Origin of the sequence: Flavobacterium segetis (assembly GCF_900129575.1) — a bacterium.
Classification (GTDB): domain Bacteria; phylum Bacteroidota; class Bacteroidia; order Flavobacteriales; family Flavobacteriaceae; genus Flavobacterium; species Flavobacterium segetis.
Genome location: NZ_FQWE01000002.1, coordinates 115343 through 346028 on the forward strand (window position 1 = coordinate 115343; position 230686 = coordinate 346028).

Below are 230686 nucleotides of genomic sequence, written 5' to 3' on the forward strand. Positions count from 1 at the left end.
ATTGGTACTTAAGGTCACATTTGGTCTGATAAATAAATTATCTAAAACTGAAATCGTAGCATCAAGTTCAATTCCTAAACGATAACTATCGCCACTATTTTCACGTATTGGTGCTCCTACATCGTCTAGCGCTCCAGTTACAATCAACTGATCTTTGTATGCCATGTAATAAATATTAGCATTCAACTTTACTTTTGAATCTATATGACGCAATCCTAATTCAAAATCATTTAGTTTCTCTGGTCTTGGACTACCATTTTCATAATCAGATCTGTTCGGTTCACGATTAGCTCTAGCGTAGGAGATATACAAAGCGTTTTTAGCGTTAACTTCATAATTTAAACCTGCTTTTGGATTAAAGAAATTAAAATTATCATTCACTAATCCTGCCTCTGCACTATTGGCTTTATAATGCACATTTCTAATTTGTAAATCACCGTACAAGTTCAGCTTTTCAGCAATTTGATAATTGGCTTTTGCAAAAAGATTACCATCTGTTTTTGTTGCAAAATCTTCATAATAACGATCATCTAATTCTGATTTTGAAGCATACCGAGCCCAGATAATTTGCCCGTAATGATCACCTTCATATTTATTATAACCGCCACCTAACACAACATTTAATTTCTCCTGTTTATAATTAGCTGAAAAAGTAGTTCCATAAAAGTCGTTTTCCAACCATTTTTGGCGAATTAAATCAGTTTTATTAATGGTAGTTCCACCAACAACTATTGGCGTTAAACCATAACTAGAAAATTTTGCGTTCTCTTTATAATTTTCATAGTACCCCTTTCCCATTGTGTAATGAACCGCAAGATTGGTACTCCATTTTTCAGATATTTTTTCATTCCAATGCAGCTGATAATGATCTTGCTGGTAATTATCAGTTTCATTTTTATAAAAACGCATAGTGCCAAACTCATCTGTGAACATTCCAGAAGGATTGAATGTTCGGTCATTTCTTAATTTATCCAAATCTTCTAAACCATTCCAAGCTTGGTAGGTTTGCTCATTTCCGCCAAAAGCCAAAGCTTTGATCAAAGTAGTTTTCCCCACATAAGTTCCCTGCAAGAAATACGATTTTAAATCAGAAAAAGCTCTGTCAATATAACCATCTGATTTTAATGCAGACACACGTCCTGCTAATTCAAAATGATCGTTTAATAATCCTGTGCTGAATTTGACGGTGTGTTTTCTGGTGTTAAAGCTTCCAAAAGAGTTTGAGATTTCGCCAGAGCTTTCATTAGAATAACTATCAGTAAGCATATTCAAACTAGCTCCAAAAGCGCCAGATCCATTTGTTGAAGTTCCTACGCCTCGTTGCAGTTGTAAACTTTCTAAGGACGAAGCAAAATCAGGCATGTTTACCCAAAAAGTTCCATGACTTTCAGAGTCATTATACGGAATTCCATTTATGGTAACGTTTACGCGGGTTGCATCACTACCACGCACACGGATTCCTGTGTATCCTACCCCATTTCCGGCATCTGTAGTGGTTACAACTGACGGTAAAAAGTTCATTAAAATAGGAATATCTTGCCCAAGATTTCGAGACTTTAGATCCTTTTTAGTTAAATTGCTAAAACTCACAGGCGTTTTAGTAGTAGCACGAACAGCGGAAACTAATACCGCATCTAGCTGATTAACCTCAGTAGTATCGGTGACTTGCGCGAAAGTAATAAATGAAATTAGTGAAAAGAAAATAGACAACAAATAAGTTACACTTTGTGCCTTTGCGCTTTTGCAGCGTGAGAAATTTAAAATGATTTTCATCCGTAAAAATTTTACGAATAAAAGGGGGAATTATTCTTGTTTGTTAATTAATGATTGTTTCCTACGACATAAAAATAGCGTGCACTCTACAATTAAATCGTTTTTTCCCTTAGCAACATTACTTGCTCAGGTTCGTTGGGTATAATCTCAGCCTAATTCTAGATTTTAGATTTAAGCACCCCTTTGAGACGGCGCAAAGATAAAACTATAAATTTTAATAAAGCAAATTTAAAATTCCAAAAAAAGAGCAAAACTCTGTCGCTACCGATACAAATTATAAGAACTAAGTTTAAGAAAACTAGCTCCAATAATTTTACCGTTTTAAAAATTTATATAACTTACAACTGCCATCTTTATCAAAAGTCTGGCCTTTTTCTGTTTTTCTTAATTTCAGAAATGTTTTTTTTATCCTTTATTCGCTTGCGAATTACTGATTTTGGAATTCGAGTTGGTTTTCTTTCTTTTGGGATAAACAAAGCTTTTTTTAGCAGCTCTAAAAATCTTTTAGTAACAATTTCTTTATTTCGAAACTGACTTCGATCCTCATCACAATTCAAAATCAAAAGTAAATCAGTAGTTAATCGGGAGGCCAAATTATTTTCTACCAATTCTTTTTGCTCCTCAGACAAAGCTTGAGAATTTTTTAAATCAAAGCTCAGTACTACTTTTGAAGAGACTTTATTTACGTTCTGACCGCCTGCTCCACTACTTCTAACAGCCTTATAAGTTAACTCTGAAATGATTTTATCGACTTTCATTAATTTTTTTTTATAACTAAATTAAAGCGACTGATGCGCTGGTTTCAATAAATCATTCACGGTTTTTACCGGATTAAAAGTAGCGAGCGGGACTTCGACAAAAATAGTTAACCAGCTTGACATTGCTCCGTTCCACAATCCTGGTAATTCATAGCCTTTTATTTTTTTTCCTAAAACATTTTTATCAACTATGAATCCACTATTTTGATCTATAAAATTGGTTAAATCAAAACGTTCATTCTTGTAATTTTTCATTCCACAAACGAGGTCTACAGGGTTGAAATGTGTTGCCGCCGAGAGAATGTTGCTTTGCTGCTTGTCATCTAAATCCACTTGCGAACTCTCGACTATTTGTAAAGATATTTCGCCTCCCCTATTTATTACCCAAAATGGGCCACCGCCTGCTTCACCTTCATTTTTAACCATTCCGCATACACGAATGGGTTTATTTAAAGCTTTAACAATAAATTTATTTTTTATCTCTAAACTCAATTCTTCAAAAGAATCACTAATAGTGATAAAAAGTTTTTCTTGCAAAAAAGCTTTTATTTCTTCTACTTTATTAGGTGGTAATTTATTGTTTTCGACAATTTTCAAAAAGCTAAAAACCTTTTGTTGCAAATCAATTAGAATGCCTGCTAATGCGTTTTTATATAACGTAATTTGTTGGTTGTTTCCATAAGTAACGTTGTCAATGTTTTTTATAAAAATAATATCTGCGTCTAATCTATTTAAGTTTTCAATTAGTGATCCGTGACCGCCTGGTCTAAAAACAAGTTCGTTTAAATCGTTTTTAAATAGTTGATTTTCTAAATTTACTGCCAGCGTATCTGTATTTTTGTTTTGATAAGAGTAGGAAACTGAAAGATCTAAATTAGTCTGGTTTTCAAAATCACTTTTGACTGATTTAAAGATTAATTCAAATTGTGGTTGATGCGCTTCCGAAACCGTAAAATGCAATTGCGAATTTCCATTAGCATTGCAATACCATATACATTCTTTCAAATGTTCCTCTATTGGTGTAGCCACATATGAAGTATAGTTGTGAAAAGGTAAAATTCCCTTTGGCTTCTTTGCAAAATCACAAAATTCAGATGACAATAATACTTTTACAAAGTTAAAGTTCTTCTCGTCTTTATTTAATTTTTCAAATTCTGGAATCTTATTTTTCAATATTGCATCAATGCTTTCAAAAAACGGAAGTTTCTCTTTCGATTCTATAAAAAGGGCCAGTTCGGTATCTTTTTTTCGTTGTATATAATCGCTTATAGATTCATTTTTTAAGTCATATTCCTCTAAAAACGTAATTAAAAACTTAAACATTCGGGTTGCGGCACCTGAAGCGGGAACAAATTTTAAAATTTTTAAAGAATGTTTATTTTCTTCAAAAAACGTTGCCTTACTTTCAATCTCTTGTTCTGAAAGCCTGTATATTCCATCACCAATAAGAGCTGGCTTTAGTAATTTTACTTTAGAAATTCCGTTTTGTAAAAAGTGCAATTGTTGTTTCACATTTTTTATTGAAATTCCCCTATTATAAATTTGCACAAAATCGAGAGGTAAAAGTCCAATTCCCTTTGCTTCTGCTAAATCATCAATTATTGAAATAGCTTTTCTCAACCTCAGCTCTTTATCGCCAGATAGCGTAATAAAAGGCTTTTTATTATCAATTAATGATTGTTTAAATAATTCAAAAACGTTTTCTCTACCTTCTTTTTTGTCTCGCAAATCGTCTTTTTGCCAAGGCACATCAATATCAGTCAGGAAAAATAATTCGTATTCATGTTCTGTTGCAGCGTTTTCTAGCAATGGATCGCAAAAGTTATAATACACCTCCGAAAAAACTTTAGTGACTAACAAATTGGTATCACAAAAAAGATATTTATTGGCTTGAGCTACCTTTTTATTTTCGAGTTGCACTTGACCATAAGCAATAGGTAACATATCATTACGATCACAAATATGCTGGTTTTGATTCCATTTTTCTTGCAAATAATCACGTGCAAATTCAGGAGCCCAGACCGTATTATAATGCAGTGCAAGTTGTTTAGCTAAAGTCGTTTTGCCAGTACTTTCCGGTCCAAACAATGCAAATTTTACAATTGCTGATTGTTTTTGTTTAAGATTTTTCTCCATTCTAAATAAGCTGAAATTGCCAATAATGTAAATATTAAATATTGCAATGACAATATTCCTAATCCGCGATAAGCGTATAAAGGGGTTACAATTATATCACCAATAATCCAAAGTGTCCAATTTTCGATTTTTTTATTAGCCATAAACCACATTCCAGTAAAAAATATTCCAGAGGCAATGATATCGAAATAATTTTCAAAGTGAATTTCATAATCAAAATAATTATAGATACTATGAACTACTGCTATTGTTACTAAAAAAAGTAACACACCGATAATTTTTTCTCTATTGTTAGTTCTTGTTATAGGTAATTCGACTGTGTCATTTCCCGGTCTAGACCATCTGTACCAGCCATAAATACTCATTATTGAAAAATAAGCATTGATCATCATATCACCTAAATAACCTGCCACATATAACAAATATACAGAAATAATTGTAGCGATTAATCCTGTTGGGTATACCCAAATATTCTCTTTTTTAGCAAACCAAACACTTAATATTCCAAAAATAAAAACAACAATTTCTAAGATAATTTGGGTTATTGAAGCATTTTTATAAGCATCAAGAAAAAAATCTACCATTTTTAAATTCTTTAATTATTTTCGTTGTTGACTAATTCAAGTGCATCGTGCTGATCATCATGATTAGTTTTAAAAAAATTAAAATCAGATTCAAATGCTGTGCCTATAACTACTAAATCAGCTCCTGCATCATAAGCGTTTTGAATTCCTTGCAAACTTACAATTCCACCTCCAACAATAAGTGGGATTCCAATATTTTTAGAAACTAAATCAATCATTTTTAATGGAATTGATTTTTTTGCGCCACTTCCTGCTTCAAGATAAATTAATTTACTGCCTAACATTTCGCCTGCTTGGGCTGTTGCCAAAACTAAGTTGTTGTTTTCCCTATCCATTGGCTTCGTTTTACTCACTATTGCTACAGCAGTTTCATTGCCGCTTTCTACCAAAATATATCCCGTTGAGAGTATTTCAAGTTTCGTTTTTTTCAATATCGGAGCGGCTTTAACTTGATACTCTATTAGGAAATCAGGATTTCTACCTGACAGAAGAGACAAGAATAAAATAGCATCTGCTTGATCAGAAATTTGAGAAGGATTGCCAGGAAATAGAACAAGTGGTAAAGTACATTTTTCTCTTATTTTCAATATCAAATCATCAATGATATTATTTTTTACTATACTTCCGCCAATGAAAACATGAGTCGCGGGAGATTCATTTATTTTTAAAATAAGCGAGTCTAATTTGTCGAAAACAATTTTATCCGGATCAAGCAAAATGGCTAGTAACTTACGATTTTCTAACTTCGCCTGCTGTATTTGCTGATATATAGTGTTATCTTTATTGATCATAATAATCACAAATGTAAATAGTATTCGCTTTTAAAAAGTTTCTTTTATAATTTTTTGTTCAGCGCTTTAAATTTAAATAGAACAATTTTAAAGTTTTTTAGAATTGTAAAGCAAATAAAATTAGTCTGCATCCAGCTGAAATCTTCAAATAATAAAATTCTTCAAAATGAATTATGACAATAGAAACTATGGGTGAAAATACTTTTATAAACTTGAATCACTTACAACTACAATGAAAAAAGAAATTGAAAACCGCAATGACTTAGCATTATTAGTAACAGAGTTTTATAAAAAAATTAGAGCTGATAAAGAAATAGGTTATCTCTTTAATAAAACAATTACAGATTGGAATGAACATTTAGAAAAGCTAACTGATTTTTGGGAAACCAATTTATTCCCTGTTAAAAAATATACTGGAGATCCAATAAAAGCTCATCAAGAGATTGACAAGCATTTTAACCATGCTATTACTTCGGATGTGTTTGGTATTTGGTTAAATTTATGGTTTACCACACTAGATGAATTATTTGAAGGCGAAAACGTTGCTATTTTAAAACGCAGAGCAAGGAAAATGAGTACTTTTATGTTTATCAGTATTTATGAAAGTAGAGTAAAGGTATAATTGCAGAATATCTAGAAATACAAAAAGATTAAGATTTCTAATTTTAATTATTAAGCACTTAAGATCCATCTTGAACTTTGGCTTGTTTATTTCCTAAAATAAATTGTCCTTATTTTTGTTCTTTTATTGGGCCGAAAATCTTTTCATAATTGCTCTTAAAAGTTAAGAAGATTCCAGCATGACAAGTTGTGGTGATTGAGTTTTTATATAAATAATCATCTTGTACTACACTGGAATTGTGTGCTAGCTGACAGCAAAATAAATTACTTAAAAAAAGGAACACAACGAATTCCTTAATTTACCAATCTATTGATTATATTAATTTATTAAAGAATTAGAAAATTCCACCTTTACCGCTACAGATGAGCTAAAGATCATTTAGGAAAAAATGAACTTACTAATTCTTAAAGCCGTTAAGATTTTGATTGTTTTAATTTATTAAAAAGCTAAATATTATGCCTTTGTGCCTTTGCGTCCAAAAAAAGTAACTTATTTGTTTAAATACTTTCCTGAAAAGCATAAACCAAAGTAAATCCCTCAATTTCTTCAAAATGAATTTTAAACTTTTTTATTAGGTTATCGAAATGAAGTTCAGCATTAGTTTCTTTGTTCTCTAAATCGAATGAATTCACTTTTATATGGTTTTTAAAACTAATTCCTTTTTCATTTCTTATTTTGAAAATAGCTTCTTTCGCACCCCAAATAACAGTTAGTTGGCGGATGTATACTTTCTTATTATCAAGAAATTGAAACTCAGTGTCGCAAAATTTATCTGCGATCTTAATGATTTTATCTCTTTGCAATTCAATATCAATTCCTACCGTTTCGTCACTAATAATAATTGCTGAAAATTCATGAGAGTGGGTGATAGAAACATGCTTGCCATCACTAAGATGTGGTTTTCCAAATTCATCGTAGAACAAATCAAAATCTGAATAACCAGCTAATTGCAACAGTTTACGCACACTTAGAAAAGCGCGTTGGTGCAATTGCGATTTCATTCCATCGAGTCGGACACTATTGCTTTTATTTAAAACAATGGTGTAAAATAACTCTTCGTAAGATTCAGTAATTTTCCAAACTAGAATTTGTGTGGTTTTATTAAATTGTATGGACTTGAATAATGGCATTTTAATATTGAGATTTTAAGGCTTCTAGCCTTTAAAAGGCTGAAAGCCTTAAAATAAAAAATTATTTTACTGATTTCTAAAACATTACAAAATTAAACAATTCATAAATATTTAGGAATGCTTTTAAAATCGTAACTTATTACGTATTTTTGCAAAAAATATACAATACAAATATACTATAAATGAGTACTACAACTATGCCTTTTGTGGCTTTCAAAGTAAAAGACATCTCTCTAGCGGCCTGGGGAAGAAAAGAAATTGAATTAGCTGAGGCTGAAATGCCAGGTTTAATGGCGCTTCGTGCTGAATATAAAGACGAACAACCGCTTGCTGGTTCTCGTATTGCAGGATGTTTGCACATGACTATTCAAACTGCAGTTTTAATCGAAACATTAATTGCTCTTGGTGCTGAGGTTACTTGGTCGTCTTGTAATATTTTCTCTACACAAGATCAGGCTGCTGCTGCAATTGCTGCTGCTGGAATTCAAGTGTACGCTTGGAAAGGATTAAACGAAGAGGATTTTGACTGGTGTATTGAGCAAACATTATTCTTTGGTGAAGATAGAAAACCATTGAACATGATTCTTGATGATGGTGGAGATTTAACTAACATGGTTTTTGATCGTTACCCTGAATTAATTGCTGGTATCAAAGGGTTATCAGAGGAAACTACTACTGGAGTACACCGTTTATACGAGCGTATGAAAGAAGGAACTTTGCATTTGCCTGCCATAAACGTGAATGACTCTGTAACAAAATCAAAATTTGACAATAAATACGGTTGTAAGGAAAGCGCAGTTGATGCAGTTCGTCGTGCAACTGATGTGATGTTAGCAGCTAAAAGAGTAATAGTTTGCGGATACGGTGACGTAGGAAAAGGAACTGCAGCTTCATTTAGAGGTGCTGGATCTATTGTTACAGTTACTGAAATTGACCCAATTTGTGCTTTACAAGCTGCAATGGACGGTTTTGAAGTGAAAAAATTAGATACTGTAATTGCAACAGCTGATATCATTATTACAACAACTGGAAATAAAGATATCGTTCTAGGTTCTCACTTTGAGAAAATGAAAGATAAAACTATTGTTTGTAACATAGGACACTTTGATAATGAAATAGACATGGCGTGGTTAAATACTAATCATGGTGCAACTAAAGTGGAGATCAAACCACAAGTTGATAAATATACAATTGCTGGTAATGACATTTTAGTTTTAGCGGAAGGTCGTTTAGTAAACTTAGGTTGTGCTACTGGCCACCCAAGTTTTGTAATGAGTAATTCATTCACAAACCAGACTTTAGCTCAAATTGAATTATGGAAAAACAGTGCTTCATACAAAAATGAAGTGTATATGTTACCAAAACATTTAGATGAAAAAGTAGCATTCTTACACTTAGCTAAATTAGGTGTTGAATTGGAAACTTTACGTGACGATCAAGCGGCCTACATTGGCGTTGAAGTTGCTGGACCATTCAAACCAGAATATTACAGATACTAGTCCGATTTGTCATTACGACAAATGAGCCATATCATTTTAAATATAAACCCTTACAGGAAACTGAGCTAAACTCAATTTGAATGTGAGGGTTTATTTTTTTAGTACTGCACAAACAAAACTTAACTATTTACATAAGTCGAACTTATGAAAAACTTTTTATTTTTAGGTATTGCCATTATCTTCGAGATTATTGCGACTTCGGCATTAAAAAAATCGGAAGAATTTACTAAGTTGATTCCAAGCCTCATTACAATTGTTGGTTATTGCGGTGCATTTTACTTCTTGAGTTTTGCCATAAGGACCATACCAGTTGGAATTGCTTATGCAATTTGGTCTGGAGTGGGAATGGTATTGATTACCATAATTGGCGCTGTTTTTTTTAAACAAATTCCAGATTTACCAGCTGTTATTGGCTTATCGTTAATTTTAATTGGCGTTATCATAATCAATGTTTTTTCAAAAACTACTGGATATTAATTGTAGACGTCTTAGCAGTAAAATTATGATTTATAAATACTGATTTTATTTGGGCATGACCCTTCATGTTGCTTCGTCGCTCCTCCTCTCAACTTCGGGTCGGGCTATTCGCTGTATCTTTTGTTCTGCTAGCGCTTCACAAAAGGATGCCGCTATTATCCCTCATGCGAAAAAAAGCTCGTTTAATTCTTATTAAAGAAATAAGTTTCTATTTTTACATTGAAAAGAACTAATTCAATAAAAACAAATGAAGCTTAAAGATATCTTAACCATCGCCAAAAACGAATTAGCAGATTTGTCAACTATCGAAAATCCTGATTTTCGATTAGAACAAGCAATTTTTAAACAAAATGAAAAAATGTGGGAAGTCGTAGTTTCTTATCTGGTAGAAAACACAAATAAACCATCTAAAGCCTTCTCTGCTCTATCGCCTGAATTTGCTTTTCTTAGAATGTATAAAAAACTAGAGATTAACGAAAAGAATGAGGTAATTAGCTTTTTAATCTATGATAAAGCATGATAATAGTTGATTCAAATGCTTTGATTGTATTGTTAATTGGCACTATTGATCCAAAATTATTTAAAACACATAAAGCTACATCAATATATGATGAAGATGATTTTCATGAATTATTAAATGTAATTGAAGATTTTAAAGAAATTATAGTTTTACCAAATATTTGGACTGAAGTTGATAATCTTTTAAATACCTTCGGAGGAAATTACAAATATCCATATATTCAAAAAATACGAGAAGTAATTAAAATTACATCGGAAAACTATATTGACTCAAAAAAAGGTTGCGAATTGGAAAGTTTTTCACAAATAGGACTAACAGATTCACTGGTGCTTGAACAAGCAAAATCTTGCAAAATATTGATTACATCAGATTCTCAACTCTCAGATTATGCAATAGCTTACGGCATTAAAGTATATGATTTGGTAAAGGTTAAAAATGAAAAATTAAGATAAAAATGTTGTTTGATTGAATAAAACAATTTCCCCGTTTCATTGCTTTAAACCTTCACAAAAGGATGCCGCTATTATCCCTCATGCTATTTAAAAGTAAAGCAAATGTTTTAGAGGTAATCTAAATCAGGTTGTGCTCTATTTAAAGATCTGGAATAAACGTACTACCATCTTATTCCTTATATATCTATTCCATAATCAATAAGTATTGAAATAAATAAAATTAATACTAAAATAATCCGTTGGTTGTAATTATTCAAAACATCAGTTCGAGTATTTTTATGGAGTAAAACGGCGTAAAAAACGTATCGAAAATCGTTTTTAATGAAATTTTTCTTGTTCTCGATACATTTTTCTATCGAAAAATACTCGAACTGACGAAAAATCACCATCAAAAACTAATTACAACCAACGGGTTAAAGTAGATTCTCGTAATTTAAAAGTGACTTCTTATACAAAGCAGATTGCAAAGTTAAAACTGGAAAAAGAAGAATTAGAAAAAAAGCAAGAAGCGGAAGAAAAATTAAAAAAAGAAGAAAAAGAAAAGAAGGTACAAATTAAAAAAAATTAGAAAAGTTCAAAAGTTTAATACCTGATAAACATGAAAATAAATTTATCCTTACAAACCACTGTGCATTGTAAGGATTTTTTTATTCATATTCTGCTTACGAATTTTTATTATTAAAATTACTTTCTCTTTTTACTAAAGAATCGTTGCATTAAATTAGCAGCTTCAGCGGCTAGAATACCACTGACTACTTTAGTTTTAGGATGTAATTGTGTTCCCATTTTTACGTAACCACGATTATCATCCGTTGCACCATACACAATTTTCGAAATTTGGCTCCAGTACAATGCCCCAGCACACATTTGACAAGGCTCGAGTGTAACATAAAGCGTGCATCCGATTAAGTATTTTCCACCAAGATAATTTGCAGCAGCAGTGATTGATTGCATTTCGGCATGAGCCGTAACATCATTCAATAGTTCTGTTAAATTATGACCTCGGGCAATTATTTTATTATCGATCACAATAATAGCACCAACCGGAATTTCATCTTTATCAAAAGCTATTTCTGCTTCTTGTAACGCTTTTTTCATGAAATATTCGTCGGTGAAAAGATTTATCATTTTGTACTAAATTTATTGATCTTAATTTCTTTTTAAAACTACTTTTTTAACGATTGTAAAAATACAATTTCAAATCGTACATTTGCTTTATGACGACTAATATACTTTCAAACCTCAATAATCCCGCTGATTTACGTCTTCTCAATGAAGCCCAACTTCCTCAACTCGCTAGGGAATTACGTGACTTTATCATCAACATCGTATCTGTGAAAGAAGGACATTTAGGTGCTAGTTTAGGAGTGATAGAATTAACAATTGCACTACATTATGTGTTCGATACCCCTAATGATTTACTCGTTTGGGATGTAGGTCATCAAGCGTATGGACACAAGATTTTGACCGAGAGGAGAGAAGTTTTCCATACTAATAGACAAATAGGCGGTATCTCTGGCTTTCCTAAAAGAAGTGAAAGCATATACGATACCTTTGGCGTAGGCCACTCCTCCACTTCTATTTCAGCAGCATTAGGAATGGCAATTGCTTCTAACCTAAAAGGAGAAAGTGAAAAACAGCATATAGCAGTAATTGGCGATGCTTCAATAGCATCAGGAATGGCATTTGAAGGATTGAATCACGCTGGAGTAACTAATGCTAATTTATTGGTAATTCTTAATGATAACGCTATAGGAATTGATCCAAGCGTTGGCGCCTTAAAAAAATACTTGACTGCAGTTAAAGAAGGTAAAAACCCGAGACAAAATAATATGATAAAGTCATTGAATTTTGATTATTCAGGTCCTATTGACGGTAACGATATTTTTGCTGTAATAAAAGAATTAAAAAGACTAAAAAATTTAAAAGGCCCTAAGTTCCTTCACATCATAACTACTAAAGGAAAAGGACTTAAACAAGCCGAAGAGGATCAAGTAAAATACCATGCACCTGGAAAATTTGACGCTGTGACAGGCGAGATAATAAAAAAAATAGAGGATAATCTACCTCCTAAATTTCAAGATGTTTTTGGATTGACACTTTTAGATTTAGCCAAAAAAAATGAAAAAATTATTGGTATCACTCCTGCAATGCCATCTGGAAGCTCTATGAATTATATGATGACTGCTTTTCCAGATCGAGCTTTTGATGTGGGAATTGCTGAACAACATGCCGTCACTTTAGCCGCAGGAATGGCAACACAAGGAATGATTGTATATTGTAACATCTATTCTACTTTTTTACAAAGAGCCTACGATCAGGTAATTCACGATGTAGCCTTGCAAAACTTGCCTGTTATATTTTGTCTAGATAGGGCTGGATTAGTAGGTGAAGATGGCGCGACGCATCACGGCGTTTTTGATATAGCTTATTTACGCTGTATCCCAAATATGATTGTCTATGCTCCAAGAAATGAAATTGCGCTGCAAAATATTTTATACACAGCACAATTAGGGCTAAACCATCCTATTGCCATCCGATATCCGAGAGGTCGAGGGTTTATTGAAGATTGGCAATCCAACTATTTAGGGAAATACGAAAAAATAGAAATTGGAAAAAGTATTTGTCTACAAAAAGGGTCTAAAGTAGCTGTTTTATCGAATGGCACGATTGGAAACAATGTTTCTTTGGCTTTAGCCAACATAAAAAATCCTGAAATTATTGCGCATTACGATTTCCCATTCGTAAAACCATTAGATGAGGTTCAGTTGCACTCTATTTTTCAAAAATTCAAATCAGTTATAACAATCGAGGATGGAACCATAAAAGGTGGTTTTGGAGGTGCAATCGTAGAATTTGCAGCAGCAAATAATTATCACTGTAATATCAGTCTGCTCGGAATTCCTGATGAATTTATGGAACATGGAACTGTAGCTGAATTACAACAATCTTGCAAAATTGACGTTAAAAGTCTCGAAACTCTTTTTTCATCGTATTAAATTATTTATTTTCCCTGATTAAACATAACACTATTATAATGAAATTATTCTCTTACACTTTATTACTGATTTTCTTCACTTTATCTTTTCAATGTTTTGCTCAAGAAACTCCCGTAGTATATTTGTCAGATACACTTCAACCTGCTACTCATCAGTATATTGCAATGAAACCAACTGTAATTAAGCTGAAAATTCAAACAAAAACACAATATTTGCCGTTATCGTATTGGAATAACAAAAACACATTAGGTCTTGATATCTCTGAAGTAGCATTTGTCAACTGGAATGCTGGAGGAACTAGCTCTATTTCTGGATTATTAAAAGGAAAATTTCATAGAAATTATAGCAAAGGAAATTTGAACTGGTCTAACGAAGTTATTTTTAGATATGGAATAAATAAACAAGAAGGAAGAGACATTAGAAAAACAGATGATGCATTTCAATTGAATTCAACATTTGGCTATCGAACAGATGAAAATTCTAATTGGTTTCACTCCGCAAAATTTAATTTTAACACCCAGTTTACTAATGGTTATGCATACCCAAATACCAGCAAAGCAATATCAAAACCGTTTGCCCCAGCCTATATTTTTATGGGAATAGGAGCTGAAAATATTAATAAAGAAAAAAATAGAACTTTTTATATTTCGCCATTTACTTTCAAAACTACATTAGTTTTAGATCAAACATTAGCAAATGAAGGTGCTTACGGAGTTGATAAAGCTATTTATGATATTGAAAAGAATTTAATCAGTGAGGGAAGACAGTCCAGAATGGAACTTGGTTTTTTAATCACCAATAAATTTAAAAAAGAAATCATGAAAAACATAAGCATTGAAAATAGTTTAAGTTTATATTCTGATTATATCAATCGTTTTGGTAATGTTGATATCGACTGTGATTTGACGTTTGCTCTTGTAGTTAATCAGTATGTAAAAGCTAATATAGGAGCTCACGTAATATATGATGATGACATTAAAACTAAAAGAGAAGTTGCAGGAATGCAAGTTACAGAAGGTCCAAAAACGCAAATCAGACAAGCAATAGGCGTAGGAATAGAATATATTTTTTAGCAAAAAGTCCTAATAAAAAAATTTATTAGGACTTTTTTAAATTATTTCAATTCAAACTTCTAGTTTTTTACCGCAGTAATTGTTTTATAAAAAAGCAACGCATTTCCATCCGTCAGCATAGAGACAAAATGGCAAATATGAAGCAACCTTTCGTAAAGATTCTCTTTTTCAATATGATGCTTTTCTGGTAATAATTTTAGAATCAACGCATCATAATTGGACTCCTTTCCATCATATTTATTATTGTAAGCAGTGATAAATTTATCAAGAAGGGTTTGAATAATTTGGTAACCTATAATTTCTTTTTCAATCACCTCTCGACTTTGATAAATCTTGTCAACGCTGATTTTTATAATATCATCCATTTGGACTTTATACTTGCTTTTATCCATTAACGAATAAGGAAATTTTCCGTTTAAAATTGCTTCTTCATTTTCAACAAAAACTTTTACAGCGTCGTTTATCAAACTTCCAATAGCTAAGGCGCGTAAATAACTGATTCTGTCTTCTTTAGTTGTCAGCGTTTTATATTTTGAAATATCGATGCTATCCTTTACCAATTTGATTAAATATTCTAAAGCAAAATCTTCTGAAACTAGACCAAGATTAATACCATCTTCAAAATCAATAATTGTATAGCAAATATCATCGGCAGCTTCTACTAAATACGCTAATGGATGCCTTTCAAAACCAATATCATTTCCTGATTTGTTAGGAATCATTCCCATATCATCAGCTACTTCTTCAAAAAACTTTTTGTCAGTTTGAAAAAAACCATACTTTTTATCGGCAATATTTTTTGTTGGTTTCTTAGGTAGTGATTCTTTAGGGTATTTCATGAAAGCACCAAGCACGGCGTATGTCAATCTAATACTTCCTTCAATCCCGGGACGTGAACTTGTTACAACTGAAAAACCATTTGCATTACCCTCGAAATCAATTAGATCTTGCCATTCCTTTTCGGCGAGAAATTCTTTGTGTTTTTGTCCGTTTCCAATTGAAAAATACTCTCCAATTGCTTTTTCACCAGAATGACCAAAGGGAGGATTTCCAATGTCATGTGCCAGTGAGGCTGCGGCGACAATAGCCCCAAAATCATTCATATGAAAACCGTGAGCCTCTTTTAGATGTGGATATTTCTCGATAATCTTTTTGCCAACTAATCGTCCAAGAGAACGTCCCACCACTGAAACTTCTAAACTATGCGTTAAGCGGGTGTGCACAAAGTCGGTTTTAGAAAGCGGAATTACTTGGGTTTTATCCTGCAAGCTTCTAAACGCTGCTGAAAAAACAATTCGGTCATAATCAACTTCAAAACCTAAACGCGTATCATCTTGTTCTACCCGCAATCTTTTGCCTTTGTCGCCTTGCCTTCTTAGTGATAAAAGTTGTTCCCAGTTCATCATTATCAATTATAATTTTCTAAATTTTTAATGAGCGAATATAAAGAAAAAGAGGCCACATAAAGCAAAAAAAAGCTGCCAATAATGACAGCTGATTGAATTAATTTTTGATCATAAACACCATTTATAATTTCATTCTCGAAATATATTCATGTCTATTTATCACATAAGTGACTGATAATGTATCATGCCATCCTCTTGCATTGCTTGATAAAAATGAGAACGCTTCAATAGGTATCAAGCGAACTAATGTTCTAATAACAACACTTTTTGCTTTAGGTCGAATCCCATTGTGTTTTACAACCATAGTTTTTGTAAAATATTTTCCAAAAGTTCGTGAAAAATAGAGTTCCATAATTGTGTAATAAAAAAACATAACAACTAGTGCAAAAATTACATTTTCAACTATAGTTAGTGAAGTTATCCATTCTGATAATTTAAAATTACCTGTCAATTCTCCCATTATATTTATGGCTGCTCCAATACCGACTGTAAACATATAAACAATAAATAAGTCAATGATAAGGTTTAGGAACCGCTGTCCTTTAGAAGCTAATAAATCGTCGGTAATCGTAAATTCTTTAGTTTCCATTTTTTAGGTTTTAGTTCAGAAAAATAATAATTATAAAATATTACTATTTCTTATTGAAGGTTATTATTTAGTCGTGCAAAGTTAATCAATTCAAAACACAAAGTGGTTACATTATTGTATTCGAGTTTTATGAAATTCTCACTTCTATTAAAATGATTTTAATCGCTTCATTTCATTAATAAATTGTTAATCGCTTACCGCATAACCATAATAACATGCCAGAGATAATATCACGAAGTCGATCTCTACTGTTTTTTTGAAACGAACCAGTATATCTTTGTTGGATCAAGTTTTAACATGCTCCCAGTTAAATATTTAATAAACTTTGCGCTACTTTTTACAATCTAAAATTAATTTTCGACCTTATTACTTAATTTTAAAAACAATTTATCATGATTATGTAGCAGCATTCTATTTTAAATCTGCACTTTCCTCTTAAATCAATTAAAACAATAATTGCAGTTTTTCTAATTTATTTATTACCCTCAATGCTTGAACATAAACTATCATTTGCATTAAAGTCTCTGTTTAAAAAACAAAACTTTACTATTACAAAACAATTATAATAAAATAGACAAAAATTAAAATATACAATTCTAATTTTGTTTTGAAATTAATGACTAGATGTACAAAATGATTAAACGATTATCATTCAGCAAAATAGAATACAAGTATTAAAATTAAAAAATTTCATTCGCAATTTGTTTAATATTTTCAGATTTTCCCATAGAATAGTAATGCAATACAGGAACACCTGCGGCTTTAAGCTCCCTTGATTGCTGGATAGCCCATTCTATTCCAACTTTTTTAATTGCAACATTATCTTTACAATTATCTACCGCTTGTATCAAATCCTCAGGTAAATCAATACGAAAAATTTGAGGTAAAACCTGTAAATGTCTTTGTATAGCAAGCGGTTTGATACCAGGAATGATAGGTACTGTAATTCCCATTTCTCGTGCTTTAGCAACAAACTGAAAATATTTTTCATTATCAAAAAACATTTGAGTTACGACATAGTCGGCTCCAGCATCAACTTTTTCTTTTAAACGTTTTAGATCAGAAAGCAGTGATGGAGATTCTAAATGTTTCTCGGGATAACCGGCAACTCCAATACAAAAATCAGCTTTGTTGTCTACGTGGATCACATCATGCAAATACTTTCCTTCATTCAACAACTTTATTTGCTGCACAAGATCTATTGCGTGGCAATTTCCACCCATTTTTGGCACAAAGGACTGCTCCTCTTTCATCGCATCACCGCGTAAGGCCATGACATTATTGATGCCTAAGTAATGACAGTCAACTAATAGATACTCGGTTTCTTCTTTGGTAAATCCTCCACAAAGCACATGTGGCACTGTATCGACATTGTACTTATGTTTGATTGAAGCACATATTCCCAGTGTACCTGGTCGCATTCTTGTTAATTTTTTATCTAATAAACCATTTCCTTTATCTACATAAATAAACTCCTCTCGGGAGGTCGTCACATCAATAAACGGCGGTTTAAACTCCATTAACGGATCGATATTATCGTATAATTCCTGAATACTTTTCCCCTTTTGAGGCGGAATAATTTCAAAAGAAAATAATGTTTCGCCTTTTGCTTTTTCTATATGTTGTGTTACTTTCATTATTAAGTCTTAATGTTTGATAGTCGAAGGTCGAAAGTCATCTCTTTAAGACGTTATGACTTTTGACTGTACGACAAAATTAATCTGCAATATTTGGACTCAGCCACTTCGTTGCCACTTCAGTAGACACGCTTCTTCGCTTGGCGTAATCAATCACTTGATCTTCTTTTATTTTCCCGAGTCCAAAGTACTTACTTTCTGGATTTCCAAAATAATAACCTGATACTGACGAAGCGGGCCACATTGCCATACTTTCAGTCAGTGTCACTCCAATTTCTTGTTCTACATTTAGCAATTTCCATATAGTTGGCTTTTCTAAGTGATCTGGACAAGCCGGATAGCCTGGTGCAGGACGGATTCCTTTATACACTTCTTCAATCATGGACTCCGTACTTAAATTTTCATCAGCCGCGTAACCCCAAATTTCCTTACGGATCTTTTCGTGTAAATACTCGGCGAAAGCTTCAGCAAATCGATCTGCTAAAGCTTTCACCATAATCGAATTATAGTCGTCTAAATCTCTTTCAAATTCGGCTGCCCATTCATCAACACCAAAACCAGTTGTTACACAAAAACAGCCCATATAATCAGTTTTACCACTATCTTTTGGCGCAATAAAATCAGATAAAGCAATATTTGGAGCGCCTTTGGTTTTCAGCGACTGTTGACGAAGCGTTATGAATTTTTCTACCACTTTTCCCTCTTCATTTTTTAGTTCAATATCATCATCATTGACCTGATTCGCTGGGAAAATTCCGTAGATGCCTTTAGCCGTCAATTTCTTTTCTTTTAAAATAACATCCAACATTTCTTTGGCATCAGCAAAAACAGAAGTGGCTTGCTCGCCTACAACCTCATCAGTTAAAATCGCTGGATATTTCCCAAACAACTGCCAAGTTCTAAAAAAGGGCGTCCAATCGATATACGGAACTAAGATGTCCAAATTAACTTCGATAGCTTTCGTTCCAATAAAATTTGGCTTTTTTAGACTGAAGCTGTTCCAATCTAATTGTAGTTTGTTTTTTCGTGCTTGCTCTATCGTTAAGAAGTTTTTATCGCGGGAACGGTTTAAAAACGTCTCTCTAAAAGCATCATACTCTGCTCGAATATCACTTGCATATATTTTTTTGTCTTTATTCAATAAACTCCCCGCAACTGTAACTGCTCTTGAAGCATCGTTTACGTGAATAACCGTTTCTCTATACTGAGGTGCAATTTTCACGGCAGTATGGGCTCGTGATGTTGTTGCTCCGCCAATCATTATTGGAATTTTTAAACCTTGTTTATCTAATTCTTTTGCCAGATATACCATTTCGTCTAATGACGGTGTAATTAATCCGCTTAATCCTATGATATCGACGTTGTGCTCTATCGCAGCCGCAATAATTTTTTCTGGAGGCACCATTACACCAAGATCTACAATTTCGTAATTATTACAAGCTAAAACTACCGAAACAATATTTTTCCCTATGTCGTGTACATCTCCTTTTACCGTTGCCATCAATATTTTGCCGTTCCCTCGCTTGTCGCCCGCTTGCTTGCTAGCTTCAATATAAGGCAGTAAATAGGCTACCGCTTTTTTCATTACACGAGCTGATTTTACCACTTGCGGTAAAAACATTTTCCCTGAACCAAATAAATCTCCTACGACATTCATCCCCGTCATCAAGTTGATTTCAATAACTTCAATAGGCTTTGTAGCCACCAATCGTGCTTCTTCAACATCCTCTTCAATAAATTGATCAATCCCTTTCACCAGTGAATGTGTAATTCTTTCTTGCACCGTTCCTGATCGCCATTCTTGAACTGCTTTTTCATTGCTTTTTGTGTCGCCCTTCACGTTTTCAGCAAAATCAAGTAAACGCTCTGTCGCATCATCGCGTCTGTTTAGAATTACGTCCTCAACACGTTCTAAAAGATCCTTTGGAATTTCGTCATAAATCGATAACATTTCTGGATTTACAATTCCCATTGTCATTCCGTTTTGAATAGCATGGTACAAAAAAACCGAGTGCATGGCCTCTCGCACCGTATCATTCCCTCTAAAAGAAAAAGAAACATTACTCACCCCACCACTAATATGTGCATGCGGCAAGTTTTCACGAACCCATTTTGTTCCTCTGAAAAAATCCAAAGCATTTAAGCGGTGTTCTTCCATTCCTGTTGCTACGGGAAATATATTTAAATCGAAAATAATATCTTGAGCAGGAAAACCAACTTTATCCACTAATATATCATACGACCGCTGGCAAATCTCGATTCGGCGCTCGTAATTATCAGCTTGTCCAGTTTCATCAAAAGCCATCACAATGACTGCAGCGCCGTAACGCTTGATTAATTTAGCATGATGAATAAAGGCTTCTTTACCTTCTTTCAAAGAAATAGAATTTACCACACTCTTTCCTTGTACCACCTTCAAACCGGCTTCGATAATCTCCCATTTCGAGCTATCAATCATAATTGGCACACGCGAAATATCAGGCTCGGCAGCGATTAAATTCAGAAATTTTGTCATCGCATATACCCCATCAAGCATCCCTTCATCCATATTAATATCGATGATTTGGGCGCCGCCTTCCACTTGCTCCTTGGCAATACTCAGTGCTTCTTCATATTTTTCTTCCTTGATTAATCGAAGGAATTTTCTAGAACCCGTAACATTGGTACGTTCCCCAATATTCACAAACACGCTATCTGGCCTAATGATCAAAGGCTCTAATCCCGCCAATACAAGGTTTCTTCTAGTTTTTTTTTCTGCCATTTTATTTATTTTTAATCCTTCAAGGTCTAACAACCAAGGAGGTTCAGCTTTTTTGTTTTTGCTATAAAGCCATTTATTTATTTGTGCGTGCCCCAAAAGGGTCAGGCTATTCGTTCCCGCTCTTTTTCTTGAATTGCCTCGGATTTAAACTCGAGGCAATTCAAGAAAAAGGAGCTCCACTACTATCCCTCACGCGGTTTAATGCTTTCCATCTCACTCCCATTTCTTTTTGTCATTGCGAGGAACGAAACGATCTCATACAGTAATTCCATCAACATTATCTTATTTACCTCATTCCCTTTAAGGAAGAATTACATCAGTTACTCTCTACGTGATTCCTTCGTTCCTGGGAATGACAAAGCTAAAATCTATACTTTTATTATCTTTGCGGGCACGGATTACAAATCTGCGCTATCTGCTTTAAACTCGAGGTAATTCAATAATAAAAGCTCCACTGTTATCCCTCACGCGAGTCTATGCATTCAAAGTCAACTGTATTCTATTTTTCAGTCTATATTCTTATCTTTCCGAGAAAGGAGGAATCTTTGTTACAAGAGCAACTTGATTAGATTCTTCGTTCCTCAGAATGACAAAATAGTAAAGTTTTACGTCTTACAGCAACTCATTCGAAACTCTGGGTTTGTATTCCTTAGCGATATCTGCGATTAGCCTAATGTGCTCTGGTGTTGTCCCACAGCATCCACCAATGATATTTACTAAATTATCGTCGAGGTACGTTTTTATCTGTGCTTGCATTTCCTCTGGTGTTTCATCGTATTCACCAAAGGCGTTAGGCAATCCTGCATTAGGATGCGCTGATACATTGAAAGACGTATTTTGAGATAGCGTTTGCAAATAAGGCTTTAATAAATCGGCTCCTAAAGCGCAATTGAATCCTACACTCAACAGCGGAATATGTGAAACTGAAACTAAAAAAGCTTCCACTGTTTGCCCTGAAAGTGTTCTTCCCGATGCATCCGTAATGGTTCCAGAAACCATGATTGGAATGTCAATATTGCGTTTGTCTTTTACTTCTTCGATCGCAAAAAGTGCTGCTTTGGCATTTAAAGTATCGAAAATAGTTTCAACTAATAATAAATCACTTCCACCGTCAATTAAGGCTTCAACTTGTTGCTTGTATGCAACACGCAAATCATCAAAAGTTACAGCCCTGTAACCTGGATCATTTACATCTGGCGACATGCTGGCCGTGCGATTGGTTGGCCCGATTGAACCCGCTACAAAACGAGGTTTATCTGGATTTTTGGCTGTGAATTCATCGGCTACTTCACGGGCAATCCGTGCCGATTCATAATTCAATTCATAAACAATGTCTTCTAAGTGATAATCAGCCATCCCAATTGTGGTGCCTGAGAAGGTATTGGTTTCTACAATATCTGCTCCTGCTTCAAAATAGGCTACGTGAACGGCGCGAATTGATTGTGGCTGTGTGAGTGATAGTAAATCATTATTACCTTTAAGAGAATGCGGAAAATCTTTAAAACGTTCTCCTCTAAAATCTTCTTCAGAGAAGTTGTATCGTTGCAACATAGTTCCCATGGCTCCATCGAGAATGAGTATGTTTTTTTTAATGGCTTCGTAAATGCTTGACATAACTTTTTATTTCTTAAAAATCACAATCGATATTGCGATTTATACTTTTGATTACTAATTACAAAAGTTCACTATTGTTTGTCTTTAGCCCTGATGGTAGCGGCATCCTATTGTGCCGGTGTTCGGCGCAATAGATATAGCGTACAACAGGAGGAGTCATGATTAAGAGACCAATCGTCTGCTCTAAAAAAATAATATTAATGTTGTCAAGAAAAGTTTTGAGAAATACGTGAGATGTATTCTTGTGTTATCTATCTTAGATACTGAAATAATTTCAGTGTAAAGTAGAATGTAGCACCTTCTTTAAAGATAAAGGGTTGCTAAGGTTTCATTGGGTCTTTCCCTCCGCCTTTCGTGATAACTGTCAATAAATATAGGAACGGTGCAAAGTAAAGACAAAGCGCTAATACTTGCAAGTATTAGCGCTTTAATTTTTAACTAGTTTGTAGTAAGTTGTTAAACTATCGCCTTCACTACTGCTTTTGGTGCTTCTTTACGAGTTCCATCAAAGCCGTCAACTCCCGAAACTGTTGTGTATTTCAATACATACTTTTTACCTGGATTGATAATTTGATAGGCTGCTTGGCACATTATAGTGGCCTCATGGAAACCACAAAGAATTAATTTTAATTTTCCAGGATACGTATTCACATCTCCTATTGCAAAAATTCCCGGAATATTTGTTTGATAATCTAATGAATTATTTACTTTGATTGCATTTTTTTCAATCTTTAATCCCCAATTTCCTATCGGACCTAATTTTGGTGTAAGTCCAAAAAGCGGAATAAAATAATCCGTTTCTATGGTTCTTCTGGCGCCATTTTCATCAAGTACAACGGATTCGATATGCTCTGCTCCATTGAGTCCTACTACTTCAGCGGGTGTAATCAACCTGATTTTTCCGGCATCTTTTAATTCCTGGACTTTTTCAACAGAATCTAATGCTCCTCTAAATTCATTTCGTCTATGAATCAAAGTCACTTCAGAGGCAACGTTAGAAAGGAATATACTCCAGTCTAAAGCAGAATCGCCGCCACCTGAAATAACGACTCTTTTATCTCTAAATTTTTCTGGGTTTTTAATAAAATACTTGATTCCTTTACCTTCATAAAAATTGATTCCATCAATAAGTGGTTTTCTAGGTTCAAAACTTCCTAGACCTCCAGCAATAGCCACTACCGAAGCTTGAATTTTGGTTCCATTATTTGAAGTAACAATAAAACTCCCATCCTCTTGCTTGTCAATCGTTTCTGCTCGTTCTCCAAGTGTAAATCCAGGCTCAAATTGCTTGATTTGTTCCATCAGATTATTCACTAAATCACCTGCTAAAACTTCAGGAAATCCCGGAATATCATAAATTGGTTTTTTAGGATACAATTCTGATAATTGACCACCCACTTGCGGGAGTGCATCTAATATATGGCATTTTAATTTCAATAATCCTGCTTCAAAAACGGCAAATAAGCCAGTTGGTCCAGCTCCTATTATAAGTATGTCTGTTTTAATCATTTTTTTTTAATTAATCTCCTCAACTCCCTAATTGGAGATTGAGAAAGCATTTTATATTTAGTGCAAAGTAACTATTGTTTCTTTTATTTTTTGATGACAAATATCATAATTATCCGTTTTAAAAAAAACAGAAAGTTGTTATTAAGATTTATTACAATTTATGCCTAAGGCTTGCGGCTTGTTTTTCAGACTCTTTGTAGAGGCTATAGGGTTTTTTAAGGCTTCGGTGATCTCATTCATTTTCTGAACTTTCTCTTCAAAATTACCTTTCAAAGTCTTGCGATATTCATTCAAGTTTTCAACCATTTTATTGATGTCTTCCGGAATTACCTCTTCAAAAAACTCTCGCAATCTTTTGGCCGTTGTTGGTGATTTTCCGTTAGTTGAAATCGCAATTTTCACATTCCCTTTGGTTACAATTCCGCCTAAATAATAATCGCATAAAGGCGGTGTGTCTGCAATGTTGCAAATCAAAAATCTTTTTCTAGACAAATCATATATTCTTTTATTTACCTTCAAATCATCGGTGCAAGCAATTACCATGTGGCGTTTGCGCAACATCCAGCGATTGAACTTTCTATACGTCAGCTTTACGGATGGATGGGTTACCGCCAACGCTTCTAATTCAGGTAAAAATTTCGGTGCCACTACCTCAACAGTTGCATTTGGACTAGATTTTAATAAAAAGGACAACTTTTCTAAACCTACATTTCCTCCACCCACAATAAGTGTACTCAAATTGTGTAATTTCAAAAATATGGGATACAATTCATTCCTTTCCATAAACTAGCACCTTATTGTGATGTGATTTCAATTCTTTATAGAAACCGCTTCTTTTCTTACTATCTCCTACAACTTCTCCAATAACAATGATGGCAGGAGAACTTAAATTTTTATCTGTAACAATTTTTTGAATCGTATTTACCGTTCCAATTCCGACTTGCTCCTGTGGAGTGGTTCCGTTTTGTATAATTGCAACAGGCATTTCTCCTTTTGATTCTTTTTGGAACAAAGCCACAATTTCATCTAGCTTACTCATGCCCATCAAAATCACAACAGTTGCAGTGGATTGCGCTGCTAAGACCACATCAGTTGATAATTTACGGGCAGAAGTAGTGCCTGTTATCACCCAAAAGCTCTCTGAAACACCTCTTTTTGTCAATGAAATTCCTTGCGATGCAGGAACTGCAATCGATGATGAAATCCCAGGAACCACAAACGTAGGAATTCCGAAACTTTCAGCGAATTCTATTTCTTCTATTCCTCTTCCAAAGATAAATGGGTCTCCACCTTTCAACCGAACCACATGTCCATAAGTCAATGCATTATCTACAATCAACTGATTGATTTCAAGTTGTGTGTAAGCATGACAACCTTTTCTTTTGCCAACAAATATTTTTAGTGCTTTTTTAGGAGCAAAAGAAAGTAGATCTTCGTTTGCCAGAGCATCGTATAAGACCACATCCGCTTCTGCTAGGACTTTTGCACCTTTTATAGTCAATAAATCTGGATCTCCCGGTCCAGCGCCAACTAATGTAATTCGAGAATTTATTTTATTTTTCATCTAAAAGGTCTTTAGCTCTGAATGTTTCAATAGTTTCAAAAAAAGTGACTGCTTCCTCTAAATATTTTTTGGCAAAAGCCTCAGAAGGTTCATTTTGATTGATCTGAAATACTAATTCTTTCAAACTGGTTTTTAAGGGAATTTTTTTTGTTGCCACAAAAACAGTGTCAAATAAATCGATTATTCCAGCTTGATGATTTGTTTTTTGGTTTTCTGAAAGTAATAAGGCTTTAGATCCATTTACAAAACCAGCATAAGCGTGATAAATAGCGTCTGTATGATTTTTATCTTCAAAAGCTTCTCTGGCAAATGTCAACTTATCTTTAGCTTCCAATAAAAGCGTAGCAACTAAATCAATCACAACTCCTGCACATTCGCCTACACCAACTGCTTTAACATAATTATCAGCATTTCCCCAATCTACAAAATCAGCTTCGGTAAGATTAGCCAAGTCGGCTAAGGGTTTCAACATTTCATAGAAATATTTCTCGCCTTTGGCATCATAATAATTCAAGAATGATTGTCCATTTGTATTAGCTTCAAAATCATTTAAAATGTACCGCAATGCATCAGGTCCTCTCCGGCTTGGAATTTTGATTACTTTATCTGAAAATCGTCCTGATCCATTTCCTAAATTTCCACCGCCCAATAATACTTGAAGTGCTGGTGCAACAAGTTTTCCAGCATTGATTGACATTCCTTGAAAACCTATTTCGGCCATATTGTGTTGTCCACAAGCATTCATACAACCACTAATTTTGATCGTGATTTCGCGATTATCCCTGTATTGAGGATATTCTGCTGCTAGTACTCGTTCTAATTCTACTGCAATTCCGGTGCTGCTTGCAATTCCTAGATTACAGGTATCTGTTCCCGGGCAGGCTGTGATGTCTGAAATTGTATTGTATCCCAAGGTTACAAAATCTAATTTGGCCAATTCTTGATAGAAAAACGGCAAATTTTGTTCTTTCACGTGGCGAATCAAAATATCTTGTCTCAATGTAAAGCGCAGTTCATTAGCTGCATAATTTTTTATTAAGTCCGCTAATAATCGTGCTTTGTCAGTATAAAAATCACCTAATAAAACTTTAATTCCAATGGCATAATATCCTTCTTGTTTTTGAGCGATTACGTTTGAATTTTTCCACGCCTCAAAAGCTACTCTATCTTCGATTTCTACTTCCGGCGCTTCTAATAGAGGAGCTGGAATTGCACCATCAAAAGCTGTTGTATCTATTTCAACTACGTGGTGTGACAAGGCAAGTTTCTCTTCATCGACTAAACGTAAGAATTCATCGCGTCCGATATCTTTAATTAAGAATTTCATCCGTGCTTTCAACCTTTTAGCTCTTTCGCCAAAGCGATCAAATATTCGCAAAACTCCTTCAGTAGTTGGAATAATTTGGTTCACCGGAATAAATTCTGATAATAATTCGGCGTGGCTTGGTTGAGAACCTAATCCACCACCAAGCATTACTTTGAATCCTCTTTCTCCATTTACAATCCTTGGAATAAAACCTAAATCATGTAAATAACTCAAGGCAGTATCTTTATCAGAAGACGAAAATGAAATTTTGAATTTGCGCCCCATTTCTTGACAAATGGGATTTCTTAAAAAAAATTGAAACATAGCGTGTGCATAGGGAGAGACATCAAAGAGTTCCTCTACATCAATTCCTGCCGTTTCACTCGCTGTAATGTTTCTGACCGTATTGCCACAAGCTTCACGAAGTGTAACGTCATCTTTCTCTAATTCAGCCCATAATTGCGGTGTTCTATCTAAACTCACATAGTGAATCTGGATATCCTGCCGTGTTGTTATATGCAAACGCCCGGTTGAATATTCGTCAGATACTTTTGTAATCCGCAGTAATTGTTCGCTTGTCACTTTGCCAAAAGGCAACTTAATCCGAATCATTTGAACGCCTTCCTGACGCTGACCATACACTCCTCTCGCCAAACGAAGGCTACGGAAGCGCTCGTCGTCAATTTTTCCATTACGGAATAAAGCAATTTTTTTTTCTAAATCGATAATGTCTTTTTGGACAATCGGGTCTTCTATTTCGGTTCTAAAACTTTCCATCTGTGTTTTGTTTTTGGCAAAAGTTATATTTAGTTTATAAATCCAACTCCGGCTGTGGTATTAGTAGCTACGTCTATTAGGATAAAAGCGCCGTTTGATTTATTGTCATTGTAAGCATCAAAATACAAGGCTTTACTCAACTTGATACTTACTTCGCCTATTTCATTGATTGCTAAATGATTTGCTGGAACAGTTCCTGAATAATCAGTTGAGATTACATTTTTCACGCGATCTATTTTCGCCAAAACTCTGTTAGTATTGTGTTGTACCAAATATTTTGCGCCAGCAACTAGCTTTTTACTGTCCATCCAGCAAATTGTGGTGTGAATTTCTTTTTCAATTTTAGGAAGTTCATCTGATTTTACAATCATATCGCCTCGAGCGACATTGATGTCATTTTCTAATTCAATTGTAATGGAAGTTCCAGTAGAAGCTTCATCAAATTGTTTATCAAAAAAATGAATTTTAGAGACAACAGACTCTGTTAAAGAAGGCAGAACCGTTACGGCATCACCTACTTTTATATTGTTACCATACAATTTCCCAGCATATCCTCGAAAATCGTGAAAGTTTTCAGTTTTTGGACGAATAACCGTTTGCACTGGGAAACGTGTTTTTCCTTTTTCAAAAACATCCGCTGGTTCTAAACCTTCCAGATGCTCTAATACCGTCTGTCCTCTATACCAGGACATATCATCGGATTTATTAACCACATTGCCGCCGTTAATTGCGCTCAAAGGAATATAACTTACTGTTTGCTCTTTAAAAGTACTTTTAGCATTTAAAGCTTGAAAATCAGCTTTGATCTTATTAAAAACTTCCTCAGAATAATCAACTAAGTCCATTTTATTGATCGCCACTATTACTTCTTTCACTCGCAATAAATTATTTATAAAAAAATGACGCTTTGTTTGCTCAATAACTCCTTTACGGGCATCAATCAAAATAATGGAAACCTGTGAAGTCGAAGCTCCCGTAACCATGTTTCGAGTGTATTCAACATGTCCTGGCGTATCAGCAATGATATAGCTTTTCTTAGCTGTTGAAAAATAAATATGTGCCACATCAATCGTAATTCCTTGCTCTCGCTCAGCAACTAAACCATCTGTAGCTAAGGAAAAATCGAGATAATCATAACCTTTTTGCTTGCTACTTTTCTCAATTGCTTCTATTTTATCTGTTGTCAATGATTTTGTATCGTATAATAACCGTCCAATTAAAGTACTCTTACCGTCATCTACACTTCCTGCTGTTGCTATTTTTAAAACTTCCATATTATTTATTTGTATTAAGGTTTAAGTATGAAGTATTAAGATCGTAAGTTCAAAAACTTACTCCGTATCACTTACTCCTTAAAAATACCCTTGTTGTTTTCTTTTTTCCATTGCAGCTTCAGATCGTTTATCATCAATTCTAGCACCACGTTCTGAAATTGTCGAGGTTCTAATTTCGCCTACCACTTCTTGAATTGTTGTAGCATAAGAATCAACAGCAGCGGTACAACTCATGTCGCCAACGGTTCTAAAACGAACAATTCGTTCCTCTATTTGTTCGTCTTCCTCTTGATATACAAAAGGAGAATGCGACCAGATTAATCCATCTCTCATAAATACTTTACGCGTATGTGAAAAGTAAATACTAGGAATTTCAATGTTTTCTTGTTCGATATAACTCCAAACATCTAATTCAGTCCAATTTGAAATTGGAAAGACGCGCACATTTTGACCGTTTTCAATTTTTCCGTTCAAAATATCAAATAATTCGGGACGTTGATTTTTTTCATCCCATTGTCCAAAATCATCGCGCACGGAAAATATCCGTTCTTTAGCTCTTGCTTTTTCTTCGTCACGGCGGGCTCCACCTATACAAGCATCAAACTTAAATTCTTCAATTGCATCTAATAAGGTTATGGTTTGTAAACTATTTCGACTCGAATATTTGCCTGATTCCTCCACCACTTTCCCTTGATCAATAGCTTGTTGAACATGACGAACAATTAACTCCAAACCTAATTCAGCGACCAACTTATCCCTAAATGCAATTGTTTCTGGAAAATTATGTCCCGTGTCAACATGTAACAATGGAAAAGGAATTTTAGCCGGAAAAAATGCTTTTTGAGCCAATCGCACTAAAGTAATCGAATCTTTTCCACCTGAGAAAAGTAAAACGGGTCTGTCAAATTGAGAAATGACTTCTCTAAATATATATATCGCTTCGCTTTCTAAAGCGTTTGTTTTTAATAATGTGATCATTTTTCTATGGTAATTTGTTAAACTGCTTATTTGGTGCATGGATTAAACAGTGAAGCGATTAAGTTTTTATTTTTGGTGTAAACCACATTCTTTATGACTAGATTCCCACCACCATCTTCCTGCCCTTATATCTTCTCCTGCGTTTATTGCTCTGGTGCAAGGCGCACATCCTATACTTATAAATCCTTGTTTGTGTAAAGTATTTTGCGGTACGTTATTTATTTCTAAATATTCTTCTACCTCTTTTAAACTCCACTTTAATAAAGGATTGAATTTTATTATTTCGAACTTTTCATCGTATTCAAAAAGTGATAATTCACTTCTGTTTATAGATTGCTCTGCTCTTAAACCTGTAATCCAAATTTTATTCCCATATAATGCTTTAGTTAGCGGCTCAACTTTTCGAATAAAGCAGCACTCCTTTCTATTGTCCACAGAATGATAAAAACTATTAGGTCCTTTATTATCCAGTATTTTTTCTACTGCCACCGCTTCAGGAAAATAAACTTTTATATCGATGTTATAATTTTTTAAAGTTTTATCAAAGACATCATACGTTTCTTGAAATAATCTTCCAGTGTCAAGAGTAAAAATGTTTATTGCATACTTATTGTTAGCTATAATAGCAGTAATCACTTGATCTTCCTGTCCAAAAGAAGTTGAAAAAGCAACTTGATTTTTATATTCATGCGCTAAAAAATCTAATGTTTGCTCAATAGAAAATTTTTCTGTTTTATGAATTAATGTCGACAGTATTTCTTTATCCATTTTAGTCCTTAATTTATTCTATTACCCTATAGGCTTTGTAGATTACAAGGCAAAAGTACTATTTATTTTTAATTAACAAAATAATTTAAAAAAATTATTAACTGGAAATAGCATCCTTCACAAGATTAATAGTTGCAATTTCAGCACATCAAGTTCTTAATTTATTATATTCTAAAAAGCAGATCATTATATTATGATATCCCTAAAATTTATCAAAACTACCTGTCTAATATGTAAAACTTACTATTACAATATATTTAGTCTACCTAACCCATAGGATGATTTATTATTAATTTTTATTTTTGCATAAAATTTTAGTATGGATTTTGAAATTGGATTAGTTGCTGCAGGTTTAACCGTTGGTTTCATCGTAGGTATGACTGGAGTAGGCGGCGGCTCATTGATGACACCTATTTTATTATGGTTTGGAATTCCTCCAACAACTGCAGTGGGCACAGACTTACTCTACGCCGCCTTTACTAAAATGGGAGGCGTTTATGTACATCATAAAAAAAAGAATATAAATTGGACTATTACAGCCTGGCTTTCATTAGGCAGTATTCCCTCAGCTCTCCTTACATTATGGATTTTACACAGTATAAAAACTGATATTACTGTTTTAAATAACATTATAAAAAATGGATTAGGCTGGGCTCTTTTATTTACCGCAGTGGCTATTATATTTAAAAAGAAACTTTTACTGCTTTCTCAAAAACATTCTGGCGACAAATTTCACAGTGAAAGTAAAACCCGGAATACACTGACTGTTGTAATAGGTTTAATACTGGGAGCAGTTGTTACCTTAACGTCTATAGGAGCTGGTGCTTTAGGAACTGTAACTTTATTTTTCTTATATCCATTATTAGCTACGCCGCGACTAGTGGGAACCGAAATTGCTCATGCCGTTCCATTGACACTTGTAGCTGGATTAGGGCATGCTTCAATGGGAAATCTAGATCTTGGATTATTAGCGCAATTATTAGTAGGATCACTGCCCGGTATATATTTAGGAAGTATTTTAAGTGGCAAAGTCCCTGATCTATTTCTTAGAAATGCAATAGCGATAATGCTCTTTATTGTAGGATATAAACTAATTTTTTAGTTTTATGAAGGTATGATTTTTTTAAATTATACAATATATAATCTTCTGTATTTTCTTTAATCTTTTACAAATACATTAAAACACAGGAGTCTTTCGCTTTTTTAAAAGTTCAAAACGATACTAAATCACTACAAGGATTTACTGTTTGCGACAAAGCTCTTTTTTACTGCGTGAGGGATTGCAGTGGAAATCCTTTTTTACTATATGAAGTGCTAACGCAATAGAATAAAAAAGATTGGAACAAAAAGCCCGACCAGAAATGCAAGGAGGAACGACGAAGTAAATGAAGGGTCACGCCCAAAAGGATAAACTTTTAGTACTCGATCTAAAAAGCAATATCGGCGAGGGTATTACTTTCTAAAATTTGCAAGGTATTGTCGCGTACTTCTATCATTAATTTGCGAACTGCACAGGCAGTTTCATCTTTACAATCTTCACATTTTTCATAGAAATTATGACTAGCACAAGGTAAAAGTGCTATTGGACCTTCGAGAATCCGGTAAACATGAGCCATATTGATGTCTCTTGGTTCCTTAATTAAGTAATAACCACCACCCTTACCTTTCTTAGCTCCTAAAAATCCAGAGTGACGCAATAATAGTAATATACTTTCTAAAAATTTTAACGAAATGTTTTCACTCTTTGCTATCTCAGCTATTTGTACTGGCGTATTGTCTTTTTGGCGAGCCAAAAAAGTCAGTGCCTTTATTCCGTATTTAGTTTTTTTAGAGAGCATTTGATGCGATTTATGATTTTTGAATGCGTATTACCCATATATGATTTAAAAAAAATCATGACACTTTAAATTATTCGTTCAAATCTACAATGTAAAATCGTTAATTACAAATCTAAGAATGAAGAGAACTATTGTAAATAGTTTCTGAATTACACGTTTATATTTTTGCCATTAAACCTCTAAAATATTTTTAACTGGAAAGCTGAGATTATCAAATGGTAGTCTTTTTAATAAAGTGCCATTTGTAGCTGGCTTTCGACCACTATATTTATCATTTTCTAAAACATAACTATAAACTTTTTCATCGATTGGTTTTACAATTCAATACTCTTTTACGCCATTTTCTTGATATAAATTGAATTTCATATTCATTTATCTAGTAGAATTTTCACCCAATAGAATTTTAATAACGAGATCAGGAGCACCTAAGCAGCGTTTATCATCTAATTTACTAGTACCAAATAGTACACATAAATCATTCTAAACAGCAGTTATAATTTGATTATCGCCCGTGCTCACTTTATCGTCATTTAATCGAACATCAAATGGCGCCGCATACATTTTGTAATCTTGATCTTTTAAAAACTTAGCTATTGTTAAAGTGATTGACATAGAAATTCCTTGATGTTTCCTGCTTGAAGTAAGACTCATCTTGAAAATAATAGCTTTTACTAATTCCATACGCTCTTTAAATTGCCACAGCAAATAATCGGCATAGGTGTAACTTCCATTTAGGTCTAGTTAATCACTATTTGTAATAACAGTATTAATATCGATAGCGTTTATAATAAACTCACGCAATTTAGAAATAGAAAATATTGAATTATAACTGCATGTGTTGTTTATAAAAATTAGCTCTAAAGCTGCATTCAAAATTGTTAATCACAAATTTAAGAAAGCGCTTGTTCTAAATCAGCTATTACGTCTTTTACAGTTTCTAATCCTACTGACACGCGCACTAAACCATCAGTAATGCTCACCGCTAAGCGTTCGTCAACTGACAATTTACTGTGGGTTGTAGATGCGGGATGCGTAACAATTGTTCTAGTATCGCCAATATTTGCAGAAAGTGAACACAATTTAATTTTATCTAAGAAGGCTCTTCCTGCTGAAAGTCCGCCTTTTATCTCAAAAGCGATAATATTTCCTCCTAAAAGCATTTGTTTTTTAGCAATATCATATTTTGGGTGCGATTTTAAAAAGGGGTATTTTACACTATTTACATTAGCATTTTTTTCTAAAAATTGGGCTACTATTAATGCATTTTCGCAATGTTTTTCTACACGAACTGCTAATGTTTCTAAACTTTTAGATAAAATCCAAGCATTAAACGGCGATAAAGCTGGACCAGTATTTCTAGAAAATAAATATATTTTGCGAATTAAATCCTCATTTCCAACGGTAACACCACCCAGAACTCTGCCTTGACCGTCAATTAATTTTGTAGCAGAATGAATTACTAAATCAGCGCCCCACTTTATAGGTTGCTGAATGTAAGGGGTTGCAAAACAGTTATCAATTACCAATATTAAATTGTGTTTTTTAGCAATGTTGCCTAATAACTCTAAGTCTATAATATCTACTGCTGGATTTGTTGGAGATTCTGCATATAAAATTTTAGTGTTTGGCTTTATGAAACTTTCAATCGTCTCTGGTTTATTGATATCAAAATAAGAAGTTTCAATATTCCATTTTGGAAAATAAGTCATAAATAGAGCATGTGTAGAACCAAATACACTGCCTGCAGAAACGATATGGTCTCCTGAATTTAATAATGCTGCAAAAGTCGAAAACACAGCAGCCATGCCTGTTGCAAAAGCATAACCAGCCTGGGCACCCTCCATTTTACATATTTTTTCGACAAACTCGCTTGTATTAGGATTGCTAAAACGACTATAAATATTTCTGTCTTTTTCCTCTGTGAAGGAAGCGCGCATGTCCTCGGCATCATCAAAGACAAAACTAGATGATAAATACAAAGGAACAGAATGTTCTTGAAATTGCGTTCTTTCTAACTGGGTGCGTATGGCTTGAGTTTCAAAACCAAATTCTGAATTGTTCATAATATGAAAGCCTCATTATCCCAAAAGAGGGAATAATTACGAGGAATTTAATGGTTAATAGTGTGTTCTTTTTTAGTATCAATGGTCTAATTGAAAAATCTTTTAACTTTCTAATTTTTTTCCATTCAAAACCACTTTATAATGTACTGTTGCAGTGGGCTCTAACGTTTTAGAAACAGAGCAGTATTTTTCAAAAGATAGTTGTGCTGCTTTTGCTGCTTTATCTTCTTTGATATCACCTTCTAAATAGAAAACAACATAAATGTTTTTAAAGGGTTTTGCCTCGCCTACTTGAATTCTTTCTCCTTCTACCTCAGCTTTGAAAGACGTAATTTCTTGTCGCTGTTTTTTTAAAATCGAAATCATATCAATGGCACTACAGCCTGCAACCCCCATTAAAATCAACTCCATAGGACTTGGTCCCATATCATTTCCTCCAAATTCTGGACGGCTGTCTACGTTTACTAGATGTCCTCTTTCATTTTTTAATTCGAAATGAAAATTATCGTTTATTCTATTTAATGTTACTTTCATAATTTTCCCCTCATCAACCCTCCCGCCGCGGCGGAGAGGGAGCTAAGACTTGAGGTGTGTCCCTTTTTTTAATTAATATATTTTTAATGTAAAATCGTTAATCTGCAATCTAAAATCACTTACCCTTTATCAGACAATCTTAAAACATCACCAAAAACGCCTCTTGCAGTCACAGCTGATCCAGCGCCTGCACCTTGTATTACAATAGGTCGATCTCCATAAGACTCTGTGTAAATTTCGAAGAAAGAATCAGACCCTTTTAATCCACCTAATGCGGTATCTGAAGGTACGGAAACTAATTTTACTTCTAATATTCCTTTGTCATGCTGTAAATCTCCTGATAGTTCTCCTATGTATCGCAGAACATGATTTGGTTTTTGGTCTGCTTTTATTTTATCGTAAATAGGATCAAATTCCCTTAATTTACTTAAGAAATCAGCGACATTGCCTTCCCGTAACTGTTCAGGAATAAGATTTTGAATAGCAACCTCTTCAAACTCGTTTTGCAAGTCTAACTCTCGCGCTAGGATCAATAATTTTCTTCCTACATCATTCCCACATAAATCTTCCCGTGGATCTGGTTCAGTATATCCGTTATCAATTGCCTCTTTCAAAATGTCGCTAAATGGAGCATCATTTGCAGAAAAATTATTGAATAAATAACTTAAAGTACCAGAGAAAACACCTTTGATTTTAGTAATATTTTCACCTGAAAGATGCAATAATTTTATAGTATCAATCAAAGGCAGTCCAGCTCCAACATTAGTTTCATACAAATAATTTTTCTGGTTGTCAGCTAATGATTTTCGCAAGTCTTTGTAAAATCCGTAACTCAAAGTATTGGCTACTTTATTTGATGAAATTAAATCAAAGCTACTTTCTACTAATGGAATATAATTCTCCACAAATGTGGCGCTAGCGGTATTGTCTATTGCAATTAAATTTTCTAAATGATGTTCATTAGCGTATGCAATTACATCCTCGATTGTATAAGAAGTACCACTGCTCTCGATTTCATTTCTCCAGTTTGTCGTTACTCCATTTTTATTCAAAAGGATTTTTTTAGAATTAGCAATTGCAAAAACATTCAATTTGATATGCTTTCTTTCTTCAATGGCTTCTGCTGATTGTAAAATTTGGTTAATCAACGTTCCACCTACTAATCCATGACCGAAAATAGCAATATTAATTTTCTTTGAAACTCCAAAAATCTCTCCGTGAATAACGTTTAGTGCTTTATAAAGTTCTGTTTTCTTAACTACTAAACTCACATTCTTTCCCGTTACTGTATTATTAAAAAGGATTGGGATTATTTTATTTTTAATTAAGGCTGTGTAGGGTTTATGAAAAGTACTTAAATCCTGACCTATGATTGAAATTACTGAAACATTATCAGTTACCGTAATTTTATTAACATCTTTCGAATAGAAATCGTTTTCAAATTCCTTTTCTAATTCAATCATTGCTTTTGTCGCTTTATCAGCGGCAACTACTAAACCAATTCCTCTTTCTGATGATCCTTGAGAAATGATACTTACACTAATATCATTATCGCCCATCACTCTAAAAATTCGGGCATCAACTCCTGTTTTTCCCAGCAATCCTCTTCCTTCAAGATTCACTAAAGCTACGTTTTCTAAAACTGAAAGCGTTTTTATTCCCGCTCCATTAGCATTAGATGTGATAAGAGTTCCTTTATTCTCGTGATTGAAAGTGTTCAAAATACGAAGCGGAATGTTTTTTTCCAATAAAGGAATTATGGTTTTTGCATGTAGAATTGTTGCACCAAAATTAGCCAACTCGTTCGCTTCATTAAAAGTTAAATGGTCAATCTTTTTAGCATCAAGAACTAAATCAGGATTAGCAGTGTAAATTCCGTCTACATGCGTGAAGTTTTGTAATTCTTCTGCATTGATAAAATTAGCTATCAAGGAAGCCGTATAATTACTTCCATTTCTACCTAAAGTTGTGGTTTCGTGTTTGGCATTGGCACCAATAAAACCTGTAATTACTAAGACAGAGTCTTGATTGTCTTTAAAAATCTGGATGATATTCTTTTTAGAAAGCGCTTCTAAAGGCTGCGCATCGCCAAAATTAGAGTCGGTAACAATTAACTCTCGAGTATCTGCTAACTTTGCAGAAACACCTCTACCCTGTAACATGGACACCAATAACTTAGCGGCAAGCACCTCACCTTGTGCTAATATTTGATCTTTAATTTTAGGACTATAATCGCCTATTAAACTTACCCCTTCAAATAACTTGTCTAGTTTATCAAATTCTGTCGAAAAATCAATAGTCTCAAAACCGTCTCTTTGATAGTTTTTAAAACTTTCTAGCAGTGGTTTATAATTTCCGTTCTTAACTGCAATGGTCAGAATATCATCTAACTCGTCCGTTGCTTTTCCTCGGGCTGATACGACTATTGCAACCTTTTCATTTTGCTTTATTTTACTTTCAATGATAGTTAAAACTGTATTAATCCCTTGTCCATTTGCTAAAGATTTTCCACCAAATTTTAGTATTTTCATTTGTTTTTTATTTTTGAAGACGATTTCTAATAAATTGTCTAATTGCTCGTATTCCATCAAAAAGGCATCGTGCCCGTGTTGCGAGTCAATTTCGCTGTAGAATACATTATTTTTAAATTTTTTAATCTCGTTATATGTTTCTTTATTCTCCTTTGCTGTAAAAAATAAATCAGAGTTGATTCCCACTATATAAATATTGGCTTCTACTTTAGAAATAAGTGACGCTAAAGACTCTTGATTCCGAGTAATATCTATCGTTTTTAAAAGTTGGTTCATCATCTTGTACGCTGAGAGCTGAAACCTCTTTTCTAGTTTTTCTCCGTGATAATTCAACCAACTTTCCACTTGAAACGTTTCTAGTTGTTTATTAATATCTCTATTAAATTTTTCTTTAAAAGATTCTGGAGTTCTATAACACATCATGGCATGGATGCGCGCATCTTCGATAGGTTTTTTAGAGTTATTCAAAATTTTCTCCTGCAAATAACAGTTGGCAATTAACCAATCTGTCGCCTTCCAGTCCGTTGCTATAGGAATAAAATTTTGAGCTAACTTTGGCTCTAAAGCTATAATCTCCCAACCTATTCCGCCACCTACAGATCCGCCTATAAGTGCAAATAAATCATTGATATTTAATACCCGGAGTCCTTCAAGAAAAATTCTAGCGATATCTCTTGCAATAAAATCTCTATAATTCTCAATAGTAGCTGCATTAAAACCGTTTCCCGGCACATCAAAAGCGACAATTGTATATTTACGAGTATCAATGGTTTTATCAATTCCCACAATATCATTCCACCATCCAGACTCACCTATTACTTGCGAGTTTCCAGTTAGTGCATGATTGATTAAAATTATAGGAGCCGTATGTAATGGTGCACCAAAAACCTGATAACTTAAGTTTAGCGTAGCATAAATAGCACCATTATGTGTGGTGAAATTTTCAAGGGTAATGTGTGTTGGTTTATTTTCCAATTTGCAAATCTTTTATAATTTTTGATTTGTGTGTGGAAATATTAGAAAGAAAGCTAGGAGTTACTAGACCAATTCTTAGTGTTATCTTTCCACGGTGAGCGTGGTAGAATGCAGCACCTTCTTCGATAAATCGAAGGGTTGCTAAGGCTTCATCGGGTCTAATCCCTCTGCCTTTCTTTATAACATTTCAATACGTTTATGAACTTATTACTGCAAATTAAGCACTATTTTATTAAACAACCAAACTTTTTATACGCAATCGAAATAGTTGTTTGAGGTTTTAATCAGAATAAAATAAAAAGGAAAAATTGCTATTTTAACGAGTGATCTAAAGAAAATTTTCTCCGTCAATACATTAAAATAACAATTTTAAAATTTCTTTTAGAAATTCCAGATCCGAAAATAATTTCCGATTGCTTAAATAAACAACGCGTCATTTTCTTCAGAATACATTAGAAAAAGTAAGGAGGTAGGCACTGTTTTTTGTGCTAACGCATTTTTAGAAATTTCGAATCTAGGATGAATCAATTTATTTGACTCGGCACGGATTCCTACTATTTTACTTTTAGCAGTAAAAGTCTTTAAAAGCCTAAACGGCCTTAAGAAAAAATTAGCAACACTCATAACATTTGAATTTAGATTAATTATTTATTTTCTATTATTTTTATTTTTAAAGGCAAAAACCCTTTTAGATTTTTATCCAAAAGGGTTTTACGTAATATTGTAAACTCACTCTCTTGGATATCAACGGTCATAAATATACATTGTAGTATTTAAGAGCGCAGCTGTTGCAACTGAGGTATAATTTGTTTTGTGTACCATAATTTTATTATTTATACATACTGTTTTGTTTAGAAACCCTTCTTAACCATTTATTAATCAAAAAAAAGATTCTATTTGTCTATGGAAGCGTTGGTCTGATAATTCATTTTAAATTATATAGAAGACAACCCTTAGGAAGTTTTCTAAGCGACTATAATAAAATTATAAAGCATTGAAATCATTTTCCTTTTGTATTTACTCAAAAATGCAAAATATATTCCAATAAACCAAATAAATTCAGGAATATTTCTTATTAATATTGACTTTTTAGAGTATACTAAATTATACTAATTGAGACATATTTATATTTGCAAAAACAGTTTCTAAATCTTCAATAAGATCCTGAACATCTTCTAACCCTACAGACAGTCTTATCAAATCTTGAGAGACGCCAGTTGCTATTTGTTCAGCGGCTGATAACTGCTGGTGCGTAGTACTTGCAGGATGAATTATCAATGACTTAGTATCACCAATATTTGCCAGTAATGAAAATAATTTAGTTTCATCTGCTACTTTTTTAGCAGCTTCAAATCCTCCTTTAAGTCCAAAAGTAACAATACCACTTTGCCCTTTCGGTAAATATTCTTGTGCCAAATCATAGTATTTATTGGCTTTTAATCCAGGATAATTTACCCATGCTACCCCATCATGATTTTCTAACCAATGCGCCAGCTTTAAAGCATTTTCACTATGACGTTGAATTCTTATTGGTAGGGTTTCTAAACCTTGAATAATTTGGAAAGCATTAAACGGACTTAAAGCAGCACCAAAATCGCGCAAACCTTCAATTCTCACTTTAGCGATAAATGCAGCACGACCTAAAACCTCGTGATATACTAATCCATGATAACCAGCTGAAGGCTCTGTAAATTCTGGAAAATTTCCATTAGACCAATCGAAATTTCCTGCATCGATCACTACACCTCCAAGCGAAGTGCCATTTCCAGTTATATACTTTGTCAAGGAGTGAATAACAATGTCAGCTCCATATTGAATAGGGTTTAATAAGTACGGCGATGCAACTGTATTATCAACCATAAAAGGCACTTTAGCGGCTTTGGCCTCAGCCGAAATACTTTTTAGATCTAGAACATCTAGTTTTGGATTACCAAGTGACTCTACAAAAAATGCTCTTGTATTATCCTGAACTGCATTTTTAAAATTGCTCGCATCAGATGGATCAACAAATGTGGTGGTAATCCCGAGTCTAGGTAAAGTAACTTTTAATAAATTGTAAGTCCCACCGTACAAACTACTTGACGCCACGATATGATCACCAGCTTTTAATAAAACTAATAGTGCTGTGGAAATTGCTGCCGTTCCAGATGCCGTGACTACAGCTCCTATTCCGCCTTCAAGCGTTGCTAAACGTTTTTCTAAAATATCATTAGTAGGATTGTTTAATCTAGTGTAGATAAATCCAGGCTCAGAAAGTGCAAAAACATTTGCAGCATGATCAGAGTTGTTAAATACATAAGAACTTGTTTGGTAAATAGGAACGGCTCTTGTTCCAGCATTTTTAGTTACATCATGTCCAGCGTGTAAAGCGTTTGTTTCAAATTTTTGTGTACTCATAGTTTTTAGATTTAATTCAGTTAATACTATTATAATTATTTAATTCTTAAATTCATTTTTTAAAATGTTCTACAGATTTATTACTGCTTTTTTATCATAAAAAAACCCCTGCTGTTAGCAGAGGTCTTTATGATATGTTTTAATGTTTAAAACTATACAACAGCGAGCTCCGCGGAATACTCCGGCATCTTAAAACACATATTGACAGCACTTAAATTCATTTTTTCTTTTTTGATGAAGCAAATGTGCAAACTATTTTTTAATTCTCCAAATAAAAATTAATTTAATTTACAAAACCTATAGATTTAGTAGACTATGTTAAATTATCTTAATTTAAATTAAAAATCGGAAAGATTAATTTACAATTCAAAATGGTTTCATACATTTGCACTCGAATACAAGAGGAAAAATTTGAACTGATTGCAACCTCTTCATAATGAAATCAATTCATTGTGAATGCTGAATATTTTTCAGTAGAAAAAATGCTAAAGCAGAAACTCTCCTTTAGTCCTTTTCAGCAATTATTTTTTCTCGTTTAATTTATAAAAATAATATTTATTATGGCTTATTTATTTACGTCAGAATCTGTGAGTGAGGGACATCCAGACAAAATTGCAGATCAAATTTCAGACGCACTAATTGATAATTTTTTAGCATTTGATGCGAATTCAAAAGTAGCCTGCGAAACTCTAGTTACAACTGGTCAAGTTATTTTAGCCGGTGAAGTAAAATCAAATACATATTTAGATGTGCAACATATTGCTCGTGAAGTAATCAGAAAAATAGGTTACACGAAGAGCGAATATATGTTTGAAGCAAATTCTTGTGGAATTCTCTCTGCAATTCACGAACAGTCTGCCGATATTAATCAAGGTGTTGATCGAGCAAATCCTGAAGAGCAAGGTGCAGGTGATCAAGGAATGATGTTTGGCTATGCCACTAATGAAACAGATAATTACATGCCACTTGCGCTTGATTTATCTCATAAATTATTACAAGAATTAGCAATTTTACGTCGTGAAAATAACGAAATCACTTATTTACGTCCCGATGCGAAATCTCAAGTTACTTTAGAATATAGTGATGATAATAAACCAACACGTATTGAAGCAATTGTAATTTCAACTCAACACGATGATTTTGATGAAGAAGCTACAATGCTTGCAAAAATCAAAAAAGATCTTGTTGCTATTTTAATTCCAAGAATTATTGCAAAAAATCCAGCTCACGCTCATTTGTTTAATGATAAAATTCAATATCATATTAATCCAACTGGGAAATTCGTAATTGGAGGACCACACGGAGATACTGGATTGACTGGAAGAAAAATAATTGTAGATACCTATGGCGGAAAAGGAGCTCATGGTGGTGGTGCATTTTCTGGAAAAGATCCAAGTAAGGTAGACAGAAGTGCGGCTTACGCAACACGTCATATCGCTAAAAATCTAGTTGCAGCCGGTGTTGCTGATGAAATTTTAGTTCAAGTATCATATGCAATTGGTGTAGCTAAGCCAATGGGAATCTTTATTGATACTTATGGAACATCAAAAGTAAATATGACCAATGGAGAAATTGCTAAGAAAGTAGAAACAATTTTTGATATGCGTCCTTACTTTATAGAGCAACGCTTAAAATTAAGAAATCCAATTTATAGTGAAACTGCAGCTTACGGACATATGGGTCGTACTCCAGAAACAGTAACAAAAACATTTACTGCTCCAGGCGGATTGACTAAAACCGTTACAGTAGATTTATTTACATGGGAGAAAGTAGATTTTGTAAATCAAGTAAAAACTGCTTTTGGATTATAATTCAGGAAATACTGCAATCAAATTGGGGATTTTGTTCAATCAAAATTCCCAATTTGATTTTCTAAATATTATACTTCAAAATAAAAGTCACAAATCGCGGTAAAATAACACTTTCATTCGCGTTGTAACCATTTACATTAAAAGTATTATTTAATCTTGATCTTGTATTAAGCAGGTTGTTTGCTTGAATCCTATACTCAAACTTGCTATCTTTTTTTAAATAATTTAAACTAGCGGTCATAATTTTGAAATTATTAGCAACGCCTGTTGTCTCATTTTTAAATCGGTTAAAAGAATAATCCCAGTTAATATTTAAACCATTTAAGAAATAATAATTCAATTTTATAGTTGGCGACTGAGTGGTAAAAAGCGTACTGGCTTGCTTTGAAAAATTTATTCGGTACCCTAAATCTATATTTGGATATTTTTTAAATTGCGTCGCTAGTGCCGCGTTGTAGCCATGATTTACGTTCTCAATATCTTGAATAAATTCTTGGACGTCACCACTTACTAATCTTCGATTTAAAACGAAATTTTTATTCCAACTCGCATTAAACCCACCTGTTACTTTATAATATTTTTTAAAACTTTTAGAATAGAATAAGTTACCGTTTAAATTCTCATTTTTAGCATCTAGATTTAGTCGGTCTGAGGTAGAGTAAATACTTTGAAATAATATCCCGTTTACGACCGGATTTTGGGTAGTTGTATATCCTAAGCTTCCAAAAATTGTTGTAAAATTGTATAGATTGTATTTAGAATAGGCCAGTCTGTTTGTGGTGACTAAAGAATTTTCTAATTGCGAATTCCCTCTCGCAATACTATTAAAATTAGTAAATACATATCCTTCAACTAAGGAATTTACATCATTAAAGCCATTTTTTATATTGAAGTTATAAGTAAAATTCTCTGATTTTTTCAAATCCCATCTCGCAAACATATCTGGTAAAAATCGATTGAAATTTAATTTAAAAGGGTTGCTAAATTGTGAATTATTAGTATTGTACTGATGCAGCGCAAATCCAGGATTGAATGTAAACTTACCCATGATAAACTTATAATGCAATCCTAAAAAAACATCATTAAAACGATATCTTACATCGTTATTGTACGCATCTTGCTCAATAGAATTTATAGTATTGTTTTGTAAAATTTGTAAAATACTTGAATTATAACTTTGAAACGCATTTGTATTTCCTACAGTTACGTTAAATATACTTTTATTAGAAACTTGATAGTAATAATCAACTTTAGCATCAATTTTATTTGTTTTTACAAATCTAGATTGCTGGATTTCTAAAGAATTTTCATTAACAAAAATATTAGAAGGGTCATCAGGATTTGATGAGTTGCTATTTTGGTATGGATTAACTGAGAGTTGAGGATTATAAAATGGATCTTCATCCTCATATTGATGTTGTATCTCTAAAACCCAAGTGTTCTTTGGATTTTGAGTATAAAATAAATTTAAACTTTGATTAAATGCTACTGGATTTTGTTTCTGGAACGAAATTATAGAATTGGAACTATTAAAAGAGCCTCCATTATTTATCGAATTAAAATTGGATTGACTGTTTTCATTTTCTTCTTGTCCATTTTTTCTGAAGAACACATCGTAATCAAGCTGGAATTTATCATTGCCCTTATACTTCGAACCAAGTTTTGCAATAAATGCATTATTCCTGGAGTCAGTTTTATTATTTCTGTTCTCAAGAGTTGCAATTTCAGTAGTATTAGGTTGAAAAATCGCTCTTTCAGAATTAGTAATAGAGCGATTAAACGTAGCGGAATATGCTGCGAATCCTGTTACATTCCATTTCTTTGAAAAAGATTGATTTATATTTATAGTTCCAAATTTATCACTTGCCTTAGCCACATTATCACCACCAGAAAGACCAAAGAAGTTTCGATTGAGCGCTAATGTGGTACCGCTTCTACCAATTGTGTTTCTGGCACCACCTGTAATTCTAAAAAAATCTGCCGAGGTTAATGAAACTTCTCCAATATTATTTAAATTTACGATCGAATTTATACTTGTTTTAGGTGAATAGTAGAATAATTTGGGATTAATAATATATCCGTTGCCATTAGCTAAACCAGCACTTGCATCCCCAAACCAAAACTTATCTTTCCCTTTTTTAAGTTTTATATTTAAAGCAATATCATCATTATTATTTTCAAGACCTTTCATTTGCGAAACTTCATTAAAATTGTGCATGACTTGAATTTTATCTACAGCATCTGAAGGAATATTTTTAGAACCTAACTTCGTATCTCCGTCCATAAATGGTTTTCCGTCTACAAATAGCTTCGCTACTTTTTTACCCTCTACTTGAATTTGTCCATCAGCCATGACTTCAAACCCCGGCAATTTCTTAAAAACATCCTCTAATTTTCGCTCTTCGCCTGTTTTAAATGAATCAGCGTTATAAATAATAGTATCGCCTTTAATGGAAACGGGCATTTCGCGCACAATTTCAACACCACCTAATTCAATGCCACCAGCTTCCATTGTGATGTTTTGCAGCATGTTTTCTGCTTGAGTGGTGATGGTTATTTCTTTGTTCTGCATTCCAAGGTAACTCAACTTAATAATATAGATAGTATTTGGCTTTAGGTTCAAAATGTACTTCCCTTTGTCAGAAGTTATTGCATAACCATCCATAGCTTTTGTAGCTTGGTTGACTGCCATTACATTGGCCATTTCTAAGGGCATTTTTTCATTATCTAAAACCAACCCTTCAAATCGAATATTTTGTGAATAAGAGATAGAAGCTAAAAGTACCGTCATAAAAAAGAGGATATTCTTCATTTTATAAATTATGTTTTTAAAAATTGGGATGAATTGCTTTTACCCTCCAAATCGCATTGGTATTCCACTATTTGCTCCACGACCTTGATTCATTTCTCTAAATTCCTGCATCTTTTTGATTACTGTTTCATCGTAGTCCTTTTGAGAAATGACTTTACCTTTAGTCGAAGCTTTAATATCGACTCTATCTTTCGAGTTCATAATTACTTTAGAGCATAACGTAATCGTCTTGCCATCATTTACTTCTAATATTAAACCTGGCAATCCCCAATACCCTTCTGGACCTTGACTTACTGGGATTTCTGGAGTGTACCATGCGGTAATCGTAATTTCTTTGGGAAGTTCAATAGCATCCATAAAATTAGTTTTCTTTTCATCAGCAGGTTTGGCAGATTCTTTTTTAACATCTTCCTTCTTGTCCTCTTCTTTTTTAGGTCGGAAATTTCTAAAGTCACTCGTACTTGGCGCTTTAATAGCAGTGGCTTTGTAACAAGTATAACCGCCAATCATTCTAGTTTCAGATTCCAATTTCCATTTTAAATTGGTCAAAGAGTCCTTTACTAAAAATTCTTTTCCCATAAATTCCTTATCTACGGTATACATTTTTTCTTTTACATTTTTATATAAAGTTCCGCCACCGCCCGTCATAGAACTCATCATTCGCATACCAGCGCCTGCCTGTGCCGAAGCTTCTAGCTTTTCCTCCTCTTTATAGATTGAAGCCGACTTATTAAAATTAAGTACAAATGTTTTTTCGAACATTTTCTTCATTCTTTCCTCGATCATTTTTTGCATATCAGGAGTCATATTTTTATTACCTTCCATTCTTGACTTAAAATCAGAAGTACTGGTCTTAGATTCGTATATTGCCAGTCCCTGAAATTCTTGAGCTTGAAGTCCCATAAATGATGTTACTATTAACGCTAATATGAAAATTATTTTATACATAATATGATATTTTTATAAATTGGTATTAAAAATACTGATTTTGTTACAACGATTCTGTTAAAAATTAATAAGACTATCAAAATCGTAATTGGTTTAATCGTAATTTTGCTATTATGAAAAAAATAATGTTTTTATTGTTTCTAATTTCTTTTGCCATTGGATCGAGTCAAAATTTAAATCTTAAAGCCATTAAAAAAAGCTTGATTTCTTTCACAGCTGATGAATTTTTAGGTTACGATCAATTTGGTTTTTATTACACACTCGACAACAATGTTTTTTCTAAAATTAGTGAGCAAGAAACTTTTCAATATAAAAATGTTTCATTAGGCAAAATCGCAAAAGTTGACCTTCAAAATCCGCTTAAAATTGTTTTATTCTATGAAAACTTTAATACCATTGTTACTTTAGACAATCAATTAAATGAAAGTCAAAAAATTAATTTTTCAGAAAGTAGCATTCCAATAGTTGTTACAGCAATTGGGTTATCAGCACAAAATAAACTTTGGATTTCTAATAGCATGAATCAGCAATTAGGATTGTATGATTATTTAAATAATAATTACAATACAATTTCAGTTCCTTTTATAGAGCCAAGTAAAATTTATTCCTCTGATTTTAATAATTTTTATTGGATTGATGCAAAAAATAATTTTTATAGCTGCGATGTTTTTGGGAAAGTAACTTTTATAGAGTTAATTCCTGACTTTGAATCAATTTCAATTATCAATGAAAATAAATTTTTATATTCAAAAAACGCAGTAATAATTCTGCGCGATATAGAAAAAGACAAAAATTATCAAATTGAAATTTCAGAAAAATCGTTTGAAAAATTTTATTATAGAGACCAAATTTTATCTATTTTTACAATCGAAGGAATTACAAATTATAAAATCACAATACCGTAATGCACATAGCAATAGCAGGGAACATAGGTTCAGGAAAGACTACTTTAACACGCTTATTAGCTAAACAGTTTAAATGGGAACCGCATTACGAAGATGTAGTTGACAATCCTTACTTGGATGATTTTTACCATCAAATGGAACGCTGGTCGTTTAACTTACAAATTTATTTCTTGAATAGTCGTTTTCGTCAAGTGATGCAAATTCGTGAAAGCGGTAAAAAAATTATTCAAGATCGCACCATTTATGAAGATGCTCATATTTTTGCACCAAATCTTTATGCAATGGGTTTAATGACCAATAGAGATTTTCAAAATTATTCCTCTTTATTTGAATTAATGGAATCTACGGTAAAACCACCAGATTTGTTAATCTACTTACGAAGTTCAATTCCAAATCTTGTGGGACAAATTCATAAAAGAGGCCGCGAGTATGAAAACTCTATTTCAATTGAATATTTGAGCCGTTTGAACGAGCGTTATGAAGGATGGATAGAAACGTATGATAAAGGAAAACTGATGATTATAGATGTAGACAATATCAATTTCGTAGATGATCCTGAAGATTTAGGAACTATTTTTAATAGAATTGACGCAGAGCTGAATGGGTTGTTTTAGAATAATCTATCCTACACTGAAAATTGCTGAGTTCCTTAAAAATATAGTACAATAAATAATAAATTTAATGAAACACTTAAATAAACATTCATCCACTACAAATAATTTTTTGTAGATCTACGAAATTAATAAAAATGCCTCACTCATAATTTCTAGAGTGAGGCATTTTTTATAAACCTACGTCAAAGCTTTAAACTTTGTTAATGGTTATCTCTTGTTATTTTAAAGCATCAATTTTTGCTTGAACTTCAGCATCAGTTCCTTCAAAATTTTGAACTTCTTGTTTACCGTTAATTGTAGTCGTAACTGTTGCCGTTACTTTTCCATCAATATTTGATTTTTCTATAGCTACTTCTTTAGAACTAATTTCTGTTGCTACTGAATTTTCAGAAATTGTAGGACTACCTTCTCCTAAAATTGGAGCAATGACTAAACCTATTAAACAAGTCAATTTAATTAAAATGTTCATCGATGGCCCAGAAGTATCTTTGAATGGATCACCTACAGTATCACCAGTTACAGCCGCTTTATGCGCATCAGAACCTTTAAAAGTCATTTCGCCATTGATTTCGACACCTGCTTCAAAAGATTTTTTTGCATTATCCCAAGCACCTCCAGCATTGTTTTGGAAAACAGCCCAAAGCACACCTGAAACAGTTACTCCAGCCATATAACCTCCTAACATTTCTGCTACTATTGAATTTCCTGTTCCGTAAATTAACAACCCTAATAGTACAATTAGAATTGGAAAACCAATCGTTAGAATTCCTGGCAACATCATTTCGCGTAAAGCCGCCTTTGTAGAAATTTCAACGCATTTTCCGTATTCTGGTTTTCCAGTTCCTTCCATAATTCCTGGAATTTCTTTGAACTGGCGACGCACTTCGTAAACCATGTCCATTGCAGCTTTTCCAACAGAATTCATCGCTAAGGCAGAAAAAACCACAGGAATCATTCCACCCACAAACAACATGGCTAATACCGGCGCTTTGAAAATATTGATACCGTCAATTCCTGTAAACGTTACATAAGCAGCAAATAAAGCTAGTGAAGTTAACGCAGCCGAAGCAATAGCAAAGCCTTTTCCTGTTGCTGCAGTTGTGTTACCCACTGAATCTAAAATATCTGTTCTTGTTCTCACCTCTTTTGGTAACTCGCTCATTTCAGCAATTCCTCCTGCGTTATCCGCTATAGGTCCAAAAGCATCTATTGCTAATTGCATTGCAGTAGTTGCCATCATTGCTGAAGCAGCTAATGCGACACCATAAAATCCTGCTAAAGCGTACGTTGACCATATTGCAGCTGCAAATAATAAAACGGTTGGAAAAGTAGAAATCATTCCTGTTGCTAAACCAGCAATTACGTTTGTTCCAGCACCAGTTGATGATTTTTGCACAATTGCCATTACTGGTTTTGTACCTAATCCTGTATAATATTCTGTTACTGACGAAATAGCACCGCCAACAAATAAACCTATTAATGAAGCATAAAATACTCTCATTGAAGAAATTTCTTTTAATCCTTCTCCAAAGAATTCCATATTCATGGTTGTTGGCAACATCCATTGAATTAAGAAGAAGCAAGCGATTGCGGTTAAAGCAATAGAAACCCAATTACCCATATTTAAGGCACTTTGCACTTCTTTTTCTTTAGCATCATCAGAAGAAATTTTAACAATCATAGTCCCAATAATGGAAAATAATATTCCGAAACCGGCAATTGCCATTGGAAGTAAGATTGGTCCAATTCCACCAAAACCTTCACTCATAATATTTCCACCCATGTCTTTAATCACATAGTTTCCTAAAACCATTGCTGCTAAAACTGTTGCTACATATGAACCAAATAAATCGGCACCCATTCCAGCAACGTCTCCAACATTGTCACCAACATTATCTGCAATAGTCGCGGGATTCCTTGGATCATCTTCTGGAATACCAGCTTCTACTTTACCAACTAAATCTGCTCCAACATCGGCAGCTTTAGTGTAAATCCCACCACCTACTCTTGCAAATAAAGCAATTGATTCAGCTCCTAAAGAGAATCCAGCTAATGTTTCTAAAACGATTGTCATGGTTTCTGTGTCTTTCCACACACCACCTGAAAGGATTTGAAATAAAATTATAAAGAAAGCTGTTAAACCAAGAACTGCTAGGCCAGCAACTCCTAAACCCATAACGGTTCCACCACCAAAAGAAACTTTTAGTGCTTGTGATAAACTTGTACGAGCAGCTTGTGTAGTACGAACGTTTGTTTTAGTTGCGATTTTCATTCCCATATTTCCAGCCCAAGCCGAAAATATAGCTCCAAATACAAAAGCAACAACAATTAATAAGTGTGTTTTAACTCCGGGAATGAATGTAATTCCAGCTAAAACAAAACTTGCTCCAATAACAAAGAAAGTTAGTAATCTGTATTCTGCTTTTAGGAAAGCTAAAGCACCTTCATAAATATAATCTGAAATTTCTTTCATTTTACCGTCTCCAGCATCTTGCTTTAAAACCCATGCTCTTTTATACATCATAAAAAGAAGGCCAATTATTGCCATGATTATTGGCACATAAATCATTATTGAATCCATAATTCTAATTTGGTTTTTAGTTATAATTATCTAACCTAGGAAACGAAAATAAACAAAAAAAGCAATACTCTTGACGGAGTATTGCTTTTTTTATACAAATCTTGAAAATTATTTACTTAATACTAAATAATCCTTCTGGTTTGTTTTCAATTTGATCAAAACGTTCTGTACATTTCTTAATAATATCATAAGCTTCGTGAACATCTCCCCAACCACCAACATCTACACTTTTATTTTCTAAGTCTTTGTAAACTTGAAAGAAGTGTTCAATTTCTTTTAATAAATGCGGATTCATGTCAGATAAATCGTTTAGTGAATTCCAAATTGGGTCTGAAACGGGAACGCAAATCACTTTTTCATCTGGTCCTTTATCATCAGCCATGTGGAAAACACCTATCGGTTTAACTTCCATAACACAGCCTGGAAAAGTAGGCTCATTTACTAAAACTAGAACATCTAACGGATCTCCATCCAAAGCCAAAGTTTCAGGGATAAAACCGTAATCAGCAGGATACATCATTGAGGAAAATAACATTCTATCAAAACGCATTCTTTTTATTTCGAAATCATATTCATATTTATTTCTACTTCCTCTTGGTATTTCGATTAAAACATCGAAAGTTATTAATTTGTCTGCCGTCATTTTTCTTTTTCTTTTCTATAATTAAGGGTGCAAAAGTAGGTAATCTATCTCTTTTTTACAATAAAATGTTTGATGCGAATAAAGTTCACAAAAGTCCGTATGTAAGTTCTAATACTCCACCGTTCTATTGCGCTTTTTAAGATAATAGTGCCATAGTAAAAAGGTTGCAAATGAGCGATAGGGACTCCAGTTTATAGCGTAGACCTCCATCTCTTCTTTACCGTGAAGATCAAGTAATTCTTTTATAGTATTTACCACCGCGACATCGCCCAATGGCAGAAGATCAGGTTCTTGTAAGCAAAACATTAAGTAAACATCAATGGTCCAGTTTCCTATTCCTTTTATTTTAATAAGTTGCTCTCGAACTTGCGATGCCGTTTGAGTTGCTAAGTTTTCTAAATCAATTTCGCGAGCTAATACAGCTGTCGCCAATGCTTTAATGTAAGTCGCTTTTTGACGGCTTACACCAAAATTCCTTAATTCCTCAGTTGAAATCGAAACTAAAACCTCAGGCTCAATGGCGTTTACGTTACTTTTTATTTTTGTGAATGTTGCTTTAGCAGAATCAATAGAAACTTGCTGCTCTAAGATTAGCAGCACTAAGGTTTCGAATCCTTGCGGTCGTCTGGGAATAGTAGGCAATCCAAATTGTTTCACAATAGTTTTGAAAATAATGTCCTTCTCTATCAAATAGTCAAAAGCGTGCTGCATAATCTACTGGATTTTAAGCTTGAATGGAAAGAGTATCCTTTTTAAAAAGTAATTTGTAGGAACTGCAAAAAAAACAGCTGATTTCTCTTGCAAATTCGGAAAAAATAGCTTCTAAAAATTGAAACCAAAGGATCCTTTTACTGTAAAACGATTTGTATCTGGAACATTTAGATAGTTCCCTCGCCACGCAAAGTCAATACGGAATAACTTAAAAATATTCCCAATGCCTGCGCTATATTCCCAATATCCTTTTTCGGGCGCATTATATACTAAACCGGATGCATTTACCGCGCGATTTGCATCAGAAATAGTACCATAAACTCCTTTCACTGAAACGATTTCTCTCCAATTAAGTTTGCGCATAAATGGAATTCTAGAAAAAAGACGACCACTAAAATTATGATTCCATTGCAACGTTGCATATTGATCAGAGACAAATTCATAAAAATTTAGATTGCTAAAAGTGTTCTCTATTGTAAAGAAAGTTTGATTTCCAGGTATCACACTCATCAATCCTAAGGGAACGGTACCAAAAGTTTTTCCAACCTCAACAATAATGTTGCTGCGACCTAATGGACCTATAATTATAGGCTGTTTATAATATAATTGTAATTTATCGTATTGAAAATCACTATCTAACAAGCCCTTAAAACCATGACTATAATTTACAAAAAATCGAGTGTAGGGACTATCTACATTCTCTCTTTCGACAGCAAATCCAATTGTTTTTCTTTTAGGAGTATATTCAACTTGAAGGCTAACTTCTGACTGTTTTACGTCACTTTTAGTAACTCCATTAGCAATATCTGTAAAATAATCGAGACTAAAAGTGGGTGAAGCCGACTCAAGTGTGCGATAAGAAAAACCGGTTTGGAAGGTCAAATTTTTAACGGGTTCCATTTCTACAGCCACGTTACTTAAATTGATATTAGTCAATTTTCCGTTGCTTCCCGATGAGAATACAGAGGAAGACGCAAAACTTCTACCTAAAATATCATAGGTTGTAGTTAGACTCGCGCCTATTTGCTCAATATCACGTCTATTTCCACCAGATAAAATAATTCGATTCTTTTTATCTACCATCCATTTTCCAGAAAATCCGTATTTAAATTTATCATCTTTAAAACCATAAGCTGTGTAACCTTGAAGTCTCCAGGAATCACTTGTTCCAAAATAGGTTCGACCACCTACTCGCAATCGTGCACCTTCAACAACATTATATCCAAATGTGGAGAAAATAGGTCCATAATCGAAATTGCCATATTGGATAAAACCACTCGCTAAAACTTGAACGGTGCTGTATATCTGTTTGAATCGCTTGACGGTTTGTAATGTATCAAGCATTTTGTAAACACCTATTTCATCCTTAGATAAGTTCTCAAAGCGATTGTCATCCCAATATTCATCTGACTTATTATAGACTTCAGGATCCATATAATTGACCTCATCTTTATAAAAAGATGTTGGTTTTTCTATATTAAATTTATGATCTCTAAAATAAGAGGTCCGTTTTCCATAAATTCCCTTCGACTTTTCTTTTTTGTTTAAAGCAAAATCAGACATTAAATAATCCTTAGTCAATAGAAAAACAGAGTCGCTGACTACTTCAAATTCTTGTTCTAAATAGATATCCTTAACCCAGTTTATATTAGCACTTTTAGTCACTGCTAAATTAATTTTTTTGATTGCGTATGTAGAATCGTTTACCCAAAAATCACCTTTAAAAGTAAGTTCATTTTTACGTCTTGGATAAAAAACAATATTGTAACACCATTTTTTATCAATAAAAGCGCTATCTCTCAGGACATAATTATAAACATCAATACCCGTTTTAGAGAGTGGACTTGTAAAACTTTTGTCAAAAAAAGTTAGGTAATTATCATAAATATCATAGTTAGAATACAAGTCTTTTACAAAACTTAAAATTTGCTGATTTCCATTAAAACCGGATGTTTTACTAGCTTTTAATTTTTCTTTTACTTTTTTCAATTTCAAATCACCATAGACATCTGCCAATGTTTCATTTACAAAAATGGGCAAGTAGGTTTTACCAGTAATTTTTGAAGTGTCCATTTTGTTAAAAATAAATTCCATTCCGTTGAACAACTTACTTTTCATAAAAGCACTATCAATAGAATTCAAATCAAATTCTATTTTTTCGTATTTTTCTAACTGATATTGATTAAATAAATAGAGCCCATTTTTTCTTTTTTTCTCCCAAATTTTTCTCAGGATATCTAAAGCTGGGTTATTTTTTTTTGAGGTTTTACCGGTGTAAATGACAACTTCATTTAAACTTTCAGCTCCGCTTAACTGAATTTTCATGTTGTAAGTTGCTAATTTATCTAAAGTAACTTCACGCTCAGAATACCCAACAGAGGAAATTAACAAAACAGGATATGTTTTAGAAGATTCGAGATAAAACAAACCATCTTCATTTGCTACAATTCCTTCACTGGAATTTTTAAAAACTACAGTAGCAAATGGAATTGGCTGGTTTTGCTTATCTAGTACAACACCACTCACTTTAGTTTGTGCGAATATTGTTGTCGTGAAAAACATCACAAAATACAGGAAAAATAAGAAATTGCTTTTCATAATTATTCAAAAAAAAAAACTTCATCAAATACTCATTGATGAAGTTTCAAATATAGTTAATAAACGCTTTTGATTAATCAATCTTATCAGCTGAAATTATTAAATTTCTCTTCAATCAATTATCAAATATTATTACTTTTTATACATTACTTTTTTTACTGCTTTAATTACATCATTTGAATTTGGCAACCACTCTTTTAGTAATACTGGAGAGTAAGGCGCTGGGGTATCAGCTGTTGTAATACGTTGTATAGGCGCATCAAGAAAGTCAAAAGCACGCTCTTGAACAATATACGTTATCTCTGAAGCTACACTAGCAAACGGCCAAGCTTCTTCAAGAACAACTAAGCGATTTGTTTTTCGAACAGAGGTTAAAATCGCATCATAATCCATAGGACGAACAGTTCTTAAGTCGATAATTTCACAAGAAATTCCTTCTTTCGCTAATTCGTCAGCAGCAATGTGAGCCTCTTTGATAATTTTTCCAAAAGAAACGATCGTTACATCAGTACCTTCACGTTTAATATCAGCAACTCCAAGTGGAATAATATATTCACCATCTGGCACTTCGCCCTTGTCGCCGTACATTTGCTCTGATTCCATAAATATTACAGGATCATTATCACGAATTGCAGCTTTCAACAACCCCTTAGCATCATAAACTGTAGATGGAACAACTACTTTAAGACCCGGTGTGTTTGCAAACCAGTTTTCCAATGCTTGAGAGTGTGTAGCTCCTAATTGTCCTGCAGAAGCTGTAGGACCACGAAAAACAATAGGAACATTAAATTGTCCACCTGTCATTTGGCGCATTTTAGCAGCGTTGTTGATGATTTGGTCAATACCCACTAAACAAAAGTTGAATGTCATATATTCCACAATAGGTCTACAACCATTCATAGCTGATCCTACGGCAATACCTGTAAAACCTAGCTCAGCGATAGGAGTATCAATAACTCTTTTCTCACCAAATTCAGCAAGCATTCCTTTAGACGCTTTGTAAGCACCATTATATTCTGCAACTTCCTCGCCCATTAAATATATAGATTCGTCATGACGCATTTCCTCACTCATCGCTTCGCAAATGGCTTCTCTAAATTGTATCGTTCTCATATTATTATGTTGTAAGTGTCTAATTTTTCGAACAGCAAAATTAATTATTTTAAATCACTTTAAAGCATAAAATTAATTAAAATAATCATGCCACCTTTGGTGTTATTTTAAGCGACAATTTTACTTCTATTACGAATTTGAAACTCGCTAAAGTGGTGCTGTCAAATGTTTACAATTCTTTGAAATTTTATTCAGCGTTCTCTTCTATTTAGTGTCGAGTAAGAATTAATTGTCTGCACCTATTGTAATTTACAATGGTCGTATTAGAGTATCCTTTTTAAATTTGGTAATAGTACATGCCATCTTCAAAACACTTTTTTTATTGATTGTAAAGTAGGAATAAGTCCACTGGCACACAAAGAAAGATCGATATGATAATAGCTTGCTCGTTTGCGCAAATGTTTTGATTGCGGATAGTACTTTTTATGATCTGCTCTCCATCCTAGGCATAAGTGAGATATAAATATTTATTGTAGGAGCTATTTCCAGCTATCATTCCAATCTTGTTTGTCCGCCGCGGCGAATAAAAAAGGATTTTCCCTTCTATCTGGGCTAGGGTTTTCGGCTTCATAAAGAACTATTTTATGAGAATTGTTCATTAATTTTCAAAATTACTTTCTGAATTGAAACTTATATAACACAAAAACTAAACAATTATGCTTGGTTTTTCTTTGGTTTAATTGCTCAACTTTGTGGGCACGGATTGCAAATCCGCGCAATCGGGAGAACTATTTTATAAGAATTGTTCATTAATTTTCAAAATTACTTTCTGAATTGAAACTTATATAACACAAAAACTAAACAATTATACTTGGTTTTTCTTTGGTTTACTTGCTCAACTTTGTGGGCACGGATTGCAAATCCGCGCAATCGGGTTTCATAAAGAACTATTTTATGAGAATTGTTCATTAATTTTCAAAATTACTTTCTGAATTGAAACTTATATAACACAAAAACTAAACAATTATGCTTGGTTTTTCTTTGGTTTACTTGCTCAACTTTGTGGGCACGGATTGCAAATCCGCGCAATCGGGTTTTAGGAAAATTTTCTCTGTAAAACACAAAAAACCGAGCAAATTGCTCGGTTTTTTTATACTCATTTCTTACTTGCTTAACTTTGCGGGCACAGATTGCAAATATGCGCTATCGTTATCTACATAGCCGAGCGATCTGGGCTATCGTTGTCGACATATCCGAGCGATCAGGTTTATCAGATCCTGGATAATTATAATTATATTTATTCTGATTTAATGTTTCAGGATTTAATTTATCAATATTTACCTTATTGTCTTTCATGCTGGAATATAAAGTTTCGGATGCAGATTTAGTAAGGTCAGCATCTTTATCGTTTTTGTTTACATACTCCCTTAAAGTTTCAGCATTGTCTCCTTTGTCTTTAATTAGTACGTTTTTATTATTAGCGTCTTCATGCCAATCAGGAGCACGACCATCAGGATCTACAAATATTAAAGGATTATTAAAGCAAAAGTTATATGGCGACATACTAGGAAATTTTTCTGCCGGTGGATCAACATTTAGCCAAAGTGAGGTCTTCATATCCAGATACCTCGCCCCATAATAGCTAAGATTCGTTTCTCTATCCAATTCTTTTCCATTAAACAAATAAGGCGAAGAAAATGAGCTTACATGCTCCTCAAATAAAACCTCTCCAAAGGCTATGTACTCCACATGCTGGCTTATGCTTCCGTTTCGGGTGCTAATATACGAAGTGCTTCCCAAACGAAGTTCATCGAATACCAATGACAAATATAAACGAATGAGATAAATGATCAGGGTGAAAATAAAAAATTTCATTCTCTGGCAGTCCAATTCCTGTAAAACCTTCGGCGGCTTGCACCGTTTCAGGGTTTATGGGTGGGCCAAATTGTACCGGCGGTCCCGGCACTCCTCCTGGTTTATTGAAAATAGGATTTCGTGGCCAACCTTCTGGCGGTTCTTGGTTTTCTTCAACGGGTTTTAAAACTTCACTCGGGTAAGGATCGCCTGTATACTCGGGTGTGGCATAAATACCTTGTTGAGTAGGTGGTCCCGGTGGAACGCCTAAGCTTTTGACATAATTGTCTAGCGCTTTTTGTTCTGCTGCCGTTCGTTGAGTGTAATTCACACTTCCTGCGGTAATTTTTAGTGGTTGTGCAAAAGCTCCATTTCCTAGTTTGCTCACAATAGGCCCTAATCTTTCAAAATAATGTACATTAAATTTCCCTTTACTAATCACAAAATACGAGCTTAAATAATTTGTATAATCATCTCTATGAATAATGGCAACTGCCGTTTGACCGTTGATGGCTACGTTCTGGCTATCTCCACTGCTTTTTAGGTCTCTTTCGTCCGTTGTCATTGATTCCCATAAGTCGGTTTTCTTCGTCCCACGTCATTTTTCTAAAACTTTTATCTTCCGTATAGCTTGTTGGATTTCCGTTACCATCATAAACATACTCTCTTGGCTGCGTTTTACCTGCTTCAGTAATTTTATTTGGAGCATTCGGATGTGCCTCATTATCGTAATTATAATCTAAAACATAGCCTTTTTGTTCGTTGTTGACCGTATGTAACAAGTCTTTCTTGGTGATGTTGTGCATTTTGTTATAGCTCATGTTCAGCTCATAACTCGCTTTGGTAAACTCCCCTTGATAGGTTGCTTTTACACTCTTTAAGGGGTAAAAATCATCGTATTGGTAATCGTGGTTGGAAGTTCCTCCCAAAGTGTTATTGATAATAGGAGCGCTATTTTTGATATTCAATACATTTCCAACCAAATCATAGCCGTAAGAATTGTTCATTATTTGCCTCGCGCCACTTTTGGCTTGCAGTTGCTGCAATCGGCGCATCGTTGGATCATAGGTATAATCCGTTTCGGTATCGTTTCCATATTTCAAATACTTACGTTGCTCAAACTCATCGTACGCCAATTGTTTGATATAATCGTAGGTATGACTTTCTTTTTTTCCGTGCATGCTTTGCAAGTTTCCTGCTTGATTATAAGCATAATTGACTACTTCGCCATCAATGTAAGTCATTTTTTGGATGCGGTTCAAAGTATCTTATTTGAACTGCGAAATATAGGTTTGTAAAACCGTTGAGTTTAATTACTACATTTCTTCTTTTGACATCCGTTTGCAATTGACTGATTTTGCACAATGCATCAGTTTGTGTTGTGAGCATCATAGGAACGCCATTGTAATTGTCCATTTTAAACAAAGTTGCATTGGCACTCCCATATGGTAAAGTTACTTTGACGGCACGACCTACCTCGTGATATTTCGTTGTTGTTGCAGTAACATTTGAGATGGGAGCACTAAAATCAGCCTTTATTGTGGTTGTTGGATAAGAACTAGATGTTGGACGACCCAAACCGTCATAAATCACTTTTCCAGAAACAATTTACGCTTCTTGATCGGGACTTCCCGCGGCAGTAAACAAACTGGCTGTTTTCTTGACCTGCAAGGCTCTACCCAAACCATCGTTATAAGTGTAGGTTACGATGTCCTTGTCTAGTTCAGGATCGTAATTTCTAGTTTCCGCATACGGCACTTTGGCGTTTGGGAAATAATCATAGGCAATCGTGTACGGCTTGCCACTCGCAATTTCGTATGGCCCGCGAATAGTCGCTGGACGACCAATGGCGTCAATTGTATATTCGTTGCTTTGATCGTTACGATCGGTGGTTTTAAGCGGAATCTCAAAACGGTAATCGTATTCCATTTTTTTTTGCACCCAAAAGCATCTTTAATTTCAGTCAAAAACTGATGGTACTCGCCATCGTACACATAATTCATCGTCATGCGTTGGCCTATGTAATTAGCAGGTACTGTTGTTTTTTGCAGGTTTCCGAAGCCATCATAAACAATGTCGGTAAGCGCTATTTTGTCAGCTGCACTGTAGTTTTTTATTTGGGTCACCTCAGCAGTCGTTGTGTTGATGGTAGTTGCTCTTTTTCGGCGCAAACCATCCTTGGTAAATACTTCTAATTGTTTGGGAATTTCACCGTAATATGGAGTCACGCTATAATAATCGATTTAAAATATCAGCAGCGAAAATCTTTAATGAAATTTTTACTTAAAAATTTTTATGTTTTTAATGGAGGATCTAGAAAATACTTTAAATAAATTTTTTTCTTTTAAAAAAAATATAGTGTAAAGTAAATTCTAGCTTTCGCTAATTATAGAATAAATTAAAAATACGATAACGTAATAGTTTAACAAATAAATATTATGCACGCATAGTATATTATTCGATTTAATATTTTAAATTTGTAAAAGAAATTAAGAATAAATAAAAATATACTTATGAAAATATTAGTTTGCATCAGTCATGTTCCTGATACTACTTCAAAAATCAACTTTATCAACGGCGATTCTGAATTTGATACAAATGGCGTTCAATATGTTATTAATCCAAATGACGAATTTGGTCTTACGCGTGCGATTTGGTTTCAAGAAAAACAAGGTGCAACAGTTACAGTTGTAAATGTGGGTGGACCTGAAACAGAGCCAACTTTAAGAAAAGCTTTAGCAATAGGCGCTAACGAAGCAATTCGTGTAAATGCCGATCCTGCTGATGGTTTTTTTGTAGCAAAACAACTTGCAGAGGTTATTAAAAATGGCGCTTATGATCTTATAATTGCTGGAAAAGAATCTTTAGATTATAACGGTGGAATGGTTCCAGGAATGATTGCAGGAATTTTAGGTTATAACTTTCTAAATTCTTGTACTGAGCTCACAGTTGATGGTGTTACTGTAAAAGCAATCCGCGAAATAGACGGTGGAAAAGAAACAGTAAGCACAACATTACCATTAATTATAGGTGGACAAAAAGGATTAGTTGAGGAAAAAGATTTACGTATTCCAAACATGAGAGGAATTATGACTGCAAGATCAAAAACTTTGACTGTGCTTGAACCAATCGATGCTTCTGTTAACACAAAAGCGATGAAATTTGAAAAACCGGCACCTCGATCAGCAGTAAAATTGATTGATGCTGATAATCTTGATGAGTTGATTAATTTATTACACAACGAAGCAAAAGTAATTTAAGAATTAGATTGAGGATTAATGATTTCTGACTTTTATGGTAAAAAAATCTAAAATTATAATTTTAATTTAAAATCTTAAATCAGAAGTTAAAATCTTAAATCCAACTTTAGTTTTGTAATCAGATTAAAATCTGAAATATAGAATCGTTAATATAAAATCTAAAATTATTATGTCAATATTAATATACGCGGAATACGCTCCCGAAGCTTCGGGAGGAAAATTTAAAAAAGTAGCTTTTGAATTAGCTTCTTACGCAAAAAAAGTTGCTGAAACTCTTGGTACAACTGTAACAGCTGTCACTATAAATGCAGGTGATGTTTCAGAACTTGCAAAATATGGTGTAGATAAAGTTCTTAAGGTAAATAATGATAAATTATCTGGATTTACTGCGAAAGCTTATGCTGATGTCATCAAGCAAGCTGCGATAAAAGAAAATGTGAAATTAGTATTATTATCATCAACCACTGATAGCGTTTACTTAGCATCATTTGTGGCTGTTGCATTAGAAGCAGGTTATGCATCGAATGTTGTAGGCTTACCCATTTCAACATCACCATTCTTAGTAAAGAGAACAGCATTTTCAAACAAGGCTTTTAACACAACGGAAATCGAAACTGAGATAAAAGTTTTAGGCTTAGCCAAAAATTCTTATGGTATTTTTGAAACTCCGAGCACTCTAACCCAAGAAGATTTTAATCCAATTATTGGAGAAAATGACTTTGGTGTAAAAGTGGAATCAGTAGAAAAAATATCAGGAAAAGTATCTATTGCTGATGCAGATATTGTAGTTTCTGCAGGTCGTGGTCTTAAAGGTCCAGAAAACTGGGGCATGGTAGAAGAGTTAGCAACAGTCCTTGGGGCTGCAACTGCTTGTTCGAAACCAGTTTCTGATTTAGGATGGAGACCTCATGGAGAACACGTTGGTCAAACAGGAAAACCAGTTGCGACAAACCTTTATATTGCAATAGGAATTTCAGGCGCTATTCAGCATATAGCTGGAATCAATTCGTCTAAAGTAAAAGTGGTTATTAATAGTGATCCTGAAGCACCATTTTTTAAGGTTGCTGATTACGGAATTGTAGGCGATGCATTTGAAATTGTACCTAAATTAATTGAAAAATTTAAAGCTTTCAAAGCGCAGATTTAGTAGATTATATTAAACTTTAAATAATGCTATCTAAAAATAAGATATTTGTATCTTTGCATTTAGATAGCATTTTTTTATGCGAACTTTTTTACTAATTTGAGAATTCAGACCTATTCATTAAATAATTATGAGCTTAGTTAAATTATCCATAAAAGGAATTTCTTATAGTCAAACTCAAAATGGAGCATACGCTCTAATATTGAATGAAGTTGATGGTGAACGTAAATTACCCATCGTTATTGGTGCTTTTGAAGCTCAATCTATTGCAATAGCTCTCGAAAAAGAAATAAAACCACCACGTCCTCTTACGCACGATTTATTTAAAAATTTTGCTGAGCGTTTTGATATTGTTGTCAAGCAGGTCATTATTCATAAATTAGTTGATGGTGTATTTTACTCAAGTATTATTTGTGAAAGAGATAAAATAGAAGAAATTATAGATGCAAGGACTTCTGATGCGATTGCCTTAGCTTTACGTTTTAACGCTCCTATTTTTACTTATAAAAACATTTTAGACAAAGCCGGAATTTATCTTAAAACAAATCCTTCTGACAGCAATCAAGATTCGCAAGATCTTGATGATGTACTTTCCAATCCCGAAACTTTTGGTCGTGCAGAAGAAAGCAATCAATCAGGATCTACCTATTCAAAACACAGTTTGACTGAATTAAATGAATTACTAGATCAAGCTGTTTCCAATGAAGATTATGAAAAGGCAGCAAAAATAAGGGATGAAATATCAAAAAGATAACCGTACTTATCTAACATTATTTCGTTTTCATAAAATAAATTGCTGCAATAAAACTTTTAATAAAAAAGTTACTTATTTTTACGGCTATTGACTCAAAACTATTTTATGAAACCAACTATTACCTTCATTTTAGCAAGTCTGTTTTTTTCAACAGCAGCATTCTCACAAGACTATTATTTGCATTGCGGAAAAATGTTAAATACTAATTCCGGAACTGAATTATCCAATCAAACTATTGTAGTTTCTAACAATAAAATTGTGAAAATTTTAAATGGATTTATACCAAAACCGAAAGCGGCCGATGTAGAAATTGATTTAAAGGACAAATATGTCTTACCAGGTCTTATTGATCTTCACGTTCATATTGAAGGAGAACACGATACAAAAAGCTACATGTCTAAATATTTAGACAATGAAGCTGACATAGCTATTCAGGCCGTTCGCTGTGCTGAAGTTACGCTATTGGCAGGCTTTACAACTGTACGAGACTTGGGTGGAACCGGGGTTAATATATCCATCAGAAATGCAATCAATAAAGGAATTGTAAAAGGACCAAGAATATATACTGCTGGAAAAGCTATTGCAACAACAGGCGGACACGCTGACCCTACTAATGGTAGTAATAGAAAGTTAGTGGGAGATCCTGGACCTCATGAAGGCGTAATCAATTCTCCAGAAGAAGCGGTTAAGGCAGTAAGAGAAAGATATAAAGAGGGAGCTGACGTAATAAAAATCACCGCAACAGGTGGCGTTTTGAGTGTAGCTAAAAGCGGTAAAAACCCGCAGTTTTCATTGGATGAAATAAAAGCAATTACAACTACAGCAAAGGATTATAATATGCTAACTGCAGCGCATGCTCATGGAGATGAAGGAATGCAAAGAGCCATTCTTGGCGGAATAAAAACCATTGAACATGGCACTTTCATGAGTGAAGAAACAATGGAATTGATGAAGAAATATGATTCATATCTCGTTCCTACACTAACCGCTGGTAAGGAAGTACAGAAAAATGCTGAGATACAAGGATATTATCCTGACATTGTGGTTCCAAAAGCAAAAGAAGTAGGTCCGCAAATCAAAGCAACTTTTGCTAAAGCTTATAAAAAGGGTGTAAAAATCGCTTTTGGGACTGACGCTGGAGTTTTTGCTCACGGCACTAATGCAAAAGAATTTGGATATATGGTTGATGCCGGTATGCCAGCTTTAGCAGCAATACAATCCGCTACTATTACAAACGCGATGTTACTAGGAATTGGAAATGAAGTAGGTCAGTTAAAAGAGGGTTTTCTCGCTGATATTGTTGCGGTTAATGAAAGTCCTTTAACAAATATCAAATCTTTAGAAAAAGTAGTATTTGTAATGAAAAATGGAACAATTTATAAGAATTAGTATTTTCTACGATAGCTTAACATAATGAAACAGTATATAGATTTAGTACAACATGTAATGGAAAACGGTAGTCAAAAAGGAGACCGAACTGGAACAGGGACTAAAAGCGTTTTTGGTTATCAAATGCGTTTTGATTTAAATGATGGTTTTCCAATGGTGACAACTAAAAAGTTACATCTTAAATCAATTATCTATGAGTTACTTTGGTTTTTAAAAGGAGATACAAACATAAAATATCTTCAGGAGAATGGCGTTAAAATCTGGGATGCTTGGGCTGATGAAAACGGTGATTTAGGTCCTGTTTACGGTCATCAATGGCGCAACTGGAATAGTGAGGAAATTGATCAAATTTCAGATCTTATTATTGAACTTAAATCAAATCCTAATAGTCGTAGAATGCTAGTGTCCGCTTGGAATCCATCTGTTCTTCCTGATACTAAAATATCATTTGATGAAAATGTCGCTAATAATAAAGCTGCATTACCTCCATGTCACGCTTTTTTTCAGTTTTATGTTTCTGATGGAAAGTTATCATGTCAATTATATCAACGAAGTGCTGACATTTTTCTAGGTGTACCTTTTAATATTGCATCTTATGCATTATTAACAATGATGATTGCGCAAGTTTGTGATCTGCAACCGGGAGAATTTATACACACTTTTGGTGATGCACATATTTACAACAACCATTTTGAGCAGCTCGAATTACAATTGTCACGCGAGACAAGACCATTACCAAGAATGGTTTTAAATCCTGTAATCAGAAATATTTTTGATTTTGATTATGATGATTTCACGCTTGAAGGATATGACCCACACCCCGCAATAAAAGGTAGTGTAGCAATATAAAAAAACGATGTTTTAGTTAAATTCTAAAACATCGTTTTAATTTCCTGTAAATTCATTTTATTTGTAAATTTCTGCCGTGGGTAAATAGACAAAGGAGCTACCATTAATATGAATCTATTGATACACGACAACTTTAATGTGAATAATAACTTCTTTAAAAATCCGATTTACCAATTTACTGCAATTGACTTTAGGTCTGTCCAAATTATTAAACACCTAGAACAGAAGCTTTATTAGTATTCTTTACTATTACTAATAGAGCAACTTTACAAACTAGTTTTTTATTAAAAATCACTCTTAATCTAGATAACTAATTCATTTGCTAGTTTGTGTTACAAAGAATGAAAATATTTTTCGATATAGTTTTACATTTAAAGGTTTGAGATAATTGTTGAAAGAGTGCAACAATATAATTGAATTAAAAAATTAACTAAGAATAAACTTATTATTTTTAATATTTCAGACTTTTACGGTTTAATTAAACGTTCGTTCAAACTGTTAATTTCGAAAATAAATTTTATCTTTATAAACTAAAATTAAAAAGATGGAAAAAGAATTGCATGAGCAATATGAATATGCGAGAAGAAGAATTAAACAAAAAAAGAGATTGTATTCTCATTTTGTTGTCTTCGTCCTAGGAAGTTTAGTTTTATTTTTAGGACACAACTTTCTAAACAGTACCGTACTTTCTGAATGGTATTTATGGATTATTACGATATGGCTATTTTTATTTATATTACATTTTATCAAAATATTTATCACTGATCGATTTATGAATAAAGACTGGGAGCGCGAACAAATCGATCGTCTCGTAGCATTACAAAAGAAAAAAGTAGAGGAATTGGAAATACAAATAGCAAATGATGAAACAACAAATAGCACAACACTATGATTATAATGATTGCGGCAGCAGCCGAAAATAACGCTTTAGGAAAAGACAATAAAATAATTTGGCATTTACCTAATGATTACAAACGTTTTAGATTACTGACCTCCGGCCATCATATTATTATGGGTCGGAAAACGTATGAAAGCCTTGGCAAGCCTTTACCAGATAGAAAGCACATTATAATTACTAGACAGGAAAATTATCAAGTTGAAAATTGTATTGTAGTGGATAATATGGAAAAAGCGCTAAAAGCTTGTCCAAAAAATGAAGACTCTTTTATTATCGGCGGTGGCGAAATTTATTCTTTAGGAATGCCCTTTGCAGATAAGTTAGAAATAACTCGAGTACATGAAAATTTTGATGCCGATGCGTACTTTCCCGAGATCAATGATCATGAATGGAAAATAATTGAATCAGAGTTCAATGCGAAGGACGAAAAGAACAATTATGATTACACCTATCAAACTTTCATTAGAAAATAAAAAAAAACATCCTTTTTACAGGATGTTTTTTTTAACCAATGATTAGAGCGATGTCCTAGTCTTGAAGGAGTATTTGATAACATAAAACAAAAATTACAAATACTAAAATAGAGCCTGAAAAGGATAGTATAATATTTGCTGTTTTTTGAGAGTACATCTCAAAAAAGCCTTTAATACCAAATACCACGAAGGTACTAAAAACGAAAAAAATCAAAATTTCCAAAAACAAATTTAATCCTAAGAACGTATGTTGCGCATTATAATCAATACCGTTTTGTAGAACAGTATTTTCAAAAACACTTACAAGAACAAATGAGATCAGCAGCGCTAAAAAAATCCACTTGATTTGGCTCATCGACTCTTTATTAATCATTTTTTTTGGTTAACTAATTAGATCACAAATTTGAAGAATAAAAATAGTAAACGCAATACCCACTTTTAGTGATATTTCAATATTAAATACTATTTTAAAATAATTATTGAAATGGCTATAAAATTACATTTGAATTAAAACAAAAACCTACTCAATTTTCGAAACACATTTTAAGTTACTGAAGTTTATTATATCTTTGTCCAAATTAAAAAAATGTCTGAAAAAATAACTCCATATAAAGATTCTGCCTTAGGCAAAAAAGAACAAGTAGCACAAATGTTTGATACTATTTCTGGAAATTACGATAATCTAAATCGGGTAATCTCGTTTGGTATTGACCTTAAATGGCGTAAAAAAGTACTTCAAATGGTTTCGAAGTCAAATCCAAAAATAATTTTAGACATTGCAACTGGAACAGGTGACCTCGCCATTTTAATGGCGCAAACTAATGCTGAAAAGATCATTGGTTTAGATATCTCGTCAGGAATGCTAGATGTAGGGAAGAAAAAGATTGCTGTCAAAAATTTATCTAACACAATTGAAATGATTCTTGGTGATTCAGAGAATATGTCTTTTGAAGATAATTATTTTGATGCTATCACGGTGGCTTTTGGTGTTCGTAACTTTGAAACTTTAGATAAAGGACTTCAAGAGATTTTGAGAGTTTTGAAACCAAACGGTCTTTTTGTTATTTTAGAAACATCCGTTCCGGAAAAAACTCCTTTTAAACAAGGCTACAATTTTTACAGCAAGAACATCCTTCCAATTATTGGAAAATTATTTTCTAAAGATAATGTTGCCTATGGTTATCTATCAGAATCAGCAGCGGCTTTTCCTTATGGTGAAGCGTTAAACAATATTTTAAGGAAAAATGGGTTTATAGACGTTGTCGCTTTGCCGCAAACTTTTGGAGTGGCAACTATTTATTCAGCTTCTAAAAAATAATATGAAAAAACTATTTGTCTTTTTGTTAATTGTCAGTACTTATTATGGATATGCTCAAGGGTCAAAAAATATCTTTAGTAAAGATCCAATTATCAATTTAGAAAATTTTCAAAAAAGTAGAATTTACTATGGTTTCTATTTAGGGTTTAATGCTTATGATTTCAAAATTGATTATAAAACTGAAACACCAGACATTTTAGTAAAAAAAACTACCGGTTTTAATGTGGGAATTGTAGCAGATTTAAAATTACATGAATATTTTAATCTAAGATTTGAGCCGGGATTATATTATACAAAACGAGACTTATACTATCCGTCCAACCCTGATTTTGTAAAAAGCAGTGATGCTATTAGAGAGGTGAATAGCACCTATATCCACTTTCCTTTATTATTGAAATTTTCATCTCTAAGAACTGGAAATATTCGTCCTTATCTTGTAGGAGGATTATCAGCGACATTAAATTTATCAAGTAATGCTAAGCTGGAGGATGATAATTTACAGCAGCGTTTTAGAGTAAAAGCTTGGTCACCTAATTATGAATTAGGTTTTGGCATTGATTTATTCTCTGAATACTTTATTTTTTCACCTTCAATACGCGGCGTTTTTGGAATAAATGATGAATTAATTAGAGACAAAGATCCTAATAGTCCTTGGACAGGAAATATAGAATCATTAAAATCAAGAGCGATTTTTATTAATTTTACATTCCATTAAAGTTTTTAAATTCTATCTTTTTTTAATTAGCTGCGTCTAAACTCACTTAATATAATAGCAGTTGCAGTTGCTACATTCAAACTTTCTGTTTTCTGAATATCACCAAAACGTGGAATTGTTATTCGGTTTTGAATTAAATCCTCTAGTTCAGTTGAAATTCCATTAGCTTCATTTCCCATTACAATAATTCCTTCTTTAGGTAGAATACTTTTATATATGTTCTCACCGTTCATGTATGTTCCAAAAATCGGTAAAGATGTTTGGATTAAAAAATTAGTCAAATTTATGTAATTAACATTTACTCTTCCAATTGATCCCATAGTTGCCTGAACAACTTTCGGATTATAAATATCAACTGTTTCTGTTGAACATAAAACTTCTTGAATACCAAACCAGTCGCACAAACGAAGTATAGTTCCTAAATTTCCTGGATCTCGGATTGAATCTAAAACTACGATCAAACCACTTTCACTTACAGGTTTTTCATTTGGCATTCTAAAAATAGCTAAACAAGAATTTGGTGTTGCTAATGCGGTAATTTTTTTTAATTCATCATCACTTATTGTCGTTTTTAGATGTAAATTGACTTTCTCAAAATCATTTTTAGTTGTGTATAGCTGTTCTAATTCAAAATTAGAATCCAATAATTCTTGAATTCCCTTTACACCTTCGGCAAAAAATAATTTATTAGCAATCCGATATTTTTTTTGCTGCAAACTCGTTATAAGTTTTATTTGGTTTTTACTAACCATAAAATAATGTACTTTTGAATTAAATATTTTAGAACACTTGAAAAAAATTTCCACAAAAATAACTGCATTTATTGTAATTGCAACACTTATTTGCGCTTGTAACGCTGTAAAAAGAGTTCCAGATGGAAAAATGTTGCTTACAAAAAACGAAATAACTTTAAATGATAAAAAAATCACTGAAGAAACGATTTTTGACCAACTTTATCAAAAACCGAATTCAACGTTTTTAGGATACCGTTTGCGTTTAAATTTGTACAATCTCGCTAACTTAAATCCTGATTCCACTTATCAAGCTAAATTTTTGAATCATCCCGGCAAATACGAGAAACAGGCAAAGTGGCTTTCAGCGAAACAAGTAGATCGACTTGGACAATCATTTTTTTACAAAGGAATCCACAACTTTTTGACCACCACTGGCGAGCCTCCGGTAATTATTGACTCGGTAAAAGCTAGTAAATCTTTATTGCGATTAAAATATTATTATTTTAATAAAGGCTATTTTAATGTCAAAGCACTGTATAACGTTGATACCACTGATGTAAAAAAAGCTAGAATCACGTATGCAATTACATCTGGAAACGCTTTTTTTTTAGACTCAGTTAAAACCGCAATTTCTACACCCGTTTTAGATTCACTTTACAAAATAACGAAAGCAAATACATTTATCAAATCAGGATTACAATATAAAACAGAAGATTTTGAAAACGAAAGAAATCGTATAACTACAAATTTTCGTAATAATGGCGCTTATTATTTCCAGCCAAATTATGTGACATTCAATATTGATACAATTAAAAAAGCCAACAAAGCGGATATTACATTATTGATAAATGATTACTCCTTTCAACAAGGCGATTCAACTCGAACTGAACCATTCAAATTATATAAAATAAGTGATGTCAATATTTATACTGATTACTCCTCAAATAGCAATACTTTAAACATTAAAGATAGCACGGTTTATAAAAACTTTAATCTGTTTAGTCAGAAAAAATTAAAATACAAACCAAAAGCAATTACAGATGCAGTTTTTATTACAAAAGGTAGTTCATATGCCGATTTCAAAACTGTTTTAACTACACGCTATCTTAATAATTTAAAAATCTTTAATTATCCCTCTATACAATATGAAGTTGACAAAAGAGATACTACCGCACAATCTCTAATTGCCAAAGTATATTTGACACCTAGAAAAAAATTTAGTTTTGGTACTACTTTCGATGTAACTCATTCTAATATTCAGGATTTTGGTATTGGATTAAGCGTTTCAGAAACAATTAGAAATGTATTTAATGGTGCAGAAACACTTGAAATTGCTGCACGAGGAAATATTGGAGCATCAAAAGATTTAGCTAATCCAAGAAATAATTTCTTTAACGTCTCAGAGTATGGCTTAGATGTGAAACTAAATATCCCTAGAATTTTGCTGCCATTTAACACCGATAGAATAATTCCTAAAAGTATGATCCCTTCTACTTTAATAACGGCTGGTTTTGCAAAACAGCAAAATATAGGCCTGGACAAAGAGAATTTTACTGGAGGAGTTTCTTATAATTGGACTCCGAAGATCAATAATACCGCTCGTTTTGATCTTTTTAATACACAGTTTGTTAGGAATTTAAATCCTCGTAACTATTTTAATGTTTACTCATCCTCTTATAATGCATTAAATAATTTAAGTAAACAATATAACACAAACACGACCTATTACGATAATCCTGTAGATAAAAATTTAGTTATTGAAGAGGGAACTAGTGGTTTTACGAAAGATGTTCTTTCTGGTAATACTACTTTTTTGCAGCCACTGGCAACAGCAGATTTTGAGTCGATTAAAAGTATTGAAGAACGAAGACAGCGACTGACTGAAAATGATTTTATTTTAGCCACTAGTTTTACTTTTTCGAAAACAACTAAAAAAGATTTATCTGATAATAATTTTTATCTTTTTAAAACTAAAATAGAATCGGCAGGAACTATTCTATCCGCATTTGCAAAAACAACAAATCAAAAAGAAAATTCGAATGGTAATTATGAAATTTTTAATTTAGAATACTCAGAGTATGTAAAAACAGAGTTTGATTATATTAAGCATTGGGATTTATCTCGTGAGAATATAATAGCCTTTAGATCATTTTTTGGGATTGCAATTCCATTTGGAAACTCGAATTACATTCCTTTTTCACGCAGTTACTTTTCTGGAGGTTCGAATGATAATCGAGCTTGGCAACCCTACGGTTTAGGTCCAGGAAGCAGTGGAGCATTAGATGACTTTAACGAAGCCAATATGAAAATTGCTGTTAGTGCCGAATACCGATTTAAAATTGCTGGAAGTTTAAAAGGAGCTGTTTTTGCAGACGCAGGTAACATTTGGAACGTATTAGATAATGTAGTTGATCAAAAATCAACATTCACAAGTTTAAATGACTTAAAAGAAATTGCCTTAGGTTCTGGATTTGGATTACGATACGATTTAAGCTTCTTTGTAATTCGATTTGATTTAGGATTTAAAACCTACAATCCAGCTAATGAAACTAACAGAAGATGGTTTCAAGAATACAACTTTTCAAACTCAGTTTTAAATTTTGGAATAAATTATCCATTCTAATCCTAATTAATTCTTATTTTTGCAAGACTAAAAACTAAACAGAATTTAAAAATAAAAACAATGGCACACAATATAAAACCAGGCGTAGCTACAGGAGATCAAGTTCAAGAAATTTTTAACTACGCTAAAGAAAAAGGATTTGCATTACCCGCGGTAAATGTTACAGGCTCCAATACAATCAACGGAGTTCTTGAAACAGCTGCAAAATTAAATGCTCCAGTTATCATTCAGTTTTCTAATGGAGGAGCACTTTTTAATGCTGGTAAAGGACTTTCTAACGCTGGTGAAAAAGCTGCTATAGCTGGCGGAGTTGCTGGTGCATTGCACATTCACACTCTAGCAGAAGCCTACGGTGCAACTGTGATATTGCACACTGATCATTGTGCTAAAAAATTATTACCATGGATTGATGGACTACTTGATGCATCAGAAGCTCATTTTGCTAAGACTGGAAAGCCGTTATTTTCTTCACACATGATTGATTTATCTGAAGAACCAATCGAAGAGAACATAGAAATATGTAAAGGTTATTTAGAAAGAATGAGTAAAATGGGGATGACACTAGAAATCGAACTTGGAATTACAGGTGGCGAAGAAGATGGAGTTGACAACTCAGATGTCGATAGTTCAAAATTATATACTCAACCAGAAGAGGTTGCTTATGCTTATGAAGAACTTTCTAAAGTAAGCCCAAGATTTACAATTGCTGCAGCTTTTGGAAATGTACACGGAGTTTACAAACCAGGAAACGTAAAATTGACACCAAAAATTTTAAAAAATTCTCAAGATTTTGTTCAAAATAAATTTAAAACTGGACATAATCCCGTTGATTTTGTTTTTCATGGTGGTTCTGGTTCTACACTTGAAGAGATTAGAGAAGGAATTAGTTACGGCGTAATCAAAATGAATATTGACACTGATTTGCAGTTTGCTTTTACCGAAGGCATTCGCGATTATATGATTAAAAATATTGATTATTTAAAAACACAAATTGGAAATCCAGAAGGTGCAGATGTTCCAAATAAAAAATATTACGATCCAAGAAAGTGGTTACGTGAAAGCGAAATAACTTTCAATACTAGACTTGAGCAAGCATTTGCTGACTTGAACAATGTGAATACACTATAAAAACGGTACAAGTGTTTAGTTTTCAAAAAATGATTACTGAATACTAGAAAACAATTACTTAATATCTGATTACTGAACACTGAATATTTAAAAAATGGCTTGGTTTAAAAGAAAAGAAAAAGGAATTACGACTGCTACTGAGGATAAAATGGATATTCCTAAGGGACTTTGGTATAAATCTCCTACCGGAAAAATCATCGATGCTGACGAACTTGCTAGAAACTTATTTGTAAGTCCAGAAGACGGATTTCACGTAAGAATAGGGAGTGCTGAATATTTCCAAATTTTATTTGACAACAATGAATTTGTTGAATTAGACAAAAGCATGACCTCTAAAGATCCTTTGCATTTTGTTGATACAAAAAAATATGCAGATCGTCTAAAAGACGTAATGGAAAAAACAAAACTAAAAGATGCTGTTCGAACTGGCGTTGGTAAATCTAAAGGTAAAGATGTAGTTATATGTTGCATGGATTTTGCTTTTATCGGTGGATCCATGGGTGCGGTTGTTGGAGAAAAAATTGCGAGAGGAATTAGTCATGCCATTAAAAACAAGTTGCCTTTTATAATGATTTCTAAATCAGGTGGCGCGCGTATGATGGAAGCTGCCTACTCCTTAATGCAGTTAGCTAAAACATCAGTAAAACTGGCACAATTAGCAGAAGCTAAACTTCCATATATCTCGCTTTGTACCGACCCTACAACTGGAGGAACTACAGCATCGTACGCAATGCTAGGTGATATCAATATTTCTGAACCAGGAGCGCTTATCGGATTTGCTGGACCCAGAGTCGTAAGAGATACCACTGGTAAGGATTTACCAGAGGGTTTTCAAACCGCTGAGTTTCTTTTAGAACATGGTTTCCTTGATTTCATTACTCCGAGAAAAGAATTGAAAGATAAAATAAACTTGTATATCGATTTAATTCAAAATAACGATATCAGATAATATAAGTAAAAGATTAGCTGTTATTTATAATAAAAGAGCTTCCAATTCATGGAAGCTCTTTTATTATAATCTGTTATATTTTAAAAACCTAGAAATATATTTTATTGTTTTTATTTAAACATTGCCACGCTTCCAGTTAAAATAAGATTTAATTAAAGTGTAAATAAGAAAGAATTCACAAATGAAAATAGTTTCTATAAAACAATTTCGAAATTCATATTAGAACTTTTCTAAATATCGCCACTTAAATAGGTTGACCTACATTCCAGTTCTAATTGCCTCTACAGGATCTAATTTTGAAGCTGCGACAGCTGGAAGAATTCCTGAAATAAGTCCAATAGCAGCTGCCAATCCCGTTCCTAATAAAATATTCCCAATTCCTAAAATAAATTCAAAGTCAAGCACTTTAGTTAATATTACTGATATAATCCATACAAGTAAAAGGCCTATTACACCACCAATAACCGATAAAATAACGGCTTCAAATAAAAACTGAAACATAATAAATCTATTTTTAGCTCCTAAAGATTTTTGAATTCCAATAAGGTTAGTACGTTCTTTAACGGATACAAACATAATATTTGCAATTCCGAAACCACCAACTAAAAGTGAAAATCCACTAATTATCCAACCTACAAGGTTCATTTGACCTAAAATTCCATCGATCAAATCTGTAAACCCAGAGAATACATTGATGAAAAAATTATCAATTTCACCTGCTTTCAAACCTCTTACGCTTCTCAGTTTCTGAGTAATTTCTCCCTTGTAAGCCGCCATATCAGTCCCTTTTTCTGGCTTAAAAATAATAACATTGGTTAATGAAGTATTGTTGTCACCGTATAATTGACGCACAAAATTAACGGGAATGTAAGCAGAAGTATCACTACTATCGCCAAACAAACCTGAACCCTCCTTTTTCAACACACCGATAACGGTAAAGCGTTGCCCGTACAATCTAACATTTTTACCTATTGGATCAGAACCTTCAAACAATGAACTTGCAATTTCATTTCCTATTACGATTACAGTCGCGCCAGAATTAGCTTCAGATTCATTGTAAAATCTTCCTTTCTCAAATTCTAAACCTTGAATATCAATAAATTCCTGAGAAACAGGAACAATATTTACATCGCTTACCGTCTTCGAATCATGTTTAATGGATTCTCTCCTTGTAAATATTTGATAAGCCATTTCAGCAGTGTTTGTCATCGCACCTTTCATGTAAGTATATTCGTCATATTTAACATTTGGAAACTGCTCTCTTTTCCATTGTGGAATATCAGAAGGTCCGAAAGAAAACTTCATTAAATAAATAGTATTTTTATCTAATCCACTTAAATCTTTTGATATTTTTCTATCCAATGAATCTACTGCTGCAAGTACTGCTATGATAGAAAAAATTCCAATAGTGACCCCTAGTAAAGAAAGTAGCGTTCTTAACTTATTATTAGTCAATGCATTCATAGCAAAACCAAAACTCTCTTTTAATAATCGAAGATAAACTAGCATAAAATGTATTTTGTATTAAAGTAAAATTCCATAAATATTTATAAAAAACCTAATTAAAAATCGTTTAGTTAAATTGTTAAATTTGTAATCTTTACGGATCAAAGAAGCATCTATAATAAATACAATTATCTCGTTTTCAAATGGCTTCAATTTAACATTAAAAAACTATTTTTGCATTTTATAACTATAACTACATAATGAACACAACTAAAACAATTCAGTCAGCACTAATTTCAGTTTTTTCAAAAGAAGGATTAGAACCTATAGTAAGACAACTAAACAGTCAAAATGTTACAATTTATTCTACTGGTGGAACAGAAGATTTTATAAAAAATTTAGGCATTTCAGTAATTGCTGTCGAAGATGTAACATCTTACCCTTCTATTTTAGGTGGAAGAGTTAAAACGTTACATCCCAAAGTTTTTGGAGGAATTTTAAATCGGCAAGATAATGAAAGCGATGTACAGCAGATGAAGGAGTTTGATATTCCACAAATTGACTTAGTAATTGTTGATTTATATCCTTTTGAAAAAACAGTTGCGTCTGGCGCAAATGAAGCGGATATTATTGAAAAGATAGATATCGGAGGTATTTCTTTAATTCGAGCAGCTGCAAAAAATTTTAAAGACACCGTGATTGTCTCTTCCATGGACCAATATGGTTTGTTATTAGATCTGATCACTTCACAAAACGGAGGCACAACATTAGAAAATAGAAAATTATTAGCAACAAAAGCATTTCACGTTTCTTCACATTATGACGGAGCCATCTTTAATTATTTTAATACTGATGAAACGATTTATAAAGAAAGTATTGCTGATGGTCAAGTTTTAAGATATGGAGAAAACCCGCATCAGAAAGGATTTTTCTTTGGTGATTTTGATGCGATCTTTAAGAAAATTCATGGAAAAGAACTTTCCTACAATAATTTATTAGACGTCGATGCTGCAGTAAATTTAATTAATGAATTCAAAAGTGACGGACCAACATTTGCTATTTTAAAACATAATAATGCGTGCGGACTTGCGACACGAGATTCAATTAACGAGGCTTACAACGTAGCATTAGCATGCGATCCAACCTCTGCTTTTGGTGGAGTTTTAATATCAAATACTAAAATTGATCTAGCAACTGCTACAGAAATCAATAAATTATTTTGCGAAGTTGTGATTGCGCCATCTTATGATCAAGAAGCAATAAATGTTTTACAAGAAAAGAAAAATAGAATTATTTTAGTTCAAAACGAAGTTGATTTGCCAAATAAACAAGTTAGAACTTGTTTAAACGGATTGTTAATTCAAGAAAGAAACACCATAACTGACAATAAAAATGATTTAAAGACCGTTACTACAACAGCACCTACAGAGCAAGAAATTAAAGATCTAATCTTTGCCTCTAAAATTTGTAAAAACACTAAATCAAATACAATTGTTTTTGCAAAAAACGGAACATTAATTTCGTCTGGAACAGGTCAAACATCGCGAGTAGATGCCTTATTACAAGCTATTGAAAAAGCTCATAATTTTGGATTTGATTTAAAAGGAGCTTCGATGGCCAGTGATGCATTTTTTCCTTTTCCTGATTGTGTAGAAATAGCCAAAAAAGCCGGTATTACTGCTGTAATTCAACCCGGAGGATCAATAAAAGATGAATTAAGTATCAATTTTTGTAATGAAAATAAACTTGCAATGGTATTTACAGGAACTCGTCATTTCAAACATTAATTTGTTTAACTTTGCGCCCTACTATTTGTTTAACTTTTAACCCCTAAAAAACTTATGGGATTTTTTGATTTCATGACCGAGGATATTGCGATAGATCTTGGTACCGCTAATACTTTAATTATACATAATGATAAAGTTGTAATTGACAGCCCGTCTATTGTTGCACGTGATAGAATTTCAGGTAAAATCATAGCTGTTGGTAAGGAAGCTAATATGATGCAAGGTAAAACTCATGAAAATATAAAAACCATAAGACCTTTGAAAGATGGTGTAATTGCGGATTTTGATGCCTCTGAAAAAATGATCAGTATGTTTATAAAGAGCATACCAGCATTGAAAAAGAGAATGTTTACACCAGCTTTGAGAATGGTTGTTTGTATCCCATCTGGAATTACTGAGGTAGAAATGCGTGCAGTAAAGGAATCATGCGAAAGAGTAAATGGTAAAGAAGTGTACTTGATTCACGAACCCATGGCGGCTGCAATAGGAATTGGAATTGATATTATGCAACCTAAAGGAAACATGATTGTTGATATAGGTGGTGGAACTACTGAAATTGCAGTTATAGCATTGGGAGGAATTGTTTGTGATAAGTCAGTAAAAATTGCTGGTGATGTTTTTACAAATGATATCGTTTATTATATGCGCACGCAGCACAACCTTTTTGTTGGAGAAAGTACTGCTGAAAAAATAAAAATCCAAATTGGGGCTGCAATAGAAGATTTAGAAACACCTCCAGAGGATATGTCAGTTCAAGGAAGAGATTTACTTACCGGTAAACCAAAACAAGTTGAAGTTTCATATCGCGAAATTGCAAAAGCATTAGATAAATCAATACAAAGAATTGAAGATGCTGTAATGGAAACTTTATCTCAAACTCCTCCTGAATTAGCTGCAGATATTTATAATACAGGAATTTATCTAGCTGGTGGCGGTTCGATGCTAAGAGGTCTCGACAAGAGAATTTCTCAAAAGACGGATTTACCTGTTTATATTGCTGAAGATCCATTAAGAGCTGTTGTTCGAGGAACAGGAATGGCACTTAAAAGTATAAATAAATTTAGAAGTATTCTTATAAAATAATTAAATAAAAATTGAATTCTAAATTATAATTTAAGCCGTACCAGATTAGTTTAGAATTTAATTTTTAATTTATTTAAATATCCACTTTAAACAATGCAGCAAATATTTAATTTTATTTTTAAAAACAGTAATAGGATATTGTTTTTGATTCTATTAGGTATTTCATTGTTTCTTACCATTCAATCCCACTCTTTTCATCGTAGTAAAATTATAAGTTCTGCCAATTTTTTAAGTGGGGGAGTATATGAAAAAGTCAATAATCTTAATGAATATTTAAATCTTAAAAATGAGAATGATATTCTTGCGCTTGAAAATGCAAAACTAAGAAGTATGCTTTTTAATGTAAAAGATACTGCTACAGCTAAAACACTAGATAGTATAGAAGGAGTAAAATTAAAGGACATTATCGTTGCAAAGGTTATCAAGAATTCATATAACGTATATGAAAATTATTTAACATTGAATTCAGGCGAATTACAAGGTATAAAAACTGATATGGGAGTTATAAATAGCCTTGGAATTATTGGAATCATAGAAAACACTTCTCCGAAATATTCTACAGTAATTAGCATTTTAAATAAACGAACGCAAATTAATGCTAAAATTAAAAAATCTGATCATTTTGGGTCGCTGAATTGGAACGGAAAAAGTACTGGATTTGTACAACTTACTGATCTTCCTCGGTTAGCACTCATAAAAATTGGAGATACAATTGTTACAGGAGGACAATCTGTAATATTTCCTGAAAATATCAACATAGGAACAATCGCTAAAATTTATAGAGATAACGTAACTAACTATTACACCTTAGACGTTAAACTTTTTAACGACATGACAAACTTAGGACACGTCTATATTATCAAAAGTAAAGATCGTGAAGAAGTCAACAATTTAGAAAAGAAAAATTAAGATGAATAACGCGTTATTAGTCAATATTTTCCGTTTCATACTGCTTTTAGCCGTTCAAATCATTATTTTTAATAATATGAATTTCTTGGGCTACATTAGTCCGTTTCCCTACATATTATTTATAATTTTGTATCCAGTAAATGGGAATAAATCCGGCCTTATAGCGTCAAGTTTTTTATTGGGAATTATAATGGACTTGTTCAGTAATTCTGGCGGAACCCATGCTACAGCTTGTTTAGTTTTAGCTTACATGCGTCCCTCACTTTTTAAATTTGCGTTCGGATTAAGTTATGAATACCAAACTATAAAAATTAATGAAATTCTAAGTCCACAGCGTTTTACATTTATATTATTATCAGTAATTATTCATCATTTTACTTTATTTTTATTAGAAGCTTTCCAATTATTATATATTATGGATACTTTAATAACAATTTTACTTAGCACAATATTCACTATCATTATTTGTATTATTATAATATATCTTATTAAGCCAAACAAAAGATGAGAAAAGCATTATTGCCTTCCTTAATTATTCTTGCTACTTCTTTACTTGTTATTCGGATTTTTTATTTGCAGGTTGTTGATGAAACTTTAAAGTTAAAATCAGAAAACAACGCAATTAAAAAGAAATTTGAATATCCAGAGAGAGGTTACATTTATGATCGGAAAGGAAAGCTTTTAGTTGCGAACCAAGCATCTTACGACATAATGGTAATTCCTAGAGAATTAAAAAAAACTGATACATTAGAGTTTTGCCAGCTACTAAATATTACTAAGGAAGATTTTATTAAAAAAATTGAAAAGGCAAAAATATATAGTCCTAGATTACCTTCTGTTTTTATGTCACAATTAAACAAAAGTGAGTTTGCAGCATTTCAAGAAAAAATAAGAAAATTTGAAGGGTTTTATTTTCAAAAGCGATCCTTACGAGATTACGAAGCTACTTTTGGTGCTAATATTTTTGGATTTATCACCCAGGTAAACGAAAAATTAGTTGCTAAAAATCCGTACTACAACAGTGGTGATTTGATAGGTAAACAAGGAGTGGAAGAAAGTTATGAAGATCTATTAAGAGGAATTAAAGGAGTGAAATATGTTCAAAAAGACAAATACAATAGAGAAATTGGGTCGTATAAAAACGGAAAATTTGACACAATTGCGGTACAAGGTGAAGATATAAATTTAACCATTGACGCTGAACTTCAAAAATATGGTGAAGAATTAATGATTAATAAAAGAGGCGGCATTGTTGCTATTGAACCACAAACTGGTGAAATTTTAGCATTAGTAACAGCGCCATCTTATGATCCATCCATTTTAGTAGGAAGACAAAGATCTAAAAACTACACCGAATTATATCATGATTCAATAGCAAAACCTCTTTATGACAGAGGACTATTAGCTGAATATCCGCCAGGTTCTCCTTTTAAAATTCTAACAGGACTAATTGGCTTGCAAGAAGGTGTAATTGATGAAAACACCAGCTTTTTTTGCAACCATGGATTTAGTTATGGAAGAGGTCGTTTTATGAAGTGTCACGCACATCCTCCTGCTCAACAATTACATAACGGCATTTACAATTCTTGCAACACTTATTTTGCACAAACGTATATGTTAGCAATAAACAAATACAATAATCCAGCAAAAGCGGTAGATATTTGGAGTAATCATGTTAAAAGCTTCGGACTTGGTCAATACATGGGATATGATTTACCAACAGGGAAAAGAGGCAAAGTACCTGATTCTAAAACTTATAAAAAGATTTATCCTAATGGCGGATGGAGAAGTACTACAATTATTTCTAATGCAATAGGACAAGGCGAAGTTTTAATGACACCTATTCAATTAGCCAACATGATGGCTACAATTGCTAATGAAGGCTATTATTACACGCCTCATATCATTAAAAAAATAGAAGCTCATACAATAGACAAAAAATTTACAACTAGGCATGTGACAAGCATTGATAAAAAGTATTTTAAGCCTATCATTAGTGGTCTTTTTGATGTTTATAATTTGGGTACCGCACGGGCACTTAAAGTTGAAGGAATCGACATTTGTGGTAAAACTGGAACTGCTGAAAATTTTGCAAAAATTGGAGGCATGAGGGTTCAATTAAAAGATCATTCTATATTTGTAGCTTTTGCGCCAAAAGACAATCCGAAGATTGCGCTTGCAGTAATGGTAGAAAACGGCGGTTTTGGCGCTACAATCGCCGGACCAATCGCTAGTTTGATGATAGAAAAATACCTTCGTCAAAAAATTACACGATTGGATTTAGAGAAAAGAATATTAGCAACTAGTTTGCAAAGTGAATATGCTAAGTTAGGTGGGCTTTCTGAGAAAGTAAAAGCACAATTAAGAATAAGTGATTCTATCAAAACGCAGAAAACAATAATTCCCACTGCAAAAGTTAAAAGTGATTCTACTACTAGAATAAAAAAAGTGATTTAATTGCAATGAAGAACCAAAGTATATCAAATAATATCGACTGGATCAGTATAATCATTTATACTTCATTGGTTATTCTAGGTTGGCTGAATATTTATTCATCGTCCTTATCTTCTATGGAGGATACCTACCAGAAGCAATTGATTTTTATTATTTTAACAATACCTTTAATTTTTATAATACTCGCAGTTGATGGTAAGTTTTACGAAAAATATGCTAGTATAATTTTTGTTGTCTCCCTATTGTCTCTTGCTGGATTATTTCTATTTGGTAAAACTATCGCTGGACAACGTTGCTGGTATGCAATAGGAAGTTTTACATTACAACCCTCTGAATTTGCTAAGGCCGCAACTGCTTTAGCTCTTGCTAAATATTTAAGTGACACTCAAATAAATCTAAAAGATGTTAGTAAACAATTGCAGGCGCTTGCGATAATTATTTTACCGGTGCTACTAATTATACCACAACCAGACCCCGGAAGTGCCTTAATTTACAGTGTTTTTATTATCGTTTTATATAGGGAAGGTCTTCCTTCCTGGTATGTATGGACTGGATTTATTACTATTCTTTTATTCGTTTTAACATTAGTATTAGAACCACTGTACGTAATATTAATTGGATTAGCTGTCATCATCATCGTTCATTTAAAATCAAGATTAGCAGATCGAAACATTGTTTTAAGCAGCATTCTTTTTGCTATTATATCTGGATTTGTTCTTTCTGTAAATTATGTCTTTGAAAACGTTTTTAAGCAACACCATCGTGACCGTTTTAACATTTTACTTGGTAAAACTGTCGATATGAAAGGAATTGGATATAACACCAATCAGTCTGAAATTGCTATAGGATCCGGTGGCTGGATTGGCAAAGGATTTCTTGAAGGAACACAAACTAAAGGTGGATTTGTTCCTGAACAACATACTGATTACATTTTTACAACAGTAGGAGAAGAATGGGGCTTTGCAGGATCAGTGGTCGTAATTGCATTATTTGCAGGTTTACTTCTCAGAATTATCTATTTAGCAGAAAGACAAAAAACTAAATTCAGCCGAGTTTATGGTTATTGCGTTGCAGGAATTTTATTTATGCACTTTTTTGTAAATATTGCAATGGTTATTGGAATATTCCCTACAATTGGTGTTCCCTTACCCTTCTTTTCATACGGAGGTTCGGGTCTTTGGGGATTTACTATTTTACTGTTTATTTTTATAAAAATGGATGCTAATAAAGTAAATGAATGGTAATAAAATTAGCCATATTTTACTCTTAATAAAAGCTAAAATCCTTACAATCAAAAATATTTTTTACTAGATTTACTACTTTATCCTCTGCTGCAGGGAAAAATATATTGCCGTAAGATTTTAACTCCATCAACAGAAACTATAAAATGATGCAATAGTTTTTCACTTGGCTCATTCGAGACGATGAATATAATCATTTTAATTTCGTTGCTCCAAGTTGAAAGTAAGACTTTATAAAAACACTTGTAAACCAAAACATTTACACTTCTTATCTTTTCTAAAAAATTATTCAAAGCTACTGCAGCAATAACCATAAATTACATTCTATTTTATAACTCCATAACGTGCTTTCTGCAATGCTCTATTCCAGATTCCATTATTAAAATTTCAATCTTTACGCGCTACATTTGATGTTAAAACCCTTTCAATAAAAGCTATTTTATCAAAACCCATATCACCAGCTAAAACTAAATAGCCGTTGTCGTATCTAGAGTTTTTATAATTACGACATTCGCTGATCCAGTATTTACTTTAGAGTCTACTATAAAGAAAAGTGTTTAAAAGTTGCTTCTTTTTACGTTTGCCTTTTTAAATTCGTATGCAACCATCCTACTTGCTACTGTTTTTAGTTATAGAACAAAGTTTCGTTAGAATGATTGATAACCTTATTTGTAGTTGATACTTGAAGAAAATTTATATTATTTTTATTTATGACTTGTCTAGGATGCTCATTGCTTCCATTAGATATAGTGAGCGATTTTTCAGATAAAATATTTTTCACGATATCTTTACTCAAATTAATTTAATCGTTCCCATAAGAAAATAAACTTGCACAGACACGGGTAGTAAAACCGAGAAAGTTTATATGTTTAATCATTAGTTAGATATCATTTATCTTATGGTGATAAAAAATTATTTCTGTGGTAGACTATAGGAACATATTGAATGTATTTAAAGTTAAAACGCTCCAAAATTATCTTTTGGAGCGTTTAAATTCTAAAAATATTATTACTTCGATTTGACTAATTTATCTTTTTTAATCTTTATAGGCAATGTTTGCTTTGTTAGAGATTTTGACTGTAAATCATCTAAAACATTCAGTGCTTCTTCAACATAAATATCTTTTGATAAAGCTTCATGCCATCTTTCTCTTTTCTCTTTCAACGTTTCATCGTTATTCATTGCATCTGTTTCATAAGGCAAAGATGTAAAAGTCAACGCATTTTTATAATCAATAATTGGCTTATACTTCTTCGCTGTATCTTCAATTTCAGTTTGCGTCGCTTTGAATTTGTCAATGTTTAAACTATAGATATTTTCTTTACTTCTACCATCAATCCATTTAGCATTTTCCTCAATTAATTTAAATTGCGGGTTAGCACTGATTCTATTTCTACTATTAACGATAGCTTGATTGAAATTATCATTATTTTTCCATTCACTATAGTCAGCTCTATCTATTTTATCCCACGGCATTGCATTGTCTATATCTCGTTCTCCCATTTTTAGATATGCATATCGATCTGGCATAACAACATCACTTCTAACACCTTCTAATTGCGTAGAACCTCCATTGATTCTGTAAAACTTTTGAGTAGTCGTTTTTATAGCACCTAAATCTCCAACAGTACTACTACGAACAAATTCATTTAGGTCAATTACATTTTGAACCGTTCCCTTACCGTACGTTTGCTTACTTCCTACTATAATACCACGTTTATAATCCTGAATCGCAGCTGCTAAAATCTCAGAGGCAGATGCCGAAAAGCTATTAACCATAATTACTAATGGTCCATCCCACTCGATTCGTTTATCTTTATCATATAAAACCTCTTTATTTCTACCAGCTGATTTTATTTGAACAATTGGTCCTTGCTCGATAAACAATCCCGCAATATCAACAACAGTAGATAAAGAACCGCCACCGTCATCACGCACATCTAATACAATACCATTAACACCAGCTTTTTTAAGTCGGTCAACTTCTATTGCAATATCCTTACCTGCATCTCTACCATTTTTGTTTTCAAAATCTATATAGAATTTTGGTAAGTAAATAACTCCATATTTTAGACCATCTTTAATGACTACGCTCGACTTAGCATAGGTTTCCTCTATTTCAACTATGTCTCTAATAATAGGAATTACTTTGATCGTTCCGTCAACTTTCTTTACCGTCAAGCGTACTTCAGAACCTTTAGGTCCTTTAATTTTTTTAACAACATCGTCGAGGCGCATACCAACAACTTCAACTGCTTCATTTTTTCCTTGTGCCACTTTCATAATTAAATCTCCAGCTTCAAGCAGTTTTCCCCGCCACGCTGGACCACCCGAAATTAATTCAGTGATTTCAGTAAAATCATTCTTCTTTTGTAATCGCGCCCCAATTCCCTCTAATTTACCACTTATGCTCACATCAAAACGCTCTTTTTCCTCAGGAGCAAAGTAATTAGTATGCGGGTCAAAACGAGCAGTGATAGAATTAACATATACTGAAAACCAGTCATTGCGATCTAAATCTTTTATAAAACCAAAATATTCATCGAGAGACTTTTTTGAACTTTCTCTTGTTTCCTTTTCTAAAACAGTAAAAGTTTTGACTTCATATTTAGAATCATTTTTCTTTTTGTCTAGTTCTAATTTCTGTTTGTCTGCAAGTGATGAAAGTGTCGACAATTTAATTTGCTTGCGCCACTTGTCAGTAAGCTCCTTAGTATTTTTCGAATAAGGTGCTTTCTCGTAATCTGTATTGAAGCTCTCGTCAATATTATAATTAAATGGTTTATCTAAAATTTGTTTATAAATTGTAGTGCTTGCCTCCATTCTTTTTAGTAGACGAGTATAAGTTAAATCAAAGAAAGTTAAATCTTTATTTAATAATTGATCATCCAACTGTAACTCGTACTTTGAAAACTCATCTATATCGGACTGCAGAAAAAATCGCTTGGATGGATCCAATGCTTCGATGTAATCTTTATAAATCCCCTTTGAAAAAGTATCATCAATAGCAGCCGGACTGTAATGCCCTTTCTCGATTACAAAAGTCAATAACTCAAGAAGCAATTTGTCTTTTTCAGGATCATTTTCTTTAGTAGCATTCATTTTAAATGCAAAAAGCGTCACCGAAATAAACGCAATGACAAGGATAATTTTATAATTTCTTTTCATAAAGTTAAGAATAGTATTCATCAATTTTTACACTAATTTACGGTAAAAACTATGCCAACAGTAGCGTAGTGCCCCTAAATTTTTGTTAAAGATATAAAAATGTTTATTTGAATTATAGTAAATCAAGTAAGATAACATATTTTTATCTTTTGTTCATAAAAATGAACTTTGAGTAACTATATTTGGTATTTAATTTAAAAAAAGAATTCTTTTTTAACACTTTAATAATGGATAAGACTAAACCCTTAATTTTAATAACTAATGATGATGGCGTTTCAGCTCCAGGGATCAGAGCTTTGATTTCTATTATGGCTGAGATTGGCGAAATCGTGGTGGTTGCACCAGATTCTCCTCAAAGCGCAATGGGTCATGCAATCACTACAAATAGCACACTTTACATCAACAAAATATCGAAAGAAGGCGATGTAATTACTGAATATAGTTGCTCTGGCACTCCTGTAGATTGCGTAAAATTAGCAGTAAATGAGATTTTGAAGCGCAAACCAGATTTATGCGTATCCGGTGTAAACCACGGTTCAAATTCATCTATCAATGTCATCTATTCTGGAACAATGAGTGCTGCTGTAGAAGCTGGCATCGAGGGAATTCCTGCAATAGGGTTTTCGCTTTTAGATTATGATTGGAACGCAAACTTTGATCCTATTAAATCTTTTATCAAAAAAATAGCTCTAGAAGTTTTGGATAATAGTTTGCCAGAAGGCGTCGTTCTTAATGTTAACTTCCCAAAATTAGTTGAGAAAGAAATAAAGGGAATTCGCATTTGTCGTCAAGCAAAAGCTTTTTGGGCTGAAAAGTTTTATAAAAGACAAACTCCGCAGGGAAGAGATTATTACTGGCTTGCAGGTGAATTTATCAATCAAGATCAAGGCGAAGATACAGATGAATGGGCTTTAGCAAATGGATATATTTCCGTAGTTCCAGTACAATTTGATTTGACTGCACATCATGCCATACAAAATCTTAATACCCGAAAATGGAATGAATAAAATTGATTTATTATCTGGTTTTCTATTAGGCATAATTTCCGCAGCGATTGGCTCCTATATATTTATCGTAATCTTTACTGATTTCACTTTTATATCTGGAATTCAAATTCTAAAATCGCAAGGTAATATTGGAAAAATAATAACTTTGGGTGCAATTCCTACTCTACTTTTATTTGGTATTTTATTAAAATTAAATCGCGAAATGATGGCTCGTGGTGTAGTTTTAGCAGTTATTGCCCTAGCGATTCTAAGTATATTTTTATAGCGGAATAGTTTACCTTTGTTATCTTAAAAAAATTTACTAGTTCACTAAGCATTTCTTAATAGAAAAAAATGAAATATTACATAATAGCAGGCGAAGCATCTGGTGATTTGCATGGATCTAATTTGATGAAAGAAATTTACAAAAAAGATCCTTCTGCCGAAATCCGATTTTGGGGTGGCGATTTGATGAAAGCTGTAGGCGGACAATTAGTTAAACATTATCGAGAGCTTGCTTTTATGGGTTTTATTGAGGTCATCTTCAACCTTATGACGATATTGAATAATATTAAAATATGTAAAAAAGACATCTATAATTTCCATCCTGACGTTCTTATTTTTATCGATTATCCAGGTTTTAATATGCGGATTGCAAAATGGGCTAAAGCTTTAAAGATGAAAACGCATTACTATATTTCGCCGCAAATATGGGCTTGGAAGGAAAATAGGATTAGTGAAATTAAGCGTGACGTTGACAAAATGTATGTGATATTGCCTTTTGAAAAGAAATTTTATGAGGAAAAACATAATTTTCCAGTAGAATTTGTTGGACACCCGCTGATCGATGCTATACACAACCAACCATTGGTTGATTCTAGCCAGTTTAGAAAAGAAAACCAACTGAATGACAAACCTATAATTGCAATTTTGCCTGGCAGTAGAAAACAAGAAATAACTAAAATGCTCTCCGTAATGCTGAGCGTTGTGAAGGACTTTCCTAACTATCAGTTTGTAATTGCCGGAGCACCAAGTCAAGATTTCTCTTTTTACCAAAATTTTATAACCGAGAAAAATATAAAATTCATTTCCAATAAAACCTATGATTTATTGCGGAATTCTACTGCAGCTCTTGTGACCTCAGGAACCGCAACATTAGAGACTGCGCTTTTTAAGGTGCCAGAAGTAGTTTGTTATAAAGGAAGTTGGGCTTCATATCAAATTGCAAAAAGAATCATCACACTAAAATACATTTCACTAGTAAACTTGATAATGGACGAAGAAGTTGTAACTGAATTGATACAAGAAGAGTGCAATACAAAAAGAATTATAACTGAGCTTCAAAAAATATTAGAGCCGGAAAATCGCAAAATTCTCTTAAAAAAATACGATTTATTGGAAGAAATGCTTGGCGGAACTGGCGCAAGTGAAATTACTGCAGCACTTATTGTAAAGGATTTACAGTCTAGATAATTGAAAATAAAATTAAGATTCTTGAAAAAAATACTACATCTATTTCTACTAATTGTAATTTTTACGGCATGTAAATCAACATCATCTATTATAACTTCTCGAGAAGATAAATCATCTAAATCCGAAGATAGAAAAATGGAACAATTAGTAGAGCAATTAATAAATGTTGCTACTGAAAATATTGGCGTTAGATACAAATATGGCGGCGCTACAAGAGCCGGATTTGATTGCTCTGGATTGATTTATACCGTTTTTAATTCAAAGAATATTGTGCTTCCGCGTAATTCTTTTGAACAGTCTAAAATTGGTGTCGTTTTAAACCAAAGAAGAGATTCAGTTAATAAAGGCGATTTAATCTTTTTTAAAACTGATAATAGCGCAAAAATAAATCATGTTGGGATTGTGATTGAAGTAAACGAGGATGAAATCAAATTTATTCACTCCTCCACCTCTAAAGGAGTGATTATATCCTCAACTAAACAAGCATACTACAAAAATTCGTTAGCGCAAATTAACCGGATATTATAAGCCCAATTCCTTTTTAAAAACTAAAATTTCAACACTTGAAATAAAACCTTAAAATAAATCGTTTCTTACTGAAAATATGTACTTTAGAGTTATGAAAGTACTTCAATTTCCGCTCGCAAGAATCACAATAGGTTTTGTTTTTGGACTACTATTTGCAAAATATGTGCTTCCTCCTATTGAGGCGGTTTTTATTATTATAACTGTTGGGCTTCCCCTTTTTGCTGTCATTTATGTTTTTACAAAAAATAAATCTTCTATTTACTTCGGTACTACAACTTATTTACTTTCATTTTTAATAGGTGTTTCTAATCAACTAATTCATACAGATTACTTTCAAAAAACTAATTATAGCCATAACAAAAATATATTTGAAAAACCACATGCCATTGACGTTACAATCAAAGAAAACCTAAAAAATTCATCATTTAGCGACCGTTATATAGCAATCGTGAACCAAATTGATAACAAAAAACAAACGGGAAAATTAATTCTAAATATTTCGAAAAATAGTGTTAACCAAAAATTAATCATTGGAACGAATTTAAGAATTAATGGTATTTTAACTAAAAATAAACCACCTAATAATCCCAATCAATTTGACTACAGTAAGTACCTAGAAAACAAACAAATCTATGCACAACTTTATACTGAAATTGACGAAATTAAAATAGGAAGCGAAATTAACAAAGACATTTGGTACTACTCCTCCAAACTACGCAGTAGCATCATTAAGAACTTAGAGAAAAACCATTTTAACAGTACTGAATTGCATGTGGCCGTTGCCCTAATAATGGGTCAACAACAAGAGATTTCACCAAATATTATTAGAGACTATCAGTACGCTGGAGCAGTTCATATTTTATCAGTATCAGGACTACATATTGGCTTTATCTTACTTTTTGTAACATTTTTGTTGAAGCCAATTCCCAATACAAGACGCGGATCTTTTATAAAACTATTTATTATCATAGTATCACTTTCTTTATTTGGAATCATTGCCGGATTAGCGCCATCCGTTGTTCGTTCAGTTACCATGTTTTCTTTTGTAGCAATAGGACTTCACTTAAGACGAAGCGTAAATATTTATCACACCCTATTAGTTTCCATTCTACTTATTTTGCTCGTTGAACCCTCATTTTTGTATGATGTTGGTTTTCAATTAAGTTACCTGGCATTATTTTTTATAATTTGGCTTCAACCTTTACTTACATCCTTATGGCAACCGAAAACTAAATTTTCTAAGTATTTTTGGGATATCCTTACTGTTTCATTTGCAGCACAAATCGGAACTCTTCCATTAAGTATTTATTATTTTCATCAATTTCCGGGTCTTTTCTTTGTTACGAATATTATTATTATTCCCATGCTGAGTGTAATTATGGTTTTAGGAGTGATCGTAATGATTTTAGCGGCTTTAAATAGCATTCCCGTTTTTCTTTCTAATTTATTAGAATGGAGTATTTATATTTTAAACAAAATCATAAACACAATTGCGTCATTAGAGCAGTTTATTATCAAGGACATCCCACTTCATTTCTATTTATTGTTGAGTAGTTATTTGCTATTGATTACAGTGATTATTTGGTTCAAAAAACCTAGCTTTAATAAATTTTACAGCGCGCTACTATCGATATTTATATTCCAAATTACATTCGTAGCTATTAATTTGACCAGACAAGGCCAACAGGAACTTGTAATCTTTAATAGTGCAAAAAACACACTTATTACTGAACGAAATGGTAAAAACGTAACGGTATTCGCGAATGCACGCTTACTAAAGACAGCTACTACAAACAATATACTACAATCTTATAATATGGGAAATTTGAGTGTAATTAAGAAAAAAACTTTACTACAAAATTTAGTCTATTTTAATGGTAAAAAGATACTGATAGTAGATACTACCTCAGTTTATCCGAAAAACATAAATCCTGATATCTTATTATTGACTCAATCAACAAAAATAAATTTAGATCGACTAATATTAACTATAAAGCCCAAAATAGTAATTGCTGATGCTTCAAATTATAGAAATATTCAAGTACGCTGGAAAGCAAGTTGCATAAAGCACAAAATCCCTTTTCATGCAACTACTGAAAAGGGATTTTATAAGTTATAGTTCAGTTTTTAATCTTGAGGTCTGCTCAAAATTTCTGATGCACTAGCAATCCATGATTTCACGCCACCTGGTATAAAAGCGATTTTATCTATTAGCTCATAAATAATCTTTTCTTTACGAATAGTTGCTCTTGAAAAACATATTTCTGGTAGATCTTGAACTGCAAAGGCTTTCTTTAAAGACAAATTTCGCTCTAAATATTCATTTACAGAATCGTCAGTTAAGTCCAATCTTAATAAAATAACATTATCTCTCGACCAGAGTGCAAAATCCAGCGTATTTAGAATCTGCGCATCTAAGCGACCTTTATTAGAGTTACTGTCTGTAAAAAGAATGAGCAATGGTTTTCGGTCTTTTTTACTCGCAGTAACAGCGATCATGACATCAGTATTCCAATTGACAAGTTGAGCATTTGCATTGCAAATGAACAATAATGATATTGATAAAAGTAATTTCTTAATCATAGGTTTTGGGGTTATAAGATTTGCATAAAAATAACAAATAAAATAACTAATATCCAATAAAATATAGATATAACTCTAAAAAAATTCAAATTTTAGATTAAAACATTATAAATCTATTTTTTGAGAAAACCATTTGCCACGGCTAACCAAGCCGATGTACCTCCAGCGACATAACCCGTATTTCCTAAACCTTCAAAGCTTACTTTACCATCTTTTGTCGTAGCTTTAGCAAATACTACTGTAGGAAAACCTTGAATACCAAAAGCTTGTTGCAATTCATTATTCTGCTTTTTGATTTCATCCGTTTGATTTGATCTTCTTGGAAAATCGAGTTCCACTAGCACCACATTTTCTTTAGCCCACTTTGTAAATTCTGCAGTTTTGAGTACTTCCTTTTGTAACCGAATGCACCAACCGCACCAATCACTACCAGTAAAAAACAATAACAATGGTTTCTTCGTTTTGTTAGAAACTTCTATTGCCTTCTTAACGTTTGTTTCCCAAACAATTTCCTGTGCTTCTGCGGCAATTGAACCTACAAATAATAATAAAACAACTATAAATCTATTCATTTTAATCTTTTATTTTTTAACTTTTCAATAACAATGCCGTGATTAACGAACTCCGTGCATTAACTTTTTAATAACAGGAGTCATAGCAATTGAGAATAACGCAACGACTACTGAAATAATGGTTAGCATCCAAAAGAAGTAACTCAATCCATGTTCATTTGCAATTTTGTCTATGTTTTCTCCAAACATTCCAGCACCTTTCATACCTATAGCAACTGCTAAATACCAAACTCCAAACATAAAAGCAATCATACGAGCTGGCACTAATTTACTGACATATGACAATCCTACTGGAGAAATACACAGTTCAGCCATGGTGTGAAAAAGATAAACTAAAATTAACCATATCATACTCACCGATGCAGTTTTTGCACCTGCTTCGATTCCGCTTGCGCCAAAAGCTACGCAAGCCATTCCAAGACCTAGCAATCCCATCCCTATTCCGTACTTCAAATTAGCAGAAGGATTGTATTTACTCTCCCACCACTTGGAAAACAAGGGTGCTAATGAGATAATAAACAAAGAATTCAATGTTGAAAACCAAGTAGCAGGAACTTCTGTCAACGAAATAGTAACTTTATCGATCTTTAAAGCCTGTAACGTTGAATCAGACAGGTTTAAATAACCAGCTGTATAATAATCTTTAGTTAACATCCATATTGCAATGGCCCAAATTATAATAAAACTGAAGCTCAAAATTATATTTGCAATGGCGTATAATTTAAAAGTTTGTTTGAATAACAAAATCAAAACCCATGTGATAATAACTAATGGTAAAATGGTAATTAATGAATTAATCACTAAAAATACAACACTCCAATTTCCTGTAAGAACACGATCCGTATAATCACTCGCAAAAATAGTTAAACTGTTTGGCGACTGCTCAAAAATTGCCCAAAAGAAAATTGTTAAGAATGCAAAAAATGTAACAGCAATTAATTTCTCTTTAGTAATTTTAGAATACTGTGTAAAACGATAAATCAGCAAAATGATAAACACAACTAATGCCGAGACAATAGCAATTGCATTACCATCTTGACCCAAGAAAGCAAAAACATTAATTTTGCCTCCAGATATTTTTGATGCAGGATCATTGATAAGCCATAGTAACGCTAAAATAGAAGAGAAAGCGATAGCAACTAACTGTATATTAGTAAACGGATTTCTTTTATCTGTATCTAGAGCTTCTGCTTTAGCTTTACTTTCTTTATTTGGTTTTAAACCAATATCTCCAAAGATATCTTGAGATAACCAAAATTGTAGCATACCAAAGAACATAAAAATCCCCGCTAAACCAAAACCATATGTCCATCCTACTTTTTCACCTAAGTAACCACAAAGTAAAATACCAAAAAAAGCTCCCGCATTCACACCCATATAAAACAAAGTGTAAGCACCATCTTTCTTTTCAGGACGATCTTTATACATTTCTGAAACAATCGAAGTCATATTTGGTTTGAAAAAACCGTTTCCAAAAACTAATAAAACTAGACCTAGATAAATAGAAAACTCAGTTTCAACGGCCATCGAAGCGTGTCCTAACGTCATTAAAGTCGCTCCAACAACTACGGCCCATCTAAATCCTATTACTTTATCAGCAAAATATCCACCTAACATAGTTGACAAATAAACTAATCCAACATAAGATCCAAATAATGCAGAGGCATTTTCGCGGGTCCATTCCCAACCACCGTCTGTGAAAGAAGCAGTTAAAAATAATATTAATAAAGAACGCATTCCATAAAATGAAAAACGCTCCCACATTTCTGTAAAAAATAAAACAAACAATCCAGACGGATGGCCTAAAACTGTACTTTTAAAAAATTGATCAGTGGTATTTTGATTCATTGTTTTCTATTAATTAGTAAATTATATTAATGTGAAGGAATAACTAAATCCTCGGCTCCGTGAGTTAATCTTTTTAATGGTTTTAACAAAGCCAAGATTAGTACACCGAACAGTACGCAGAAAATAAATATACTTGTAAACACTTTAAACTCTCCAGCTCCTTCTGATAATCCACCTACAGCTCCAGCAACTTTATTACCTAATCCAGTCGCGGCAAAATAAGCTCCCATCATAAACGAAGCATATTTTACTGGTGCTAATTTTGTAATGAAAGAAAGTGAAACTGGTGAAGCACAAAGTTCTCCGATGGTGTGAAATAAATAAGCTAACACCAACCAGATCATTGCTGATTTTTGGATTACTTCGTCACCACTCATTTGTACTTCAGTAGTAGCTATACTCATAAAAACAAAACCAAATCCCATAATGATTAAGCCTATCGCCATTTTAAATATTGATGATGATTCTTTTCCTTTTAAAGCCCATTTGTACCAAAAGTTTCCAACTATCGTTGCAAAAACAATTATAAAAAAGGCATTAATAGATTGAAAAACAGCCGCTGGTATTTCATTTCCTATTAACGGTAATGAAAAAGACAATACTCTATTTGTTTTTTGATCTGTATACAAACTCATTAAGCCTCCAGCTTGCTCAAATGCACCCCAAAAAACAATAATAATTAGGAATGATAAGAAAAGAACAAGCATCCTATCTTTTTCAATACTAGTTAATGGTTTATTGAGTAATTCTTTACTTGCCTCGTCTTTTTTACCTAAAAAATCACCCACTCCAACTAAGTATTTTAGACCAAACATATATACTAATTGTCCTATTGCCATACCAATTCCAGCCAAACCAAAACCGTAATGCCAACCAAATTTTGCAGCTACAAATCCAACAATTAAAGCACCTAAAAAAGCACCTAAGTTGATTCCCAAATAAAATACATAAAATCCTTTATCTCTTCGTGCATCACCTTGCTCATATAAACCTCCAACCATTGTAGAGATATTTGGTTTTAAAAACCCGACACCAATTACAATTAATACTAATCCCGTAAAAAATGCCCATTGCGCATCAATTGCTAAAATTCCGTGACCTACACATAAAAATGCTCCACCTAGCATTACGGCTCTTTTTTGTCCTAAATAACGATCGGCAATCCAGCCACCTGGTATCGAAGTTAAGTACACGAACATCGTATATGTTCCATAAAAAGAAAGTGTTTCCGCATTAGACCAGCCGTAGCCTGATTGTGGATCACCCATAATTAGTGGCGCTGCTAAAAACAACGTTAAAATTGCACGCATTCCATAATACGAGAATCGCTCCCACATTTCTACAAAGAACAAGACGTATAAGCCTACTGGATGTCCAAATAATTCTTTTTGATTCGAAAGCTGATTTGTATTCATAAATTATAAATTTTCTTTAATAAAGTTAGTCATCTTGGTATACAACTGAATCCTAGTGTTACCACCGTAAATTCCGTGATTATTGTCTGGATAAATTGCAGAGTCAAACTGTTTATTCGCTTGAATTAATGCTTCCATCATTTGCATTGAGTTTTGAACATGTACATTGTCATCTCCTGAACCGTGAATTAAGAGAAATTTGCCTTTCAATTTATTAACATGATTTATAGGAGAGTTTTCGTCATATCCACTTGCATTTTCCTGCGGGGTTTGCATGTAACGTTCTGTGTAAACACTGTCATAAAAACGCCAGTTGGTCACTGGAGCTACTGCTATTGCCATTTTAAACACATCATTTCCTTTTAAAATACAGTTTGATGACATAAATCCCCCATAAGACCAGCCAAATATACCCATTCTAGTTTTATCTACAAATGAATAATTTCCGATCACTTTAGCCGCATCAATTTGATCTTCTACTTCGTACTTTCCTAATTCTTTTTGGGTAACCTTTTTGAAATCTGCCCCTTTAAAACCGGTTCCTCTTCCATCAACACATGCTACAATATAACCTTGTTGAGACAACATCATAAACCAGTAGTCGTCAGCTCCATTCCAGTCATTATTTACTTGCTGTGATCCTGGTCCTGAATATTGATACATAAAAACAGGATATTTTTTAGAGGCATCAAAATCCTTTGGTTTAATTATCCAAGCATTCAGTTCATTCCCCTTTTCTGTTTTTAAAACAAAAAATTCTTTCGCCGGTAAATCATATCCTTTTAATTTAGCTGATAATGCTTCATTACTTTGAATTACTTGAACTTCTTTACCTGTTTTTGCCTCATTCAAAGTATATTTTGTAGGTTCAGAAGCACTTGAGAATGTGCTAATGTAATATTGAAAATTTGGACTGAATGTTGCCTTAGTTGTTCCCACTGCTGTTGATAAACGAACTTTAAGTTTCCCGTCTAAACCTATTCTATACACATCTCTATTGATCGAACCATTTTCAACAGATTGATAAAAAACAGAATTAGTCTTTTCGTCTAATCCATAATAATCTGTCACCTCCCAGTTCCCTTTAGTAACTCGGTTTTTTAATTTTCCATTTTTATCATATAAATAAATGTGGTTAAATCCATCTTTTTCACTTGTCCATATAAAACTGTTGTCTTTTAAGAATGTTAAATTATCAGTCACATCAACATAAGCTTTATCTTTTTCGTTCAAAACTACTTTTACAGCGCCTGTATTTCCATCAATAAAGATCAAATCTAGATTGTCTTGATGACGGTTTAACACTTGTGCTGATAATGTACTTGCATCACTTGTCCATTTCATTCTAGCAATATAAAAATCGTTGTACTTACTTAAATCAATATTTTTAACTGCATCAGCAATCACATCATAGACGTGTAATGAAACGATCGCATTTTTCTCTCCTGCTTTTGGATATTTAAAAGTTTGAACCGTAGGATAAAGGTCTTTTCCAAACATCGACATTGAAAATTCTGGAACTTCGCTTTCGTCAAAACGAATGTAAGCCACCTTTTTACTATCTGCGCTCCAATCAAAAGCTTTTACAAATGCAAATTCCTCTTCATAAACCCAGTCTGTAATTCCATTGATGACGCTATTCTTTTTACCATCAGTTGTAATAGCATTTGATTTTTTTGACGATAAATCATAAACAAATAAATTATTTCCTTTCGCGTAAGCTATTTTTTTACCATCAGGTGAAAAGGTAGGTTCTTGCACTTGAAAATCAAAAGGTTTCATGAGTTCCTTAGTAGAAATATTGTATAGATAATAGTCAGCGGTAAATGAGCGACGAAAAATTTGATTGGTATTGCAAGCCAGCAAAATCATTTTTTCTGATGCGTCAAATGTGTAACTGTCAATTCCATTAGACAATGTAGGAAAGGATTTAGTGTCAATCAATGTGGTTACTTTTTTTAAGGTTGCAAAGTCATAAAGATCGATGCTCATACTTCTAGATTGCCTATCAGCATTTAAAACTGTATATTGATTGGTGTTTTTTAAGGATTGTAATTCATCCATTCCTTTGGTTCGAAATGTGCCATTATAAATTTGTTCAATAGTGATTTTTTGTTGCCCTACAACTGATAAACATAGGAATAAAAATACTGTTATAATTCGTTTTGAGTACATACTATTTATTTAAAGATAAAAACCGTCAATTTTAGTGAAAAAATTACAATTAACAGTTATTTTTTGTGTTAAATGTAAAAATAAATATTGATACCTGATTAATAGCAAGATTAATTACGTTGTATATAAAACGTCTAAAACCGTATATTTGCAGCTAATTTTACCATAACCAATTGAGAATGAATAAGGCTATAAGTGGATTTTCGAAGTTACCCAAAGAAGAAAAAATACAATGGATTGCTAATCAATATTTTTCAAAGCCATTAGAAGCGCTTGCCTTGCTGAAAAACTATTGGAATACGGATGAAAAAATACAGAAATTACACGATGAATTTATTGAAAACACGATCACCAATTTCTACATTCCGCTAGGAGTTGCACCTAATTTTTTAATAAATGGAAAATTCAGTACAATTCCCATGGCAATTGAAGAAAGTTCTGTTGTTGCTGCTGCTGCAAAAGCTGCTAATTTCTGGTCCACCCGTGGCGGATTTAAGGCAACAGTAATTAATACCGAAAAAATAGGTCAAGTTCATTTTTTATATAAAGGTGATGCTTCAAAATTGAATGCTTTTTTTAGCCAAATCAAATCTCAACTCTATGATGAGACGGCATCGATAACTACAAATATGCAAAAAAGAGGAGGTGGAATTTTAGATATTATTTTAAATGACAAAACCCATTTAATGCCAAATTATTTTCAACTGCATGCCACGTTTGAAACTAAAGATAGTATGGGAGCTAATTTTATTAATTCGTGTTTAGAACAATTTGCAAAAACATTAAAAGAAGAAGCGTGCCACTACAATCTGTTTAACGAAGATGAAAAAGATATTGAAGTTGTTATGAGTATCCTCTCTAATTATGTGCCTAACTGTATTGTAAGAGCTGAAGTGTCGTGCCCATTATCAGACTTGCAAGAAAAGCAGATTCCGAATCCTGAGGAATTTGCCCAAAAATTCATACAAGCAGTTCAAATAGCTGAAATAGAACCATACAGAGCGGTAACTCATAATAAAGGCATTATGAATGGTGTAGATGCAGTAGTGCTTGCTACAGGAAATGACTTTAGAGCTGTAGAAGCCGGAATTCATGCTTATGCTTCCAGAAACGGACAGTATTCCAGTTTATCACATGCTAAAATTGAAGATGGTATTTTTAGTTTTTGGCTGGAAATTCCTTTAGCTTTAGGAACAGTTGGCGGCTTAACTTCACTTCATCCATTAGTAAAATTATCATTAGAAATGCTTGAAAATCCTTCTGCTAAAGAATTAATGCAATTTGTTGCTGTAGCTGGATTAGCACAAAATTTTGCTGCTTTGCGTTCCTTGACGACCACAGGAATTCAAGAAGGACACATGAAAATGCATTTGAACAATATTATTAATCAGTTTGAAGCAACTGACGTAGAACGTATGGCTATTCAAAAACATTTTAAGAAAAACACGATTTCACATAGTGCTGTAGAAAATTATATAATCAGCTTGAGAGAATAATTCATTAGCACTTTTTATTGTTTATAATTAACATACAACTACACTTGACACTGAAATAAATTCAGCAGAAATGAAAAAAACATTTTATAGTAACGGCAAACTACTAATCACAGGAGAATACCTTGTCCTTGATGGTGCAAAAGCTCTTGCTTTACCTACAAAATTTGGACAAAATTTAATTGTTGAAGAGTTTTCAGAGGAAGAATTGCAATGGAAGAGTTACGATTTAGATGGTACTATTTGGTTTGACGATACGATTCTATTTTCCGAAATTAAGAAAGAGGAAATAAATAAAAACGAATCGGTTAGAAATACCTTATTAAAAATTTTGCACGAAGCCTACTTATTAAATCCAGATTTCATAACAGTATCTAAGGGATACAAAATTACAACTGAGCTTAGTTTCCCAAGAAATTGGGGATTGGGAACATCATCTACCTTAATCAATAATATTGCTCAATGGCTAGAGATTGATGCTTTTACGTTACTTAATAACAGTTTTGGAGGCAGTGGCTATGACATTGCCTGCGCACAAAATAATAGCCCAATTATTTACCAATTAGATAATGGTAAACCTCATGTCAAAAAAGTAGAATTCAATCCTGAATATAAATCAAATATTTACTTTGTTTATCTCAATAAAAAGCAAAGTAGCAAATCAGCAATAGCAACTTATCATAAAAACAAGAAAAAAAATCTCGCTGCAACAATTGCAAAAATTGATTTGATAACACAAAAAGTTTTAGTTGCAAGCAGCATTCAATCATTTGCTACAGCAGTAGAAAAGCATGAATTTGCAATGAGTGTAATGCTGGAAACACTAACAGTGAAAAATACTTTATATCCTGATTTTCACGGAACAATAAAAAGCCTTGGTGCTTGGGGAGGCGATTTTGTAATGGTTGTTTCTACTGAAAATCCAAGTGACTATTTCATAGCAAAGGGTTATAATACTATTATCCCCTACGCACAAATGATCTTGCAGAATCACTAACTAACAATTTTTTACAAGAAGTATTTACGCACGTGAGAAAACTTCAAAGCAATGTTTTCAAAAAGACATAGCAATAGAGCGGTGACACTTAAGCAAATAAAAATTACTCCGTTGCAGCTTTGTAAACCTCTTAACGTGAAAGGTTATCTTTAGTGGAATACTTGTACCATGATAAAGTAGCGCAAACACCACCAAAAATAGATCACGACCGATTTTAAAAATTACAAAAAAAAATCCCGATACAAATAATTCGTATCGAGATTTTCTATTTTATAGATTACTAATTATTAGTAATTAAACTGCTGTCTGTTATCTTCAATTTTTGCATTCCCTTTCAAAGCTGGAATTACTCTATTAACTTCACCTGCTTTTTGAGCATCCAATTTAGCTACGTAAGGTTTGAAATCTTTGATAGCTGGCGCTTTTATAGTGCTTAGATTCTTTACAACATAAACTCCGGTGTTTCCTTCAATAGGAGCTGACATTTTATTAGCTGCTAAAGCAAATGCATTTCCTACCACTTTTGGCTCAGGACCTACATTAGGTAACATTGCATTTTCCATTGTCAAATCAGTTGCTTGTTGCACCGTTCCACCTACTGCTTTTGCAATAGTTTCTAGAGATGTACCACTCATTTTCACCTTGATCAACTCAGCTTTTTTCTTGTTTTTAAGGATTTGCTCGACGAATGGTCTAGCTTCACTTACCGCAACTAAACCTGATTTATCAATGCTTTTTATTTTTGCAATTACATGACCTACATTAGCTACTTCAAATCTTTTCACAGATCCTACTTTAACACCAGATTCAAATGCCCATCTTACAATGTTTCTTTGCTTTCCTAAAGATCCAAAGTTCTCATCCATTCCTTTTACAGATGCTGCAGGAGCAACTGTAAGTCCGTTATCTTTAGCAGCTTTGTTAAAATCTTTATCAGCAGCTTCCATTTCGAATTTAGTGGCTTGAGTAAACATTTTATCAGAAGTTGCTTCTGAAGCTTCAATTTTTTGAGCTACTGTGGCTAAACGAATTCCATCTTGTTTATCAGTTACTTTAATAATATGAAAACCAAAAGGAGTTTCCACTAAACCAATTTTTCCAATTCCATTATTAAAAACGAAATCGTTAAAAGGTTTTACCATTTGGTTTGGACCAAAGTAACCTAAGTCACCACCTTGTTGCGATGATGAATCATCAGAAGCTGTAAAAGCTAACATCAAAAAACTATCAGGATTAGCGGTCACTTGCGCAAGAATACTCTCTGCTTTAGCTTTAGCTTCTTCCTTAGTTCTTTTCTCTTTCTTGTTAGGAACTTGAGTTCCTTCATAACTTATTAAAATGTGGCTTGCCTTTGCATTCACACCAGATTTCATACCCATTGATTTCGAAATACAATAGTAATTCCCAAAAATATAAGGACCGTAAACGGCACCTGGCGCAAGATTAAATAATTGATCTGCGTCTACAGCTGGTAAATCTTTTTTAGCGATATATGTTGAATCATAAGGCACATCCGAATTAGAATTTACAAAGTCAATGGTGTTATTTGTTGTTTTAAATCCAGCTAACGTATCGTTTTTTCCTGTTGACTGATTGTAAACTACGCTTCCTGATAACAAAGCAATAATTTTTGACTTAATTTCCGTTTCATCTGCTTTAGAAGGTTTGTCTTCTATTAAAACATATTCTACTTCACGAGACTCCTCAGCTTTGAATTTTTTCTCATTTTTTTTCATGTAATCAACAATTTCCGAATCAGTAATTTTAACATCACTATCCTTAATTGTAGAATATAAACCTGCAACGTAAGCAAAGCTTACTTTATTTGCTTCCATCTCATACTTCATTTTCCCTTCGCTTTGAGTCGTGTAAACTCCAGCTTTGATCATCGTGTTGTACAATTGATACTTTGCGTTCAGGTCAGCATCTTTCTCTCTATCTTTTAAAAATTGAGCTTGCTCTGGATTTGCTTTAAAGTATTCTTTGAATTTATTAACATCAAAAACACCTGCCGCATTTGAAAACAATGGATTTCCACCAATATTTTGATCTGCTTTCAAAACTTCTAATAAGTGTTTTTCACCAACTCTCAATCCTAATTTTTCAAATTCAGTTGTCAATAAAGCAATTGAAACCTCTTGATCCCAAATTCTATTTGCAGCTTCTGTTGAAGTAATTCCTTGACTACTTTTTTCAACATTACTAACTTTTACTCTAAAGTCTTCAAACGATATGTCTTTTCCGTCAATGCTTCCCACATCCTTTGATGTACTGTTGAAACCACCACTGTTGAATATATCGCCTATGATAAATGCTAATAAACAAAATCCAATAACGAGTATCAGAAGAAGTGAACGTTGTCTAATTTTTTGTAAAACTGCCATTTTATTGTTGTTAATTTTTATATTCAGTTTGCGAAAATACAATTATCTAGTTAATAATAATACTAGTAGCGTTTTATTTTGAAAGAATTTTTATTTTGCCATTAAAAATCACACTTGCACGGACATTTTAACCAATTCTATTTTCTTGTTTGTTGCTTCTTCTATCCTAAAATAGTAAATCCCAATTGAAATTTCGTCCCCTTTTTTTGGTATTTCTTTGGTATAATCGACAATAAAACCACCAAGTGTACCATAAGAATCCTCCTCTGGAATTTGGAGTTTGTACGTTTCATTTAGATATTCAACATCCAAACGAGCCGAGAATTCAAAAACACCATTTCCAAGATCTTTCTCGATTAATTCTTCATTAGAATCGTGCTCATCTTCAATTTCACCAAAAAGCTCTTCAACAATATCCTCAATAGTAATAATACCCGATGTCCCCCCGTATTCATCTAAAACGACTGCAACGCTTTTGCGCTTTTTTGTTAACAAACTCATGGCATCTTTTATAAATATTGTCTCAGGAACAAATTCTACTAAAATAACGATCTCTTGAATGTTTTTTGGTTTTTTAAACATATCAAAGGAATGAACATATCCAATAATATCATCAAACGAGTTCTGGTAAACTACAATTTTTGAATAACCGGTTTCAATAAATAATGTTCTAAGATCTTCTATAGAATCAAATAAATCAATTGCTACAATTTCAGTTCTAGGAGTCATTACATCTCTAGCTTTAACACTAGAAAATTCTAAAGCATTTTGAAACATCAATATCTCTGAATCCACCATTTCATTATCTTCTACGGTACTCATTTGCTCCGTGATGTAATTTCCAAGTTCAATCTTACTAAAAAATAGTGGTGTTATGTCGCCCTCAGTTTTAAAAAATTTTCTTAAAATAAAATCAGAAATTGCAATAAAAAACGCCGAAATAAAGTAAAAAATTTTGTAAAAGAAGTAAGCTGGAACTGCAAAAAACTTAATTAAGGTATTGGCGTAAATTTGAAAAAACACTTTTGGAAGAAATTCAGCCGTAATTAATATTACAATTGTTGAAATTAAGATTTGCAAAACTAAGCTAAAACCTACTGAAATAGGATAATCAAAGGTTGCAAGGAACTTCATTAAAATACTACCCATGAAAAAGCCATATACAACTAAGGCAATGGTATTCCCAACAATCATAGAAACAATAAAATTAGTAGGTTTCTCTACTAATTTTGTTAATATTACGGAGATGAAATTATCTTGTTTCTTTTCAATTTCAAGATATATTTTATTAGACGAAACAAATGCTATCTCCATTCCTGAAAAAAAAGCACTTAGTATTAGACAAAAAATGATAATACTAATTTCCATTGATTAGGATTTTTTGTTTCTATCTTCAAATTTTTTAGCAAATTTTCTCCTAAAGAAAAACATGAAAACTGCTACTGCTGCTATAATAAAACTCAACCAAGGTGTTCCTCCTAATGAAGGATCATTCAATTTTGCAATACCATCGTACACAAAATAAGCACCAAAAACCAGATATACGTATTGTGTAAATTTTAAATAATTCATAGTTCCTTTTATTTATCGTTTGTTTCCACTTCGCCCGTGATTTTCTGCGAATTTATTATTTTAAAATCTTTGCTAAAATCAATTCCTTGACCATTTGAAATTCCTTTTGGACCGCTCAATTTAAATCTTCTTTCCGTAAAAAACCACTGATTTTTTTGATCGAAATAAAGTTGTTCCGTTTCTAGCTTTTGTCCTTCCTCAGTAAAAATTTTTACTTTTCCTTGCAAATCTATAATGGTTGTTCCTTTGTAAGAGATTGCATAATTTGCTTTTATGTATGTCTTCTTTCCTTTTTTATCATAAAGTGTAACATCAATTCCTTTAGGAAATTCAGTAAAAGGATAGGAAACACTTGCATAATCAAGCATTTTTGCACTAACTAAGACAGCCGTAATCCTACCAGAATCAGTATACTTTAGATTAACCATATCAGCATCGCTACTAGGAAAAAATTCAGAAATATTACTTTTTTGTATGTCTTTAAAATTACTTTCACAACTAAAAAAGAGAGTCACAGCAATAGCTGTTACAATCCATTTTAAATTGTTTTTTTTTAATAAAGTCATACTTAACATATAATAAAGAGCTTAGCAAATAATAATCTAATTGAACTTTCTCTTTACAAACCATTGTTCATTAAGAGATAGCCCTATGCTTACATTAGCATAGTTTTCCTCGATTAAATTCGACTTTTTTGTACCTTTTTGACCAAATTCTACACTAATATTTACATTGGAAAAAGTTCCAGTTAAAGGCAATCCAAAACCTAATGACACCGCCATATCTTTAATAGGCAGAGAGTTGATTACTAAACCTGTTTTTTCATATCTCAATCCACCCCTGTAAGTGACTCTTTTTGCATAACTTGTAAATGAGTTATAATTTGGCATAAAATAACCACCAATATTATACTTTGAACTACCTTCGTAGGACACATTAGTCAAGGCGTTATATTTATTACTTAGAGATCCTGCATCTTGAAATGTGTAACCAATTCCCACTAACCACTTTCTAGCCTCACCAATCCCCGCCGAAACAGCATATTTAGTTGGCAACTTTAAGTTTTCTACAGTTCTCATATCTTCTAAAACATCTACGTTAACCAAATCAAAATTTGAATTATAAAGTGCTGTAGCTATATTTCTAGTATTTTTCGATTTTAAAGTGCTTTCAATAGAATAAGTCAAACTACTAAATAAAGACAGCTTCTTGTCTATTTTTCTTTGATACATAGCACCAATATTAAAATTGAATCCTGATAAATCAGCATTATTTAATTCTCTTGTACCAATTGATATATCTGTGATGTATTCAAAATTATTTGTCTCAATTTTTCCAAAATCATAATTGACATCAGCACCTACGCTCAATTCTCGATTCACTTTATATCCTACACCAAGAAAAGCTTTATTCATACCACCTTTTCCATTGAAACTTTGATTATTATCAACTCCTGTACCCAATGTTCTAATTTTATAACCAACAGAAGAATAAGGTATCAACCCAAACCCTACTCCAAATTTACCTAAGGGCAATCCAACCGCTAAATAATCTAAAGTTGTTCGTTGTGCACTTTCTGCTTTCGTATTAGTTTTTAAATTTGTACTTGCATAAGTACCACCCAACGTAAATGTTGTAAGTTTCAAACTCGCAAATCCTGCAGGATTTTGCAAATTAATGTGAATACTATCTTGTTCAATTGCAATTCCTCCCATTGAACGCATTTCATGCGTTCCTTTGAATCTTACATCACCTATTCCATAAAAAGAGTATGGAGAAGCGGTTCCCTCTTGAGCAAAGGACACTAAAGATAAAAGCAAACAAGCACTTACTAAAATTTTTTTAATCATTTTTAATTTGATATTGAAATGTTTGATTCAAACTTTCTAGTAGAAAATTTGAATTGGCAAATATGGTATTTTTTAATCGTTTAGCCAAAAAAACTGTATCGCCGCCCGTTAAAATTATTATAAAGTTTAAATACTTAGACTTATACTCACTGATGAAACCATCTATTTCAAAGACAACGCCATTGACAACGCCGGAATGAATAGACTGAGAAGTGGAATTCCCTATCAAATCTTCATGATTTTCTAAAGTTAGTAAAGGAAGTTTTGCCGTGTAATGATGCAATGATTCGTATCGTAAACGCAGTCCCGGTGCAATTGCACCACCTAAATAATTATTATGATCATCAATAAAATCATAAGTAATGCAAGTTCCTGCGTCAATTACCAATCGGTTTTGATTTGGAAATTGTAAAACTGCTCCCGCGGCAAGTATCATCCTATCAATACCCAATGTATTAGGTGTGCTGTATTTATTTTGAAAAGGAAAAACATCAATAGTGGAGATAAAGAATATTTTTAATACCGAATCAAAGGCTAAAAAGGCTTGCTTGTTGACATCTCCCACAGAAGAAACAACTAAATAAGTGGTGTTTTGAAATTTATTTAAAATAATTTCAATATTTTTTTTGAGCTCATTTTTAGTAAAAGCAAAAACTTCTAAAAGTATATTGTCCTCAAAAACAGCTGCTTTAATTCTAGAATTACCTACATCGACAACTAAAATCATACTTGGTTTTTTATTGCGGCAAAGGTACGAATTGATTTTTTTAAAAAAATGTTTTGGATATACTAAAAATGATTCTATATTTGCACCCGCGTTAGTACGGTACCTTAGCTCAGATGGTAGAGCAATGGACTGAAAATCCATGTGTCCCTGGTTCGATCCCTGGAGGTACCACAAAACCCGAATAGAAATATTCGGGTTTTTTGTTTTATAAAAAATTTGAATGTGAACTTTTAAGTTAAAAAATTTAGGTAATAAACGCTCATTATTCGGACTTTGAATCCTTTGAATAAAGTTTTATCCTCTCGTTACAGTATTTATAATGAGTAATTTAAATAATTATATCATTTATAAAATTTAAGTTTATAAAGCATTTACTTAATTACGTTAAAAATAGATTCGCTTTAGTGCCCGTGTATTTTTAAACATTATCCTATAGATTTATAAAATGAAAAAGGGCAGTTTTCGCTTTTTCCGCGATAACTACTCACTAACTTCTACTAAATTAATTTCAATTTGAGATCCTGTCATTAAGGTATATTCTAATTTCACGAAACCATATTTATCGTTATAGAAAGATACCAATTTACTTTCACCGATATTAGATTTTGCAGTTGACTCAATTTTAGAACAATCTAAACTTCCAAGACTAGTTTTGATTGCTTCTTTCCCTACAATTTTATAAGTGTAATCTAGAAGAAGTCTACCTTTCCATTCTCCCCATTGTTTGTTTGACCGATGATCGCCAATATTCATCTTGTCAGTCCAAATGTAACCAACAGGTTTATTTAATTTAATATAAGGAAAGGGACAGGTTTCTAATGCATTTAAAAAACCCATTCTTGGAGGATGAATCCAAACATTCTCTTTGTTTTCAACTACGCCAGTTGAACTCCTAGATCGAGGGTTTGGCTCGAAAATATAGCGGATTTCAGTTTGATTTTTATTTGTCCTTTGAAACATCTTTGGTTTTATAACGGACATTTTAATAACATCAATTCTATTTTTGTCCAACTCGTTCGTAGATAAACTGTCTTCTGTGTTATTGACGAGAAAGTATTTGTTTTCATTCTTTTGAATAGAATAGGAATACCTAAATGTTTTACGAATTTGATAAATAACATTATTCTTATCTACCTTACTTTTTTCTATTTTAAGTCCATCATATTGCTGCGCCATGCAAAGACTAGAAATTAATAACGCTGTTATGATTAGTTTGTTTATTTTCATTTGAGAAATTTTTAAAAAAAACACGTAGTGTGAAGTTAAGTAAATTCTTTCGTTATCGCTGAAAATGTTATAATGCAAAAAGAAAGTCTTTTAAGGGAGTTTCTTTGTTTTAGATTATTTGTATTTTATTTTGGAACAAGTGGGACGGGAAAATTGATGACTTTGTAGGTTGTACTATTTATTAGTTTTAAATCTTTTATGGTAAATTTAATTATTCTGTTTTTTCTTCATCTTTCAAAAGATTATTTTGTGATAATTTTTTGCTACCAATATTTAAAATTTTATCCTTTAACTCTGGAAAGGTTACTAATGCTTTTTTAAATTGATCAGAACTAATAAACTCATGCCACGGACTTCCGTAATGTTCTTTTTCCATAAGCCTTAGCGGCGGTTCTTCCAAACGATCTAATGCAGAACTAAATAGACGTTTTTCCATATTTAAATCAATTCTTGAAGCCTCTTTCCTATATCCCTCATAAGCTTTTGCTACGGAAGCCTTGAAAGCATAATCTTCTGACAATTTAAATCGCTGGCCAATTTGTTTTGTTGCGAGCCAAGCGAACCAAATAGGCGCACCAAGGCTGAGTAGAGATAAAAATATTTGAATCCAAATGTGTCCAATATCTTTTTGCTGATTTATACTAGCATTTAGTATCGCAAATCTTTCAGAGCCAATATATATCCCACTACCTAATGCTAATATTAAACCTGCAACCCAAGCCCACATTGAATACGAAAGTTTATTGGCTCGTTGGTCGAAAGAAGCTGCCAATCCAGTAGTTGTAGTAATTCTATAAGCTTCTTGACATTGATCGACTAATTTTTCAGCCTCGTTTTTTTTACTATATATATCCTTGGTTAAACTTTCAATCTTCTTTTGATAAGTATCTATCTTACCAAAAGATTCTGCAGCATCTGAAGAAAATTTATTTACCTTATTTCTTGCATCTTTTAAACTTTCTAAATCTGCAGGCAGATTTTCAGCGGCTTCAGTAGCCTTTTCAATTAATTTTATTTGTGACTCTAAGTTATCTTTATCTGGAATTAAGAATGTTAATTCAGATTGAAGCGCTCTTAATCTTCTCGAAAGTTCTTTGGGTAATGCTTTAGTATCTTGCATAATTTCCCAAGTAAAAAGAGGTTCGATAGTCACATTAATCCATTCAATTAATGCAAAGTAATTAGGCGAAGCTGCAGCGCAATTACCGCTAAACATCTGAGGTAGATTCTGTGTTTTGAAAATATTAATACGTGCTGGAATTTCTTCAAGTTGTTCCTGCAAATCCTCATCAATCTTTTCAATTACGATGGACTTGATCTTTTCACCGAGATTTTTAGCTAAGTTTGCTAAGTCATGTCTATTTAAAGGAGGACAATTCCATCCCCAAGTTTCTGCCAATGTTCCATCTCCGCTATAAGCAGCCGTGATATCACTGCCCAAACTAAATAATGATTCCGAAACGGTTACTAATGATTTATTCATGATTTTTTTTATTTAATGTGTTTTTTTACTGTAAAATGCAATTGAATGTTGCTAAATTAGATGATTGCCCTTGATACTTAGATAATATATAATCGGATATTCAGAGAGTTTTATAGCAATTTGAAAGAACACTAAATTGTTTTATTCGCGATACAGAATTTATAATATTCTTAAATAAACTGAAAACAAATAATAAAAAACTTATTCAAACTCTACACCCCTAGCCCTTATAGCAGTGAAAATCCCACGCTTTTGGGCGCGGATTGTAACGCATAGCAGGACACGAGCGAAGCGAACTGGCGAAGCAAATAGCTCCAAGAAAAAATTCTCAAAAAAAAAAGCCATTCTCCTCACAAAAAGGAGAACGGCAGTTTTCTAAATATATAAAATCGTCGTTCTTGAAAAAGTGTGAAATTAAGATCCACACATTTCGCAATCGTCTGGACTCGCATTTTTAGATAATTCAATCATTGCGCGATACTCTTCCGGCGACATTGATTTAGCATCATCTAAAACGGCTATGGGTTGTAATTTTTTTTCGATGACCGCTTGTGTCACTTCAATAGGTTCTGCTTTTTTATCATTGTTTAATGTAAATTTAATTGCATCCACCGCAGCTTTTGTTCTCAAATAATACATTCCGGTTTTTAATCCTGATTGCCAAGCATAGAAATGCATTGAGGTCAATTTAGCGTAATTGGCATTTTGCATAAACAAGTTTAATGATTGCGATTGATCTACAAAATATCCACGCTGGCGAGACATATCAATAATATCTTTCATTGACATTTCCCAAACTGTTTTGTACAATTCCTTCAAGTCTTGCGGAATATTCAAATCTTGCACCGATCCGTTATTACGCATTAATTCTTGTTTCAAAGCTTCGGTCCATAAACCACGCTCCACTAAATCATGCAGTAAGTGCTTGTTTACTACAATAAACTCTCCCGAAAGCACTCTTCTTGTGTAAATATTAGAAGTATATGGCTCAAAAGCTTCATTGTTACCTAGTATTTGAGACGTGGAAGCTGTTGGCATAGGCGCTACTAACAACGAGTTGCGAACGCCGTGTTCCATCACCTCTTTTCTTAGTGAAGCCCAATCCCAGCGACCTGACAATTCCTCATCTTTCATTCCCCACATATTGTACTGGAATTCTCCTTGAGACATAGGCGATCCGGCAAAACTAGAATACGGTCCTTCTTCCTTGGCCATTTCCATAGAGGCGGTTACAGCAGCAAAATACAGTGTTTCAAAAATTTCTTGATTCAGCTTTTTAGCCTCGTCACTTGTAAAAGGCAAACGTAACATGATAAACGCATCTGCTAATCCTTGTACTCCAAGACCTATTGGTCTGTGGCGTTTATTAGAATTTTCTCCTTCTTTTACAGGATAATAATTCCTGTCAATAACTTTATTTAAGTTTCTAGTCACTCGTTTGGTAACCGTGTACAACATTTCATGATTGAATTGCTTGTCTTCCACAAACATTGGTAAAGATAGGGAAGCCAAGTTACAAACTGCAATTTCGTCCTTAGACGTAAACTCCATAATCTCAGTACACAAGTTTGATGAACGGATGGTACCTAGGTTTTTCTGGTTTGATTTTCTGTTCACCGCATCTTTGTACAACATGTATGGTGTTCCAGTTTCTATTTGCGATTCTAGAATTTTCTCCCACAATTCATGTGCTTTAATAGTTTTTCTACCCTTGCCACGTTTCTCATAATCAATGTACATCGCTTCAAATTCTTCGCCGTAAACATCATACAGTCCCGGACATTCGTTAGGACACATCAACGTCCAGTAACTATCCTCTTGTACACGTTTCATAAATAAATCCGAAGTCCACATAGCAAAAAACAAGTCTCTCGCACGCATTTCTTCTTTTCCGGTATTCTTTTTTAAGTCTAAGAATTCAAAAATGTCTGCATGCCAAGTTTCAATATAAATGGCAAAACTACCTTTACGTTTTCCACCACCTTGATCTACGTATCTTGCGGTATCGTTGAATACTCTCAACATAGGAACAATTCCATTTGAAGTCCCGTTGGTTCCTCGAATATAACTTCCTGTTGCTCGTACATTGTGAATTGAAAGTCCTATTCCGCCTGCTGACTGCGATATTTTAGCCGTTTGTTTTAGCGTATCATATATACCGTCAATACTATCATCTTGCATTGCTAGTAAAAAGCAAGAAGACATTTGCGGTTTTGGAGTTCCAGCGTTGAATAAGGTTGGAGTTGCATGAGTGAAGAATTTTTTCGACATTAAATCGTACGTTTCAATCACTGATGTTAAATCATCTAGGTGAATCCCAACCGATACACGCATCAACATGTGCTGCGGACGCTCTACTATTTTACCGTTAATTTTAAGTAAATACGAACGCTCTAAGGTTTTAAAACCAAAGTAATCGTAGTTAAAATCTCTATTGTATATAATGTGCGAATCTAAGAATTCGGCATTTTCCATGATCACTTTATGTACTTCCTCAGAAAGTAACGGCGCATCTTGACCATTTCTTGGATTTACATAATGAAACATGTCGTTCATTGTTTCCGAGAATGATTTTTTAGTATTAGAATGCAAGTTCGAAATCGCAATTCTCGCTGCTAATTGTGCATAATCAGGATGCGCAATAGTCATCGAAGCCGCCGTTTCAGCCGCTAAATTATCTAATTCTGATGTAGAAACTCCATCATAAAGCCCTTCAATTACACGCATTGCTACTTTCACAGCATCTACTAAATCATTTAAACCATAGCATAGTTTTTTAATTCTATCTGTGATTTTGTCAAACATTACAGGCTCTTTGTGACCGTCTCTTTTTATTACGTACATAATTTTTTGGTTTTTAAAACAGCAAATCCCTTCGCTGTTTTAGTTGTTTGTTTGTTATTGTGAGAAAGTAGGAAATCAATTCTGCCTTGTAATTTCTCATTATTTTTTGGAGCTGTTTGCTTCGCCAGTTCGCTTCGCTCGTGTCCAGCTATCCGTTACAATCTTTTTCTTTTTTTTGAAAAAAAAGGAAAAAGGATTTCCACTGCTATCTGGGCTAGGGCATTTATAGCAGCAAGACATTCAGTCTAAATTCAAAATCAAAACAAGGAAAAGAAAAAACGTATATTTTACATTATGTTAAAGCAAGTCTTTTCCTTTCTGCTATTGCTTCTTTGTGACTAATTATTAAAAGTCAGCGTCGAAAGTTATTTTTTGAGCATCAACATTAGTATTCATAACTCCAGCTTTTTGATATTCGGCTACTTTCTTTTCAAAGAAGTTTGTTTTTCCTTGAAGAGAGATCATATCCATAAAATCAAATGGGTTTGAAGTATTGTATTCTCTATCACAACCTAATTCTACTAACAATCTATCAGCAACAAATTCTAAATATTGCGTCATCAGTACTGCATTCATTCCTATCAAACTTACAGGAAGTGATTCTGTGATAAATTCTCTTTCAATGTTTAAAGCATCTACAATGATACTTCTAATTCTTTCTTTTGGAACTTTATTAATTAAGTGGTGGTTGTGTAAATGCACTGCAAAGTCGCAGTGAACACCTTCATCACGAGAAATTAATTCGTTAGAGAACGTTAAACCTGGCATTAATCCACGTTTTTTCAACCAGTAAATGGAACAGAAAGCTCCTGAGAAGAAAATACCTTCAACAGCTGCAAAAGCAATCAAGCGCTCCGCAAATGAATCTGATTCAATCCATTTCAAAGCCCAATCCGCTTTTTTCTTAATTGCAGGAAAAACTTCTAATGCATTAAATAATTCATCTTTTTCAACCTCATCTTTCACATAAGTGTCAATCAATAAAGAGTACGTTTCGCTGTGGATATTTTCCATCATGATTTGAAAACCATAAAAGAATTTTGCTTCAGCATATTGTACTTCATTTACAAAGTTTTCTGCTAAATTTTCATTTACAATTCCGTCAGAGGCAGCAAAAAAAGCTAAAATGTGTTTTACAAAATATCTTTCGTCATCGCTCAATTTATTATTCCAGTCATTTAAATCCTGAGACAAATCGATTTCTTCTGCAGTCCAAAAACTAGCTTCCATTTTCTTGTACCATTCCCAAATATCATGGTGTTTGATAGGGAAAATTACGAATCGATTTTTGTTTTCTTGTAAAATTGGTTCTACTTGTGTCATTGTGATTTTTTATTTATTGTGTGCGTTTAATGAAATTTTTTTCTTTTTGAGATTTACAAAGGTTGTGAAATATTGCGGAAATTAAAAGCCAAACTTATCCACATTCCGCCTTAGTTTTGAACAAAGGAGAAAATTAAAAATAATTTTTTAGTAATATATAAATAACTGACAATCAATTATTTAAAACTATATAAAAATGCTCAGGTCCCGTAAAATATAGGATTTACAAATAGAAGATTATAGGAAAAAATAAATAATTATTTTTGATTTTTTAAGTCTTCGGCAACTTGTTCAAGTTCTAAATACCAGTCTTCACCAAATCTGCGAACCAGCGCTTCTTTAACAAATTTATAAACCGGAACCTCAAGTTCTTGGCCTAGAGAGCATGCGGGATCACAGATGTCCCATTTATCATAATTTACAGCAGCAAACTCAGTGAAATCCTTAACACGCACTGGATAAAGATGACAGGAAACTGGTTTTTTCCAGTCAATTATTCCCTGATTGTAAGCTTGCTCTATGCCGCAAAGCGCGGTTTTTCCATCAAAGATTACGTAAGCACAATCTTTATCATCAATTAATGGTGTTTCAAGATCGCCATCAGTTCCATTTACCCAAGTTCCTTGCGCCTCAATGGCCTCAATTCCTTGCTTGCGCAAAAAGGGTTTTATTTTAGGATAGATCTCCTCTAAAATTTTAGTTTCTTCCAGACTCAATGGAGCGCCAGCATCGCCATCAACACAGCAAGCGCCTTTACAAGCAGTTAGATTACAAACAAAATCTTTTTGAAGTAGGTCTTCTGAAACTATGGTTTTTCCTAATTGAAACATTAAATCGTGTACTTATGTAATTAGGTGCAAAGGTAATTAAAGAAACCTCGATCTCATCTGTAAATACCAACTTTAACCTTTGCAAAATTTCTTTAAACAAAGCAATTTAAAAACTAAAGATTTTTATCTTTTAAAGCAAAACGCATCTCTACTATTCAGATTTTAAGAAATCATACTTTTTTATTCGCTGTGTAAAATGAGAATTCATAACACAAAAAGTTTAACTTTGCACGCAAAAAAGAGTATGTTTGGATTAGATATTAAAGAAATAATAACCGTAGGAATGGTTCTTTTTGCGGTAATAGATATCATTGGATCTATTCCAATCATCATTGGTTTACGCGCAAAATTTGGAATTATTGAATCTGAAAAAGCTTCTATAGTGTCTGGAGTTATAATGATAACATTTCTGTTTGTTGGTGAGGAGCTTTTAAAACTTATTGGCATTGACGTTAATTCATTTGCTGTAGCGGGTTCATTTGTATTGTTCTTCTTAGCATTAGAGATGATTTTAGGTATTCGCATTTATCGTGATGAAGAGGCTAGCTCCGCTTCCATTGTGCCACTTGCTTTTCCGTTAATTGCTGGTGCAGGAACAATGACTACTTTATTATCCTTGCGATCTCAATTTTATACCGTCAACATTATTATTGCAATTATATTGAATATAATTCTAGTTTATATCGTTTTGAAATCGTCTTCTAAAATTGAGAGAATGCTGGGAAAAAACGGACTTGGAGTTATTAGAAAGACATTTGGTGTGGTACTTCTTGCAATAGCTGTTAAATTATTTGCCGCGAATGTTAAAGGTCTGTTCGTGTAAAATAAATTTTATTAGTTTTACACTTTAATTATATTACTCAGTACGAGTAAGAATTTTAAAATTTAGACTTTATATCCAATCAACAATTTGTTATTTTTAATTACTACTGTTTATGAAAATTTTTACTAACATTCTGGTTTTTTTAGCAATCGCATTAATCATATTTAATGTTACTCAACTTGATTATAGAAATCCATTTAAAGGTGATTCTATTGTTGCTTTTATTGGAATTGCTTCTGCATTTTGTGCGGTAATGATTCTATTAATTTTTAGAGTTTCTAAAAGAATCGAGGAAAAAACAAACGAGAAGTAAATCTTTGTTTTTTATGGTTCTATAATAAGCGGAGCTGTAAATGAAATGCCTTGCTCCTTTATTACGGCAACTACGACAAAAAAATAGATTTTACTTCTATTTAAAACATCGGCAATTTATCCACCAAAAATTGTCTTCACTACAAAAAACCGTTTTTAATAATTTGTTCTTAATACCTTTTGAGAAATAAAGATTTAATTTGACGTAAGAAAGTAGTAATCAACTTTATCGGCAAATTGCAAACGAAAACGAAGTTAAAAGCGAGTTCCTTACATTACTCCTCTCTTAAAAATAGCATTTTATAATATCAAAAACTTTAATAACTGAAAACTTTTTTCTTTTAGTGATACACATCACAAGCCACTTTAAAAAATAATGAAGCAAACTATTGTTTAAAGTTAGCTGACAGAATTTATGTCTAAGAAACTTTCACAGATTGGATAATTTAGATAGTACTAAATTTCAATTAGCAAAACGGTAATAACTGCCGAACTAACAATATGGAATTACAGCATTAGGCGCATTATGATACCGTAGATAAATAATTTGTAAATACTTAATCTCTTTATTTTAAAACTGCCTTTATCATTGCATCTTCTTTCAAAACGATTTGGTAGTAATAGCTTTCGCCAAAAAGTTGTCGGGCAAATTCAGCCATTAAATATCTTTTCACTAATTCTTTACTTTTTCCGAAATTCAGATTTAATCCATTTCCATAGATAAAATTTTGAAAGGCCTTAAAATAAACATCTGTTTGACTCATTTTTCCTCGAAAATGCTCGAAAGTCAATCCTTTAAAATCCTTTCTATCTTTATCTAACTGCTCAAATACAAAATTTCCTAAAATACCAGATTGCAGTAAGTATGCTGTACTCTCACTTCCATGCTCTACTTCGAGTGGTACGAAAACATCAGGAACGATACCGCCGCCACCGTAAACTGTTTTGCCTTTTTTGGTTTTGTATTTTACAGTTTTTAGTACCTTAATACTATCTTTTTCATATAACTCACCGTTCCCGATTCTAGATTCAGACTCTTTATAATAGGCGTCATTACCTTTTCCATAGGGTTTTTGAATGGAACGACCAGTGGGCGTGTAGTATCTAGCAATTGTTAAGCGAACTGCTGAACCGTCAGCAAAATCCATTTCTCTTTGTACTAAGCCCTTTCCAAAAGAACGTCGACCAACAATAGTCCCTCGATCATTATCTTGAATAGCTCCTGCAAGAATTTCGCTAGCTGAAGCACTGTTTTCATTTATTAAGACATAGATATTTCCTTTTTCAAAGCTTCCTTTTTCAGTTGCGAAAGTTTTGTCGATATTGCCATTTTTGTTTTTAGTAAAAACAATCAATTGCTTATTTGGTAAAAATTCATCTGCAATTGCAATCGCTTCTTCCATATAACCGCCGCCATTGTCTCTCAAATCAATTATTAATGATTTTGCACCTTGCCTTTTTAGCTTTTCTAAGCTATAGATAAACTCACTATATGTGGTTTCAGCAAAGCGATTTATTTTAATATAAGCTGTACTTTGATCTACAAGTAATGCTGCATCAACACTTTTTATAGGAATAACTGCTCTTCTAATTTTTATTTTAATTTTTTTATTCTCAGATTTTCTATAAATAGTCAGCTCGATATCTGAACCTATTGCTCCTTTCAACTTAGAAAATAAGCTATCACTTGGTAATTTTCTTCCAAATAATTTAGTTTTATCGGCATATAAAATTCGATCTCCAGATTCTACTCCTGCTTTTGCCGAAGGACCATTAGCAACTGGTTTTATAACTGCAACTGAATCTTTATACATGTAAAAATTTACTCCAATCCCAACAAAATTCCCCTTCATACTTTCTGCAACCTCTACTTGCTCACTTGGCGGAATATAAATTGAATGTGGGTCTAGTTTAGCCAAAATATTATCTACTGTGAGATTCACTATAGAATCAGTGTTGACATTATCAACATATTCTTTATCAATAAAATCTATTAATTTGTTCAATTTGTTTTTTGAACTATTTTTGACTATATATTCTGGTGTGCTCGGAAAATTAAGTATTCCGCCCAAAACAACTCCCACAGCAAGCGCGAAGGCGATATAAATGGGCAAATATTTAGCACTATATTTCATTTTGATCTTTTCCTGTTTGAACTTGGACAACAATAATTAGCTTTATTTATTTTACTCTTCTAGAACTGGAATATGCTCTACCTCTACTCCTGCTTTTATTAAAAATGCGAGTCCATCATCGTCTCTATAACGGTTTTGATAGACCACTCTTTTAATTCCCGATTGATGAATTAATTTACTACACTCTTTGCAAGGCGATAGAGTAATGTATAACGTTGCGCCTTCGCAAGATTGTGTGGATCTTGCCACTTTTAAAATGGCATTTGCTTCAGCATGCAACACATCCCAACGTGTTACACCTTCATCATCTTCGCAACAGTTCTCAAAACCTGTTGGTGTTCCGTTGTAACCATCAGAAATTATCATCCGATCACGAACAATTATGGCACCTACTTTTTTGCGTTTACAATAGGATAAAAGGCTCCATTCTTTTGCAATTCTTAGATACGCTTTATCGTATTTATTTAATTTTTTTTCGTTCATTTTATCTATTCCAAATTTCACTTGCAATAATCATAGGAATTACTACACCAATTATAAAAGCTGACATTACTAAAGTCCAATCGCGTTTTGAAAATCGGAAAATCGTTTGAACAATATAAGAGATAATTAGAACTACAAAAACCACTACAATTTGCGCTACTTCAATCCCTAAAGCAAATTCACTTAAAGGTAACACTTTAGAACTAGCCGATCCTCCTAATATTGATTTAAAATAATTTGAAAACCCTAAGCCATGAATTATCCCAAAAAATAGTGTGATAAAAAACACTAAATTGATACTTTCTTTTTTGCTCGATTTTCCTGCTGTAAACAAATTAAAAAGCGCTGTTATTAATATTGTTATCGGAATAAGCAATTCTACTACATTTACTTTGATGGCAACTATTTCAAAAACAGACAACATTAAAGCCATTGTATGACCCACTGTAAAAAGAGTTACTAATAATACAACCCGTTTCCAATCACTAAAAGAAAAAGGAACAGCAAGCGCAATTAAAAATAAAACGTGATCATAAGCATGAATATCTAAAACGTGTTTTAATCCTATTTGAAAGTAAATCCAAAATTCTGACATCGATAAAAAATTAGGTTATTAAAGGGATGTAAACTTACGATTAATTTTGAAAATGTGTAATTTGAAGGTCTAAATAAACAAGATATTCAACTGAAATTATGAAAAATAAAAATTTAAAGTTTAAAAATCAATAAATTTAAAAATAGATTTATCTTTGTGCGTTAAAAAACAATAATTATGTCATTTTCAGATTTATTCGATAGTGAATTTCAGCAAAGAAATAAAGGTCATTTTGCATCAATTGTACGTGTAGCGTTTACTGACGAGATAATTTCTCCTGAAGAAAAAGCATTTTTAGACAAACTAGCGGTACGCTTAGAAATTTCAGCTGTGGAGTATGAGGAAATTTTAGAAAACCCTTCGTACCCAATTAATCCTCCTTATTTACACGAACAAAGAATTGAGCGTTTGTATGATCTAGCGCGAGTAGTTCATGTTGATCATCATTTAGGCGATAAACAAGAAGTATTGCTTAAAAAAATAGGTGTTGGACTTGGATTTAATGTAGACAATATAGATTACATTGTTGACAAGGCATTAAAGTTAGTGGATAAAAAAGTCGATCTAGATACTTTCAGCGTTGAAATGTCAAACATGAACAAATAATGTTTTCTTACAATTATTAAGACTGCATTAAATAAAAAAAGCGATTACACAAATTCATATTTGTGTAATCGCTTTTTAATTTTATAATAATTTTCTAAAAAACGGCTTTAATCTATTTTGAGCAGTACTAAGAATATATAATCGGCATACTCGAAATTTTAGAAACTATATGAAGCTTCGTCTTAGAAACTTTTAATTTGTTTTAAAGCTCCAAATTTGACCTATGGTTTCTCCTCCTTTGTTATCTTTTACCACAATTTTCCAGTAATAAATCGAAGTAGCTTGTAATGAAGTAGCTTCATAGAATGTTAAAGTTTTATTATCAACAACCTTTGTCGTAGGAGGATTAGTCGTTCCTAAAAATAGATCATAAGTTAAAACATCTGATGCGTCAACATCTGATGCAGCCCATTTTAAAGTGACCGAAGCTCTCGAAACTGTTGCATTAATTTCAGGTTGAATTAATGAAGGTGAAAATGGTAAATAATTAACAATCGCAACTCCTTCTGTGTAGAAGTTAAAAGTTGTAGAGTAAGCACTTGCTGCATTTTTACTATCAGTTGCTTTTACTCGCCAGTAATACGCTTTACCTTTTTCTAATGTAACTGAAAACGTAGGCGTAGTTCCCTCATTTGTTTTTACAATTTGAGTAAATAAATTGTCAGTGGCAATTTCAGTTTGGTACACAATAGGATTATTTTCTGCATCTACTGAGGCATTCCATTCCAGTGCTAGATTATTGCTAACGCATAATTTACTATTTGTTGGCGATACTAGTGTTGGAGTGCTTGGCGCAGTATTTTGTGCCACTGGTGCAGGTGCAGGCTCATCAGTACCGCCACCTCCGCAAGAAAATAATAAAGCGGTTAGACCTACTATAGCTATAATTTTTCTCATGTTTATTTTTTTATGATTGTTAAACTAACTGGTTTTTCTAAATATACCTTTACGATATAAACACCTGAAACCTCATTTTCTAAACTCAGTGCTACTTTTCCATTCAAAATTGGATATATTCTGTTTGAGACTAGCTGACCATTCAAGTTATAAACTTCTACCGGTACGGCGGTTTTTATTGTTGGTGTTACAATTTCAATCAATCCGCGAGTTGGATTTGGATAAGCAGCAATACCACTTATATCATACAAAATGTTTTCCGCGTAAATCCCCTCGCAATCTTTGGCTGACTTAACCTCAACTAGATCTCCTAATTCTACAGGAACTGTAAACTTCATTGCCATGGTTTCAAACTGTGCATTACCATTAACAAAAACTTTAAATGGAGCAGTTCCCTCCTCAATTTCCACAGCTGCTACTTTAGATTTCACTGCAAATTTTCCGTTCAATGATTTACCTCTCCCAATGTTAAGCGTAAAACATTGTTCATATGATTTTCCAGTTATAGATATACAAACCGTGTAAACTCCCGAAGCTAAATTAGAAACATTTAAAGTGTTGTTAACAAAGTTATAATCAGTTCCGTTTATTTTAGCAACATAAGTATATGTTTGTGCTGCCTCAATTACTATTTGACCATTATTTGTATTGACACAAGTTTCAGCTCTCGCTTCTACTTTGAAATTATCAGCTGGCAAAGTAAAAGGAGCATTTGCAGCAAAAGCCTGCTTGTTTCCATAAATTCTAAATTGACCGGCTGGCACAGAAATGACATCATTTACATTCACCACGTTGTAACTACTGTTATCCATCAAATTAAACCATTCTCCAGCGTACGGGAATCCCGTAGCAACATTTTTAGTAGTGACATCAAAATTTGCAATAACTATAACATCTTTTAAAGAATTTACAGGTAAAGAACTATCTGTAATTTTAATAGTTTGCTGAAGCGAACTAGAATTACTAACGGTAGCCATTCCTGAAAATACCGGCTCCTCTCTTTTTAGACGAATCATTTTTGCCCAATCTGAATAAATTTTCAATCGGTTTGCAACAGCTAACCAATTATCTGTCCATTGCAATTGTGGCTTCGTATCTAATTTACAATCGCCTGCTGTTGCATCAGAAGGTGTATTAATTGTTTTATTATTACAGGTGAAAATAGAATCATCATAACCTAAATCTCCAAAATGCCAAATCATTTTTGGCCCAGGAATTAATAATGAAACTGCTCCTATGGCTGACATTCGAGACAATGCTGTATTCAAATTTTTGACGTTATGAGTGCTATTCGAACCATTACCAGATTGTAAATTTTTATACATTAACCGCTCTTCATCATGACTTTCAGCATATCCCATCAGTCTATTAGCAATAAATCCACGGTTAGCACTTGTCATACCCGAAATATTAGCAGCATATCCCATTGATAGTTGATTGTAAGGATCAGTCATTTTACCCCACATCATAATCCCTTTGCTTGGAGTTTCGGCAATTCGATAATTTGCCCACTGCTGCTCCTCATTATTAGATCCTAAATGTTCAAAGATTACATAATGATTTGGATCGAGACTCCAAGAATAATCAGCATATTTTCTTAAAACATCCACTCTGTCCTGCTGATAACCATTAGTACAACTTTCGTCAGAAGCGGTACAATTTTGAGTAAAACCTTTGGTTAAATCCCATCGGAAACCATCAATTTTATATTCTTCAACCCAGTGTTGAATAACTCTTTTCACATAATTTTGAGTTCCTGCTAATTGATGATTAAAATCTTCCCCAACGCTGTAACTGTGTTTTGCGACAGTATTAAAATAAGGATTTTCAGTTGATGGAGATCCCCAACCGTCGCCATCAGGATCATTCATCCACATTCTTACCATTGGATTCCGTCCGAAAGCGTGATTTAAAGCTACATCAAGAATTACCGCAATACCATTTTGATGACATACATCAATCAATTCTTTTAGCTTGCTGGAAGTGCCGTAAAACTTATCTAACGCCATGTGAAAAGAGGTGTTGTAACCCCAGCTTTCATTTCCTTCAAATTCCATTATAGGCATTAACTGAATCGCATTTATTTTCAAATTCTTAAAATAATCAATGCGATCAATGATACTTTGATAATTTCGAGCAGCATCAAAATCTCTTACCAAAAGTTCGTAAACGACTAGCTTTTCTTTCTCTGGCTTTACAAAATTAGTAGTTGCAGTGCTCCACGCATAATTTGTTTGCCCGGTTTGCAAAACGGTAACTTCTCTTTGTTGTCCAACTGGATAAGTGGGAAGGTTAGGATAAGTTGTAGCGGAAATCCCTGGATCATCAAATGGCGATAATACTAAAGTAGAATAAGGATCAGCTGTTTTTACTAACGAAGGAGAATTTGCAAGCGGAGTTTCATCAACAACCCAATATTGATAAGTATAATTGACTCCAGAAGTAAGACCGGTAAGTTCCAACCAGAATTTTCCTGATGTTGGATCTTTCTTCATTGCATAATTTGCATCTGGCTGCCAAGCGTTAAAACTTCCAGCGACGTAAACAAAATCTTTTAAAGGTGCATCAAGCACTAAAGTTGCTCGAGTTGCATCAATAGAATTGTAGTTTATACCTTCTATTAAACCAGTAGGAATTGTAGCCACAACTGATGTAGGATTAACAATTGCAGAAAACTTTTTTGTGCCTGTTGTTGTTCCTAGCGTAACCACTAATTCGTAATTTTGATTTGTAGTTATATTAGTTTGTGTAAAATTATAGGATGCTGTTGCTACACTAGTATTGATCGAAGCACCATTTGCTATTAAATTGTAGATAGCATTTCCGCCAGTGTTAGTTGCATTAATATTTAAAGACCCGCCAGCTGTGGTAATTATTGCGCTATTTTCGGCAGGAGAATTTAAAGTCACTTGAAACGCTCCAACTTCAACCAAGTTATCTTGTGATTTCTTATCATCGGTTCCATTTTTCGCTTTTATTAAATAGCCTATTCTTCCTATTCCTGTTCTATTGTAAAAAGTAGTTGGAACAAAAGTTTTAGTATAAGTATTAGTAGCAGAATTGTAAACAAATTTATTTACTTCGTTTGATGTAGTCCAACCTCCATTAGTAGGACAATCAATTATATTCAAATCATTAGAATCAAAAGACCAAGCCCATAAATAAAGTGAATTGTCTGTAATACCCCACGCTGATTCATTAACCGTATTCCCATCGATAGTTATAGTGATTGAAGTTGTTTCTTCGAATGGGTTTGGGCTTACGGAGCTGGCAATCGTCTGGACTTGTGCGGAAACAATTACCGAAAATAAAAATAATATAAAAGGTATAATTTTTTTCATAGCCAAAATATAGTTATGTTAGAAAATAAAAAAGGCTACTGATCAAAGTAGCCTTTTGAATGTTATTGCAACAATTAATTCAATGTAATTGTTTTTGCAGCACCGTCAATTTTAAGAACTCTCATTCCGGTTGGTCCAGTATATCTAAAATTGCTATCGCCATCATTAGCATTTACTAATTCAGGTGAAAAGGTATATCCAGCATTAGCATAAAATGGATAATTACGACTTGCATCCCAATTTCCATCGCTAGTGAAGTTATTCCCTAAGAAAATTCTAAAATCTTTACCGCCATTAAGCATTATTGATACTTGGTATACATTTGTTTTACCAACAACTAATGGAAATTCAGTTTCCGAGTCATTATTCCAAGACCATCCACCTGGCGTGGCATCTCCAACAAGCCATAGTGAGCTTGCAAGCGGCGTGCGGTAAGGTGTCACTTTGATAGTAAAAGAATTAGAAAATTGCGCTACACTACCAGTAGCTCCTACTGATGATTTAATACGGATGTCTACTAAGTTTTCTTGTTTTTCAACAAAACCACCATTTATTAAAGCTGCGTTTAATTCAGCAACAGTAATGCTTTTGAATCGGCTTGTAGTCGTCGTAACTGTTTGCGGAGCTGCAAATTTAGTTCCTGCTTTCGCAACTTCGATACTGTAATTTACCACCGTAGAACTTCCAGTGTATGCTGCATCATCCCATATCATGGTTGTAGCAACTTCTTTTTCTGTAGCTTTTGATAGCACAATATTAAAATCTCCTTTAGGAGTTAAGAGTACTGGCGCAGTCTCAGCGGTTACTGCCTCTCTATTTGTATCTTGAATGTCATCTGTACAAGAAAAAGCAACTATGCTTAAAAAAACAACTAATAATTTGTTAATATTTTTCATTTTTAAATTTATTTGATTGAACAATTTTTTTTAATATCCAGGATTTTGAGTTAAATTAGGGTTTGCTGAAATCGAAGCATTTGGAAGCGGAAAAACATTTAGAGTAGATCCAAAAGAAGTTCCATTAGCAATATTACCTTTCCAAGCCCAGTTGTAATTTCCTCCGCCATATTTATTAAAACGGATTAAATCCTGTCTTCTGTGACCTTCCCAATGCAATTCTCTTGCTCTTTCATCAATCATAAAATCAAGATTAACTTGAGATTGCGTCACATTTGCAACAGCGACACCATTATTAGCTCTTTGTCTCAATGCATTAATATAACCTAATGATTGCGTTGATGCAACAGTTGAAGTTCCCCCATTAGTAGCACCATCCTTTCTCATTTGCGCTTCAGCATACATTAAGTACACATCTGCTAAACGAAATAATGGGAAGTCAGTGTCGACAAATGTTGAATTTACACCAGCCACACCAGCAGCCGTTTTGTTAGAGAATTTACGTAAAATATATCCTTGAGTACCATTTGATAGCTCCGTAATATCAATAGGTCTTGCGCCAGCTAAATATGTTTTTCTAGCATCAGTATCAAATTGAGATCCATCAAACTTTTCAACGATTTGTTTTCTAAGTCTTAATGCTCCACCAAAACCTCCTACACCAAAATCTGATCCATTTGACTCCGTGGCTCCTACTTGACCATTGATGATAATTGTTGTTGCGCCGTAGTTTTGAGTTTTTACACCATCTGATTGTAGCGTAAAAATCAACTCAGAAGAAGTATTGTTATCTGCTTTGAAATTGTCTAAATAATTTGTTTTCAAAACATAACCTCCAGCGATCACTTCAGAACATTTTGCCATACATTCTGCATATTTAGGTGTGCCGATATATACTTGCGCATTTAAATACATTTTAGCTAATATCATTTGAGCCATTGCTTTGTCTAAACGTCCGTACTCATTAGTTCTTGCTGCTTTTAAATTAGGAATTACCTCTTTTAATTCCGTTTCAATAAAGGTAAACAATTGTTGTCTATCATATTGCGGTCCTCTAAAATTTAAAGGATCATTCTCTGTTATGAAAGGTGCTTTACCAAAAAGATCCATCATATTATAGTAAGCAAAAGCTCTTAACACTTTAACTTCATTTCTATAAAAAGTAATTTCAGTAGCGTCTGCACCAGTAATACCTCTTGAGGCTACTAATTCTGGTGTGGATTGTCTTAAAAAATCATTTGCAATAGCTACTTCAGCCATCGTTCTACTAAACATTCCTAATAAGATTGGATTGGATGATGACCAAGTATTTCTTTGTAATTCAGCTACACCTTCATCATTTTCATAAGTCCAAACTGCTTCGTCAGTGGTTAAAGTTTGTAAATACCACATACAACGACCAAATTGACTTGTACCCGCATCAATCCCTTGTAAGAAAGAAGAGCCTGCGTCACCAGTTCCTGTTAAACTAAGATTGCCGTAAACTCCGCCTAGTGCTTGCTTGTATCCTTGAGGAGTAGAAAACAATTCATTGGGTGTAAGTACTCGAGAATCCTCTGCGACTACATCAAGATCACTTGTACACGATTGAAAAACCGCAGTAGCAATAAGGATGTAAATAAAATTTATTTTTTTCATTTTCTTATTATTAAAATTTAACATTTACCCCACCTAAAATAGATCGTTGTCTAGGATATATGGTGTTATCAACCCCGTTATTTGCAATTTCTGGATCTAAACCAGAATAATCTGAAATCACAAATACATTTTGCATACCTGCAAATAATCGAAGTGATGCTTTACCTTCTAACCATTTTGGAAAAGTGTAACCTAATGTAATATTATCCATTCGCAAGAACGAAGCATTTTCAACAAACATATCTGACAATACAACATTAGATGTCGTGTTGAAGTTTGTTTCTAATACAGATGTTGGAATATTCCCCACTGTTCCTCCTGTTGTCAAAAAGTTATATTGTGCTCTACTTGCATTTACAGCATTCAATACACGATTACCTACACTTGCTCTTAAATTAAATGAAAAATCAAGATTCTTGTGATTTAAAGTAGAAGCTAATCCAAATGTTGCTTTAGGATCTGGATTTCTATACACATATTTATCACTTGCATTAATTACACGGTCATTATTTAAATCAGCATAACCATTCTCAATTGGTTTACCAGTTACGTCATACAATTGTTTGTACAAAAAGAAAGAATTTGGAGCAAAACCTACTTTGTGCACTTGACCTTGTGTTCCAGTTCCTGCTAAATTTTCACCAACTCTAATAAAATCTGAACTTAGCTCAGTTATTTTACGATCAAAAGCAGTTACATTAAAGTTTAGATTCCAATTTAAATTTTCAGTTCTTACAACATCTGTACTTATAGAAAACTCAATACCTTTTGTGGTGAAGCTCCCTATGTTTTGCCATGATCTGTTAGAGAAATTACTTCCATCTGCAGTAGCTACATCTGCTAATAAATCTTTCGAATCTTTATAAAATACGTCAACGCTACCCGTAACTCTATTTTCATATAATCCAAAATCTAAACCAGCATTGAATGTTGTTGTCTCTTCCCATTTAAGATCTGCGCTTTGTCTCGCAGAAACGGCAATAGGTAAAGCAACTGTTCCAAAAAAGTATTGAGAACTACCACTACCTAAATTATATTGTTGCAAGTAATCATTATTATTCCCTACGTCTTGCTGACCAGTAATACCGTAACCAACTCGTAATTTTAAATCAGAAACAGTTGTGTTGTTAGCCAACAAATCTTCTTTAATTTTCCACGCAAAAGATGCTGCTGGGAAATTTGCATATCGATTATCTTTATTAAATTTCGATGAACCATCTCTCCTTAGTGACATAGTCAAGATATACTTATCATTATAAGTTAAATTTGTTCTTCCAAAAAAACCAACATTTACTCTGTCAATATCAATATTAGTTTGCGGAAAACCTGTCTTACCTGTTGGTAAATTAGGATCATTTATATTTCCCGAAAGATAGTTATAAGAGTCCCATTTTTGATAAGAATAACCAGCAGTAGCATCAACATTCAACAAATTAAATGTTTTGTTATAAGCAAAATAGGCATCTAATAACTTGTTTTTTCTCATGCTTGTAGAAAATTCATTTGTACCATAAGGGATGTCATTGTTGCTTCCTGAGCTTGCTGCAAAAGCAGAAGCTCTTTTTGATCTTTCACCATCTGCCTGATCAAATCCCGCGTTTACAACTGCTCTTAATTCAGGGAAGAAATGAAATTTATAGTCTACCTCGAAATTCCCAAAGAAGCGATTATTTTTACCATTATCAAATGTCTGTAACAATTGGGCTACTGGATTTCTAGGCGTTTGTGGTGTTAATTTACTATTACCTTGATTATAGTATTCAAAGAAACCACCGTAAATGGATCCTGCTTGATATACCGGTTGCGTGGGATCAAATCTAATTGCGCTACCTTCTACTCCATCAGCGAATCTATTTTTCTCATTAGAATAGTTTGCATTTAATTTTATTTTTAAATGATCTTGTAAAAACGATGGATTCATTGCTAAACCAACTGTCGTTCTATTAAAAGCATTTGTCAATCTTAAACCTTCTTGATACGTATTCCCTACCGTCAATCGCGTAGGAATGGCATTTAATAAATTACCTCTAATAGAAATATTATTATCTATAAAATCTGTTTTTCTATAAATTTGTTTTTGCCAATCAGTATTTGCATTTCCTAATTTTGATACATCATTAGGTCTTTTATCAGCAATTAAAGTTCTAAAAGCAGCGGCATCAAATACATCGATAGTTTTAACAATCTCACCACTTCCATATTGAAAGTTATAATCAACAGCAAGTGATTTACCTCCTTTTTTTGTGGTTATGATGATGACACCGTTAGACGCTCGTGAACCATAAATAGCAGTTGCAGAAGCATCTTTTAAAACGGTAATAGACTCAATAACACTTGGGTTTAGCGAAGCTAAAAATGAGGTAGATCCTGTACCAACGCTGTTTTCAATAGGCAAACCGTCAATCACAATCAATGGATCGTTACTTGCAAATAAGGAAGATCCTCCACGAATTCTAATTTGTGAACCGGAACCTGGAGCACCACTCGTATTTACAGTTACACCCGCAATTCTACCATTCAATAGGTTTTCAGCAGTTACATTTGCACCTTTATTAAAATCTTTAGTAGTTATTACTGTCACTGCTCCAGTAGCATCTTTTTTCTTAACAGTACCGTAACCTACATTAATTACAACTTCTTTTAATTGATTTGCATCTTCTTCAAGAGATACATCAATTACTTTTTGCGATACATAGTCTACAACCGTATTAGTGTAACCAATAAAGGAAAAAACTATTTTATCCCCTTTTTTCAAATTTTCCAACTTATATCTTCCATCAAAGTCAGTAGAAACGCCATTAGCAGCCCCTTGAACATTTACATTTACTCCTGGAATAGGCTGTCCTGATATTTTATCTAAGACAGTTCCGTTTACAATATTCTGAGCTAGAACACTAAACGGGAGTAGCAGTACTAAAATTAACAACTTTTTGTAAATTGTTTTCATACTTTTTGTTTAATTTAATTTAATTTTTCTTGAGTTATCACGCTTAACTTTTACTTCGAAAGTTAAATCTATGTAAATTTTATGTCTTTCTACACGTCTTATTTTTAAGTATGTCACGAAAACGTAATAGTGTTGAAAACTTACTGAATTATTTACATTTTAGTCTGTTTTATTACCAATTCTGAAATTAATTTTTATCTTTATTACGAAATTAATTTTTACCCCATTCTATGATGAAAAGGAAAATTACACTTAAACAAATTGCAAAAGAATTAGACGTTTCTATTTCAACCGTTTCAAAATCACTAAGAAATAGTCCAGAAATAGGCGAGGAAACGAGATTGAAAGTGCAGGCTTTTGCCAAATTCTATAATTATAAACCAAACAATATTGCACTCAGTCTAAAAAACAGAAAAACTAAAGTTATAGGAATCATCATTCCTGAAATTGTACATCATTTTTTCTCTACTGTAATTAATGGAATTGAGCAAGTCGCTAATGAAAATGGTTATAGTGTAATCATTTGTCTGTCTGACGATTCTTTTGATAAAGAAGTACTTAATATGGAAATGCTGGCTAACGGAAGTATTGATGGTTTTATAATGTCACTTTCTAAAGAGACGCAGTTTAAAGGCGATTTTCATCATATCACTGAAGTTATAAATCAAGGAATGCCTGTAGTAATGTTTGATCGCGTTACAAATGAAATCCTGTGTGATAAGGTTATAATTGATGATAAAGCAGCTGCGTATGAAGCCGTACAAAGCTTAATAGATAAAGGACGAAAAAAAATCGCATTAGTTACCACGGTTGATTATGTAAGTGTAGGCAAACTGCGTACTGATGGTTATATCAAAGCACTACTTGATAATGACATCCCTTTTAATGAAAACTTAATTATAAAAATTGAAGATATTGATACGTGCGAAATTACAATTGGTAAATTATTAGAGGACAAAGCAATTGATGCCGTTTTTGCAGTAAATGAATTATTTGCTGTGACGATCATAAAAACAGCAAACAAAATTGGTTTGACTGTTCCAAAGGATTTAGCCGTGATTGCCTTTACAGACGGTATAATATCAAAATACTCAACTCCTACAATTACAACAGTAAGTCAAAACGGTATTAAAATGGGAAATAAAGCTGCGAAAATGCTCATTGAACGATTAGAAACAGCAGAAGAGGAAGGAAATGAAAATTATAAAACGGAAGTGATTGAAACCCACTTGATCGAAAGAGAATCAACTCATTAAATCAATTGTTTGACTGCTATTTTAACAAACTTAATGCTAAAAAATGATTTGATACAGATTTAAAAAGTCACAAAATTATCTTTTTTTTCCTATTTTATTTTCAACTACAACCTTGTAGTGAAAATAGTTGCCCGAAATATATTTCCGAAAATCATAATTCTGAAATATATTTTTATATTTACCCCTCAAAGCTTTGACTTTTACTTCGAAAATAAGGCAAGTTTTGATAAGCATAGCGCTTATCGTATTAATTTTAAATTACGATAATGGAAAAGCGTAGATTAAGTTTCTGGCAAATTTGGAACATGAGTTTCGGTTTCTTGGGAATACAGTTTGGTTTCGCCCTTCAAGGAGGGTTCATGTCCAGAATTTTTCAAACTCTTGGCGCAAATGTTGACGATATTCCTGGACTATGGATCGCTGCTCCATTAACTGGACTACTAGTCCAACCTATTGTTGGGTATCTATCTGATAACACTTGGAGTCCCCGGTATGGCAGAAGAAAACCCTTTTTCTTAATTGGTGCTATTTTAGCTTCTATCACTTTATTTTTCATGCCTCATTCTCCTGTTTTATGGGTTGCGGCAGGCTTATTATGGATTTTAGATTCTTCAATAAATATCAGCATGGAACCTTTTCGCGCTTTAGTTGCTGATAAACTTCCAGATTCACAACGATCTAATGGTTTTGTAATTCAAACGCTGATCATTGGTATTGGTACTTGGATTGCAAGCAACTTACCGTGGTTAGTTACTAAATTAGGCGTGAGCAATGAGGCAGCTGCCGGCGTCATTCCACAATCAGTGGTTGTTGCTTTTTCAATAGGTGCTTTTGTATTCTTAATTAGTATTTTATATACTATTTTTACAACAAAAGAAGATCCTCCTGCTGATATAGCGCAATTCAAATTAGAAAAAAAAGAATCTCGATTTATTCCTGATTTACTTCAAAGTTTAAAAGAAATGCCTGCAACGATGAAAAAGTTAGGACTGATTCAATTTTTCAGTTGGTTTGCTTTTTTTACAATGTGGAGTCTTTCTACACCCGCTTTGACAGAACATGTTTTCAAATCTCCAAAACCTACAAATCAAGAATATGCAAAGCTTGATAACCAAGGCGATGTTTTAAAAGACGATACTAATCAAGTAGTTTTTTTAAACAGTGAAAAAGCTTTGGAATACAAACAAAAAGACAAAGAGTTTAATGATGCCGCTGATTTAGTGGGATCAGCAACTGGAGTTTATGGCTTGTCCTCAATGGCATTTGCATTATTACTCACTTTTTACACTACAAAAAACAAAATAAACAGAAAATACATTCACATGGTTTCCTTGTTAATAGGCGGATTAGGATTTATTTATATGTTTTACGCAACACCATCAACATTAATGTACTCCTTTATAATGATTGGTTTTGCATGGGGAAGTATATTATCTATGCCTTATGCCATGCTTTCTAGCGCAGTAAATCCAAGAAAAATGGGAATGATGATGGGACTTTTTAATATGTTTATTGTAATTCCACAAATCATCGCTGCACTTGGAGGAATTAATTTCTTTTATAAACTCATTGGCGAAGCACACATTAACGCAATGCTTTTAGCTGGTATTTCATTGTTAATAGCAAGTTTATGTACTTTTCTAATTACTGATAAGCAAGCGATTTCAGGATAAAAATTTTCAAAATGACACAAAAAAAAGCATTCATATTCGATTTAGACGGGGTAATTGTTGATACCGCAAAATATCATTTTTTAGCATGGAAAAAAATTGCTACTGAACTTGGGATTGAATTTACTGAGGAACATAACGAACTTTTAAAAGGAGTAAGCCGGGTACGTTCTCTTGATATAATTTTAGAATTAGGTAATAAAAAAGTGTCTCAAGAGGATAAAAATAAATGGTTGACTCAAAAAAATGAAGACTATTTATCGCAACTTGTTGATATGGATGCAAGCGAAATTCTTCCGGGAGTTTTTAAAGTATTACAATTTCTTAAAGAAAAGAACCAACCCATAGCATTAGGGTCAGCAAGTAAAAATGCGAGACCTATCTTAGAGAAAACAGGAATTCTATCCTATTTTGATGCTGTTGTTGATGGAAATGATGTGACTAATGCCAAGCCAGATCCTGAGGTTTTCCTCATTGCCGCCGAATTGCTAAAAGTAAAGCCCGAAGATGCTATTGTTTTTGAAGATTCAGTTGCGGGGATTCAAGCTGCTAATATTGCTATGATGACCAGTATTGGTATTGGTAATGAAACTATTTTGCATGAAGCAAAATATGTATTCAGAGATTTCAATGCTATAAATCAATCTTTTTTAGAGGATTTGATCAAAAACTCTAACCCTAAATTGGGCAACTAATTATAGAAAATAAGTAACCTTATATAAGTTTTACAGTTTTGAATTGAATTTCTAACTTAAGATTTTAAACAGAAAAATAAATGAATCAAGATTATATAAAACCAGACAATTGGAGCATCATCGAAGAAGGATTTGATAGAGCACGTGTCAAATCATCTGAAAGTTTGTTCAGCATAGGTAATGGAGCCATGGGACAACGCGCTAATTTTGAAGAAAATTACAGCGGTGAAACCTTTCAAGGAAGTTATATTGCTGGAATTTATTATCCAGATAAAACTAAAGTTGGCTGGTGGAAAAATGGTTATCCAGAATATTTTGCAAAGGTGCTGAATGCGCCAAATTGGATAGGAATTGATATTGAAATCAATGGTGAGAAACTTGATTTGAATACATGTTTATTAATTACTAATTTTCGTAGGGAGTTAAACATGAAAGAAGGTTGGTACAGCCGCTCTTTCGAAGCGAAGTTGAAAAATGGAACAGAAATTTCAGTTTTTGTGAAACGTTTTCTTTCTTTGAATTTAGATGAAGTTGGAATTATCAATTACGAAATCACACCTTTAAATAAAGATTCTAAAATAGTTTATAAGCCTTATATTGATGCAGGAGTAACTAATGAAGACGCAAACTGGGAAGAAAAATTTTGGGAGCCAATTGATGTTAAAAAATCAGGAAGTGAAGCTTTTATAACTGCTCAAACTTTTAAAACGCATTTTAAAGTAACCACTTTTATGCACAATACCATTTTAAATAATGGTGAAAAAACAGCAATTTCTCCATCAAATATTGATGCTAAAAATGACAAAATCCAATTTAGTTATGATGTAATTGTGGCTCAAGGCCAAAAATCATCCATTCAAAAAATTGGTGGTTACACGGTTTCTCTTAACCATGAAAACACCCTTCTCGCTGCTGAAAAAGTGACACAAGCCGCTTTACTTTTAGGTTACGAAAAAATGCTTGCAGACCAAATTGATGCTTGGGCAAAAATTTGGGAAATGTCAGATATTACAATTGACGGTGATGTAAAAGCGCAACAAGGAATCCGTTTTAATATTTTTCAGTTAAACCAAACGTACTTAGGTAAAGATTCACGCCTAAATATTGGACCAAAAGGATTCACAGGTGAGAAATACGGAGGATCAACTTATTGGGATACCGAAGCGTATTGCATTCCCTTTTATATGGCTACTAAGGATCAAGAAGTGGCACGTAATTTACTTACTTATCGCTACAACCAACTAGACAAAGCGATAGAAAACGCAACAAAATTAGGTTTTTCTAATGGTGCTGCTTTATATCCAATGGTTACGATGAATGGCGAAGAATGCCATAACGAATGGGAAATTACTTTTGAAGAAATTCATAGAAATGGAGCAATTGCCTTTGCCATTTATAATTTTTATAGATATACCGGCGATTACAGTTACATTCCAGAAAAAGGACTCGAAGTTTTAATCGCTATTGCTCGTTTTTGGCATCAAAGAGCTAATTTCTCTACTAATTTAAATCAGTATGTAATTCTTGGAGTTACGGGACCAAATGAATATGAGAACAACGTAAATAATAATTTTTATACTAATTATATTGCAAAGTGGTGTTTAGAATATACTGCTGAACAAATCCAAAAAGTATCCTTAGAATATCCATTAGATCACAAGAGAATTACGGAAAAAGTAAAAATTACAAATACAGAGCTACAATCTTGGAAAAAAGTTTCAGACAATATGTACTTCCCGTTTTCAAAGGAACACAATGTGTATTTACAACAAGACGGCTTTTTAGACAAAGACTTAGTTCGCGTAGCTGACTTGGATAAAAGCCAACGACCAATTAATCAAAAATGGTCTTGGGACCGCATTTTACGCTCGCCGTATATAAAACAAGCGGATGTTTTACAATGTTTTTATTTCTTTGAAGATCATTTTTCTAACGAAGAGCTAAAAAATAATTTTGAGTTCTACGAATCTTTTACTGTTCATGAAAGTTCGCTTTCACCTTGTGTACATTCCATTCAAGCAGCATTATTGGACAAAATAGACATGGCCTATACTTTTTATCTTCGTACTTCCCGTTTAGACTTAGATGATTACAATAAAGAAGTTGAGGAAGGTTGTCATATTACATCGATGGCTGGAACCTGGATGAGTATAGTCGAAGGTTTTGGCGGCATGAGAATTAAAGACGATAAGCTGCATTTTTCTCCCAAAATCCCAAAACAATGGCAAGGTTACTCGTTTAAAATTAATTTCAGAAATCAAATTTTAAAGGTGGCAATCACACCACACAAAACAACATTCTCAATAAATGGAGATTCAACGCTGGCAATTATTGTAAATGGAAAAGAGGTTTTGGTTAAACCAGAACTTTTAGCAACAGTATCAGTTTCTTTAAATTAAAACAGTAAAAATGAATAAATATTCAATTGGAATCCTAGTACTTTTGTTAGCAAGTTGTAGCAGTTCCAAAAAAATGACAGATAGCAATCAAAACAATAGTAAAACCCCATTTGTTTGGGAAGCTGCCAATGTGTATTTCTTAATGACGGATCGTTTCAATAATGGCGATACATCAAATGATCTCAATTATAATCGAACGAAAAAAACAGGTAAACTTCGAGGTTTTGAAGGTGGTGACATTAAAGGGATTTCAAAGAAAATTGACGAAGGCTATTTTGATAAATTAGGAATTAATGCGATCTGGTTTACACCAATTGTGGAACAAATTCATGACGGTGTTGATGAAGGAACTGGTATGAGTCACGGTTACCATGGCTACTGGACTAGAGATTGGACGAATTTAGATCCTAATTTTGGAACGAAAGAGGACCTTGCGGCATTAGTTCAAAAAGCACATAACCATGGAATTCGCATCATACTTGATGCTGTAATCAATCACACTGGACCAGTCACCGCTAAAGATACAATTTGGCCAAACGACTGGGTTCGAACGGGACCTAATTGCGATTATAAAAATTTTAAAAATACTACCGCTTGCACGCTTGTGACCAACCTCCCTGATATAAAAACAGAGAGTAATGAAAATGTAGCTTTGCCTCCCTACCTTATCGAAAAATGGAAAAAAGAAGGGCGTTACGAACAAGAAATGAAAGAGTTGAATGCTTTCTTTTCCAGAACAGCTTATCCAAGAGCGCCAAAATACTATATTATTAAATGGCTGACAGATTACATTACTGATTATGGCATTGATGGATACAGAGGTGATACCGTGAAACATACTGAAGCTGATGTTTGGGCTGATTTTAAAACGCAATGTGAATATGCATTTGCTACTTGGAAAACAAAAAATCCAACTGAAATTCTAGACAACAATCCATTTTTTACGGTTGCTGAAGTTTATAATTATGGAGTTAGTGGCGGACAAGAATTTGATTTTGGGGATAAAAAAATCAATTATTTTAAGAATGGTTTTAATAGTATGATCAATTTTGAATTCAAGTACGATGCGCTAAAAGACTATGAATTTATATTCTCAAAATATTCCGACAAGTTAAATAAAGAATTTAAAGGCTACAGCGTTTTAAATTATTTGACGTCTCATGATGATGGAAGTCCATTTGATGCTAAAAGGATAAAAAACAAAGAAACTGCTACGAAATTGTTACTCTCACCAGGACAATCACAAGTATATTATGGTGATGAGAGTGCAAGATCATTGATAATTGAAGGAACAGAAGGCGATGCAACATTGCGCTCTTTTATGAATTGGGATGAAATTAAATCAAATTCTAACACTCAATCTTCGCTATTGCATTGGCAAAAATTAGGACAATTCAGAAAAAATCATCCAGCAGTTGGAGCAGGAATACACAAACAAATTTCAGTGCAACCGTATACTTTCTCCAGAACCTTTTCTAAAGACAATTATTCAGATGCTGTTGTGATAGGTTTGGATTTACCTCTCGGTAAAAAAGAAATCTCTATTGGAACCCTATTCAAAAATGGAACAACACTACATGATGCGTATTCAGGAAAAAAAGTTGTTGTTGAAAATGGTAAAATAAGTATCGATACAGAATTTGATATTGTATTATTGGAACTCTAAACTCAACCCATTATACGTACTACAGGACAAAAAAATAAACTTTTTATTTTAATAAAAACGAATTAATACTAACATAAAAATTAAACACCTCTAGAAATAAAGGTGTTTTTTTATTTTGATTTACGATCACATCATAAACCCCATTAAATTTTTTATTTTATTTACGAAATAGAACGTTTGTAAAAAAATCCGTCTAAATTTGACAATCAAAACTAAACCATGGACTTTTTAGAAAACTACGAACCCCTACTTAAAGCTTTTTGGTACATTGCGTTGCCAATAAGTTTATTTTTTGGATTGCAAACCATAATGACCTTTATAGGTTTGAGCGGTGGAGAAACCGATATGGATTCAGATGCTGGCGATGTCGAACTGCCTTTTGAAATTTTTACACTTCGAAATTTAATCAACTTTTTATTAGGTTTTAGTTGGACTGGGATTTCATTTTATAACACTATTCCAAGCAAAGCGACTTTAATTACTATTTCGGTTGCTGTTGGATTATCATTTGTTGGGCTATTTTTTCTAATGATAAAACAAGTCATGAAACTATCAGAAAACAATAGTTTCAAGATCGAAGATACACTTGATAAGACTGCAGAGGTTTATCTCACTATTCCAGAATCAAAATTGGGAAAAGGAAAAGTATTGATTAGTGTAAAAGGCACTTTTCATGAACTAGACGCAATGACACTTTCTAATGAAAAGATAGCTTCTAATAGTTCGGTAAAAGTAGTAGCTATCGAGAATAACCTATTAATTGTAGAAAAAAATTAAATTTACCTAAACTATGACTGAAATTATTATTATTGTTGTTGCCGTATTTGTTGTTTTTGTAACCTTCTTAACGCTTATTTCTCGTTATAAAAGATGTCCCTCAGATAAAATCCTAGTTATTTATGGCCGTACCGGTGGAACATCGGCAAAGTGTGTGCATGGTGGTGGTGCTTTTATTTGGCCAGTAGTTCAGGATTTTCAATATTTAGATTTAAAACCGCTTTCTATTGATGCTAATTTGACCAATGCCTTGTCCCGTCAAAACATTCGTGTTGATGTTCCTTGCCGCTTTACCATCGCTATTTCAACAGAAGCTGAAAGTATGAACACCGCAGCTGAACGTTTATTGGGCTTGCAACCAGAGCAAATTCAAGAATTAGCAAAAGATATTTTATTTGGACAACTGCGATTGGTCATTGCCACGATGACTATTGAAGAAATTAACTCTGACAGAGATAAATTTTTAGAGAATATTTCTAAAAATGTAGATTCTGAATTAAAAAAAATTGGTTTAAAATTAATAAACGTAAACGTTACAGATATTAAGGATGAATCAGGATACATTGAAGCATTAGGAAAAGAAGCCGCTGCAAAAGCAATCAATGAAGCAAAAATATCAGTTGCTGAACAGGAAAAAATTGGAGAAACTGGAAAAGCAATGGCTGACCGTGAGAAGGACGTTCAAATTGCGGAAACCCATAGAGATCGTGATGTAAAAATTGCGATTACAAATAAAGATCGAGAAGTTAGTATTGCTGCTGCGTTTAAAGATGAGAGTATTGGTAAAGCAGAAGCGCTAAGAGATACCCGAGTTAAAACTTCAGAAGCAAATGCTATTGCTATAAAAGGAGAAAACGAAGCTCGAATTGCCATTGCACAATCAGAAGCGACTAGAAGAGAACGTGAAGCTGAAGCATTAAGAACCGCACTAGCATCTGAAAAAGTGCAAAGTGCAAGAGCTTTAGAAGAGTCGTACGTTGCGGAACAAAAAGCCGAGGAAGCGCGTGCCGAAAGAGAGCGTTCTACACAAAATGCCAATATTGTTATCCCCGCTCAAATTGCCAAACAAAAAGCAATCATCGATGCGCAAGCGGAGGCTGAAAAAACGAGAGAATTAGCAAAAGGAGAAGCTGATGCAATTTTTGCAAAAATGGAAGCTGAAGCGAAAGGATTATATGAAATTTTGACAAAACAAGCTGCAGGATATCGTGAAGTGGTTAGTGCTGCAGGTGGAGATCCAACAAAAGCATTCCAATTATTATTGATTGAAAAATTACCAGAATTAGTTAAAACACAAGTTGAAGCAGTGAAAAATATCAAAATAGATAAAATCACAGTTTGGGACTCTGGAAATAACGGTGATAATGGCGCAGGTTCTACAGCAAACTTTGTTGCTGGAATGATGAAAACAGTTCCACCATTGAATGATTTATTCAATATGGCAGGTTTGAACTTACCAACTTATTTAAAAGGGGAAGATCTAAAGGAAAAAACAAACACTGTTACGGCTCCAACAACCGATATCACTTAAAACTTATAACTTCCTGACAGATTTTAAGATTTATTTTATTTTTATTCAAAGCACAAATCGTTTCTGTTTTGTGCTTTTTTATTTAATTACCTTTACAAAAAAATTAGCATGCTTAAAATTGGTCATCGGGGTGCAAAAGGATATGAAATTGAGAATACCGTAATTTCATTCCAAAAAGCATTAGACATGCATGTTGACGGAATTGAACTTGACGTACATCTAAGCGCTGATAATGAAATTATGGTTTTTCATGATGATACTTTAGATCGATTGACTAATGGTAAAGGTTTAATTAGCTCTCTTACATTGCTCGAGTTGAAAAGATTTTTGATTAATGCACAAGAAACGATTCCTACTTTACGAGAAATATTAAATTTAATAGACAAAAAGTGCTATGTAAATATCGAGCTAAAAAGTTATGAAGTCACTGATCCAGCGGTTACTTTGATAGAGGAATATGTTAAAAATAAGAATTGGAAATACGATGATTTTCTTGTTTCTAGTTTTGATTGGAATGCGTTGCAGCAAGTTCGTTTTTTAAATGATGAAATACACATTGGTGTATTAACAGAAAATAATTTAGATTTGGCACTGGCTTTCGCCAAATTTGTTCAAGCTAAATCCATCCATCCCCATTTTCTTCTTTTAACTAAAGAAAACACAGCGCAAATACAAGCTAAAGGATTACAAGTTTTCCCTTGGACCGTCAATGAAATAGAAGACATCGAAACGATAAAAAGCTATAACGTAAATGGAATCATAACTGATTTCCCAGATAGAATATGAATCAAACTTTTGATATAATAATAGTAGGTGGTGGCGCAGCGGGTTTTTTTACGGCAATAAATATTGTGGAGAAAAATCCAAAATTAAAAGTAGCTATTTTAGAACGCGGTGCCGATGTGCTTCAAAAAGTACGTATATCTGGAGGCGGGAGATGCAATGTAACTCACGCTTGTTTTGACCCTAAAGAATTAGTTAAGTTTTATCCCCGTGGCGAAAAAGAATTAAGAGGTCCATTTCATCAATTTTGCTCTGGCGATACCATCGAATGGTTTGAGAATCATGGCGTAGAACTTAAAATTGAATCTGACGGACGTATGTTTCCCGTTTCAAACTCCTCACAAACCATTATTGATTGTTTTCTAAAATCGACACAAAAACTCGGAATCGCAGTCCTTACCGGTCAAAGCGTACAATCAATTTTCAATATCGAAATTGCCGATGAAAAGTTTTGGAAAATCGAGACCCAAACAGAAAAATATCTTGCCGAAAAATTAATTTTAGCCACAGGAAGCAATCCTAAAATATGGGAAATGTTGCAATCTTTTGGTCACGCTGTAATCAGCCCAGTTCCTTCACTATTCACTTTCAACATAAAAGATTCGAGAATAAAGGAACTTCCCGGAGTTGCAGCTCAAGTAACTGTAAAAGTTAAAGATACCAAGCTCACATCAACAGGACCATTACTCATTACGCACTGGGGAATGAGCGGACCCGCAATTTTAAAACTCTCTGCTTGGGGCGCACGAATCCTGCATGACAAGAATTATCAATTTATCATTTTCGTGAATTGGCTTAATGACGCTGACAAAGAAGAGGTTGAGAAAAAACTTAGAAATTTAAAACAAGAACATGCTAAAAAAGCAGTTTCCAAGAAGTCTCCATTTGAATTAACCAACAGATTATGGGAAAGTTTAGTTCTTGCTTCAGGAATTGAAGCCGAAACAAAATGGGCCGATTTGTCGAGAACGCATTTACAAAATCTAGCCAATCAATTGACCAACGCTAGTTTTCAAGTCAATGGAAAGAGCACTTTTAAAGAAGAATTTGTAACAGCAGGCGGGATAGATTTAAAAGAGATCAACTTCAAAACCATGGAAAGTAAATTACATAAAAACCTATATTTTGCTGGAGAAATTGTTAATATCGATGCGATTACAGGTGGCTACAATTTCCAGAATGCGTGGACTAGCGGGTTTATTGTGGCAAACGGGATTTAACTATTAAAGATTCATAAAAAAGTTAGTGGGTAACTTATAATAAATAATAAAGTACTTATCCAAAAATTAAAAAAAGAACTTACAATTAATACTCAAACATACCGCCTTATCAGATTGAAAGTTTATGTAAATTTGTAAAAAACAGATTATGACAACGATAACATTAAAAATTAATGAAAACACGAGAAAGGGTAAAGCTTTTTTAGAGATGGCTCGTGTGTTTTCTGAAAATTCTAAAGAAATAGAACTTATTGAGACTGAAGAAAAAAGTCCTTATAACCCTGAATTTGTTGCCAAGATTAAAAAAGCTAGCACTGAAAAAGGTAAGTTAATGGTAAATGTCGAAAACTTATGGGAAAGTATAAAGTAATCATTAAACCAACTGCTGAAAAAGATTTATTAAAGCACAAAAAATCCGGCGAAATTTCTTCGATAAAAAAAATACTCAAAATCCTCAATTAGTTACAAGAACATCCACATTACGGTACTGGAAATCCAGAAGAATTGAAATATGAATTGACGGATTATTGGTCCAGAAGAATTAATAAAAAGGATAGATTAATTTATCAAATACAAGAGGATATTGTGACGGTTTTTGTGGTTTCTGCAATGGGGCATTATAAATAAAGTCAAAAAATAAAATCTTTAAAAAAAACATCTCAATTGATTTTCGTCCCAGACCTTAAACACCACTATTGCAATTTTGACAAAATCATTATTTTAAAATTAACGAGAATTTAAGTATTTATTAAATCTTTGTTTAGATAGTAACAATAAATTTACTTTCAAAAAAATTTACATGAAAGTAAAATTACCTTTTCTACTATTTTTTCTTGCATTTAATTTTTGTTTTTCTCAAACTGAAAAAGTAATTTTTGGAAAAGTAGTATCCTCTGGAATATCGCTGCAAAATGTGCATGTCATCAATAAAAATACAGAAAAAAGTTCCATCACAAATTACAACGGAGATTTTACAATAAATGCCAAAATTGGTGACAGTATAATTTTTTATAAAAAAGATTATTTTTTGCTAGGAATTCGTGTGACTGTGAACACTTTAAATAACAATGCCTTTTCTATTGCTTTGATAAAAAAAGCTGAAGAATTAGAAGAAGTAATAATCGCAAAAACTTCAAATATTAATTTGAAATTTGACACCAATTACGAAAATATTAAAAGAGACGAAATTACAGCTGATAGAGCTGAACGCAGACTAAAAAATCCAGGAGTAGCTGATCTTTCGATCGACAAAGGGTTAAATTTATTACGAATAGGGAAAACTTTATTTGGACTTTTAGCAAAAGAAAAAACAGCTGTAAAAACAACAGAAATCGATTTCAAAGAAAATGTTAAAAACTCTTGCGACGAAAAATTTTTTACTAAAACCTTAAAATTAAATTCTTTTGAAATCGATCTCTTTCTGCAATTTTGTGAGACCGATCCAAATGCAAATACAGTTGCGGTAAATGAAAATGTTTTAACATTAATGGATTTTCTAGTAAAAAAGAATGTTGAATTCAAGAAGCTATAAAAATCAATTAAAAATTGATTGCTCATTACGCAGCGACCAACTATCTATTCAACCACCAAATACTTCCATTCAAAACCGCAGCAAAACTCACCCACGCTATGTATGGAATAAACAAATAACCAGCAATTTTATTGATTTTAGAAAATTGAACATACGTTTCAAAAATCATCAACCATAAAACAATAATTTCTAAACCTGCTAACATTGGGTTGTGTAGTCCAAAAAATAAATACGACCACAAAGCATTAAGCGCCAGCTGTATTGCAAAGAATATCAATGCCTTTTTTACAAGTTCACGCTCTTCTTCTATTCGGTTCCAAACTAAACCTGCTGCAACACCAATCATAACATAAAGCGTACTCCAAACGGGTGCGAAAACCCAATTGGGCGGATTAAAACTGGGTTTGATCAAAGTAGGATACCAAGTTGTAATGGCAGCTCGTGTTACCATTCCTGAGAAATACCCAACAACAAGGCAGGTTACCACAACAGCTAATATTCTAGTGATTTTATTCATTTTATTATGATATATAATTGACAAATTTACTGAAAACTACTCAACATTTCGACCGTTCATAATAAAGGTTATTTAAAAACGCAAAACTCCATACATAAAATCATTATTTACGTTCAAATTTATTTTTTGTTTATCACATGAGAGGAAAAAATCTAATGTTATATATTAATGACCCTTTTATAAAATCTGCGAATCTGCGGTTAATAAAAAAAGTATCTTTGCACAAATTTTTAATTCATGATTTCAGTAAACGATTTTATTCCGTCTAAATATTCAAATTCTGTTGATCAAGGTATTTTTCAGTGGAGCGCACCCAGTAATATTGCGCTTGTAAAATATTGGGGGAAAAAAGAAAACCAAATCCCTGCGAATCCTTCAGTCAGCTTTACTTTGAATAATTGTAAAACGAATACCAAGTTGGCTTTCGCCAAAAAAGCTGATCGAAATTATTTCTCATTTGACTTGCTTTTTGAAGGTCAACCTAAAGAAGATTTCAAACCTAAAATCCAGAAATTTTTTGAACGAGTAGAAATATACTTGCCTTTTTTAAAAGAGTACCACTTTACAATTGACACTGAAAACACGTTTCCTCACAGTTCAGGAATTGCCTCTTCGGCATCAGGAATGGCGGCTCTTGCCATGAATTTAATGAGTTTAGAAAAAGCATTAAATCCATTGATGACCGATGATTATTTTTACCAAAAAGCCTCTTTATTAGCCCGTTTGGGCTCTGGAAGCGCGTGCAGAAGCATTAAAGGACAAGTCGTAGTGTGGGGTACTCATCAAAATATTACTGGAAGCTCAAATTTATTTGGAGTTGAATTTCCAAATACTATCCATGAGAATTTCACTGATTATCAAGATACCATTTTGCTCGTTGATAAAGGTGAAAAACAAGTTTCTAGCACTGTAGGCCATGAACTTATGCACGATCATCCTTTTGCCGAAAGGCGATTTGCACAAGCACATGAAAACTTAGACAAACTAATTACCATTTTTAAAACTGGAGATTTGGAAGAATTTATTAAAGTTGTTGAAAGCGAAGCCTTGACTTTGCACGCAATGATGATGACTTCCATGCCTTACTTTATATTGATGAAACCAAATACTTTAGAAATTATTAATGCGATTTGGAAATTTAGAAAAGCGACAAAAATACCTGTTTGTTTTACATTAGATGCTGGTGCAAATGTGCATGTTTTGTATCCAAATAAGGATAAAGAGAAAGTATTACAATTTATTCAGAACGAATTAGTTGGCTATTGCCAAAATGGTCAGTATCTTTGCGACCAAATTGGGAATGGTGCTGCATTGATTTAATTTTTTTTAGTTATCTTTAGTTTTTTAAAGAACTGAAATCATGGATATTCAATCAGATAAGTTGGAATTGATAAAATTATTAATAGAAACTGAAGATCAATCTTTAATAAATGCTGTAAAAAGTATTTTTAGTTCACAGAAAAAAGAAGTTTGGACGCAATTATCTGCCGAAGAACAAGAAAAAATTGAAATTAGAATTCACGAAGCAAATCGTGGTGATTCAGTAGAATTATAAAAATAATACACTTGCCAACCCCAATTGATCATTCAAAATATTATATGAAAGGACCCTTATTTTACTCAAAAATATTACTCTTTGGAGAATACGGAATTATTCGTGACTCTAAAGGGCTTTCAATTCCTTATAATTTTTATAACGGTGCTTTAAAAAGAGATGAAAATCCTTCAGAAGAAGCGATTAAATCTAATGGTCATTTGAAACGATTTGTAACTTATTTAGAAACGTTACAAAACGAGCAACCAGAATTAGTTACTTTTGATTTAGCACTATTAAAAGAGGATGTAGAAACAGGAATGTATTTTGATTCTAGTATTCCTCAGGGATATGGTGTAGGAAGTAGTGGCGCACTTGTCGCTGCTATTTATGATAAATATGCACACAATAAAATAACAGTTTTAGAAAATCTTACACGTGAAAAATTATTGCAACTAAAAACGATATTTTCACAAATGGAAAGTTTTTTCCATGGGAAAAGTTCAGGTTTAGATCCTTTAAATAGTTATTTGAGTATTCCAATCTTAATTAATTCTAAAGATAATATTGAAGCAACGGGTATTCCAACACAAAGTTTTGACGGAAAAGGCGCAGTTTTTTTACTAGATTCGGGAATTGTGGGCGAGACTGCACCAATGGTTAGTATATTTATGGAAAACTTGAAAGACAAAGGTTTCCGTGCTATGTTGAAAAACCAATTTGTAAAATACACTGATGCCTGCGTTGAAAACTTCCTTGGTGGTGATATGAAGTCATTGTTTATGAACACCAAGAAACTATCAAAAGTAGTTTTAAATAATTTTAAACCTATGATTCCAGAGCAATTTCACGGAATTTGGCAACAAGGAATAGACAGTAACGATTATTACTTAAAATTATGTGGATCTGGTGGTGGTGGATACATCCTTGGTTTTACTGAAGATCTAGAGAAAGCAAAAGCATCCCTATCTGATTATAAGCTAGAGGTAGTCTACAAGTTTTAAAAAAAATCTATTTCCTTATTAGGTAAGAATTTTAATTTAAAAATCACTTTGTGACTGAGTGCCTTTGTAGCTAACAATATTCGAAATGAACAGAAAGCAGAAACTTCTCTTAATGAAAATTGCAAGTTTGTTCTCAGTAGTTAGAGGCTACAACATTCCTATTATTATTCTAGCGCTCTATTTATCTTCTATATTTATCTTGGCACCAGAAAAGAGAGCACTTGAGGTTTTATTGGATTTTAATTTATTTATTATAGTATTTGCTTCTTCCTTAACGATTGCGTCTGGTTATATCATTAATAATTTTTATGATTCTCAAAAAGATTTAATTAATCGCCCGCAAAAGTCAATGCTAGACCGCTTAGTTAGTCAAAAAACTAAATTAAATGTCTATTTCACTCTAAATTTTATCGTTTCACTTATGGCACTTTTTGTGTCATGGCGGGTTTTTATATTCTTTTCCGCTTATATATTTTTCATTTGGTTTTACTCACACAAAATTAAAAAGTATCCTGTAATAGGAAATTTAACTGCAGCAGTGCTTGCAGTTCTTCCATTTTTTGCAGTATTATTATATTTTTACACTCGAATTCCATTTGAGGATATTGATAATTATAAAACACAACTAGCCGTAATATTTGCTCATGCCGCTTTTCTTTTTTTATTGTTACTAGTGCGCGAAATGATTAAAGATTTGGAAAACCTAACGGGTGATTTAGTTAACGACTACAATACCATCCCTATCGTTTATGGAGAAATCGTTTCCAAACAAATTATAACTATATTGACAATTTTGACGGTCTTTCCCGTTTACGTTTTAATCGAAATTTCTGATGTGGGATTAATGAATATCTACTTTTATTCCTGTCTGATAATCTTAATTTTCTTTTTGCTTTATTTGTGGAAATCCACTAGTAAAAAACAATTTTTATTATTGCACAACGTTTTAAAATTTTTAATTGTTTCTGGAGTTTTTTGTATTGTATTAATCAATCCCGCTGTTTTGTGGCACGGAAAAAGAATGTTGTTGATGATTTAACAAGCTTTAAAAAATGGTAATATGAACCTAATATTTCTTTGTTATAGCACTTTACTCCTAGCCCCGATTGCAGCGGCATCCTTTTATAAAGCTCCCAGCCATAAATAGGCTGCGAGCTTTATAAAAGATACAGTGGAAAGCGGGAAAATGCTCTAAATGAAGAAACATCATATATTAATATACTTATCCTTTAGACAGTTACCGTTTTATAACCCTCACTTATTGATTATCAATTATATAAATAGTACCTTTGCGCAAATTAAGGAATATTATGAATAATAAGCAAGGCAACAATAAAGGAAGTGGTGCTAGAACAAACAGTTCAAAACCAAGTTCTAACAAGCCAAAACCTGCTATGCAAAAAAGGGCACAGGGGCCAAAAAAAGTTAAAGTAAACACTAAAGTTGCAGAAGCTGCTACTGATAAAGTAGAAAAAAAGCCAAACCAAGCGGCTAAAAGACCAAAAGTAAAAGACGAAATTCGCTTGAATAAATATATTGCAAATTCTGGTGCTTGTTCGCGTCGTGATGCTGATATTTACATTCAGTCAGGAACTGTTAAAGTGAATGGAATTCCAGTGACCGAAATGGGTTATATGGTCAAACCAGGCGATGTTGTGAATTTTGACGGAGCTACATTGACCCCAGAGAAAAAAGTTTACATCTTACTAAACAAACCAAAAAACTTTACAACTGCGATGGACGAAGGTCAGGAATATCGCAATGTACTGGAATTAGTTAGAGGTTCTACTACTGCAAAAATTGGTGCAATAGGTAGAATGGACAAGAATACAACTGGATTATTATTGTTTACAAACGATACAGATATGATTCGGAAGTTTACTTTACCGAGTCAGAAATCATCTAAAATCTACCAAGTTTCATTAGATAAAAACTTAAAATTTGAAGATTTAGAAAAGATAAATAAAGGATTAACCCTTGATGGCCACCGCGTTTTTGTTGAAGACATAAGTTATATTGAAGGAGAAGCTAAAAGCGAAATTGGGTTGCAATTAAGATCCTCAAATGTGAAAGTTGTTCGTAGCATATTCGAACATTTTGATTACGACGTTTTACGAATTGATCGTGTTTCTTTTGCTGGTTTAACTAAAAAGAATTTACCTCGTGGGACATGGAGAATACTTACTGATCAAGAAATTATCAATTTGAAGAACGTTTAAAACGAGTTTTATTACTACATAACAAAATCCCATCCGTTTTTTTACGGTTTGGGATTTTTATTTTAAAGAAAACCAAAAATTACATGACACCTGAAAAATTACAATCAATTGCTTTTAAATGGTTTGACACTTTCAACAATAAAGAATTAGAAAAACTGTTGTCTTTGTATGACGACGAAGCTGTAATTTCTAATTCACAACTCAAATCTTTGAAACCAGAGACCAATAGTTTTGTTTCTGGCAAACAAGCTTTGCGCCAATTGTGGCAAGATGTTTTTGAGCGTTTTCCAAGTATACATTACAAAGTCAAATCGGTTACTGCTAATGGAGATCGTGTGTTTATGGAATACATAATAAGCGTTGAAAATGCTGAAGATATGCTAATTGCCGAAGTCTTAGATATCAAAGAAGATAAAATTATAGGCTCTAGAGTTTATCGTGGATAAACTGACTAATGCAATAAATAAAAAACCCTAGAACGACAATAAGTAGTTCTAGGGTTTCTTTTTTTATTTTGGATAAATCTATCCTCTTACCCTCTTGAGCGGTTCCTTCTTTTTGTCTAATCCCCGCTTTTTCAACAACGGCTCAATACTAGGTTCACCACCGCGGAAACGTTTGTATAAAACCATCGGATCTTCGGTGCCGCCTTTCTCTAAGATGTTTTCACGAAACAATTTAGCCTTTTCTGGATTGAATAAACTTGTTGACTTAAAAGCTTCAAATGCATCCGTATCTAAAACACCTGACCAAATATAACTGTAATAACCTGACGAATAACCACCTGAAAAGATGTGATTGAAGTACGTGCTTCGGTATCGAGGAATGATCGATTCAATTAAACCAATTTTTTTCATTGTGGCCTTTTCAAAAGTATTTGCATCAACAGTGATATCCTTAGTTTGCGAATGATATTCTAAATCTAACAATGAAGCTGCAAGGTATTCTGTAGTTGTAAAGCCTTGATCAAAGGTACCTGCTTTTTTCAATTTATTTACTAAAACTTCAGGGATAACTGCTCCCGTTTTATAATGCTTAGCATATAGCTTTAAGACCTCAGGCTCTGAAGCCCAATTCTCCATAATTTGTGAAGGAAGTTCAACAAAGTCTCTTGGAACACTCGTCCCCGCTAAACTTCTATAAGTTACATTCGATAATAAACCGTGTAAAGCATGACCAAACTCATGGAAAAAAGTCGACACCTCATCAAATGTTAATAATGCAGGAGCACTAGCTGACGGCTTCGTAAAATTACATACTATAGAGACTACAGGAGCAATACGTTTGCCATCAACAGTTTTCTGGGTTCGGTAGGACGTCATCCAAGCACCACCACGCTTAGACTCACGAGGATGAAAATCCATGTATAATACGCCAAGATGTGTTCCGTCTTTTTCAGTAACTTCCCACACTGTGACATCTTCATGATATTTTGGAACATTCACTAATTCTTTGATTTTTATACCATATAAATTTTCTGTTACCTGAAAAACTCCCTTTCTCACATTGTCTAAACTAAAATAAGGCTTTAACTCCTCTTCGTCAAGATCAAAACGTTGCTTTCTAATTTTCTCCGTATAATAACGCCAGTCGTATGGTTGAACTGTGCCTTTTACACCCTCTTTTAGCATCATTTTCTGAATGTCGGCGGCCTCTATTTTAGCGATTTCTAGTGCTGGTTTCCATAAATCATTCAATAATTTATTGACGTTTTGAGGTGTCTTAGCCATTGACTCCTCTAAGACGTAAGTTGAGTGTGAAGTGTACCCCAATAATCGCGCTTTCTGTCCGCGAAGATTAGCTAGTTCTATAGCATTTTGTTTATTGTCAAAAGCATCGTCATGATTCCCTCTCGTTTGGTACTCATTCCAAATTTTTTGACGCAAAGCCCTATTTGAATTATATTGTAGAAACGGCATGACGCTGGAATTAGAAAGGGTAAAAACCCATTTCCCCTCTTTGCCTTTTGCTTTAGCATCAGCGGCTGCAGCCTCTATTAAACCTTCTGGCAAGCCTGCTAAATCTTTCTTAGCATCAATAATCAATTCGTATTTATTAGTCTCCGCCAATATATTTTGTCCGTACTTTAAACTAGCAAGTGATAGTTTTCCGTTTATATTACGCAATATGTCCTTATCTGTCACTGATAAATTTGCACCACTACGCACGAAATCTTTGTAAGCATTATCTAAAATTTTGGCTTGTTCCAAATTTAAGCCTAAGCTTGCTCTTTTATCCCACAGCGTTTTTACTTTTGCAAATAATTTTTCATTCAAGTAAATGTTATCTCTGTGAGAAGAAAGATTTGGCGCTACTTCTTTAGCAATATTTTGAATCTCTTTATTGGTATTAGCTGAATTATAATTAGAAAAAACCGTGCTTACATCACTTAACAATCGGCCTGCATTTTCCATAGCAAGAATTGTATTGTCAAAAGAAGGAGCTTCGACATTATTAGCAATTACACTAATTTCAGCCTCATGTGAATTGATTCCTTCTAAAATGGCTGGTTTAAAATGTTCATTTTTGATTTTATCAAATGGTGGAACTTGAAAAGGCGTGTCATAGGCCTGAAAAAATGGATTCATAGCAGTAGTTTCATTTTTTTCTTGCGCTTCAATCGTTAGTATGTTACCCATAACTAACAAAATGAAAAAGGATTTTTTTCTCATATTTGTATGTAATTAAGAAGCTAAATTTAGCCGAAATCATTGTAAAATAAGAATCCCTACAGAGCGTTAACTTAATTTTATGACAAAAAAGAAAACGATTCATCAAAAGAACGAGTAATCGTACGGTAAAAATTAAAAAAAAGCAATAAATTAGCTTTAATAATTACAAATCTATATTATGAAAAAAACAACCATTTTTCTTTTTACCCTTACTGCTGCCGTTCTATTCGTAAATTGCAAACCAGAAGAAAAAAAAGAAGACTTTAGTACCTTAACTAAAAACTATTTTGACAATAAAAATGCGCTCGATCCTTTAGGTGCAACTCAAAGCGGTCAAAATCAATATAATGATCAATTGCAGTTTGAAATGACTGACAGTTATAGAAAATCGCAATCTGAATTTTTTGATAAATATCAAACTGCATTACAAAATGTAACTTTTGACGATCTAACAGAAGAGGAAAAAAACAGTTATGAAATCATAAAATGGGAAGTTGAAATTGGTAAAGATTTATTGAAGCAACCTTCAAATTTACTACCTATACATCAATTTTGGGGAACACACCTCACCATGGGACAGTTTGCTGGAGGAACAAGCGCACAACCTTTTAAAACTGAAAAGGATTACACCAACTTCTTGAATAGAATGGATAAATATTCCGTTTGGATTGACTCGGCAATGGTGTATATGAAAAAAGGACTTGATAAAGGTGTGGTTTTACCAAGGGCTTTAACAGTAAAGTTGATTCCGCAGTTTGCAGAAATGGCAACTCCCAACATTCAAGATAATTTATTTTTCTCGGCTATCAAATTGATGCCTGCTTCCTTTCCAGAGAGCATGAAAGAGGATTTAACTAAAAAATACACTGCAACAATTAATAATAAATTGATTCCGCAGTATCAGAGAATGACAGATTTCTTGACTAAACAATATTTACCAGCTTCAAGAGTGACAAGCGGAATAGGCAATTTACCTTTTGGAAAACAACTTTATGCAACTTATGTAAAACAGTGGACTACTACAGAAATGTCCCCCGAAGCCATTCACGAATTAGGATTACAAGAAGTAGCACGTCTAAACGCAGAAATGGAAAAAGTAAAGACGCAAGTGGGTTTTAAAGGAACATTATTAGAATTCTTTGAAGAAGTACGTAACAAAAAAGAACTAAAACCCTTTACAAAACCAGAAGAAGTAATTGCTAATTTTCAAAATATATACACCAGAATCAAACCAAATGTAGATAAATTATTCTCGCTGCAGCCTGTAACCAAATTTGAAATTAGAAGAACAGAGGCTTTTAGAGAAAAAACCGCTAGTGCTGAATACAATCCTGGATTGAAAGACGGAACTCGTCCCGGTATTTTTTATGTTCCTATTCCAGATGTGGCTAACTATAATATGTATGGAGACGAAGATTTATTTTTACATGAAGCCATTCCTGGCCATCATTTTCAAATTTCATTGCAACAAGAAAATGAAAGTTTGCCTGATTTTAGAAAATTCAACTGGTTTGGTGCCTATGGCGAAGGCTGGGCATTATACACAGAAAGTTTAGGAAAAGAACTTGGATTATACCAAGATCCATATCAGTACTTTGGGATGTTAGGCAACGAAATGCACAGAGCTGTACGATTAGTGGTAGATACGGGATTGCATTCAAAAGGCTGGACTAGAGAGCAAGCGATCAGATATTCGTTAGCCAATGAAGCAGAGAGCGAAGCGAGCATAATCCCCGAAATTGAGCGCTACATGGCGATTCCTGGACAAGCGTTATCCTATAAAATAGGTCAACTTAAAATTATCGAATTACGCAAAAAAGCAGAAGCCAAAATGGGAACTAAATTTGACATCAAAAAATTTCATGAAAAAGTACTCGAATCAGGAGTGATGCCATTAGCATTATTAGAGAAGAAAATTAATGCGTGGATTGCAGAAAAATAAAATAATTTTAAATAGTAGACATAAAAAAAGCTTTCGCTGTAGCGAAAGCTTTTTTTATGTGAATAAAAGACGTTTCGGTAAAAAATCAGAATTAATTTTCTCGCTTACAATGTGGAAACCCGTAAACATAAACTAATAACAAAATCTATTTTTGTTATTGCAATAAAGTATTGATTCAAATTATTATTTTAAAAATTCTAAAACTTTTTTGCAAGCTATTAGTTATTTAAACATCTTATTGTATTTAAAATCCTATTTTTACCAGTAGATCAAACTAAAACAGAAGTAGAACAGCACCCTATATTACAATGGCAAAACAAGCAAAATCAAAAAAAGAAAAATCAATAGAAGAAACCCTTTGGGAATCAGCAAATAAACTTCGTGGAACGGTAGAATCATCAGAATATAAGCATGTTGTTTTAGGTTTAATATTTCTCAAATTTGCCAGTGATAAATTTGAAGAACGACGAAGTGAATTAATTGTTGAAGGAAAAGAGAAATACCTTGAAATGAAAGAGTTTTACAACATGAAAAACATCTTTTTCCTTCCTGAAGAATCGCGATGGTCATTCATTATACAAAATTCCAAACAAAACGATATTGCCTTAAAAATTGACACCGCTTTACATACCGTAGAGAAAAACAATCCTGCGCTGAAAGGTGCTTTGCCCGATAATTACTTTTCTCGGTTGAATATGGACGTGAGCAAACTCGCAGCCTTATTAGATACCATCAATAACATTGATACTATAAAAGACAAACAACAAGACATTGTTGGTCGTGTGTATGAATATTTCTTGAGTAAGTTTGCCCTTGCCGAGGGAAAAGGGAAAGGGGAATTTTACACCCCAAAAAGCATTGTAAACCTAATTGCCGAAATGATTGAACCTTACAAAGGCGTAATCTATGATCCCGCTTGTGGTTCTGGTGGAATGTTTGTGCAATCCATAAAGTTTATCGAAAACCACCACGGAAACAAAAAAGAAATTTCCATTTACGGACAAGAATATACGGCTACCACTTACAAACTAGCCAAAATGAACTTGGCCATTAGAGGAATTGCAGCCAATTTAGGCGATGTTCCTGCGGATACTTTTGGACGTGACCAACATCCTGATTTGAAAGCCGATTTTATTATGGCAAATCCTCCTTTTAACCAAAAAGATTGGAGAGCAAGTGATGAATTAGTAGATGATCCTCGTTGGAGAGGTTATGATGTTCCGCCAACAAGCAATGCCAATTATGCTTGGATTTTGAATATGGTAAGCAAACTTTCTGAAAATGGTGTGGCTGGATTTATCTTGGCTAATGGCGCACTTTCAGGTGGTGGAGAAGAATATAAAATACGCAGAAAACTAATTGAAAATGATGTGGTAGAAAGTATTGTGATTTTGCCACGATCTATGTTTTATACCACCGATATTAGTGTAACGCTTTGGATTTTGAACAAAAACAAAAAAGCACGAACGGTTACTTTACCCGATGAAACTAGAAACTACCGAAACAGAGAAAACGAAATTTTATTTCTTGATTTAAGAGAAAAAGGAATTCCATTTGAAAAGAAATTCACTCAATTTTCTGAAGAGAATATTGCCGAAATCACAGATACCTACCACAACTGGCAAACTGATTCGGATAAATATAAAAATGTCCCTGAGTTTTGTTTTTCTGCTTCTATTGATGCAGTAATTGCTAAAGATTTTTCTTTAGTTCCAAGCAAATACATTGAATTTGTAAACCGTGATGAGAATATTGATTTTCATGATAAGATGAAAGTTTTACAAAAAGATTTCTCTGAATTATTGAAAGCCGAAGCCCAATCTAAAGATGATTTATTAACCGTTTTCAAAGAATTAGGTTATGAGATCGAATTATAAACGATTGGGAGATTTTATCCAGCTAGTTGTTGGTAGAAATAAGGATTTAGAAAATTTACCTTTGGTCGGTTTGAGTATCACTAAAAAGTTCATTCCTTCTATTGCAAATACAATAGGAACGGATATGTCAACTTACAGAACCATCGAAAGAAAACAATTTGCTTATGGCCCAGTAACTTCTAGAAATGGAGATAAAATTACAATTGCTTTGTTTGATGATTATGATAAAGCATTGATTTCACAAGCCTATATTCCTTTTGAAGTTAAAAATACCAATGAACTTGATCCCGAATATTTAATGATGTGGTTTCGCAGACCTGAATTTGATCGTTATGCCCGATTTAAAAGTCACGGAAGTGCAAGAGAAATTTTTGATTGGAATGAAATGTGCGATACTTTATTACCAATTCCTTCTCCTGAAAAACAACTTGAAATTGTAAAAGAATACAATACCATTCAAAACCGTATTCAACTTAACAACCAACTCATTGCCAAACTCGAAGAAACTGCACAAGCGATTTACAAACAATGGTTTGTAGATTTTGAGTTTCCTGATAAAAATGGGAAAGCTTATAAAAGTAATGGTGGAGAGATGGTTTTTTGTGAGGAATTGGAGAAAGAGATCCCTGTGGGGTGGAGTACAGATAGTTTATCTTCCTATGCAAAATATTCAAATAAAAGAATTAGTATTGATGATTTAATTTCGACAAAATATATTTCGACCGAAAATATGCTTAGAAATAAAAAAGGAATTCTTGTTTCTGATGAAATCCCCGATATTACTTCTGCACTAAAATTTGTTTCTAATAATATTTTAATTTCAAATATTAGACCTTATTTAAAAAAAATATGGTTTGCTGATTTTGAAGGAGGATGTTCGAATGACGTTTTGTGTATTGAAACTTTAAATAAAAACTATTCTTATTTTATTTACAATTCATTGGAACAAGATTATTTTTTTGATTATGTCATGGCAGGAAGTAAAGGTACTAAAATGCCTCGAGGGGATAAGCAATGGATTATGGATTTTAAAATCGTAATTCCAAATATAATTACATTAAATAAATTTTCTAATTTTTCTAAAATGGCAATGAACCATAGAAAAGTTAGTGAATATGAAAACGAAAAGCTTGAGGAATTGAAGGATTTATTATTGGCAAGAATGACAAAAGTTGAGAGTGGAAATGAAAATGTAGAAAATTAGCAAAAATGGTATCTAACACTAAAATAAATAGCATTGGTGAAGCCATAGCAAAGAGATCAGGTATCATTACACCAGATGAATTAGAATTGTTGCAAGAGTTTAGAACTTCGTTTTCAAAACCATTAGTTAATGTCTTCAACATAATTAGAGAGTTGTCTAATAATATTCACCCCTCTAGTATAGTAGCTTTTCGCTTAAAAAGAATTGACACCATAATCAACAAATTGAGTCGTGAGCAAGGAATGGATCTAAGTCGTATGGGCGATATAGGCGGAATTAGGTGCATTTTCTATAATGAGGGAGAAGTTTATAACGCAAAAGAGATTATTGAGAAATCTTTTGAAAGTGGAGGAAAAACTAGAGATTACATAAACGTAATAAAACGTGATATAGGTTACAAAAGTATTCACATATATGTAAAAGATCCAGTTTCACGTAAGAGGATTGAAATTCAATTACGAACAGTAGAGCATCATAATTGGGCTACTCTCATTGAAATAACAGATTTTCTTTATAATTTACGATTAAAAGAACTTGGATTTGAATCAGATGAAAAATTCGGAAGATTTCATGCCCTTATGTCGAGTGATAAAGAATTAACAAAAGAGGAAGCAGATTTAATTTATGATGTACTAGAAAAACGTGATTTTATATCTGTTTTGAGTAAAACATTTAGAAAAAATAATACAGAAGTAAAAAAAAGATGGTCTAGTGAAGATAAGAAGAACTCTTTCTTTTTGATAGAAGCGTCTATAACAGATATACCAAATTTAAAATCTTTTGCCACATTTGAAGAAGCAGAAAGTGCTTATTTTGAAAAGTATAAAGAAAATCCATCCGCAGAAATAGTATTGACTTCAATTAAAAAGCCGAATTTTAGGCAAATAAGTGTGGCATATGCAAATTATATTTTATCATATCACACTTTTACTAATGATATTCGACCAATTCTTCAAGAATTGGCTAAAGATGCTTTAGAGAATAAAGAAATAAAAAAGTTCGAAAAAATTTTTAAAACTTATGAAGATTTGCTAGCCAATCTTATTCTAGAGGTTATTGCTGATAGTGCTGATCTGTTTTTTAATAGATTAGAAAGAAATAAGATTATAATTGGTAGAACTAACAAAATGAATAAATTACAAGAAAGGGAGATAATGAAAAAAATAAATCTTAAGGTAATGGAGCATCAAAGATCTCATCAAGAATTTGTTGAAGAACTTGAACTATATATTCCAAATGGTTTTTTTGATAAAAGAAGAGTAGAGAAATTTTTAATAAAACACAACGAAAGAATAGCGAAAATTATGCTTAGTAAACAAGTAGAATTTGAGAGTATTATTCATTAATGTGACAAAATAAAAATTTAATTTAGTTATGAAAAAAGAAATAATCCATATGTTAACCGCAAATTTTGAATCACAATCACATCAAACTGAGGAAGGAGTTGAGTTTTGGTTGGCCAGAGACGTACAACATTTATTAGATTACACCAAATGGGATAATTTTCTAGGCGTAATTTCAAAAGCAAAAACAGCTTGCGAAATTTCTGGAGAAGCAATTGAGCATCATTTTGCCGACGTCGGGAAAACGATACAAATGCCTAAAGGTGCTGAGAAAGAGATACAGGATATGATGCTTACCAGATATGCTTGTTATCTTATTGCACAAAATGGAGATCCTCGAAAAGAAACTATTGCTTTTGCGCAACGTTATTTTGCAATTCAAACCAGAAAAGCAGAGCTAATAGAGCAACAGTTGCTAGAATATGAAAGAGTACAAGCTAGAAATAAACTAAAAGTAACAGAAAAAGAATTATCGCAAGTAATTTTTGAGCAAACGGGTGGTAATGAAAATTTTGCTTTAATACGTAGTAAAGGTGACGCTGCCTTGTTTAATAAAACAACACAGCAAATGAAAACAAAATGGAATTTACCAACTGCAAAACCATTAGCGGATTTCATGCCTACCATTTTGCTTAAAGCTAAAGATTTTGCTACTGAAATCACTATTTATAATGCAAAACAGCATAAAATGAAAACAGAAGGGCAAATTTCAAAGGAGCATATTACAAATAATAAGTCGGTAAGAAGCACACTTCTTTCTCGTGGTATTGTTCCCGAAAATTTATCTCCTGAAGAAGATATTAGTAAAATTGAACGAAGACTTGTTAATGATGAGAAGAAAGCACTAAAAAACCCTGATAAATTAAATGATAAGTAGTAATCTAAATACACTGTGAAAAATTAAATTACATAGGGTTGTTTAATTTTTAATACCATTTTCCTAATGTCGGGAAAATGGTTTGAAAGTCAAGTGATTTAAAAACTGTTTAAATCAACTGAAAAACTAAGAAATAAATACAAAAAACAAGTGGCATAGTATGAAATCAACACTTTTAGATATAGATTCGGCCTTTTGCGATCATTATAGTAGCTTACTTGAAACACAGCGTGGCATTAGCAAAGAATTAGAAGGCTATGCCTTTGATTTCGACAAAGATGAAATTACACAAGCAGTAAGAAACAGAATGAGTTCTTTCTGGTATTTTAATTACAATAATCGTAATGATTTAGAACGAAGAGTTACAGCCGTTGCTGCAGATTTTTTTACTGAAACTTGTTTGTTTTTTTTAAAGAAGGTTTTCAAACAGCATGGCATGGAAGTTTTTTCAGAAAGAAATATACTTAAAGAAGTTAGCAAAAAAAGTATGCGCCCTGATGTTTCTATTTGGAAGGACAAATTATTAATTGCCGTTATAGAATTAAAAGTAAGTGACGGTTGGAAAAGAGCAGGTATGCTTAATCATTTAGAAGAACGTAAGAGAAACATACAGGAAATTTATCCTGAAGTTTTTTTTGGAGCAATAGCTTATTGGGATTGCTTTCGAAATATTGATAGTGATTTATACCCAAATTACTTAGGTCTAGTGATTCATGACACTAAGAATAATCACCCTAGCACAGGACAGACAATTGAGGAAATGATAAAGAGAATAATAGAAAATTAGTACTATATAGTTTTTTTAATTATGATTATGTCCAAAAATAATATTTTACGATCAAAAAAAATGTCCAGTTTTTTATATAATAAACTGGACAAAAGTATATATTTGTAGTAATTAAAAAAACATGAAAACTACTGATTATATAGCCCTTACTATAGATAGACTTCCTAAAGGATATGTGTTCACCTATGCTGACTTTACTACAGAGGTGAATAAGAAGCAAGCAGTCATTAAAGCTTTAAATAGAATGGCTGTTTCAGGTAAGATAGCTAAACTTGCAAAAGGTAAATATTACAAACCTGAAAGCACTCCGTTTGGAAATTTAGAACCTAGTCAGTTTCAAGTGGTAAAAGACTTACTTGAAGATGATGGAAAAACAATTGGTTATCTAACAGGTTATAGTATTTACAATCAATTGGGATTAACTACGCAAGTGAGTAATACCATTCAGATTGGTAGGAACGAAATTCGTCCAGTGCTGGAACGAGATCGTTACACTATTAAATTCATCAAGCAAAAGAATACAATTACCAAAGAGAATATTCCGCTTTTGCAACTATTAGATGCTATTCGTTACATCAAAAAAATTCCTGATAGTACTGTTTCATCCGCATGTTTACGATTTATATCTCTATTGAGAAAATTAAGTGAAAAGGAAACAAATACATTAGTACGATTATCACAGAAGTATCCACCTGCCACAAGAGCACTTTTGGGCTCTTTATTGGAAGAAATAGGAATTATGCAATTTGAAGAAGTTTTACAGAAAAGTTTAAATCCAATTACAAAGTATAAATTATCAGGTGTTACTGCTGTTTTGAAAGCATCTGAAAAATGGAATTTAGTATGAGCGAATCTCAAAATATAGAATGGAAACAATTGTGGCACGACGACTATTTAAAATGGATATGTGGTTTTGCCAATGCAGTTGGGGGTACGATTATCATCGGTAAAGATGATGATGGTAGGATTACGCATTTAGAAAACTACAGAGCTTTAATGGAATCATTACCTAATAAGATTAGGGAGAATCTAGGAATCATTTGTGATGTTAATCTTCATGATAAGGAAGATAAAAAGTATATAGAAATTCGTGTAAATCCCTATACCGTTCCCGTATCGTTGAGAGGGCGTTATTATTATCGTTCTGGTAGTTCGAAGATGGAAATGACGGGTGTTACCTTAAATGACTTTTTACTAAAAAAGGCAGGGAAAACGTGGGATGATGTTATAGAAGAAGGAGCAAAACTAGAGGATATTGCTACAGAAAGTTTACAGCTTTTTTGCAAGGATGCAATCAAAAGTGGTAGAATGTCCGAGGACATTTTAGAATTATCCAATAGCGAGCTTTTAGACAAACTACGTTTGCTGAAGGGCAGCAAAATTAAAAGAGCTGCTATTATTTTGTTTGGTAAAGACCCAAATTATTTTTACTCAAATATTAAAGTCAAAATCGGTCGTTTTGGGAACAATGATGCCGACTTGCGTTTTCAGGAGGTAATAGAGGGAAATGTTTTTCAATTGCTTAAAGAAGTACCTCAAATATTGAATGCCAAATTTCTAATCAAACCAATCGATTTTGAAGGATTGCTGCGCATTGAAAAAGATGAATATCCAGTGCCTGCCATTCGAGAGATGTTATTGAATGCTTTGGTACATCGTTCCTACATGGGTTCTATGATTCAGATGCGTGTGTATGACGACAAACTAACCATTTGGAATGAAGGTTTATTACCCGATGGTATGGAATTGGAAAGTTTGAAAAGACATCATATTTCACGTCCTAGAAATCCGTTAATCGCTGATGTTTGTTTTAAAGCAGGTTATATTGATTCGTGGGGACGTGGAACACTTAAAATTTATAATTCTTGTAAAGAAGCAGGTTTACCAGAACCTGAAATTACGGCTCTTGATGGTGGGATTTTGGTTGCTATTTATAAGAAACCAGAGGTGTTAGTGAGTAGGTTGGTAGATAGGTTGGTAGATGGGTTGGTAGATGGGTTGGTAGAAAGCCAACATAACATAATAAAACTTATAATCGATAAACCTAGAATTTCTAAAAGAGAAATGGCAGAACAAATAGGAATTAGTACCACAGCAATTGATAATAATTTGACTAAACTGAAAGATAAAAACATCATTCGTAGGGTTGGTAGTGACAAAACAGGGCACTGGGAAATAATAGAATAACCATGAAATTTACTGAATCACAATTAGAAAAAGCGTTTATCAGTTTGCTCCAAGAAGAAAAAATAACTCATCTTGTTGGTGCGGAAGTACGTCAAACAGAATTTCAGGGAGCTTCAGAACCTGAAACGGTTTATGGACATATCGCAAGTGAAAAAGTACTTATTATAGAAGATTTAAAATCCTATTTAAGAACTAATTATGTTGTCCAAAACATTACCGAAAACGAAATTGATTCTATAGTTAGGGATTTAGAACGACTTCCTTCTACTGACTTGTATGAAACCAACAAAGCCATTATGAAAATGGTACGCGATGGTTTTTTATTGAAACGGGAAGATCGCAGTCAAAAAGATTTTTACGTACAGTTTATTGACTATTCAGAGGAAGATAAGAATATATATAAAATTGTCAATCAACTAGCAATCAAAGGTTATGAAATGCGTATTCCTGATTTGATTTTATACATTAACGGCTTGCCATTAGTCGTTTTTGAATTCAAAACTGCTATTCAGGAAAATGTGACAATCCATAACGCTTATCTTCAACTAACTAATCGATACAAAAAAGATATTCCTGAATTGTTTAAATACAATGCTTTTTGTGTTATTAGTGATGGGGTAAACACAAAAGCAGGTTCGTTTTTTGCACCTTATGAATTCTTTTATGCTTGGCGAAAGATTGAAGGAATGGTAAAGGAAGTCGATGGTATTGATGCCATGTTTACACTTATTCAAGGAATGTTTAACCGCAAAAGATTGCGTGACATCATTCAGAATTTTATTTACTTACCTGATAGTTCCAAGAAAAACGAAAAGATTGTTTGTCGTTATCCCCAATATTATGCCGCTCGAAAATTATTCGAAAATATAAAAATGCACCAACGTCCAGAGGGTGACGGAAAAGGCGGAACTTATTTTGGCACGACCGGTTGTGGTAAAAGTTATACGATGCTTTTTTTAAGTCGCTTGCTAATGAAAAGCACTTATTTTGGCAGTCCTACCATTATTCTAATTACCGATAGAACCGATTTAGACGACCAATTGTCTGGACAATTCACCAATGCTAAAGGTTTTGTTGGCGATGAAACTATTGTGAGTGTGGAAAGTCGCTCTAATTTACGAGAATTGTTGCAGGGTAGAAATAGCGGTGGCGTATTTTTGACTACGATTCATAAATTTACAGAAGACACCAAACTGCTAACGGATAGAACCAATGTCATTTGTATTTCGGATGAAGCACACCGAAGTCAAACTAATTTGGATCAGAAAATAAACGTGACCGAAAAAGGAGTGACTAAAACGTTTGGTTTTGCTAAATATTTACACGATTCCTTACCAAACGCAACCTATATTGGCTTTACTGGAACACCAATTGATGCTACAATTGATGTTTTTGGTGAAATAGTCGATGCTTACACCATGACAGAATCGGTAGCTGATGAAATTACGGTGCGAATCGTTTACGAAGGACGTGCTGCCAAAGTATTGCTGAACAATCATAAACTTCAAGATATTGAAAATTACTACAGTCAGTGTGCTGAAGAAGGAAGTAATGAAAATCAAGTGGAAGAGAGCAAAAAGGCTATGACACAAATGAACGCTATTATTGGGGATCCTACTCGATTAAAAGCCGTCGCCGAAGATTTTGTAAAACATTACGAAAATAGAATTGCTGAAGGTGCAACTGTAAAAGGCAAAGCAATGTTTGTTTGTAGTAGTCGCCCAATTGCTTACGAATTGTATAAAAACATTATTGAACTACGACCTGAATGGGCAGAAATTAAAATATCTGATGGTACAGTTGAACTAACCGAAAAAGAAAAGAAAAAAATCAAACCTTCCCAGCGTATCAAAATGGTCATGACCAGAGGAAAAGACGATGAGGAGGAAATGTATAATCTGCTAGGAACAAAAGACGACCGTAAGGAAATGGATCGCCAATTCAAAAACGAGAAATCAAATTTTAAAATCGCTATTGTAGTTGACATGTGGTTAACTGGTTTTGATGTTCCTTTTCTAGACACGATGTACATTGACAAACCGATACAAAGACATAATCTAATTCAAACGATTTCCCGTGTAAATAGAAAATTTGAAGGCAAAGAAAAAGGACTTGTGGTTGACTACATTGGAATTAAAAAGCAAATGAATTTAGCTTTGGCGATGTATAGCAAAGCAGATCACGACAACATTGAAGACATAGAGCAATCTATTGTAGTTGTAAAAGACCAACTAGATCTATTGAATAAATTGTTCCATAAATTTGATAAAACACACTATTTTACTGGTTCTCCTCTAGAACAATTGCATACACTTAACAAAGCAGTTGAATTTGTACAACTCACACAAGATTTAGAAAAACGATTTATGTACATCGTAAAGCGACTAAAATCGGCTTATGATATTTGTTGCGGCAGCAGTGCTTTTCAGGAAACTGAACGTGACACCATACACTTTTATTTGGCAATTCGTTCGATAGTCTTCAAATTAACAAAAGGTGAAGCTCCAGACACTGCTCAAATGAACAACCGAGTTCGCCAAATGCTACAAGAAGCAATTGAGAGCAATGGTGTAGAGGAAATTTTCAAACTTGGAGAAGACAATCAAACGGAAGTTGACATATTTTCAGATGATTATATGGCAAAAATTGAAAAGATAAAATTGCCAAATACTAAAATTAAATTGCTTCAAAAATTATTAGCAAAAGCAATTGATGATATTAAGAAAATAAACAAAATCACTGGAATCGATTTCTCCAAAAGATTACAAGCAATAGTTGACCGTTACAACGAACGTAAAGAGAGCGATGTATTAAATAGTGAAGTACTAGAAGAATTCACAGATGAAATTATCGACTTGTACTATGCGCTTAAAAAGGAAAAAGAATCATTTAAAGATTTGGGTATAGACATTGAAGAAAAAGCATTTTACGATATTTTGAAAGCTTTGGCTAAAAAATATGATTTTGTATATCCCGAAGACAAACTAGTTATTCTTGCGCAAAGAGTGAAAGATGTGGTAGATGATTTGACGAAATATACCGACTGGAGCAAAAGAGAAGATATCAAAGCGGAGCTAAAAGCAGATTTGATAGTACTGCTAGCAGAAAACGGTTATCCTCCCGTAGATCGAGACGAAATCTATAAAGAGATTTTTGAACAGGCAGAGAATTTTAAGAAGTATGCGAAGTAAGTAATCTTATTTTAAGATAATTGATTTTCGAACAACTACATCCTACATATTTATAATTCCTAAAATTCAAGATTTCTACATAATCTCAAACGACTTTAAGTAAATCATAAACACTATTTGATTGATCTGTTGAACTATATCAAATCCATCGGAATTTTAGTGTTTTTAAAATAGTCGGGCAAATCTTAAAATAAAAAACCCTAACTATTTACTAGTCAGGGTTTTTGTGCGGATAATAGGACTCGAACCTACACGCCTTGCGGCACCAGATCCTAAGTCTGGCATGTCTACCAATTTCACCATATCCGCGTAATTGTGGGTGCAAAGATAAACATAAGTTCCACTTTACAAAGGAATTTTTAAAAAAATATTAATTCTCTTTTTTGTACTTTTGAAATAATAAAAATATACTTAATGGAAAATATAAAATCGTACGTTCAACAACATAAAGATCGTTTTATAAACGAACTAATTGAATTATTAAAAATCCCATCAGTAAGTGCCGACACTGCTTATAGCCAAGATGTAATCGACACCGCTGATGCTGTGAAAGCAAGTTTAGAAAAAGCAGGTTGCGACCATGTCGAAATTTGCGAGACTGCTGGCTACCCTATTGTGTATGGCGAAAAAATAATTGATCCAAGCTTGCCAACGGTTCTTGTATATGGTCATTATGACGTCCAGCCACCAGACCCTATTGAACTTTGGACTTCTCCGCCGTTTGAGCCTGTCATTAAAAAAACTGAAATTCATCCTGAAGGAGCGATTTTTGCACGTGGCGCTTGTGATGATAAAGGCCAAATGTACATGCATGTGAAAGCTTTTGAATATATGATTCAAAGCAATACTTTACCTTGTAATGTAAAGTTTATGATTGAAGGTGAAGAAGAAGTAGGAAGCGTAAACCTGAAAACTTTCGTCGAAAACAATGTGGAGAAACTTAAGAATGATGTGATTTTAATTTCAGACACTGGAATGATCTCTAATCAGCAGCCTTCTATTACAACAGGTCTTCGTGGATTAAGTTATGTTGAGGTGGAAGTTACGGGTCCAAACCGTGATTTACACTCGGGTTTATACGGTGGAGCTGTGGCGAATCCAATCAATATTTTAGCCAAAATGATTGCTTCATTGCACGATGAAAACAACCACATCACTATTCCAGGATTCTATGATAATGTTGAAGAATTATCTCTGGAAGAACGTGCTGAAATGGCTAAAGCGCCTTTCAATTTAGAAAACTACAAAAAAGCGCTTGACCTAAATGACATTTATGGCGAAAAAGGATATGTGACTAATGAGCGAAACTCCATTCGTCCCACGCTAGACGTAAACGGAATTTGGGGTGGTTACACTGGTGAAGGTGCCAAAACCGTTATTGCAAGTAAAGCATTTGCCAAAATATCGATGCGTTTAGTGCCAAATCAGGAATGGGAACAAATAACTGAATTGTTTACGAAACATTTTACCAGCCTTGCTCCTGCAGGCGTTACTGTAAAAGTAAAACCGCATCATGGTGGACAAGGTTATGTCACTCCTATTGACAGCATTGGTTACAAAGCGGCTAATATGGCTTATACAGAAACCTTTGGTGTACCAGCAATTCCGGTTCGTTCTGGAGGAAGTATCCCTATTGTGGCGTTGTTCGAAAAAGAACTAAAAAGCAAAACAATCTTAATGGGATTTGGTTTAGACAGTGACGCCATCCACTCTCCAAATGAGCATTTTGGAATTTTCAACTACCTTAAAGGAATTGAAACCATTCCTTTGTTTTATAAATATTTTGTAGAATTATCTAAATAAAAATTCTCAAATAGACATTAAAAGTCCGTTTGTTCTTAATTGAATAAACGGACCTTTTTATTTGGACGGTCCCTTGTTGTAGAAAATCCAATTACAAATTTATTTCCAAGTTTGCAACAAGTTGAGGCTTTCCGCTGTAAATGAAATTCACTTAATACCAACATTAAAATAAAATTATAATGAAGTAATCAATTTATGCCCGTTACTCTGTGCAAAAAGGATTTCTACTACAAACGGAGTTCACTTACTTCCTATAAAAATATAGGTAATATGAGGCAATCCTTCACTCGTAAAATTATATTGAAAAATAATTTTAAAATTTAAATCAAATTTTTTAATTTGTCTAAACTCCAAAAAAATATCACCAATCGATATTGAGGATTCGTAAATTATTTTTGAAGTTTTAGTTGCTTCTCTTTCGCATCAACTAAATCAGCTTCTAACTCTTTTATTTGAAGTTGCTTTTTAGAAATTTTGACATTCTCTTTTTGAATATCAACTTCTGATAACTTGCCCCTTTTAGATTGTTTATCTAGTTTAGCTTGCATTTTATCATAATCTTTCTCCGCTTTTTCAATTTTTTTATTCAACTTTTCAACAGATTTATCAGCTTTTTTAATTTTCCTCTGCTCCTTTTCTATTTTTTTAGCTGCTTTTTGTCTTTCTTTATCCGCTCGCTCCCGAACTTTTTCTGCTTTAGCTCTTTCTTTTTCTGCTTTTTGACGACTTTTTTCCGCTTTATCTAATTCTTTTTGCGCTTTTTTTCTATCTTTTTCGGCATCCTTTAAAGCTTTTGCAGCTTTTTCTCTTTCTTTAATTGCTTCTTTTTCGAGTGTTTTCTGTTGTAGTAAATCAACCGGAACTATTCTCATAGAATCAACAACGACCGTTTTACTTTCTTGCGAAAATGCTATTTGACAACCAAAAATTGCAAATACAATTAATACTATTTTTATTTTCATAATCTATGTTTAGTTATTTTTTGCACAAATTTAAGTCAATTAAAATCAATTAAAAAGTAAGAATTTATGATTATTATAGATAATGACTAAAACTCATAATTCTGAATAAAAACAAGACTCAACAACAGTGAAATACTTATTTAAAACAATATCTTTTATGTATTTCACTATTTTAATCAACTTATTTATATTTTCTTTTTGTCGTTTGACTTGTAGAAATTTACAAAAATCCTTTTTGATCGATTTTACTCCTATTTATTTTCCACAAATAGGTTATGATAGACAATAATTTAGACTATTTAATTTTGTGTTTCGAAATAACTGCTAATTCTTAAATGCTAAAAACATGATTATCAATTAATTTAAAATAAATTTGGATATTAAAAATTTAGTTCTACATTTGTAGAGCACTGTTTTAATTTGTAGAATTAAAAAAGGAATCATGAGTAAATTTATAATTCTAATAGGTTTTTTAATTTTGAGTTTATTCTCCTGTAAATCAAGTTTGTTAAATCAAACGATAAACAAAAAAAGAGAAGGTTACTGGATCGAAAAATATACTCAAGATAGCTCCGCTTATATATCTTTTGGAAACTATAAAAATGATGATCCTAAAAAAAAATGGAAGCATTACAAGGATTCTAAATTAATTAAAAAAGAGAAATATAGAGGTATTAGATGCTATACTCGAAATTATTTTGAAAACGGAAAAATTCAATCGAAAGGAGAAACAATATTCGACAACAGCACAAAGTACGCACACTGGTATTATAATGGTATTTGGGATTTTTACGATGAAAAGGGGAAATTGACAACAAAACGATTATATGATCAAGGCAAACTTGTTTCAGAAACTATAATAAACAATTAAAATTATGCAACAACTTACGAACTCCGAAGAACAATTGATGGAACATCTGTGGAAGCTTGAGAAAGCTTTTATGAAAGATTTACTAGAAGCATATCCAGAGCCAAAACCTAAAACAACTACAGTTGCGACTTTGCTAAAAAGAATGATTGACAAGGATTTTGTAGCTTATAGCGAATATGGAAACTCAAGAGAATATTATCCGTTAGTACTAAAAACAGCCTATTTCTCTAAACACGTTAACGGATTAATCAAGAATTTCTTTAACGATTCTGCTTCGCAGTTTGCTTCTTTCTTCACTACAGAAACTAATTTGTCTGAAAAAGAACTAGAAGAACTTAAAAATATAGTAGATCGTGCCATTCAAAATAAGAAAAGATGATAGACTTTTTAATCAAATCAACGGCGTCCTTATTTATTCTTTTAATATGCTACTACTTGCTTTTAGAAAAAGAAAAAATGCATCAATTCAATAGATTCTTTCTATTGTTTAGTTTAGTTTTTTCGTTTTGTATACCGTTTTTTACCATCGAAATTATCCGCGAAGTTGTCATCGATAAACGACCACCTGACACCATGCCGTTCATGGAAGCAAGTACGAGTATAACTCCAGAGTCTACAAACTACTTGCTCTTACTAGCTTACGTTATTTACGGCCTAGTAACACTTTTTTTACTAATCAGGTTTGTTTTAAATGCCGTTAAATTGCACAAAAAATCGAAATCACATACTAACGTTATTTACAAAGAGGCAAACTTGGTTTTACTCCCTGAGATAACACTGCCATATACCTTCTTGAATACAATATTTGTCAATCAAGAGGATTATTCTAATCGAAAAATTGAAGACGAGTTGTACACGCACGAACTCATTCATGTGACACAAAAACACACGCTCGACATATTACTGATTGAACTGATAAAAATAATCATATGGTTCAATCCAGTACTTTATTTCTATAAAAAGGCAATTCAACTCAATCATGAATTTCTTGCTGATGAGAAGGTTGCAACAACACATAAGAATGTTCCGTTTTACCAAAACCTATTGATAGCAAAGGCAAACGCGAACCCAACCTATTACTTGGCCAGTAATTTAAATTATTCAGTAACTAAAAAAAGATTAATTATGATGACAAAAACCACTTCAACTGCAAACGCAGTGCTAAAAAAAGGATTACTAATTCCAGTTTTAACAGCTTTAGTATTTACAATTTGTACTAAAGTTGTAGCGCAAGAAAAAAAATCTACAGAGAGCAGCAAGTTAAAAGAGCAAAAAGTAAATTTAAATGAAATTTGGAAAAATACTGTTTTTTTATTTCGTGATTCAAATGGAAAAATAATACAACAAAAAAAATACAGTGAACTTACCGAAAAGCAAAAAAACAACATTCCGCCGCCACCTCCGCCAGCAATTCTTACTTCTGTAAAAAACCAGAAAACACCAAAAATTAAAAGCACAGATAAGAAAATCATATACATTAATATGACATCTAAAGGCGCAAAAATGAACGGCAATATTAAAAAGAAAAAGCAAAACATGAATGCTGAAACCCCTCCTCCTCCTCCTCCTCCTCTTACATCTCCATTTCCTACAATTAATAAAGAAAAAAATAGAGATATTTATGAAACAAATGAAATAAGTGAAAAACCTGACTTTCCGAATGGTATGAAAGAGTTTTATAAGTTTGTAGCTCTAAATTTTAAAGCTCCCGAAAATCCTAAAAATCTTAAAGGAAAAATTTATATCACATTCATCATAGAAAAAGATGGCAGTATAACTAACGTAAGATCTATTAGAGACATTGGATACGGAACAGGAGAAGAAGCAATTAGAGTGCTAAAATTAAGTCCAAAATGGATTCCAGGAAAAGTAAATAACGAACCAGTACGAGTTATGTACAGTCTTCCAATAACTGTAACTTCTGCAATCTAGAAAAAAATCCGCTTTGAAAAGAAGCGGATCTTAAAAAAAACTAAAAAAAACTACAAAATATTTTAAACAATATTTTTATCAGGATTGTACCCTAAATAGGACATTGTTTGTTCTTTAAAAATGACGCCATATTCTTCTAATTCTTGTAATATCGGTAGATAAACTTCTTTAAGAATTGGTCTTTGTACACCAGCTGTTTTAATTTTTCCATTAAGTATTAATAAAGTTGCCATTGCTACAGGTAATCCAACGGTTTTAGCCATAGCCGTATAGGTTTGATCCTCACCTATACAAACCATTTTCGAATCAATTTGCTTTTTTTCTCCATCAATTTCGTAACCAAATTTATGATACATCACAATCATATCTTTGTCATCTGGTTGCAAGGTCCAGCTATCGCTCAATATTTTTTCAAGTATTTGTGCAGGAGTAGCATTTTTTAAACCTACAATTTTGTGTCTGTTGAATAAATCTAACTCAAGAAGTTTGTCCCACATGATATCATCTTGATCAATCTTTAAAATCAATCTGGTTTTTATCTCAACAGAATCTGTGGGGTGGTAAGGTAAAAAAGAATTTACAAAATCACGATAACTCATCGTTTCTGAATTCTCCATTGTATAACTATCATCAGTCATACCAAGCTGGACAAACATATTCCAGGCTTTAGAAAAACCAACTTTCCTAATTGTACCTCGATATAAAGTGAGCACATCATCTAAACCGTAAACTGATCGATATTTCAATGAATCCCTATTTGAATACCCTTCAAATCGTCCGTAACCTTCTACATCAAGAAATTCAGTTCTACGAAATAAGTTGCAATACGGAATGTATTTATAAGTTCCTTCTTGAATAAATTTAGCAGCACCGCCCTGACCAGCAAGAACTACATTTCGAGGTGCCCACGTAAATTTATAATTCCACAAATTATCATCTGATTCTGGTGCTACGAGTCCGCCACAAAACGATTCAAATAAAATCATTTTGCCACCTTTCCCTTTAATTTCATCTATCACTTTCATCGCGCTCATGTGATCAATGCCAGGATCAAGTCCTATCTCATTCATAAAAGTAAGACCTTCCGCTTTGACAGCAACGTCTAACTCCTGCATTTCATCGCTGATGTAGGATGCAGTGACTAAATTCTTTTTAAAAACTAGACAATCCTTGGCAACCTCTATATGTAAATGAGCGGGCAACATTGAAACCACAATAGCTGCTTTTTGAATCGCATTTTGCCTTTGGTTTTTATCAAAAATATCAATTGAAATCGCTGTTGCGTTAGGATGATTATTTGTTTTCTTTTCGGCTAAAGCCAATGATAAATCCCCTATCACAAGATGCAAGTTCTCTTTTTCTGATTTATTTAAAAGATATTGAATCAACGATGAGGCTGATCTTCCTGCTCCAACAATAAGTATAGTTCTCATTTTTTTATTTTTGTAACACAAACATACAATAATGTTGAATTTATAACAAAAGAATAGTAAGATACTTTGAGATTAAGTAGCAAGATATTAGCATTTCAAAAAAGGTACTGTAAAATTTACTTCGAATAAGTTCTAAAAATTTTTTATTTGAACTGCGCAGTAAAAGTAATGGTGTTTAAGCTCTTGATTTATAAATACGAACGAAATAAAAATCGTGAGTTAAATAAATAGGTGCACTTAAATAGTTTAGCGACGAGCAAAACCTTTAAGATGACAAATACTATTGTTGCTAAGAGAAAAGCCATTTATTCTCTTAGATACGATCACGAAAAATTTAAAACTAACTATCGAGTTCCCTCTTTTTTAAATGATTATTCAATAAATTTGTTCCACTTAAACAATCACTGATTATGGAAAAAAAGATAATATCAACTGCCGCAATTTTTGGAATGATTGCAATAATATTAGGAGCATTTGGCGCACATGCTTTAAAAAAAGTATTATCATTAGATCAACTAAACACTTTTGAAACTGGCGTACGATATCAAACGTATCATGCTCTATTTTTACTTTTGATTGGAATTATACCCAACTTAACACAAAAAGCAAAAAAATATATCTATTATTTTACCTTATTTGGAGTGATTTTGTTTTCTGGATCGATTTATTTACTCGCTACAAACAATCTTACTGCATTTGATTTTAAAATTATCGGATTTGTAACTCCAATTGGTGGGTTGCTACTAATTCTATCATGGGGAACTTTGCTGTTGCAATTTTTTAACAAAAAATCACAAAAACAGAATAATCAAAACATATCTGAGATATAATTTCTATTTTTGCGGTCGATAAATTAAACCAAAATATCTTAAATTATATGAATAATAACATACCGTTTACGAAATCGATTTCGCTTACAGACATGGGAATCGAAAACGCAAAGATTCATTACCAATTATCAGCCAACGAATTGCAGGAGAAGACACTTGAACTTGGTCAAGGTGTCGAGGTTTCAACCGGAGCTCTAGCAGTTAATACTGGCGAGTATACAGGTCGCTCTCCCCAAGATCGCTACCTAGTTAGGGATGCAATTACTGAAGACAAAGTTTGGTGGGGAAAAGTAAATATCCCTTTTGAACCTTCCGCATTTGATGCTCTTTATAAAAAAGTAACAAGCTATTTATCTTACAAAGAGATTTATGTTCGTGATTCATACGTATGTGCTGATCCCAATTATCGCTTGAATATTCGTGTCGTTACAGAAACTCCTTGGGCCAACTTGTTTTGCTACAATATGTTTTTACGTCCAGAGACGAATGAACTTGAAAACTTTACAGCTGATTGGACTTTATTATGCGTTCCAAGTTTTATGGCAGATCCAGCAATAGATGGAACTCGTCAAAGCAATTTTGCAATACTAGATTTTACTAAGAAAATTGCATTAATTGGAGGAACTGGATATACCGGCGAAATGAAAAAAGGAATTTTTTCAGCATTGAATTTTATTCTTCCTGTTGACAAAAACACACTTCCAATGCACTGCAGTGCTAATGTGGGAAAAGACGGCGATACTGCCATATTCTTTGGTTTATCCGGAACAGGAAAAACAACACTTTCAGCAGATCCTGCTAGAAAATTAATTGGAGATGATGAACACGGATGGACAAACGAAAATACCGTTTTTAACTTTGAAGGTGGATGTTATGCAAAGGTGATTAATCTTTCTGAAGAAAATGAACCAGATATTTTTAGAGCTATTAAAAAAGGCGCTATTTTAGAAAACGTAATCATTAATAAAGAGACTAATGAAGTTGACTTTGATGATGTATCCATAACACAAAATACACGTGTAAGCTACCCAATTTTTCATATTGACAATATTCAGCCAGGTTCTATTGGAAAAAATCCAAAGAATATATTTTTCTTAACTGCTGATTCATTTGGAATTTTGCCTCCAATTGCGCGATTAACTCCTGGTCAAGCTGCTTACCACTTTATTTCTGGTTACACCGCTAAAGTTGCAGGGACGGAAGCCGGCATTACGGAACCACAACCCAATTTCTCTGCTTGTTTTGGCGCACCATTTATGCCTTTACACCCAACGAAATATGCAGAAATGCTCAGCAAAAAAATGCAAGATGCTAATGTAAAAGTTTGGTTGATCAATACAGGATGGACTGGCGGAGCTTACGGAATAGGAAGCAGAATGAAATTAAAATATACCCGTGCAATGATTACTGCTGCATTAAACGGCGAATTAGATGACGTGGACTATAAAAATCATAAAGTTTTTGGAATTGCAATTCCGCAATCTTGTCCAAATGCACCAAGCGAAATTTTAAATCCACGAAACACTTGGGAAGATCAAGATTTATATGATGTAAAATCAGAAGAATTAGGTCAAAAATTTAGAGCCAACTTCGCTAAGTTTGAAGAATTTGCCAATGAAGAAATCATGGCGGGCGCTCCACTAGCATAAGTTAATCATAATTCAAATTAAAAGAGAGCTGTTCCTTGTGAGCAGCTCTCTTTTGTTTTTATAGACTGTAACAAAAACTTGTAAAAGCACACCTATCAATTTATTATACCAAGATTCATTTTTTAACGTTACCATTATAAATCAATCAAATAGGTAAATTTACATGATCAAACTACTCTAAATCAATCAAATTCAATCAATCAATCAATCAATCAATCATGTTACAACAATTTTTTATCATTTGTTCTGGAGCTGACAAAAACCTACTTGAGAGTTGCTCCGAAGGGGAACAAACAAAATACGTAGGCATAGGAGCTACTGTTTTTTTTACTGCCGTTATGGCTTTCATAGCAAGTACATACGCATTATTTACGGTGTTTGACAGTATTTATCCCGCATTACTTTTTGGACTAGTTTGGAGTTTACTCATTTTCAATCTCGATCGATTTATAGTATCTACCATTCGTAAAAGAGATAAATTAGGAAGCGAATTATTGCAGGCAACGCCACGAATTATTCTAGCAATCATCATTGCAATAGTAATCTCAAAACCTTTAGAAATTAAAATATTTGAAAAAGAAATCAACACCGTTTTATTGAAAGAGAAAAATGCCATGGCTTTGAATAACAAAAAAGAAGTTGCAGCATATTTTAAAAGTGATCTAGATAAAAATAAAGCTGAAATTGATAGCTTAAAATCAGCTATTACCAAAAAAGAAAAGGAAGTTAATACTTATTATGAAACTTATATAGCCGAAGCGGAAGGAACAGCTGGGACAAAAAAATTAGGCAAAGGACCTGTTTTCAAAGAGAAAATTGCCAAGCATGATATGGCTTCCACCGAATTGGATACGCTCCGCAAAAACAACATGGCTAAAATTGCTGAAAAAGAAAGCAAAACTATAATTTTACAGATCGATCTAGATAAGAAAATAAGCGATACCCAACCCATTATTGATGGATTTGACGGCTTAATGGCTCGAATTAATGCGCTAAATAAATTACCTTGGTTGCCTTCTTTTTTTATAATGTTACTATTTTTAGCAATCGAAACTTCACCTATTATTGCCAAATTATTATCACCAAAAGGTGAATATGATTTTAAACTTGAAGATCTAGAAACGGCATTAAAGGCAACATTGGAACAAGACAAATACCAACGAGCTTTATTGGTAAAAACTAGTGCAGCAATGCACGACAAAGTTTATGAAGATATTGCTCAAGACAAAAATTTATATACTCTTCAAAGGCAAAAAGCAACAGAATTACTGGAGTTACAAGCTCAAAATTTTGTCGAGAAACAGAAGAAAACTTTAGAAATATGAATCCAGTGAGTAGTAAAAAAATATCAGTTTGGAATTTGTTCTTTTATAAAGTGACAAGCTATTTTTCCTTCTAATTTACAAGGAAAAATTATCAAAAATAGTTTTCATAAATACAAAAAGCATCAGTGATCACTGATGCTTTTTGTATTTATTTTTAAAGAAATCAACTTACATGTGACTTAAAATTTCTTTTTTAAACGAATCGTATTCGCCTTGCAAAATCAATCCGTTATCGAGTAATTTTTTATAGTTCTGGAGCTTTTCAAAAAGTTGGTCTTGTGATAATCCGGCTAGCGAGTCTTTATTTACAAGGTTAGGCGACTGCTGAAATTGCTCCTTGTCCAAATTAAAAATAGGTGGAGTAACAGGCATGATCTCTGCAAAACTAGTAACTTCCTCCGTTTCTATTTCTTCAATCTCTTCGAATTCATCTTCAGTTACCTCAACAACTACTTCTTCAATAATCACTGCGTCAATGCTAGCACCATTTTTTAAAATATCTAATTGTTCTTTAGCATACGTGAAAATTTTACGCGCCTGAATTTTAGGAATGTAATCAATAGAAACAGACATATCCGTTTTAGTAGAAAACGAAAACTCTGATCCTAAAATATTCTCTTTAACAAAAGTACCCTCAATTTGATCCCAAGTATAATCGATAAAATCCATCGATAGACCAAAATTTTTCGGTTGGCAAATGATTATACGTTTATTAGTCATCACAATACTATCTGGTAAAACAGTAATTGCTGGTTTTTTCTGAACAGCAATGTAACCTATTTCCTCGTTCTTCATTAATAAATCACTCAACTTAGCAGCTATTTTTTCGATCGCTTTTGGATCTTGTTCTTCGTTTAAAAACTTTTTGAATTGCTCTTTCATTAGATATGCTTAATTAATTAAAATGGCTAAATTGTTGTTTAGTCAAAGTGCATCTACAAAAGTAATACCTAATTTTCTAATTCTAATATTTCCTGCTGTAATTTTATTGTTAAACTGGCGAAAACCAATACGTACGAATGATCAATTAATTCTTTCACTAAAACATCTGAGACTGACTCATTTACTGCAACTGTATTCCAGTGCATCTTACTCATGTGATAGCCGGGTCGAATTGCATCATATTGTTCCCGAAGTTCTTTTGCTCGTTCTGGATCACATTTCAAATTGATAGATGGCGATCCGTTTTCCCATTGCAATAAAGAAGATAATGCGAATATTTTTCCACCTATTTTAAAAACCAAAGTATTAGTATCAAAAGGAAAATGTTCGGTCACTCCTTTTTTTGAAAGGCAATACCTATAATACGTTTCTAAATTCATTAAAATAAATTTACTAATCTATAATTTTATATAGAATTGGTTTACTCGGGCTCGCGTCATTCTCAAAAGAAGCAATTTGTAAGTTCAGAAAATAATTTCCATCTTCGAACTGATCCGCAACAAAAATCATTTCGGTAATAGTGCAATTTAATCGAGCATCTTTATTAAGATTATTAACATCCCTAACATTCCAAAAAGCTTTATGAGCTAGCAACTTACCTTCATCCTTTTCCTTGTCCACACTAGGTAAATCAATCAGCAAATGTTGAATTCCGCTTTCGCAAATGAAACGTGCTGCATCATCATTTAAATAAGATGGATTCGTATTTGAGTATTTTTTAGATAATTTGGTAATGTTATTTGGTAATGTCCTAATTACAATAGCCTCTGGAACATCGCCATTAAGCTCATTTTTAATTTGATTTAGAGTGATAATGTAATCACCATCCTTTAGTTCAGGTTCAATCGAAATCAATTTAGCAGTAAAAAAAAACTGTTTTAAACATTGATTAATAGAGTAAAATTCGCGTGTAATATGACCTAAACACTCTGTATGAGTTCCATGACCGTGCGGATTGAACTCAATAGTATTAAAATTAGTCGAGGCGCCTTTTTGTACACTTCCTACCCACTCGTCAAAAACTACCGGCTCTATTACAGGTTTATCAATATACCAAGCAATTGGATTTTTATCAGTATTAGTAAGCGGAATTGAAATATCAATTGGTTTTGATAGATCAACTTTTAAGACTTGATTTTTATGTTGAACTGTTGCTAACATTTATGCTGAATTTATTTCAGCATCTCATAGTGAGATACACTTACAAAGCTAAATATAAATCTTTCAATTATGAGTTTAAAACTTTTGAAAAATTCCTTTTCTAATCTTTGTTGCAATTTCTTGATTATTATTGCCGCTAAATGGCATCGCTTAAATTATCAATCGCTTCGCAATGTAATATAGTTATTGCGTTATATTTTTAAGTAAATGCTGCGCCGCTACCTTTTTTGTGCCAGTCAATTCAATTTTTAAAATTCCTAGTTGCATCACTATTAATTACTGGACAAATTTATTGTTTACAATGTAAGTTTATCTCTTTATCAAAAAAATTAACGTTTAAATACTAAAGATTTTGCAACTAGTTCAGGATAAACAAATCACTTGCAATTCCGTCCGTTAAAAACTTTCCTTTTTTAGTGGGTTTTAAAATTCCATTTTCAATAACGAGTAAATTATCGTTTAAAAATTTAAAGCTTTGTTTTTTAAGATAAATTAAATATTTTAGTCCAAATTCATTTTCAATTCTATCCAAAGAAACGCCCCAAATAGTACGCAAACCTGTCATAATATATTCATTATAGCGATCTGTAATGGAAAGTATTTCTAATTCACTTGGTAATTTATCTTCTTGAATGGACTTTAAATAAATAGAATTATTAGAAATATTCCAACTTCTAGATATCCCGTCATAGCTATGTGCCGATGGACCAATTCCAATGTATTTATTACCCAACCAATAGGCCGAATTATTTCTCGAAAAATAATTTTCCTTTCCAAAATTCGATAATTCGTAATGAATAAACCCTTTTGACACAAGCATTTCAACTAAAATTAGAAAATGTTCAGCAGCAACTTCATCTTGTGGTGCTGCAATTTTTCCAGTTTGAATTAACTTTTTAAGTGCCGTTTTTGGCTCTACTGTTAATGCATAGCTCGATAGATGTGGAATTCCAAAACTCAGTGCTGTTTCAATATTTTGTTTCCATTTTTCATTACTCATATTGGGAACACCGTAAATCAAATCGATTGATATGTTATCAAAATACTTTGTTGCTTCTTCTAAACATTTCTTCGCTTCAGCCGCGTTGTGCGCACGATTCATCAACTTTAAATCATCTTCAAAAAAAGATTGGATTCCGATGCTTAGACGGTTGATTCCAATGGATCGATAATCCTCAAAAATACTTCTCGACTGCACTCCATAAGACGAATCGGTTAAATCATCAGGATTTGCTTCTAGAGTAATCTCAACATTTTTAGAAACTTCATAATTTTCATATACTGTATCAATCAAAAATTTTAACTCTGAAATCTGCAGTACACTTGGCGTTCCTCCTCCAAAATAAATGGTTTCAATTTTCTCTTTAGGCTGAGCGCAGTCGAGAAGCTTAAACTCATTTTTACGCATCTGGATTTCTTTGGCCAAAGCCAAAACCATTTCCTCTTTCTTTTTCATGGAAGTCGAAAAATGAAAGTCACAGTAATGACATGCCTGCTTGCAAAAAGGGATGTGGATGTAAATTCCGCTCATTTATTAGTATTCAGTCGCAGCCGCAGTTTCCAGTCACTAAAACTAAAAACTACGACTAAAAATTATTTTTTAATTCTATTTTCATTGTTTTTTACAAAAGCGTCCCAACCGGTATAACTTTTTTCGCCTATGACTTTACCCGAATTAAAAAAATGACAAACTGCAGCCGCTAAACCGTCTGTTGAATCTAAGTTCTTTGGTAATTCTTTGAGTCCTAAAAGCTGTTGCAGCATTTTAGCAACTTGTTCTTTAGTAGCATTTCCATTACCGGTAATAGCCATTTTTATCTTCTTTGGTTCATACTCAGTAATAGGAATATCTCTTGAAAGTCCAGCTGCCATTGCTACGCCTTGAGCACGACCAAGCTTTAACATTGATTGTACGTTTTTACCAAAGAAAGGAGCCTCGATAGCAATTTCATCAGGATTATGCGTGTCTATTAACTCAATTGTACGTTCAAAAATAATTTTTAATTTTTGATAATGATTATCGTATTTGGATAATTGGAGTTCATTTAATTGTAAAAAATGCATTTTCTTATTGACAATTTTGATCAAGCCAAAACCCATTATTGTTGTTCCTGGATCAATTCCTAATATGATACGTTCGTTTGTCATTTTGTTTTGGGATCGTTTTTTTGGCTTTAAAAGCTCAAAGACACAAAGCTTTGTGCTACACAAATTCTTTTGAAATAGTACAATAATTTTTTAAAGCTACTTTATAAACTAGGGGAAGCTTTGCCGTTTTTTTGTGAATTTTTACATAATAGCCTTTACGATTTGATTTTTCCTTTACTTTGCAACTATGATTTCAATTCCTCACAAAACTAAGCAATTCTTGGTACTTCTAATCAAACTTTTGATTGTAGGTGGCGCCTTTTATTTTATATACAATCAACTGGCGAATAATGATAAACTCGACTGGCAAAAGTTCATTGTTTTATTCCAAAAAAATCAGTCTGTTTTAGGGATCACATTCATTCTAGTACTGAGTGTTATGAATCGTTATTTTGAAATTTTAAAATGGCATAATTTAGTACAATATATTCAAAAGATAAATATAGCAGAAGCAACAAAGCAAGTTCTTGCTGCGCTTACAGCTGGACTTTTTACTCCAAATGGCGTAGGCGAATATGCGGGCAAAGCTTTATATTACGATAAAAAAGACACTAAGAAAGTTGTTTTTTTAAATCTTATATGCAACGGAATTCAAATGGTTTTAACCGTTATTTTTGGTGTTTTTGGATTACTCTATTTTAACACAAAATATGCAGTGATTACTTCGCAGACTGTAGCAATAGTTTTTGGAGCACTCCTTTTACTTTTTATCCTATTATTTTTTGTAAAAAAAATTACCCTCAAAGGCTATTCTATAGAAAAACTAATTCATAAAATCAATGAAATTCCAAAATCGATTCATCAAAAAAACATCTTTTTAGGCATTTGCAGATACACGGTTTTCTCCCATCAATATTATTTTTTGTTTCTCGCTTTTGATGTTGATTTACCCTACTTAACTTTGATTGCGACCATTTCTTCTGTTTATTTTCTAGCTTCTTCTTTACCTACATTTCAGTTCTTAGACTTTGCAGTGAAAGGAAGTGTTGCAGTTTACTTTTTTGGAATTTTAGGCGTAAATGAATGGATTGTCATCTTTATCTCGACGTTAATGTGGTTTTTAAATGTTGTGCTACCAGTGATAATTGGCAGTTACTACGTACTGAATTTTAAAAGCAATAAAATCACTACATCCACATCCCTGAGTGAGATTAATTTAACCATAAAAAAATGATTACGTTAATTTTAGCTTCCATAATCTTTATTTACATAGTTGCAATTACACTTTTAATTTATGGCTTCGACAAAGTAAATTATTTTGATCACTTTAGCTTGACGCCAATTCTAAAAGATGCAGTCACAAAATTTACAATCATTGTTCCATTTCGAAATGAAGCTCAAAACTTACCTATTTTACTAGAAAGTTTTTCAAAACTTAATTATCCACTTCATTTATTTGAAATTATTCTCGTAGATGATGAATCATCAGATCTTTTTGAGATTGAAAAAACGAAATATAAAATCCAAATTATAAAAAACAGCAGAGTCTCAAATTCTCCTAAAAAAGATGCGATTACAACCGCAATGCAATATGTGACCAGCGAGTGGGTGATTACCACTGATGCCGATTGTCTAGTTCCAAAAAACTGGTTATCATCACTCGATAGTTTCATTCAAACAGAAAATGTTGCTATGATTGCAGCAGCAGTAACTTATCAATGCAATAATTCATTTCTTCATCATTTTCAGCAGTTAGATTTAGCAAGTTTACAAGGAGCGACAATAGGAAGTTTTGGAATAAAAAAAGCATTTATGTGCAACGGTGCTAACTTTGCTTACACTAAATCCATTTTTGAGGAACTAGAAGGGTTTAGTGGAAACAATAAAATAGCAAGTGGAGATGATGTTTTTTTATTGCAAAAAGCAGTGAAGCGCTTTCCAGAGCAAGTTCGTTATTTAAAATCTCAAGAGGCAATTGTAATTACAAAACCATTATTCGAATGGAAATCTCTCTTTTATCAAAGAGTTCGCTGGGCATCAAAAACAAGTTCTTATCACAGCGTTTTTGGCAAAATGTTAGGTTTGATTGTCTTCTTAGGAAACCTAAGCATCACTCTTAGTTTGGCACTGCTGGTTTTAAATTATACTACTTGGATTTTTTTAATTTTTATTGTTTTATCCAAATTTATAATCGACACCATTTTAATTTTCAAATCAAATCACTTTCTTACTAAAACTAAAATACAATATTTAATTTTGAGTAGTTTGATTTATCCTTTTTTCAGCGTTGCAGTAGCTCTTTATTCACTATCAGGAAAATATGAATGGAAAGGAAGGAAATTTTGACGTCTAAAATAAATTGCGCAACTACTGAATACAATGTAAATCTAAAGTTCTCTTTATTAAAAATGGCAAACTATTCTACTTTTATAATTACTGGTAGAATAAATTGAGTTTTCACCGGAACGCCGCGCTTTATTGCTGGATTTACTTTTGGAAAATTAACTAAACGCAATTTTAAAATACTGTCAATTTTGACTCGGTCATAGTTTAGTGAGTCCTTTGCAAACTGTGGTTCAAATTGCATAGTCGCATTTGGGAAAATAGTCACTTTTACTTCAATAGTATCTAGTTTAGGATACAGCAGCGAAAGTGTATCAGTGCTCAGCTTTTCTTGAATTAACTGTGTTAATACTTCAAAAAAACAATTTTTTCTTTGAATCTTATCATCAATTTTCTCACAGTCTTGAAGAGATGGATATTCATCTACCTCTTTCCAGTTGATAGATTTTAATTCTTTTTGTAACAATTCCTTCTCTGAAGGCACTTGCTTTTCGAAATACTGACAAGAATTGAACAGTATAATTACTAAAAAAAGGTGATAGTTTTTCAAGATTTTAGTTTTCAATTCAGTAATAAGGCTTAAAAATACGATTATTTATTTTGTATGACTTTGGAAAGTAGATAATTTTCGTAAGTTTCGTCAAACCACTTCTTTCTAGTTTTGCTGGCAGCATTTTTTTTATCTGGATATAAATAGGCCAATCAAATCGAAAAATAGCTGTTTGAATGGTAAAATTATAAAATTATTTCCTCGAAAGAACAATGGTAGAACTATCTTTCTTATCACAGAATTAATAAAATAATACGTCAAATTCTTTCAGCGAAAAATTCAATACTTTTAGTCTATTTTTATTATAAATGCTATCTTTCACACTGCTATCGGGCACATCATAATTGACATTTTTAGTTTTTAAACTTAAAGATAAAAACCAAAAAAGGAGATCCTATTAATTGACAGATATAGTTTAAAAATACGCCTCATTTTTTAATTTGTTAACTTTTCCAAAATACTAAATATAAGTTTATGGATATTTTTCTTCTTCTGTTAAGTTTTTTATGCATAATCATAGGATTAATTGGAAGTTTTTTGCCAGTTTTGCCGGGTCCAAGTATAAGTTGGCTCGGTATATTACTACTCTATTTTACTACTGCTGTTCCGGCTAATTATTGGATTCTTGGAATAGCTTTGATCATTACAATTGTTATCTCGGTTTTAGATTTTGTAATTCCATCTCAAGGAACTAAGAAATTCGGCGGAAGCTCCTACGGGGTTTGGGGTACAAATATTGGGTTAGTGCTTGGTATCATTGCTCCTATTCCTTTTGGTTTTCTTATAGGTCCGTTTTTAGGTGCATTAATAGGAGAACTAATTTATGATTCTAAAAATCATAAACGAGCTTTAAAAGCTGCAACAGGCTCATTCATAGGGTTTTTAGCTTCTAGTTTTATGAAATTTATAATTTGTATAATGTATTTGGGATTATTTTTCTGGATCGTATGGAAATATAAATCTCAACTGTTTTAAGAGTTTTTAGGAATTGAAATGATACGATCATAACGCCATCAAATTCGATGAAGATTTCTTTTGTGTAAAACCGTTAGTTGCAAAAGGAACTTTTAGCCACTATTACTGCTTGCACTATAATATTTTTTTAAAAATTTAGCGGTCGTAAAATGATAAGTGGAAGCACCAATGGAGCATACAGTATTTCATTTTTGATAGAAAAGATTAAATTCCATATTAATTTAGATGCAAACTGAATTGCCCTTAAGAAGCGAATTAACAAATTTAATATTTGACCTTTGATACTTTCAAAGTGAAATTCTATTATTAAACAATTCCAACAATAAAAATAATAAAATTTAAATTATCTTTGAAAATGATACATTTAGCAAGTTGAAAAAAGATAATTATAAAATCTTTAAAATATAATTTAGGACTCTTTTTTACTTTCGAAAAAACCTATTAATTTTATAAAAAATATACGCTCCAATCATGCATCAACTCCATAATTGTCCTGTCTGCAACTCAAAAGTCTTTAAATCTTTTATACAAACAACAGCTCAAATGCATTCAAGCAAAGACTTGTTTAATTTTGATCAATGTTCCGATTGCCACCTAGTTTTCTTAAATCCAAGAGTGGAATTAAACGAATTAAAAGATTATTACTCTTCGCACTACTTACCGTACAGAGGTTCAGAAGCTTGGGGGAAATTTGAAAAATTAGTTGAAGGGAGCCAGAAAAAACTAGATTTAAAGCGCTTACAACGGATAAAAGACGCTCATTTAATCTCATCAGAATCATTAATCTTGGATGTTGGTTGTGGTAAACCAACTTTTCTAAAAGTTTGTGCGCAAAAATTAAATTGCAAAACAATGGGAATTGATTTTAGTAACGAAGGATGGAAGGGACACGAGGTTGATTTTGAAGGAATAAATTTGCAAGTAGCGGAAATTAAAGAACTACCAAGTAATTTGAAACCTGACGTAATCACGATGTGGCATTATTTAGAGCACGATTACACTCCATTAGAAAATCTTACTTATTTAAAATCGATTTCTAAACCATCAACAACACTGGTTATCGAAGTTCCTAACTTTGACTCATCAAGTAGAAAAAAATATAACGAACATTGGGCTGGTTGGCATACACCGCGACATATTTCACTATTTTCTCCTAGTAATATCGAAATATTGCTCAACAATAGCGGCTGGAAAGTGACAAAATTACTAACGTATGGTACTATGGATCCCTACTTGCTTTATTGGATGAGCGAAATGGAAAAAAAGGGAATACAATGGGATAAAAATATGGAAGACGAATTTTGGAATTTTATGGTTGGTATGGTAAAATTTATGCCTAAAAAATGGTTAGAAAAGAGATCATCGCTTGGCATTATGACCATAATAGCAACACCACAATAATAACTTTTATAAACTCAAAAGATCTTTTCCTTCCCAAGTTCCAGATGATTTGTAGGGCTGAAATCTAGAGAAAAGCTCTTCAGAGTACCATTCATATTTACGCGTTTTTTTAATGGCTTCTTGATGTTGCTTGCTTTTGTATGCAAATTGTTTTACCGATTCAAAATCCTTCCACAAACTGAAAGTCGCCATTTGGATAATGGGAACCTCGCCTACCCCTTTTGTGTATATCAAGCCTTCGTTCCCGTCTAAACCTTCTTCAGAAGTGGGAACATATTTCCAGAACTTTATGAGCCAGTTCCATTTTATAGTTGCTCGAGTAATAATGGCAATAGGTAAATTTAGCTCAAGTTCTGCCGTTTTCTCAAAAGGATTTTTTCCAACCCAAGTACCAGATGCTGAAATATTTTTCATGTAAAGGGTATAAATCTCTTCTGTATGCCTGCTATACTCTTTCATTAAATGGGAAGAATTAAAAAAGGTTTGAGCTGTTTCTTCTGATTCCCAAACTTGTAGTAAGCAATATACAGACCAATCAGGCAAAGGGTTGAAACCTCGACCTTTTCCACTGCCCATCAATCTGTAGAAAGTTAAACCTTTCACTTTTTTCAAATCTTTGTTAGCGAATTGCATCATTCCAAAACCCCAAACCTTATCACTAAAAGAAGCATATTTAAAAAAAGTAATTGTAGTGATTTGGTTGCTCATGTTAAAAAAGATTCAAATTGATATTAGGTGCAAATAAATATTAAATAGTAAAAATATTTTCTATTCGCTATTTAATTTTAGGTGATTAAAAAATATAAACTCACAAAGAAAACAAATTGCGCAAGTAAAACAACAAAGCTAATCTTAGCATTTATTTTAGGACTAAAAAAATAAATCAATACATGAATTAAACTACTGGTTGCAAACCACATTATATAGTTTTGAAAGGGAACAACACTATTTTCCCAACCCCAGAAACCTAATTTCATAGCAACGGGTTCAATAAAAAAGTCCAAGCCAGTCATGATCATAGATGGCAAAATGATTAGAAAAAATGGTTTTTTAGTAAAATACTGGATGACACCGTAAGAACTTAATGATAAAAACAACCAATTGACACCAATCAATAACGGAGTTTCAAAAACCTTAATTCCGAACAGGTTGCCATACGAATAGCTTCCAAATAACACGCCAGTCGCTACTCCAACAGCCTCAACTGAATACCCTATCAAAAAAATTAGCACTGATAAAATTAAAAACTTTTTACTGTAGTCATTATTTACTTTGTAAAAAATATATAATGTCAATAATAAATTAAACGGTGTAAGGGGTAAAAAAAGATTTTTATATTGATCCAGAGATATTCCGAGTGTTCCAAAAAAATAGAACAACAACAAAAGGCCAATCCAACGATTTTCTACTGATATGTTTTTTATCATTTTATAAATTTATCAATAATTTTTGCAGACAATACTGCCAAAGGTATTCCACCGCCTGGATGTACACTCCCACCGCAAAAATACAGATTCTTATACTGCGACGAAAAATTTTTATGGCGAAAAAAAGCCGCAAATCTATTATTGCTAGATGTTCCATAAAGAGATCCTTTGTACGAATATGTTTTATCCTCTATAAGTTGGGGAGTTAATTGTTGCTCGAATTGGATAAGATCTTCTATGTTTTCACCTAAATTTCTTGAAATTTTGCTTAAAATATTCTTTCTAGCTTCGGCAATTAAATTTTCCCAATCTTGACCGTAAACTGACGGGACATTAATCATTACAAACCAATTTTCTTTTCCTTGAGGAGCGTCTCCTTCAATTTTTTTACTCGTAATGTTGATATAAATAGTTGGATCCTCGTAGATAGTTTTGGCTTCAAATATATGATCAAATTCCGCTTTATAATCCTCCGTAAACATAATGTTATGCACGTCTAATTGCGGAAATACTTTATTGATTCCCCAATAAAAAATAAGTGCAGAGCTCGATCGTTCTTGTTTATCTACTTCTTTTAATTTTTTTGCAGAAGGAATTAATTTTTCATAAACGGTATGAATGTCAGCATTACATACTACAATATCAGCAGCGTAATTAGAAGATTTAGTAGCAACCGTTTTAGCTTGATTGTTTTCCGTCTCAATCGCAATTACTTCTTGATTAAAGTGAAATTCGACTCCTATTTCTTTTGCTAATTTTACTAAACTATTAGTAATCTCGTGCATTCCACCTCGCGGCAAGTAAGCGCCAAGACCAAACTCTAAATGAGGGATTATATTCAATATTCCTGGCGCTTTGTATGGATTAGATCCATTGTAGGTGGCATATCTATTGAATAATCGAATCGTTTTAGAATCGGAAAAAGTATTTTCATTGACTTGATTCATTGAATTAAAAATATTCAAAAACGGCATTTTGAACACAGCAGTCAAAGTCGATAACGAAAGGAAAGAATTTATCTTGTGAAGTGATTTATTAAGAAATTGATCTTTAGTAGCCCCATAAATAAAAGCACTTTTAATTAAATGCTTTTTTACTTTTTCAGCAGAATCAGTTGTTTTTTTTTCCATTTCTGCTGCAAAAGCATCAATGTCTGAACTTGCTATAATTTGTGTTCCATCTTCGTAAAAATAGTTGCATAAGACATCAAGTTGATCAAAATTGAAATAATCAGAAGATTTTTTTCCAGAAAGAGTAAAAAGTTCGGTAATTAGATTAGGCATTGTAAAAAGTGATGGCCCGGCATCAAACCTAAAACCATTGCCTTTAATTTGAGTGAGTTTTCCACCAGGATAGGAATTTTTTTCAAGAACTTGAACAGCGTAACCCTTGTTTCGCAATCGAATTGCAGCGGCAAGTCCCGCAATTCCAGAACCAACAATTATTGCCTGCTTCATAGAAAATTTAATATTAAAAATATGGAGCTGTTAGTGTAATAGTGAATGTCGAACATTGAAAGTATTAGTTTTAACAGTCAAAAAAAATAGTTTTATTTTAAAAAACGAATAGAAAAGGTAGCTGATTAATCATACATAAACTCACCGCTTTAAACATTTACTTTTTTAAGTTCTTGTTTTAAAAACTTCCAAGGAACAATTAACATCCCGAAACATTCGCCTTCCTCTTTTCCTCTGTGTTTGTGATGAACCTTATGCGCTCTACGAATGGCTTTTAAATATACATTATCCGTATTTCTAAACCATTTAAACCTCTGGTGAATAAAGACTTCATGAACTAAAAAGTAAGCTAGACCATAAGCTAAAATACCAAAACCTATGTACATCACTGTCCAATAACCAAACATCGAACCTAACATAATGCACAACCATGACGGTATTGCATAAATCAAGAAAAAAGCATCGTTTTTTTCAAAAAACAATTCCTTATTAGGAGTATGATGATCGAAATGTAAATTCCACAAAAAACCATGCATCACATATTTATGTGTAAGCCAAGCCATGAATTCCATTCCCCAAAAAGTTAAAAAAATAATTAGAAAACCCATATCTGTTATTTTAAAAATCAAACTTATATTTTACACTGCTACGATGAATACATAATAACTTCAGCACTTTTTAAAAAGAAAAGCACTTTTTATTGTCTGTATTTTTTACTGATCGCAATGAGTGCAAAGATAAGTATTTAAAAAGATAATATTAAATCATTCAAGTTAGTAAATACATGTTTGTATCTGGAAAATAATAAATCTAAATAGAGGAAGGAAGATAATAAATCCATTATTTTTTCTATCGATAAATTGCGAAATATAAAATAATTTTCCTTACGATAGCTAAAATAAACCATCACTGAAATTTGCATAATTACAAGTTCGCTAATTTTATATCCAAAACAAATGCATTAAACTATACTGATATCTTCATAAATTGAATTGAAAATATTATCATGAAGATTATAAAATATTTATTAGTCTAACAATAAAAGAATTTTTGATTATCAATAAATAAATTTAAAAAAAAATTAGAACAATAATTTTAAACTTAAAAGTGCTTCATCTGATTTTGTTGGAGCAAATTAATTTTGCTTTCCAATATTCCGATATATTACAATTTGCCTTTCCCAGTAAAATTATTGATCCTCTATTTTGTTATTTCACAACCTTGCAATTTGATCCGAAATTATTTGCGTAATCTCCCAGTTATATTGTTGATTTAAACTATTTAATAATAGCCCTAAAAGCAAAAAAGCTATTCACAATTAAGTGAAAAGCTTTTCATTGGTCTAACTACTAAACCCGCTACGAGTTACAAATTCGTAGCAAACAACACAACTAACGTTTAAAAAATTAAAGTGGGCAAAAAAGCCTTTCTGTTACGAAAGGCTCTCCCCAATATTGCGGTCTGGACGGGACTCGAACCCGCGACCCCATGCGTGACAGGCATGTATTCTAACCAACTGAACTACCAAACCTCTGCGTTATTGCGGTGGCAAAGATACGATAGATTTCCATTTACACAAGTGTTTTTTGAAAAAATATTTGATAAAATTGCGATCTATTATCCAAAGTTTTGTTTTTCAACTAAGTATGTTATTAATATTTTTTCAAAACTTTCGTCAACGCTCACTGGAATATACTTTATTCTGTTTTGTGAACAAGTTAATGCTAATTTTTGAAAGTAACTTTGTACCTGTTTTTCGTATTTTTGCTTTACATTATCAGCAAAAACAGCGACCTCCTCACCAGTTTCCAAATCAATAAACTTTTTAGGTGCGTTATCAAAGTCAAAATTTAGCTCAGTTTTCTTATCAAGGACATGAAATAAAACTACTTTATGTTTGTTATGCTTTAAATGTTGTAAAGCATTAAACAGAGCTTCATTATCATCTATTCCAGAGCTTGTTTGAAACATATCCGTAAATAATATAATCATGGAACGTCGATGACTTTTTTCAGCTATCTGATGTAAAAAAGTCACTGTATCTGTCGATTTTTGAATGATAGGTTTTATTAGTAGACCTTCTAGTGCATTCAAAATCATTCGATGATGACGATCACTACCTTTTTCAGGCGCGTAGTACTCATATTTATCTGAAAACACACTCAGCCCTACAGCATCACGTTGCTTCTTTAAAAGATTCATTAAAACTGCAGCTGCTAAAACTGAAAATCCAATTTTGTTTTCAAAGAAATTCTGACTCCCTTTCAACTTTGGGTAATGCATGGATGAGGAATTGTCAACAATAATATGACAACGTAAGTTCGTTTCCTCCTCAAATCGTTTCGTAAATAATCGATCCGTTTTAGCAAACAGCTTCCAATCGATATGTTTCGTGCTTTCTCCTGCGTTATAAACCTTATGTTCCGCAAATTCAGCCGAAAATCCATGAAACGGACTTTTATGCATTCCAGAAATAAAGCCCTCCACTACTTGGTTTGCCAACAATTCAAGGTGCTGAAAACTAGATATTTTTTCTATTTGCGATTCTATTTTCATGTATCAAATATATCAAAAGATTGACCGACATAACAAATTAAAACATTCAAAAAAAATTAGTTAAATATAAAATTGCTCAATTCAATATCAGTTTTCTATTCGAAAACTAAATTACGAAGCTTTTAACACCTGACCAATTCATTTTGAAGCAAAAAAAAGGTCTGACTTTCGTCAAACCTTTTCCTTGAATCAACAAAGATCCTATATAAATCATAATCTTACGATTACAACAAAGCGTCTAAACTATCAGCATAAGTTTGCTTAGGAGCTACTCCTACTTGTTTACCTACTACTTCACCTTTGTGAAAAACTAAAACCGTTGGTATGTTTCTCACTCCGTATTTTGCAGCAAATTCTTGATTTGCATCAACGTCAACTTTACCTATTACCACTTTACCTTCGTACTCCGCACTTAACTCGTCAATGATTGGACCAACCATTCTGCAAGGTCCACACCATGCCGCCCAAAAATCTACCATTACCGGTTTATCTGATTTCAAAACTACTTCGTCAAAAGTAGCATCTGTTATTGCTAATGCCATATTGTTTTATTTTAAGTTTAAAAGCTCTGACTTCATTCAAAACTTACATGCAAATTTAGAAATTAAAAAAGGACTAAACAATACTTAAAAATTAGTTTTGATTATGCAATCATTGACAATTTTTATGTGTCCCCTTTAGAGAACTCTATACTTAAAACCTTTGCTCGACTTCGTTTCTGTTGACATCACCACGTTTTAACTTTTGTATTCCCGTTTAATAACAAGAAAATATAAATATCCCGAATTAGTTAGGGTCAAAAAAAAAGAGGTTGCCAATTGACAACCTCTCTCCTTATATTTAATAAAAATCTTTTTATAAACTATATTTCAAACCTAAAGTTAACCCTAAACCAGAAATGCCAACGTAAGAGCTAATATCATCATCTGCTTTAGTATTATCAAAATTAGCTGCGTTCGTTACTTGACTATTTGAATTACCATTAATTTGCTTAACGTAATTAGAATGAATAGCTGAGTACGATGCATCTTGACGGAAATTAGTAGGTGTATTTAATTTATCTACACCATTCTCCGTGTAAATAGTTGTTTCCTTCGTTTTGCCATGAACTGTGAAGTTGCGATATTCTAATTCAGCAAAAGCAGAAATATTTTTACCTAATTTGTACGATGTTCCCAAAGCTGACATAAATCCTACTGTTGGATTAGGTTTTACAACATCTTTAGAATAAGCCTCTGTATTTGCTAATTGAGTAGCTCCTACAAAAGTTGAGTAATTTCTATTAGTTTTAATGTCTAATGTGCCGTAAACAGGTACAATAACTCCAACTTTAGTATATGGTTCGAAACCATTAGACTCTCCCAAAAACAAAACAATTGCTGGAGCTAAATCGAAAGCTTTAATTTGTCCTTCAGCGGTAAAACTCAAATAGGTTGCTGCTGGACTAGAAGCTGGATTATATGAAACAAGTCTATCAGTTGTTTGCGCCATAGTTTTAGAATTGCTAGTGTAATAATTAACACCCATCTCAACTCCTAAACGTTGATTAAAACGATAACCTGCAGTGATTCCAGTTCTAAAACCTTCACCAAAAGATCCAGTTACACTTTCTCTTGAATCTAATTTATTTCCTCCTAAAGTTCCAACATAAATATCCCTATTAGCTAACTGACCTCCAACCGTAGGAAATTCAGTCGCTGCAGTCTGAGTAAAGTAAGATCCTCCTACTTTAAAATACCAACTTTCTTTTGTATCACTCTGCCCCATCATTGTCAAAGAGCAAATCATAAATCCTAATGCAAAAAGATTCTTTTTCATAATTTCATTTTTTATCATTTAAACAAAAATAAACCTTTATAAATAAATATTCCACAAAGTAGATTACATTCTATACAAGTAAATTACATATACTTTAAAATCAAAGCGTTTCGTTATTAAAATAAACGCTTGTTAATTTTATTATTTTAAAAACTTCTGCTTTACCCTTATTATTCTTAAAGTTTAAATCGTTAGAGAATTTTTTAATTCAGTTTAAAATTAATTTGCATTTTTTCTAATTCTATTAATAGCTCATTTGAAATTTTAACTTTCAATTTTCTACTAGGCATTATTAATTTAGTAACTACTTTGATTTCTTCCACTTCTTCAACTTTTACTTTTGCAGATACCGCTAAAGCTGAGATTTCACCACTTCCCATTTCAACGTCATCATTCTCCTCAACAAAAACTAAATTTTCATCTTCATCATCTTGGGTTTCAGCGGTAGCAACTTCAACTAATCGTTTCGTCTTTTCTAACTCCATTATCTCAAATGACACCGTTTTATCCCCTCTGTTTTCCTGAAAAATATGACTTAGTTTATGAATAAAATCAGCCTCTAAATCAGATATATTCAGTAGAACGACTAATTTTTTAGCAAATTCTTGCAAAACATCCTGTAATTGCTTGACCTCAGTAAATTGTAACCTTGGCTCCCCTTTTTTTCCTGTGTCTCGATCAGCCCAGCCTTCCTTTACCAATACTTTCATAAATGTGAAATTATTTTGAATGAAGTAATGACGAAACTTTAAATATTCATCTCCAAAAATTTTAAACTCATAACTTTCGTCGTATCCTTCTAAGGTAAAAATTCCCCAACCTTTTCCGTTTTTAGCAATTCGATGTTGTACGTTATTGATAATTCCTCCAAATGTTAAATTTTTACTAAGGTGCGATTCCATATTTTTTAGCGCTTCTAATTTTGCATTGCAAAAATATTTCATTTCAAATCTAAAATCATCCAGCGGATGTCCAGAAATATAGATTCCTACCACTTCTTTTTCTTTGGCAAGTTTTTCCATTGTGCTCCAGTCCTCACATGGAGGAACAATAGGTTCAGCAATTTGCACATCGCTGCTTTCCCCAAATAAACTTACCTGAGCTGAATTTTCATTTTCTTGGTATTTAATTCCATACCGAATCGCTTTTTCGTAAAATGTAATTCCATCACCATCATCATGAAAATACTGTGCCCTTGTTGTGTTCCCAAACGAATCAAAACCTCCTGCTAGCGCCAAGTTTTCAATTGCTTTTTTATTTGCAGCTCGTAAGTCAATTCGTTTTGCTAAATCAAAAATAGATTTATATTTTCCGTCTTTTCTAGTATTGACAATTGTTGCCACCGCGCCAGAACCCACGCCTTTAATAGCACCCATTCCAAAACGCACTGCATAATCATCATTTACAGTAAATTTATAAAAAGACTCGTTTACATCAGGTCCTAAAACCTGCAATCCCATGCGCTTGCACTCCTCCATAAAGAAAGAAACCTGCTTGATATCACTCATATTATTAGACAAAACCGCAGCCATATACTCCGCTGGATAATTGGCTTTTAAATAAGCGGTTTGATACGCAATCCATGCATAACAAGTGGAATGAGACTTGTTAAAAGCGTACTCTGCAAAGGCTTCCCAGTCTTTCCAAATTTTCTCCAGTTTATCCACAGCGTGCCCCTTTTCAGCAGCCTGATTAATGAATTTAGGTTTCATTTTATCCAAAACCTCTTTTTGCTTTTTTCCCATTGCTTTACGCAAAACATCCGCATCTCCTTTAGAGAAATCAGCTAGTTTTTGAGACAAAAGCATTACTTGTTCTTGATAAACGGTAATTCCGTAGGTGTCTTTAAGTAGTTCTTCGCAGGCATCAAGATCATAAATAATCTCTTCTTCACCATTTTTTCGCTTGACAAAACTCGGAATATAAGCGATTGGTCCTGGACGATACAAAGCATTCATGGCAATTAAATCAGGAAAAACCGTCGGTTTCAGTTCCTTCATATACTTCTGCATACCCGGACTTTCATATTGAAAAATCCCTACTGTTTCTCCACGCTGAAACAACTCGTATGTTTTTAAATCATCAATAGGAAATGTATCGGGATCAAGATCAATTCCACTTCTATATTTCACTAATTTGACCGTATCTTTTATCAAAGTCAGCGTTTTCAAACCCAAGAAGTCCATCTTTAATAAACCGGCACTTTCCACCACCGAGTTATCAAATTGAGTAACATACAAATCAGAATCTTTGGCAGTAGCCACAGGAACGAAATCAGTTATATCACTTGGAGTAATAATCACGCCACAAGCGTGAATACCGGTATTTCTTAAATTTCCTTCTAGAACTTTAGCTTGCTGAATGGTTTCTCCACCTAAATCATCTTCATTAGCAAGACTTATTAATTCTTTTATGTTTATGTATTCCTCCGGACGAACAGCCTTTTTTATCAAGTCTTCCTTTTCATTTAAAAAACGAGCTAAATTCCATTTTGACGGCATCATTCCTGGAATCAGTTTCGCAATTTTATCGGCTTCAAATAAAGGTAAATCCAGTACTCTAGCCGTATCTCGAATGGCAGATTTAGTCGCCATTTTACCATAAGTAATAATTTGAGCTACTTGTTTTGAACCGTATTTTCGAATCACATAGTCCATTACGCTACTGCGACCTTCATCATCAAAATCGATATCAATATCCGGGAGTGAGACTCGATCCGGATTCAGAAAACGCTCAAAAAGCAGGTTGTACTTAAGCGGGTCAATGTTAGTAATCTTCAAACAATACGCGACTACGGAACCCGCTGCAGAGCCACGTCCTGGACCTACTGAAACGCCCATGCTTCGTGCCTCAGCAATTAAATCTTGTACAATCAGGAAATATCCTGGATAACCAGAATTCGAAATCGTTAATAATTCAAAATCCAATCGTTCTTGAATTTCCTCGGTAATTTCTGGATATCTTCTATTGGCACCTTCAAATGTAAGATGTCTCAAATATGCGTTTTCTCCACGAACTCCTCCGTCGGCAGCATCTTCTGGAACTTCAAACTCAGTAGGGATTTCAAATTTGGGAAGTAAAACTTCTCGTGCTAAGTCGTAAATTTCTATTTTATCTACAATCTCTGAAATATTCGAAATCGCTTCTGGTAAATTATTAAAAAGCTGCTTCATCTCGTCTCCCGATTTGAAGTAGTATTCTTGATTCGGTAACCCGTAACGATAACCACGACCACGACCTATTGGCGTAGTTTGCTTTTCGCCATCGCGCACACATAGTAAAATATCATGTGCATTTGAATTTTCCTTGTCTATATAAAAGGTGTTGTTTGTGGCAACAATCTTAACATCGTGTTTTCTGGCTAATGAAATTAATGAAGTATTCACTCGATTTTCATCTTCTTGATTGTGGCGCATTACCTCAATATAAAAATCATCTTTGAACTCATTCTTCCACCATATCAAAGCTTCTTCTGCTTGGTTTTCACCAATGTTCAAAATCTTATTTGGTATTTCACCATACAAGTTACCAGACAATACGATAATATCTTCTTTGTACTGCTGGATGACTTTTCTATCAATTCTTGGTACATAATAAAATCCTTCGGTATATGCTATCGAAGACATTTTAGCTAGATTGTGATAGCCTTTTTTAGTTTTTGCCAAAAGCACTATTTGGTATCCATTGTCCTTTACTGATTTATTTTTATGATCTTCACATACAAAAAACTCACAGCCTACAATAGGTTTCATAACAACTTCTGTAGGCTCTTCTCCAGATTCTAACAAAGCTGCATTTTTGGCCTCAGCCGCTTTGTTATGATATAAAATATCCCGAACAAAGTGAAAAGCGCCCATTAAATTCGCATGATCAGTCATAGCAACTGCCGGCATTTTTTGCTGTGCTGCCGCTTTGACTAATGCTGGAATACTAATTGTAGATTGTAAAACCGAAAATTGAGTGTGATTGTGCAAATGCACAAATTGCGTATCAACTAACACTTTTTTATTCTCAGAAAGCTCTTTCTTTGAAACTGCTGGCTCCTGCTTTTCCCCAAATTGCTGTCTGATTTTCTCTGATGCCTCTTTGAGATTAATGTGTTTTAAACCGATTAGCTTTATTTCGGCAGGATTTCGATTTTGAAAGTCTTTAAAATAGTCAGGTGCAACATCAAGCTCTTCTTTTGTAAAAATCTCACGGCGAATTAACTCCAGAAAACAACGCGTGGTTGCCTCCACATCGGCGGTTGCGTTGTGTGCTTCACCAAAAGGTTTGTGAAATAAATAACTGTGTAATTCAGTAAGTGTTGGTAATTTAAATTTCCCACCACGACCTCCAGGTAATTTTAATAAGGATGCGGTAACTTCAGTACAGGTATCAAGAATGGGCATGGAACTCATTTGGCTTTCTACTCCCATTCTGTAAAATTCGCAACCCATAATATTGATATCAAAACCTAAATTCTGACCTACAATATATTTGGCTTTACCTAAAGCGATATTGAATTTCTCTAAAACTTCCGCCAAAGAGATTCCTTCGGCTTGTGCTAATTCAGTAGAGATTCCGTGAATTCGTTCGGCATCATAAGGAATATTAAAACCTTCTGGCGTAACCAAATAATCCTGATGCTCGACGAGTTTTCCCATATCATCATGTAGCTGCCATGCGATTTGAATACAGCGTGGCCAGTTTTCCGTATCAGAAATAGGTGCGCCCCAACGCTTAGGTAATCCTGTGGTTTCAGTATCGAATATTAAGTACATATAATTTTGTAAAAATCAAATTAAAAATTCCAAATTCCAAATTTTTATAAGCTATAAAGTGCTGAATGTATGCGCTTTAAAAGTCATATGTAGAATAAAATGTGGGATCTCAAAATTAGGCTATTTGTTAGCAAATTAAAAGGGAAAATTATTAAAAGTTAAAATTAAATTAGAATTATTAATATTTAAATTAGTTTACGACATACTATCCCTAAACCCTTAAAATATTAAACGCTAAAAAATCAGTTATTTTTTTTATATTTTTGACTTCTCACTTTTGCTTGATTTAACTCAGAATTAATGAGAGTATTTGAACTATTTTTATTCTAACTATAAATAAAAAGTACACGATTCAACCAAAATAATTTAATAAAATGAAATTAAATTTATCCAAACATTTTAGAATTTATTACAATAAGATCACGGGAAGTATTGCTTTTTATCCTGCTTTATTAGCCATCAGCTTTTTGTTACTCACATGGGTAATGCTAGTTATTGACTTTTCTGAATGGGGTAAAACTATAAAATCGAATACGAGTTGGTTAAGTTTAAAAGACGCTACTACAGCAAGATCTATCATCTCTACAATTGCTGGTGCTGTTATTTCACTGACCGTATTTAGTTTTTCTATGGTAATGATTGTACTTAATCAAGCAGCTTCTCAAATGACAAATCGGGTGTTGAGTAGCATGATAGGAAATCGATTTCAACAGACAGTTTTAGGGTTTTATATTGGAACTATTGTTTATGCTCTTTTTCTTTTAAGCACCATTAGGGATATTTCCAGCGGAGTTTATATTCCAGCACTAAGTATTTATATGCTTATTTTATTAACTGTTATCGATATTTTTCTGTTTATTTATTTTTTAGATTACGTTACTCAATCCGTTAAATATGAGACTGTCATTACTCGAGTTCAAGTTAAAACGATGCGAAAACTACAAGAAGAATACAATCAAGATTCGCAACTGACCGTAACTTGGAGCGAACTTCCTTTTGTGCAAATAAAAACAATACATTCCAATTACTTTCAGGGATTTAGTGAAAAAACACTACTTGATATTTGCTCAAAAGAGAATCTTTATATTAGTTTTTTGCACCAAAAAGGCAGCTTTTTGTTAAAAGACATTCCGTTATTAAACGTTTACAGTAAAAATCCAGTTAAGCCCTCTATTTTACTTGATATTGCAGCCGCAAATGATTTCTACAACGGGCAGCCTATCGATTTAAATGCTGATTATGGTTTTAAGCAATTAGCAGAAATTGCGATAAAAGCACTTAGTCCAGGTATAAATGATCCCGGAACTGCCGTGTTAGCGCTTCACTCATTAGCTGATTTGCTTGCATACCGACTTTATAATAATTATCAAAACATTAAAATCGATGCAAATGGTGATGCTAGAATTTACATTCCAAATTCTTCTTTTATAGAGTTATTTAATTATTGTATCTACCCAATATGGAAATACGGTAAAAAGGACCCCTACATTCAATCAGCAATTAAAGAGATAGTGAGGCAATTAAGAATTGTAGATTTTAAAAATAGTCAAGCAAAAGATTTTTCTGATCTAAGCGAGTTAATAAACATAGAAACTAACAAAAAGTTTTGGTAGGAAACACTACTATCTGTCAAAAACATTTAATGATCTTACAGACCATTCAAAAAAACACTCTTAAAAAGCGTCGCATTATTACAAAATAAAATAGTGATTTTTTAATCAAATTTTTCTATGATAATGAAGAAAATCTCTTTTCTCCTTATCTAAAATAAAGCTACAATAATTTTAACTCTTTTACCTTTGAATTTTAAGCCTTGCGAAAACCACTTTTGCTAACACTATGTAGCCTAATTCAGCTTAATATCTAAACGGAATTCCGAGGGTAATTTTTTAAATTTTTTCTTAAAACAGGCGCTGAATTTACTACTACTTTCATATCCCACTTCCTGTGCAATATGTTTTATTTGCATATTAGTATTTATAATTAGTTGCATAGCTAACTGCATTTTTTTGTCGATATTATATTGTAATATCGAAGTGCCGTATACCAATTTGAAATCCATCTTTAATTTTGACGGAGATAGGTTTAACTTTTTAGAAATAGAGTCAATTCCTAAAAAAGGAAGAGCAAAATCTTTAGAAAGTAATCGCTCACATTGCGACATCAATTTATAATCTACCGTGTCTTTTACCTTGTAATCTTCTTTGCGTAAATCAGCAAATGCATTCTTAAAAAATGTAGATACTAAACTGAGCGTTTGGGCTTTCAATATGGTATCACTTAATACATCTTGATTAAAATTTATAAAGGTCTGCTCAATTTCATGAGATAGTTCGGATGCGTTAGGCACTATATCTTGGTAGGTGATAAAACCTTTGTCTGAATCTAAAAACTTTCTAAAAGGAAGATTTTTATCTAATTTATCAAAAGGAATATTTTTTTTGATCCAATCTGGATAAAAGTGATAAATATAAAACTCACATTTTGATCCTTTGTAAAAATGAGCTCCAGTATCTACTCCTGGTTTTTTGAAACCCCAAAATTTATTTTGAAAAGGGATCTTATCAATAAACGTGTTTTGAAGTTTTACCTGACTTTCGTATAGTGTGAATGTAAGGGTGTAATGTTCACTTGGAATACTTTTATCATAAACAGTTTTAATCAATGCATTTTGTTTGAACTCAATGTTAGTTATTGTAAGCCAGCAACCTTCATCAATTTTTCTATATCTAAAACTACCTTTTATGAAAGGATTATTTCTGTAAACATATTGTTGTTTCGGATCATGTTTACTTCCAGGAGAATTTATCGTTGATTCTATCATTAATTCTGGCGTATTGGCTAGAAACGGAAATTCAAAAAACCCATTTTGAAAAAAATTTATATTGGGCTTAATGAATTGTAACCACTTGGATAAAATCATATTTTGAATTTAAAACATTAAAATAGCTAAATTTCTTAATAAATTTTTTTTCGAAACTAAACATAAAAGTAATTGCTGTATTCTTTAAAAGACAAAAATACATTTAGTACAAATAAACAAAAAATGAAAATAAAAAATATCAATTTTCACTTAATAATAAATTTTAATAAATCATTACGAATGTATAAAGAGCTAAAATAAAAGTAATCCTTTTGTTTTTAAATTAGTTACCTAAAATTACTTCTTTCTTTGTCTTTAATGCGCTCCTCTATTTTTATAGTAAAAGATACTTTAATTGCTATTACTGCCATTTTTAAAGGATGGAGCGTTGTGAAATAATAGATCTTTCGCTGCTATTTTTTCAAATATTAAAAAAAGGCCTAGGTGAAATAAGACCTTTACCCAATATTTTTAAAATCAAAGCTATATCGCGCACTACTGTTTTTACTACTGCCTATTTTGACTTTTCTTTCCAATTATTCAATGTGTAGTCAACTTGGCTTTCTTTCCAAAAAAATTGTATTTGAATGCAGAGCAAATAAGTCAAAAACATGAGTATCATAAAAAACGACACCAAAAGAGTCCATAAAAACCAAATGGGAAATCCTTCAAAAATATTTAAACTGATCGTTTCCATGGGCTAAGTTTTACTTCGTTCGATAGTTCTTTCCTGAATTCTAATTTAATTCAGAAAAACAGTTAAAAACAAAGTTATTCCATTAAAAATTAACTAAATAGCCCATTCAGACAAATCGATAGCCCAATCGGATTTTTTAATTTTGTTTTAAAATGATTTTATAGGTTGGCACATGCCGCTTCTACCAGCAAAAGCGCAGTAAATATAAATGAATACATGTAGCTTTTTGAAAAAATACAATCATCCAGAGAATTTACTATCAAGATAAATCATAGGGATATAAAACAAGAGATTTTACTACAGTAATAAAAAATACCATTAGGTGCAATTATTTAAAGATCAATAAATGTTTCTGATATTTGTCAAGATAATAAAAATCAGTTTTTTAAAATTTAAAAAACACCTACTATCATTGTTAAATTTAAAGAAAATTTATTTAAAATTTTTTTTAAATCGTTAGTTTCTAGAACTGGGATTCACCATAGCGTTATACTGGAGGCAAAAAATTAAAAATGACTGAATTCGAGTTGGTCCCGTTAAAATTAGTTCGTGAATATATGTTAATTGATAGTGAAAATGACTAGGATAAACAGTTGGCCACTGCGTAAATACCAAATTTGATTAACCAAAGTCTATAAAATAAGAGACGAACGAAATTGTAATAATTTACAGAAAACATGCGAACTCCTATAGGTGCTTCAATTTTAAGGTTTTAAAACTGTTTTACTATTGACAACACGCCTTTAGAGATTTGAAAAAAAGCACAACTACATAGAATTAAAATCTGGAAAAAAGATTTTGAAACTACTCCTTTAAAAGGATCTTGCGCTTCACAGGACACCTGGTTTCATGGTTGCAAGTTGCAAGTTGCATATAATTTATTCTATTTCAAGAGTATTCTATTGTATTAACATTATAAAAAGTCACCTTCAAGATATACAAATATTAAAAGATATTATAGAACAACTCTCTGATTATGTATTATTTAGCGATTGAGGCTATCTACGATCAATACCACAATTAGATTTATTTAAAAAAGCAAATATAGTTATAGAGACACCAATGAGAGTAAGTTACAAAGGATATAAAAAGCAATCTTATGTTTTTAAAAAATCATGAAAAATAGTTGAACCATTTTCTCCCAATTATGCAACCAGTTTAAAATTAGAAATAATTATACTTAAACTTTTAAGAGGCTTAAACAAGAATTTTTGCAAAATCATTGGTCTAAATTTGATTCAATGAATCAATCAATTTATTTTTAATAGAACACATGGCAATATCAAAGTTCAAATCAATCAATTATGCCCAACGGATAAGATATAATACTAAAAGACATAATCAATTAATTACAGCCAATGAGTCAATTTAATAAACTAGTACAATTCTTAGTCCTAGAATTAAACGTAATGCAGACTTCTAAAAATTAAAAATTGTTAAAAAGATTCAAAAAAAATATCATTAAGACTACACATTGACCTCTACCTTATCGTGAAAGAATAAATTGAGCCAACTTTCAACTAGACAAATCAATTTATGGTGAAATGAGTATTGTACATAGATTTATCAAAAATTCTAAGTTGAAAATATAATTCTGGCGATGGATCACTATCTCTTAATCTATGATAACGCATTTTAAAAATTAAAAAATCTTTTATTTTGGATGTCGTAGTATTTCGATAAAAAAAATGATGAAAAAAGACTAAATAATGATTTGTTCATAAACTAAAAATATCTTCACATAAAGCTTGAAAAGAAGAAATAATTAATAATAAATCACTTATCACTCTACTATCTAATTTATATTTAAAAACAATGGGCTTCAGTGATCAAATAGTAATTATTCGATAAATATAAAAACAAGTAAAGATAAAATTTTAATGATTTAAAGTGGAATTCACCTTCTTCATAAGAGAGTATTCAAAAGAAAAAATTAGTAATGAAATAGCAGAATCTTATTTTGGGCATCGTATAAAATCAAATAGTAAAATTGAAGCTTTCATATCTTTTTTTAGTTTTGCACACGTTACAGTCGAAGCAATTATTTTCAACTTCTGTAAAAAAGAAATACACTTAAAAACAGTAAAAATGACTACTACATTATTTGACAAAGTATGGGATTCGCATGTTGTGCGTAAAATCGAAAATGGACCAGATGTTTTTTTTATTGACCGTCATTTTATTCATGAAGTTACTAGCCCTGTTGCTTTTTTAGGTTTAAAATCCAGAAACATTAGCGTTCTATATCCAGAACGCACCTTTGCAACTGCAGATCACAATACACCCACTATAAACCAGCACCTTCCTGTTGCAGATCCTTTGTCCGCAAATCAATTGAAAGCTTTAGAAGATAATGCTGCTGAATATGGTATTTCGCATTGGGGTTTAGGCCATAAAAAAAATGGTATTGTTCACGTTATAGGTCCGGAAAATGGAATTACACTTCCAGGGGCAACTATCGTATGTGGAGATTCTCATACTTCTACACACGGTGCATTTGGCGCAATTGCATTTGGAATTGGAACTTCTGAAGTGGAAATGGTGATGGCTACACAATGCATTATGCAACCCAAACCAAAGAAAATGCGTATCAATGTAAATGGTACATTGAGTAAAGGCGTTGGCCCGAAAGATGTAGCTCTTTATATTATTTCAAAATTAACAACATCAGGTGGAACAGGCTATTTTGCTGAATATGCTGGAAATGTTTTTGAAGAAATGTCAATGGAAGGCCGTATGACGGTTTGCAATTTAAGTATCGAAATGGGTGCTCGTGGCGGAATGATCGCTCCGGACCAAACAACATTCGATTTCCTTGAAGGAAGGTTATATGCTCCAAAAGGTGAAGCTTGGACTAAAGCAGTTGAATACTGGAAAACTTTAAAAACAGATGCTGATGCCGTTTTTGATATCGAGCTAAATATCGATGCTGCTGATATCGAACCTATGATTACGTATGGCACAAATCCAGGAATGGGAATTGGTATTTCAAAAAAGATCCCTAACGCAAATCAAGTGGAAGGTGGAGCAGAAACGTATAAAAAATCATTAGCCTATATGGGTTTTGAAGAAAATGATGTCATGATTGGTAAACCAATTGATTTTGTTTTCTTAGGAAGTTGTACCAATGGTAGAATAGAAGATTTTAGAGCCTTTACAGAAATTGTAAAAGGGCGAAAAAAAGCAGATAATGTGACGGCATGGCTAGTCCCAGGTTCACATGTTGTAGAAGCACAAATTATTGAGGAAGGTTTATTAGACATTTTAACTGAATCTGGTTTTGTATTGCGTCAGCCGGGTTGTTCTGCTTGTTTAGCTATGAATGATGACAAAGTGCCAGCTGGAAAATATGCGGTAAGCACCTCAAATAGAAACTTTGAAGGACGTCAAGGTCCTGGTTCAAGAACGCTATTAGCAAGTCCTATTATGGCGGCGGCGGCGGCAGTTACAGGAGTACTGACAGATCCGAGAGAGTTTTTTTAAAAAAAGGCTATTGGCTATTAGCTTTTGGCAATTGGAGTAAATAATAACTATTATTAATCAATACGAAGCCAATTGCTAAGTGCCAATTGCTAAAAGCAAAAAAATGAGAGATTACAAAAAATATATAGTTTGGCAAGATGGTCATCAATTAACGATGATTACTTACAAGCTTACAAAGCAATTCCCAAAGGAAGAGCTATTTGGAGTCACCAGTCAATTGAGAAGAGCGACGAGTTCAATTCCAACAAATATTGCGGATGGTTGCGGAAGAGAATCAGATGCTGACTTTAGAAGATTTTTAGTTATGGCACATGGTTCCGCAACAGAAGCTGAATATTTAATTTTTCTGAGTTCAGAATTAGATTATGTTTCACAAACAGAATTTATTGACTTTACGGAAAAAGTTATAATACTAAGAAAGCAATTAAGAAAATTAATAGATAAATTAAAAAGCTAGTGGCGTTTAGCTGTTGGCTATTAGCTAACATACGATAACAAAAAGCAACAACAACCAAAAGGCAATAGACAAAGCTAATGATTCTCTTTCAAAAGAGTAAAAAGCTAAAGACCAACTGCAAAAAGCAAAAAATTAACAGGCAAGAAGCAATATGCTAAATCTCATTTCGATGAGCCAAAAGCCAAAAGCCGAAAGCCAAAAGCAACAAAAAAATGGCTTACGATAAATTTAATATCCTTACCAGTAGCGCAGTACCATTACCAATAGAAAATGTAGATACTGACCAAATAATTCCAGCTCGTTTCTTGAAAGCGACCGAGCGTGTAGGTTTTGGAGAGAACCTTTTCCGTGATTGGAGATACAACGGGGATGATACACCAAAGGTGGATTTTGTTTTAAATAATCCAACGTATTCAGGAAAAATTCTGATGGGTGGAAAAAACTTCGGTTCCGGTTCTTCACGCGAGCATGCTGCTTGGGCAGTATATGATTACGGTTTTCGTGTTGTAGTTTCAAGCTTTTTTGCAGATATATTCAAAGGTAATTGCTTAAATATTGGCGTCTTACCAGTTCAAGTAAGTGCGGGATTTGCGGATAAAATCTTTGCCGCAATTGAAAATGACCCTAAAACAGAACTAGAAATTAATCTTCCAGAGCAAACAATAACTATTTTAACATCAGGCGAGATAGAATCATTTGACATCAACGGTTATAAAAAGAACAATATGCTAAACGGTTTTGATGATATAGATTATTTACAAAATATAAAAGAGGAAATAATAACTTTTGCTGAAAAACAATTGATTTAAAATTCAATGCGTAATCATTAAATTTTTGATGAACTAAAGTTTTATATTTTTGCCAAAAAAAAGATATGACATTCCAAGCAAGTACAATAAATGATATCGATTCTATTTTCCAATTTTATGATATGGCGGTGGAATACCAGAAAACTAAATTCAATAAACACTGGCAAGGTTTTGAACTAGAATTGGTAAAAAAAGAAATAGCTGAGAACCGACAGTGGAAAATTAGTATCAATGATGAAATAGCTTGCGTTTTTGCAATCACATTCGAAGATAAAAGTATTTGGAAAGAAAAAAATAGCGACAAAGCGGTTTACTTTCATAGAATTGTAACACATCCAAAATTTAAGGGGCAACAGTTTGTCAAGAAGATTGTAGACTGGGGAAAACAGTTTGCCATAGAAAAAAATCTCGATTATTTGAGACTGGATACTTGGGGTGATAACACTGAATTGATTGATTATTATCAGAAATGTGGATTTGAATTCTTAGGAATTATAACGCCAGATTATAACGGATTACCAAAACATTACGACGGAATTACACTTAGTTTATTTGAGATAAAATTAAATTAAGATTTTAATGGTTCGTGATAATTTATGTCTAAAGTGACAATTATACACAATGAAAAAAAGAAAAATTGAAATAATGGACACGACACTGCGCGATGGTGAACAAACCTCTGGAGTGTCATTTTCTGCTGTAGAAAAACTTACCATTGCACAATTGTTGCTCGAAGAATTAAATGTTGATCGAATCGAAATTGCTTCGGCTCGTGTTAGTGAAGGCGAATTTCAAGGTGTAAAAGGAATTATGGCTTGGGCCAAAGAAAAAGATTATGAAAATAGAATTGAAGTTCTAACTTTTGTAGATGGCGGACTTTCTATCGAATGGATGAAAAGTACAGGTGCCAAAGTTCAAAATTTATTAACAAAAGGATCTTTAAATCATCTTACGCACCAGTTAAAAAAAACACCAGAACAGCACTTTAGCGAAATCGCACAAGCCATTAAATTAGCCCGAGAAAACAATATTGAAACTAATGTTTACCTAGAGGATTGGAGCAACGGCATGCGTAATTCGCCCGAATATGTATTTCAGTATTTAGATTTTTTAACGCAACAACCAGTTAAAAGAATTTTATTACCAGATACTTTAGGTGTTCTTATTCCATCTGAAATATTTCAATTTATCTCAGAAATAATTAAAAGATATCCAAATACTCATTTTGATTTTCATGCGCATAATGATTACGATTTAAGTATTGCTAATGTAATGGAAGCCGTTAAAGCAGGTATTCAAGGACTTCACGTAACAGTAAACGGAATGGGAGAACGCGCTGGAAACGCACCTTTAGAAAGTACTGTTGCCGTTATAAATGATTTTTTTCCAGAAATAGAAATAAGCATAAAAGAGTCTTCTTTGTACACGATAAGTAAATTAGTAGAGACATTTACAGGATATAGAATACCTGCTAACAAACCTATTGTAGGAGATAATGTTTTTACCCAAACGGCAGGCATTCACGCCGATGGCGACAATAAGCATAATTTGTATTTTAACGATTTACTTCCAGAACGTTTTGGCAGAAAAAGACAATATGCATTAGGAAAAACATCGGGTAAAGCTAATATTGAGAAAAATCTCCAAGAATTAGGACTACAATTAAATCCCGAAGATTTAAAACTTGTAACACAACGTATCATAGAATTAGGTGACAAAAAGGAGACTGTAACTAAGGAGGATTTACCATATATTATTTCGGATGTTCTGGACAGTCAAACTTATCTCGAAAGGATCGTAGTTGAATCCTATATTTTATCACATGCTAAAGGAATGCGGCCTTCAACAACCTTATCTTTAAAAATGGATGGAGAAATTATTGAAGAACATGCTCAAGGAGACGGACAATTTGATGCATTTATGAATGCACTTGCTAAAATTTACAAAAGTAAAAATTTAGTATTGCCAAAATTAATTGATTACGCCGTAAGAATTCCTCCCGGAAGTAGCTCTGATGCTTTATGTGAAACCATCATAACATGGACAAACAATGGAAAAGAATTTAAAACAAGAGGACTAGATTCTGATCAAACCGTTGCCGCGATTGTTGCGACACAAAAAATGTTGAATGTAGGATAAGTTAAGTGATTTAAAGATTAGAATAGTAGAGCTCTAATTTTTAAAAACTATAATATTAAAATATAAATATGAAATATAATATTGCACTTTTAGCCGGAGATGGAATTGGACCAGAAGTAATTAATGAAGCTGTAAAAGTTTCGGATGCCGTTGCTAAAAAATTTGGACATGAAATTACATGGAAACCAGCCTTAACTGGTGCTGCTGCGATTGATGCGGTAGGAGTTCCTTATCCAGACGAGACGCATGAAATTTGTTTGGCTGCAGATGCAGTGCTATTCGGAGCTATTGGTCATCCGAAATACGATAATGATCCACTAGCACCGGTGAGACCAGAGCAAGGCTTATTATTGATGCGTAAAAAGTTAGGTTTATTTGCTAACGTACGCCCAACTTTTACATTCCCATCTTTACTGGATAAATCTCCTTTAAAAAGAGAACGTATCGAAGGAACTGATTTGGTTTTTTTAAGAGAATTAACTGGCGGGATTTACTTTGGTGAAAAAGGAAGAAGAGACGGAGGAGACACCGCTTTTGACAATTGCGTCTACACTAGAGCAGAGGTACAACGTTTAGCTAAAAAAGGTTTCGAATTGGCAATGACACGGTCTAAGAAATTGTGTTGTGTAGATAAAGCAAACGTAATGGAAACGTCACGCTTGTGGCGGGAAACAGTTCAAGCTATGGAAAAAGACTATCCTGAAGTTACTGTATCATACGAATTTGTTGATGCTGTTGCCATGCGTTTAGTACAATGGCCAAACACGTATGATGTATTAATTACGGAGAATTTATTTGGAGATATTTTAACTGATGAAGCTTCAGTAATTTCTGGATCAATGGGACTTATGCCTTCTGCATCTATGGGAGATAAAGTATCTCTTTTTGAGCCTATCCACGGTTCATATCCGCAAGCAACTGGATTGAACATTGCTAATCCTATGGCTACTGTTTTATCTGCTGCAATGATGTTTGAAAACTTTGGATTAATGGAAGAAGGTGCAGCAATGCGAAATGTAGTAAACAAAGCTTTAGAGGCTGGAGTAGTTACTGAAGATCTTGCTGATGGCGGAAAAGCATACGGAACTAAAGAAGTTGGAGATTGGTTAGTAGCAAATTTGTAAGCACTTTACTATTCTATAATTAATATTTGACCAATCTTATAAATAGTCAAATTGGAATTAGTTTGTATATTTTGGTATAAATAGAGAGTATCTTAATTAGTCATCATTACAGCTTAAAAAAGCGTGTAAGCAAAATGATAAAGGCGCTTCAAGAATGACATATTGAAATAGTGAAAGTCATGAAGTAACAAAAACAAAAAAGGTGTCAATTTACATTGACACCTTTTTATATATGATTGAAAAAAATATTAATATCTTCCTCTGTCTCCACCTCCACGGTTTTCTCCACCACGGCTGTTTCCACCACCATAACCACCGCGTGAATCTCCACCACGACTGTTATTATTAAAACTTCTTCTTTCGCCTTCTGGTTTTGGCTCAGACTTGTTAACAACAATTGCACGTCCTTGAACAGTAGCTCCGTTCAATTCGTCAATAGCTTTTTGAGCTTCGTCATCATTTGGCATCTCAACAAAACCAAATCCTTTACTTCTTCCTGTAAATTTATCTGAGATAATTTTAACTGAATCAACTGCTCCGTAAGCCTCGAAAGACTCTCTTAAATCTGCTTCCTCAATACTGAATGGAAGGCTTCCAACAAAAATATTCATATGTACGTATTTAAATAATAACACAAATGTAAAGCAATTTTTTTCTAATCTACTATATATTAGCTTATTTATGATTTTAATTTATTTTCTACCTCATTATATACCAAAAAACAAGTAAGAACAATATAATCTCAGCTGCTAATTTCTGAATCTTTGATTTTTAATCTATAGCTCTGAGATTATTAAGGAATGCTAACACTTATCGGAACCTTATAAAAAACGCCCTGTTGGAAATTCACATTACTTTCTGAACTTGCATCAACATCAATGTTTTTAACATTGCATTTGAAATTCCCAGATATCGTTTTGTTAATTTCATCATATTCCACGATAGTAATTTGACCATTTCCTATTTCATTACCAGTTATGTACCTTATTACTTTGCCTGATTCATTTCGTACAAATACAGCAGTGTTGTTTACAGTAGTTCCTAATATATAGCTTTGCTCTATTATGGAAGTAGTTTGTAAAGTTAACGTTTCAGTTGCAGTATACGCCTCAAGTAAAAAAGTTCCATCAGATAATATACTCACCTTTGAATTAGTTGCTCTCCAAAAAACATCATTCTTTAACCCTTGAACTGAGGGACTACTGAATTTTATATCTTCCTCACATGAAAGGAGAGAAAAAAGTGTTACTGTTAGCAAGATAAAACGCCTCATAAATTTTATTTGAAAACCAAATTTAAGATAATTAACCTAAAAAACATCTGGAACGATTAAAATAAGTTTTGTCACAACGCTTAACACTTTATCATTCATATAAATAGAACAAGCATTTGCAGTTATCAATAAAAAAAGTATCTTTGCTCCCTTAATTAATAGAGGTCGAGTACCTCAAAATTTAATCACACGATTATGTCAGTAAAAATTAGATTACAAAGACACGGTAAAAAAGGAAAACCTTTTTACTGGGTTGTAGCTGCAGATGCACGCTCAAAAAGAGATGGTAAATACCTAGAAAAAATTGGTACTTACAATCCAAATACAAACCCAGCAACTATCGATTTAAACATCGATGCTGCAGTAAGATGGTTACACAATGGTGCTCAACCAACTGACACTGCTAAGGCAATTCTTTCTTACAAAGGAGCTTTATTGAAGCATCACCTTGATGGTGGTATTCGTAAAGGTGCTTTGACTCAAGAACAAGCTGATGCAAAACTAACAGAATGGTTAGATGCAAAATCTGGAAAAGTTGATGCTAAAAAAGAAGGTTTGACTAAAGTGCAAGCTGACGCTAAAGCAAAAGCTTTTAAAGCAGAGCAAGATGTAAATGCAAAACGTTTAGCTGCAGCCGCACAAGCTGAAGCAGATGCAATTGCTGCTGCAAATCCAGCTGTAGAAGAAGAAGTTGAAGCTTTGGCTGAAGAAACTCCGGCTACAGAAGAAGAAAATAACGAAACAACAGAAGCATAAATTAGTAAGCGAAGATGCATAAAGAAGATTGTTTCTATTTAGGTAAAATCGCTAAAAAATTTAGTTTCAAAGGAGAAGTTCTTGCCTACTTAGACACGGATGAACCAGAGTTATACGAAAATTTGGAATCAGTGTTTGTTGAATGCAACAAACATTTGGTTCCTTTTTTTATCGAAAGCAGTTCGTTGCACAAGAATGATTTTCTCAGAATTCGTTTTGAGGATATGAATACCGAAGAAGACGCTGATGCTGTAATAGGCAACGACTTGTATCTTCCATTAAAAATGTTACCTAAACTTACTGGTAACAAATTCTATTTTCATGAAGTAATAGGCTTTGAAGTCGAAGACAAGCGACTTGGTATTGTTGGAAAAATCGAATCTGTAAATGATACCACAGCCCAACCACTTTTTGAAGTGCTAAATGGTGATGTAGAAATACTTATTCCTATGATTGATCATTTCCTTGTAAAAATTGATCGTGAGAACAAAAAAGTAATCATGGATTTACCTGAGGGTTTAATTGAGATGTACCTTTAGTTTAAATTCCAAATTTTTAAATTCCAAAATCCAAATAAGGAAATTCTAAATTCCAAAAAATCAGTTACATTTGATACTATTTTGAATTTAAAATTAACTATAGAGAAACCCTTTGATTTAGAAGAAAGAACTTATTTGTTCGCGAAAGATTGTCGAATTTATATTCGATTACTTCCTAAAACAATTTCAAATATTGAAGATGGTAAGCAATTAGTTAGATCCTCAGGATCTGTTGGAGCGAACTAGATTGAAGCAAATGAGAAATTAGGCGAGAAAGATTTATCATTCCGATTAAAAATAGCTAGAAAGGAAGCTAAAGAGAGTAAGTATTGGCTGCGATTATTACAAGAATTAAATCCGGAACATAATAATCTTTCAAACCCTCTGGTTTTAGAAATTGAAGAAATAAGAAAGATATTATCCGCAATCATTACTAAAACACAAAAATAACAAAGGAATTGATACATCTACAATTCTATTAATTATAGTTCAATTAAACACACCGAATTACATTGACAGCAAAAACTGAATTTGAAATTTAAAATATTGAAATTTCTTGCTCATTAATCAATAACCACACATCATTTTAATCCAAGGTTCCATTGGAATTTGGAATTTAAAATATTGGAATTTTATACCTATGTTTCAATTCAAACAGTTTTCTGTAAACCAAAATCGTTGTGCCATGAAAATTGGAACAGATGGTGTTTTACTCGGTGCATGGGCACCTATTATAAACAATCCTTGTGGTATCCTAGATATTGGCACCGGAACAGGAATAATTGCTTTGATATTAGCACAAAGAACTAACGCCGATCAAATTGATGCTTTAGAAATTGACGAAGATGCGTTCGAACAAGCGACAGATAATTTCGAAAACTCACCTTGGAGCGATCGTTTATTTTGTTTTCACGCTGGTTTAGATGAATTTATAGAAGAACCAGAAGATGAGTACGATTTAATTGTTTCAAATCCTCCCTTTTATAGCGAAGATTATAAAACAGAAAACGAACAACGCGACTTAGCCCGCTTTCAGGATGCGATGCCTTTTGAAGATTTAATAGAAGCTGCAGATTTATTACTATCTGAAAATGGTATTTTTTCGGTAATCGTACCTTTTAAGGAAGAAGGTACTTTTTTGGCTTTAGCCAAGGAATATGAGCTATATCCTCTTAAAATAACTCGGGTAAAAGGAGCTCCTACTGCCGAAATCAAGAGAAGTTTGCTGGCAATTAGTCGTAAAGAAGTTTTAGATTTCGCTATTGATGAATTAATTATCGAAGTTGCCAGACACGTTTACACGCCAGAATACATTTCATTGACCAAGGATTTTTACTTGAAAATGTAACCCAATTACTTCTTATTTTTTTTAAATTAGCAATATACAAGCCTAAAAACCTCATGTAACGTAGGTAAGTAATCTAAAATTCATAAGTTTACTTAAAATACGATACTTAAATTAGAAAATTATAACAATTGTTAATCGATTTGTTATATTTCTTTATGTAGCTTTGTTCCTTTAAAATTGACTATCATGAAACCAGATTTATTTCAAGCGCCGGATTATTACAATCTAGATGATTTATTAACAGAAGAGCACAAATTAGTTCGCGACTCTGCCCGTGCATGGGTAAAACGCGAAGTATCGCCTATAATTGAAGATTATGCTCAAAGAGCTGAATTTCCAAAACAAATTATCAAAGGTTTAGGAGAAATAGGTGGTTTTGGTCCTTATATTCCCGAAGAATATGGCGGAGCAGGTTTAGACCAAATTTCTTACGGTTTAATTATGCAGGAAATTGAGCGCGGAGATTCTGGCGTTCGTTCTACTTCATCAGTTCAGTCTTCATTAGTTATGTATCCTATTTGGAAATTTGGCACAGAAGAACAACGTGTCAAATATTTACCAAAATTAGCTACTGGAGAATATATGGGATGTTTTGGTTTGACAGAACCAGATCATGGTTCAAATCCAAGCGGAATGACAACCAACTATAAAGATATGGGCGACCATTATCTTTTGAACGGTGCTAAGATGTGGATATCTAATGCTCCTTTTGCAGATATTGCTGTGGTTTGGGCTAAAAATGAAGAAGGTAGGATACATGGTTTAATCGTAGAAAGAGGCATGGAAGGTTTTACTACTCCTGAAACTCATAATAAATGGTCTCTGCGAGCCTCTTCAACTGGAGAGCTCATTTTTGATAATGTAAAAATTCCAAAAGAAAATTTATTAACAGGAAAAACAGGCCTTGGAGCACCAATGCAATGTCTAGATTCTGCTCGATATGGAATTGCATGGGGAGCAATTGGTGCTGCAATGGATTGTTATGACACTGCTTTGCGATATGCCAAAGAAAGAATCCAGTTTGACAAGCCAATCGCGGGGACACAATTACAACAAAAGAAATTAGCCGAAATGATTACTGAAATCACAAAAGCGCAGTTACTAACGTGGCGATTAGGCGTTTTAAGAAACGAAGGAAGAGCAACTACCGCTCAAATTTCTATGGCAAAGCGTAATAATGTTGATATGGCAATCAATATTGCTCGTGAAGCAAGACAAATTCTTGGCGGAATGGGAATTACCGGCGAATATTCTATTATGCGTCACATGATGAATTTAGAATCAGTGATTACTTACGAAGGAACACATGACATTCACTTATTAATAACCGGTCTCGATATTACGGGAATTGCCGCTTTTAAATAGAACTAAACGTTTATTAAACTATACATAAAATTGATTAAAGAAGCTTCTTGGAAACAAGGAGCTTCTTTATATTTACGCTAAAAATACCACTTATGAATATTGCTACAATCAACAATAGTATACAGCCTCAAAAACAAATATTATTAAAGCATTCTCTCTACGAAAAAGTAAAAACGATTGAAGACCTACAATGCTTTTTAGAAAATCATGTCTATGCTGTTTGGGATTTCATGTCATTATTGAAAGCTTTACAAGCTAAATTAACTTGTACTACAACTCCATGGTTTGCAACTCCTAATCCAGAAACAAGATATTTAATAAATGAAATTGTTGTCGCAGAAGAATCTGATTTAACATTAGATGGAAGACGCTCTAGTCATTTTGAGATGTACATAGAAGCAATGGAATCTTGCGACGCAGACACTTCAGGCATTAAAAATTTTCTAAAAGAGGTAGCATCGTTGCAAAATATATTTGTTGCCATTAAAACCAGTAATTTACATCCAGATATAAAAGCATTTTTAGACTTTACTTTTAGAGTCATTGAAGAGGGTAAATCACATGAAATTGCCGCTGCTTTTACTTTTGGAAGAGAAGATCTAATTCCTGCAATGTTCACTGAAATCTTGAAGAATTTTCAAGCTAATTTCCCTGCAACTGATTTAAGTAAACTGATCTATTATTTTGAAAGACATATTGAACTAGACGCTGACGAGCATGGGCCAATGGCAATGAAAATGATAACAGAGTTGTGTGGAACAGATGCACAAAAATGGTCAGATGTTGAGGAAGTTTCTAAATTAGCTTTAGAAAAGCGAATTGGTTTATGGAATGCTATCGAAGAGCTATTAATGGCAGCAAAAATTGTAACAACTTAAAACTGCAATTTGCGTCTCTTCTTAAAAAAAATAAAATTATAAGTCCTGAATAATAATCAGGACTTTTTCATTAACTTTCTGGTGCTAATTCTAGCTCTAATCCCTCAAGACTTTCAGTAATTGGAATTTGGCAACCCAATCGGCTATTAGATTTCACGAAAAAAGCTTCCGACAGCATAGCTTCTTCATCGTCGCCCATTTTTGGTAAAGCCACATCATTCACAACATAACACTGACAGGAAGCGCACATCGCCATTCCACCGCAAGTTCCTACTGTTCCCTCTTCTGCTAATTCATACATTCGAATTAGCTCCATGATATTCATATTCATATCTGTTGGCGCTGCAACTTCGTGAGCTATTCCGTTTCTATCGGTAATTTTTATAGTAATATCTTGTGACATTATTTTTTCTTGTTCTTTTTTAATTGCTCTATGTCAGCTAAATCGTTATAAAGATCTGTAGCTGTTTTATTAATTATTAAATCGTCAAAATCCGTGTTAGAAATTTGTCATTTATCAACTTCAAAATTATTTCGTTTTCTAAAATATTCCTAAATTTTAATCTGTCAACAATTGTAATAATTTCTATTTTAGAAAGTTCTGACCTAATTACTCTTCTTGAAAAATTAGTACTGAAAATTCCTCATTCACTTTTGCTGACTTTTGATTGTTTCGTTCGATCTATAGGTACATCTTTCCAGTACTTCTGACATATCCATCCAAAGTTAAATCGTTACCTCCAACTAAAATAAAATCAATTTATTATTTTTCTAAAACTGATAGGAAATCTAAAAAATCAATATTAAATAAATTATTTGACCTGATTTCTTACTAGAGTTATGCTTCTATCCACTTTCTACACAAAGGAAGAATTCATTATAAAACATACCTCATTTAATCTTTCTATTGGCGTTTTATTAATCTAGCAAAAACCATAATTATCTGTTTGTTAAAAGGTAGACATAAACACCACAATCCTTTCCATTTTAATCCTATCCATTAGATCAATTACTACAAAATATTTGTAACCGTTTCTATTTGTGGTGCAAATTTTTTAATAGTTGTTTCAACTCCTGCCCTAAGCGTCATTTGGTTTACGCTGCAACTGGTGCAGGCTCCTTCCAATCGTACTTTTACATGTTTCCCATCTTCAATGGAGATAAGTGAAATATCACCGCCATCCGAATTTAAGAAAGGTCTAATTTCTTCGAGTGCTTTTTGAACTTCTGTGGTTAATTCTTCTGTTGTCATATCTTTTGATACTATAAAAATTAGAAAATGTGTTAATTTAGGTAATGAGATAAAATTCTTTTAGTATGTCATTCTACAATCCATATTTCTAATTCTCTTATTTTTTTCTGATTTTCTAATTTTTTTTAACTGCTGAGCAACCTGCCATAGTGGTGATTTTAACAGCTTCCGTAGCTGGTAGATTTTCATTTCGATTTATCACCTCACGCACTACATTTCTTGTAATTTCTTCAAATACTTTTTGTGTAACAGAACCTGTTTGCATTGCAGCCGGACGACCAAAGTCTCCTGCTTCGCGGATAGACTGTACAATAGGCACTTCTCCAAGGAAAGGCACATCTAAATCATCAGCTAAATTTTTAGCACCTTCTTTTCCAAAAATATGATATTTATTATTAGGCAGTTCCTCTGGTGTAAAATAAGCCATGTTTTCGATAATTCCTAAAACGGGAACATTGATGGCATCAGACATAAACATCGAAACTCCTTTTTTGGCATCAGCCAGCGCAACCGCTTGTGGTGTACTTACAATAACAACACCTGTAATAGGTAATGCTTGTACAATAGATAAATGGATATCACCAGTTCCTGGTGGAAGATCGACTAACAAAAAATCTAATTCACCCCAATCAGCGTCAAAAATCATTTGGTTTAAAGCCTTTGAAGCCATTGGACCTCTCCAAATAACAGCTTGACTAGGAGACGTAAAAAAACCGATAGAAAGAATTTTCACTTCGTAACTTTCCACTGGTTTCATTTTAGATTTACCATCAACTACAACTGAAATTGGTTTTGCACTTTCCACATCAAACATGATAGGCATTGACGGACCATAGATGTCAGCATCTAAAATTCCAACTGAAAACCCCATTTTAGCTAATGAAACAGCCAAATTTGCTGTAACTGTTGATTTTCCAACTCCTCCTTTACCAGATGCTACTCCTATTATATTTTTTATTCCAGGAATTGCTTTTCCTTTTATTTGATTTGGATTTTCTGCTGCAACAGCTTCCACTTTTATATTTACTTTTACGATAATATCTGCTGAGAATTTTTCGTGAATTAATTTCTTAATATCATCCTCAGCCCTTTTTTTAATATGCATGGCTGGAGTTGCTATTACTAGATCAACTGTAACTTCGTTACCAAAAATTAGTACATTTTTGACAGCACCACTTTCAACCATACTTTTACCTTCGCCAGCGATCGTGATTGATTCTAAAGCCTTAAGGATTTCTTTTCTATCTAATTTCATTTTTAGTCTACTTTTTAAACTGATATTCGAGTCCAGAATATTATCTTTATTTAAACTGATTTCAGATTACAAAGATAACAGATTATGTTCTTAAAATAAAGGAATTAGATTGGATTTGTTGATGCGAGAATTGCCAATGATTATTTGTATTTTTTTTTGAAAGACAAAAAATTTAACCTTTAACACAATTTAAAATTGAGTTTGATTTCAAGCTAATAATAGATACTAAGATTTTAAAATTAGCTATTGAAAGTTTATTGCAATTTGGAAGTTATTACAATTATTTTTCTAAAAAGTAGCTGTAACATACCAACATCTTCTCTTTAAAGTTTTAGACCTCAACTTTCGGAATCCAAAAAACCACTTCAAAGTCCTTTATTTGATTATCAATAACAACTATCCCTTCATTCTCTAATAATTGTTGCATTAAATTTGTACCGTCAAAATGTAGTTTTCCGGTGAGTAAACCATTTCTATTTACAACTCGATGCGCTGGAACATCTTCTAAATGATGTGATGCATTCATCGCCCAACCCACCATTCTTGCAGAGCGCGCGGTTCCTAGTGCTTTTGCAATAGCGCCGTAGGAGGTAACTTTACCGTATGGAATTAGTCTAACAATAGCGTAAACACGCTCAAAAAAATTATCATTTTCCATCTTTCTAAGTCATAACATAAATTTCGATAACATATTTATTAATCCTTACTTGAGGTAGTACTTAATAATATTGATTAAAGTAACAACAGCGATTACTCCGGTGATGCTACCTATAATTGTATTCATGTTACGCATAAAATAATCCGTTTTTCCTTGAATTTTTTGAAAGAAAGTAATATAAAAGTAAAAAACTAAGAAAGAACCGAGAACTACTCCTGTTACGAAAATAATTACATGACTAATGTCAAAATAAAATAAGTTGTAAGAAGCTAAAGTTATACTTACAAAAACATAATAGGGAATTGGGAAAAAATTAAGCACCGACAGTAGCATTCCTAAAAAAAAACGCGTGGAAGTGCTCCTTTTCTTTATTTTACCTTTTATCTTCTTTGGTTTCTTTGCAATAAATAGAAAATAAATGGAAAGTATAAGAAAGATGCCAAAACCTACTTCCCTCAACAAAACAATCACATTAGGATGCTCTTTTATAAACTGTGCAAATAAAATCGCTAATGCAGCTTGAAAAAAAATTACAATCACAGCACCTAACACAAACCAATAGGCACTGCGTTTTCCTTCCTTGAGATTCACTTTTGCAGCGGTCATATTGATTAGTCCTGGAGGCGTAATCCCTATTACAGCAGTGAGAAAACCTAAAAACAACGAAACAACTAAATTTATTGTCAGCATGCGAGTACTATAAAATCATTCGTCATATATAAAACTACTCTTTAATCCTGAATCGAATATACGTAATTGCTTTATTTATTTCTAAATATTGTTTTTCATAGAATGTCTGAAAAGCAGTAACTTCCTCTGGACTTCCCTCATTTACATAAACATTGTGATTGGCATAGAGAACTTCGTGTCCTTCACCATGTAACAATCCTAATGTGTAACCATGCATAAATTCGCTATCTGTTTTTAAATTTACAACACCGTCTTTTTTGAGTACTTTTTTATACAATTGTAAAAACTCTGAATTGGTCATTCTATGTTTAGTACGTTTGTATTTTATCTGTGGATCGGGGAAAGTAATCCAAATTTCATTTACTTCATTCTCTGCAAAAATGTGATTAATTAATTCAATTTGAGTACGGATAAAAGCGACATTAGTTAAGCCATCCTCCACGGCTGTTTTAGCACCTCGCCAAAAACGAGCTCCTTTAATATCAATCCCTACAAAGTTTTTATTGGGATATTTTTCGGCTAGACCAATGGAATATTCGCCTTTTCCACAACCTAACTCGAGCACTAGTGGATTATCATTTTTAAAGAAATCATCATTCCATTTTCCTTTTAACGGAAATAAATCTCCCACAACTTCCTCTCTTGTTGGTTGGAAAACGTTATCAAATGTTTCGTTTTCTTTAAATCGTTTTAATTTATTTTTACTTCCCACTTTTTAAAATATTTTTGTTGCCGACTGTTCAATCTTTCATTTCAGTTGACAAAATTAATGAAATATATAAGACGGAAGTCAATCAAGGAAAAAACCTTGCTATAAACATATTCAAGTTGGCAACTTCACCTATTTTTACCTAAATTCTCCAAAAAAAAATTAATTTACATTGATAGCTTCATATTAATTATCGATAAGATAAGGCACCTGAATAAAAACTCTGAATAAGTAGTAATACACATATTAGTTAGAACAAAATTTACTTTATGCTTTTAATTTTTTATTTGCATCTTTCTAATAATAGCATCCTCACTATTACTTTTAAGTTTTATGATCTCACTTGAATTTTCATTAGGCACCGTCATTGACAATACATATTGTTTAATTTTCCATTCTTTTCCTTTTTTAACTAAAACTCCTGAACCACGACAAATTTTCATTTGTGTATTCAACAATTCATCAAACCAAGCTAGGTTTCCCGTTTTATCAAAAAAGATATGACGTTCTAATGTTGTAAAACTCCAAGCTTTTCCTTTGTCAAAATGAGGTTTAGCGTAGCTTTGAAATGCTTCCTTATTCCAATTTTCAGTTGCATCTGTACCAATGAAAACTGCATCAGCAGTCATTAAATTAAAATAATCATCATAATTAGCAGTTGCTGCGGCCACGTGCCAATCATCTATAGTTGAATTCACATTTTTTTCAGCGTTTACAGTCTTTAATTCAATGCTTTTACAACTCCATAAAGATAGTAGAACCAGAAAAATAATAATTTTTTTCATAGATGTTAGGTTTTATTGGTGATTTTTATTCCATCTTATTTTTATTTTACCTTCTTTATCAACTGCTAATAAATGCAGTACAATTCCATTCAAACGCTTTTCAGCTCGCTCCTCTTTGTCGACAATCAATTTATCATTCTTTGGGTTTCTAAGCGGAATTGTTATCGCTAATTTTGTCCCTCTTCCAAAGGAATAAATACCATTGACATCAATATTTAAAATATTAGAACTTACCTTTAACTCATTCACATTTATTAATTCTCCTTTAATTATAAAATTTCCAGATAAATCTCTAAACTTTATATTATTAACATCTCTAAAAGGGAAAGCAAATTTAGCAATATTTGTAATTGGTTTAAATTCAATTAACGCTCCTTCTTTTACTTTAAATTTAGCTTTTCCTAAAAGAGAATTAGTTTTCAACGCCCCACCTGAAAGCAATTTACCTTCTATTGTCGCATCCGCCGTCAGAAATCCTTCTAAATTTGAAGGTTTAAAAGATTCGATTCCAAAATTATTTAATGAATATAAAAATTTTGATATATCAACTTTCTCAATTTTTGTAGTTGATTTAAACATAAAATTTTCTCTTTCAGGAGTTAATTTTCCATCGAATGTAATTGTTCCCCCAGAACTATTTACAATGCCATTTTTTACAATTAACTCATTATCCTTTAGCAAAATTAACACCTTAGCAGCGGTCGCTTCTAACTTATTATAAACCATTTTGTCTGCTTTAACATTCAGCACCACTTGACATTTTTTTATTGCTTCATAAAGTTCATCAGAGAAATCATCTTTTGAATTTGATTGGTTCTCTTTTTCAGCACTTGAAATCGTAATACTATTCACAACTTTTTTCACATCAAGAAAGGGTGCATATATATTCCAATCAACTACCATGTCTTTTGGATTTTTATAGTATAAGGTTAAAAAATTATCTATTTTTCCCTCCATAAAAACACTACTCTTATTATCCTTAAAAGTAATTTTTTTTATTAAAAGCGCTTGTTCCGTAAAATCTAGTTCGACATTCGTTTTTACAAAACTTATATTTCTTGGGCCATATTCTGCTATAGCATCCTTCACAGTAACCTTTCCTGTAAAATATGGTTTGTCAATTTTTAAATTAACGATTCCAAATCTAAAATCAAAATTTACTTTGGCTTGGCCACTACTAAAACGAATTAATTTCTCTGATACAATTTTATTCAATCTTGAAACATCAAAGTTAGAATTAAAAATTCCAGAGGCTGTAGTCTTCTCCAAATTAGCGATTTTGCCTACTGGAATCGAGAACGGAATTGTTTTGTACTTTCCAGTAAATTTCGTTAATGTAATTGTTGAATTGATATCATTACAGCCCGCTTCTTTTTTATAATTATTAGTAAAACTGGCGTCAAAACTGCAATCTGTTATAAGTCCGTCTGGAATGGTAAGTTCATTCTCTTTGATTTTTGTAAATACATTAATTTCTGGGTCGCCTGTTTTGCTCATATCCCCTATTATAGTACAACCGACTTTTATTGGATTTTTTAGATTAAATTGATCAACTTTAAGACTAATGTTATTGCTTAACAGAGCGGAAGCGTCACGCCACAAAATTTTAGTCGCAATAGCAATATTAAATGGCGACACATGATTGTTTAGGCTGAAATTCGCTCTTATATCGAAAAAATTATTCCCAATAGATAAACTTTCGGTTATTATGCTTATCTCATTTTTAACCTCGTTAAATGCTACTTTTAAAATACCGACAACCATCTTATCTTTTATAAAACTACCTCTATCAGTGTTGAAGGCCATATTTTTTGCGACGGTTTTGATATATAAATTCGTATGCCAATTATCATTTTGAAAATTTATAATGCTACGAAGATCAATTTTATCAAAGTCAAATAATTTATTTACAAGTTGATTTTCCGAAATGAAATGAACCTCACTTAAATTTATTTCATGAACTGAGGAAGTAGTTGAACTCTTAGACTTGTCATTCTTTGGCTTATTTTTAAAAATATTAGTATTTGTAAGTCCATCTTTTCCTTTATATAAATGTATTGAAGCGCGATGAATATCAATTTTGTCAATGTTAACTTCATTTACTATTAAATCTATAATATTAATACGAACATCGATTTGCTGCGCTTTCAACAACGTCCTTTTATGTTTAGTCCATAAACTATCTTTTAATTCTACTTGAATTAAGGCCAAAGTCATATTAGGAAAACCCTTTAAAAACTTATAATTAACATCATTAATATGTATAGTGCCTTTTATATTGTCATTAATTTTAGCATTAATTTGAGTCACTATTTTTTCTTTATTAGATATAAAATAAGCGGCAAAAACTCCAGATGTAATCAAAAGTAGAACGAGTAAACCAGCAAAGAAAAATAGTACTTGCTTAAGAATTTGTTTGATATTTATGCTTTGACTATTATTCCTGAATCGTTCTAGAATTAGCTTCATCGTTTAGAATTTAATATTTGTCATACAAGATAGTTCAATTAATCAGTTATCAAACTTATTGGCTCTGAGTAGCTTCTTTCAGAATCGCAATAAAGCTCTATTTTTTGTTTGTAGAAGAAAGTATAAGCTTTATTACCTTTAAGGTGTCGATGCTATATCTACTATTTATTTTATCATTATTCTAATGCTAATTTAAAATAACACTTTCTTTGATCTTGAACCAAAAGTCTGATATTATGAACGTTAATCATTTACATAATAGAAGTTTAATATTCCAAAATTTTTAGATAGATAACAATTCCAAAATTGATAAAAACGAACTATTACCAGTGTCATTATTGTATAAACCTTTAATTATAAAACAATTATTAGCAACTCGAAACAATAATCTAATATTATTTTTTGATCTTTGAACTTTCCTATTTATCCTTTTTTAAAAATTATAATTTTTGCATAATTGTTTTAATGTACTTTTGCTAAATTGTTTGAAAATTCTCAATGTATTAATATTTTGGTTATGAAAAAATTCTCTTTGGCCATTATTATGTTAGTCACTTTTCTATTATTCTCTCTTAGTTCTTGTAAAAAGAAAAGCGAAAGCGTGAGCGTAGCTACTCCTATCACTGCAAACAAACCGGAGGTTGTATTTGACAGTATTCAAATTCATAAATTTTTTGAAAAGTATCCTGACTTAAAAGCCTATCGTGTTGAAGTAGAACAATTATATAAAAAACATCAGTTTCATTATATCTGGTTTGACAAAGATGGTCTTAACGAATTTTCCGGCTTGCTTTACAATAAAGTTAATAATTTAAGTGCTGATGGAATAGAAACAACCATTCCTTACAAAGAGAAATTTGATTTTATTTATCAAAATCCTTTTAAAAATCAAAAAGCTAGCGTTGATACTGAGTTGCTAAGTTCCTCACTTTATTTCTTTTACGCAAAAAAAGTGTATGACGGAATTGACACAAACAAGACAACCGATTTAGAGTGGTTTTTACCAAGAAAAAAACAAACTTATATTCATTATTTAGATTCTTTACTCGTTAATCCATCACTAATTAATAAAGAGGAAAAAGGTGTCTTAAAACAATATTACTTATTGAAGCAGGCTTTGCTTCAGTACCAAAAAATAGAAAAAAAAGGAAAATTTGAAACCATTGCAGCAGATCCTTTAATAAAATCTTTTAAGCCCGCTGATAGCTCTTCTACTATTGCCCAAATTAGAAATTATCTCTTTCTTAATAATATGTTAGATTCAGACTCTAAAAGTTCTATTTATGATGAGGCTTTAGAAGAAGCAGTTTTAAAGTTTAAAAAGAGTATTGGACATATAGCAAATCCAACTATGTTACCTCAACATATCGCCTATATGAATGTTCCTATTGCGCAACGAATCAAAACAATAATGGTCAATATGGAACGCTGTAGATGGATTTCAAATGACATAACGAAATCTAAGGAATTGATTGTTGTCAATATTCCAGCTTATGAATTAACATTTTTTAGAAACTCTAAAGTAGAGTTACGCTCAAAAGTAGTTGTAGGCAAAGCAATGAACAAAACAGTTATTTTCAGCGCAGCTATGAAATATATCGTTTTTAGACCGTATTGGAACGTACCGGCCAGCATTTTGAAAAGGGAAATTTTACCAGCGATCCAAAAAAATCCAAACTACTTGCAACAACATAATATGGAATGGAATAATAATTCAGTGAGACAAAGACCAGGGCTATCAAATTCATTAGGATTGGTAAAATTCTTATTTCCTAATTCAAATGCTATCTACCTTCATGACACCCCTTCAAAAAGTTTATTTAGTCGAGAAAATCGCGCTTTTAGTCATGGTTGTATTCGTGTGGCAAAACCAAGAGAACTTGCGGCAATAATTATGAAAAATGATGCAAAGTGGAACGAAGAAAAAATAAACGCAAAAATGGATAGCGGAGATGAATATTGGTATACACTCAAAGAATCAATTCCTGTTTATATAGGCTATTTCACTGCTTGGGTCGATACAGACGGCATATTACATTTTTATAATGACGTTTATAAAAGGGATGAAAAATTAGCAGCAGTACTTTTTGAAAATAAAATAGAAGAGCCTGTAAATTAATTTATAACTCATAACTGTATTAAATAAAAAATGACACTATCTATTAAAAGATACTGTCATTTTTTTATTTTTCAAAATGGTCTATTTTAATATGTTTTCTTTTTTTCAAAAGTAGTTTCCAACACTTTTTTAATTTTATCTAATGCACCCTGAAAGGCTTTCTCAGTCGTATCAGCAAAATTCGTTACTGCTACTGGTTGCATATTTACTGGCCGCGCTTCAATTAAGCAACGTTTGTCATTAGTTCCTGATTTATCACTGTTTTCGTCACCTAAATGAACTTCTAAGCGTGTAATTTTATCCTCAAATCTAGCTAACGCTGTTCCTAATTCTTCAGATATATACGCTTTTAATCTTGCGTTACCTTCTACATTATTGTCTGTGTTGATTTGTACTGTCATATCTAATTTTATTTATTGATTGTCTTTCAAATTTAGCTAATGAAGTATGAAAAAACGACTCTGTTAGTAAAACATTGTGAGTTTAAAAAGAACCTATTTTCCTTTAAAAAGAGTTTAGTTACACGCTGAACTTTTTAAGGCACTAACAAAAAACGCTACTCTCTCGAATAGCGTTTTCTAAAAAAAATATTTTTCTAAATCAGAAGATCAAAAAACTTTTAAAAACTATTGCTAGATGATTACTTCATCTTAGGTAAATCTACTACTTTCATATTATAAAGCGTGAAAGCTTGAATATCAACGTTTTCCTGAATTGTTGCTGCTACTGATTTACCTGCACCATGTCCTGCATTAATATCAATACGAATTAACACTGGATTTACTCCTATTTGTTTTTCTTGTAACTCAGCAGCAAATTTAAAACTATGTGCTGGTACAACTCTATCATCATGATCACCTGTAGTAACCATTGTAGCAGGATACTCAACCCCATTGCGAATGTTGTGTACTGGGGAATAACCTTTTATGTAACTAAACATTTCCTTGCTATCTTGAGATGTTCCATAATCGTAAGCCCAACCTGCCCCTGCAGTAAATGTGTGGTACCTCAACATATCCATAACCCCAACTGCTGGCAAAGCTACTTTCATAAGCTCTGGACGTTGAGTCATTGCTGCTCCTACAAGTAAACCACCATTAGATCCACCACGAACAGCAAGAAAATTTGAAGAGGTATATTTTTGAGCAATTAAATATTCAGCAGCTGCGATGAAATCATCAAATACATTTTGTTTTTGCATTTTTGTTCCTGCGTCGTGCCATTTTTTCCCATATTCACCGCCACCACGTAAATTTGGTACAGCATATACTCCTCCATTTTCCATCCATACAGCATTAGCAATACTAAAACTTGGTGTCAAACTCACATTAAATCCACCATACCCATAAAGCATCGTTGGGTTTTTCCCATCTAATTTCAATCCTTTCTTATGCGTTATAATCATTGGAATTTTAGTTCCATCCTTTGACGTATAAAACACTTGTTTGGACTCATATAATTCACTTTCAAAGTCAACCTTTGGTTTTTGGTACACCTCAGAAACCCCTGTAGCTGGATTGAATGAAAAAGTCGAACCTGGTGTGATATAATTAGTAAAAGAGTAATAAAGTGTTTTTTCCTTTTTCTTACCGCCAAAACCTCCTGCCGTTCCTATTCCAGGTAACTTAATTTCGCGAACTAGTTTTCCAGAATAATCGTATTGTTTTACTACAGATACGGCATCTTTCATATAATTAGCAAAGAAAAAACCGCCACCTGTTGAAGGCGATAATACATTTTCTGTTTCTGGAATAAAATCTTTCCAGTTTTGCGGTGTTGGATTATTCACATCAGCAGTAACGATGCGCTTGTTAGGTGCATTTAAATCTGTTTCTATAAATAATTTTGACCCTTCATTTTCAATAACACTATTATCACTTTTGAAGTTATCAACTAGGGTCACAATAGGACTATTAGGTTTAGTCAGGTCCTTAATATAGAGTTCATTTCCATAAGTCGAATTTGCAGCCGTAATTACAAGATAACGATCATCTTCAGTAACTCCACCGCCCACATAACGACGCTTTTGATCTGCACCAAAAATAATTTGATCTTGTTTTTGTGCCGTTCCTAATTTATGGAAATACAACTTGTGTTGATCAGTCTTAGCCGATAATTCACTTCCTTTTGGTTTCTCATAACTGGAATAAAAGAAACCTTCATTTCCTTTCCACGATACGCCGCTAAATTTCACATCAACAATGGTATCTTCCATAATTTTTTGAGAAATCGCATCCATTATGATCACTTTTCTCCAGTCGCTTCCTCCTTCTGATATAGAATAAGCAACTTTAGAACCATCTCTAGAAAAATTTATTCCACCCAGTGAAGTTGTTCCATCTTTAGAAAAAGTATTTGGATCTAAGAAAACGCTTTCCGTTCCACTTTTATCTTTTCTGTACAAAACCGATTGGTTTTGCAATCCATTATTTTTATAATAATAAGTAAAGTCACCTTCTTTAAAAGGAGCACTTATTTTCTCATAATTCCATAACTTTTCCATTCTTGCTTTAAGAACGTCACGAAACGGAATTTGAGCTAAATAACCGTAAGTAACTTCATTTTGAGATTTAACCCAATCACCAGTTTCAGCTGATTTATCGTCTTCAAGCCATCGGTAAGGATCAGCAACTTTTGTATCAAAATATACATCAACAGTTTCCCCTTTATTTGTAGTGGGATATGTGATTGGTTTTGGCTCTTTCGTTTGTCCAAAACTCACCATCGCAGAAGATACAGCCATTATTAAAAAAGTTTTTTTCATTAGTTTGTTTTTTAGTTTTAACAAAAATAAGGAAATAGTTAACACTATTCCTGTTGTATTCTCATAAATAAAACCAAAAAGCGCGGTAAGTTTGACAAACTCTTTTGCTCCTTTTAGTTAAAAATCAAAGTTTACTCCTAGAACAACATTTCTCCCAATATTAGGAATACCGTCATTTTTTAATCGAGAAAGATGCGCAATATATCTTTTATCTAATAAATTATTTCCGTTAATTGTAACATCAAATATGGTTTTACCTATTTTCATTGTTCCCCCAAATCCTAGATTAACTAAAGTATAACTATCAGATATAGTTTCAAATTCACTGACATTTTTTTGATTAAATGTGTTCGAAATGTTTACTGTTGCATACCCTTGCTCCAACCAGTTTTTTATTTTGAATTCAGTTCTGATGGTATTGTCCCAATTATTTGCAGGAATCAATGGCAAGTAATTGCTCCCGCTATTGCCCGATTGTTTTTTCGCCGTTACAGTTTGGAAGCTAGTCTCAAAATGCAACCAATCTAAAGGATGTGGATGTAAATGTAAACCAATTTCTCCTCCATATAATTGAGCATTATCTTGGATATAATTGAATACCAAATTATCATCAATAATTGCTCCTGTTGGCGAAGTGTAAATAAAATTATTAACGTGATTGTAAAATCCATTAACAAAAAACTCAAAATGACTATTCTTATATTCTAGATTAAGATCAGTTTGAAGATTTTGTTCGGTTTTTAAATTACTATTTCCGACTTCATATCGGTTTGTTCCTTCATGGACACCATTTGAGGTTAATTCCGCTAAATTTGGTGCTCTAAATCCTGACGCTACATTCAATCGCAACGTAAAATCATCCGTTAGATTAGTTTTATAACCTGCAGACGCATTAAAACTTCTAAAGGACTCGTCAATTGCTTCAAAAGAACCTGCTTCACCAGAGATTCCTTGTGCATCAGTTACAATAGATCTATTGTCAAAACGCAATCCCGCTTGTAAAACATTTGAATTCCATTCATAATTTACAGTCCCAAAAACTCCGAAATCATTGGTAGTAGCGTCAGGAATTAAATATTCTTCTCCAGAGTTTTTATTTGTTTGGTGCATTCCTTGAACACCAGCAATAGTTTCAATTTTGCCCATGGCGGGGAAATGATATTTCACATTATAATTGAAAGTTTTCAATTTCATTCGCAATGCTGCCTGATCGCTGTCCTCAAATTCGCTTCTATCATTAGCGATGTATCCTAAATCTAAATCCAGCTTAGAATTTCTTAAATAAATGACCGAATTCAAACTTAAAAGATGATTGAAAATTCCTTGCTTAGGAAACATTGTTTTTTTACTGTTTGATTGCTCAGCAACTCCATCTTCTGGAATTCCTAAATCTAGTTTATTATAATTATAGCGTAAAACGGTTGAAAATTTTGAATTATTATATCCTATTCCAGTTTTGAAATCAGTTTCGTTATAGCGCGTGTTAGTTACTCTGTCACCATCTGTAATTTGATAATCAGAATGTGTATTGTAGCTTCCACGTGTCATGAATTTCCAACTATCAGTAGAAGTTTTTAATCCTAGTGAGGTATTACTTCCTGCAGTATTTGAGAAATATTTTTGACTAAAATTTGCTTTGAAAGTATTAGCATTCGCAAATTTTTCTGGATTGAAATATAAAACTCCACCTAAAGCATCAGATCCGTATAACAAAGAAGCAGGTCCTTTTATTACCTCAACACTTTCAATTCCTGCATCATTTAGACCTAAACCATGCTCATCACCAAATTGCTGATTTTCAATACGAACACCTTGAGAATAAACAAGAACACGATTGCCACTTAATCCTCTAATTACTGGCTTACCTATCGATGTTCCTGTAGAAACTTGCGAAACTCCTGGAATAGTCGCTAAACCTTCAATCAATGTAGCTGTTCCTTTTCGTTGTAAATTTTTAATGGTTTCGTGCTCCACTTTCATCACATTTTGTGATTGGATTTTATTAAAAGCAGTAGAAACAATCACTTCATCCATTTCGAAAATGGTTTCTTCAAGTATGCTATTCAATGCCGTGTCCTTAGTACGGCCATTTACTGTTAGATTTTGGGTTCCATAACCAATCAGAGAGAAATTAACTTTAAGATTTCTATTGGGTAGGTTAGAGAATGAATATTTCCCATTTTCATCTGTAGTAGTTCCTTTATTCAATTCAGATATTGATACTGTAACACCTGGCAGTGGTTTATTAGCTGCATTTGTCACTAAACCTGATAGTGTGTTTTGCGCTTGAAGCATAGCAGAAAACCCCAAAAAGAGGGTTATAATAAATTTTTTCATTGGAAATGTTTTTTGATTTCTTACCAACAATAATTTTAATAAAATGATTGCTGAAAATAGAAATTTTTAGTAAATATTATAAGTGTTATGCAAAATCAAATCATTGAAATTGCATGGAAAAATTTTTGCTTTTAAATATTTACCGGTGGTCCGCGATGGGAATATAAACTGCCCGAAAACGAAATAACATTTTCATTAGCAATATAAAAATAAGGAATTTCACTGCTAGCAACATGTAATTTATAAGAAAATTGCGTAGGATTAAGATAGCTGCTTATCGCAAAATGACAAACAAAACAATGATCAATATTATGGTGCTGATGTGTAATCTCAGTACCTGATACATTGTATTTATGATCGCAATGCTTTTCAGTAAGTTGTTTTGATAAATGCTCATAGGTATGAAAGGACTGGAACAGTATTGAAAACAATACCGTAAAGACCATTGATAGACTTACTATGAGTTTATTTCTTTTCATCAGCTTCAAAGGTAATAAAACATAAAAAAGAAAAACCATTTGTATCACATTTTATTATTGTGACGCAAATGGATCATTTCTTAATTGATAGTAGAACTTAAACCAATTTATTTGCTACCAGATATTCAGCAATTTGTATGGTATTTGTCGCAGCACCTTTTCTCAAATTATCAGCTACAATCCACATATTTACTGTGTTTTCCTGACTTTCATCACGACGAATTCTTCCTACAAAGACATCATTTTTACCTTGTGCGTACATAGGCATTGGGTAGGTAAATGTATCTAGGTTGTCTTGAACTACTATTCCATCAGTATGATGCAATATGTTTCTCACTTCATTGACATCGAAATCATTAGTGAACTCTACATTTACAGCTTCACTATGCCCACCTACAATAGGAACTCGAACGGCAGTTGCAGTAACAGCAATAGTATTGTCACCTAATATTTTTTTAGTTTCTCGAACTAGTTTCATTTCTTCTTTTGTGTATCCGTTCTCTTCAAATGAATCACATTGTGGAATTGCATTTCTATGAATGGGATATTTATAGGCCATTTCACCTTTCACATTAGCATACTCATTTTCTAGTTGCTGTACAGCCTTTACACCGGTTCCTGTGATAGATTGATAAGTAGAAACAACAACACGCTTAATATTATATTTTTTATGCAAAGGAGCCAATACTAAAACCATTTGAATCGTCGAGCAGTTAGGATTGGCTATAATTTTATCAGCTGTCGTTAATTCACTTGCATTAATTTCGGGAACAATTAATTTTTTAGTTGGATCCATTCTCCAAGCTGATGAATTATCAATAACTGTTGTTCCAGCTGCTGCAAATTTTGGAGCCCACTCTAATGAAGTCTCGCCACCTGCTGAGAACAAAGCGATATCCATATTCATATCAACCGCAGTTTGTAACCCTATAACAAAAAGTGGTTTTCCATTGTAGACTATTTGTTTGCCAACAGATCTCTCGGAAGCCACAAGAATTAATTCATCTGTTGCTGAAATAAAATTTCTTTCTGCCAATACTTTTAACATCACTTCGCCAACCATTCCGGTAGCCCCAACAACTGCTATTTTCATAGTACTT

At 32.9% G+C, this 230686-nt stretch carries 192 protein-coding genes, 3 tRNA genes, 1 pseudogene and 2 riboswitches (1 of these 198 only partly in view); of the genes and pseudogenes, 94 read left to right on the top strand and 102 right to left on the bottom strand.

Annotated elements, in window-relative coordinates:
* The 5 genes from BUA99_RS02795 to BUA99_RS02815 all read right to left on the bottom strand — a co-directional run.
* Positions 1–1773: the 5' portion of a TonB-dependent receptor gene (locus BUA99_RS02795; RefSeq protein ID WP_072987991.1), read on the bottom strand. It extends 438 nt beyond the left edge of the window; 1773 of the gene's 2211 nt are visible here — the first part of the coding sequence; the start codon lies at positions 1771–1773; its stop codon lies off the left edge, out of view.
* Between the two features lie 356 nt (positions 1774–2129).
* Positions 2130–2531 (bottom strand): alternative ribosome rescue aminoacyl-tRNA hydrolase ArfB, encoded by a 402-nt coding sequence (gene arfB, locus BUA99_RS02800; protein ID WP_072987994.1) that lies wholly within the window; start codon positions 2529–2531, stop codon positions 2130–2132.
* 21 nt (positions 2532–2552) lie between these two features.
* Complete coding sequence (locus BUA99_RS02805; RefSeq protein WP_072988007.1) at positions 2553–4667, bottom strand: DUF4301 family protein; 2115 nt, start codon at positions 4665–4667, stop codon at positions 2553–2555.
* On the bottom strand, positions 4628–5251 hold the full coding sequence (gene pnuC / locus BUA99_RS02810) for a nicotinamide riboside transporter PnuC (RefSeq protein WP_072988009.1): 624 nt from the start codon (positions 5249–5251) through the stop codon (positions 4628–4630). The genes BUA99_RS02805 and pnuC overlap by 40 nt, the downstream gene beginning before the upstream one ends.
* An 11-nt stretch (positions 5252–5262) precedes the next feature.
* A complete protein-coding gene (locus BUA99_RS02815; protein WP_072988012.1) occupies positions 5263–6042 on the bottom strand; it encodes a phosphoglycerol geranylgeranyltransferase in 780 nt (259 codons plus the stop codon).
* A gap of 232 nt (positions 6043–6274) precedes the next feature.
* On the opposite strand from BUA99_RS02815, the gene BUA99_RS02820 reads away from it, so the two are divergent.
* Entirely contained in the window at positions 6275–6664 is a 390-nt protein-coding gene (locus BUA99_RS02820) for a group III truncated hemoglobin (protein WP_072988015.1), read from the top strand.
* A gap of 497 nt (positions 6665–7161) precedes the next feature.
* Here BUA99_RS02820 and BUA99_RS02825 read toward each other — a convergent pair whose 3' ends face one another.
* On the bottom strand, positions 7162–7794 hold the full coding sequence (locus tag BUA99_RS02825; RefSeq protein WP_072988018.1) for a 4'-phosphopantetheinyl transferase family protein: 633 nt from the start codon (positions 7792–7794) through the stop codon (positions 7162–7164).
* A 182-nt stretch (positions 7795–7976) separates the two neighbouring features.
* On the opposite strand from BUA99_RS02825, the gene ahcY reads away from it, so the two are divergent.
* From ahcY to BUA99_RS15460, 5 genes are all read left to right on the top strand, one after another.
* The gene (ahcY, locus tag BUA99_RS02830; protein ID WP_072988023.1) at positions 7977–9293 is read left to right on the top strand and encodes an adenosylhomocysteinase; all 1317 of its coding nucleotides are present in this window, start codon (positions 7977–7979) and stop codon (positions 9291–9293) included.
* 144 nt (positions 9294–9437) lie between these two features.
* Positions 9438–9770 carry a DMT family transporter gene (locus tag BUA99_RS02835; RefSeq protein WP_072988026.1) on the top strand — a complete coding sequence of 111 codons (333 nt, stop codon included), beginning with the start codon at positions 9438–9440 and terminating at the stop codon, positions 9768–9770.
* Positions 9771–10017: 247 nt separating this feature from the next.
* Positions 10018–10290 carry a hypothetical protein gene (locus BUA99_RS02840; protein WP_072988029.1) on the top strand — a complete coding sequence of 91 codons (273 nt, stop codon included), beginning with the start codon at positions 10018–10020 and terminating at the stop codon, positions 10288–10290.
* The gene (locus BUA99_RS02845; RefSeq protein WP_072988033.1) at positions 10287–10742 is read left to right on the top strand and encodes a PIN domain-containing protein; all 456 of its coding nucleotides are present in this window, start codon (positions 10287–10289) and stop codon (positions 10740–10742) included. The genes BUA99_RS02840 and BUA99_RS02845 overlap by 4 nt, the downstream gene beginning before the upstream one ends.
* A 439-nt stretch (positions 10743–11181) precedes the next feature.
* Entirely contained in the window at positions 11182–11310 is a 129-nt protein-coding gene (locus BUA99_RS15460; RefSeq protein WP_262487690.1) for a hypothetical protein, read from the top strand.
* 116 nt (positions 11311–11426) lie between these two features.
* Here BUA99_RS15460 and BUA99_RS02850 read toward each other — a convergent pair whose 3' ends face one another.
* Positions 11427–11870 (bottom strand): nucleoside deaminase, encoded by a 444-nt coding sequence (locus BUA99_RS02850; RefSeq protein WP_072988037.1) that lies wholly within the window; start codon positions 11868–11870, stop codon positions 11427–11429.
* An 89-nt stretch (positions 11871–11959) separates the two neighbouring features.
* On the opposite strand from BUA99_RS02850, the gene BUA99_RS02855 reads away from it, so the two are divergent.
* Both BUA99_RS02855 and BUA99_RS02860 read left to right on the top strand, forming a co-directional pair.
* Positions 11960–13741: a 1-deoxy-D-xylulose-5-phosphate synthase gene (locus tag BUA99_RS02855; RefSeq protein ID WP_072988040.1), complete on the top strand. Its 1782-nt coding sequence runs from the start codon at positions 11960–11962 to the stop codon at positions 13739–13741.
* 38 nt (positions 13742–13779) lie between these two features.
* Positions 13780–14814 (top strand): DUF3078 domain-containing protein, encoded by a 1035-nt coding sequence (locus BUA99_RS02860; RefSeq protein WP_234972889.1) that lies wholly within the window; start codon positions 13780–13782, stop codon positions 14812–14814.
* 59 nt (positions 14815–14873) lie between these two features.
* Here BUA99_RS02860 and BUA99_RS02865 read toward each other — a convergent pair whose 3' ends face one another.
* From BUA99_RS02865 to BUA99_RS02920, 12 genes are all read right to left on the bottom strand, one after another.
* Positions 14874–16217, bottom strand: a complete 1344-nt coding sequence (locus tag BUA99_RS02865; protein WP_072988045.1) for a deoxyguanosinetriphosphate triphosphohydrolase — start codon at positions 16215–16217, stop codon at positions 14874–14876.
* 124 nt (positions 16218–16341) lie between these two features.
* A complete protein-coding gene (locus BUA99_RS02870) occupies positions 16342–16809 on the bottom strand; it encodes an RDD family protein (RefSeq protein WP_072988048.1) in 468 nt (155 codons plus the stop codon).
* A 680-nt stretch (positions 16810–17489) separates the two neighbouring features.
* Complete coding sequence (metF, locus tag BUA99_RS02875) at positions 17490–18446, bottom strand: methylenetetrahydrofolate reductase [NAD(P)H] (RefSeq protein WP_072988051.1); 957 nt, start codon at positions 18444–18446, stop codon at positions 17490–17492.
* Between the two features lie 79 nt (positions 18447–18525).
* On the bottom strand, positions 18526–21207 hold the full coding sequence (gene metH, locus BUA99_RS02880) for a methionine synthase (protein ID WP_072988699.1): 2682 nt from the start codon (positions 21205–21207) through the stop codon (positions 18526–18528).
* A 612-nt stretch (positions 21208–21819) separates the two neighbouring features.
* Positions 21820–22821, bottom strand: a complete 1002-nt coding sequence (locus tag BUA99_RS02885) for a homocysteine S-methyltransferase family protein (protein ID WP_072988054.1) — start codon at positions 22819–22821, stop codon at positions 21820–21822.
* Positions 22822–23065: 244 nt separating this feature from the next.
* Positions 23066–23185: riboswitch (SAM riboswitch) on the bottom strand.
* Positions 23186–23277: 92 nt separating this feature from the next.
* Positions 23278–24330 carry an NAD(P)/FAD-dependent oxidoreductase gene (locus tag BUA99_RS02890; RefSeq protein ID WP_072988057.1) on the bottom strand — a complete coding sequence of 351 codons (1053 nt, stop codon included), beginning with the start codon at positions 24328–24330 and terminating at the stop codon, positions 23278–23280.
* A 141-nt stretch (positions 24331–24471) separates the two neighbouring features.
* A complete protein-coding gene (locus BUA99_RS02895) occupies positions 24472–25113 on the bottom strand; it encodes a precorrin-2 dehydrogenase/sirohydrochlorin ferrochelatase family protein (RefSeq protein ID WP_234972890.1) in 642 nt (213 codons plus the stop codon).
* Complete coding sequence (cobA, locus tag BUA99_RS02900) at positions 25100–25894, bottom strand: uroporphyrinogen-III C-methyltransferase (protein ID WP_072988059.1); 795 nt, start codon at positions 25892–25894, stop codon at positions 25100–25102. Before cobA ends, BUA99_RS02895 begins: the two co-directional genes overlap by 14 nt.
* On the bottom strand, positions 25884–27977 hold the full coding sequence (locus BUA99_RS02905; RefSeq protein ID WP_072988061.1) for a nitrite/sulfite reductase: 2094 nt from the start codon (positions 27975–27977) through the stop codon (positions 25884–25886). The genes cobA and BUA99_RS02905 overlap by 11 nt, the downstream gene beginning before the upstream one ends.
* Before the next feature lie 29 nt (positions 27978–28006).
* Positions 28007–29251: a sulfate adenylyltransferase subunit 1 gene (locus BUA99_RS02910; RefSeq protein WP_072988064.1), complete on the bottom strand. Its 1245-nt coding sequence runs from the start codon at positions 29249–29251 to the stop codon at positions 28007–28009.
* Positions 29252–29329: 78 nt separating this feature from the next.
* The gene (cysD, locus tag BUA99_RS02915; RefSeq protein ID WP_072988066.1) at positions 29330–30229 is read right to left on the bottom strand and encodes a sulfate adenylyltransferase subunit CysD; all 900 of its coding nucleotides are present in this window, start codon (positions 30227–30229) and stop codon (positions 29330–29332) included.
* A gap of 66 nt (positions 30230–30295) precedes the next feature.
* Entirely contained in the window at positions 30296–30997 is a 702-nt protein-coding gene (locus BUA99_RS02920; protein ID WP_072988069.1) for a phosphoadenylyl-sulfate reductase, read from the bottom strand.
* 319 nt (positions 30998–31316) lie between these two features.
* Between BUA99_RS02920 and BUA99_RS02925 the strand changes: the two genes are divergently transcribed.
* Complete coding sequence (locus tag BUA99_RS02925) at positions 31317–32099, top strand: sulfite exporter TauE/SafE family protein (RefSeq protein WP_072988072.1); 783 nt, start codon at positions 31317–31319, stop codon at positions 32097–32099.
* A 325-nt stretch (positions 32100–32424) separates the two neighbouring features.
* On the opposite strand, the gene BUA99_RS02930 is transcribed toward BUA99_RS02925, so the two are convergent.
* The 7 genes from BUA99_RS02930 to BUA99_RS02960 form a co-directional block, all read right to left on the bottom strand.
* The gene (locus BUA99_RS02930; RefSeq protein ID WP_072988075.1) at positions 32425–32835 is read right to left on the bottom strand and encodes an RrF2 family transcriptional regulator; all 411 of its coding nucleotides are present in this window, start codon (positions 32833–32835) and stop codon (positions 32425–32427) included.
* Positions 32836–33315: 480 nt separating this feature from the next.
* A complete protein-coding gene (locus tag BUA99_RS14795) occupies positions 33316–33516 on the bottom strand; it encodes a hypothetical protein (protein ID WP_084673465.1) in 201 nt (66 codons plus the stop codon).
* Between the two features lie 209 nt (positions 33517–33725).
* Positions 33726–34898: a trans-sulfuration enzyme family protein gene (locus tag BUA99_RS02940; protein ID WP_072988078.1), complete on the bottom strand. Its 1173-nt coding sequence runs from the start codon at positions 34896–34898 to the stop codon at positions 33726–33728.
* A gap of 102 nt (positions 34899–35000) precedes the next feature.
* Positions 35001–35432, bottom strand: a complete 432-nt coding sequence (locus BUA99_RS02945; RefSeq protein ID WP_072988081.1) for an OsmC family protein — start codon at positions 35430–35432, stop codon at positions 35001–35003.
* A 119-nt stretch (positions 35433–35551) separates the two neighbouring features.
* A complete protein-coding gene (thrA, locus tag BUA99_RS02950; protein WP_072988084.1) occupies positions 35552–38938 on the bottom strand; it encodes a bifunctional aspartate kinase/homoserine dehydrogenase I in 3387 nt (1128 codons plus the stop codon).
* A 78-nt stretch (positions 38939–39016) separates the two neighbouring features.
* Positions 39017–39124: riboswitch (SAM riboswitch) on the bottom strand.
* Positions 39125–39355: 231 nt separating this feature from the next.
* Positions 39356–39562 carry a hypothetical protein gene (locus BUA99_RS02955; RefSeq protein WP_072988086.1) on the bottom strand — a complete coding sequence of 69 codons (207 nt, stop codon included), beginning with the start codon at positions 39560–39562 and terminating at the stop codon, positions 39356–39358.
* Positions 39563–40042: 480 nt separating this feature from the next.
* Entirely contained in the window at positions 40043–41335 is a 1293-nt protein-coding gene (locus tag BUA99_RS02960) for an O-acetylhomoserine aminocarboxypropyltransferase/cysteine synthase family protein (RefSeq protein ID WP_072988089.1), read from the bottom strand.
* Between the two features lie 560 nt (positions 41336–41895).
* Between BUA99_RS02960 and metK the strand changes: the two genes are divergently transcribed.
* Positions 41896–43146, top strand: coding sequence for a methionine adenosyltransferase (gene metK, locus BUA99_RS02965; RefSeq protein WP_072988091.1), 1251 nt, complete (start codon positions 41896–41898; stop codon positions 43144–43146).
* A gap of 61 nt (positions 43147–43207) precedes the next feature.
* On the opposite strand, the gene BUA99_RS02970 is transcribed toward metK, so the two are convergent.
* Both BUA99_RS02970 and BUA99_RS02975 read right to left on the bottom strand, forming a co-directional pair.
* A complete protein-coding gene (locus BUA99_RS02970; protein WP_072988094.1) occupies positions 43208–45958 on the bottom strand; it encodes a peptidase associated/transthyretin-like domain-containing protein in 2751 nt (916 codons plus the stop codon).
* Between the two features lie 39 nt (positions 45959–45997).
* The gene (locus BUA99_RS02975; RefSeq protein WP_072988097.1) at positions 45998–46906 is read right to left on the bottom strand and encodes a GLPGLI family protein; all 909 of its coding nucleotides are present in this window, start codon (positions 46904–46906) and stop codon (positions 45998–46000) included.
* Positions 46907–47019: 113 nt separating this feature from the next.
* On the opposite strand from BUA99_RS02975, the gene BUA99_RS02980 reads away from it, so the two are divergent.
* Positions 47020–47811 carry a hypothetical protein gene (locus tag BUA99_RS02980; protein ID WP_072988099.1) on the top strand — a complete coding sequence of 264 codons (792 nt, stop codon included), beginning with the start codon at positions 47020–47022 and terminating at the stop codon, positions 47809–47811.
* The gene (locus tag BUA99_RS02985) at positions 47811–48425 is read left to right on the top strand and encodes a deoxynucleoside kinase (protein WP_072988101.1); all 615 of its coding nucleotides are present in this window, start codon (positions 47811–47813) and stop codon (positions 48423–48425) included. Before BUA99_RS02980 ends, BUA99_RS02985 begins: the two co-directional genes overlap by 1 nt.
* A 217-nt stretch (positions 48426–48642) precedes the next feature.
* Here BUA99_RS02985 and BUA99_RS02990 read toward each other — a convergent pair whose 3' ends face one another.
* The 10 genes from BUA99_RS02990 to BUA99_RS03035 form a co-directional block, all read right to left on the bottom strand.
* Positions 48643–51006, bottom strand: a complete 2364-nt coding sequence (locus BUA99_RS02990) for a sodium-translocating pyrophosphatase (RefSeq protein ID WP_072988104.1) — start codon at positions 51004–51006, stop codon at positions 48643–48645.
* Positions 51007–51118: 112 nt separating this feature from the next.
* Complete coding sequence (locus BUA99_RS02995) at positions 51119–51649, bottom strand: inorganic diphosphatase (RefSeq protein ID WP_072988106.1); 531 nt, start codon at positions 51647–51649, stop codon at positions 51119–51121.
* Positions 51650–51757: 108 nt separating this feature from the next.
* Positions 51758–52360 (bottom strand): DNA-3-methyladenine glycosylase family protein, encoded by a 603-nt coding sequence (locus tag BUA99_RS03000; RefSeq protein WP_072988109.1) that lies wholly within the window; start codon positions 52358–52360, stop codon positions 51758–51760.
* A 111-nt stretch (positions 52361–52471) separates the two neighbouring features.
* Positions 52472–54958 (bottom strand): DUF5686 family protein, encoded by a 2487-nt coding sequence (locus tag BUA99_RS03005; protein ID WP_072988112.1) that lies wholly within the window; start codon positions 54956–54958, stop codon positions 52472–52474.
* 132 nt (positions 54959–55090) lie between these two features.
* Positions 55091–56071, bottom strand: coding sequence for a pyruvate dehydrogenase complex E1 component subunit beta (locus BUA99_RS03010; RefSeq protein WP_072988115.1), 981 nt, complete (start codon positions 56069–56071; stop codon positions 55091–55093).
* A gap of 1149 nt (positions 56072–57220) precedes the next feature.
* Positions 57221–57838, bottom strand: a complete 618-nt coding sequence (locus tag BUA99_RS03015; protein WP_234972892.1) for an RHS repeat domain-containing protein — start codon at positions 57836–57838, stop codon at positions 57221–57223.
* Positions 57819–58430 carry a hypothetical protein gene (locus BUA99_RS03020; RefSeq protein WP_072988121.1) on the bottom strand — a complete coding sequence of 204 codons (612 nt, stop codon included), beginning with the start codon at positions 58428–58430 and terminating at the stop codon, positions 57819–57821. The genes BUA99_RS03015 and BUA99_RS03020 overlap by 20 nt, the downstream gene beginning before the upstream one ends.
* On the bottom strand, positions 58390–59109 hold the full coding sequence (locus BUA99_RS03025; protein WP_072988124.1) for a hypothetical protein: 720 nt from the start codon (positions 59107–59109) through the stop codon (positions 58390–58392). The genes BUA99_RS03020 and BUA99_RS03025 overlap by 41 nt, the downstream gene beginning before the upstream one ends.
* Positions 59096–59458, bottom strand: coding sequence for a hypothetical protein (locus BUA99_RS03030; RefSeq protein ID WP_072988126.1), 363 nt, complete (start codon positions 59456–59458; stop codon positions 59096–59098). Before BUA99_RS03030 ends, BUA99_RS03025 begins: the two co-directional genes overlap by 14 nt.
* A 15-nt stretch (positions 59459–59473) precedes the next feature.
* Complete coding sequence (locus tag BUA99_RS03035; RefSeq protein ID WP_072988129.1) at positions 59474–59794, bottom strand: hypothetical protein; 321 nt, start codon at positions 59792–59794, stop codon at positions 59474–59476.
* Positions 59795–60378: 584 nt separating this feature from the next.
* Between BUA99_RS03035 and BUA99_RS03040 the strand changes: the two genes are divergently transcribed.
* The 7 genes from BUA99_RS03040 (at position 60379) to BUA99_RS03070 (ending at position 66632) form a co-directional block, all read left to right on the top strand.
* Positions 60379–61125 carry an electron transfer flavoprotein subunit beta/FixA family protein gene (locus tag BUA99_RS03040; RefSeq protein ID WP_072988132.1) on the top strand — a complete coding sequence of 249 codons (747 nt, stop codon included), beginning with the start codon at positions 60379–60381 and terminating at the stop codon, positions 61123–61125.
* A gap of 169 nt (positions 61126–61294) precedes the next feature.
* Complete coding sequence (locus BUA99_RS03045; RefSeq protein ID WP_072988135.1) at positions 61295–62272, top strand: electron transfer flavoprotein subunit alpha/FixB family protein; 978 nt, start codon at positions 61295–61297, stop codon at positions 62270–62272.
* A gap of 127 nt (positions 62273–62399) precedes the next feature.
* Positions 62400–63023 (top strand): bifunctional nuclease family protein, encoded by a 624-nt coding sequence (locus BUA99_RS03050; RefSeq protein ID WP_072988138.1) that lies wholly within the window; start codon positions 62400–62402, stop codon positions 63021–63023.
* A 105-nt stretch (positions 63024–63128) separates the two neighbouring features.
* Positions 63129–64412 (top strand): metal-dependent hydrolase family protein, encoded by a 1284-nt coding sequence (locus BUA99_RS03055; protein WP_072988141.1) that lies wholly within the window; start codon positions 63129–63131, stop codon positions 64410–64412.
* 24 nt (positions 64413–64436) lie between these two features.
* Complete coding sequence (locus BUA99_RS03060; protein WP_072988144.1) at positions 64437–65261, top strand: thymidylate synthase; 825 nt, start codon at positions 64437–64439, stop codon at positions 65259–65261.
* Between the two features lie 544 nt (positions 65262–65805).
* Entirely contained in the window at positions 65806–66153 is a 348-nt protein-coding gene (locus tag BUA99_RS03065) for a 2TM domain-containing protein (RefSeq protein ID WP_072988146.1), read from the top strand.
* Complete coding sequence (locus tag BUA99_RS03070; protein WP_072988149.1) at positions 66150–66632, top strand: dihydrofolate reductase; 483 nt, start codon at positions 66150–66152, stop codon at positions 66630–66632. Before BUA99_RS03065 ends, BUA99_RS03070 begins: the two co-directional genes overlap by 4 nt.
* A gap of 55 nt (positions 66633–66687) precedes the next feature.
* On the opposite strand, the gene BUA99_RS03075 is transcribed toward BUA99_RS03070, so the two are convergent.
* The gene (locus BUA99_RS03075; protein WP_234972893.1) at positions 66688–67005 is read right to left on the bottom strand and encodes a hypothetical protein; all 318 of its coding nucleotides are present in this window, start codon (positions 67003–67005) and stop codon (positions 66688–66690) included.
* A gap of 213 nt (positions 67006–67218) precedes the next feature.
* Here BUA99_RS03075 and ubiE point away from each other — a divergent pair, with 213 nt between their 5' ends.
* Positions 67219–67950, top strand: coding sequence for a bifunctional demethylmenaquinone methyltransferase/2-methoxy-6-polyprenyl-1,4-benzoquinol methylase UbiE (gene ubiE / locus BUA99_RS03080; protein WP_072988152.1), 732 nt, complete (start codon positions 67219–67221; stop codon positions 67948–67950).
* 1 nt (position 67951) lies between these two features.
* Positions 67952–68665 (top strand): type IX secretion/gliding motility protein PorT/SprT, encoded by a 714-nt coding sequence (gene porT / locus BUA99_RS03085; RefSeq protein ID WP_072988155.1) that lies wholly within the window; start codon positions 67952–67954, stop codon positions 68663–68665.
* A gap of 26 nt (positions 68666–68691) precedes the next feature.
* Here the strand turns inward: porT and BUA99_RS03090 are convergent, their stop codons facing one another.
* The gene (locus tag BUA99_RS03090; protein ID WP_072988705.1) at positions 68692–69417 is read right to left on the bottom strand and encodes a TrmH family RNA methyltransferase; all 726 of its coding nucleotides are present in this window, start codon (positions 69415–69417) and stop codon (positions 68692–68694) included.
* Positions 69418–69454: 37 nt separating this feature from the next.
* Between BUA99_RS03090 and tamL the strand changes: the two genes are divergently transcribed.
* The 3 genes from tamL (at position 69455) to accD (ending at position 74099) form a co-directional block, all read left to right on the top strand.
* Positions 69455–72022, top strand: a complete 2568-nt coding sequence (gene tamL, locus BUA99_RS03095; RefSeq protein WP_084673467.1) for a translocation and assembly module lipoprotein TamL — start codon at positions 69455–69457, stop codon at positions 72020–72022.
* 60 nt (positions 72023–72082) lie between these two features.
* A complete protein-coding gene (fbaA, locus tag BUA99_RS03100) occupies positions 72083–73150 on the top strand; it encodes a class II fructose-bisphosphate aldolase (RefSeq protein ID WP_072988162.1) in 1068 nt (355 codons plus the stop codon).
* 94 nt (positions 73151–73244) lie between these two features.
* Positions 73245–74099 (top strand): acetyl-CoA carboxylase, carboxyltransferase subunit beta, encoded by an 855-nt coding sequence (accD, locus tag BUA99_RS03105; RefSeq protein WP_072988165.1) that lies wholly within the window; start codon positions 73245–73247, stop codon positions 74097–74099.
* A gap of 258 nt (positions 74100–74357) precedes the next feature.
* Here accD and BUA99_RS03110 read toward each other — a convergent pair whose 3' ends face one another.
* Positions 74358–75608, bottom strand: coding sequence for an ABC transporter permease (locus tag BUA99_RS03110; protein ID WP_072988168.1), 1251 nt, complete (start codon positions 75606–75608; stop codon positions 74358–74360).
* 197 nt (positions 75609–75805) lie between these two features.
* On the opposite strand from BUA99_RS03110, the gene purH reads away from it, so the two are divergent.
* From purH to rodA, 6 genes are all read left to right on the top strand, one after another.
* The gene (gene purH / locus BUA99_RS03115) at positions 75806–77332 is read left to right on the top strand and encodes a bifunctional phosphoribosylaminoimidazolecarboxamide formyltransferase/IMP cyclohydrolase (protein ID WP_072988171.1); all 1527 of its coding nucleotides are present in this window, start codon (positions 75806–75808) and stop codon (positions 77330–77332) included.
* 54 nt (positions 77333–77386) lie between these two features.
* Positions 77387–78415: a rod shape-determining protein gene (locus tag BUA99_RS03120; protein WP_072988174.1), complete on the top strand. Its 1029-nt coding sequence runs from the start codon at positions 77387–77389 to the stop codon at positions 78413–78415.
* Positions 78416–78508: 93 nt separating this feature from the next.
* Positions 78509–79324, top strand: coding sequence for a rod shape-determining protein MreC (gene mreC / locus BUA99_RS03125; protein WP_072988177.1), 816 nt, complete (start codon positions 78509–78511; stop codon positions 79322–79324).
* 1 nt (position 79325) lies between these two features.
* Positions 79326–79832, top strand: coding sequence for a rod shape-determining protein MreD (locus BUA99_RS03130; RefSeq protein ID WP_072988180.1), 507 nt, complete (start codon positions 79326–79328; stop codon positions 79830–79832).
* Entirely contained in the window at positions 79829–81781 is a 1953-nt protein-coding gene (gene mrdA, locus BUA99_RS03135; RefSeq protein WP_072988182.1) for a penicillin-binding protein 2, read from the top strand. The genes BUA99_RS03130 and mrdA overlap by 4 nt, the downstream gene beginning before the upstream one ends.
* Positions 81782–81786: 5 nt before the next feature.
* On the top strand, positions 81787–83022 hold the full coding sequence (gene rodA / locus BUA99_RS03140; protein WP_072988184.1) for a rod shape-determining protein RodA: 1236 nt from the start codon (positions 81787–81789) through the stop codon (positions 83020–83022).
* 1005 nt (positions 83023–84027) lie between these two features.
* On the opposite strand, the gene BUA99_RS03145 is transcribed toward rodA, so the two are convergent.
* A complete protein-coding gene (locus BUA99_RS03145; RefSeq protein WP_072988187.1) occupies positions 84028–86208 on the bottom strand; it encodes a carboxy terminal-processing peptidase in 2181 nt (726 codons plus the stop codon).
* Positions 86209–86414: 206 nt separating this feature from the next.
* On the opposite strand from BUA99_RS03145, the gene surE reads away from it, so the two are divergent.
* From surE to BUA99_RS03170, 5 genes are all read left to right on the top strand, one after another.
* Positions 86415–87194 (top strand): 5'/3'-nucleotidase SurE, encoded by a 780-nt coding sequence (gene surE / locus BUA99_RS03150; protein WP_072988707.1) that lies wholly within the window; start codon positions 86415–86417, stop codon positions 87192–87194.
* Positions 87187–87459 carry a hypothetical protein gene (locus BUA99_RS03155; protein ID WP_072988709.1) on the top strand — a complete coding sequence of 91 codons (273 nt, stop codon included), beginning with the start codon at positions 87187–87189 and terminating at the stop codon, positions 87457–87459. The genes surE and BUA99_RS03155 overlap by 8 nt, the downstream gene beginning before the upstream one ends.
* A gap of 68 nt (positions 87460–87527) precedes the next feature.
* Positions 87528–88646 (top strand): lipid-A-disaccharide synthase, encoded by a 1119-nt coding sequence (lpxB, locus tag BUA99_RS03160; protein WP_072988190.1) that lies wholly within the window; start codon positions 87528–87530, stop codon positions 88644–88646.
* A gap of 21 nt (positions 88647–88667) precedes the next feature.
* Positions 88668–89174, top strand: a complete 507-nt coding sequence (locus tag BUA99_RS03165) for a C40 family peptidase (RefSeq protein ID WP_072988712.1) — start codon at positions 88668–88670, stop codon at positions 89172–89174.
* A 76-nt stretch (positions 89175–89250) separates the two neighbouring features.
* Positions 89251–91293 (top strand): ComEC/Rec2 family competence protein, encoded by a 2043-nt coding sequence (locus tag BUA99_RS03170; RefSeq protein WP_234972894.1) that lies wholly within the window; start codon positions 89251–89253, stop codon positions 91291–91293.
* An 8-nt stretch (positions 91294–91301) separates the two neighbouring features.
* Here the strand turns inward: BUA99_RS03170 and BUA99_RS03175 are convergent, their stop codons facing one another.
* The 5 genes from BUA99_RS03175 to BUA99_RS03195 all read right to left on the bottom strand — a co-directional run bounded on the left by BUA99_RS03175 (position 91302) and on the right by BUA99_RS03195 (position 97767).
* Positions 91302–91757, bottom strand: a complete 456-nt coding sequence (locus BUA99_RS03175) for a hypothetical protein (RefSeq protein WP_072988194.1) — start codon at positions 91755–91757, stop codon at positions 91302–91304.
* Positions 91758–91870: 113 nt separating this feature from the next.
* On the bottom strand, positions 91871–92329 hold the full coding sequence (locus BUA99_RS03180; RefSeq protein WP_072988196.1) for a thioredoxin family protein: 459 nt from the start codon (positions 92327–92329) through the stop codon (positions 91871–91873).
* A gap of 42 nt (positions 92330–92371) precedes the next feature.
* Positions 92372–94177 carry a peptide MFS transporter gene (locus BUA99_RS03185; RefSeq protein ID WP_072988199.1) on the bottom strand — a complete coding sequence of 602 codons (1806 nt, stop codon included), beginning with the start codon at positions 94175–94177 and terminating at the stop codon, positions 92372–92374.
* A gap of 26 nt (positions 94178–94203) precedes the next feature.
* Positions 94204–95592, bottom strand: a complete 1389-nt coding sequence (locus BUA99_RS03190) for a peptide MFS transporter (protein WP_072988201.1) — start codon at positions 95590–95592, stop codon at positions 94204–94206.
* A 3-nt stretch (positions 95593–95595) separates the two neighbouring features.
* Positions 95596–97767, bottom strand: a complete 2172-nt coding sequence (locus BUA99_RS03195; protein WP_072988203.1) for a S9 family peptidase — start codon at positions 97765–97767, stop codon at positions 95596–95598.
* Positions 97768–97946: 179 nt separating this feature from the next.
* On the opposite strand from BUA99_RS03195, the gene BUA99_RS03200 reads away from it, so the two are divergent.
* Positions 97947–99263, top strand: a complete 1317-nt coding sequence (locus tag BUA99_RS03200) for a hydroxymethylglutaryl-CoA reductase, degradative (protein ID WP_072988206.1) — start codon at positions 97947–97949, stop codon at positions 99261–99263.
* A gap of 70 nt (positions 99264–99333) precedes the next feature.
* Entirely contained in the window at positions 99334–100257 is a 924-nt protein-coding gene (locus tag BUA99_RS03205; protein ID WP_072988208.1) for a GYDIA family GHMP kinase, read from the top strand.
* 287 nt (positions 100258–100544) lie between these two features.
* On the opposite strand, the gene BUA99_RS03210 is transcribed toward BUA99_RS03205, so the two are convergent.
* From BUA99_RS03210 to BUA99_RS03235, 6 genes are all read right to left on the bottom strand, one after another.
* Positions 100545–102641 (bottom strand): peptidylprolyl isomerase, encoded by a 2097-nt coding sequence (locus tag BUA99_RS03210; protein ID WP_072988210.1) that lies wholly within the window; start codon positions 102639–102641, stop codon positions 100545–100547.
* Between the two features lie 108 nt (positions 102642–102749).
* A complete protein-coding gene (locus BUA99_RS03215) occupies positions 102750–104009 on the bottom strand; it encodes a hemolysin family protein (protein WP_072988212.1) in 1260 nt (419 codons plus the stop codon).
* 3 nt (positions 104010–104012) lie between these two features.
* Positions 104013–104213 (bottom strand): hypothetical protein, encoded by a 201-nt coding sequence (locus BUA99_RS03220; protein ID WP_072988215.1) that lies wholly within the window; start codon positions 104211–104213, stop codon positions 104013–104015.
* Between the two features lie 8 nt (positions 104214–104221).
* Positions 104222–104779, bottom strand: a complete 558-nt coding sequence (gene lptC / locus BUA99_RS03225) for an LPS export ABC transporter periplasmic protein LptC (RefSeq protein WP_072988217.1) — start codon at positions 104777–104779, stop codon at positions 104222–104224.
* Positions 104780–104815: 36 nt separating this feature from the next.
* Complete coding sequence (locus tag BUA99_RS03230) at positions 104816–106063, bottom strand: BamG family beta-barrel-assembly machinery protein (protein ID WP_072988220.1); 1248 nt, start codon at positions 106061–106063, stop codon at positions 104816–104818.
* Positions 106056–106790, bottom strand: a complete 735-nt coding sequence (locus tag BUA99_RS03235; RefSeq protein WP_072988222.1) for a type III pantothenate kinase — start codon at positions 106788–106790, stop codon at positions 106056–106058. The genes BUA99_RS03230 and BUA99_RS03235 overlap by 8 nt, the downstream gene beginning before the upstream one ends.
* 98 nt (positions 106791–106888) lie before the next feature.
* Here BUA99_RS03235 and BUA99_RS03240 point away from each other — a divergent pair.
* Positions 106889–106961: transfer RNA gene (locus BUA99_RS03240), tRNA-Phe, on the top strand.
* A gap of 309 nt (positions 106962–107270) precedes the next feature.
* Here BUA99_RS03240 and BUA99_RS03245 read toward each other — a convergent pair.
* The 5 genes from BUA99_RS03245 to BUA99_RS03265 form a co-directional block, all read right to left on the bottom strand.
* Complete coding sequence (locus tag BUA99_RS03245) at positions 107271–108017, bottom strand: hypothetical protein (RefSeq protein WP_072988714.1); 747 nt, start codon at positions 108015–108017, stop codon at positions 107271–107273.
* A gap of 211 nt (positions 108018–108228) precedes the next feature.
* On the bottom strand, positions 108229–109500 hold the full coding sequence (locus tag BUA99_RS03250; protein ID WP_072988224.1) for a hypothetical protein: 1272 nt from the start codon (positions 109498–109500) through the stop codon (positions 108229–108231).
* 414 nt (positions 109501–109914) lie between these two features.
* On the bottom strand, positions 109915–112344 hold the full coding sequence (locus BUA99_RS03255) for a ribonucleoside-diphosphate reductase subunit alpha (protein ID WP_072988227.1): 2430 nt from the start codon (positions 112342–112344) through the stop codon (positions 109915–109917).
* 345 nt (positions 112345–112689) lie between these two features.
* Positions 112690–113667, bottom strand: coding sequence for a ribonucleotide-diphosphate reductase subunit beta (locus BUA99_RS03260; protein WP_072988230.1), 978 nt, complete (start codon positions 113665–113667; stop codon positions 112690–112692).
* Positions 113668–113924: 257 nt separating this feature from the next.
* Positions 113925–114497: a DUF3109 family protein gene (locus BUA99_RS03265; RefSeq protein WP_072988232.1), complete on the bottom strand. Its 573-nt coding sequence runs from the start codon at positions 114495–114497 to the stop codon at positions 113925–113927.
* Between the two features lie 244 nt (positions 114498–114741).
* Here BUA99_RS03265 and BUA99_RS03270 point away from each other — a divergent pair, with 244 nt between their 5' ends.
* Entirely contained in the window at positions 114742–115320 is a 579-nt protein-coding gene (locus BUA99_RS03270; RefSeq protein ID WP_072988717.1) for a MarC family protein, read from the top strand.
* A 112-nt stretch (positions 115321–115432) separates the two neighbouring features.
* Positions 115433–115633: a hypothetical protein gene (locus tag BUA99_RS03275; RefSeq protein WP_072988234.1), complete on the top strand. Its 201-nt coding sequence runs from the start codon at positions 115433–115435 to the stop codon at positions 115631–115633.
* Between the two features lie 565 nt (positions 115634–116198).
* Here BUA99_RS03275 and BUA99_RS03280 read toward each other — a convergent pair.
* The 3 genes from BUA99_RS03280 to BUA99_RS03290 are packed head-to-tail and all read right to left on the bottom strand — an operon-like array spanning position 116199 to position 118845.
* Complete coding sequence (locus tag BUA99_RS03280) at positions 116199–117767, bottom strand: S41 family peptidase (RefSeq protein WP_072988237.1); 1569 nt, start codon at positions 117765–117767, stop codon at positions 116199–116201.
* Between the two features lie 51 nt (positions 117768–117818).
* The gene (locus tag BUA99_RS03285) at positions 117819–118250 is read right to left on the bottom strand and encodes a deoxycytidylate deaminase (protein ID WP_072988720.1); all 432 of its coding nucleotides are present in this window, start codon (positions 118248–118250) and stop codon (positions 117819–117821) included.
* Between the two features lies 1 nt (position 118251).
* Complete coding sequence (locus BUA99_RS03290) at positions 118252–118845, bottom strand: HupE/UreJ family protein (protein WP_072988240.1); 594 nt, start codon at positions 118843–118845, stop codon at positions 118252–118254.
* Positions 118846–119022: 177 nt separating this feature from the next.
* Between BUA99_RS03290 and BUA99_RS03295 the strand changes: the two genes are divergently transcribed.
* Entirely contained in the window at positions 119023–119451 is a 429-nt protein-coding gene (locus tag BUA99_RS03295) for a tellurite resistance TerB family protein (protein ID WP_072988242.1), read from the top strand.
* 192 nt (positions 119452–119643) lie between these two features.
* On the opposite strand, the gene BUA99_RS03300 is transcribed toward BUA99_RS03295, so the two are convergent.
* From BUA99_RS03300 to BUA99_RS03325, 5 genes are all read right to left on the bottom strand, one after another.
* Positions 119644–120348, bottom strand: a complete 705-nt coding sequence (locus tag BUA99_RS03300; RefSeq protein ID WP_072988245.1) for a hypothetical protein — start codon at positions 120346–120348, stop codon at positions 119644–119646.
* Positions 120349–120350: 2 nt separating this feature from the next.
* Complete coding sequence (locus BUA99_RS03310) at positions 120351–123689, bottom strand: alpha-amylase family glycosyl hydrolase (protein WP_084673468.1); 3339 nt, start codon at positions 123687–123689, stop codon at positions 120351–120353.
* Positions 123690–123763: 74 nt separating this feature from the next.
* Positions 123764–124585, bottom strand: a complete 822-nt coding sequence (locus BUA99_RS03315; protein ID WP_072988247.1) for a SusE domain-containing protein — start codon at positions 124583–124585, stop codon at positions 123764–123766.
* 30 nt (positions 124586–124615) lie between these two features.
* Positions 124616–126223, bottom strand: coding sequence for a RagB/SusD family nutrient uptake outer membrane protein (locus BUA99_RS03320; RefSeq protein WP_072988722.1), 1608 nt, complete (start codon positions 126221–126223; stop codon positions 124616–124618).
* 10 nt (positions 126224–126233) lie between these two features.
* Positions 126234–129170 carry a SusC/RagA family TonB-linked outer membrane protein gene (locus tag BUA99_RS03325; RefSeq protein ID WP_072988250.1) on the bottom strand — a complete coding sequence of 979 codons (2937 nt, stop codon included), beginning with the start codon at positions 129168–129170 and terminating at the stop codon, positions 126234–126236.
* A gap of 233 nt (positions 129171–129403) precedes the next feature.
* On the opposite strand from BUA99_RS03325, the gene BUA99_RS03330 reads away from it, so the two are divergent.
* From BUA99_RS03330 to BUA99_RS03385, 12 genes and pseudogenes are all read left to right on the top strand, one after another.
* Complete coding sequence (locus BUA99_RS03330) at positions 129404–130426, top strand: LacI family DNA-binding transcriptional regulator (protein WP_072988725.1); 1023 nt, start codon at positions 129404–129406, stop codon at positions 130424–130426.
* A 266-nt stretch (positions 130427–130692) separates the two neighbouring features.
* On the top strand, positions 130693–132099 hold the full coding sequence (locus tag BUA99_RS03335) for an MFS transporter (RefSeq protein WP_072988253.1): 1407 nt from the start codon (positions 130693–130695) through the stop codon (positions 132097–132099).
* 11 nt (positions 132100–132110) lie between these two features.
* Positions 132111–132791, top strand: a complete 681-nt coding sequence (gene pgmB / locus BUA99_RS03340) for a beta-phosphoglucomutase (protein WP_072988256.1) — start codon at positions 132111–132113, stop codon at positions 132789–132791.
* Between the two features lie 80 nt (positions 132792–132871).
* Positions 132872–135190, top strand: a complete 2319-nt coding sequence (locus BUA99_RS03345) for a glycoside hydrolase family 65 protein (protein WP_072988259.1) — start codon at positions 132872–132874, stop codon at positions 135188–135190.
* A 10-nt stretch (positions 135191–135200) separates the two neighbouring features.
* Positions 135201–136856 carry an alpha-amylase family glycosyl hydrolase gene (locus BUA99_RS03350; protein ID WP_072988260.1) on the top strand — a complete coding sequence of 552 codons (1656 nt, stop codon included), beginning with the start codon at positions 135201–135203 and terminating at the stop codon, positions 136854–136856.
* A gap of 219 nt (positions 136857–137075) precedes the next feature.
* Positions 137076–137633 (top strand): NfeD family protein, encoded by a 558-nt coding sequence (locus BUA99_RS03355; RefSeq protein ID WP_072988263.1) that lies wholly within the window; start codon positions 137076–137078, stop codon positions 137631–137633.
* A gap of 13 nt (positions 137634–137646) precedes the next feature.
* Positions 137647–139164: a flotillin family protein gene (locus tag BUA99_RS03360; RefSeq protein WP_072988264.1), complete on the top strand. Its 1518-nt coding sequence runs from the start codon at positions 137647–137649 to the stop codon at positions 139162–139164.
* 108 nt (positions 139165–139272) lie between these two features.
* Entirely contained in the window at positions 139273–139950 is a 678-nt protein-coding gene (locus BUA99_RS03365) for a glycerophosphodiester phosphodiesterase (protein ID WP_072988267.1), read from the top strand.
* Positions 139947–141167 carry a BaiN/RdsA family NAD(P)/FAD-dependent oxidoreductase gene (locus tag BUA99_RS03370; RefSeq protein WP_072988269.1) on the top strand — a complete coding sequence of 407 codons (1221 nt, stop codon included), beginning with the start codon at positions 139947–139949 and terminating at the stop codon, positions 141165–141167. The genes BUA99_RS03365 and BUA99_RS03370 overlap by 4 nt, the downstream gene beginning before the upstream one ends.
* Before the next feature lie 148 nt (positions 141168–141315).
* Complete coding sequence (locus BUA99_RS03375) at positions 141316–141537, top strand: DUF2683 family protein (protein WP_072988272.1); 222 nt, start codon at positions 141316–141318, stop codon at positions 141535–141537.
* A 107-nt stretch (positions 141538–141644) separates the two neighbouring features.
* A pseudogene (locus BUA99_RS15320) lies at positions 141645–141794 on the top strand (type II toxin-antitoxin system YoeB family toxin); the annotation flags it as partial.
* A gap of 172 nt (positions 141795–141966) precedes the next feature.
* Positions 141967–142698 (top strand): hypothetical protein, encoded by a 732-nt coding sequence (locus tag BUA99_RS03385; protein WP_072988275.1) that lies wholly within the window; start codon positions 141967–141969, stop codon positions 142696–142698.
* 40 nt (positions 142699–142738) lie between these two features.
* Here BUA99_RS03385 and BUA99_RS03390 read toward each other — a convergent pair whose 3' ends face one another.
* A complete protein-coding gene (locus BUA99_RS03390; protein WP_072988277.1) occupies positions 142739–143215 on the bottom strand; it encodes a TspO/MBR family protein in 477 nt (158 codons plus the stop codon).
* A gap of 237 nt (positions 143216–143452) precedes the next feature.
* On the opposite strand from BUA99_RS03390, the gene mvaD reads away from it, so the two are divergent.
* The 6 genes from mvaD (at position 143453) to BUA99_RS03420 (ending at position 148418) form a co-directional block, all read left to right on the top strand.
* Positions 143453–144535, top strand: coding sequence for a diphosphomevalonate decarboxylase (gene mvaD, locus BUA99_RS03395; protein WP_072988279.1), 1083 nt, complete (start codon positions 143453–143455; stop codon positions 144533–144535).
* Between the two features lie 40 nt (positions 144536–144575).
* Entirely contained in the window at positions 144576–144770 is a 195-nt protein-coding gene (locus BUA99_RS03400) for a hypothetical protein (RefSeq protein WP_072988282.1), read from the top strand.
* A 44-nt stretch (positions 144771–144814) separates the two neighbouring features.
* A complete protein-coding gene (locus BUA99_RS03405; RefSeq protein WP_072988285.1) occupies positions 144815–145753 on the top strand; it encodes a mevalonate kinase family protein in 939 nt (312 codons plus the stop codon).
* An 85-nt stretch (positions 145754–145838) separates the two neighbouring features.
* Positions 145839–146792, top strand: coding sequence for a geranylgeranylglycerol-phosphate geranylgeranyltransferase (locus BUA99_RS03410; RefSeq protein WP_072988287.1), 954 nt, complete (start codon positions 145839–145841; stop codon positions 146790–146792).
* A 271-nt stretch (positions 146793–147063) separates the two neighbouring features.
* Positions 147064–147972, top strand: coding sequence for a pseudouridine synthase (locus tag BUA99_RS03415; RefSeq protein ID WP_072988290.1), 909 nt, complete (start codon positions 147064–147066; stop codon positions 147970–147972).
* Positions 147973–148055: 83 nt separating this feature from the next.
* The gene (locus tag BUA99_RS03420; protein ID WP_072988293.1) at positions 148056–148418 is read left to right on the top strand and encodes a nuclear transport factor 2 family protein; all 363 of its coding nucleotides are present in this window, start codon (positions 148056–148058) and stop codon (positions 148416–148418) included.
* A gap of 78 nt (positions 148419–148496) precedes the next feature.
* Here BUA99_RS03420 and BUA99_RS03425 read toward each other — a convergent pair whose 3' ends face one another.
* The gene (locus BUA99_RS03425; protein WP_072988295.1) at positions 148497–150644 is read right to left on the bottom strand and encodes a M3 family metallopeptidase; all 2148 of its coding nucleotides are present in this window, start codon (positions 150642–150644) and stop codon (positions 148497–148499) included.
* Positions 150645–150822: 178 nt separating this feature from the next.
* Between BUA99_RS03425 and BUA99_RS03430 the strand changes: the two genes are divergently transcribed.
* From BUA99_RS03430 to BUA99_RS03470, 9 genes are all read left to right on the top strand, one after another.
* The gene (locus BUA99_RS03430) at positions 150823–152586 is read left to right on the top strand and encodes a DUF885 domain-containing protein (protein WP_072988298.1); all 1764 of its coding nucleotides are present in this window, start codon (positions 150823–150825) and stop codon (positions 152584–152586) included.
* Positions 152587–152894: 308 nt separating this feature from the next.
* On the top strand, positions 152895–154463 hold the full coding sequence (locus BUA99_RS03435) for a type I restriction-modification system subunit M (RefSeq protein ID WP_072988300.1): 1569 nt from the start codon (positions 152895–152897) through the stop codon (positions 154461–154463).
* Positions 154447–155667, top strand: a complete 1221-nt coding sequence (locus BUA99_RS03440) for a restriction endonuclease subunit S (RefSeq protein ID WP_072988302.1) — start codon at positions 154447–154449, stop codon at positions 155665–155667. The genes BUA99_RS03435 and BUA99_RS03440 overlap by 17 nt, the downstream gene beginning before the upstream one ends.
* A 5-nt stretch (positions 155668–155672) precedes the next feature.
* Positions 155673–157013 (top strand): nucleotidyltransferase family protein, encoded by a 1341-nt coding sequence (locus tag BUA99_RS03445; RefSeq protein WP_072988305.1) that lies wholly within the window; start codon positions 155673–155675, stop codon positions 157011–157013.
* Between the two features lie 28 nt (positions 157014–157041).
* Positions 157042–157887, top strand: a complete 846-nt coding sequence (gene dinD / locus BUA99_RS03450) for a DNA damage-inducible protein D (RefSeq protein WP_072988306.1) — start codon at positions 157042–157044, stop codon at positions 157885–157887.
* A 160-nt stretch (positions 157888–158047) separates the two neighbouring features.
* A complete protein-coding gene (locus tag BUA99_RS03455; RefSeq protein ID WP_072988309.1) occupies positions 158048–158674 on the top strand; it encodes a hypothetical protein in 627 nt (208 codons plus the stop codon).
* A gap of 121 nt (positions 158675–158795) precedes the next feature.
* Positions 158796–159521 (top strand): DUF6088 family protein, encoded by a 726-nt coding sequence (locus BUA99_RS03460; RefSeq protein WP_072988310.1) that lies wholly within the window; start codon positions 158796–158798, stop codon positions 159519–159521.
* Positions 159518–160861, top strand: a complete 1344-nt coding sequence (locus BUA99_RS03465) for an ATP-binding protein (RefSeq protein WP_072988727.1) — start codon at positions 159518–159520, stop codon at positions 160859–160861. The genes BUA99_RS03460 and BUA99_RS03465 overlap by 4 nt, the downstream gene beginning before the upstream one ends.
* Positions 160862–160863: 2 nt before the next feature.
* Positions 160864–164052 carry a type I restriction endonuclease subunit R gene (locus BUA99_RS03470; protein WP_072988313.1) on the top strand — a complete coding sequence of 1063 codons (3189 nt, stop codon included), beginning with the start codon at positions 160864–160866 and terminating at the stop codon, positions 164050–164052.
* A gap of 227 nt (positions 164053–164279) precedes the next feature.
* Here the strand turns inward: BUA99_RS03470 and BUA99_RS03475 are convergent.
* Positions 164280–164361, bottom strand: a tRNA-Leu gene (locus tag BUA99_RS03475).
* A gap of 105 nt (positions 164362–164466) precedes the next feature.
* Here BUA99_RS03475 and BUA99_RS03480 point away from each other — a divergent pair.
* Positions 164467–165855 (top strand): dipeptidase, encoded by a 1389-nt coding sequence (locus tag BUA99_RS03480; RefSeq protein ID WP_072988315.1) that lies wholly within the window; start codon positions 164467–164469, stop codon positions 165853–165855.
* A 389-nt stretch (positions 165856–166244) separates the two neighbouring features.
* On the opposite strand, the gene BUA99_RS03485 is transcribed toward BUA99_RS03480, so the two are convergent.
* Positions 166245–166817, bottom strand: coding sequence for a hypothetical protein (locus BUA99_RS03485; RefSeq protein WP_072988318.1), 573 nt, complete (start codon positions 166815–166817; stop codon positions 166245–166247).
* Between the two features lie 442 nt (positions 166818–167259).
* On the opposite strand from BUA99_RS03485, the gene BUA99_RS03490 reads away from it, so the two are divergent.
* From BUA99_RS03490 to BUA99_RS03500, 3 genes are read left to right on the top strand one after another with little or no spacing between them, the layout of a single operon-like run.
* A complete protein-coding gene (locus BUA99_RS03490; RefSeq protein WP_072988321.1) occupies positions 167260–167688 on the top strand; it encodes a hypothetical protein in 429 nt (142 codons plus the stop codon).
* A 4-nt stretch (positions 167689–167692) separates the two neighbouring features.
* Positions 167693–168067, top strand: a complete 375-nt coding sequence (locus BUA99_RS03495; protein WP_072988324.1) for a BlaI/MecI/CopY family transcriptional regulator — start codon at positions 167693–167695, stop codon at positions 168065–168067.
* Positions 168064–169620, top strand: coding sequence for a M56 family metallopeptidase (locus tag BUA99_RS03500; protein ID WP_084673469.1), 1557 nt, complete (start codon positions 168064–168066; stop codon positions 169618–169620). Before BUA99_RS03495 ends, BUA99_RS03500 begins: the two co-directional genes overlap by 4 nt.
* A 62-nt stretch (positions 169621–169682) precedes the next feature.
* Here the strand turns inward: BUA99_RS03500 and BUA99_RS03505 are convergent, their stop codons facing one another.
* Positions 169683–171053 carry a saccharopine dehydrogenase family protein gene (locus BUA99_RS03505; protein ID WP_072988329.1) on the bottom strand — a complete coding sequence of 457 codons (1371 nt, stop codon included), beginning with the start codon at positions 171051–171053 and terminating at the stop codon, positions 169683–169685.
* 410 nt (positions 171054–171463) lie between these two features.
* Here BUA99_RS03505 and BUA99_RS03510 point away from each other — a divergent pair, with 410 nt between their 5' ends.
* From BUA99_RS03510 to BUA99_RS03520, 3 genes are all read left to right on the top strand, one after another.
* Positions 171464–171883, top strand: a complete 420-nt coding sequence (locus tag BUA99_RS03510; protein WP_072988331.1) for a DUF423 domain-containing protein — start codon at positions 171464–171466, stop codon at positions 171881–171883.
* Between the two features lie 47 nt (positions 171884–171930).
* A complete protein-coding gene (gene pckA, locus BUA99_RS03515) occupies positions 171931–173532 on the top strand; it encodes a phosphoenolpyruvate carboxykinase (ATP) (RefSeq protein ID WP_072988333.1) in 1602 nt (533 codons plus the stop codon).
* 218 nt (positions 173533–173750) lie between these two features.
* A complete protein-coding gene (locus BUA99_RS03520; protein ID WP_072988336.1) occupies positions 173751–174857 on the top strand; it encodes a DUF4407 domain-containing protein in 1107 nt (368 codons plus the stop codon).
* Positions 174858–175025: 168 nt separating this feature from the next.
* Here the strand turns inward: BUA99_RS03520 and BUA99_RS03525 are convergent, their stop codons facing one another.
* From BUA99_RS03525 to ruvC, 5 genes are all read right to left on the bottom strand, one after another.
* Positions 175026–175739: a PH domain-containing protein gene (locus BUA99_RS03525; RefSeq protein WP_072988339.1), complete on the bottom strand. Its 714-nt coding sequence runs from the start codon at positions 175737–175739 to the stop codon at positions 175026–175028.
* A 68-nt stretch (positions 175740–175807) separates the two neighbouring features.
* Positions 175808–176179, bottom strand: coding sequence for an MmcQ/YjbR family DNA-binding protein (locus tag BUA99_RS03530; protein WP_072988342.1), 372 nt, complete (start codon positions 176177–176179; stop codon positions 175808–175810).
* A gap of 13 nt (positions 176180–176192) precedes the next feature.
* Positions 176193–176960 carry a cyclase family protein gene (locus BUA99_RS03535; RefSeq protein WP_072988345.1) on the bottom strand — a complete coding sequence of 256 codons (768 nt, stop codon included), beginning with the start codon at positions 176958–176960 and terminating at the stop codon, positions 176193–176195.
* A 358-nt stretch (positions 176961–177318) separates the two neighbouring features.
* The gene (gene hemW / locus BUA99_RS03540) at positions 177319–178491 is read right to left on the bottom strand and encodes a radical SAM family heme chaperone HemW (protein ID WP_072988347.1); all 1173 of its coding nucleotides are present in this window, start codon (positions 178489–178491) and stop codon (positions 177319–177321) included.
* 62 nt (positions 178492–178553) lie between these two features.
* Positions 178554–179108, bottom strand: a complete 555-nt coding sequence (gene ruvC, locus BUA99_RS03545; RefSeq protein WP_072988350.1) for a crossover junction endodeoxyribonuclease RuvC — start codon at positions 179106–179108, stop codon at positions 178554–178556.
* A 187-nt stretch (positions 179109–179295) separates the two neighbouring features.
* On the opposite strand from ruvC, the gene BUA99_RS03550 reads away from it, so the two are divergent.
* The gene (locus BUA99_RS03550) at positions 179296–180282 is read left to right on the top strand and encodes a lysylphosphatidylglycerol synthase domain-containing protein (RefSeq protein ID WP_072988352.1); all 987 of its coding nucleotides are present in this window, start codon (positions 179296–179298) and stop codon (positions 180280–180282) included.
* A complete protein-coding gene (locus BUA99_RS03555; RefSeq protein WP_072988355.1) occupies positions 180279–181394 on the top strand; it encodes a glycosyltransferase family 2 protein in 1116 nt (371 codons plus the stop codon). The genes BUA99_RS03550 and BUA99_RS03555 overlap by 4 nt, the downstream gene beginning before the upstream one ends.
* 70 nt (positions 181395–181464) lie before the next feature.
* On the opposite strand, the gene BUA99_RS03560 is transcribed toward BUA99_RS03555, so the two are convergent.
* The gene (locus BUA99_RS03560) at positions 181465–181941 is read right to left on the bottom strand and encodes a hypothetical protein (protein ID WP_072988730.1); all 477 of its coding nucleotides are present in this window, start codon (positions 181939–181941) and stop codon (positions 181465–181467) included.
* Between the two features lie 474 nt (positions 181942–182415).
* Between BUA99_RS03560 and BUA99_RS03565 the strand changes: the two genes are divergently transcribed.
* Both BUA99_RS03565 and BUA99_RS03570 read left to right on the top strand, forming a co-directional pair.
* Positions 182416–182916 (top strand): DUF456 domain-containing protein, encoded by a 501-nt coding sequence (locus BUA99_RS03565; protein ID WP_072988358.1) that lies wholly within the window; start codon positions 182416–182418, stop codon positions 182914–182916.
* A 543-nt stretch (positions 182917–183459) separates the two neighbouring features.
* Complete coding sequence (locus tag BUA99_RS03570) at positions 183460–184317, top strand: class I SAM-dependent methyltransferase (protein ID WP_234972895.1); 858 nt, start codon at positions 183460–183462, stop codon at positions 184315–184317.
* A gap of 6 nt (positions 184318–184323) precedes the next feature.
* Here BUA99_RS03570 and BUA99_RS03575 read toward each other — a convergent pair whose 3' ends face one another.
* From BUA99_RS03575 to dnaE, 9 genes are all read right to left on the bottom strand, one after another.
* Positions 184324–185025, bottom strand: coding sequence for a DUF3291 domain-containing protein (locus BUA99_RS03575; RefSeq protein WP_072988363.1), 702 nt, complete (start codon positions 185023–185025; stop codon positions 184324–184326).
* Between the two features lie 77 nt (positions 185026–185102).
* Complete coding sequence (locus BUA99_RS03580) at positions 185103–185744, bottom strand: carotenoid biosynthesis protein (protein WP_072988366.1); 642 nt, start codon at positions 185742–185744, stop codon at positions 185103–185105.
* Positions 185741–187201, bottom strand: coding sequence for a 1-hydroxycarotenoid 3,4-desaturase CrtD (gene crtD / locus BUA99_RS03585; RefSeq protein ID WP_072988369.1), 1461 nt, complete (start codon positions 187199–187201; stop codon positions 185741–185743). Before crtD ends, BUA99_RS03580 begins: the two co-directional genes overlap by 4 nt.
* 149 nt (positions 187202–187350) lie before the next feature.
* On the bottom strand, positions 187351–187809 hold the full coding sequence (locus BUA99_RS03590; RefSeq protein ID WP_072988370.1) for a sterol desaturase family protein: 459 nt from the start codon (positions 187807–187809) through the stop codon (positions 187351–187353).
* Between the two features lie 849 nt (positions 187810–188658).
* A tRNA-Asp gene (locus BUA99_RS03595) sits at positions 188659–188732 on the bottom strand.
* An 86-nt stretch (positions 188733–188818) separates the two neighbouring features.
* Positions 188819–189757, bottom strand: a complete 939-nt coding sequence (locus tag BUA99_RS03600) for a DUF58 domain-containing protein (RefSeq protein ID WP_072988373.1) — start codon at positions 189755–189757, stop codon at positions 188819–188821.
* 224 nt (positions 189758–189981) lie between these two features.
* Entirely contained in the window at positions 189982–190299 is a 318-nt protein-coding gene (trxA, locus tag BUA99_RS03605) for a thioredoxin (protein ID WP_072988376.1), read from the bottom strand.
* Positions 190300–190612: 313 nt separating this feature from the next.
* Complete coding sequence (locus BUA99_RS03610) at positions 190613–191575, bottom strand: outer membrane beta-barrel protein (RefSeq protein ID WP_072988732.1); 963 nt, start codon at positions 191573–191575, stop codon at positions 190613–190615.
* Between the two features lie 203 nt (positions 191576–191778).
* Positions 191779–196338 (bottom strand): DNA polymerase III subunit alpha, encoded by a 4560-nt coding sequence (dnaE, locus tag BUA99_RS03615; RefSeq protein WP_072988379.1) that lies wholly within the window; start codon positions 196336–196338, stop codon positions 191779–191781.
* A gap of 374 nt (positions 196339–196712) precedes the next feature.
* Between dnaE and BUA99_RS03620 the strand changes: the two genes are divergently transcribed.
* A complete protein-coding gene (locus BUA99_RS03620; RefSeq protein ID WP_072988381.1) occupies positions 196713–197951 on the top strand; it encodes a DUF2254 domain-containing protein in 1239 nt (412 codons plus the stop codon).
* A 233-nt stretch (positions 197952–198184) separates the two neighbouring features.
* Here the strand turns inward: BUA99_RS03620 and BUA99_RS03625 are convergent, their stop codons facing one another.
* Entirely contained in the window at positions 198185–199261 is a 1077-nt protein-coding gene (locus tag BUA99_RS03625) for a helix-turn-helix domain-containing protein (protein WP_072988383.1), read from the bottom strand.
* 2725 nt (positions 199262–201986) lie between these two features.
* Between BUA99_RS03625 and leuC the strand changes: the two genes are divergently transcribed.
* The 6 genes from leuC to leuB all read left to right on the top strand — a co-directional run bounded on the left by leuC (position 201987) and on the right by leuB (position 207910).
* Positions 201987–203381 carry a 3-isopropylmalate dehydratase large subunit gene (leuC, locus tag BUA99_RS03635; protein WP_072988734.1) on the top strand — a complete coding sequence of 465 codons (1395 nt, stop codon included), beginning with the start codon at positions 201987–201989 and terminating at the stop codon, positions 203379–203381.
* Between the two features lie 103 nt (positions 203382–203484).
* Complete coding sequence (locus BUA99_RS03640; RefSeq protein ID WP_072988737.1) at positions 203485–203838, top strand: four helix bundle protein; 354 nt, start codon at positions 203485–203487, stop codon at positions 203836–203838.
* Positions 203839–204050: 212 nt separating this feature from the next.
* Positions 204051–204647, top strand: a complete 597-nt coding sequence (leuD, locus tag BUA99_RS03645; RefSeq protein WP_072988386.1) for a 3-isopropylmalate dehydratase small subunit — start codon at positions 204051–204053, stop codon at positions 204645–204647.
* Positions 204648–204712: 65 nt separating this feature from the next.
* Positions 204713–205219 (top strand): GNAT family N-acetyltransferase, encoded by a 507-nt coding sequence (locus BUA99_RS03650; protein ID WP_072988388.1) that lies wholly within the window; start codon positions 204713–204715, stop codon positions 205217–205219.
* Between the two features lie 49 nt (positions 205220–205268).
* A complete protein-coding gene (locus BUA99_RS03655) occupies positions 205269–206786 on the top strand; it encodes an alpha-isopropylmalate synthase regulatory domain-containing protein (protein WP_072988391.1) in 1518 nt (505 codons plus the stop codon).
* Positions 206787–206854: 68 nt separating this feature from the next.
* A complete protein-coding gene (gene leuB / locus BUA99_RS03660) occupies positions 206855–207910 on the top strand; it encodes a 3-isopropylmalate dehydrogenase (protein WP_072988393.1) in 1056 nt (351 codons plus the stop codon).
* A 248-nt stretch (positions 207911–208158) separates the two neighbouring features.
* On the opposite strand, the gene BUA99_RS03665 is transcribed toward leuB, so the two are convergent.
* Together BUA99_RS03665 and BUA99_RS03670 are read right to left on the bottom strand one after the other, a co-directional pair.
* Positions 208159–208521, bottom strand: coding sequence for an RNA recognition motif domain-containing protein (locus BUA99_RS03665; RefSeq protein ID WP_072988395.1), 363 nt, complete (start codon positions 208519–208521; stop codon positions 208159–208161).
* A 182-nt stretch (positions 208522–208703) separates the two neighbouring features.
* Entirely contained in the window at positions 208704–209183 is a 480-nt protein-coding gene (locus tag BUA99_RS03670; protein ID WP_072988399.1) for a DUF6252 domain-containing protein, read from the bottom strand.
* Between the two features lie 195 nt (positions 209184–209378).
* On the opposite strand from BUA99_RS03670, the gene BUA99_RS03675 reads away from it, so the two are divergent.
* The 7 genes from BUA99_RS03675 (at position 209379) to BUA99_RS03700 (ending at position 214069) form a co-directional block, all read left to right on the top strand.
* Positions 209379–209939, top strand: a complete 561-nt coding sequence (locus BUA99_RS03675) for a 30S ribosomal protein S16 (RefSeq protein ID WP_072988401.1) — start codon at positions 209379–209381, stop codon at positions 209937–209939.
* 14 nt (positions 209940–209953) lie between these two features.
* Complete coding sequence (rimM, locus tag BUA99_RS03680) at positions 209954–210478, top strand: ribosome maturation factor RimM (protein ID WP_072988404.1); 525 nt, start codon at positions 209954–209956, stop codon at positions 210476–210478.
* 81 nt (positions 210479–210559) lie between these two features.
* Positions 210560–210724 (top strand): hypothetical protein, encoded by a 165-nt coding sequence (locus tag BUA99_RS15325; RefSeq protein WP_234972896.1) that lies wholly within the window; start codon positions 210560–210562, stop codon positions 210722–210724.
* Complete coding sequence (locus BUA99_RS15330; protein ID WP_262487691.1) at positions 210725–210928, top strand: four helix bundle protein; 204 nt, start codon at positions 210725–210727, stop codon at positions 210926–210928.
* Between the two features lie 190 nt (positions 210929–211118).
* Positions 211119–211826, top strand: a complete 708-nt coding sequence (locus BUA99_RS03690; protein ID WP_072988407.1) for a tRNA1(Val) (adenine(37)-N6)-methyltransferase — start codon at positions 211119–211121, stop codon at positions 211824–211826.
* 186 nt (positions 211827–212012) lie between these two features.
* Complete coding sequence (locus BUA99_RS03695; protein ID WP_072988410.1) at positions 212013–213191, top strand: acyl-CoA dehydrogenase family protein; 1179 nt, start codon at positions 212013–212015, stop codon at positions 213189–213191.
* A 92-nt stretch (positions 213192–213283) separates the two neighbouring features.
* The gene (locus tag BUA99_RS03700; protein WP_072988413.1) at positions 213284–214069 is read left to right on the top strand and encodes a DUF3050 domain-containing protein; all 786 of its coding nucleotides are present in this window, start codon (positions 213284–213286) and stop codon (positions 214067–214069) included.
* A gap of 70 nt (positions 214070–214139) precedes the next feature.
* Here BUA99_RS03700 and BUA99_RS03705 read toward each other — a convergent pair whose 3' ends face one another.
* The 8 genes from BUA99_RS03705 to BUA99_RS03740 all read right to left on the bottom strand — a co-directional run bounded on the left by BUA99_RS03705 (position 214140) and on the right by BUA99_RS03740 (position 221887).
* Positions 214140–214472, bottom strand: coding sequence for a 2Fe-2S iron-sulfur cluster-binding family protein (locus BUA99_RS03705; RefSeq protein WP_072988416.1), 333 nt, complete (start codon positions 214470–214472; stop codon positions 214140–214142).
* A gap of 609 nt (positions 214473–215081) precedes the next feature.
* Positions 215082–215321 carry a NifU family protein gene (locus BUA99_RS03710; RefSeq protein WP_072988419.1) on the bottom strand — a complete coding sequence of 80 codons (240 nt, stop codon included), beginning with the start codon at positions 215319–215321 and terminating at the stop codon, positions 215082–215084.
* Positions 215322–215436: 115 nt separating this feature from the next.
* Positions 215437–216576: an Mrp/NBP35 family ATP-binding protein gene (locus BUA99_RS03715; RefSeq protein ID WP_072988421.1), complete on the bottom strand. Its 1140-nt coding sequence runs from the start codon at positions 216574–216576 to the stop codon at positions 215437–215439.
* A 331-nt stretch (positions 216577–216907) separates the two neighbouring features.
* Positions 216908–217234: an MGMT family protein gene (locus BUA99_RS03720; protein WP_072988424.1), complete on the bottom strand. Its 327-nt coding sequence runs from the start codon at positions 217232–217234 to the stop codon at positions 216908–216910.
* Positions 217235–217279: 45 nt separating this feature from the next.
* The gene (locus BUA99_RS03725; protein ID WP_200778636.1) at positions 217280–217924 is read right to left on the bottom strand and encodes a LysE family transporter; all 645 of its coding nucleotides are present in this window, start codon (positions 217922–217924) and stop codon (positions 217280–217282) included.
* Between the two features lie 34 nt (positions 217925–217958).
* A complete protein-coding gene (gene trmB, locus BUA99_RS03730; protein WP_072988426.1) occupies positions 217959–218636 on the bottom strand; it encodes a tRNA (guanosine(46)-N7)-methyltransferase TrmB in 678 nt (225 codons plus the stop codon).
* A 272-nt stretch (positions 218637–218908) separates the two neighbouring features.
* Positions 218909–219418: a nuclear transport factor 2 family protein gene (locus BUA99_RS03735; RefSeq protein WP_072988428.1), complete on the bottom strand. Its 510-nt coding sequence runs from the start codon at positions 219416–219418 to the stop codon at positions 218909–218911.
* Between the two features lie 12 nt (positions 219419–219430).
* On the bottom strand, positions 219431–221887 hold the full coding sequence (locus BUA99_RS03740; RefSeq protein WP_072988431.1) for an AsmA-like C-terminal region-containing protein: 2457 nt from the start codon (positions 221885–221887) through the stop codon (positions 219431–219433).
* A gap of 517 nt (positions 221888–222404) precedes the next feature.
* Here BUA99_RS03740 and BUA99_RS03745 point away from each other — a divergent pair.
* Positions 222405–224006: a L,D-transpeptidase family protein gene (locus BUA99_RS03745; RefSeq protein WP_072988434.1), complete on the top strand. Its 1602-nt coding sequence runs from the start codon at positions 222405–222407 to the stop codon at positions 224004–224006.
* Positions 224007–224092: 86 nt separating this feature from the next.
* On the opposite strand, the gene BUA99_RS03750 is transcribed toward BUA99_RS03745, so the two are convergent.
* From BUA99_RS03750 to BUA99_RS03770, 5 genes are all read right to left on the bottom strand, one after another.
* The gene (locus BUA99_RS03750) at positions 224093–224407 is read right to left on the bottom strand and encodes an HPF/RaiA family ribosome-associated protein (RefSeq protein ID WP_072988436.1); all 315 of its coding nucleotides are present in this window, start codon (positions 224405–224407) and stop codon (positions 224093–224095) included.
* A gap of 239 nt (positions 224408–224646) precedes the next feature.
* A complete protein-coding gene (locus BUA99_RS03755; RefSeq protein ID WP_394333238.1) occupies positions 224647–226749 on the bottom strand; it encodes a prolyl oligopeptidase family serine peptidase in 2103 nt (700 codons plus the stop codon).
* A 138-nt stretch (positions 226750–226887) separates the two neighbouring features.
* Complete coding sequence (locus tag BUA99_RS03760) at positions 226888–229107, bottom strand: TonB-dependent receptor (RefSeq protein WP_072988742.1); 2220 nt, start codon at positions 229105–229107, stop codon at positions 226888–226890.
* Between the two features lie 131 nt (positions 229108–229238).
* Entirely contained in the window at positions 229239–229625 is a 387-nt protein-coding gene (locus BUA99_RS03765; RefSeq protein WP_234972897.1) for a hypothetical protein, read from the bottom strand.
* Positions 229626–229683: 58 nt separating this feature from the next.
* A complete protein-coding gene (locus BUA99_RS03770) occupies positions 229684–230679 on the bottom strand; it encodes an aspartate-semialdehyde dehydrogenase (protein WP_072988442.1) in 996 nt (331 codons plus the stop codon).
* Positions 230680–230686: the final 7 nt, after the last annotated feature.

What these genes read in the sequence shown, in the direction of transcription:
- BUA99_RS03185 (WP_072988199.1), bottom strand. Translation starts at nt 94,177, where the DNA reads ATGAATCAAAATACCACTGATCAATTTTTTAAAAGTACAGTTTTAGGC.
- BUA99_RS02910 (WP_072988064.1), bottom strand. Translation starts at nt 29,251, where the DNA reads ATGGAAGTTTTAAAAATAGCAACAGCAGGAAGTGTAGATGACGGTAAG.
- BUA99_RS03415 (WP_072988290.1), top strand. Translation starts at nt 147,064, where the DNA reads ATGAATAATAAGCAAGGCAACAATAAAGGAAGTGGTGCTAGAACAAAC.
- BUA99_RS03750 (WP_072988436.1), bottom strand. Translation starts at nt 224,407, where the DNA reads ATGACAGTACAAATCAACACAGACAATAATGTAGAAGGTAACGCAAGA.
- pnuC (WP_072988009.1), bottom strand. Translation starts at nt 5,251, where the DNA reads ATGGTAGATTTTTTTCTTGATGCTTATAAAAATGCTTCAATAACCCAA.
- porT (WP_072988155.1), top strand. Translation starts at nt 67,952, where the DNA reads ATGAAAAAACTATTTGTCTTTTTGTTAATTGTCAGTACTTATTATGGA.
- BUA99_RS02840 (WP_072988029.1), top strand. Translation starts at nt 10,018, where the DNA reads ATGAAGCTTAAAGATATCTTAACCATCGCCAAAAACGAATTAGCAGAT.
- BUA99_RS03770 (WP_072988442.1), bottom strand. Translation starts at nt 230,679, where the DNA reads ATGAAAATAGCAGTTGTTGGGGCTACCGGAATGGTTGGCGAAGTGATG.
- BUA99_RS03600 (WP_072988373.1), bottom strand. Translation starts at nt 189,757, where the DNA reads ATGAAAATAGAATCGCAAATAGAAAAAATATCTAGTTTTCAGCACCTT.
- BUA99_RS03485 (WP_072988318.1), bottom strand. Translation starts at nt 166,817, where the DNA reads ATGAAAATAAAAATAGTATTAATTGTATTTGCAATTTTTGGTTGTCAA.
- BUA99_RS02890 (WP_072988057.1), bottom strand. Translation starts at nt 24,330, where the DNA reads ATGATTAAAACAGACATACTTATAATAGGAGCTGGACCAACTGGCTTA.
- BUA99_RS03620 (WP_072988381.1), top strand. Translation starts at nt 196,713, where the DNA reads ATGAAATTAAATTTATCCAAACATTTTAGAATTTATTACAATAAGATC.
- BUA99_RS03120 (WP_072988174.1), top strand. Translation starts at nt 77,387, where the DNA reads ATGGGATTTTTTGATTTCATGACCGAGGATATTGCGATAGATCTTGGT.
- pgmB (WP_072988256.1), top strand. Translation starts at nt 132,111, where the DNA reads ATGACACAAAAAAAAGCATTCATATTCGATTTAGACGGGGTAATTGTT.
- BUA99_RS03070 (WP_072988149.1), top strand. Translation starts at nt 66,150, where the DNA reads ATGATTATAATGATTGCGGCAGCAGCCGAAAATAACGCTTTAGGAAAA.
- BUA99_RS03065 (WP_072988146.1), top strand. Translation starts at nt 65,806, where the DNA reads ATGGAAAAAGAATTGCATGAGCAATATGAATATGCGAGAAGAAGAATT.
- BUA99_RS03765 (WP_234972897.1), bottom strand. Translation starts at nt 229,625, where the DNA reads ATGGTTTTTCTTTTTTATGTTTTATTACCTTTGAAGCTGATGAAAAGA.
- BUA99_RS02845 (WP_072988033.1), top strand. Translation starts at nt 10,287, where the DNA reads ATGATAATAGTTGATTCAAATGCTTTGATTGTATTGTTAATTGGCACT.
- BUA99_RS03355 (WP_072988263.1), top strand. Translation starts at nt 137,076, where the DNA reads ATGGACTTTTTAGAAAACTACGAACCCCTACTTAAAGCTTTTTGGTAC.
- BUA99_RS03285 (WP_072988720.1), bottom strand. Translation starts at nt 118,250, where the DNA reads ATGAACGAAAAAAAATTAAATAAATACGATAAAGCGTATCTAAGAATT.
- BUA99_RS03220 (WP_072988215.1), bottom strand. Translation starts at nt 104,213, where the DNA reads ATGAATTATTTAAAATTTACACAATACGTATATCTGGTTTTTGGTGCT.
- BUA99_RS03430 (WP_072988298.1), top strand. Translation starts at nt 150,823, where the DNA reads ATGAAAAAAACAACCATTTTTCTTTTTACCCTTACTGCTGCCGTTCTA.
- BUA99_RS03735 (WP_072988428.1), bottom strand. Translation starts at nt 219,418, where the DNA reads ATGAAAAAAATTATTATTTTTCTGGTTCTACTATCTTTATGGAGTTGT.
- BUA99_RS02980 (WP_072988099.1), top strand. Translation starts at nt 47,020, where the DNA reads ATGAAAAAAATAATGTTTTTATTGTTTCTAATTTCTTTTGCCATTGGA.
- BUA99_RS03655 (WP_072988391.1), top strand. Translation starts at nt 205,269, where the DNA reads ATGAAAAAAAGAAAAATTGAAATAATGGACACGACACTGCGCGATGGT.
- cobA (WP_072988059.1), bottom strand. Translation starts at nt 25,894, where the DNA reads ATGAAAAATAAAATAAATTCTCGAATTACATTAGTTGGCGCTGGACCG.
- BUA99_RS03465 (WP_072988727.1), top strand. Translation starts at nt 159,518, where the DNA reads ATGAGCGAATCTCAAAATATAGAATGGAAACAATTGTGGCACGACGAC.
- BUA99_RS03295 (WP_072988242.1), top strand. Translation starts at nt 119,023, where the DNA reads ATGTCATTTTCAGATTTATTCGATAGTGAATTTCAGCAAAGAAATAAA.
- arfB (WP_072987994.1), bottom strand. Translation starts at nt 2,531, where the DNA reads ATGAAAGTCGATAAAATCATTTCAGAGTTAACTTATAAGGCTGTTAGA.
- lpxB (WP_072988190.1), top strand. Translation starts at nt 87,528, where the DNA reads ATGAAATATTACATAATAGCAGGCGAAGCATCTGGTGATTTGCATGGA.
- BUA99_RS03250 (WP_072988224.1), bottom strand. Translation starts at nt 109,500, where the DNA reads ATGAATAAATCATTAGTAACCGTTTCGGAATCATTATTTAGTTTGGGC.
- metK (WP_072988091.1), top strand. Translation starts at nt 41,896, where the DNA reads ATGGCTTATTTATTTACGTCAGAATCTGTGAGTGAGGGACATCCAGAC.
- BUA99_RS03675 (WP_072988401.1), top strand. Translation starts at nt 209,379, where the DNA reads ATGTCAGTAAAAATTAGATTACAAAGACACGGTAAAAAAGGAAAACCT.
- BUA99_RS03755 (WP_394333238.1), bottom strand. Translation starts at nt 226,749, where the DNA reads ATGGCTGTATCTTCTGCGATGGTGAGTTTTGGACAAACGAAAGAGCCA.
- leuD (WP_072988386.1), top strand. Translation starts at nt 204,051, where the DNA reads ATGGCTTACGATAAATTTAATATCCTTACCAGTAGCGCAGTACCATTA.
- BUA99_RS03270 (WP_072988717.1), top strand. Translation starts at nt 114,742, where the DNA reads ATGTTTGGATTAGATATTAAAGAAATAATAACCGTAGGAATGGTTCTT.
- BUA99_RS03745 (WP_072988434.1), top strand. Translation starts at nt 222,405, where the DNA reads ATGAAAAAATTCTCTTTGGCCATTATTATGTTAGTCACTTTTCTATTA.
- BUA99_RS03145 (WP_072988187.1), bottom strand. Translation starts at nt 86,208, where the DNA reads ATGAATACTATTCTTAACTTTATGAAAAGAAATTATAAAATTATCCTT.
- BUA99_RS02885 (WP_072988054.1), bottom strand. Translation starts at nt 22,821, where the DNA reads ATGTCAAGCATTTACGAAGCCATTAAAAAAAACATACTCATTCTCGAT.
- BUA99_RS03360 (WP_072988264.1), top strand. Translation starts at nt 137,647, where the DNA reads ATGACTGAAATTATTATTATTGTTGTTGCCGTATTTGTTGTTTTTGTA.
- purH (WP_072988171.1), top strand. Translation starts at nt 75,806, where the DNA reads ATGAACACAACTAAAACAATTCAGTCAGCACTAATTTCAGTTTTTTCA.
- BUA99_RS03190 (WP_072988201.1), bottom strand. Translation starts at nt 95,592, where the DNA reads ATGAATACAAATCAGCTTTCGAATCAAAAAGAATTATTTGGACATCCA.
- BUA99_RS03325 (WP_072988250.1), bottom strand. Translation starts at nt 129,170, where the DNA reads ATGAAAACAATTTACAAAAAGTTGTTAATTTTAGTACTGCTACTCCCG.
- BUA99_RS02820 (WP_072988015.1), top strand. Translation starts at nt 6,275, where the DNA reads ATGAAAAAAGAAATTGAAAACCGCAATGACTTAGCATTATTAGTAACA.
- metH (WP_072988699.1), bottom strand. Translation starts at nt 21,207, where the DNA reads ATGGCAGAAAAAAAAACTAGAAGAAACCTTGTATTGGCGGGATTAGAG.
- BUA99_RS02860 (WP_234972889.1), top strand. Translation starts at nt 13,780, where the DNA reads ATGAAATTATTCTCTTACACTTTATTACTGATTTTCTTCACTTTATCT.
- BUA99_RS03625 (WP_072988383.1), bottom strand. Translation starts at nt 199,261, where the DNA reads ATGATTTTATCCAAGTGGTTACAATTCATTAAGCCCAATATAAATTTT.
- BUA99_RS03055 (WP_072988141.1), top strand. Translation starts at nt 63,129, where the DNA reads ATGAAACCAACTATTACCTTCATTTTAGCAAGTCTGTTTTTTTCAACA.
- BUA99_RS03200 (WP_072988206.1), top strand. Translation starts at nt 97,947, where the DNA reads ATGAATAAGGCTATAAGTGGATTTTCGAAGTTACCCAAAGAAGAAAAA.
- BUA99_RS03255 (WP_072988227.1), bottom strand. Translation starts at nt 112,344, where the DNA reads ATGTACGTAATAAAAAGAGACGGTCACAAAGAGCCTGTAATGTTTGAC.
- BUA99_RS03300 (WP_072988245.1), bottom strand. Translation starts at nt 120,348, where the DNA reads ATGAGAAAAATTATAGCTATAGTAGGTCTAACCGCTTTATTATTTTCT.
- BUA99_RS03690 (WP_072988407.1), top strand. Translation starts at nt 211,119, where the DNA reads ATGTTTCAATTCAAACAGTTTTCTGTAAACCAAAATCGTTGTGCCATG.
- leuB (WP_072988393.1), top strand. Translation starts at nt 206,855, where the DNA reads ATGAAATATAATATTGCACTTTTAGCCGGAGATGGAATTGGACCAGAA.
- BUA99_RS03440 (WP_072988302.1), top strand. Translation starts at nt 154,447, where the DNA reads ATGAGATCGAATTATAAACGATTGGGAGATTTTATCCAGCTAGTTGTT.
- BUA99_RS02870 (WP_072988048.1), bottom strand. Translation starts at nt 16,809, where the DNA reads ATGGAAACTAAAGAATTTACGATTACCGACGATTTATTAGCTTCTAAA.
- BUA99_RS03400 (WP_072988282.1), top strand. Translation starts at nt 144,576, where the DNA reads ATGGATATTCAATCAGATAAGTTGGAATTGATAAAATTATTAATAGAA.
- BUA99_RS02955 (WP_072988086.1), bottom strand. Translation starts at nt 39,562, where the DNA reads ATGAGTGTTGCTAATTTTTTCTTAAGGCCGTTTAGGCTTTTAAAGACT.
- BUA99_RS02975 (WP_072988097.1), bottom strand. Translation starts at nt 46,906, where the DNA reads ATGTATAAAATAATTTTCATATTAGCGTTAATAGTAACATCATTTATG.
- BUA99_RS02835 (WP_072988026.1), top strand. Translation starts at nt 9,438, where the DNA reads ATGAAAAACTTTTTATTTTTAGGTATTGCCATTATCTTCGAGATTATT.
- BUA99_RS03260 (WP_072988230.1), bottom strand. Translation starts at nt 113,667, where the DNA reads ATGACACAAGTAGAACCAATTTTACAAGAAAACAAAAATCGATTCGTA.
- BUA99_RS03265 (WP_072988232.1), bottom strand. Translation starts at nt 114,497, where the DNA reads ATGTTTCAATTAGGAAAAACCATAGTTTCAGAAGACCTACTTCAAAAA.
- BUA99_RS03110 (WP_072988168.1), bottom strand. Translation starts at nt 75,608, where the DNA reads ATGCTAGTTTATCTTCGATTATTAAAAGAGAGTTTTGGTTTTGCTATG.
- dinD (WP_072988306.1), top strand. Translation starts at nt 157,042, where the DNA reads ATGAAAAAAGAAATAATCCATATGTTAACCGCAAATTTTGAATCACAA.
- BUA99_RS03725 (WP_200778636.1), bottom strand. Translation starts at nt 217,924, where the DNA reads ATGCTGACAATAAATTTAGTTGTTTCGTTGTTTTTAGGTTTTCTCACT.
- ubiE (WP_072988152.1), top strand. Translation starts at nt 67,219, where the DNA reads ATGTCTGAAAAAATAACTCCATATAAAGATTCTGCCTTAGGCAAAAAA.
- fbaA (WP_072988162.1), top strand. Translation starts at nt 72,083, where the DNA reads ATGGCACACAATATAAAACCAGGCGTAGCTACAGGAGATCAAGTTCAA.
- BUA99_RS03495 (WP_072988324.1), top strand. Translation starts at nt 167,693, where the DNA reads ATGCAACAACTTACGAACTCCGAAGAACAATTGATGGAACATCTGTGG.
- BUA99_RS03020 (WP_072988121.1), bottom strand. Translation starts at nt 58,430, where the DNA reads ATGACAACGGACGAAAGAGACCTAAAAAGCAGTGGAGATAGCCAGAAC.
- BUA99_RS03520 (WP_072988336.1), top strand. Translation starts at nt 173,751, where the DNA reads ATGTTACAACAATTTTTTATCATTTGTTCTGGAGCTGACAAAAACCTA.
- BUA99_RS03205 (WP_072988208.1), top strand. Translation starts at nt 99,334, where the DNA reads ATGAAAAAAACATTTTATAGTAACGGCAAACTACTAATCACAGGAGAA.
- BUA99_RS03700 (WP_072988413.1), top strand. Translation starts at nt 213,284, where the DNA reads ATGAATATTGCTACAATCAACAATAGTATACAGCCTCAAAAACAAATA.
- BUA99_RS02930 (WP_072988075.1), bottom strand. Translation starts at nt 32,835, where the DNA reads ATGCTCTCTAAAAAAACTAAATACGGAATAAAGGCACTGACTTTTTTG.
- leuC (WP_072988734.1), top strand. Translation starts at nt 201,987, where the DNA reads ATGACTACTACATTATTTGACAAAGTATGGGATTCGCATGTTGTGCGT.
- BUA99_RS03510 (WP_072988331.1), top strand. Translation starts at nt 171,464, where the DNA reads ATGGAAAAAAAGATAATATCAACTGCCGCAATTTTTGGAATGATTGCA.
- BUA99_RS03410 (WP_072988287.1), top strand. Translation starts at nt 145,839, where the DNA reads ATGAACAGAAAGCAGAAACTTCTCTTAATGAAAATTGCAAGTTTGTTC.
- BUA99_RS03060 (WP_072988144.1), top strand. Translation starts at nt 64,437, where the DNA reads ATGAAACAGTATATAGATTTAGTACAACATGTAATGGAAAACGGTAGT.
- rimM (WP_072988404.1), top strand. Translation starts at nt 209,954, where the DNA reads ATGCATAAAGAAGATTGTTTCTATTTAGGTAAAATCGCTAAAAAATTT.
- BUA99_RS03000 (WP_072988109.1), bottom strand. Translation starts at nt 52,360, where the DNA reads ATGCAGCACGCTTTTGACTATTTGATAGAGAAGGACATTATTTTCAAA.
- BUA99_RS03045 (WP_072988135.1), top strand. Translation starts at nt 61,295, where the DNA reads ATGTCAATATTAATATACGCGGAATACGCTCCCGAAGCTTCGGGAGGA.
- BUA99_RS03175 (WP_072988194.1), bottom strand. Translation starts at nt 91,757, where the DNA reads ATGATTAAGAAATTACTTTTATCAATATCATTATTGTTCATTTGCAAT.
- BUA99_RS03740 (WP_072988431.1), bottom strand. Translation starts at nt 221,887, where the DNA reads ATGAAGCTAATTCTAGAACGATTCAGGAATAATAGTCAAAGCATAAAT.
- BUA99_RS03715 (WP_072988421.1), bottom strand. Translation starts at nt 216,576, where the DNA reads ATGAAATTAGATAGAAAAGAAATCCTTAAGGCTTTAGAATCAATCACG.
- BUA99_RS03610 (WP_072988732.1), bottom strand. Translation starts at nt 191,575, where the DNA reads ATGAAAAAGAATCTTTTTGCATTAGGATTTATGATTTGCTCTTTGACA.
- BUA99_RS03290 (WP_072988240.1), bottom strand. Translation starts at nt 118,845, where the DNA reads ATGTCAGAATTTTGGATTTACTTTCAAATAGGATTAAAACACGTTTTA.
- BUA99_RS03310 (WP_084673468.1), bottom strand. Translation starts at nt 123,689, where the DNA reads ATGAAAAAAATTATACCTTTTATATTATTTTTATTTTCGGTAATTGTT.
- BUA99_RS03535 (WP_072988345.1), bottom strand. Translation starts at nt 176,960, where the DNA reads ATGTTAGCAACAGTTCAACATAAAAATCAAGTCTTAAAAGTTGATCTA.
- BUA99_RS03245 (WP_072988714.1), bottom strand. Translation starts at nt 108,017, where the DNA reads ATGAAAATAAACAAACTAATCATAACAGCGTTATTAATTTCTAGTCTT.
- cysD (WP_072988066.1), bottom strand. Translation starts at nt 30,229, where the DNA reads ATGATCACATTATTAAAAACAAACGCTTTAGAAAGCGAAGCGATATAT.
- BUA99_RS02960 (WP_072988089.1), bottom strand. Translation starts at nt 41,335, where the DNA reads ATGAGTACACAAAAATTTGAAACAAACGCTTTACACGCTGGACATGAT.
- BUA99_RS03210 (WP_072988210.1), bottom strand. Translation starts at nt 102,641, where the DNA reads ATGGCAGTTTTACAAAAAATTAGACAACGTTCACTTCTTCTGATACTC.
- BUA99_RS03460 (WP_072988310.1), top strand. Translation starts at nt 158,796, where the DNA reads ATGAAAACTACTGATTATATAGCCCTTACTATAGATAGACTTCCTAAA.
- BUA99_RS03425 (WP_072988295.1), bottom strand. Translation starts at nt 150,644, where the DNA reads ATGAGAAAAAAATCCTTTTTCATTTTGTTAGTTATGGGTAACATACTA.
- BUA99_RS03335 (WP_072988253.1), top strand. Translation starts at nt 130,693, where the DNA reads ATGGAAAAGCGTAGATTAAGTTTCTGGCAAATTTGGAACATGAGTTTC.
- trxA (WP_072988376.1), bottom strand. Translation starts at nt 190,299, where the DNA reads ATGGCATTAGCAATAACAGATGCTACTTTTGACGAAGTAGTTTTGAAA.
- BUA99_RS02855 (WP_072988040.1), top strand. Translation starts at nt 11,960, where the DNA reads ATGACGACTAATATACTTTCAAACCTCAATAATCCCGCTGATTTACGT.
- lptC (WP_072988217.1), bottom strand. Translation starts at nt 104,779, where the DNA reads ATGACTTTATTAAAAAAAAACAATTTAAAATGGATTGTAACAGCTATT.
- BUA99_RS03405 (WP_072988285.1), top strand. Translation starts at nt 144,815, where the DNA reads ATGAAAGGACCCTTATTTTACTCAAAAATATTACTCTTTGGAGAATAC.
- mreC (WP_072988177.1), top strand. Translation starts at nt 78,509, where the DNA reads ATGCAGCAAATATTTAATTTTATTTTTAAAAACAGTAATAGGATATTG.
- BUA99_RS03170 (WP_234972894.1), top strand. Translation starts at nt 89,251, where the DNA reads ATGTACTTTAGAGTTATGAAAGTACTTCAATTTCCGCTCGCAAGAATC.
- mrdA (WP_072988182.1), top strand. Translation starts at nt 79,829, where the DNA reads ATGAGAAAAGCATTATTGCCTTCCTTAATTATTCTTGCTACTTCTTTA.
- BUA99_RS03570 (WP_234972895.1), top strand. Translation starts at nt 183,460, where the DNA reads ATGCATTCAAGCAAAGACTTGTTTAATTTTGATCAATGTTCCGATTGC.
- BUA99_RS02985 (WP_072988101.1), top strand. Translation starts at nt 47,811, where the DNA reads ATGCACATAGCAATAGCAGGGAACATAGGTTCAGGAAAGACTACTTTA.
- BUA99_RS03090 (WP_072988705.1), bottom strand. Translation starts at nt 69,417, where the DNA reads ATGGTTAGTAAAAACCAAATAAAACTTATAACGAGTTTGCAGCAAAAA.
- BUA99_RS03075 (WP_234972893.1), bottom strand. Translation starts at nt 67,005, where the DNA reads ATGATTAATAAAGAGTCGATGAGCCAAATCAAGTGGATTTTTTTAGCG.
- BUA99_RS03375 (WP_072988272.1), top strand. Translation starts at nt 141,316, where the DNA reads ATGACAACGATAACATTAAAAATTAATGAAAACACGAGAAAGGGTAAA.
- ruvC (WP_072988350.1), bottom strand. Translation starts at nt 179,108, where the DNA reads ATGACAAACGAACGTATCATATTAGGAATTGATCCAGGAACAACAATA.
- BUA99_RS02825 (WP_072988018.1), bottom strand. Translation starts at nt 7,794, where the DNA reads ATGCCATTATTCAAGTCCATACAATTTAATAAAACCACACAAATTCTA.
- BUA99_RS03010 (WP_072988115.1), bottom strand. Translation starts at nt 56,071, where the DNA reads ATGAGAACGATACAATTTAGAGAAGCCATTTGCGAAGCGATGAGTGAG.
- crtD (WP_072988369.1), bottom strand. Translation starts at nt 187,201, where the DNA reads ATGAAGCAGGCAATAATTGTTGGTTCTGGAATTGCGGGACTTGCCGCT.
- mvaD (WP_072988279.1), top strand. Translation starts at nt 143,453, where the DNA reads ATGATTTCAGTAAACGATTTTATTCCGTCTAAATATTCAAATTCTGTT.
- BUA99_RS03040 (WP_072988132.1), top strand. Translation starts at nt 60,379, where the DNA reads ATGAAAATATTAGTTTGCATCAGTCATGTTCCTGATACTACTTCAAAA.
- BUA99_RS03195 (WP_072988203.1), bottom strand. Translation starts at nt 97,767, where the DNA reads ATGTACTCAAAACGAATTATAACAGTATTTTTATTCCTATGTTTATCA.
- BUA99_RS03370 (WP_072988269.1), top strand. Translation starts at nt 139,947, where the DNA reads ATGAATCAAACTTTTGATATAATAATAGTAGGTGGTGGCGCAGCGGGT.
- BUA99_RS03345 (WP_072988259.1), top strand. Translation starts at nt 132,872, where the DNA reads ATGAATCAAGATTATATAAAACCAGACAATTGGAGCATCATCGAAGAA.
- accD (WP_072988165.1), top strand. Translation starts at nt 73,245, where the DNA reads ATGGCTTGGTTTAAAAGAAAAGAAAAAGGAATTACGACTGCTACTGAG.
- pckA (WP_072988333.1), top strand. Translation starts at nt 171,931, where the DNA reads ATGAATAATAACATACCGTTTACGAAATCGATTTCGCTTACAGACATG.
- BUA99_RS02940 (WP_072988078.1), bottom strand. Translation starts at nt 34,898, where the DNA reads ATGAACAATTCAGAATTTGGTTTTGAAACTCAAGCCATACGCACCCAG.
- BUA99_RS02920 (WP_072988069.1), bottom strand. Translation starts at nt 30,997, where the DNA reads ATGGATAAAGAAATACTGTCGACATTAATTCATAAAACAGAAAAATTT.
- BUA99_RS03710 (WP_072988419.1), bottom strand. Translation starts at nt 215,321, where the DNA reads ATGACAACAGAAGAATTAACCACAGAAGTTCAAAAAGCACTCGAAGAA.
- hemW (WP_072988347.1), bottom strand. Translation starts at nt 178,491, where the DNA reads ATGAGCGGAATTTACATCCACATCCCTTTTTGCAAGCAGGCATGTCAT.
- BUA99_RS03420 (WP_072988293.1), top strand. Translation starts at nt 148,056, where the DNA reads ATGACACCTGAAAAATTACAATCAATTGCTTTTAAATGGTTTGACACT.
- BUA99_RS03665 (WP_072988395.1), bottom strand. Translation starts at nt 208,521, where the DNA reads ATGAATATTTTTGTTGGAAGCCTTCCATTCAGTATTGAGGAAGCAGAT.
- BUA99_RS03490 (WP_072988321.1), top strand. Translation starts at nt 167,260, where the DNA reads ATGAGTAAATTTATAATTCTAATAGGTTTTTTAATTTTGAGTTTATTC.
- BUA99_RS03330 (WP_072988725.1), top strand. Translation starts at nt 129,404, where the DNA reads ATGAAAAGGAAAATTACACTTAAACAAATTGCAAAAGAATTAGACGTT.
- BUA99_RS03390 (WP_072988277.1), bottom strand. Translation starts at nt 143,215, where the DNA reads ATGAATAAAATCACTAGAATATTAGCTGTTGTGGTAACCTGCCTTGTT.
- BUA99_RS02990 (WP_072988104.1), bottom strand. Translation starts at nt 51,006, where the DNA reads ATGGATTCAATAATGATTTATGTGCCAATAATCATGGCAATAATTGGC.
- BUA99_RS03565 (WP_072988358.1), top strand. Translation starts at nt 182,416, where the DNA reads ATGGATATTTTTCTTCTTCTGTTAAGTTTTTTATGCATAATCATAGGA.
- BUA99_RS03280 (WP_072988237.1), bottom strand. Translation starts at nt 117,767, where the DNA reads ATGAAATATAGTGCTAAATATTTGCCCATTTATATCGCCTTCGCGCTT.
- BUA99_RS03650 (WP_072988388.1), top strand. Translation starts at nt 204,713, where the DNA reads ATGACATTCCAAGCAAGTACAATAAATGATATCGATTCTATTTTCCAA.
- surE (WP_072988707.1), top strand. Translation starts at nt 86,415, where the DNA reads ATGGATAAGACTAAACCCTTAATTTTAATAACTAATGATGATGGCGTT.
- BUA99_RS03580 (WP_072988366.1), bottom strand. Translation starts at nt 185,744, where the DNA reads ATGATAAAAAACATATCAGTAGAAAATCGTTGGATTGGCCTTTTGTTG.
- BUA99_RS03050 (WP_072988138.1), top strand. Translation starts at nt 62,400, where the DNA reads ATGAGCTTAGTTAAATTATCCATAAAAGGAATTTCTTATAGTCAAACT.
- BUA99_RS03230 (WP_072988220.1), bottom strand. Translation starts at nt 106,063, where the DNA reads ATGATTAAAAAAATTTTAGTAAGTGCTTGTTTGCTTTTATCTTTAGTG.
- BUA99_RS03705 (WP_072988416.1), bottom strand. Translation starts at nt 214,472, where the DNA reads ATGTCACAAGATATTACTATAAAAATTACCGATAGAAACGGAATAGCT.
- BUA99_RS03180 (WP_072988196.1), bottom strand. Translation starts at nt 92,329, where the DNA reads ATGAATAGATTTATAGTTGTTTTATTATTATTTGTAGGTTCAATTGCC.
- BUA99_RS03005 (WP_072988112.1), bottom strand. Translation starts at nt 54,958, where the DNA reads ATGAAAAGCAATTTCTTATTTTTCCTGTATTTTGTGATGTTTTTCACG.
- BUA99_RS02850 (WP_072988037.1), bottom strand. Translation starts at nt 11,870, where the DNA reads ATGATAAATCTTTTCACCGACGAATATTTCATGAAAAAAGCGTTACAA.
- BUA99_RS02815 (WP_072988012.1), bottom strand. Translation starts at nt 6,042, where the DNA reads ATGATCAATAAAGATAACACTATATATCAGCAAATACAGCAGGCGAAG.
- BUA99_RS03435 (WP_072988300.1), top strand. Translation starts at nt 152,895, where the DNA reads ATGGCAAAACAAGCAAAATCAAAAAAAGAAAAATCAATAGAAGAAACC.
- BUA99_RS02905 (WP_072988061.1), bottom strand. Translation starts at nt 27,977, where the DNA reads ATGGAAAGTTTTAGAACCGAAATAGAAGACCCGATTGTCCAAAAAGAC.
- ahcY (WP_072988023.1), top strand. Translation starts at nt 7,977, where the DNA reads ATGAGTACTACAACTATGCCTTTTGTGGCTTTCAAAGTAAAAGACATC.
- BUA99_RS03315 (WP_072988247.1), bottom strand. Translation starts at nt 124,585, where the DNA reads ATGAAAAATATTAACAAATTATTAGTTGTTTTTTTAAGCATAGTTGCT.
- BUA99_RS03035 (WP_072988129.1), bottom strand. Translation starts at nt 59,794, where the DNA reads ATGGAATACGATTACCGTTTTGAGATTCCGCTTAAAACCACCGATCGT.
- BUA99_RS03590 (WP_072988370.1), bottom strand. Translation starts at nt 187,809, where the DNA reads ATGGGTTTTCTAATTATTTTTTTAACTTTTTGGGGAATGGAATTCATG.
- BUA99_RS03025 (WP_072988124.1), bottom strand. Translation starts at nt 59,109, where the DNA reads ATGACTTACATTGATGGCGAAGTAGTCAATTATGCTTATAATCAAGCA.
- dnaE (WP_072988379.1), bottom strand. Translation starts at nt 196,338, where the DNA reads ATGTACTTAATATTCGATACTGAAACCACAGGATTACCTAAGCGTTGG.
- BUA99_RS03365 (WP_072988267.1), top strand. Translation starts at nt 139,273, where the DNA reads ATGCTTAAAATTGGTCATCGGGGTGCAAAAGGATATGAAATTGAGAAT.
- BUA99_RS14795 (WP_084673465.1), bottom strand. Translation starts at nt 33,516, where the DNA reads ATGGAATTAGTAAAAGCTATTATTTTCAAGATGAGTCTTACTTCAAGC.
- BUA99_RS02925 (WP_072988072.1), top strand. Translation starts at nt 31,317, where the DNA reads ATGGATTTTGAAATTGGATTAGTTGCTGCAGGTTTAACCGTTGGTTTC.
- BUA99_RS03445 (WP_072988305.1), top strand. Translation starts at nt 155,673, where the DNA reads ATGGTATCTAACACTAAAATAAATAGCATTGGTGAAGCCATAGCAAAG.
- BUA99_RS03555 (WP_072988355.1), top strand. Translation starts at nt 180,279, where the DNA reads ATGATTACGTTAATTTTAGCTTCCATAATCTTTATTTACATAGTTGCA.
- BUA99_RS02970 (WP_072988094.1), bottom strand. Translation starts at nt 45,958, where the DNA reads ATGAAGAATATCCTCTTTTTTATGACGGTACTTTTAGCTTCTATCTCT.
- BUA99_RS03505 (WP_072988329.1), bottom strand. Translation starts at nt 171,053, where the DNA reads ATGAGAACTATACTTATTGTTGGAGCAGGAAGATCAGCCTCATCGTTG.
- BUA99_RS03320 (WP_072988722.1), bottom strand. Translation starts at nt 126,223, where the DNA reads ATGAAAAAAATAAATTTTATTTACATCCTTATTGCTACTGCGGTTTTT.
- BUA99_RS02865 (WP_072988045.1), bottom strand. Translation starts at nt 16,217, where the DNA reads ATGAACTGGGAACAACTTTTATCACTAAGAAGGCAAGGCGACAAAGGC.
- BUA99_RS03470 (WP_072988313.1), top strand. Translation starts at nt 160,864, where the DNA reads ATGAAATTTACTGAATCACAATTAGAAAAAGCGTTTATCAGTTTGCTC.
- BUA99_RS03525 (WP_072988339.1), bottom strand. Translation starts at nt 175,739, where the DNA reads ATGAAAGAGCAATTCAAAAAGTTTTTAAACGAAGAACAAGATCCAAAA.
- BUA99_RS03385 (WP_072988275.1), top strand. Translation starts at nt 141,967, where the DNA reads ATGAAAGTAAAATTACCTTTTCTACTATTTTTTCTTGCATTTAATTTT.
- BUA99_RS03275 (WP_072988234.1), top strand. Translation starts at nt 115,433, where the DNA reads ATGAAAATTTTTACTAACATTCTGGTTTTTTTAGCAATCGCATTAATC.
- BUA99_RS03480 (WP_072988315.1), top strand. Translation starts at nt 164,467, where the DNA reads ATGGAAAATATAAAATCGTACGTTCAACAACATAAAGATCGTTTTATA.
- BUA99_RS03130 (WP_072988180.1), top strand. Translation starts at nt 79,326, where the DNA reads ATGAATAACGCGTTATTAGTCAATATTTTCCGTTTCATACTGCTTTTA.
- BUA99_RS03155 (WP_072988709.1), top strand. Translation starts at nt 87,187, where the DNA reads ATGAATAAAATTGATTTATTATCTGGTTTTCTATTAGGCATAATTTCC.
- BUA99_RS03720 (WP_072988424.1), bottom strand. Translation starts at nt 217,234, where the DNA reads ATGGAAAATGATAATTTTTTTGAGCGTGTTTACGCTATTGTTAGACTA.
- BUA99_RS02945 (WP_072988081.1), bottom strand. Translation starts at nt 35,432, where the DNA reads ATGAAAGTAACATTAAATAGAATAAACGATAATTTTCATTTCGAATTA.
- BUA99_RS02805 (WP_072988007.1), bottom strand. Translation starts at nt 4,667, where the DNA reads ATGGAGAAAAATCTTAAACAAAAACAATCAGCAATTGTAAAATTTGCA.
- BUA99_RS03670 (WP_072988399.1), bottom strand. Translation starts at nt 209,183, where the DNA reads ATGAGGCGTTTTATCTTGCTAACAGTAACACTTTTTTCTCTCCTTTCA.
- BUA99_RS03215 (WP_072988212.1), bottom strand. Translation starts at nt 104,009, where the DNA reads ATGGAAATTAGTATTATCATTTTTTGTCTAATACTAAGTGCTTTTTTT.
- BUA99_RS03695 (WP_072988410.1), top strand. Translation starts at nt 212,013, where the DNA reads ATGAAACCAGATTTATTTCAAGCGCCGGATTATTACAATCTAGATGAT.
- BUA99_RS03235 (WP_072988222.1), bottom strand. Translation starts at nt 106,790, where the DNA reads ATGATTTTAGTTGTCGATGTAGGTAATTCTAGAATTAAAGCAGCTGTT.
- BUA99_RS03530 (WP_072988342.1), bottom strand. Translation starts at nt 176,179, where the DNA reads ATGAATTTAGAAACGTATTATAGGTATTGCCTTTCAAAAAAAGGAGTG.
- BUA99_RS02895 (WP_234972890.1), bottom strand. Translation starts at nt 25,113, where the DNA reads ATGGAAAGGAATGAATTGTATCCCATATTTTTGAAATTACACAATTTG.
- BUA99_RS03640 (WP_072988737.1), top strand. Translation starts at nt 203,485, where the DNA reads ATGAGAGATTACAAAAAATATATAGTTTGGCAAGATGGTCATCAATTA.
- BUA99_RS03350 (WP_072988260.1), top strand. Translation starts at nt 135,201, where the DNA reads ATGAATAAATATTCAATTGGAATCCTAGTACTTTTGTTAGCAAGTTGT.
- metF (WP_072988051.1), bottom strand. Translation starts at nt 18,446, where the DNA reads ATGAAAGTAACACAACATATAGAAAAAGCAAAAGGCGAAACATTATTT.
- rodA (WP_072988184.1), top strand. Translation starts at nt 81,787, where the DNA reads ATGAAGAACCAAAGTATATCAAATAATATCGACTGGATCAGTATAATC.
- BUA99_RS03550 (WP_072988352.1), top strand. Translation starts at nt 179,296, where the DNA reads ATGATTTCAATTCCTCACAAAACTAAGCAATTCTTGGTACTTCTAATC.
- BUA99_RS03575 (WP_072988363.1), bottom strand. Translation starts at nt 185,025, where the DNA reads ATGAGCAACCAAATCACTACAATTACTTTTTTTAAATATGCTTCTTTT.
- BUA99_RS03500 (WP_084673469.1), top strand. Translation starts at nt 168,064, where the DNA reads ATGATAGACTTTTTAATCAAATCAACGGCGTCCTTATTTATTCTTTTA.
- BUA99_RS03455 (WP_072988309.1), top strand. Translation starts at nt 158,048, where the DNA reads ATGAAATCAACACTTTTAGATATAGATTCGGCCTTTTGCGATCATTAT.
- BUA99_RS02995 (WP_072988106.1), bottom strand. Translation starts at nt 51,649, where the DNA reads ATGACGGCAGACAAATTAATAACTTTCGATGTTTTAATCGAAATACCA.
- BUA99_RS03760 (WP_072988742.1), bottom strand. Translation starts at nt 229,107, where the DNA reads ATGAAAAAATTTATTATAACCCTCTTTTTGGGGTTTTCTGCTATGCTT.